This is a genomic window from Bacillus mycoides, from assembly GCF_018742245.1.
GTDB classification, from domain to species: Bacteria; Bacillota; Bacilli; order Bacillales; family Bacillaceae_G; genus Bacillus_A; species Bacillus_A cereus_U.
The window spans coordinates 708,700-939,385 of record NZ_CP036132.1; the positions used below are offsets into that span (position 1 = coordinate 708,700).

Sequence of the window (230,686 nt, forward strand, 5' to 3'; positions counted from 1 at the left end):
TCCAGGTGTGATGCATGCGTGTGGTCACGATGGTCACATGGCAATATTGCTTGGTGTAGTACATAAGTTGGTAGAGGAAAGAGAGAAAGTTAAAGGAGAGATTCGCTTTTTATTTCAACATGCAGAAGAAAATTTTCCGGGTGGTGCAGAGGAAATGGTCGCAGCGGGAGTGATGGCAGGTGTGGATTGCATTATTGGTGCTCATCTTTGGGCGTCATTAGAGGTTGGAAAAGTAGGTGTAATTTATGGCCCTGCGATGGCGGCACCGGACGTTTTTAGAATTAAGATAGAGGGAAAAGGTGGGCATGCTGGAATTCCGCACGAAACAGTTGATAGTATCGCCATTGGTGCGCAAGTAGTTTCACAAATCCAGCAAATTGTATCTCGCCTCACGAATCCGTTAGATTCTCTCGTAGTATCTGTTACGCAATTTCATTCTGGGACAACTCATAATGTTATCCCGGAACAAGCGGAGATTGAAGGGACAGTGAGAAGTTTAAGGCATGAATTAAGAGAAGAAACAAAGAAGAAGCTTGAAAGGATTGTAAAACATATTACAGAATCCTACGGTGCTAAGTATACATTTTCTTATGAGTATGGATATCGACCAGTTGTGAACGATTATGAAGTTACAGAGCTTATTGAACATACGGCATTACAGCTGTATGGAAGAGAGAGAGTTGTTCGTTTACAACCAACGATGGCAGGAGAAGATTTTTCGGCATTTTTACAAAAGGCACCAGGGACGTTCTTTTTTATAGGGGCAGGAAATGAAGAGAAGGGAATTATATATCCGCATCATCACCCTCGTTTTACAATTGACGAAGACGCATTACCAATTGGAGTGGAAGTCTTTGTATCATCCATTATGAATTTTATAAGTAAAGGAGAATGAGATGAAGAAAATACACGTGCTAGCACTTATTCCAGTTCTTTGTTTAGTAGTTGGACCAGTATTTGCAAATTCGGTCACTCCTTACGTATTGGGGATGCCATTTCTATTATTTTGGATACTATTATCAGTGCTTATTACGTCTCTTTGTATGGGGCTTGTGTACGTATTCGATCCTGCTAATAAGGGGGATGTAAAATGACAGCACTACTTATTATTATTTTATTCTTATTTCTAGCACTATTTTTAGGAATTCGAGCACAACATGGAAAAGATATGAATTTAGAGCAATGGTCAGTTGGAGGAAGAGGGTTTGGAACTATTTTCGTTTTTCTCCTTATGGCAGGCGAAATTTATACGACATTCACATTTTTAGGTGGAAGTGGTTGGGCGTATAGTAAAGGAGCTCCTACTTTTTATATTTTAGGATATGGTGCATTAGCCTATATTTTATCGTATTTCTTATTGCCTCCAATTTGGAAATATGCAAAAGAACATAACCTTGTTTCACAGCCGGATTTTTTTGCAAAGAAATATAGAAGTAAAGCGCTTGGATTGATTGTTTCGATTGTTGGTGTTGTTTCCATCATCCCATATCTCATTTTACAGCTAAAGGGGTTAGGGATCATCGTTTCCGAAGCTTCTTATGGAAGAGTGTCACCTGTTATTGCGGTGTGGATTGGTGCTATTGTTATAACTATATATGTAATGGTTTCAGGTATACATGGATCGGCTTGGACAGCTGCTTTGAAGGATATTATGATACTATTTATCGTTATGTTTTTAGGTATATATTTACCGTACCATTATTACGGAGGGTTTCAGCCGATGTTTGAAGCTGTAGAAGCAGCGAAACCAGGTTTTTTATCTTTACCTGAAGAAGGAATGAGTATTTCTTGGTTTGTTTCTACTATTATATTAACGGCCCTTGGTTTCTATATGTGGCCCCATACATTTGCTTCGGCTTTCTCTGCAAAAAATGAAAAAGTATTTAGGAAAAACGCGGCGATCATGCCACTGTATTCTTTAGTGTTGCTTTTCGTATTCTTTGCAGGTTTTGCTGCTATCCTGCAAGTTCCCGGATTAAAGGGAGCGGATGTAGATCTTTCGTTATTCCGTCTTGCTCTTCAAACTTTTGATCCTTGGTTTATTGGAATTATTGGTAGTGCGGGGGTATTAACGGCATTAGTTCCAGCATCCATGCTTGTTATGGCTGCTTCGACATTGCTAGCGAAAAATATTTACCGAACGATGGCTCCGTCTGCTTCAGATAGACAAGTTGCTAAAGCGGCAAAATTATTTGTGCCTGTAGTAACGCTTGTAGCCGTTTTGTTTACCTTTAAAGGAGGAGAAACGATAGGGGCGCTTCTTTTAATGGGGTACAGTATCGTTACGCAGCTTTTCCCTGCGCTTGTATGTAGTTTGTTTCCTCGTCAAATTATTACGAAGCAAGGAGCGATTGCAGGAATGGGGATTGGGTTGTTAGTTGTCGCATATATCACTTTAACAGGTTCTACTTTAGCTACAATGTTTCCGAGTTTCCCGCAGTATATAAAAGATTTGAATGTAGGTATAGTCGCATTGTTAATTAATATGATTGTGATGTTTGTAGTTAGTGGATTCACGAAAAATGTATCTATAAAGGCAGACAATATAATAGTAGAAAAGTAATCAGTATGTTAGAGCTATCTTTGAAAAGAGATAGCTCTTTTTTTGTATATATTTCCTTCTATTAGCGGAATCTAACTAAAAACTTGTTGAAAAGGAAGCTAGGTGGGGAATTTGTTAGAGTTAAAAGGTAACTTGTTTGAGGTTATGAAGGAAATTAGGGATGAGTTAGGTTCACCTAATGATTTAACAATTAGAGAAGTTGCTCTTGCTGGTAGTTCTACACGCTGCGCTGTCATTTTTTTATGTGGGTTAACAGATAAGGATAATGTTTATAAATATGTAGTTCGTACGCTTCAATATGAAGAAATAGAAAAAGAAGCAGCTGTTGTTCAAACGTTATTGGATCGTTTTATTTCTATCGCAGAAGTCGGTATGAAGACAACGTTTCCGGATATTATAAATGCAATTCTAGCGGGAGACACAGTTATATTAATTGATAATATTCAAACGGCTATTGTTGTTAACAGTAGGGCTTGGGAGAAAAGAAGTCTAGAACCTCCAGTGACAGAAGATTTAATCCGTGGACCGAGAGTTGGATTAAATGAAGATATTAATGTGAATAAAATGCTAATTCGCCGTGGTTTACGTGATCCGAAGTTGCGGTTTCAATCTTATATTATGGGGAAGCGATCACAGAAAGAAGTAACCCTAGTATATATAGAAGATATTATTAACCCTTATATTGTAAAAGAACTAGATCGGCGCCTTCAATCAATAGTGACAGATGTTATTTTTGAGACGGGTACGATTGAACAATTAATTCAAGACAATAATTTATCGCCGTTTCCACAGTTTTTGAACACAGAAAGGCCTGACAATATTGTGGCCTCATTAACGAAAGGAAAGGCGGCTATTTTAGTAGACGGATCACCGTTCGCTCTTATTGCACCACTCGTATTTGTTGATATTTTTCAATCTGTAGAAGACCATTACGAGCGTTGGCTGATTGGGACGTTATTAAGAATTTTACGAATGGTTTCTGGTATTATGGCGGTTTTGTTACCGGCGATGTATGTAGCGCTTGTTTCATACCACCAAGGGCTTATTCCGTCTAAATTGGCCTATTCAATTGCTGGAGCGCGAGAAGGGGTTCCGTTTCCAGCGTATATTGAAACATTAATGATGGCATTAACGATGGAGTTAATACGAGAGGCTGGAATTAGATTGCCAAAGCCAATGGGGCAAACGATTGGTATTGTAGGTGGTCTTGTAATTGGAGAAGCGGCGGTGAATGCCGGGATTGTAAATCCATTTTTAGTAATTATTATTGCAGTTACTGCAATTGCTACCTTTTCGCTCCCTGTATATAGCATTACGATTACGTTTCGGATTTTACTTTTCGTCTTTGTATTAGCGGCGACTGCTTTTGGTTTGTATGGAATCATTTTAGCTCTTATTGCACTTGCTGTTCATATTACGAATTTGAAGAGTGTTGGTGTTCCGTATACAACGCCTATTGCTCCTGCATTTTATAAAGATTGGAAAGAAGAACTTATTCGTATACCAAAATCGATGTTGAAAGAGAGACCGGAATATTTACAAACGAAAGACTCTACATTACGTCCAAAGGAGCGAGAATAATTGAAACCATTTGAGTATGGCGATGAAGAGATTGGATCTCGGGAACTTGGGTTTGCGGTATCGTCGACCATTATTGGTATAGGTGCATTGTCTATGCCAAGGGATATTGCCAACCAAACTTTATTTTCGGACGGTTGGATTATTTTGCTTTTGGGTGGATTGATATGTGCAGTTTTAGGTTGGTTTGTAACGAGGGTGGCTATTTTATTCCCAAAACAAAACTTTGTTCAATATACAAGTACACATTTGACGAAGCCTGTTGCATACACAATTAGTAGCATTTTAGTATTAACGTTTGCTGCTTTGACAGCATATGAATCGCGAATGATTGCAATTATTTCACAAACGTATTTATTTAGTGATACACCAGTACAACTATTGTCGTTCTTTTTCCTATTAGTTGTTATTTATGGAATAGCAGGGTCGAGAGCGGCTCTATTAAGGTTAAACGTTTTATTCTTACCTATCGTTTTAATTGCAATCGTACTGCTTTCTTTATTGAATGTGAACTTAATGGAAATAGATAATTTACTACCGGCTTTTCAAACGGACGTCAGTCAATATGCTGTAGGAGTTAAAAATTCTATTTTCACATTTATCGGATTTGAGGTAGCTCTGTTTTATGCTGTGATGTTGAACGATAAGACAGTGAAAAAAGCGCCAATGGCAGTTGCAAAAGCGGTGATAGTAAACGTTTTGTCATACATTTTAATTTATGTAACTTGTATTAGTGTTTTTTCGTATATGACAACACGTGGATTGACATTTCCAACAATTGAACTAGGGAAAGAAATTGAAATTGGTGGAGGATTTTTAGAGAGATTTGATGCGATTTTTTTTACTACTTGGATTATTACTATTTATAACACTACAGCAATGTATTATGACGTCGCATCTTTATTGTTTTGTGCTATGTTTCCAAAAGTGAAGAAACATGTATTTATTTTTGTGAGTGCTCCTATTATTTTTATGGTGAATATGATACCTGGCAATTCGAATGATTTATCAAATTATGGGACTTATTTAGCTTGGATAGATATGGGGTTTGTTGTGTTAGCACCTTTGCTAGTTTTTATTGTATATAAAATAAAAAGAAGGAATGGTGGAAATGAAACACCTTCTTAAAATTATAATAATTATGTTTTTAGCTGGATCTATTAGTGGGTGCTCTGAGCTGGAGGAGATAGAAGAAAGGGGATTTGTAGTAGGCGCAGCTTACGATATTGTAAAGGCAAAGAAATCAAATCCAATTATGAAAGGGACGTATCAGATGGTACTCCCAAGTAAATTGTCGCAACAAGGTGGACAAGGGGATGGAGATAGCCAAAATTATATTAATGTTAGTGCGAAAGCAGATAGTGTCTTTGAGCAAATACGAATTATTGCTAAAAAAATTAGTCGCGCATTATTCTTTCCGCATATACAAGTGATAATTTTTTCTAAAGATTTACTAGCGAATCCATATGTTTTACAAAATACGTTAGATGTATATATTCGCGATCATGAAATGAGAAGAAATATTCGTTTGTTCGTTTCTAAGAAAAATGCAGAAGCTATTTTAAAGCAGAGTGCCAAGCCTGAAAATTTGCCAGCGCAGTATATAGATATGTTAGCTGAACACCCACCGAAAAATGCCCAAATGATTGAGGCTGCAAGAATTGGTGAAGTACAGGAAAAGATGATTTCTAACCAGAGTTTCGTATTACCTATTCTCGAACTAACAAAACAAGGGGTACAAATGAACGGAGCGGCGTTGTTTCGCGGGAAGGATAATAAGTGTGTAGGCATTTTGAATGGGGAAGAAACGTTAGGAATGAATTATATAATAGGTAAAAAAATTGGAGGTTTTTTTACTATCCGTAAAAAGAATCAACTTATTACATATGAAATTCATAAGATGCACCGAAAGATTAAAGTATCTACGGAAAATGCTACAAAACCGAAGTTTGATATTCATTTATCTTTGGAAGGGACATTAGCCGAGTTGCATTTTAGTGATCATAAACAAATTATGAGTGAAAATCGATTAAAGAAAAACATCGCGGAGGAAATGGAGAAACGCATCCAAAAATCGATTAAGCTTGTTCAAAAAAAATATAAGGTAGATGTATTAGCATTAGGGGAAGTATATAAGCGACATAATTATAAAGAGTGGAAAAAGATAAGTAAGAATTGGGATCAAGGTGAAAATTACTTTAGTAATGCTGAAATTACTGTTCATGTTCATCCAACGATTGCACATTCAGGTTCAGCTTTACCGAAGAGAGTGAAATAAGGTGATGGAAGTTGTTTACTGGATTGGGAATTAGTTGCACGATATTAATGGCGGTTCTTCCAGGGACTATATATTTGATTCATAAAAAAATTACAACGTATGGTGCCCAGCCGTGGAAAGAAGAGGCGCAAAAAAAGAAACCTGAATAAATTTTAGGTTTCTTTTGTGCACAAAGTATATGTTGAAGGGGGATTCCTTCTATGTATACTTTGCTTTTATACAAGACCTAACCAATGTACCAATTGTGTAGAGAGGAATGTAACAACAATGGCAATAACAGTAGGGATTGCAAACGATAAGAATGTCCATTTGGCACTTTTTGTTTCTTTATATATGTTAACTAGTGTTGTTCCGCATGGGAAATGAAGGAGTGAGAACAACATTGTGTTTAGCGCAGTTAACCAAGTCCAACCGTGTTCTAAGAATAGATTTTTAATTTGATTAAAATCATCTATTTCAGTTAAAGCACCAGTTGATAAGTAAGACATTAATAAAATTGGAATAACAATTTCATTAGCTGGTAGCCCAAGGATAAATGCCGCTAGAATAAAACCATCAAGTCCTAGTAATTTAGCGAATGGATCTAGGAAGTTTACGAAATGCATAAGTAAGCTTGTGTCACCGACGAAAATATTAGCAAGTATCCAAGTTAATACAGCGGCAGGTGCAGCTACAATTACAGCTCGTTTTAAAACATATATTGATTTATCGAGCGTTGAACGCACAATTGTATTCCAAATTTTAGGTTTACGGTATGGTGGTAACTCTAACGTATAGTGAGTTGGAACGCCTTTTAGAGCAGTTTTTGATAAAACCCAAGAAACAGTTAAAGTTACAATAACGCCAATTACAACCATTCCAACGACAACGCCGGCAGTAACAAGTGTTTGCATGCTGCCTGTATATCCAGCAGCCATAAATAATGAAGCCATTAAGATTAATGTAGGCCAGCGTCCATTACATGGGACGAAGTTGTTTGTTAAAATGGCAAGCATACGCTCACGTGGTGATTCGATAATACGTGTTGACATAATAGCGGCAGCGTTACATCCAAACCCCATTGCCATAGTTAAAGATTGTTTCCCATGCGCGCCAGAGCGTTTAAATAAACGATCCATGTTAAACGCAACGCGTGGTAGATATCCATAGTTTTCTAAGAGGGCAAACATAGGGAAGAAGATTGCCATAGGTGGTAACATAACGCTAATAACGGCTCCGGTACCACGGAATAAACCAAGTATTAAAACGCCATGTAGCCATTCTGGTGCATGCATTGCTTGGAACCAAGATGTTAAATATCCTTCGGCCCAGCCGAAAAATTCAGCAATCATCTCGGATGGCACGTTAGCACCGGCGATTGTAAGATAAAAAATAATAGATAAAATACCGAGCATAATTGGAAATCCCCAAATAGGAGAAGTGAAAATCTTATCTAATCTTTCTGAACGATATAATTTATCAGTATTCGTATATTGGACAGCTTCTTTACATATACTTGCGGAGGTTCGATAAATATCTCCGACAATATCATCTCGTATGTCCTCTTTTGAAAGTGTTTGTGCATGTTGAACAATATAGTCCAGAGGAAGATCCTTACTGGCTGAGTGAGATTCCATTTATTACGACCTCCCTTACAAGTGGTTCGTTATGATGTTTTTGAAGTGCAGTTAAGAAATTTTTATCTCCATCTAAAATACGTAACGCAATCCAACGTGCTGGATACGTATTGCCGAACACTTTATAAATTTGTGGTTCTAATTCTTGAATCATATTTTCAATTTTTTCATTATAAGTAATTTTAATTGGTGTTGGAATGAGTTTTTTAGTTGCTACTTTAGCGATGACGCTTAGTAAATGTCCGATACCAACTCGGTTTCGGGCTGAAATTTTAACTACCGGTACACCAAGTGATTTTGCTAATTTCTTTTCGTCAATAATGATTCCTTTTTTCTCTGCTTCATCAATTAAGTTAATACAAATGACCACATCGTTTGTCATTTCCATCACTTGGAGTGCTAAATTTAAATTTCTTTCCATTGCAGTTGCGTCTATAACAACTACAGTTACTTCTGGTTTTTCAAATATAATATAATCTCGTGCGACTTCTTCATCTGCCGAATTTGAATACAGTGAGTAAGTTCCAGGTAAATCTATTATTGTATATATATGTCCGCCATGCTTATATTCCCCTTCAGCCTTTAAAACAGTTTTCCCCGTCCAGTTACCAGTATGTTGTTTTAAGCCTGTTAAAGTATTAAATAATGTACTTTTCCCGGTATTCGGGTTACCAGCTAACGCAATGCGATGGTTACTCATCTGAAATCATCTCCTATTAATACCCCGAAAATAAGGGAGCTTTCTTCACTACGCAGTGCAATAGTTGTGTTGCTTACTTGATAAGCGACTGGGTCTCCAAGTGGGCTGCGTTGTAATACTTTAATTGTCGCTCCAGGAAAAAATCCTAAATCTAATAAACGTCGTTTCATAGTTCCTTCTAATTGTATCTTCTCAATTTGTACAAATTCCCCTGTTATGAATTCGGAAAGGGGTTTAGTATTAGCCGATACCATAAAAGTTACCTCATCTCTATATTTTTAGTTTTAGTTTAAAAAGTTTCCTTAGGTAAACTTTTTGATACTAATATAGTAGACTACATTGAATGATGCTGTCAATTAGTACTTTAAAAATATTCAATTATTTTTAGAATTGTTCCAATTTATTGAGTTGTACCGAAAAATATTACTGAAATTCTTCTTAATGTAAATAAAGTAAGAGTGTAAAATTTTAAAAATATAGTGGATTTGTAAATATAGTTTTAACTTAAAGGGCAAAATAAAGAAAAATATTTACATTGGATTTACATTGTTAAGAATAAATTTACAATACTGCGTGTTTAGTGTGGGTTTTGTTGGCTTTTTTAACTATAAATGTTGGAATGTCTAGCTTTTATGGGGTGTTATCGCTATTTACTTAAACTTAAAAATTGCTTAACACTCACATAATATTGTTGTCCTACAATGAATTTGTGTTCGAAAGAAGATGAATTCGAAAAGTGATAATCCAAATGGGGGTACAAGACATGATCATGAAAAAGGGTATTAAATTTTCTTTAGCGGCTTTAGTTGTTGCAGGTGCATTAGTTGGATGTGGAAAAGCAGAAAGTACGGATAATAAGGAAGCTGCTAAAGGTAGCGATGCAAAACAAGAATTATCAGGTACGATTGCAGCGGCTGGCTCTACAGCTCTTCAACCTCTTGCGGAGGAAGCTGGAAAGAAATTCATGGAGAAAAATTCAAAAGTTTCTATTCAAGTTCAAGGTGGCGGTAGTGGAACTGGGATTAACCAAGTAGCATCTGGTGCAGTACAAATTGGTAATTCGGATGTTCCGGCTTCAGATAAAATAAAAGATGCTGAAAAAGCAAAAGAATTAGTAGATAACAAGGTAGCGGGTATCGCATTCGCGCTTGTCGTAAATAAAGATGTAAAAGTTGATAACTTAACAGCAAAACAAGTACAAGATATCTTCACTGGAAAAGTGACGAACTGGAAAGAGTTAGGCGGAAAAGATGAGAAAATCAATGTAATTAATCGTCCAGCTTCATCTGGTACACGTGCTACATTTGAAAAAACAGTTATGAAAGAAGCTAAAATTAATGATGGAACTGGTACAACACAAGATTCTAACGGTGCAGTAGAGCAAGCGATTAACTCTACTCCAGGTTCAATCAGCTATTTAGCAATGTCTTACATGGTTGGCGATAAAAAAGGTGCATTACAAACTGTGAAAATTGATGGTGCTGAACCGAAAGTTGAAAACATCTCTGCTGGTAAATATCCATTCTGGTCTTACGAGTACATGGTAACTAAAGGTGAGGCAAAAGAAGCGACAAAAGCTTACATTGACTATGTAAAAGGTAAAGATTTCGAAAAACAAGTAGAAGATATGGGTTACATCCCAATGTCGAAATTAAATAAGTAATAAAATTTTATGGGGCTGGCTACAAGGCCAGTCCTGTTCATTTCAATCTATGAAGTGGGGTCTGTCCTGTGATGAAGGGGAAAAAACAAATTAATTACGTAAAGAGTGAATATATAGGTAGATCACTTGTTACGTTTTGCGGTATCTTTATTGTTTTTATTACATTAGCTATTATTGCGTTTATTTGCGGCAAAGGAATTCAATCTTTCACGCAAAGTGGTATCTCATTTTCTGAGGTGTTAACTTCGACAAAATGGAATCCAAATGCTGATCAAGGTACGTATGGTGCTGTAATCTTTATTGTCGGTTCGACGCTTGTGTCGCTAGGTGCTGTTGTCATTAGTGCACCAATTGCTATAGCTCTTGCTATATTCATGAATTTAATTTCGCCGAAGTTTGGGAATAAAGTATTAAAGCCTGTTTTAGAATTATTAGTTGGTATTCCATCAGTTGTATACGGATTATTAGGGGTTACGATCTTGGTTCCTCTATTACGTGATTCGTTTGGTGGAGTGGGCTTTAGTTTAATTGCGGGTATTATTGTCCTGAGTATTATGATTTTACCTACTATTGCTAGTATTGCCTCTGATGCAATACGCTCTGTTCCGTTTGATTACTTGGAAGCTTCTTACGGTCTAGGATCGACGAAATGGCAAGCGATTAGCCGAGTTATTGTTCCTGCTGCAAAACAAGGGATTTTAACAGGTATAGTTTTAGGATTAGCGCGTGCTTTTGGTGAAGCGTTAGCGGTTCAAATGGTAATCGGGAACACGATTAAATTACCGGAAGGAATATATAGTCCAACAGCAACGTTAACTGGTATTCTGACAATGGATATGACGAATACATTGAATGGAACAGCTTGGAACAATGCGCTATGGACGTTAGCAATGATTTTACTTGTTATTTCATTCCTGTTTATTTTAGTAATTCGAGCGATTGGTCAAAGAGGTGAGCGATAATAATGAATGCAAGAACGGTAAATAAAGTTTGGACAGGTATCTTTTATGCGGTTGCAGCTTTAGTTGTAGCTTTGCTTGCTTTTTTAATGTACGAAATTCTACAAAAGGGATGGGGATTTTGGGATCCTAGTTTCTTATTCGGAGAACCAAGTAATACAAGAGCTGGTGGGGGAATTGGTCCACAGTTATTCAATTCTTTCTACATGCTTGTTATAACGCTTATTATATCTATTCCTCTTGGATTAGGGGCTGGAATATATTTAGCGGAGTATGCAAAACAAGGTCGTTTTTTAAGTTTTGTTCGTTTATGTATCGAAACAATGGCGTCTTTACCTTCTATCGTTGTTGGACTATTTGGCTTATTAGTATTTGTTACAATGACAGGCTGGGGATATACAGTAATGGGTGGAGCGCTTGCTTTAACTATTTTGAATTTGCCTGGTTTAACACGTGTTTGTGAAAATGCGATTTCTGAAGTTCCTCATAATGTAAAAGAGGCGAGTCTTGGACTAGGTGCAACGAAATGGCAAACAATTACCCGTATCATTATTCCGTCGTCGTTACCACAAATCATTACAGGTATTATTTTAGCAGCAGGCCGTATATTCGGTGAAGCTGCGGCGTTAATTTATACAGCGGGTTTAACATCACCTATTTTAAATTCAGCAGCGGACTTCTCGAGCCCCTCGCATCCTTTAAATCCATTTAGACCAGCTGAAACGTTAGCTGTTCACATTTGGAAATTAAACTCTGAAGGGATTATCCCGGATGCGAAGTTAATTGCAACGAAATCTGCAGCTGTATTAATTATTATGGTATTACTCTTTAATATCATTTCACGCTTTGTGGCATCTGTATTACACAAACGTTTTACAGGAGCGAAAAAAAGTCGTAAAACGACGAAGAAGGTAAAAGCGGCATAAATTGAAGGCAAGAACTCTCTGTTTATAAACAGGGAGTTTTTTTACGGTCATTTTGTTGTTGGCAGGAAAAGAAGAAGAGTGACCGAATAGGTAACTTGATATATAGAAATTCGGATGAAAATAGGGAGGGGTTTGAAAGTGTTCTTTCTGCAAATGTCAGGATTTCCTGGATCAGGTAAATCGACACTTTCTAAGTATATCGCTAAGTTAACAGGTGCTGTTATTGTGGATCATGACGTCGTGAAATCAGCTTTATTAAAATCATTAAAGGCAAAAGGTGTTGAACCAACAGTGGTTGGGGGGATCTCCTATGATATTGAGTGGGAACTGATCGATTTTTTGTTGGAGCAAGAACATAGTGTTATATTAGATAGTCCATGTCTCTATGAAGGGATGGTTAAAAAAGGAATAGATTTATGTCAGAAACATGTTGCTACATATAAATATATTGAATGTTATCTTAATAATATAGAAGAAATTAATCGTAGGTTACAAACGCGTGAACGTAAGATAAGTCAAATTACACAAGTAGAATCAGAGGTAGCATTTAAAAAATGTCTGGATGGCAGTAAAAGGCCTTTACATGGTGAATATCTTATTGTGGATTCTGGAGAGCCGCTAGAGAAGTATGGTAAAAAAGTGATGGATTATATTATGGATAGGTAGAGGGATAAAAAGGCGTTATCTTCATAATTGAAGATAACGCCTTTTGGTTTAAATATCAGGTGTTTCTGTAGAAGTACTTATTTTTCTGCGGGAGCGTCTTTTTCTCCCGATTTTATCTAATAGTTCATACATAACAGGAACAACTACTAATGTAAGAACGGTTGAAACGGCTAAGCCACCAATTACAACGACAGCTAGACTTTTTGATACCATGCTGCCCGCTTGAGATTGACCGAATAGGAGTGGTAGCATAGCGACGATTGTTGTTATAGCTGTCATAATAATTGGACGTAATCTAGTAGATCCGGCTTCTAGTAAGGCTTCTCTTGTTTCCATACCGTTTTCCCGATTTTGTTGCACTCTTTCTATTAATACAATAGCATTTGTAACGACAATCCCGATTAACATTAATGCGCCGATTAATGAATTTACGTCAACAGGTGTTCTTGAAATGATTAATCCTAAAATACCGCCGATAGCAGCTAATGGTAAAGAGAATAAAATCGCGAAAGGAGCACGTGCTTGCCCGAAGGTGATAACCATAATTAAATATACAATCCCAATTGCAATCCCCATAATTTTGAATAAATCTGTGAAGTTCTCTTGCATAGACTCGGTAGCGCCTGCGATATTTACTTTTGCTCCGTTAGGTAAATCTAAGTCGGTTATAGCCTTGTTTACTTCTGCGCTTACTTTACTTAAATCTTCACTTGAAGCTTCTGCAGTAATTTGTATCGTTTCTTTCCCATCTTTATGGAAGATTTCTGTTTGAAGTTGCTTTTCTGAAATAGTTGCAATGTCTTTTAAAGGAATAGGTCCGTTAATAGGTGAGAGTATGTTTGTGTTTAAAATATCTTCTTGTTTGTTAATGGATGCCTTTTTATGTTCTATCATAATAGTTGTTTTTTCATTATTGATTGAAATTTCCCCGATAGGAGATTTCTTCATAAGGAATGATACTTGTTGTGCTACTAATTCTGGTGTTAAACCGAGTTGTTCCGCCTTTGTTTGATCGATATGAATTTGCCATTCTTTTTTAGAGTCTTCTATATTTGTTTTTACTTTAGAGAGAGCGTCCATACTTTTTAGTTTTGTTTCGACGATGTTAGCGGCCTTTTTTAAATTTGTCTCGTTAGTAGCGGTTACGTTAAATTGTAAGTTGTTTCCGCCTCCGGAGTCAGAGTAACTAGTTTTTATATAATCAAGTTCAGCTGGTTCAAAAGCATTATGCTCTTTTTTTAATTCTTTAATATATTGGTCGATATCAGATCCCTTTTTAAAGACTACAAATATAGTTGCAAGATTGTTTTTAGTTGTCTGTCCCCATTGTGCATCTTCTGCACTAGATCCCATTCGCAAAATAACATCTGTTACATCAGAATTAGAGAGTAGTTTCTTTTCGAAATCAAAGGCTTTTTGTTTTTTAGCTTCAGAATCATAATCGGTTGGAAATGTCATGTTAACGGATAGCATTGTATCGTCCTCAGACTTTATGTTCGCTTTCGGTAGTAATATGTAGGCTGCAATGGATCCTGCAAACAATAAAAAAGAAGTGAGTAGAATGATAAACTTATGAGAAAGAGCCCACTTTAATGTAGCGACATATCGCGGTGAAGAATGAGAATTGCGACGTTTTGTTTTTTTGAGTAGTAAAAAAGCCATAAGTGGAACAACTGTTAACGCAACGATTAAAGAAGAAAGGATAGAATATACAACTGCTAATACCATAGGTAACATTAGTTTTCCAATTACTCCCGATACGAGACCGATAGGTAAAAAAACGGCGACTGTTGTTAAAGTAGAAGAGGTAATTGCGACTGCGACCTCTTTCGTTGCTTCAAGAATAATATTTTTAGAGAAGGTTTCTTTTTGTAAACGACGGAAAATGTTCTCGATGACAACGATACTATCATCGACGAGACGTCCCACAGCAACGGCTAAGCCACCAAGAGTTAGAATGTTAAGCGTGATGTTGGATTGATGGAGTAAAAATAGTGTTAATAAAATAGAGAGCGGAATACTAACGACAGCGATGAGTGTTGTTCGGAAGCTGCGTAAAAAGATTAAGATAATGAGAGTTGCAGCAATTGCCCCAAGGATTACTTCTTTGCCCATACTAGTAACAGCATTTTCAACTTGCTCATGAGTTGAAGCTAGAAGTTTAATAGAAAACTGATCTTTATATTGCTTGCTTATATCTTTAATCTTTTTATCAATCTCTTTTCCAATTGCAACCGCGTTTTTACTTGGCTCTTTCATGATGATTAATCCTGTTCCTTCTTCTCCGTTAATGTGCGAGATTGTATCATGATGTTGTTTTAGTTCAATTTGAGCGACATCTTGTAACTTTACTTGAGGTGTAACGGTAATATTTTTAATGTCATTTGCATTTTTTATATCTCCGATGACACGAAGGTTGTATTCTTCCTTATTAACGGTAATTGCTCCGGCTGGAGTGGAAGTTTCTTTTCCTTGTAAAACTGCTAATACTTGCTCTGATGTTACGTTTTTATCTTTTAGTTGGTTAGGGTCAAGTACGATGGATAATTCGGAAGTTGATTTTCCGAAAAACATAACATTGGCAACACCGTCAATGCTTTCGAGTTGTGGTACGATTTCTTTCTCGATTTGTTTTTCGTCAGCTTTTGAAAATCCGTTCTGCTTCTGGATGGTAATTTGAGCGAGTGGAATCATAGAAGTATTTAATTGGCTAACTACAGGCTTAGTTACATCTTTAGGTAATTTAATTGTATTAATTGTTTTTTCGACTTCGCGTGCCGCGTCTTTCATATTTGCCTTGGATGTATATGCAATGTCGATGCGTGATAATCCCTCGTTTGTGGAAGAAGTGATGCCATCGATATGTTCTAAATTACGAAATTGTTTTTCAAGGGGATCAGTTACGTCCTTGGCCATCGTTTCAGCATCGAGTCCTTGAGATAATGTCGTGACAGTTATTGCAGGGTTATCGATACTTGGTAAAAATTCCATAGGTAATTTAGAGCCAGAATAAACACCGAGTATGGAAATGAGAAAAACCATGATAATAATAGCGGCTCGGTTTTTTAATGAAAATTTTGTTAACCTATCCATAAGATAATTCCTCCATTAGTTTATTTATAGTTTTGTGGGCACTTTCTTACTATATAACAAAAAATGGATATCTTTCATTAATTAAATGTAAAAAAATTCTAACAATAATCTTAAGTTAATATTTCGAGGGGAAGTTCGTTATTTGTGGAAGTAAAGTTCCTGATTGGAGAGAAAAATCAGGAATTAAAGTTTTGCTCTAGTATAGTGGCCTCGTTTTTTGTTACTCTACATTTAAATAGTTATTTGTCTTTGTTAAGTAGAACTGTGGTAAATGTAAAATTAAAAAAGGAGAGGACTAAAGGTTAGGAAGTTGCCTGGTTGATGATAGTGTATAGTAACTTGTATACAATCAAAATGAATGTTTTCAGTAGAAAGGATAAGGGTTCTTTCTATAGAAGAAAGTAGGGTAGATAACTTTTTGTGTTTTTTTTATAAAAAATACTTGTTATTTAAAAACCATGATGGTATATTAATAAACGTCGCTGATGCGGAAACGCAGAAAACGACAAAAAAGAAATTAAAAAACATAGTTGACATCGAAAAATGAAGATGTTAATATGATGAAGTCGCTTCTGAAGCGGCGGACAAGTTCTTTGAAAACTGAACGAAACAAACAACGTGAACGTCAATTTTTATTTTTAGATGCTAGACAAACTAACTTTATTGGAGAGTTTGATCCTGGCTCAGGATGAACGCTGGCGGCGTGCCTAATACATGCAAGTCGAGCGAATGGATTAAGAGCTTGCTCTTATGAAGTTAGCGGCGGACGGGTGAGTAACACGTGGGTAACCTGCCCATAAGACTGGGATAACTCCGGGAAACCGGGGCTAATACCGGATAATATTTTGAACTGCATAGTTCGAAATTGAAAGGCGGCTTCGGCTGTCACTTATGGATGGACCCGCGTCGCATTAGCTAGTTGGTGAGGTAACGGCTCACCAAGGCAACGATGCGTAGCCGACCTGAGAGGGTGATCGGCCACACTGGGACTGAGACACGGCCCAGACTCCTACGGGAGGCAGCAGTAGGGAATCTTCCGCAATGGACGAAAGTCTGACGGAGCAACGCCGCGTGAGTGATGAAGGCTTTCGGGTCGTAAAACTCTGTTGTTAGGGAAGAACAAGTGCTAGTTGAATAAGCTGGCACCTTGACGGTACCTAACCAGAAAGCCACGGCTAACTACGTGCCAGCAGCCGCGGTAATACGTAGGTGGCAAGCGTTATCCGGAATTATTGGGCGTAAAGCGCGCGCAGGTGGTTTCTTAAGTCTGATGTGAAAGCCCACGGCTCAACCGTGGAGGGTCATTGGAAACTGGGAGACTTGAGTGCAGAAGAGGAAAGTGGAATTCCATGTGTAGCGGTGAAATGCGTAGAGATATGGAGGAACACCAGTGGCGAAGGCGACTTTCTGGTCTGTAACTGACACTGAGGCGCGAAAGCGTGGGGAGCAAACAGGATTAGATACCCTGGTAGTCCACGCCGTAAACGATGAGTGCTAAGTGTTAGAGGGTTTCCGCCCTTTAGTGCTGAAGTTAACGCATTAAGCACTCCGCCTGGGGAGTACGGCCGCAAGGCTGAAACTCAAAGGAATTGACGGGGGCCCGCACAAGCGGTGGAGCATGTGGTTTAATTCGAAGCAACGCGAAGAACCTTACCAGGTCTTGACATCCTCTGAAAACTCTAGAGATAGAGCTTCTCCTTCGGGAGCAGAGTGACAGGTGGTGCATGGTTGTCGTCAGCTCGTGTCGTGAGATGTTGGGTTAAGTCCCGCAACGAGCGCAACCCTTGATCTTAGTTGCCATCATTAAGTTGGGCACTCTAAGGTGACTGCCGGTGACAAACCGGAGGAAGGTGGGGATGACGTCAAATCATCATGCCCCTTATGACCTGGGCTACACACGTGCTACAATGGACGGTACAAAGAGCTGCAAGACCGCGAGGTGGAGCTAATCTCATAAAACCGTTCTCAGTTCGGATTGTAGGCTGCAACTCGCCTACATGAAGCTGGAATCGCTAGTAATCGCGGATCAGCATGCCGCGGTGAATACGTTCCCGGGCCTTGTACACACCGCCCGTCACACCACGAGAGTTTGTAACACCCGAAGTCGGTGGGGTAACCTTTATGGAGCCAGCCGCCTAAGGTGGGACAGATGATTGGGGTGAAGTCGTAACAAGGTAGCCGTATCGGAAGGTGCGGCTGGATCACCTCCTTTCTATGGAGAATTGATGAACGCAGTTCATCAATAAACGTTGACTTGTTTTGTTTCGTTCAGTTTTGAGAGAACTATCTCTCAAGTTTAAATGTATGTTCTTTGAAAACTAGATAACAGTGTAGCTCATATTTTTTTAATTTTAGTTTGGTTAAGTTAGAAAGGGCGCACGGTGGATGCCTTGACACTAGGAGTCGATGAAGGACGGGACTAACGCCGATATGCTTCGGGGAGCTGTAAGTAAGCTTTGATCCGAAGATTTCCGAATGGGGAAACCCACTATACGTAATGGTATGGTATCCTTACCTGAATACATAGGGTATGGAAGACAGACCCAGGGAACTGAAACATCTAAGTACCTGGAGGAAGAGAAAGCAAATGCGATTTCCTGAGTAGCGGCGAGCGAAACGGAATCTAGCCCAAACCAAGAGGCTTGCCTCTTGGGGTTGTAGGACATTCTATACGGAGTTACAAAGGAACGAGGTAGACGAAGCGACCTGGAAAGGTCCGTCACAGAGGGTAACAACCCCGTAGTCGAAACTTCGTTCTCTCTTGAATGTATCCTGAGTACGGCGGAACACGTGAAATTCCGTCGGAATCTGGGAGGACCATCTCCCAAGGCTAAATACTCCCTAGTGATCGATAGTGAACCAGTACCGTGAGGGAAAGGTGAAAAGCACCCCGGAAGGGGAGTGAAAGAGATCCTGAAACCGTGTGCCTACAAATAGTCAGAGCCCGTTAATGGGTGATGGCGTGCCTTTTGTAGAATGAACCGGCGAGTTACGATCCCGTGCGAGGTTAAGCTGAAGAGGCGGAGCCGCAGCGAAAGCGAGTCTGAATAGGGCGTTTAGTACGTGGTCGTAGACCCGAAACCAGGTGATCTACCCATGTCCAGGGTGAAGTTCAGGTAACACTGAATGGAGGCCCGAACCCACGCACGTTGAAAAGTGCGGGGATGAGGTGTGGGTAGCGGAGAAATTCCAATCGAACCTGGAGATAGCTGGTTCTCCCCGAAATAGCTTTAGGGCTAGCCTTAAGTGTAAGAGTCTTGGAGGTAGAGCACTGATTGAACTAGGGGTCCTCATCGGATTACCGAATTCAGTCAAACTCCGAATGCCAATGACTTATCCTTAGGAGTCAGACTGCGAGTGATAAGATCCGTAGTCAAGAGGGAAACAGCCCAGATCGCCAGCTAAGGTCCCAAAGTGTGTATTAAGTGGAAAAGGATGTGGAGTTGCTTAGACAACTAGGATGTTGGCTCAGAAGCAGCCACCATTTAAAGAGTGCGTAATAGCTCACTAGTCGAGTGACTCTGCGCCGAAAATGTACCGGGGCTAAATACACCACCGAAGCTGCGAATTGATACCAATGGTATCAGTGGTAGGGGAGCGTTCTAAGTGCAGTGAAGTCAGACCGGAAGGACTGGTGGAGCGCTTAGAAGTGAGAATGCCGGTATGAGTAGCGAAAGACGGGTGAGAATCCCGTCCACCGAATGCCTAAGGTTTCCTGAGGAAGGCTCGTCCGCTCAGGGTTAGTCAGGACCTAAGCCGAGGCCGACAGGCGTAGGCGATGGACAACAGGTTGATATTCCTGTACCACCTCTTTATCGTTTGAGCAATGGAGGGACGCAGAAGGATAGAAGAAGCGTGCGATTGGTTGTGCACGTCCAAGCAGTTAGGCTGATAAGTAGGCAAATCCGCTTATCGTGAAGGCTGAGCTGTGATGGGGAAGCTCCTTATGGAGCGAAGTCTTTGATTCCCCGCTGCCAAGAAAAGCTTCTAGCGAGATAAAAGGTGCCTGTACCGCAAACCGACACAGGTAGGCGAGGAGAGAATCCTAAGGTGTGCGAGAGAACTCTGGTTAAGGAACTCGGCAAAATGACCCCGTAACTTCGGGAGAAGGGGTGCTTTCTTAACGGAAAGCCGCAGTGAATAGGCCCAAGCGACTGTTTAGCAAAAACACAGGTCTCTGCGAAGCCGTAAGGCGAAGTATAGGGGCTGACACCTGCCCGGTGCTGGAAGGTTAAGGAGAGGGGTTAGCGTAAGCGAAGCTCTGAACTGAAGCCCCAGTAAACGGCGGCCGTAACTATAACGGTCCTAAGGTAGCGAAATTCCTTGTCGGGTAAGTTCCGACCCGCACGAAAGGTGTAACGATTTGGGCACTGTCTCAACCAGAGACTCGGTGAAATTATAGTACCTGTGAAGATGCAGGTTACCCGCGACAGGACGGAAAGACCCCGTGGAGCTTTACTGTAGCCTGATATTGAATTTTGGTACAGTTTGTACAGGATAGGCGGGAGCCATTGAAACCGGAGCGCTAGCTTCGGTGGAGGCGCTGGTGGGATACCGCCCTGACTGTATTGAAATTCTAACCTACGGGTCTTATCGACCCGGGAGACAGTGTCAGGTGGGCAGTTTGACTGGGGCGGTCGCCTCCTAAAGTGTAACGGAGGCGCCCAAAGGTTCCCTCAGAATGGTTGGAAATCATTCGTAGAGTGCAAAGGCATAAGGGAGCTTGACTGCGAGACCTACAAGTCGAGCAGGGACGAAAGTCGGGCTTAGTGATCCGGTGGTTCCGCATGGAAGGGCCATCGCTCAACGGATAAAAGCTACCCCGGGGATAACAGGCTTATCTCCCCCAAGAGTCCACATCGACGGGGAGGTTTGGCACCTCGATGTCGGCTCATCGCATCCTGGGGCTGTAGTCGGTCCCAAGGGTTGGGCTGTTCGCCCATTAAAGCGGTACGCGAGCTGGGTTCAGAACGTCGTGAGACAGTTCGGTCCCTATCCGTCGTGGGCGCAGGAAATTTGAGAGGAGCTGTCCTTAGTACGAGAGGACCGGGATGGACGCACCGCTGGTGTACCAGTTGTTCTGCCAAGGGCATAGCTGGGTAGCTATGTGCGGAAGGGATAAGTGCTGAAAGCATCTAAGCATGAAGCCCCCCTCAAGATGAGATTTCCCATAGCGTAAGCTAGTAAGATCCCTGAAAGATGATCAGGTTGATAGGTTCGAGGTGGAAGCATGGTGACATGTGGAGCTGACGAATACTAATAGATCGAGGACTTAACCATATAATATGAAGCAAATGTTATCTAGTTTTGAAGGAATATGCCTTCATAGTTTGGTGATGATGGCAGAGAGGTCACACCCGTTCCCATACCGAACACGGAAGTTAAGCTCTCTAGCGCCGATGGTAGTTGGGACCTTGTCCCTGTGAGAGTAGGACGTCGCCAAGCAAAAACGAGAGAATATAAAAAACTTATTGACTTTCTGAGTGAATCAAGTATAATAATGTTTGTCTCAAATAAATATAGTCTGGTAATGATGGCAGAGAGGTCACACCCGTTCCCATACCGAACACGGAAGTTAAGCTCTCTAGCGCCGATGGTAGTTGGGACCTTGTCCCTGTGAGAGTAGGACGTTGCCAGGCAAAATGGAGGATTAGCTCAGCTGGGAGAGCACCTGCCTTACAAGCAGGGGGTCGGCGGTTCGATCCCGTCATCCTCCACCATATATGTCGGAGGGGTAGCGAAGTGGCTAAACGCGGCGGACTGTAAATCCGCTCCTTTGGGTTCGGCAGTTCGAATCTGCCCCCCTCCACCATTTCTTAATTATTGGGCTATAGCCAAGCGGTAAGGCAACGGACTTTGACTCCGTCATGCGCTGGTTCGAATCCAGCTAGCCCAGCCATTAAGAGCCATTAGCTCAGTTGGTAGAGCATCTGACTTTTAATCAGAGGGTCGAAGGTTCGAATCCTTCATGGCTCACCATTTTCTTAAAAAAATATGCGGGTGTGGCGGAATTGGCAGACGCACCAGACTTAGGATCTGGCGCCTTTGGCGTGGGGGTTCGACTCCCTTCACCCGCACTTTTAATGAAATATCTCATACATGTCTTGCGGAAGTAGTTCAGTGGTAGAATACAACCTTGCCAAGGTTGGGGTCGCGGGTTCGAATCCCGTCTTCCGCTCCAATTTTCAATATGACATGCCGGGGTGGCGGAACAGGCAGACGCACAGGACTTAAAATCCTGCGGTGGGTGACCACCGTGCGGGTTCGACCCCCGCCCTCGGCACCATATGCGCCCGTAGCTCAATTGGATAGAGCGTTTGACTACGGATCAAGAGGTTAGGGGTTCGACTCCTCTCGGGCGCGCTTTTATTAACGGGAAGTGGCTCAGCTTGGTAGAGCACCTGGTTTGGGACCAGGGGGTCGCAGGTTCAAATCCTGTCTTCCCGATTTTCCCAAAAACATGGGGCCTTAGCTCAGCTGGGAGAGCGCCTGCCTTGCACGCAGGAGGTCAGCGGTTCGATCCCGCTAGGCTCCACTTTATTTTTTATATGTCGGAGGTATACCCAAGTTCGGCTGAAGGGATCGGTCTTGAAAACCGACAGGCGGCGAGAGTCGCGCGGGGGTTCGAATCCCTCTACCTCCTCCATTTTTTTAAAAGTGGTTTAGTTACATATAAAAATGAATAAGATGTTAATTTTTTCCTTCATGGAGGTATACCCAAGTTCGGCTGAAGGGATCGGTCTTGAAAACCGACAGGCGGCGAGAGTCGCGCGGGGGTTCGAATCCCTCTACCTCCTCCATTTATTTTTAAAACATAATATCGTCGCGGGGTGGAGCAGTACGGTAGCTCGTCGGGCTCATAACCCGAAGGTCGCAGGTTCAAATCCTGTCCCCGCAACCAATGGTCCCGTGGTGTAGTGGTTAACATGCCTGCCTGTCACGCAGGAGATCGCCGGTTCGACCCCGGTCGGGACCGCCATTTTATGTTGGCTCGGTAGCTCAGTCGGTAGAGCAGAGGACTGAAAATCCTCGTGTCGGCGGTTCGATTCCGTCCCGAGCCACCATTTTTTTGTTTTTTTTTATGCCGGCTTAGCTCAATTGGTAGAGCAACTGACTTGTAATCAGTAGGTTGGGGGTTCAAGTCCTCTAGCCGGCATCATTTAGGGGCATAGTTTAAAGGTAGAACTGAGGTCTCCAAAACCTCCAGTGTGGGTTCAATTCCTACTGCCCCTGTAAAGTATATGGGCCTATAGCTCAGCTGGTTAGAGCGCACGCCTGATAAGCGTGAGGTCGATGGTTCGAGTCCATTTAGGCCCACCATATATTCCGCAGTAGCTCAGTGGTAGAGCTATCGGCTGTTAACCGATCGGTCGTAGGTTCGAGTCCTACCTGCGGAGCCATGGCCCGTTGGTCAAGTGGTTAAGACACCGCCCTTTCACGGCGGTAACACGGGTTCGAATCCCGTACGGGTCATAAAAAAAGAGTCAGCATATTGCTGACTCTTTTTTATTATGTATAAGCCTCTTTTTATCACCTTATTTTCCTCAAATAAATAAAGGGATTTAGGAAAAGCTATGGTATGTATTAAAAGGAGGAGATGAAAAATGACACAAGTTAGAGAACTTATGAGTACTCATATCGTACATTGTACTCCATTAGACAATGTATATGAGGCGGCTGTAAAAATGAAGGAAGAATCGGTTGGATTGATTCCTGTTATTGAAAATCAACAAGTTGTTGGGCTTGTTACTGATCGAGACTTAGTTGTTCGTGGGATTGCTGAAAAACATCCTGGATCTAATCAAATTACAAATGTGATGACAACAAACATTGTTTCAGTTTCTCCAGATGATTCTATTGAAAAAGCTACAGAATTAATGGCACAATATCAAATTAGACGGTTACCAGTAGTTGAGAGCGGTCAACTTGTTGGGATGCTAGCACTAGGTGATTTAGCTATAAGAAAATCAGCAGATGATCAAGCAGGGTTTGCTTTAAGTGAAATCTCGGAGCATACGGAATAAATTATGTATAAAGATCAGATACATTATTCTAGTATATATGGATTAAACTAATATGTTAGCGTGATGTATCTGAGACATTATATAATAAGTATAGAGTCAATATTTTTGACAGTTTTTTTAAATTTGTCATTCCTAATTTTTAATAAGAGAAAAAGTGATATACTGAGAGATATAAGTATTATGATAGATTTTGAATATAACAATATTTATTGTTAATGATGTAATAATGAATTAATATTTCCTACATAGATAAAGTGAAACTTTTATTATTGGGGGGCCATCCCCCAATAATTATTAGTTGAACCAATCGGGCTTTTACGGGCAGTTTTATCTCCCACCTAACTTCCTCGCATTCGCCGAATTTTGAGGTGGGAGTCTTACTGCACGCAAATAGCGGGATAAAAAGGGAAGGGGAATTATATGAGGGCTGTACAGGGCGATCCAAATTGGAATTTGGTTACAGATACATATATAGAACCAAATAATTTCGCTGAGTTATTTTCTTTGCTTGTACCTTGTCATCCAAAAGGTGAAGGGAAAGAGCGAACTATATTAGTATGGAAAGAAAAAGAATTTTATAAAGAAGAAAATTTAGCTGCATTTATCGTATATGGCATGAATAAAGTAAAAAATTTACCGCAGTTTCATAAAGATGAAATTCCAACTCTAGTACGTATTCTTCGTTTATGTCAAGAGATTGGTTGGTATGAAGAGGCAAATGCTTTTATGATGACCCAAGGGCTAGATGAATTTGTCCAAACTTCATTGGAGTATGAAACATGGGATCTTTTGACGAAAGCAGTTGCTTTAAACTATTTAATTATTAAATATCGTATTGGTGAATTAACAGCTGAGGATGTAGAAATTTGGGATCGAGTTAAATTTAATGAGAAATGTATAACAGATTGCAAACATCTATTATCTCATAAAGAAGTATTGGAATTTACATTTTTTTATATGTGTAAGCGAGCGAAAACACTATCAAAAGAGCAATTAAATAGTGATATGATGAGTCTAGCAATGTATTGTAATACTTTTGTGTATGATTTATATAAACATGACTTATTACGAAAGTATCGTAAGTGTACAGACTTCCTATCATATTATGGACCTAGTCAAGCAGTTTTAGCTTGTCAAAGGGCTGTACTTTCTCAAATTTCCGATCGATTAGACCCTTTAAAGACAACCCATGTAGATGATTATTTATATGTGATGAAAGAAATGATGGAGCATATGACGATAGGGGTAATGGATCGGTATGGTCATTTTATTGGAAAGTTACTATCATATGTACCATTTTTCGAAATGATCCAAGTGCCACAGCATGCATATTATTGTGAAGAATTACTGTATATTTGTAAGGGGATTGAATACAAAGAAGAAATACTACGCAATTATATATTTATACAATTACATGATTGTTTACCATCATTCTTTAAACTATTTCTTAAAAATAAGCGTTATGCAACGATTCATGATATTCTTTTCTATTGGTGCGACGATGAACAAAGAATGAGCTTAGAGAAAAAATATAATCTTAGTTTTATTTATGAAAAATATGCTTGTGGATAAACCGTACTTTACATATTAAAAATTAATATAAATTAAAAAGGATCTCAAGTTTATGTGAGATCCTTTTCTGTTAGTAAAGCAAGGAGAAAGTAACTAAGATAAGAAATAACATTCCATAAAGGAGAAGTTGTGCAGTATAACTTCCTTGTATACCAAAAAAAGTATTCATTTTTTTATATAAATTCAATATATATTTCATTGGATTATCTTTGAAAGATGGGTACACAGTGTCTCCTCTTTCTAAGCTTCTTGTTCGTGTTTTTGGTTATTAGGAATATGAACGTATCTAGCTATGAATAATAAAACACCTATAAAGAATACAGGAAGTACGGTAGATAAATAAAAACCATTACTAATTATATTTGTTATAAGAGCACTCAAAAGAAAAATTGCATTATAAACATGGGCAATTTTTTGTTTTAGCCGCATTTGTAATGCTTCCATAATGATTTCTAAGGCAACAAAAGCAATAATAATAGATAAGAATGCAGTGTTCGTATTATAAATGATTAAACAACAGATTAAACCTAAAAAGGCCAGGTATTCAATAAAGAGAGGTATATTGCGTGGCATATAATTTACCTAACTAAATATGGCAGTGGGTTCACTGCATTTGTTTTTTCAAAATTCCATTCCCCATTATGTAATTCAAAATGGAGATGTTGCCCGTATGAATGACCTGTGTTTCCCATATGACCTACTAATTGTCCAGTTTGTACTTGATCACCAGCTTGTACAGTGCGATCCTTCATATGAGCATAAACTGTTGTATATAATTTCCCATTTATTTGATGGGCGATGAACACGACATTGCCGTAGCTAGCCGAATAATAAGATTTCACAACTTTACCTGCAGCAGCAGCTTGAATAGAGACATTTCCTTGTGCAGCTATATCTATACCATAATGCATTTGCTCCCAGCGCATATCAAAAGTGGAGCTGATTTTCCCTTGAGTAGGGAATTTGAAAACTGCTGGAATTGATGCAGGTTGAGCTGTTTTAGCTTGTGCTTGATTTTGCACTACATAGTGTTTTGCTACATATCCGTATCCTGTGCCAAAACGAATTTTATACCAAGTACCTATCGTTTCTACTACTTGTACTTGTGTACCATTTTGTAATGAGCCAAGTAGAGTGCTACTTGTACTAGCGTTGCTACGTACATTTAATTTTGGTGTTGCAACAGTATAAGAAGGAGAACCTTGTACTGTTACACCTTTTACTAGAGGTGTGGATCCATTAGATACAAATGTTTTTTGTACGTATCCAATTTGACCGTTATGTAATATTTTGTACCAATCCCCTTGTTCACCTTCAATGGTAATGAATTGACCATTTGGTAATATATCTAGAATAGAAGACTCTGTATTAGGTTCAGAACGAACGTTTAATGCATTTGCATTTACGATATATTGATTCTTTGGTTGAACATTTTTTTTGAATAGAATTGCATCTTTTTTCATATAGCCTGTTTTGTTGTTAACAGATACTTTATACCAATCTTGAGTTGTCTCAAGAATAGTAACCGGGCTATTAAATCGAATGTTATCAATTATTGCACTGTCTGCATGGTTATTTTGATGTAGTGCAACGTTGTCAATTTTTACATATCCAGTTTTTACTGTAGATGGTTGCTTAGCAGCCGCTGTTTGTATATCGGATTCTCCCATAGAAGGAAGTAAAGAAGTAATTGCGATAGTAGTTGCTGTTAAAGCTGTAGCTTTCATATTCATGTAATAAAGACCCCCTCTAGTTGTATAGTTGTAATTTTATTATAGTATAAAGATATAATATATTGGTCGTATTCACATAAATGTAATATGAAATCAATAAAAATAATGCTAGAAGAGAGATTCGTATATAAATATTGTATATATCATTTGTGGGGTCGCATTTATATTTGTTTAACATGTTGAGATTTAATTCGCAATTAAGAAAATTAAAACAGTTGATGATGTCTTATGGCGGTGTTATACTGACAGTGATAATTTTATAGTTTGCTAGGAGGGCTGGTGTTGCCAGCTGAGAGTAGGGCCGTAAGCCTTTGATCCTTTTTATTACCTGATCTAGATTATGCTAGCGTAGGGAAGCAATTCGGACATTAACAATGAGTCCCCGTTTCTTTGCGTATAGAAACGGGGCTTTTTTATTTGAAAATTTCATATTAACACCACTAGGGGTGCTTTTCGTGCTGAGAGAGGAATAATCCTTAACCCTTACAACACCTGATCTAGATAATACTAGCGAAGGGAAGTGGAACAACGAATAAATTATAATTTTATTTGCTGTAACCACTTCTTATATACAGAAGTGGTTTTTTTATTGAGATAAATAGTTATATAGGAAGGGGAATTATTAATGAAATTTTGTGAAAGATTATTTGATACGGTGCAGCCTGTTTGGGAGAAAAGTCATAATCATCCGTTTGTAGTAGGTATGGGGGATGGTACGTTGGAAAAAGACAAATTCCAGTACTATATTATTCAAGATTATTTATATTTGTTAGATTATGCAAAGCTATATGCAATTGGGGTTGTAAAGGCAACGAATCCACAAGTTATGGCAAAATTTGCAGAGCAAATTGATGGGATTTTAAATGGTGAAATGACGATTCATAAACAATATGCAAAAAGACTGGGCATTTCTGCACAAGAGATGGAATCTGCGAAACCATCTGCTAAAAATTTAGCCTATACAAATTACATGATGTCTGTATCTCAAAATGGCACACTTGCAGAATTAATATCAGCTTTACTTCCATGTATGTGGAGCTATTGGGAGATTGGAAAGCGTTTAAATGATATTCCTGGAGCAAGAGATCATGAGTTCTTTGGAGAGTGGATTCAAGGATATAGTTCTGAAGAATACGGTAACCTTTGTATTTGGTTAATAGATTTATTAAATGAAATGGCAGTTGGAAAGTCAGAGAAAGAGCTAGACCGATTAGAGGAGATTTTCTTATATTCCAGCCGATTTGAATATTTATTCTGGGATATGGCTTATCGTAAGGAGATGTGGGGTTTTGAGGAGCAAGAACATACTACAGTTTCATAATGTTTCCTTTCATTATGATGAGAAACCAATCATCGATGAATTAAATGCTTCTATACAAGATAAAGAGTTTGTAAGTATTATTGGACCGAGTGGGTGCGGGAAAAGTACTTTGTTTCGCCTTATTACAGGCTTAGAAGAGGCAAGTACTGGACAGATAGAGCTGACAGAAACAAAGAGTCATCCTGTAGGGTATATGCCCCAAAAAGATATGCTCTTGCCGTGGAGGACGATTATTGAGAATGCGGCCCTGCCGCTAGAGTGCCAAGGTGTGGAGAAGAAAGAAGCACAAGTAAAAGCGAAAGAACTGTTACATAAATTTGGTTTACAAGGGTACGAGAAAAAATATCCGAAAGATTTATCTGGTGGTATGAGGCAACGCGTATCTTTTATCCGAACTTTATTAACAGGCGGGGAGATATTATTGTTAGATGAACCTTTTAGTGCATTGGACGCTTTAACGAAGGCATCTTTGCAAGAATGGTTGTTTGAACAATGGAAAGAGTGGGAAAAAACAATTTTATTCATCACTCATGATGTTGAAGAAGCATTGTTTCTTTCTAATCGAATTTTGGGTGTAGAAAATCAACCGATAGCAACTTTAACTGAGCGAATCGTGCCGCTTGATCGTAACCGAACAAGAAAAGATTTATATAAGCCTGAAGTGTTAGCGCTTAAAGAAGAGATCCTTAGTATGTTACAAAGGCAGGTACTCGTATGATGAATCGCTTGAAGGAGTTATTACCTGCCCTCATATTAAGTGGAATTTTACTTGCTCTATGGGAAGTAGGCGCAAGAATTGTAGATGAGATGTACATTTTGCCATCACCTTCTGCAATTGTAATGAAGATATGGGCGCTGAAAGATATATTATTTACCGTTCATTTACCTGCAACGTTGTACGTCGTTTTAATAGGCATTGTTATTTCTATCGTACTGGGCGTAGGGCTAGCAATGTTAATGAATGCGAGTACGTGGATGGAAAGAGCATTTTATCCATTATTAGTAGCCTCTCAAACAATCCCGATTACCGCACTTGCGCCACTATTTGTTTTATGGTTTGGATATACCATTTGGAGCAAGGTTGTTGTCACTGTCTTAATTACGTTTTTCCCAATTGCGGTAAATACGTATGATGGACTGCGTAGTACGAAGAAAGAATGGGAGGAGCTCTTAGTTACGTATGGTGCAACAAAAAAAGATATTTTTCTAAAGCTAAAGTTGCCATCTGCTCTTCCTTACTTTTTCTCAGCGTTAAAAATTGCAGTTCCGCTTAGTGTTATCGGGGCAGCAATTGGAGAATGGCTCGGTGCACAAGCTGGGCTTGGATATTTCAGTAAAAGAATGATGACGCAGTTAGACGGAGCTGGTGTATTTGCACCAATTGTATTGCTATCATTGTTAGCTATTTTTTTCGTCATACTTATTTCTATGTTAGAAAAGAAATTCATTAGTTGGAGGAAGCATTCATGAAATTTTTAAAACGCATCTTTGTGTTTACATTATTAGTTGCAATGATTGCAGGGTGCTCGAGTAATTCAGCATCAGATAAGAGTAAGAAAGAGAAAGAAATAACGGTCATGCTTGATTGGTATCCCAATGCGGTGCATAGCTTTATTTATGCAGCAATTGAAAAAGGCTACTTTAAAGAAGAAGGAGTAAAGGTAAATATTAAATTCCCTTCTAATCCGACTGATCCATTAACGTTAGCTGCAGCAGGGAAAGTGACAGTTGGCTTGTATTATCAGCCAGATGTTGTCATGGCCAGAGCAAATGAACAAATTCCAGTAAAATCAATTGGAGCTGTCGTACGTTCACCATTAAATCATGTCGTATCGCTGAAATCAGCAGGTATTCAATCACCGAAAGATTTAGAAGGCAAAACAGTAGGTTACTCTGGAACGCCTTTAAGTGAAGCGTATTTAAAAACGATGATAAAAGAAGATGGTGGTAATCCAGATACAGTGAAAGTAGTCGATGTTGGGTTCGATTTAGTACCAGCATTAATTACGAAAAAAGTGGATGCTGTAACAGGGGCATACATTAACCATGAAGTGCCTGTTATGCGTCATGAAGGCCATGAACCAGCGTACTTTAATCCAGCTGATTACGGCGTACCGAACTATCATGAACTTGTGTTTGTAACAGGTGATAAAACATTGAAAAAAGATAAAGAGGCGCTGCAAGCTTTCTTACGTGGTGCGAAAAAAGGGTATGACTTTATGAAGAAAAACCCTGATGAAGCATTAAATATTTTATTAGATCATCAAGAAAAAGAAAACTTCCCGCTTGTGCCAGAAGTTGAGAAGGAAAGTATGAAAATTTTATTAGAGAAGATGGAAACGAAAGATGAGCCATTCTTATCAGATTCAAAAGAGTCTTGGGAGAAACAAAATAAATGGTTGAAAGACAAAGGAATGACGAAAGAAATCGTTCCAGCTGATGAATTATTCGAAAACATTTTAAAGTAGGCGAATGAATATGAAAAATGAGCTCCATGTAATCTCAAATGGTCACATGCCATTCGAAGAGTTAGTGAATGTAGCGATGCAAATTGAGAGTGAGATTGATTATCTGCATATTCGTGAGCGTGAGAAAAGTACGAAGGAATTGTATGAAGGTGTGGAAAGTCTTTTGGGGAAAGGCTTTCCGGTATCGAAGATAGTGATAAATGATCGAATTGATATTGCTATTCTATTAAATATTCCGCGTGTGCAGCTAGGATATCGAAGCGCAGATGTAAGGTCGGTGAAAGAAAAGTTTTCTTATTTGCATGTTGGCTATTCAGTACATTCTTTAGATGAAGCGATAGTGGCATTTAAAGATGGAGCGGATTCACTCGTTTACGGTCATGTATTTCCAACGGCTTGTAAAAATGATGTGCCAGCAAGAGGATTAGAAGAAATTGCTCATATGGCAAGATGTTTATCCATACCAATAACTGCAATTGGTGGAATCACTCCTGAAAATACAGGTGATGTTCTTGCAAATAGTGTAAGTGGCATTGCTGTTATGTCCGGGATTATAAGCAATAGTAATCCGTATAGCAGAGCGAAATCTTATAAGGAATCAATAAGAAAGTGGGCGGAAAAACATGTGTAAGAAGTATGATGTAGCGATTATTGGCGGAGGTGTAATTGGTAGCTCAGTTGCACACTTTCTAGCAGAAAGAGGACATAAAGTAGCGATTATAGAGAAACAAAGAATCGCATCTGAAGCTTCGAAAGCAGCTGCTGGTTTGCTCGGTGTGCAGGCAGAATGGGATGAATATGATCCGCTGTTTGAGCTTGCTAGAGAAAGCCGTGCTATATTTCCACAACTTGCAGAAGTTTTACGTGAAAAGACAGGCATCGATATTGGGTATGAGGAAAAAGGCATTTATCGCATTGCCCAAAATGAAGATGAGAAGGAAAGAATTCTTCATATTATGGATTGGCAACAGAAAACAGGTGAAGATTCCTATTTTCTAACGGGGGACCATTTACGGGAAAAAGAGCCATTTCTATCCGAGTCAATTATAGGAGCGGTATATTATCCGAAAGATGGTCACGTTATTGCGCCAGAGCTTACGAAAGCATTCGCACATTCCGCGGCATTTTCTGGAGCTGACATATATGAACAAACAGAAGTGTTTGATATTCGTATTGAGAATAATAAAGTGACTGGGATTGTTACGAGTGAAGGTGTAATCACATGCGAAAAAGTCGTTATCGCTGGAGGGTCATGGAGTACGAAATTACTACATTATTTCCATAGTGATTGGGGTACATATCCTGTTAAGGGAGAGGTTGTTGCAGTAAGAAGCAGGAAACCTCTCTTGAAAGCTCCTATTTTCCAAGAGCGATTTTATATTACGCCGAAGCGCGGTGGCCGTTATGTGATTGGGGCAACGATGAAGCCTCATACGTTCAATAAATCTGTACAACCAGAAAGTATTACTTCCATATTAGAGCGTGCTTATACGATATTGCCTGCTTTAAAAGAAGCAGAGTGGGAAAGTACATGGGCAGGATTAAGGCCACAATCGAATCATGAAGCTCCTTATATGGGAGAGCATGAAGAAATAAAAGGTTTATATGCTTGTACTGGACATTATCGAAACGGTATTTTATTAAGTCCTGTTTCGGGTCAGTATATGGCTGATTTAATAGAAGGAAAGCAGGAGAATCATCTGCTAGATTCATTGCTTTCTAAATCGGTTTAGAAAGGGGATGGAAGTTTGAATTTAAAAATTAATGGTAATCAAATTGAAGTACCAGTGAGTGTGGAAACAGTAGCTGAGCTACTTACACATTTAGAATTAGATAACAGAATTGTTGTAGTAGAGCGTAATAAAGATATTTTACAAAAAGATGATCATAAAGATACATCAGTTTTTGATGGAGACCAAATTGAGATTGTAACTTTCGTAGGAGGCGGTTGATTATGTTAAACATTGGACCATTTTCATTTCATTCTAGACTTTTATTAGGAACAGGGAAATTCTCTGATTTTGATGTACAGCAAAAAGCAATTGACGTTTCTGAGGCTGAAATTTTAACATTCGCAGTACGTCGCATGGATATATTTGATGCGAAGCAACCTAATTTATTAGAGAAACTTGATGTGAAAAAATATACGTTATTACCAAATACAGCAGGAGCAAAAAATGCTGAAGAAGCTGTTCGAATTGCGAAATTAGCAAAAGCTTCTGGACTTTGTGACATGATAAAAGTAGAAGTTATTGGTGATGATAGAACGTTATTACCTGATCCGGTAGAAACGTTAAAAGCATCTGAAATGTTACTTGAAGAAGGATTTATCGTTCTACCGTACACATCTGATGATGTTGTATTAGCGCGTAAATTACAAGAACTTGGCGTGCATGCCATTATGCCAGGTGCATCACCGATTGGTTCAGGACTTGGTATTGTAAATCCATTAAATTTAAGTTTCATTATTGAACAAGCGACAGTACCAGTTATCGTGGATGCTGGTATTGGTAGCCCAGCTGATGCGGCATTTGCGATGGAATTAGGAGCAGATGGTGTGTTATTAAATACGGCTGTGTCGGGGGCAAAAGATCCTATTAAAATGGCATACGCAATGAAATTAGGTATTGAGGCAGGGCGGATAGGCTTTGAAGCAGGCCGTATTGCACGTAAACGTTGTGCAACGGCAAGTAGTCCTTTAGAAGGAATGAGCGTAGTTGAATAATCGATATTCTCGCCAAGAACTATTTTCTCCAATTGGGGGAGAAGGACAACAAAAGATAAGAGAAAAGCATGTACTTATTATCGGTGCAGGTGCATTAGGTAGTGCAAATGCAGAGATGTTTGTAAGAGCTGGCGTTGGTAAGGTGACAATTGTTGACCGCGATTATGTGGATTGGAGTAATTTACAAAGACAGCAATTGTATGCAGAGAGTGATGTAGAGAATAACCTTCCGAAGGCTGTGGCGGCAAAAAAACGTCTAGAAGAGATTAATAGTGAAGTAAGAGTAGAAGCTCTCGTTCAAGATGTAACGGCTGAAGAGTTAGAAGAACTCGTTACAAATGTTGATGTAATTATCGATGCGACTGATAATTTCGAAACGCGTTTCATTGTGAATGATATATCGCAAAAATATTCTATTCCATGGGTTTACGGGGCATGTGTAGGAAGTTACGGTCTTTCTTATACTATTATTCCAGGCAAAACGCCATGTTTATCTTGTTTATTACAATCGATTCCGCTTGGCGGAGCGACATGTGATACAGCGGGGATTATATCACCTGCTGTATCTCTTGTCGTTTCTCATCAAGTAACGGAAACACTTAAACTGTTAGTAGAAGATTATGACTCGCTTCGAGAGGGGCTTGTATCATTTGATGTATGGAAAAATGAGTATTCATGTATGAATGTGCAAAAGCTTCGTAAACATAATTGTCTATCATGTGGTGAGCAAGCATTATATCCGTATTTAAATAAAGAAAACACTTCAAAAACAGCAGTGTTATGCGGGAGAAATACAGTTCAAATTAGACCACCTCATAAAGAAGAAATGAATTTTGAGCAATATAAAGAATTGCTAAATAATCGCGTGAATGATTTGAATGTAAATCCATATTTATTATCATTTTCTGTTGAAGAAAAGAGATTAGTTGCTTTCAAAGATGGTCGTGTACTTGTGCATGGAACGAAAGATATAAGTGAAGCGAAAACAATTTATCATCGCTATTTTGGATAGAAGAGGATGAGTGGGATGAAAGTGAATAAAGCTTTAACGATTGCAGGATCTGATAGCGGAGGCGGCGCTGGAATTCAAGCAGATTTAAAAACATTCCAAGAGCTTGGTGTGTATGGAATGACGGCTATTACAGCAATTACTGCTCAAAATACGCTTGGCGTTCAAGGGGTATATCCTGTTTCTTTAGAAGGAATTACGGAACAGCTGAATTCAATTGGTACGGATTTAACACCAGATGCGGTGAAACTAGGGATGCTATTTAGTAGTGAAATTATTCAAATCGTTGCAGAACATATTAAGAAATTCGGCTGGAATAATATTGTACTAGATCCTGTTATGATTGCAAAAGGCGGAGCATCATTATTACAACAAGAAGCAGTACAAGCATTAAAGGAATATTTATTACCAGTAGCAACTGTTGTAACACCGAATGTTCCGGAAGCAGAAGTGTTAACTGGGATGGAGATTCAAAATATAGAAGATAGTAAAGAAGCTGCGAAAGTATTGCACGAATTAGGTGCTAAATATGTGCTTATGAAGGGCGGACATGCAGAATATCAAGGTAATGAAGTAATTGATTTACTCTTTGATGGAGAAGAGTTTATTGAATTTAGAAGTGAACGAATTCCTTCGAAGCAAACGCACGGAAGCGGATGTACATTCGCATCGGCAGTTACAGCAGGACTTGCAAAAGGATACTCAATTGAAGAGGCAGTTCAAGAGGCAAAACGATTTATTAGTATAGCAATTGAAGAGCCATTGAATATTGGTAGTGGTCATGGACCGACGAATCATTTTGCATATAAGATGAATAAAGCATAAGCACAAAGAATGGAAAAGCCAGTTTTACAACTGGCTTTTTTCTGTTTACTTTTTCCAAACACAGGAGTAATATATCAGCCAGAATACATTTTTGTAATACGCTGAGTCCAAATTTATGGAGCGGAGGAACCAATTTGTGCGTCGTCACTAGGGGTGAATCTTTCAATGTTGAAAGTAGGGATACTCTCAAAGTCCGAATCCGACAGCTAACTTCGTAAGCGTCTTGAGAGAGGGCGGTGCCATGATGGATATATCACTTCATCGATCTGATTAGTATAGAAGAATATCAATCTATGTTTGGATTCTTTTATGCTAAGGAGGATGAGGTATATGGAATTAACGCTTATTTGCGTTGGAGAAGAAAATAAGATAAAGAGTTTAAGAGAGCTAGTAGCATTTCAGCATGAGTTAATTATTTTTACAGCAAATGAAGAGATAGCAGCTGAAGTTAGGAATTGTGGATTTGATTCGACTTATAGCTGTAATAAGGAGCAGGATTTTACTAGTATTTTCGAGCGGATTAAGAAAGTAATTTTATTAGGAGATGAGCTTCCGATAGTTAGCTTTTTCACAGAACGCATTCGTTTCTCTTTTCAAGCGCCTATTACTGTTGTTACAAAGAATAAACGCTATCCAGCCAGGCTCTATGAAACAATTGGAGCTAAATTTGTAGTGTTTACGAACTGTGATAATATTTCTTTTTTATTTTTTGAATAGGGTGGGGGAAATGAAGATGAAGGTGTTGTTACTAGGAGATATAGCGAATCGTTGGGCGGCATCGGTAGAGAGAGTTCAAGAATTGGTAGTGCTCGATCCTATTTTTCCAAGGCCATATATAATATTGCCATCGAAAGATGCTTTATATTTAAAAACGGATATTATCGAATATGAGCAGCTAAATGCAGAACTGTCGCAAGTTTATATTCGGGGAAGAAATTTACGTGCATTTTTACGAGGAGAATAAAGGTTGAATGAAAAAAGAGCGAATACTGAGTGCAACAAGCTATGCACTTCATGTAATTCGCTCTTTTTATTTCATATTTAAAGGATCATTTTTATGAAAAAGAAAGAAAAGACAAGAAAACAGATGAAAGAATATTAATAACACTTAATGTAAACGCTTAAACGACGGAATATTTTCTTTTTTTTAGTAATTTGCCTCTTTACAAGTTAAATATAGAGGAGTATATTTACTCTCATAAATCATTTATGAAATTTCCAAAAAAACCTAAAATCGCTGAGTTCCAGAAATGGAGCGGGGGAACCAATTTTGTGCATCGTCACTTGGGGTGAATCTTTCAATTTTGAAAGTAGGGCTACTCTTTAGGCCCGAATCCGACAGCTAACCTCGTAAGCGTTTAGAGAGGAGGTTTACTTTGTGTTGTTCGTTTCGAACACTAAGTAGAGCTTAGTGTTCTTTTTTTGATAATTAGATGGTAAATTTTAACAAAAGTGAGGGGTAGTTATGTTAGATGTTGTAATGATCGGGATTTTTGTTGTGTTAGTCGCATCGATGGCAAGTCTTGCAAGTTGGTCAGATAAAGTTGTGAAAGAAGGGAAGCAATCATGATGATTGCCTTATCGGTTATTGTTGCAGCGATTACGGTGTACTTAGTGTACGCATTATTAAATCCAGAAAAGTTTTAATTAGGGGGAATCATTCATTATGATTTGGGTTGCAGTCGTTATTACAATGCTCTTGTTTATTTTAGTAGCAAAGCCAACGGGGATTTATTTAGAGAAAGCCTTTCAAGGTAGCAAAACGCTAGATAAAGTATTCGGGCCTTTTGAAAAACTTATTTTTAAAATTACGGGTGTAAAAGCATACAATCAAACGTGGAAACAGTACGCATTATCATTAGTTTTACTCAATGGATTCATGATTGTTGTCGTATATTTCATTTTCAGATTACAAGGTGTGCTGCCGCTAAATCCAGCACATATTGAAGGAATGGAGCCTACGCTCGCTTTTAATACAGCGATTAGTTTTATGGCTGATACAAACTTACAGCATTATAGCGGTGAAAATGGTTTATCTTATTTATCACAATTAATCGGGATTACATTTTTAATGTTTGCGGCACCAGCAACGACGTTAGCGCTCGTTATGGCTTTTATTAGAGGACTCGCTGGAAAAGAACTCGGTAACTTTTTCATTGATTTTACGAGAGCATTAACGAGAGTTTTTCTTCCTATCGCATTTATTGCGGCGCTAGTTTTTGTCGCACTTGGTGTACCACAAACGTTAGATGGGGCGGTTACAGCACAAACAATCGATGGTGCGAAGCAAAGTATTTTGCGTGGTCCAGTTGCATCATTCGTTTCCATTAAGGAACTTGGAAATAACGGCGGTGGATTTTTCGGGGCAAACTCTACACATCCTTTCGAAAATCCAGGACAAATGAGTAATATTTTGCAAATGATGCTTATGATGTTATTGCCAACAGCACTACCATTTACGTACGGACGAATGGTAGGAAATAAAAAACAAGGACGTATCCTTTTCGTTTCACTATTTATGGTGTTTTTACTAGGGTTTATAACGATTACTACAGCGGAATTAAATGGGAATCCAGCGTTAAATGGAATGGGTATCGAACATGTACAAGGAAGTACAGAAGGAAAAGAAGTACGATTTGGAACAGTATTTTCTTCGCTATACGCAACAGTAACGACAGCTGCTGAAACAGGGGCCGTTAATACGATGCATGATACATTAACACCGATTGGCGGTTTAGTACCACTCGTAAATATGATGTTAAATACAGTATACGGCGGTGTTGGAGCAGGCTTTGTCAACATTATCATGTATGCAATTATTGCAGTCTTTATATCTGGGTTAATGGTTGGACGGACACCAGAGTTTTTAGGTAAGAAAATTGAGGGTAAGGAAATGAAATTAATTGCGGTAACGATATTATTTCATCCATTACTTATTTTAGGGTTTTCAGCATTAGCTCTTTCAACAAATTTAGGGACGGATGCAATTTCTCATTCAGGTTTCCACGGTTTAACGCAAGTTGTATATGAGTATACATCGTCAGCTGCGAATAATGGATCAGGATTTGAAGGATTAGCAGATAATACACCGTTTTGGAATATTACAACTGGTTTAGTTATGTTTTTAGGGCGCTATTTCAGCTTAATTACAATGTTAGCTGTGGCAGCTTCATTGAAAGAGAAGACGGTAGTGCCAGAAACAGTCGGAACGTTCCGTACAGATAATGGTTTATTTGGAGGGATCTTTATCGGAACGATTGTAATTGTTGGTGCGTTAACATTCTTCCCGATGTTAGTACTCGGCCCAATTGCAGAATTTCTTACATTGAAGTAATGGAGGGTAAATGATGAGACCGGTAGTGGTAAAAGAAAAACAAATAAATCAGTCACAAATACATGCTGTAGAAGATGAGGTTAGACAAGCGAAAACGTTGGATCGTGATATCGTGACGCATGCGATGAAACAATCCTTTGCGAAATTGAATCCGAAAGTAATGATAAAGAATCCGATTATGTTCATTGTGGAAATTGGCTTTATAATTACGTTCATTTTATCCTTTCTTCCAAGTAGTTCTAATAGTGTACCAGGATGGTTTAATATAACAGTTTCTCTCATTCTATTATTTACAGTTTTATTTGCCAACTTTGCAGAAGCGTTAGCTGAAGGTCGTGGTAAAGCACAAGCAGATTCTTTAAAACAATCGAAGAAAGATGTGTTTGCAAATGTTGTAAAAGAAAATGGAGATATTGTTCAAGTTTCAGCAACTGATCTGAGAAAAGGTGACGTTGTTATTGTAAAACAAGGAGAAATGATTCCGAATGATGGTGAAGTAATTAAAGGATTAGCGTCTGTAGATGAATCTGCAATTACAGGAGAATCAGCTCCTGTAATAAAAGAGGCGGGCGGTGATTTTTGTTCAGTAACAGGCGGGACGATGGTCGTAAGTGATGAGATTACAATTGTAATTACGAGCAATCCTGGTGAATCATTTATTGATAAAATGATTTCTTTAGTAGAAGGAGCTGCTCGCCAAAAAACGCCGAATGAGATTGCTTTAAATACAGTATTAACGAGTTTAACTCTTATTTTCTTAATCGTTGTTGTGACGTTGCCGATTTTCACAAATTATTTAGGGTTTCAAATTGATACAGCTGTACTTGTAGCGTTGTTAGTTTGTTTAATTCCAACGACAATTGGTGGGTTATTATCAGCGATTGGTATTGCTGGGATGGACCGTGTGACGAAATTTAATGTGCTAGCAATGTCAGGGAAAGCAGTAGAAGCTGCGGGTGATATTAATACAATTATTTTAGATAAAACAGGTACGATTACTTTCGGGAACCGGATGGCACATACACTGCTACCTGTAGGAAATGAAACGATTGAGCAAGTAGGAAAATGGGCTGCAATTAGCTCAGTTTTAGACGAAACGCCAGAAGGTCGATCAGTTATAGAATATGTACAAACGAAATCTATATCATATAATAGAGAACTTGCAGAACAAGGTGAATTTGTTCCATTTAAAGCAGAAACGAGAATGAGTGGTGTTGATTTACAGGACGGAACGAAAGTGAGAAAAGGAGCTGTCGGTGCCGTTATTGAATGGGTTCAATCGCAAGGTGGAACAATTCCGAAAGATGTGAATCAAAAAGCAGATTTAATTTCAAAAGAGGGCGGGACACCGCTTGTAGTTGCAGTAGATGATCGTATTTACGGTTTGATTTATTTAAAGGATACAGTAAAACCTGGTATGCGTGAACGTTTTGAACAATTGCGCCAAATGGGAATTAAAACGGTTATGTGTACAGGTGATAATCCATTAACAGCAGCAACAATTGCGAAAGAAGCAGGGGTAGATGAATTCGTTGCTGAGTGTAAACCAGAAGATAAAATTGCGGTTATTAAAGCAGAGCAAGATAAAGGGAAACTTGTAGCAATGACAGGTGATGGTACAAATGATGCCCCGGCGTTAGCGCAAGCTGATGTTGGATTGGCGATGAATAGTGGTACCACAGCTGCGAAAGAAGCGGCCAATATGATCGATTTAGATTCGAACCCAACGAAAATTATTGAGGTTGTAGGAATCGGTAAGCAATTGTTAATGACACGTGGTGCGTTAACGACGTTTAGTATTGCGAATGATATTGCAAAATATTTTGCAATCATTCCAGCAATGTTTACACTTGCGATTCCGCAAATGGAAGCATTAAACATTATGAAATTAACATCACCACTTTCAGCAATCTTATCAGCATTAATATTTAATGCGGTTATTATTCCATTACTAATTCCGCTAGCGATGAAAGGTATTGCATATAAACCGATGAGTTCGAATGCATTGCTTAGCCGAAACTTACTCATTTACGGGCTTGGCGGAGTTATCGTTCCGTTCATTGGAATTAAAGTAATTGATATGATTGTCGGCGTGTTCATATAAGGAAGAGGGGAAAAAAGATGGCGAAAAAACAAAGTATACTTTCACCAATTATTCGTATTACTTTTACGTTCTTAGTCTTGTGTGGACTTGTATACCCGCTAATTGTAACTGGTATTGCGCAAGCGGTAATGAAGGATAATGCGGATGGAAGTCTTATATATAATGATAAAGATGAAGTAATTGGTTCGAAATTAATCGGTCAAAATTTCACAGACCCACGTTATTTTCATGGACGTGTCTCTAGTATAGAATATAAAGCAGAAGCATCTGGTTCAAATAACTATGCACCGTCTAATCCAGATTTAGAGAAACGAGTAGAGAAAAGTATTACAGATTGGAAGGAAAAAAATCCAACTGTTCCAGTTACAGAAGTACCGATAGATTTAGTGACGAATTCAGGTTCAGGGCTTGATCCTGACATTAGTCCGAAGGCGGCTTCCGTACAGGTAGATCGCATCTCGAAATTAACGAATATTCCGAAAGGAAAGCTTGATCAATTGATTAAGGATCAAACGGAAGGCGCTGCACTCGGTTTATTTGGAGAAGATCGAGTGAACGTCTTAAAGTTAAATTTAGAATTACAGAAACTAATGAAATAGAAATAGTGCTACCTCAATCTAAAGGATTGAGGTAGTGTTGTTTCGAAAGAAAGGTTGTGAGTGTTTTGTATGCGGATGACTATAAACCGACGTTTCAAAGGCGAACGCCAGAGGAATATTTAGAATATATTCGTCAGCAAAATCGCGGGAAGTTAAAGCTATACGTAGGGGCTGCACCAGGAGTAGGGAAAAGTTATAAAATGCTATTTGATGCTAGAGAAATGAAAAAAGATGGTATTGATATTGTAATTGGTTTAATTGAAACACATGGGAGAATCGAGACAGAAGAAGCAATTGCTGATTTAGAGAAGATCCCTTTAAAAGAAATAGATTATAAAGGAAAGGGATTTTATGAGCTTGATGTGGAAGGAATTATAAAGCGTGCACCGCAAGTAGTTGTAGTGGATGAACTTGCGCATAGTAACATTCCTGGATCCAAAAATAAGAAACGTTATATGGATGTTCAAGAATTGCTAGAGGCTGGCATATCGGTATTATCAGCGTTTAATATTCAACATTTAGAGAGTGTTCATGATATTGTAGCTCAAATTACGAATGTCAAAGTACGAGAGCGTATCCCGGATTTTATTTTGCAAAAAGCAAATGAAATTCAACTCGTTGATGCAACGCCGGAAGTGCTAAGGAAGAGATTAATAGATGGAAAGATATATAAGGAAGAAAAAATAGAGCAAAGCTTACAAAACTTCTTTACGCTTAATAATTTAGGGGCACTAAGGGAATTATCGCTTCGCGAAGTTGCAGATGATATGGATGAGAAAATCAGCCAAACAGTTATAGAACCGATTGGTGTAAAGGAAAAAATTCTCGTTTGTGTGCAATATAGTTCGACAGCGGAAAAATTGATAAGACGGGGATGGCGCATGGCTGATCGGTTAAACGCTGAATTGTATGTGTTAAACGTAGAAAGGGAAAATATAGATTCCCTTTCAGTGGGGAAAAAGCAAACGATTGAAGAGTGGAAATCGCTAACGAATCAATTTGATGCGAGCTTTGTATTAGAAGAAGCGAAAGGAAGAAAGCCAGCTGATGTTATTATTGAAGTTGCGAAAAGACTACAGGTGACACAAGTTTTACTCGGACAATCGGCGAGAACACGGTGGGAAGAAATACGAAAAGGCTCTATTGTAAATGAAATTATGAGACAAACGAAGTATATTGATATTCATATTGTTGCTGATCAACGAGCTTAAAATAGAGCTGACCTTTTGGGGGCTCTATTTTGCTTTTTACATATTTTCCTTTTTGTAGTCTATGGGGATTGTATTCCTGTGAGAGAAAGACATTCGCTTAGAAGTGGACCTAGGTTAAGAGAATGAAAATAGTCTAACTTTTTATTGACAATGATAATTATTATCTTTAATATTGATTTGATTTTTCATTAAATTGAGGGGGATATGTATGAAAGCTCGTAAGGTTATTGGAAAGATTCATTTATACCTGAGTATGATAGCTGGGATGTTTATTGTGCTGATTGGGTTGACAGGGAGCTTGCTGGTTTTTAAACACGAATTAAATCGTGTGTTACATCCTGATTTATACAAAGTAACAGAAGGCGAAAAGGTTACTTATCAGAAAGCACTTCAAACTGTATTGGCAGTACATCCAAAGGGTGAGATTCAGCGAGTATATACCCCAGATGAACCAAGTGCTCAAGGTGTTTATTTATTTAATTTAAAAGAAGGAAAGGCAAAACAAGAAGTTTACATCGATCCAGGAAATGGTAGGATCAATGGAGAGTTAGGTGAAAAATCATTTTTTAATCAGGTTGAGGAACTTCATTATCATTTACTTCTTAATGATTTTAAGGGGAAAGAGATTGTTGGCATCATTGGATTTATTTTCTTTTTCATTATTTTATCAGGTTTATATTTATGGTGGCCGGGGATTAAAAAATGGATGCGCGGATTTGTTATACGCCGAAGTAAGAATTCGTATGTAAAACAATATGATCTACATAGAGTCATTGGAGGTGTTTCAGTTCCGTTTTTGCTAATCGTTTCATTAACAGGTGGTCTGCTTGTGTATGATAAAACAATTTTCGGATGGTTTGGAGCGAAAGCTAGTGTGGCACCATCAAAAGAGATACTTATTTCGAAAGCGCTTTCGGGAGGGAAGCTTCCTCTTGATTACTTGTTGAGTGAAGCGGAAAAAGCAGTACCAAAAGGAATAATTATGCAAGTAAGAATGCCAGAGAAAGTGAAAAAAGGCAAGGCAGAAGGTGCTGTGGAAATCCGGATGAGCCGTTCATATGATCCGGGGAATGGGAATATAAAGGTATGGATGGACCAGTATAGTGGAAAAGTATTAGCAAAGCTAGACCCAAAAGTAGATAGCGGACTAACATATCAAATATGGCGTCTTCCTTTACATACAGGAACATTTGGAGGAGTATTTACAAAAATCTTGTATGTGATTGGTGGGCTTACCCCATCTATTTTAATGTTTACTGGTGTGTATATGTGGTGGTATAAGAAAAAGAATAAGAGAAAGGGGAAAAAGGCCTCGGTATCTGCAGCGTAATTATATAATTCATATACGAGTAAAAATATGATTTGATGAAGAGAGAAAGAGAAGCATTAAAATGGTCAGTGCATACTGATAAGCGTAAGTGTCATATGGAGCATGAAAGGTCTTAAAAATGAAAAATATATAATGTAGAACTATGTGGTGGTATCCCACATCCACCAATTTAAGGATTAAGACTATTCTTGAAGTTAAAAGCACGTTACTATTCTCTTATGTTAATGAGAAAGGGTGATGTGCTTTTTATGAATATGCATCAAAAACAAGAGTTGTCTTTATTTGCCGAAGAGTTATATCGATATATGTCCCCCGCTATACTTAGTCAATTAATTATAGAAGTAGGCGGAATGAAACGAAAACGTAAGTGCCATGGCACCATTTTTTATCTTAATGTGTATGGTTAAATCAACAAATCGCTACTACCTCTCTTACTCAATTTTGTAGTCAATTAGAAACTCGTCAGGGTTTATTTGATGTGATGATATCCCTAGGAAAAGAAAAAAAACCTCTATTCCAAGCCTTTTGAATATAATTTCTGAAAGAACTCATATATAATAGAAAAAGATACTTAACATAGTGAATAATTAAAGAGTCAATATATATAGAGGAGAGAGTAACATGCTTGAAAATACGGGATTAGTATTAGAAGGCGGCGGTATGCGTGGTGTATATACGGGCGGGATACTAGAATATTTTATGGAACAAGATTTATATTTTCCATATGTAATCGGTGTATCAGCTGGTGCTTGTCATGCAGCGTCGTATCTTTCCAGACAAAGGAATAGAAATAAAACAGTAAATATTGATTATGCATCACATCCACAATATTTATCGTATAAAAACTTGTGGAAAAAACGTCAACTATTTGATATGGATTTCATTTTTCATGAAATTCCAGAAAAGCATGTGCCATTTGACTTTGAAACATACTTTAATAGTCCTGAGCGTTTCCTTGTAGGAACAACGGATTGTGAAACAGGACAGTCTGTTTATTTTGAAAAAGAGGGAACGAATGATGATGCGCTAAATTTATTACAAGCATCTAGTTCATTACCTTTCATTGCACCAGTAGTAAATTACCGTGGTAAGCAGTTGTTAGATGGCGGGATTTCTGATCCGATTCCAGTTCGTAAAGCACAGGAAGATGGATTTGAAAAATCAGTCGTTATTTTGACGAGAAATCATGGTTACGCAAAGAAAAAATCAAAATTTGGCTGGGTTGCAGCGAAGGCTTATAAAAAGTATCCAAACCTTGTTAATACGATGCTAACTCGTTATGAAGTGTATAATGAAACACTTCACTACATTGAAAAAGAAGAGCAAGCGGGTAATTTATTTGTTATTCGCCCGGAAGTGCCGCTTCAAGTAGATCGTATGGAAAAAGATTCGGCAAAACTACAAAGTTTATATGAGCAAGGCTATGAAGATGCAAAGAGACAGTTTGCAGATTTACAGTCGTTTTTGCAAAAATAATAATTAGGCTGTGGAGAATGAGTTCTCTGCAGCCTTTTTTGTATTGCTACTTATACGTTACTTTTTAAAAATGTATTAATGTTTAAGTGTTTAAAGAGTTTGTAAAACATATGGGTTTATTATTGAGAAAAATTGGCTTGAAGGGTATTATGACGATGTAGCGCTACTAAACTATTTAATTTATGAGGTGATTGTTAATGAAAGGAAAGGTTTTTTCAATTACGACTTTAGTATTATTAGCAACATCAATCTCAACAAGTGCATTCTATCCAACTTTAAGTGGTCACAAAAGCGGTAATCTACTATCTTACAGAGCTCAAACGACTACGAATCAAAATGCATCTCGCTGTTCAGTAGCAATTTCTTTTATTAATTCAAATGGAAATAATTCATATATTGAAAGCGCTTCGGATAAATTAGGATCCCATGAATCTGGAAGAGCATTAAATGCTACTGTGAGTAATGGTGCATATAACGCCTTTGGTGCAAAAGGACTATACTCTGAGCATTATGCTAATGAGGATAATGACTATCAAGAAGAGATTCGTAAAGGTAATTTTGATAGTAATGGAAACTTACGATTACAAAGGTACCTTTAATAGTAATAGGAACTTACGATTACAGTAATAAAAAATATTAAATAGTTGTCTTTATAAATATTTGGATAAGGAGAAGGGGATGTTCATCGTCTCCTTCTTATCTAAAAGGAGCAGAGACATGTATTTAGCTTTTAAAAATATAAAAAGCAACAAACTATTTTCAGTAATTCTTCTTATGGCATTTTTTATTTCTTTTCTTTCTATATCAGTTGCCGCGCTTTTAACAGAGTCTAAACGAAATTTTATATCTGCTTTTCAAATCGGTTTCCCAGAAAAAAATCAAATTTTAACTGTTCCGATAGCGAATGCAACTGAATTGGAAGCGATAATTCCTTTCATACAAGATACTTTTGTGAAAAGTGATATTTACGTAGAGCATTTAAAAGCATTAAATAGTTCAGGGCAACAAAGATCATAGCTGTGAACTTAAAAGATGAGTATTATTGGACGCCATATATTTCTGAAGGGCAATATTTTCATCGTGAAAATGTAAATGATATGGTTGTTGGTGATCAAACGAATGTAGAGGAATTATATGAATTTGATGATACATATAAAAAAATAGGAACTATATCGAGAAAAGACAGTGACGTCGGCGTAGCAGGCATATACGTTCCACTTCAAAACTTACCTACTATATCTAAAAAAGGTATTATCGCGAGTAAACAATTACAATTAACAGTTGTTAACCCTACATCATCTATCCATAACGAAATAAAAACTTTTATGAATAAGAGCAAAGAAGTAATTTCGGGTGAGGTTCAAATACTGAATGAAATAGATCTTCAGGAACTAAATGTAACATATATAGATCCAGCAAATAAGTATTATTATAAATTCATTCTTGTTGCAATTGCTTCTGGCATTTCTGCGGTTTTATTTTGGATTTATAAAAAAGAAAGAGAGATTGCATTAAAAAAAGCAGTAGGTGCTTCTAATATGTCTATTTACTGCGAACTATATATTCAAATTTTGTTTATTTCTCTAGCAGCGATGTTGTTGGTTTTTCTTACGTTAGAAATATTTTCTGGAATAATTCATACGTATTTTCAGACATACTTATTAAAACCATTAACACTATATGTATTGATATGTAATGTTGTTTTTATAATCTTTCTTACAATGTTTGTTACTATAATTCCAATCAAGCACATTATAAATATATATCCCGGAAAACATTTAAGAACGTAGGAGGTCGTCATGTTTTTTATATTTGATTCTATACGGTCTGTGAAAAAACGGTTGTTACCAAGTTTGATTATAGTAATTTCTTTAATTATTGCATTTTCTTCAGCAATAGAATTTATTAGTAATCTTTCGGGATATCGAAAAATGATGACAGTAGCAAATAATTTATCGACTCATAAAAATTTCTATGAACTTTATGCGACGCAAGATATAACGTTGTTTAGCGAAGAAAAAGCGAAAAGTGATTATCAACATTTCATTCAAGCGTTATCTAATACGATATCAATAACAAATACAACAAATTATTTGTTCCGTAACTATTCACTTAGCTTAAAAAAAGAAAATGGAACGATAAAGACTCTTATTATTGATAAAGATATTAATAAATACTTTCATATACGACTTTCACAAGGAAGGTATTTTGAGGAATCGGAATTTCATAAATCAGTATTTGATATTAGACCTGTGATATTAGGTGCTAATTATAAAGAAAAGGTATCTATTGGTGATGTCATACCATCTGGAAAAATGAAGCTAAAAGTAATCGGTTTTTTAGAAAAAAATTCACCATTTACATATCCTCGAAGCGGTGAAATATCGGATAATCGTATTACATTATTAGATGACATGGCTATTTTACCAATTGGAACAGAAGAAATAGAATTTTATAGTGTAGAACTTTTATACAATGGGCTGATTATAGAAACAAATGGAAAAGTGGATATAAATGAATTTCAAAAGAAAGTATTAAAGGTAACAGAAGGCAAGGGGTATTCGTATTATATTACAAATCCGAATAAATTGTTAGAAAATGAAAAGCAAGGCATTGATAATATGTCATACCCCTTATTATTAAGCGGTACAGTTTTATTTTTTTCATTTATATCTATTTTATTAACATCAATGGCAGCGCTTTATATGGAGCGTAAAAATATTTCTATTAAATCAGCATTAGGAGCAAGTACTTTTCAACTATGTCTTACGTTTGTTATTGAGTATATGTTGTTATTCATTTTATCTATATGTATAGGAATTATGTATTTTCAATGGGAGAATAGCGGAGTAATTGAAATTCAGAAAGGGCTAGAAAATAGTACAGTATCTTTCTTTGGAACGTTACAAGTCTCTATAGAATCATTGATTGTTATAGGTGCTCTATCAATTGTAATGATCCTCATTATATATGCAATCATTTACTTCAATGTACTAAAAATAAAAAATACACATATGAAAGAGGTGTTATAGATGATTCAGCTCGCAAATGTGGCTAAGGGATACGGAAAGAGTAATTTTAGTGCTTTAAAAGATATTAATCTTACAATAGAAAAAGGCGAAATGATAGCCATTATGGGACCATCTGGTTCAGGGAAATCAACCTTACTTAACATTATTGGCTTAATTGATAGCCCCTCTACTGGAAAGTATTTTTTAGATGGCATGGATACGAGTACATTAAAGTCAAACTATCATAAGTATAGAAATAAGGAAGTTGGATTTGTGTTTCAGAACTTTTCGCTACTAGATGATTATACAGTTATTGAAAATGTAATGCTTCCACTTATATATAGAAGAATTTCTCATAAGAAACGTATACAAATATCAAAAGAAATGCTGGAAATGGTAGGGCTTGAGAGGCATATTAACAAATATCCTTACGAGTTATCAGGTGGAGAACAGCAAAGAACAGCAATAGCAAGGGCTTTAGCACAAGATACAAAAATTATACTTGCTGATGAACCGACTGGTGCTCTCGATCAAGAAAACGGGGACAAAATTATGAGCATTTTAAAAGAAATTAATAAACAAGGAAAAACGGTACTAGTTGTAACACACGACCAAAAGGTAGCTGAATATTGTGAGAGGACAATAAGTTTGCTTGATGGAAATATACAATAAGTAACATGGTATAATATGGATAAAAGTATGTGGAGAGGTGATACATATGGAAAATGTATATAAAGGGCTTAGACATACTGGATTTACTGCAATGCTTATTTTTGGCGGTGCATTTCTGCTGCGCTGGTTGATTTATGATGAAATGCTACTAGATCAGCTTATTGGGTTTAGTGTAGGAATGATGATGGTTATTTCATCGGTTTTCATTCAAAAGTGTAGTAAAGAATTACAGGTAGATGAGAGGTATTAGAAATTGTGAGCTCCCTTTATATTTGGAGGGGGCTTTTTTATTTATGAAAAAATCCCTCTTTATGAGGGATTTTAATGTGGTAAGAAAACTAATTGATAAGCGAACAAGATTCCGAATAAATACACAAGCGGGTGAACAGCACGGAATTGTCCTTTTGCCACTTTCATAAGTGGGTATGAAATAAATCCAAGTGCGATACCTGTTGAGATACTTGATGTAAGTGGCATGCTTAAGATTACTAAAAATGCTGGGAATGCTTCATCGAACGTATCCCAATCGATATATCGAACTGAACCCATCATAAGACTACCAACGATAATTAATGATGGTGCTGTAATAGCTGAAACGCCAGAAACAGCGCTCACTAACGGTCCAAAGAATGCTGCTAATGCAAATAGAACAGCTACTGTAACAGTTGTTAAACCAGTACGACCACCAGCTGCGACACCAGCAGATGATTCAATGTAAGCTGTTGATGGTGTTGTTCCGAACATAGCTCCAATTGTTGCTGAGAATGAGTCAGATAGAAGAGCTCGTCCTGCTTTTGGAAGCTTTCCGTCTTTCATAAATCCACCTTGTTGTGCTACACCAAGTAATGTTCCGGTTGTATCAAATAGTGTAACAAGGAAGAATGAGAACACAACGCCGTATAATCCGTAGTTAATTACATCAGATACAGCAGTAATTGGATTTGAAACGATAATTCCTTCTGGTAATCCAGGGATTGATGTAACGCCGTTTGAGAATGTTAATTGACCGGTGAAGTAAGCGATAATACCAGTTAATAACATTCCGATAAATAGTGCCCCGTTTATATTTAAAGACATAAGGATAATTGTAATTCCAAGGCCAGCTAATGCTAGTAGAACTGGAGGAGAGTGAAGATCGCCAAGCCCAACTAAGTTTGCATCATTTTTTGTAACAATTCCTGTTAAGCGCAAACCGATAAAAGCAATAAAAAGACCGATACCAGCAGTCAGTGCATGTTTTAAGTTTTCAGGAATTACTTCCATTAATTTCGTACGGAAAGATGTGAATGATAACAAAATCAAAATCATACCTGCTACGAATACAGCAGAGAATGCAATCGCGAAAGTCATGCCTTCATGAGCTTTTACAACAGAATAAGAGAAGTAAGCATTTAATCCCATACCCGGTGCAATTGCGATTGGTAAGTTTGTAAAGATTGCCATAAATAATGTTCCGACAACAGCTGCAATGATTGTCGCTGTAAATGCTTGTTCAAATGGAACGCCTGCATCCCCAAGGATAACAGGGTTTACGACAATGATATATGCCATTGTTAAAAAGGTAATAATACCTGCCATAATTTCAGTTTTAATAGAAGTTTTATGTTTTGAAAGGTTAAACATATAAACATCCTTTCTTTTTACGAATAATTTTCACAACAGTTATATATAATATTCGCTTTTTAACTATTTTGCAATAGTTTTGCATAAAAACTTTAGAACAATTCATATTTTATGTCGTAAATTCGAATATTAACCGTGAAAATGAGCGTGAATTGCGGTTTTTTAATGTGTAAGTAGTTTTTAATATTGTGTACATTATAAGGGGAAAGGAGTTGAAGGAAGTTATGCCACAGCAAAAAAACTTTTTAACGATGCCAGCGCAACATCAAAATAAACAGCCTGGTATTGAATCGTTAATGAATCCTCGTCCAAAGTTTGAAGATCCTAATTATAAAGGAAGCGAAAAGTTAAAAGGAAAGAATGTATTAATTACAGGGGGAGATAGCGGGATTGGACGAGCTGTGTCCATCGCTTTTGCAAAAGAGGGAGCAAATATTGCGATTGCTTATTTAGATGAGGACGAAGATGCAAATGAGACGAAACAACTTGTTGAAAAAGAAGGCGTGAATTGTGTATTACTGCCGGGGGATTTAAGTAATGAACAACATTGTAAAGATATTGTGGAAGAGACCGCCCGGCAGCTGGGGAGTTTAAATGTTCTTGTGAATAACGTCGCACAGCAATATCCGCAGCAAGGGCTAGAGTATATTACAGCGGAACAGCTAGAAAAAACGTTCCGTATTAATATTTTTTCTTATTTTCATGTTACAAAAGCAGCACTTTCTCATTTAAAGCAAGGGGATGTAATTATAAACACAGCATCTATCGTTGCGTATGAAGGAAATGAAACGTTAATCGATTATTCTGCAACGAAAGGAGCAATTGTCGCTTTTACAAGATCGCTATCTCAGTCGCTAGTACAAAAAGGAATTCGTGTAAATGGTGTTGCACCAGGTCCAATTTGGACACCGCTTATTCCATCCAGTTTTGATGAGAAAAAAGTATCACAGTTTGGGAGCAATGTTCCTATGCAAAGGCCTGGTCAGCCGTATGAATTAGCGCCTGCATATGTATATTTGGCGTCTAGTGATTCGGCATATGTGACAGGGCAAATGATGCATGTAAATGGTGGAGTAATTGTGAATGGATAGTTTTCATTTATAAGAGCAAAGTAAAGCTAATTGCATTTATCCCGCTATTTGCGGGCAGTAAGACTCCTACCTCAAAATTCGGCGAATGCAAGGAAATTAGGTGGGAGATAACTGCCCGTAAATGCCTGATTGGTGAAGGCTAATACTCAGTGGGGATGGACAACCCTCCCACCGAGTAGAGTTTCACTTTATTATGATGTTATTTGCTAGGGAGGATTTAGATGAAGAAAGTATGGTTTATCGTAATCCTATTTTTCTGCCTGCCAGCTAGCGCTTTTGCTAATACAGATCATTTAATATTAGTTAACCTTACGACGAATCAGCTGTCTTTTTTTGAAGAGGGAAACTATACGAGAACATTTCCGATAACGACAGGAAGAGACAGGACCCCCACGCCTGAGGGTGATTTTTGTATTATAACTAAATATAAAAATAAAGAATACCATCGTAAAAAAATAGCTGGGGGTGCTCCGAATAACCCTCTCGGTACGAGGTGGTTAGGTCTAGATAAAAAGGAATATGCCATTCACGGGACAAACCGTGAAGGAACGATTGGAAGTCGGGAATCAAATGGTTGTATTCGAATGCATGATCGCGATATACAGTGGTTATACGACCGGGTACAATTACAGACAAAAGTAATTATTTCTCGTTTTCATACGAGTCCCGAATATGAAGCTTATAAGCTTGGTTATCGTGTTGTGAGCTGGAATGGTCGTAAAGTAGAAGAAGAACAAATTGGAATGCTTACGTTAGTAGATCGTGTAAATATATATTGGCAAGAACCAAATGGACAATTGACGAAAGTAAAAACGGTATTGCCAAATGAAAAATACAAAGTGTATTCCAAACGAAAAGATGGAACCTATTATATAGGAAACAATTTGTATATTGTAGAGGAAATGGGAGAAAAAATTCGTTATGAGCAATTACCTTATTCGATTTTAAGTAACATATATAAAAGGAAATATAATGTTCCATAATAGCTACCGTGTATAGGCGGTAGCTTATTTGTGATGAATTTTAGTTGTTTTTATTGATTTCATACCAATCGTGTGCCTGCAAATAGTGAGATGAAAAAATTGAAACAGCAACTATTATGTTTTGCTGAATATAATACAGTACAGATTGGGGAGGCGGTTACATTATGAAAAGTGAATTTGCATTTAAAATTTTCTTAGTAACGACCTGTTTATTTATCGTGTATTTGTATGCGTTTCTCGTCTTTTCTTTTTATGTTCCATATGTTGATTTAATATTGTTCGTCGGATTTATTTGGGCATTTGTTAAAGCGAGGGAAGGGGAGAAGAGTATATACCGACGCATTACTTTATGCGGGACGGTCCTTCTCGTTATTTTGTACTTTTTTATGATGCATGATTTTTGGAGGGGAATGTAAAAAAGCATACGACTAATCGTATGCTTTTACGTTTAATATTTCGGTTTAAATGTATGACAACAAGTCTCTACACTCGTTGTTACAGAGCTTTCTAGCGTCTCGTTTGTTAAAGCGGCGCTTGTATACGAACTGTTTTCAATTTGACTTGCTTCTTGTGCATCAGGTTGAACAACGATTGCACTTGCTTGACAAAGGTTACCTTGTCCCCAAAATGAACAATTGGAAACAGAGCATTTCACTTCTGGCATAAAACCCCCTCCTTATACATTAGTGTGGGATTTTACACGCATTTCATGTATAGAAGGAGTTTCCTTTTCTCGTTATTTCTTCGTTTGCTCAAGCCATTCTTTTAATTTGTCTTCCGGTTGTTCGCCGCTAATACGGCTCACTTCTTTACCATCTTTAAAATGAATGATTGTTGGAGTACCTTTAATTTTATATTCATCCCAAGGAGCATCTAATTTTTCAATATCCATAACTTTCATATCAACATTCAAGTCTTTAGCCATTGGTACTACGATAGGAGATAATTTTTGGCAATGAACGCAAGATGTTTGATAAAAGTATACTGTTTCTTCTTTTTTCTCTTTTAAATTCTTTTTGAGATCTGAAAGAGAAATTTTGTTTGTGTAGTAGTCAGGACCATCTGATTGACTAGTAGCGTTATCAATTTTTTGGCTTGTTGAAGCATTTTTTTCTTCCATTTGTGTTACAGCGAAAATTGCTGCAAACAAGGCGATAATAATACCACCAAATATAAGCATTTTTTTCATTCTTTCATCTCCTTATTTGTTTTTAATTACAATAAAGCTGCAAATAGCGATTGTGATAAAGCCAATAAGAGCTAAAAACGGGATTGTCACAAAGCCGAACCAGTTTATGTATTCTCCCGTACAAGGTACGCGTCCGCAAGCTGCTCCTGCAGCTGATAGTGCTGAAAGTTTTTGAATTGCATAATGATATAAAGAAATACAAGCACCAATACTTGCAATTGGTAAGGAATAACTTGCAATACGATAATCTTTTTTTACTACAGCAATGCCGAGCCATAAAACGAATGGATACATAAAGATACGTTGATACCAGCAAAGGACACAAGGTTCAAATTTCATGATTTCGGAAAAGTATAGGCTACCTAGCGTAGCAATAAAAGAAGCTCCCCATGCAGTAAATAAAGCATACTCTTGCTTTTTTTCTCGTCCCATATTTTATACCTCACTTATAATAGTTACATACTAAATTATAGTATGAAGTAGTACAGAAAAGAAAGAGAAAATATGTTTATCAATAAAAGTTTTGTAAAAGGAAACTTTTATTGATATAAAAATGTTCAAAAAAGCGCCATTCTCTAAGAGAGAATAGCGCTATATTTTACATTTGAATTTGCTCTACTACTTCTTCTACATGTGACTTCTGGGATGCATGGTCAATATATTGAAATAGGAGCTGCAATTGTTTGTCAACTTCTGGTAATTCTTTACTGTATTGATAAGCGTGTAAAAAGTGTTCAATACGCTTAGAAAATAGTTGATCATTCGTTTGAACCATTAAAACGAGTAGTTTATCCCAATTACAGCAATACGTGTAATAGAGAGCTTTGTCATAGTCGTTATATGTTTGCACTGTGTACCCTCCTTACTGAGGAGTTATATATAGTGTGTGACAAGCGAGGAGAAATACACTTGAAAGAATTTGTTAAGAAAAAAAGTGAATGAAAAGAAAAAAACGAGGAGTCTCCTCGTTTTTTAAGCTTTTGGCATTGGCGTAGGTGTTGGTTTCCCATATCCTTCTTTGTATTTATTATCAATATAATTACGAATTTCAAGCGTTGATTTTCCTTTTTGTTTCATCGAAGCAGATTCAACTGCGATTTCTAAGCAATTTACACAAGTTGTTGCATGGGAATCCCAAACAACTTCACCATTCTTTTTGATTTCACGAATAAAGCAATTTTTATTATTTTTATGTCCTACACTTTCACCACAACCGCAGTAACAAGGAATCCAATCTAATAGTTCAGCATTTTGTCCAGCGACAGTATAGATTTCTTTCATTTGTGGATCAAGTTTGTCTAGGAAGGCCGGAAGTGTGTCGACTCCTTTTGTCTTTTCTTGAATGTCAGCTTGCTGAGTATGTGCTGCATGGTCATGCTCTTCTTTTGATTCAGAAGATTTTTTTTCATTTGTACCAGTACTCCCGCATCCAGTAAGAATTAAGCTCAGTACTACAAGTAAAGAAAATACATATTTCTTCATAGGCTTGTCCCCTTTGCAAATGTATTAATCAAATTGTATCAAATATCATGGTGTGTCGGTTGAAGATTCTTTCGACTTATTTTTGAAGCGCCATCGTAGTGAATGGAATAGAAATAAGATTGGGATATAAGCGTATACAATATATAAACCTGCTTGAGATAGTACTGTATTTAATGTATTGATACTCTCACGGTTTGTAAAAAATAGGGATGAAATAAATACAATTGTGATAAAAAGTGGCAATGTAATTTTAAATGGTATGCGAAAAGAACATTTAATAGTACGACAAGAAGACCAAATCGTTACACAAAGGTTAGGTAAAATAATAAGGAACCATACGAAAATAATTATGTATTCAAATCGCTGAATAAAGGGAATTTTAATAATTTTTAACATCGTTAATGTAGGCCAAATGGTATGATGCAATTGCCCTTGGCTATAGTACATAAAAGAAATGATTGCCAAGAGTACATATAGAATGGTTGAGAAGGCTATGCCGCCATGCGCCCATTTCTTTAGAGATTTTCCTTTTTCAATAAAAGGATAAAAGATAAGGATTGCTTCGAACCCAAGAAATTCTAATACAGAAGATTTGGCCGAAGTTAGAATGTCTATGGGTGAATGAGTGAGAATAGGTAAAATGTTGCGGAAATGTGCGTATTTCATCGGGAAGGCTAAAAATAGTACTACAAAAAACGGTAATACAGTGCCCCAAAAACATATTCCTGTTACAGAGCGGAATCCGCCTTTTATAACATAGTAAGTCACGAGTAAAAATAATAAAGTTAATTTCCATGGTTTAATTGTAGGAAAGACCCACACTTGAATGATCTCAATATATGTACGAAGAACTGTAAGACAAAATAATAGAAGGTATAAGGTGAAACAAACGGAAAGAAAGGTACCAAGCCACTTTCCGAAACATGTCATATGAATATTAATTAAATCATTATCTTTTTCTAACATTTTAAGCATACAAAATAATACGATATGAGTTGCAATACCTGCAATAATAAGGGAAATCCAGGCATCATAGCCAGCATATTGCGCAATAATTCGTTGATATCCTAATACACCTACTCCGATTTGAAGGGAGTGTAATAAAAGAAATACGAAATAAGGAGAAACAGTATTCTTTTTATTTTGCTCAGCCATTTTAGCACCTCATTATTCTCCGATACCAGATTGTACGATATTAACTTGCACATTAACAGCAACGTCTACGCTAGGGTACATTTCTTGAATTTGTTTCATACTCCATTTTCTTGAGTGACTACGAATTTCTTCACGTATACCTACTGGATCAATATCTTTTTCTTGGAATTGTTTTATTAATTCCTTTAAATGTCTTTCAAGTGTTTTTTCTACATGTTTTTTTACGTAAGTTATATTCTCCTTTTTAGATAAATCAAGCCAATCAGGAGTATTTTTTATGAGTCCATTTAGTTTTAAGTGGATGTGAACTTTCGGCATACTACCATTTTGAGAAACGTCACAAACACTTTTTCCAGATAAGTTTTGAGTGGCGATTAATCCTTTATGTTTACCTTGACGTATCGGAACTTCGTAACGTCCATTTTTAGTTGGATTAATGAGTAATTTTAATAAAAAAGAGCCCTTTTTATCTGTATACATAGCCACTTTATCTTTTTTTAAAAAAGCGATTCCTTTAATAGAAGCTGATTTGTCTTCGTCAATTTCAATATAGGGAAGAAATGGATCGCCCCCTGATGAATAAAAGTTATACAAAAAAATATTTAAAGCGGTCCGAGGAATCGTTTCAGTTTCTATATTTTGCTCAAGTAAATCAGCAAGATAGAGCGATCCATTTGTTTTAACATGCTTGAGAAGTTCTTCTGTTGATCCATCTACAAGTGCTAGCTGTACATCTCGGCCGATGTTAGGGTCACGTTGTAAGTTGTTAATAACATTACCAAGCCCGCGTTCACCAAATGATTTTCCGAATAGGGCAACACGCATTTGACCTATGGCGATAGTATGTGGTGATTTGGCGTTTAGCTGTGAAGAGATTGTTTCAATTGTATTTGCAGTAGTTGATTGAGTTTCTGGTTTTGATTGTACGTCCTTTGTATAATCTGGATAGAGAATTGTCCCGCGAAATTTATTGTCTTTCGTTATATCAAATCCACTTACATGAATAATTCGCTGTGTATCCACTATGTTCGATTGCGTACAACCTGATTGGAAAGTAAAAAGGATCATAGTAAAGCATAGTAAAATCTTTTTCATTTCTTTTCACCATCACGTTTCGTTTTCGCTTTTTCCGGATTATAGCGCCATTTTGTTTTCGGTCTAAGAAAAGAAGCACGTGCAGCGGTTTGACTAAACGGTAAACGAAGGAGACCTTCCGCAGTTTTTACACCTCGAAATGGGTATAAAGGTAATAAATATGGCGATCCAAGTGACTTCAAACGAATTAAATGAGCTAAAATGAAGACGAATCCGACAATGAGACCTAATCCGCCAAATGCTCCTGCTAAAACGATGAGCGGAAATCGAAGTAACCGGATAGTAGAAGACATCTTTACCGTCGGTGTTGTAAAAGACGCGAGTGCAGATAATGCAACCGCAATTAATAAAATAGTGCTCGTTAAAGCAGCCTCAACAGATGCTTGTCCAATTACAATTCCCCCAACAATACCGATTGTTTGTCCAACTTTTGTCGGTAATCGTGCCCCTGCTTCGCGAAGTAACTCAATTGTAATTTCTAAAAATAGGGCTTCTAAAACAGGGGGGAACGGTACATTCGCTCTTGAATAAATGATTGGTCCAAGTAAATCAGCAGGAATCATTTGATAGTGATACGTTAATATAGCTGTATAAATAGCTGAAGAAAATAAAGAGAATGCCGCTCCGAAAAAACGCACCATTCGAAGAAATGAGCCTGCTACCCATGGTAAATAATAATCTTCTGGAGAGACAAAAAAATCGAGTAACGTCGCCGGTCCGGCTAATGCATAAGGTGAACCGTCTGTTAAAATGACGACTCCTCCATTAATTAATGCAAAAACAGAACGATCTAACCGCTCTGTAGGTAGTAAAACAGGGAAGGGAGAGTTACTATTATCGCTAATAAACTGTTCAATCATAGTTGCATCGAAAGGAACATCAAAGTCAATGTCTTGTAGGCGCTGCATCGCAGTATTAACGTGCTGCTCATTCGTAATGCCTTCGATGTAAGCAACTACGACTTTTGTTTTTGATATAGAACCAACTATAACTTCTTTGAAAACTAATTGTTCTGTTACGATATTTCGCCGAAGTAAGTGTATATTTGTATCGATATTCTCAACGAACCCGACTTTTGGACCGATGACACTATATTCATTCTCTGTATCGTTATATAACCGTGTACCTAAAACTGAACTTTCAGCACGAATAAGTGCATATTCTGCGATTTGAGAATCATTTTTTAACTGTACAAGTACATACCCACTTAATAATTTTTCACGAATATCATCAATAGAAGGGCCGGTGATAATCTCCTCGAGTGTGACGATATTTGCTATATCGCTTATATTTTCAATGTGATCTAATTCTCTTTTTATAGGTGTTAAAATGAATCGATTAATGAGGAGTGATTCGGCTGTAGATTTATAATAAAACAAACATAACGTCCCATCTTCTACGATGTTATAAGAAACGAAATCACTAGACCCTTTCATAGTTTGAATAAATTCTGGAATGGAACAGATTGTTTTTTTATTCTTTTTAGACGAAAAACGAAACATTTTCTCCCCCCTTACCTACATTATTTACTTATGTTAGTTTTTGGGAAAGACGGGAATTTATACTTAAAAATTGAAAGTTCATAAAGAAAAGGAAGAGTATTGAATATCTCTTCCTTTTTGGCAGGCTAATTTGTTTTCTTTTCTTTAATAGACTTCACTAATTTAATCATTTCTGCCCGTATATCTTCTTTTTTAACATTTAATTTTTCCGCAATTTGTTTAATATCCATCCCATCTTTTTTCATTTTCAGTACATCATCGAGAGACGTATTACTTTTTTGAGCGATGATTGTTAATACCGTGAGCTGACGTAAGCTGATATTATACTCTTTCATTTTTTGTTTTAGTCCATCTGGTGTGGACTTTTGCATATTTGCTAATTCTTGCAGTAGTGCTTTTTTCGTTTCTTTATTCATATGATGCTTTTTCAATTTACTTGGATCTACACCGAAATGCTCGGCTGTTTTCTCCCAAGATTTATTTTGCTTATAGTAAGCTAAAACGTCTTTAATTTCCTTTTTACTGATTCTTGCAATGTGGGCAGCTTTCCAAATTTCATGTTTGTTATAGCCGAGTTTTTCGAGAGACTGCATTTCTTCCTCTGAGATTGGCTTATGATGGTGCATTGTTACTTCTTTTGGCGAGGCAGCGGAAGCAGGGAAAACAGACACCCCGCATAATAATGCTGCCATAGTCATACTTACTGCGATTTTCTTATACATGTAAACTCCTCCTAGATGGGTAATGTGGAAAACTCACACATATCATTTCCATAAAATGTGAAAAACTTGTGAACAAGTTAAGTTTTTTTATTCACAGTATGAAAAGAAGTTTTTATAAGTTTTCCAACATAAAACATTGATTAATAGTGAAAAACTAGGTTATAATCGAAATTGAAAATCAATATCAATAACAAACTTATACATATAGAAGATAAAAATAAGGGAGAGAAAAATATGACTACATATACTTCCATCGCAAATGTGATTAAAGAAAGACGTTCTGTTCGTACATTTACAGATAAAGCAGTAGACAAAGAGCTATTAATTGAACTATTAAACGACGCAACATGGGCACCGAATCATAAAAACCGTGAACCATGGAATTGTAAATTATACATTGGAGAAGGCCGTCAGAAATTAGTAGACGCAGTATTAAACTCTTTCACAGAAGAAGAAAGAGTGAAACGCGGCAAAATTTTATCTGACCGTTTCTTAAGCACACCTGCACAAATCGTTGTATATATGAATGAAGATCCGCGTCAAATTCCACGTGACGAAGATTACGCTGCAACATGTGCATTTATGCAAAACTTCCAATTACTTGCTTGGGAACGCGGCTTAGGATGTGTTTGGAAATCAGGTGGATTAAACTACAATCCACTATTTATAGAAGGAATCGGTTTAACAGGAGGCCAACGCATCGTTGGAATTCTTCATATCGGCTATTTCGATAAAGCACCAGAAGGAAAAGCTCGTACGCCGATTACGGAGAAGATGGAGATTATTGAGGGTTAATAGATGAGGCATTCTCGTTTTTTCGGGGGTGTCTTTTTATTATGCAATCAATCCTCATGAAAGCTTGTTCCTCATCATACACTTTCTTAAGGGAAAGTGTAAGGAGGGAAAATAATGAGAGCAAGTGAAGATAAAGCATTGCAATATGCGATTGCGGAAATTACGGAAATTGCGACTGGATTTGGGCTTGATTTTTATCCGATGCGTTATGAAGTATGTCCAGCGGAAATTATTTATACATTTGGTGCATATGGGATGCCGACGAGGTTTTCACATTGGAGTTTTGGAAAGCAATTTTTCAGAATGAAATTACAATACGATTTAGGACTTAGTAAAATTTATGAACTCGTTATTAACTCTGATCCATGTTACGCCTTTTTATTAGATACGAATTCTTTAATTCAAAATAAACTAATCGTGGCGCACGTTTTAGCGCACTGTGATTTCTTTAAAAATAATATTCGTTTTTCGAATACGAAGCGAGACATGGTAGAAAGTATGGCTGCAACAGCGGATCGTGTGAAAGCATATGAGCATAAGTACGGAAAGGCAGAGGTAGAAACATTTTTAGATGCCGTACTTGCCATTCAAGAACATATAGATCCATCACTTATGCGCCCGAAACTTGCATGGAGTATTGAAGATTTAGAAGAGGATGTTGAAAAGAAAAAGATATCACAGTACGATGATTTATGGAATTTAGATGATCGAAACAAAAAGAGGGAAAGACCTAATATGCATAAAAAGAAGAAAATCCCTCCGCAACCAGAAAAAGATTTACTCCTCTTTATTGAAGAATACAGCCGTGAGCTAGAAGAGTGGCAGCGTGACATATTAACGATGATGCGCGAGGAAATGTTATATTTCTGGCCGCAGCTTGAAACGAAGATCATGAATGAAGGCTGGGCTTCGTATTGGCATCAACGCATACTTCGTGAAATGGACTTAACATCTGGTGAAGCAATTGAATTTGCGAAATTAAATGCAGGTGTCGTACAGCCATCAAAAACAAGTATTAATCCATACTACCTCGGTATTAAAATGTTTGAAGATATTGAAGAACGCTACAACAATCCGACAGAAGAAATGAAAAGGCGTGGTGTGAAGCCTGGTTCTGGTCGCGAGAAAATGTTTGAAGTACGGGAAATTGAATGGGACGTATCGTTCCTAAGAAACTACTTAAATAAAGAACTCGTAATGAGAGAAGATATGTACTTATTCCAGCGCCAAGGAAAAGAATATAAAGTAATTGATAAAGAGTGGGAACATGTACGCGATCAACTCGTAAATATGCGTACAAATGGAGGTTTCCCGTACTTAGTAGTAGAAGATGGCGACTACTTAAAGAATGGGGAATTGTACATTAAACATAGCTATGAAGGAATTGAGCTAGATTTAAAATACTTAGAAAAAGTATTACCGTATCTTCATCAGCTATGGGGAAGAACGGTGCATATGGAGTCGATTGTGGAAAGTAAGGGCGTTGTGTTTTCTTATGATGGGAAGATGGTGCATCGGAAGTATGTGTGAAGAAAAGAACGGACATAGAATTCTATGCCCGTTCTTTTTAATTTGGAACAGAATTAAATATGCTATTCTTGAAGAAAGGGAGTTATATATAGAAATGGAGCAATTCAAATGAGCAAAATAGGGGTATGCAAGGTGGATATTACGCCTCCTGTAGGTATTGATTTTGTCGGATATTATAGAGAGACAGGAATAAATAATATTGAAGAGCGTATTTATGGGACAATCTTTGTATTTGAAAAAGATGAAATGAAGACTGTGTTTATAAGTATTGATAATATTGGGATGATAGTAGACGATACGAATATTATTCGTGAACGAGTAGCTAGTGAGCTTCATGTGCCAGTTGAGCGAATAACAGTTGTTTATACTCATACACACTCTGGTCCAGAAACGGTCGGAGATGACCCTCTAGTACAGTCGTATAAAATGATTTTAGTAAATAATGTAGTGCAAGGTGCCGTTACTGCGAATAACAACTTGAAGCTATGTGAAGTTGGATGGGGTGTTACGACAGGTGATATTGGAGTAAACCGAAGAGAGAGAACATCTGATGGAAAAGCGAAGATGGGAACAAATATAGAGGGCATTGTAGATAAACGTATTGGTGTTTTAACAATGAGAAATGCTGAAACGGAGGAGTTAGTTGGGATCGTTGTATTTTGTACTGCTCATCCGAATGTTTTAAAAGGGGATAGCGATGTATTATCAGCGGATTATCCTGGAATGACGAGAGAGATTCTGGAGAAAATAGTAAATTGTCCAGTTGTTATTGTTCAAGGTGCTGCTGGAAATGTGAATGCGAAATATCGCGGTTCAAGGGAAGCATTAAAACAAATGGCTTACACACTTAGTGGACATGTATTAACGATGTTGCCAATAGTTACATACAGCCCAATTGTAAATTTAAGAACGATTTCGAGTACGATGCAAATGAGATTGAAGGATCTGCCCGAAATTGATGAGATACGAAGAATGGCTCGCTCAGCTGAGAGGCAGTGGGGTGTGAATACGGATGAATGGCTTACTATCGTTTTAGAGAAATATAAGCAAGGTATTCGGCAGTTAAGTATCGATTTAGAAATTCAATTGTTTCAAATTAATGATGGTATATTCTCTGGAATACCGATGGAACCTTTTTCAGAAACTGCTTTAGAAATGAAAGAGAGTCTTCAAAATGAACTAGCTTTCTTTGGTGGCTATACGAATGGATATATTGGTTACTTACCGACAAAAGAGGAGTATGCATATGGTGGATATGAAGTGGAATTAAATCCTGTTGTGTATGGGCCAGTTACAAACTTGTTGATGCCGCCAGAGGAGAATACGGCAGAGCTGATCGTGCAGAGAGTTACGGAATTATATAATGTATAATATATGGATATCCCATATATTTAAAACAAAATTTAAAGGAATCAATGATTTTAATAAAGCTGTAAAAAACGAATCCATTTTGAAAAAGAATAATCAAAGTGGATTCGTTTTTTATATGGAGTTTTTGTTCACCAAACAGGTCGTATGCTTGATGATAATTTTCCTGTATTTTCTTTAGTAACGAATGTTGTTAAATCCTCTTTAAGCATTTGCATTCGTTCTGCACCTATATTTGCAATCCATCGTTGTTCTATTTCAGCTATTATTTCTTCTTTTGCTTGCATTACTGCTAAACCACGTTCGGTTAAAACAATGATTTTACCTCTTTTATCAGTAGGATGCGTTTGGCGCGTGACATAACCACTGTTTTCAAGAGAATCTACCATTTTACTTATAGCTTGTTTTGAAACCCCTAAATATTCAGCTAGTTCTATACCAGTTGCCCCATTAGGAAGGATGCGTTTGAACATAAAACCATGCGCTGGCCTAATATCTTCAAATCCCAATTCACTTAATTTGTCATGTAGTTCAGTAATTAATGTGCTGAACGATAATGATAAAAGTGAAGTGAGATCTAATTCGTTAAATGTTTGATGATCCATGTATATAACCTCCGCACTTGTAGTCAATTAAGTTGACTACTGGTAAGGTCTATTGTACTATACATACTATAGTCAATCAAATTGACTATAGTATGTTGGTAGAACAAATAATGATTTATATAAATAGAATCAATGGAGGTTTCACATGGTTAATATCGTTAAAATTAGAGGAAGTGTATTTGCACCATATGCATCGCTGGAACCTATTAAGGATCCTGCAACAGGAAGAGTGTTTGAATATGCTGGGGATGCACGGGAGTTTACACCATGCGCTGTGAACACAAAGCGTTCAAGATTAGAACAAGAAGTGAATATTGATTTTTATAAAAGAGAGATTTTCACATATGCAGATGCTTGTATCGTCACTGTGAAGATTACAAATCCAGATGGCTCAATTGAGTATCAAAAAGGAGAAACAAGTACAGAAAACATTGCATGTACAAATATTGTATGGAGTGAAGATGAAGTTTCATTTGAAATGAGAGCAAGTGCAAGTAATCCGTTAAACGCGGCAGCACCTGCAGCAGATTATTTTTTGACTATACGGGTTAATGAAAGTGGCGCTGTGCACGTTGAAGGTGTACATGATGGTTTCCCTTGCTATGAATTTTATAAACAAATAGACTTTGGTTCATTTGAATTAATATATACACATGATTTCAGAGAAACGGATGATACCCCAGCAGCACTAGCTGGAGAAATGGAATATAGCTTTAAAACGAAAATCTAGATATAAATATAGCGCTATTTTTTAGAAGGAAGTAGCAAACGTAAAAGAGAAAGCTATTGGTTCTAGGATTGAAATTGTGGTCTATTTTATTCAATAGTATGCAGTATATAAAATTAGAATTATAGGGGTGTTTCTTATGACGAATATCGTTAAAATTAGAGCCAGTGTATTTATTCCAATGTCTTGGACGGAACCGAGGAAGGATGTAAAAACAGGAAAAGTAATTCAATTTGAAGGTGATTCACGTGAATTTACACCACATGCGGTAAATACTATGCGCTCTAGAGTTGAGCAAGAGGTAGTAGTGGATTTTTATAAAGAAGAAGTGTTTTCATATGCGAACACGGGGATTACGACAGAGAAGGTTACAAATCCAGATGGTTCGGTGAATAAAAGAACAGGAAAAGCGAGTACTGAAAATATTGTGTGTACTGATATTGTATGGAATTCTGACGGTGTCCAATTCAAAATGAGTGCAAGTGCTAGTAATCCGTTAAATGTGTATGCCCCTCCTGTGGACTATTTATTAACTGTATGTGTGAAAAAGGATGGCAGTATCGATATTCAAGGAGAACATGATGGATTCCCTTGTTTCGAATTTTATAAGCAAGTAGATTTCGGTTTATTTGAACAAATTTATACACATGATTTTAGAAAAACTGGTGATACAGCTGAAGCGTTAGGTGGAGAGATGGATTATAGTTTTACAAAGAGATTATAGGAAGTATGATAATAAAACGGTTGATTCTTTCGTTCGTAAATGAAATGAATTAGTTGGACTATCCAGCAGTGTAGTTGAGCAATGCAAAAGCCAATAAAGTTAGTGGCTTTTGCATTTTTACTATACCCTAGAAGGTTTGACAAAAAAACAAACCGCTTTACAATATACCCTCAAGGGTATATGATATTATACAAAGTTAAAAAGTAATGTATAATATAGTTATAATTACGGAGGTGGTTTATAGTGGAATATAATCAAGATATGAAAAATAGGTTGAAACGTATTGAAGGTCAAGTTCGTGGTGTGCTTCGCATGATGGAAGAGGGAAAAGATTGCCGAGATGTTATTACACAGTTAACTGCATCCCGTTCTGCGCTAGATCGTACAATTGGACTCGTTGTGGGAACAAATTTAGAGCAATGTTTGCGCGAGCAGTTTGAAACAGGTAATGGCTCAAATGAAGAGTTAATTAAAGAAGCTGTTCAATTACTTGTAAAAAGCCGATAATCTGTCAAACGTATGTGTTGACAGATTTTTAAAAACATTTTAATATACCCCTATAGGTATAAGTGTGTAAGTTATGGAGGAATCGACAATGAGTATAAAAGTTGATACGAGTTTAGACTGTAAAGAATTGGCTTGTCCGATGCCAATTGTGAAGACGAAAAGGGCGATGGAAGGGTTGGCAGCAGGGAAAGTTATTGAAATAGAGGCGACGGATAAAGGTTCTACGCTAGATATTCAAAGTTGGTCAAGTAAAGTAGGGCATCAATATATTGGAACGAAACAAGAGGGAGATATATTGAAGCATTATGTACGAAAAGCCCACGAACATGAAGTAAATGAAGTTGTGAAGTATCCTCATACAATTACGAATGGGGAATTGCAAAATATATTATTAAGTGGTGAAGATTGCACTGTATTAGATGTTCGTGAAGCGGCGGAATTCGCCTTTGGTCATATTCCATCCGCAATTTCGGTGCCGTTAGGCGAATTAGAGAGTGCAGCGTTAGATCAGACGAAGCAAATTTATGTTGTTTGCCGAACTGGTAATCGTAGTGATATAGCTTGTCAAACGTTGAAAGAAAAAGGTTTTTCAAATGTGAAAAATGTCATTCCAGGTATGTTAGAGTGGCAAGGGAATATGGAAAAATAAAATTTTTTAAATGAAAATATACCTATGGGGGTAATTGTATGGTCGCTAAGATGTTACAAGCAAAAGATGTTGCAGAGAAAGTTTTATTCGGAGAGTTATTTATTTTAGATGTTCGGAATGAAGCGGATTATGAAGAATGGAAAATTGAAGGGAAACAAATTTCTTCATTGAATAAACCGTATTTTGATTTATTAGATGGTGTAGAACATATTGTAGATGAATTACCGAGGGAGAAAGAGATTTTAGTCGTATGTGCGAAAGAAGGTTCTTCGCAGTTTGTCGCAGAGCAATTGTTAGATGCTGGTTTCAATAATATTTATTATTTAGCTGGGGGTATGAAAGCTTGGAGTGAGTATGTGAAGCCGGTAAAGGTAGGGGATGTACAGGGCGGAGGAAGTATATATCAATTTAATCGTCTTGGAAAAGGATGTTTATCTTATATGGTAGTTTCAAACGGTGAAGCAGCAGTCATTGATGCGGTGAGAACGATTGAAGCATACGAAGATTTTGCAAAAGAGAACGGAGCTACTATTACGAATGTAATGGATACACATTTACATGCAGATCATATTTCTGGAGGGCGTAAGTTAGCTGAAAAAGTAGGCGGTACGTATTGGTTACCTCCAAAAGATGCGGAGGAAGTTGTTTTCTCTTACGAACCGCTAGTAGAAGGTACTGTTATTACGGTGGGGGGTACCCTAATTAACATTGATGCACTATACTCACCAGGGCATACGATTGGGAGTACATCATTTATTATCGATGAGACGTATTTATTATCAGGAGATATTTTATTTGTAGATTCAATTGGCCGTCCCGATCTTGCTGGGAAGGCGGAAGATTGGGTGAGTGATTTACGAAATACATTATATAAGCGCTATAAGGAATTATCTCAAGAGTTAATTGTTTTACCAGCTCATTACTCAAAAATAAGTGAAATGGATGAAAATGGGATTGTGAGTGCTAATTTAAAACAATTGTTTGAAGTGAATGCAGGATTAAATATTAAAGATGAGAATGAATTCCGCAAAATTGTAACGGAGAATCTACCACCTCAGCCGAATGCTTATCAAGAAATTCGTCAAACGAATATGGGGAGAATTCATCCGAGTGTGGAAGAAGAGCGTGAAATGGAGATTGGTCCAAATCGTTGTGCAGTTCATAATTAATAACAAATTGGAGGAATAGATGATGAATATAAAACAAGTATTAGATGCGAAAGGTTTAGCATGTCCGATGCCGATTGTAAGAACGAAGAGAGCGATGGATACTTTACAATCTGGAGAAGTGTTAGAAGTACATGTAACGGATAAAGGGTCAGTTAAGGATATTCCAGCATGGTCAAAAACAGGTGGTCATGAAATAGTAAAGCATAATATAGAAGACGATGTGCTGAAGTTTTGGATTAAGAAGGCGTAGTGAAGAACTAGTTTTGTAAATGCGGAGAGGGTGGTTATATGAATACAATATTAAGTACGCTTTTCATTGTACTTGCTGCATGGTTTGTTATTTCACGTTTTTTACCGGTGAAAGGTGTTCAAAATATAAATGGAAAAGAATTAAAGGGTATAGTGGGAAAAAAGGAGAAACAATTTATCGATGTTCGTACAGTAGGTGAATATAGAGGAAATCATATGAAGGGATTTCAGAATATCCCGCTAAATGAGTTAGCTAGTAAAGTAAATCAGTTAGATAAAAATAAGGAAGTAATTGTTATTTGTCAGAGCGGGATGAGAAGTAAGCAAGCAGCAAAAGTATTAAAGAAATTAGGATTTCAGCGCGTTATAAATGTTTCAGGCGGTATGAACGCTTTGTAAGGGGAAAATAGTATCGGGTGTAGCTAGATAATTGGAGCCTTTTTACAATTTTTAAAATACCCCTATAGGTAATTAAGAGGAGGACAATATGGAACAACAGAAGAAAACGACGATTGTTTTATTTAGTGGAGATTATGATAAAGCGATGGCAGCTTACATTATTGCGAATGGTGCAGCGGCGTACGATCAAGAGGTGACTATTTTTCATACTTTCTGGGGTTTAAATGCCCTTAGGAAAGATGAGCATGTGAAAGTAAAGAAAACGTTTATAGAGAAAGTGTTTGGAAAAATGATGCCGCGCGGCGCTGATAAGATGGGATTATCAAAAATGAATTTTGCTGGTATGGGGCCAAAGATGATTAAAGGTATTATGAAGAAGCATAATGCGATGCCTTTGCCTGATTTAATTGATATGGCGAAAGAACAGGGAGTTAAGCTTGTAGCTTGTCAAATGACAGTAGATTTATTAGGGTTAAAAGAGGAAGAGATTATGGAAGGGGTAGAGTTTGCAGGAGTAGGTGTATATTTAGCAGATGCTTCGGATGGGAATGTGAATTTATTTATTTAAATCACCTTCTTTTTAGAAGGCGGGGGATACAATATGAGTTTAACAGTGCTACTTTTTATTATTGGGTTTATAGGGTCGTTTATTTCAGGAATGGTTGGGATTGGCGGTGCAATTATTAATTATCCGATGATCTTATACATTCCAGTATTGCTAGGATTTGCTGGATATACATCACATGAAGTGAGTGGTATTACAGCGATTCAAGTATTCTTTGCAACTTTTGCAGGCGCGTGGGCGTACCGGAAAAGTAACGATATGGATAAAACTTTAGTTGTGTATATGGGAGCTAGTATATTAATAGGAAGCTTTGTAGGTAGCTTTAGTGCGAATCTATTAAATGAGCATACTGTAAATGTTGTTTATACATTACTCGCTACTATTGCGGCTATTATGATGTTTATACCGAAGCGAAGCAATCGTAAGGGGACAGAAGGAATTATGTACAATAAATGGCTAGCTAGTTTGTTAGCGTTTATTGTAGGAAGTGTTTCCGGCATTATTGGGGCTGGTGGTGCATTTCTTTTAGTACCGATTATGTTAGTTGTTTTAAAACTACCGATACGTACGACAATAGCAACATCTATCGCTATTACTTTTATTTCCTCGATAGGAATTACTACTGGGAAAGTGATTACTGGACAAATAGTTGTTATTCCGGCTCTTATCGTTGCGATAGCAAGTTTATTTGCCGCTCCTCTTGGGGTGAGAGTAGGGAAGAGAGTGAATCAAAAAGTTTTGCAATATGTATTGTCTATTTTAATTGTAGGAACTGCGGTAAAGATGTGGATCGATATGATATGAATAAAAAAGGATGCTGCATACGCAGCATCCTTTTTTTAGTTTGGTACGTGCCCTAAAATTACTTCAATTAACTGTTTATGATTCTCATTAGCTAATGAGAATAATCCTCTCGTATGTTCGAAGACAATAGCAGGGTTAAAGTATGGTTCTGAAAATGTAAGAGAAGTTGAAATATCAATACCGTTGTTTTTGTTAAGTGTAAATTTTGCAAAGCGATATTTTGTGTTGAGTTCATTGATTACTTGTAAAACATCGGCTGTCAATGCTGGATTGGGTACGTGAACAATATTGAAACAGTATATATCGACAGTAGGATCATCATTTTGGAATGCAACCATAAGGTAAACTTGAAGCCCGTTTTCTAAATTAGGGATTGCTGAGAAATGTACAGAACCATCATTTTCATCTATATTTTCTTCCATGTATATATCGTTTGATTTTAAGTACTCTTTAAAATCTGAAATGTTATGTTTTACTGCAGCTTTCATATGTATGAGCCCCCTGATAATTGGAATAGATTACTATTATTTATTATAATTTAAAAATATTAAAAAAGATAGTTGGAAAGTTCTGATTTTTCATTTTAAAAGAATTTAAAAGAAGCAGTGCTCTACCTCCATAGAGCACTGCTTCTTTTTATTCATTGTCATTAGACGATGTTTCTGTATCTTTACTGTTATTTTTATTCTTATCTTTAGTTTCATTGTTACTTGATTCGCGTTCACTCGTATTTTCAGACTTAGATTCTTTTGTTTTCTCTGAGCTTGTTTTTTTCGAATCAGAATCAGAATCAGAATCAGAATCAGATTTTGTATAGGCAGGTAGTCCAAGGTGACTACGAAGTTCATTTGTAACATTAGCTAATTCTTTTTTATCTGGATTGTAGTAGTAAGTTCGGCCACCACCAGCTGACTTACTACATGTATCATCACCTTTTGCCATGTAACAGTCTTCACCTTGAATTTGTAATTTCTCAATTGAAGAATCTGCTCCGTATTTATAGAATGAAAGCATATCATCGAATGTTAAGTTCGTAACGAATTGGCCATTAATGTCATCAATGATGTTACCAACTTTTGTTACTGATCCAACGCTCGTTAGTTTCTTTAAAATGGCTTCAATAACGAGTTGCTGACGTTGACCACGCATCGCATCACTATCGATGTGCCTTGTTCTAGCAAGAGCAAGAGCTTCTTCGCCATTTAACTTTTGAACACCTTTTTGCAGATGAATTGCCTCAGCAGTATCATTGCTATCTTGCTCAGTAAATTCAACTGGTACATCAACTTCAATTCCGCCCAAATCATCGACGATTTTTATAAATGATTTAAAGTTAAATTTTACAAAGTAATCGACAGGAACATTCGTTAATTTTTCAACTGCATCAATACTTGCTTGTGGTCCACCATCTTTTCCATTTTTGGTAGAACCGAATGCATGAGCGTGTGTAATTTTATCTTTTTTCTTTTCTACTGGAATATAAGTATATGTGTCTCGTGGAATACTTAATAGTTTTACCGTTTTGCTATCTTTATTAAACGTTGCAAGTAATAATGCATCCGTTCTTATAGCTTCACCATATTCTTTCCCGCGGACATCGCTTTCATCAACACCCATGATTAAGACAGAGACGTTGTTTGTAATAGGTTTTACAGCCTTATCACGTAAATCAGATTTATCACCGCGCGCTAAATCGTGTGCGGCATTTCGAATAGCAGAAGATGCTTTATTTACTAAAAACCAAGTATAACCGCCACCTATTATTAAAAAGAATAAAATAACGCTTATAATAATTTTTGTTTTTTTCTTACTATTTTTCGGTTTACTTCGTGTATTTTCTTGCAAAGATGGGTTTTGCTCCATTTCTTGTACTCCTTCATTTGGATTGAAATACGACACTCATATCCACTTATTATAATGAAATTTAGCGAAAAAAAACATTACAAATCATTTACATTTCGTAAAAATTCAATTTATTTATAAAAAGTCAGATTTTCTATATTTTATTTTTAAGATGTAGAACAAGTATAATGTGTTTTAGTAGAAATGAAAATATGTATTGTGAGAAAGTGATAGAGAAGTAAGATTTGTTGAAATATAGCCAAGAAGAAGCGATTAGCTTTACATTCATTTTTTATATAATAAAGAAGTATTCTACGGATGAAGGAGAGAGCGTAATGAATCATACATCATTCCGAGCAATTGTCGTGAGAGAAAAGGAAAATAATCTATTTGAAAGAACGCTTGTTGAGAGAGAAGTAAATAGTTTACCTGAAGGAGACGTATTAATACGTGTTCATTATTCTTCATTAAATTATAAAGATGCCCTTTCAGCTACTGGTAATAAAGGTGTGACGAGAACATACCCTCATACACCAGGCATCGATGCAGCGGGAGAGGTAGTTAGTAGTGGAAATAACGCCTTTCAGGAAGGCGATCAAGTTATTGTAACTGGATATGATTTAGGTATGAATACTTCTGGTGGTTTCGGAGAATATATTCGCGTGCCATCCTCTTGGGTTGTTCCTTTACCAAAAGAAATGTCTTTGAAGGAAAGTATGATGTACGGGACAGCAGGTTTTACAGCTGCCTTATCGGTATATAAGCTCATTAGAGCGGGAATTACGCCTAGCACGGGAGATGTTTTAGTAACGGGTGCTACGGGCGGAGTAGGCAGTGTAGCAGTTAGTATCTTAGGAAAGCTAGGATATAGCGTAGTAGGGGCAACAGGGAAAATGGAAGAGAAAGAGATGTTGCTACGTTTAGGTGCAAAAAAGATGATTCGCCGCGCGGAATTGAGTGATGAATCAGGAAGACCGATGCTTAAAGGAATATACGCTGGGGTTGTCGATACTGTAGGCGGAAACATGTTAGAAAGTTCTTTAAAGGTAGTTAAGTATGGAGGCTGTATAACAACGTGTGGTAACGTAGCAGGGCATGAATTAAATACAACTGTATACCCATTCATATTACGAGGGATTAGCCTTTTAGGAATAGATTCAGTTCAATGTCCAGTAGATGTGAGAAGAGAAGTGTGGGCATTGCTAGCCGGTGAGTGGAAAAATTCAGAGCTATTATCTTATACAGAAGAATGTACATTAAAAGAATTAGATGAGAAGTTTGCACTTATACTGCAAGGAAAGTTAAAAGGAAGAACGGTTGTAAATATGAAATGAAAAAAGAGACGCTAATTTGAGCGTCTCTTTTCTATTATAATGATTGTTTTAAATTTACTTTTCCTTGTTCACCTAAAACGCCATCAGCAATATTTACAGCGTGATCACCGATACGCTCTAAGTTACTTACCATATCAACGAAAATGATGCTTGCATCACCTGAACAGCTACGTTCGTTCAGACGTAATACATGACGTTTACGAAGAACACGTTCCATTTGGTCAATTTTACGTTCTTTTGCAATAACCGTTTGAGCTAGTTCAGTGTCGAAGTTTGTTAAAGCATTGATTGCATCTTGTAATGTTGAAATTGTTAATTCAAGCATTTCATTTAATTCAGCTAGTGCTTCATCTGATAGTGAAACGCGGTTTGAAATTTGGAAATCTACAAGTTCTACTAAGTTTTCTACATGATCACCAACACGTTCAATATCTCCAACAACACCTGCTAGAACTGAATGCTTTTCAGAGTCTGTATGTGAAAGTGGTTTTTCTGATAGTAAAACTAAATACTCGGTAATTTTTTTATCTAAATTGTTAATAGCTGCTTCTAATTGCGTAGCCATATCAGCGTGTTTCTTTTCTTGTGTATTTAAAAATTGGTTTGCTTCTTTTAATCCTTGTAAAGAAAACTCAGCCATGCGAACAATTTCTTTTTGCGCTTCTGTTAGTGCGATAGCAGGAGATTGTTCAATAAAGATTGGATTTAAATGTTGCGGTTTGAAATCAATAGCAGAATCTTCGCCGCGAATAAGTTTTGTTACAATCCATGCTAACACTGCAATGAATGGGAACTGAATAACCGCATTTGTTACGTTAAATGTTCCGTGTGCAAAAGCAATTGTCATTTCTGGATTTAAGTTTAAAGATGTTTGGAAATATTGAATTAAACTTGTAAATGGTACTAATAAAATCGTAAAGATAATTGTACCGACGATATTAAAGATAACGTGAACTAATGCTGCGCGTCTTGCTGCAATAGAAGTACCGATTGCTGCTAATACAGCTGTAATTGTTGTACCAATGTTATCACCGAATAATACAGGAAGAGCAGCTTGTAAATCAATTGCACCCTGGCCAAATAGTTCTTGTAAAATACCGATTGTCGCACTTGAACTTTGTACAATTAAAGTGAAGACTGTACCAACAACGATTCCTAAGATTGGGTTATCACTCATACTAACCATTAATTCTTGGAATGATTCTAAAGAGCGAAGAGGTTTCATACCTGAGCTCATTAATTCTAAACCAAAGAATAACATACCAAATCCGAATACGACTTGACCTAAAGACTGTACTTTTTTATTTTTAAAGAAGAATAATAAGATTGCTCCGACTGCCATAATTGGAAGAGCGTATTCTCCGATTTTAATTCCGATAATAAATGCAGTAACTGTCGTTCCGATGTTCGCACCCATAATAACACCGATTGCTTGTCTTAATGTCATAAATCCGGCACTTACAAGTCCGACTGTTAAAGCGGTTGTTCCTGAACTTGATTGAATTAATACTGTAACTAACATACCTGCTAGTACACCCATAAGAGGATTTGTTGTAAAACGATCTAGAATATCGCGAAGACGATCTCCGGCTGCTTGTTGCAGTCCATCGCCCATGTATTTAATCCCGAATAAGAAAATACCTAATCCACCAATGAACTGGAAGATCATATCTTGAATATTGTATTCCACGCATTCCACTCCTTAAATTTCATGTACGATGTAATTATTAACTAAACCTTGAGGCACTGTAAACGGTTTGTCTATAATTTTTACACTAAATTTACAAAGTACTAAAAAGTTTACAATTCTTTAAAGAAACTCCTGGATTTAATTGGTTTTCATGCATGGTATCTGACTATTTCGTAAAGAAGTCACATTTATCACACTATTTATTGATAGTAAAAATAGGAGAGATAAACTATCCAAATTGGGTGTGCTAAGTAAAGTTTCACTTTATTTATAATGGTTCTTTGCATATTTTTTAATCAAAGTTAGAAAAATATGTAGGGGAAATGGGGAGGTTTGAAATGAGTGTACTGATGAAAGTGAAAAAATGATTGAAGTATATTAATCCACTTCTTTGGAGTGCTTGCAACATTAAAAAAGAGCAATTCGCATATGAATTTGCCCTGGTTTTTTATGTTAAAAAAGTTTGAGTACTTCGTATTGTAAAAACTGTGTGCAGTGTGCTTGTTTAGCCTGCTATTTGTGGGAGATAAAGCTACCCACTGATTAAAGTTTCACTTTATTAGGAGTTGTCGTTATGTTTCAAGTTTATGACGACATTTCCCTTTTTGTGTCCTTTTTCAACATATATGTGAGCTTCAACAATTTCCTCAAAAGTGTATTGCCTATCAATGACCACTTTTATTTTACCATTCTCAACAAGTTCTTTAAGGAAATTTAATGCTTCGGAAGTTTCAGGTGCGTTTTGACTTAATATGAGTTTCATGCGACTTGTCAATTTAGTCCAGAGCATTTGAGCACTTGGTAACGGTTCAACGATATTTATATAGGTACCATCTTCCTTTAACATTTTAATACAATCTGAAAAGGTACTCTTATTTACGGCTTCAAAGATAACATCATAAGCTCCGTCTATAGTAGAAAAATCGCTTGCGGTGTAATCAATTACTTCGTCAGCTCCTAGGGACTTTACTAATTCTAAATTTGAGCTACTGCACACCCCTGTAACTTTTGCGCCGAAATACTTGGAAATTTGCACTGCATAACTTCCGACACTTCCAGAAGCTCCGTAAATAAGAATGTTTTGACCGCTTCGAACGTTAGCTTTCCTAAGGAAAAACAAGGCTGTACGTGCTCCAATTGGGATGGCTGCGGCTTCTTCATAGGATATATTGGAGGGCTTCATGCACACTGCTCCATCTTCAGGTATACAAATGTACTCAGCATAAGAACCGAAATTTGCTTGGGTAGCAGCAAAAACTGGATCTCCTACTTTAAAACGCGTAACGTCTTTTCCTACTGATTCAACCTCACCAGCCAATTCCATTCCAAGTATTTGTTTTTTCGGTTGTTTAAAGCCAAGTGCAATTCGAGCGGGTAGCCAAACCGAAGAGGGAACTGTAAAACTTCTTGAACGAATATCTCCTGCTGTTACGGTTGTCGCATTAATTTTTATTAGTATTTCATTGTCTTTAGGTGTAGGTTTTTCAACTTCTTTCAATTGAAGTACGTCGGGGGGACCATATTTTGTATACAATATTGCTTTCATTAATGTTTCCTCCAATTCGTTCTATATATTAATATCATACGAACAACATGAATAAATAGAACAGCGGTTCAACTTTCAATACAATGCAAAAAGAAGTGCGATTTTTTTGGAATCCACTGCTTTTTTGCATTTGTGTATATATAATTTTTTTAGTGTAAGTACTTTGAAATGGAGCGAGTTAACATTACCCAACGGCTTTTTCGTTTATTTTATCTTTCTGTTTTTGTTTCCGTAAGCTTGTAATGTAAATGAACAGGAAAGCAATAAGTAATAGAGAGGAATAACGATATACAGTTGCATAGTTGGTAAAGTGTGCAATGAATCCAAAAATAATCGCTCCAGCACCAATTCCAAGATCAAATGCTGAGAAGAATGTTGCTGTTGCCACTCCTCTCCGGTGCGGTGCTACTCGGTCAATCATCCATGCTTGTAGTGCTGGTTGAATTGCTCCGAAACCACTTCCGTAGCACGCTGCGGCAATAATTAAGCTCGGAATTGTAGTTGTATACGACAGTAAAATAATACCTGTAAACGTTATAATAACTCCTGGAATGATGACGAATGTATGGCCCTTCGTATCATATAATTTTCCAGAAAACGGACGAGTTACAGCGATTGCAAGTGCGTTAAATAAAAAGAAGAGACTAATATCGGCAATGCCGACTTCCGTAGCAAATAATGTGATAAAGCTCCCAATTCCCCCGTACATTAATGTAATACATAATATTAATAATGAAGGAAGTAAAGCTTTACGCTCAATAAATCCATCGAGAAAGGTACCAGATGTTTGCTGTGGTGGTTGCGGCGATTTTTTGATTTGAAGTAGTTTCGTTAATATTAATGAAACTATTGTGCATGAAAGTGCACATAAAAAAAGAATCGTGAAGTTATATGTTTGCATAAGCCAAAGTCCGATAAGCGGACCGAGCGCCATGGCGATAGTTCCAGAAAGACCGAAATACCCCATGCCTTCACCGCGGCGAGCTTGCGGAATTAAATCTGAAACGACAGTTCCGTATGTAGTCGTTGTAATACCAAAACCAGCTCCGTGTAAAATTCGAACGGCAAGCAATAGGAAAACGGTTGAAGCGAAAAGATAACTGCCCATAGCGAGTAAACAAATAGCGGTACCGATCATTAAAATGATTTTTTTGTTGAATTTTTGCAAGGCATTTCCAGTTAGCGGCCTAATAAAAAGTGCTGCAACGGTAAACATGCCGACAACGAATCCGATATTTGAACTTGTGCCCCCAATTTCTTTCACATAAACAGGTAAAGTTGGAATTAACATTTGAAATCCTAAAAACATACATAAGTTTGCTAGAATTAGCGCAATAAACTCTTTTGTCCATAACGGTTCTCGTTTTACGAGTACTGCCTCTCCCATATATTCATCCCCTATATAAAAGTTTTCCCGCGTTAACGGGCAGTAAGCCTCTCCCCTCAAAATTTGGCTGGAGCAAAGAAGTTAGGTGGGAGCCCTGCTGTCCGTAAACGCCCGATTGGTGAAGGCTAATAATCAGTGGGGGATGAACAAAACCCCCACTGATTAAAGTTTCACTTTATCTCTGTTCTTTCGAGTATATGTAGTGGTCAACGTAACAGTCAAGGAAGGTGCCTTGAAAACGTATAACAATTTTTGAGGCAAAAAAACTGACAAATTTGTGGAAAGACTACACAATTTTGAAAAAAAGATGTAAAGTATAGATGTATAGACTAGTAGTTGTTATGAATGATAGAAATTGTTTTTTCTTTAAAGAAAGCGGATTCAAATGGTAGTGGATGAGAAGGGGATACATACTTTTTCACTACATATATTTGAAAAGGTTTACAATATGATGAAGAAAGAGGCGTGTACATATGAGACGATTAGGTATTTCTATTTATCCAGAACATTCGACAGTAGAGGAAGATAAAGAGTATTTAACATTAGCAAGTAAATACGGATTTACACGTGTATTCACATGTTTATTATCTGTAGATGGCGAAAAAGAGACGATTATAGAAGAGTTTAAGGAAACGATCTCTCATGCGAATGCAATAGGGTTTCAAGTATTAGTTGATATTAGTCCATCTGTTTTTGAACAACTAGGTATTTCGTATAATGATTTATCGTTCTTCCATGAACTAGGTGCTTATGGTATTCGTTTAGATGTCGGTTTCTCAGGTTTAGAAGAATCAATTATGACGTACAATCCATACGGCTTAAAAATTGAAATTAATATGAGTAACGGTACGAAGTATGTAGATAACATTATGAGTCATAGACCAAATCGTGAAAATTTAATTGGCTGTCATAATTTCTATCCACACCGTTATTCAGGATTATCATACGATCATTTCATTAAATGCTCGAAACAATTTAAAGATTACGGTATGAGAACCGCTGCTTTTATTTCATCATTCGATGCAACATATGGACCTTGGCCAGTAACAGAAGGGTTATGTACGTTAGAGCAGCATCGTGAATTACCGATGACAACACAAGCGAAGCATTTGTTTGCGACAGAATTAATTGATGATGTTATTATTGCGAACGCGTATGCTTCAGAAGAAGAATTACAAGCACTAGGTGCATTAAATAAAGAGAAACAAACATTTGATATAGGACTATATGATACAACAACAGAAATAGAAAGAATTATTGTGTTAGACGAACCGCATTTTTATCGCGGAGATGTATCTGAATATATGATTCGTTCTACACAGAGTCGTGTGAAATATAAAAAAGAAGAGTTCAAACCGCATAATACGCGCGAAATTAAGCGCGGGGATCTTTTAATTGATAATGAACAGTATGGTCAATATAAAGGTGAATTGCAAATTGCTTTAAAAGATATGGTGAATACAGGAAAAACAAATGTAGTTGGCCGAGTGGTAGAGGAAGAAACCTTCTTATTAGATTATTTACAAGCTTGGGATAAGTTTGGATTTACATTAAAGAAATAGAGAAAATGAAAAAGGAAAAAACTACTGACTTCAGCAGCTTTTTCCTTTTTATATATATAGCGAGAGGAAGAGCTATGACAAAAGTGCATCAGCGATTAATTTCCATTTTAGAGGAGTTTTTAGAAGAGAAATCGATGTTAAATCGAGCTTTTTTAGCGAGCCGTTTACATGTATCAACGAAGACGATTCAAAAGGATATAAAATTATTAAATGATATATTGGAAGAACATGGAGCGAAAATTGAATCACAAAGGGGGAATGGGTACGAACTAGAAATTATACAAACTAAGAAGTTTGAAGATTTTTGCGTAAATGTATTTCAAAAACAGACGGAAAAGATTCCAACTTCTTATGAAGAAAGAGTAGCTTATATTTTACAACGTATTTTAACGACAGATGGGTATATGAAGCTTTCACAGCTAGCGGAAGAGATTTATGTGAGCAAATCTACTGTAAACTTAATTATGAAAGATGTTACGGATATTTGTAGTCGCTATGAGTTACAAATTGAAAAAAGACCATATTATGGTATACGTATTGTGGGAGAAGAATTTAATATTCGTTCTTGTTTATCACAATATGGTTTACCGCGGTATGACCATACTCCGTTTCATGAGAACTATGAGCAGACGGACACGTATTTATCGTTACCCCATATTTCTCTCATCCGCTCAGTTATACTAAAGTATATCGAGGGAGGAACGATATATTTATCAGATATAGAAATTGATAATTTATCAATTCATATTGCGATTGCTTTAAAGAGATGCAGGGATGATCATTACATTCAAACACTGCATGTAGAGGAATCTGAACTTATAATAAAGAAAGAATATAAAATTGCGAAACAGATTTTAGGGAATTTAGGGGAAGAGCTAAAACTTCAATTTCCAGAAGAAGAAATTTTATATGTGACGATGCATTTATTAAGTACTGCTGTTACAGCAAGAGATCGCTATGAAAATGTGGAAGAGCTATTAGGGAAAGATGTATATGCATTCATGCAGCATATTCTTTTCAAAGTAGCGGAAGAACGGAATCTTACTTTTTATTATGATGAAGAATTATTATTTGGTTTTGGTGTTCATTTAAAAACGTTATTAAATCGTTTGAAATATAAGTTAAATACGAGAAATCCTCTTTTAGCAGAAGTGAAAAAAAATTATCCATATGCTTTTGAAATTGCAGTTCTCGTTGGAGATATAATTGGTGAATATACCGGTGAATCCATTCCAGAGAGTGAAATTGGTTATATTGCCATTCACTTTGGAGGGGCGATGAGCCGTTTACAAGAAAATAATCAAAAGAAAAGATGTTTATTAGTTTGTGCGACTGGTCAAGGGAGTGCACAGCTACTGAAATATAAAATTCTATCACAGTTTCGAGATAAATTAGAGATTGTAGGTATTACAGGCTATTATCAATTGAAAGTAGAAGACCTTTATAAAGATAAAGTAGATTGTATTATTAGTACGATTCATATACCGAGTGGTTTGCCTGTGCCAGTTATAAAAGTGAATTCAATATTTGATGATAAAGAGATTAAATCGATTGGTCAGCAGTTATTTACGCATGTGAATAATAGTGTGCAGCAATATATTAAGGAAGATTTGATTTTCTTAAATCGTAGTGCTTCTACGAAAGAAGAGGTTATCCAGTTTTTATGTGAGAAAGCTGCTGCGAAAAGTTATGTACCCGTAAACTTTTATGCTTCTGTTATGGAGAGAGAGAACACATCTCCTACAGCGGTTGGGAATTTAGTTGCGATTCCACACCCGATGCAGTTATTAAGTGAGCAAACATTTTTGATGTTTTGTACACTTGAAAAGGCTGTTGACTGGGGAGATAAGAAAGTACAAGTTATTATTTTATTTAGTGTGAAGCGTAATAATAATGAAGATTTACAAAAGCTTTATGATTTTTTATATGATATTATGTCTAGCCAGAATACGATAGAGAAATTAACTCAGGCTGAAGTAATTGAAGATTTCCAAGAGATATTATTATCTTTATAAGAAAAGTATATAAAAACTTCCGTTACATAACGGAAGTTTTTTATGTTTAATTGTATGCGTTTTCATAATAAGATAAGAATATAGAAAAAAATAGCTTGGGGGAATTTAAAATGACTGATATGCAAACTCCATTTGCGTTAATTTTACATGGTGGCAACGCTAGAAGCGCGGCACTTGAAGCAATTTCTTTTGCAAGACAAGGAGATTTTCAGAATGCGAGTGAAAAGATGGAACTTGCTAGTGAGGAAATATCATCCGCTCATCGTATTCAAACGGATTTAATTCAAGAGGAAGCAAGAGGAAACCATGCAGAAATAAGTTTATTATTAGTGCATGCACAAGATCATTTAATGAATGCCATTACAGTGAAAGAACTTGCTGAGGAATTTATTACTCTTCATAAACGAGTGGAAGAGAAAGTGACAGTATAATATGTACATTTTATTATGTTGTGCAGCAGGCATGTCAACGAGTATGGTTGTAAGAAAAATGCAAGAAGAGGCAAAGAAACAAGGGAAGGATTATAAAATTAAAGCAGTCGATTCGGAACTTGTGAAACTGGAAATAAAAAATTCTGATGTTGTTTTAATTGGACCACAGGTGAAGTATTTGTTTCCAGCGGTAGAGTTTCTTGCGAAGTCATATGATATACCAGTTGCAATTATAGAACAACGAAATTATGGCATGTGTGATGGTTTGAAAGTACTTAAGCAAGCTGAACAGTTAGTTTTAGCGTAATGATATTTTTTTAAATATAAACATTATAATGTTATAACTTTTGTTTTCGACAGATTGAACATAGGGAGGGTTATCGATGAATGGTTTTATGAGTTTTATGGAACAGAAGATTATGCCGACAACGCAAAAGATTGCGGGGCAACGACATTTATTAGCAATTCGGAATGGAGTTATTTCTACATTACCGTTAACGATTGTCGGGTCATTTTTCGTTATCTTTTTAAATTTACCAATTGATGCATATATGGAGTGGATTGCACCGTTTCGCCATATTTTAGATATTCCATTCCGATTTACAGTAGGTTTAATGGCTTTATACGCAGCATTTGGGGTAGGGGCCTCACTCGCGAACTTTTATCAGCTCAATCAGTTAAGTGCAGGATTATTATCTGTACTCGCCTTTTTACTAGCATCAGTTGAACCAATTCAAATAACAAAAGCTGTACCAGGTGTTATTGATGCAGGAAGATATATTTCAGTAGGGACATTAAGTGCTACGTCTTTATTTGGAGCTATTGTGACAGCATTAATTGCAGTTGAAATTTATCATTTCATGATTAAGCATAATATCTCGATTAAATTACCAGATAGTGTACCACCAGCAGTTGCAAATTCATTTGCAGCATTAATTCCAACTTTAGTAGTTATTCTTTTATTCTGGGGCATTCGTTACGGTTTGAAATTTGATGTAAATACAACGATCACATATTTAATTGCGCCATTAAAGTCAGTATTAGTAGGGAATAATTTATTCGGTGGTTTATTAACAGTATTCCTAATCGTATTCTTCTGGTCGTTCGGTATACATGGTCCAGCGATTTTAGGACCAATTATTCGTCCAATGTGGGATTCAGCAATTCTTGAAAATATGGAAGTTTTCACCGCTACAGGAAACGCACATCAGTTACCGAACTTATTTACAGAACAATTTATTCAATGGTTCGTATGGATTGGTGGATCAGGCTCAACGTTAGCCTTAGTTATTATGTTTATGTTCTCTAAATCTAAGTTCCTAAAAGAATTAGGTAGATTATCATTCGTACCAGGTTTATTCAATATTAACGAACCAATTATTTTCGGGGCACCAATTGTAATGAACCCGATCTTAATTATTCCATTCGTTATTACACCGTTAGTTACAACGACAGTATCATATTTCGCAGTTGTTTCAGGTATGATTCCGCTCATGATGGCGAAGCTGCCATTTACGATGTTAGCGCCAATTGCAGCTATTATTAGTACGGACTGGACAATTATGGCTGGTGTACTTGTACTTGTTAACTTTGTTATCTCATTCGTTATTTACTACCCATTCTTCAAAATGTATGAGAAACAACAATTAGCAGGAGAGGAGAAATCAGAATGCTCGGAGCAATTATCATCTTAATTACATTCGTAGCGGGGCAGTGCATTGCGCATTATTCAAAGTGGGTACAAAATAAATCGTTATTAGTTTTACTACTTGTGTCGATATTGTTTATCGGATGTTCAATGGGAGCTTATGTAGCATTTAGCTTACAATCACCATTCTTTATCATCGTACCAACGATTTTATGTGCAACATGTTTATCTGCAAAATATAGATTTACGAGTATGGCATTAATACAACGTGTGAAGGAGATGCAAAAGCATGGAGCGTAAATTAGGAATTTCACTTTATCCAGAGCATTCAACGAAAGAAAAAGATATGGCATACATTTCAGCAGTGGCACGTCACGGTTTTTCAAGAATATTCACTTGTTTACTATCTGTTAATCGTCCGAAAGAGGAAATTGTAGCTGAATTTAAAGAAATTATTGCGCATGCAAAAGAGTACAATATGGAAGTTATTTTAGATGTAGCTCCGGCTGTATTCGATCAACTTGGTATTAGTTATAGTGATCTATCATTCTTCGCAGAGTTAGGTGCAGATGGAATTCGTTTAGATGTAGGGTTTGACGGGTTAACAGAAGCGAAAATGACGAATAATCCATATGGCTTAAAAATTGAGCTGAATGTAAGTAATGATATTGCCTATTTAGAAAATATCCTTTCGCATCAAGCGAATAAATCAGCTTTAATTGGTTGTCACAATTTTTATCCGCAAAAATTCACTGGTCTTCCGTATGATTATTTCATTCGCTGTAGTGAACGCTTCAAAAAGCATGGTATTCGCAGTGCAGCCTTTATTACATCGCATGCAGCTGACATCGGTCCATGGGATATTAACGACGGATTATGTACATTAGAAGGGCATCGTAATGTACCAATTGAAGTACAAGCGAAACATTTATGGGCAACAGGGCTTATTGATGATGTTATTATCGGAAATGCCTATGCGAGCGAAGAAGAATTAGAGAAACTAGGCAACTTAAATCGTTACATGTTACAGCTAAAAGTACAATTTGTAGACGAAGCGACTGAAGTAGAGAAGAGAGCGACACTGCAAGAATTACACGTAAGACGCGGCGACATAACAGAATATATGGTACGTTCTACAGAAGTACGTAAAAAGTATAAAGACGACGATTTCCCAATGCGAGAAAGTGTACCGCAGGAAAGAGGCCAAGTTGTAATTGGTAACAACTCATTCGGAAAGTATAAAGGTGAACTACAAATCATCTTGAAAGAAATGCCGATAGATGAACGGAAAAATATTGTCGGTACAATTGCTGAAGAAGAGGTGTTCTTACTAGATTATGTAGGAGCTTGGACACAGTTTACTTGTGTGGAATAGGAAAGGGGAGAGGATGCTATGGCATCCTCTTTTTTTTTGTTGAAATAGTAGTCTATCGTATATAGAATGCAAAGAGATGGATTTAATTTGGACGGGAGAGAAGGAGATGGAAGAATATATAGATGATTTATTAAGGCGGATGGGTGATGAGGAACCAGGTATTCGACAATGTGCATATGAAGAGGCGAGATGGTTAAATGATTTATCGTTTTTTTCTTGTTTACAAGAGAAAGTAACAAAAGCAAGAAAAGCACATATAAAAACAAATCTATATTTTTTAATTACACAACTTGCAATAAATACTAAAGAGATGTATATTGCAGATTATTTGATAGATCGGTTAGAAAGTGAAGAAAGCAGGGTGGTGTTAGATAGTCTGCTCATAGATTTAAGTAAATTATCTGAAGCAAGCAATGCACATAAAATTATTCCTTACATATATCATAAAAATAGTGGAGTTCGTTATTCTGCTGTCATCGCTTTAAAGTTGTGTAAATCGTTGGAAGCAGAAGATGCTTTATTGAAGTTACTTACAGTGGAAGAGAATCGAGATGATATTGTAAATATATGTGCCACTTTATATGAGATTGGAACAAAGCGATCAATTCTACTTTTAACGAAACTTTTACACTGCGATAGTGCTTATATTCGTTCAGCGGCTATTGAGACTTTAGCGGAAATCGGAAGAACAGACTTACAAATAGTTTATATTGATGCTTTAGCTGATAGCAATGTCATAGTGAAATATGAGGCCATTCGAGCTATTTATACATATGGAGATGAAATGGCGATTAAGCCAATTTGTGAACGTGTGAATAAGGTTGTTTCTAGAAGACGTAAAAATGAAGTAGAGCCTACTGATGAATCAGAGATCGTCATCGCTCTTCGTTTCTTACATAAGTTTGCTAATCATGAAGAAGTTTTAAAGACGTTTGATAAAGTGTACAAAAAACGTGGAAACTTGTTTATGTCGGAGAGGAAGTGGCTTAGAGACAATATTACTTACTTTCAAGAGAAAGAAAGAATATAAGAATCATAAAAAAGAGCCCGCCTCAACGATGAGACTGACTCTTTTTTTTCTAACTAGTTTAATACTTTAACTGTAACTGTTTTACGTCCCCAGCTACTTGATGAACCTTTGTCTGGCATTAAAACGTCGATTTTATTTCCTTTAATAGCTCCACCAGTATCACCAGCGATTGCTACTCCGTAACCTTCAACCCATACTTTTGAACCTAATGGAATTACACTTGGATCAACTGCAATTAGTTTCATGTTTGGATTAGCTGTTAAGTTATGACCCATAGCTGATTTTACTTGGTCTCCGGCTTTGTAACCATTTTCAAGTGGATCTGCTGTGTAAGCTGTTGCTTCAACTCTTAATTCACGAGAAGAAGATGGTGCACTTGTTTCAGTTTCTTTCGCAACAGGTTGTTGTGTAGCTGGTTTTTGAGGTTTAGCCGCTTCACGAGCTTTAGCTGCCTCTTGAGCTTTAGTTGCTTCTTGAGCTTTAGCTGCTTCACGAGCTTCAGCCGCTGCCTGAGCTTTAGCCGCTTCACGAGCTTCAGCCGCTACCTGAGCTTTAGCCGCTTCACGAGCTTCAGCTGCTTCTTGAGCTTTAGCTTCTGCTTGAGCTTCAGCATCTGCCTGAGCTTTAGCTGCTTCACGAGCTTTAGCTGCTTCTTGAGCTTTAGCTTCTGCTTGAGCTTCAGCATCTGCCTGAGCTTTAGTTTCTGCTTGAGCCTTAGCTGCTTCACGAGCTTTAGCTGCTTCCTGAGCTTTAACTTCTGCTTGAGCTTCGGCTGCTTCACGAGCTTTAGTTGCTTCCCCGGCTTTAGCCTTTGCTTGAGCTTCAGCTGCCTCCCCGGCTTTAACTGCTTTACGAACTTTAGTTGTGTCTTGAACGTTAGTTACTTTTTCAGCTTTAACTACTGGCTGAACTTTAACTGGTGCTTTCCCTGTTAAGTAAGGAACGTGTACATAAGCTGTTTTGCCGTTATATTCAAATTGGATCCAATCATTTTGTACTTGGTTTGTTGTTTCGATTACATCATCTTTTTTCAATTTACCAAGAATCTCTGAATCTGTATTTGCTCCAGCACGTACGTTTAATACGTTTGCTGTTACGTAGTAAGTATCTTTTGTGTAGTCAGCGCTTATGAAAGCCTCTTTACCACTATTTAATTTAACTTTTGACCATCCGTTTTCTGTATGTAAAACGTTAACTTTATATCCATCTAATAACTTTCCGACAACTTGTGATTCAGTAGTTGGGTTTTCTCGTACATTTAGTACATCAGTCGTTACGATTGTTTCTGCTTTAGCAGATGTTGTGAAAATCCCAAGACCAAAAACCGCTGCTGTTGCTATACCCATAAATTTTTTCATAATAGCCTCCATTGCATTTGTTTTCGTTGACCTCATTATAGCAACCATTATTTTCTTATTTGCGGAAAACACAAAACTACAAAGCATTCGTAACGAGGCGTTAATATTCTGTAATAATTCCATTAATATCCTGATAGCGTTTTCTTCGCGTTTTTTAGGGGGTTAGAACATAGTATTCATAAAATCAATACTTTTTTAATTACTAATAGGTTAATAATGTATCAGTAGTGTTACGTATATGTTTCTAAAACGTTACGAAAAAGGGGTATTTAACGGTTTGAATCGGAATATAGTTATAAAAATATAATCTTTTTGTGTGTAAAGTCATATATATAGGGGTAATTTTAATGAAATAGAGATATAATTGTTACAAAATAAGTTGTAGTATGGAAAAAATTACGCCTTGAATTTGTTCTTTTACATATTATTTTTGCAATAATAGGATTGCTTGATAGCTTTCGTGAGAAATGAAAGTTTAAATGCTAAAAAGATATTCGTAACATGAAACATATATAATAGAAGAAACATGATTTAAAGGGACGATATCGTTATGAATTGGTTCACGAATTGCAGTAGAATTATCCCGCTATTTGTGGGCAGTAAAACTCTCACCTCAAAATCCGGCTGGAGCAAAGAAGTTAGGTGGGAGATTAACTGCCCGTAAACGCCCGATTGGTGAAGGCTAATAATCAGTGGGGGATGAACAAAACCCCCACTGATTATAGTTTCACTTTATATAATAGAAGTTAGAGGTTTTTATTTTTGTCAAAACGTTGATGGAATTACATTTGCCTTCAACAAAAAAACGTAGGAGTGCAAACTCCTACGTTTTTTATTTACTCATATCGTAAACATTCAATTGGATCAAGTTTTGCAGCTTTGTTAGCTGGTAGTAGACCGAATGCAATACCGATTAGCATTGAAATACCTACTGAAAGAAGTCCAAGTTCTTTTGAGATAACGAGTGGCCATCCGGCAAAGATTGAGACGATCCAAGCGAAGAAAATACCGAGCATGAATCCGATGAAACCACCGAGTCCTGTTAAAATACAAGATTCAATTAAGAATTGCGTTAATACTTTACCACGCGTTGCACCAAGTGCTTTACGAATACCAATCTCACGTGTACGTTCTGTTACAGATACAAGCATGATGTTCATTACACCGATACCACCAACAAGTAAAGAGATAGCAGCGATACCACCGAATACCATTTTCATCATACCGATTGATTCATCTAGTTGCTTCGTAAATTCACCCATATCTTGAGCTTCGAATTTATGCTCAAATTTAGGAGCTTTCATTTCGTTTAGAACAGAAGCGGCTTGTTTTTCTACACTTTTACGTTCTGCTGGCGAAGTTAATATTAATCTTACAGAGTCATACTCAGTTACTCCTGAGATTACAGGAGCGTTTTCAAGTGATGTATAACCTTCTGACATCGCCATTCCGAAATCATTTTTCGTTTCATACACACCGACTACTTTATATGGCTTTCCTTTTATGTCAGTGTATAAATTTGATTCCCAGCCGTTAAATAATTTATTGAAAGCTTCTTCATTTAAAATAACAGCAGGGATTGCTTGCTTTAATTCACTATCATTTAATTCACGACCGTGAACTAATTTTATTTTCGCATCTGTCATGAAGGCGCCTGTTCCACCTTTTAAATCAAGAGAGACATCCTTTGAACCAGAAGATGCTTTTACTTTCATACTTACATCTGGATAAACATCTTTAACGCCTGGCACAGTTTGAAGACGTTTTAACATATCAGCTGTAATTTTGGCACTATCAGTTCCGTAATCAGGGTTGTTGTAGTAAATCGTTACTTCCGTATCTTTTCCTTGGCCTAACTCTTTTTTAAACTTTGCGTTTGTACCATCACCCATTGAAATGATAGTAATAATGGCACTAATACCAATAATAATACCTAACATCGTTAATATAGAACGCATTTTATGAGCAAAGATAGAGGAAAGGGCCATGCGTATATTTTCACTCGTATTCAAAATTAACCTCTCCAATCTTGGACGATATTTCCGTCACGAATTACAATTTGACGTGCTGCCGCTTCCCCGATTTCACGGTCATGGGTAATCATAATGATTGTTGAGCCTTGTTTGTTTAATTCGTAAAAGAGGTCCATAATTTGTGTACTTGTTTTCGTATCAAGTGCACCTGTTGGTTCATCGGCTAAGATGAATTTCGGGTTATTTACGATTGCACGGGCAACGGCGACACGTTGCTTTTGACCACCTGACAATTCGTTCGGTAAGTGAGTAGCACGATCAGCTAAACCTACTTTTGTTAAAGCAGCTAATGAGCGTTCGCGTCTTTCTTTTTTATCGACTCCAGCGTAAATAAGAGGTAGTTCTACATTTTGAAGTGCTGTAAGTCTCGGTAATAACATGAAGTTTTGGAATATGAACCCGATCTCTTTATTACGAACGTGTGCAAGTTCTGTCTCAGACATGTTTGAAATGTTTTGACCAGCTAGTTCGTACGTACCTGTCGTTGGTTTATCTAAGCAACCGATAATGTTCATTAATGTTGATTTACCAGAACCAGATGGTCCCATAATAGAAGTGAATTCTCCTTGGTTCAGTGTTACGTCAATTCCGTGTAATATTTGAACGGACTCTGCACCATTTTGGAAGGATTTCGTGATGCCTTTTAAGTTAATCATTCAACGACAACCTCCATACCATCTTTTAAGTCTTTTTCAGGTTTAGAGATAATTTGCTCTCCTTTTTTCACTCCAGAAACTTTTGCTTCGCTATCTGTCTCGAATTCAACAGTAACCGCTTGTTCTTTCGCTTTACCATCTTTTACAACGAAGACAACATTTTTGTCACCTTTTTTCACAATGCTGCTTTTCGGAACAATCGTACCAGTTGCTTCGCCAGATTTACTCGTTACGTATACATGGAAGCCGTTTTGTAATTCTTCACTATTGTCTAATGTGACAGTGAATTGATAATTAGAAACAGTTTTATTTTCGTCCATGCTCTTTAATGGTGTAGAACCGATTTCTGTTACTTTCCCTGTCCAAGTCTTACCAGCGACCGTTTTTGATGAAACAGTTACTTCTTGCCCAACCTTCATACTAGCAAGTTCATATTCAGAAAGTTGGCCTTTTACTTTAAATTGACCAGCGTGACGAAGTGTAATGCCACTCATACCTGTTTTTTCATCAGCAGTTTTCACGATATCGTCAATTACACCATCAGCAGGGCTCGTTACAGAAAGTGTGTTTACTTTCTCTTTTGCTACTTTAATCATTTCATCAGCTTTTTCTACTTCAAACTTCTTCATTTCAAGTTGTGATTCTAATTGTTGCACTTCGATTTCCGATGCTTTTAATGCTTCCTGAGGAAGGCCGGCATTTTTATCTTTTTGTAATTTTTGTTTTGCTGCATTTAGTTGTTTGTTTAGTAAGTCAACTTCTTTGTTAGCAAGTTTCTTTTGCATTTCTGCTTCCGTTACACCTTGTTTAGCGGTAGGGTCATTATATTTAAACAGAAGCTGACCTTTTTTCACTTCATCACCTTTTTTAACAGCTAATTCATACGTACCTTTTGTTGGATCGAATGAAATTGTTTCAATTCCATTTGGAATAACTTCGCCGCCAAATTTTTGTGCATTTTCAATTTGTTTTTCCGTAACTTTATAACCGCCATATGCCATTGCTACTTCTGAACTACCGCCAGCTAAAGCGAAATATGATCCAGCTGCAATTCCGATTGCTACTACACTAGTAATTAACACTTTATTTTTCTTCTTCATCTATTTATCACCTTTTCGTTCGTTTTAGTATCTACATTAAGTATAGAAGAGGTGAGGAATATGACAAATCGTTTTAGCTTACAATAACCTTACAGTTTTGTAAGGTATAAATATGCAGATGTAAGGTAGGGATTGTCCTAGTTTAAGCAGATGAATTGACTCGTTGTTTCTTTCTTACAATAATATTGTATGAAGGAGAGGAGGAAGGAAGATGGAAGCTTATTTTAGTGCGTATCCATTAAAACCATTTATTCCATACTCAAGACAACATGCCATTATATTATTTATTGTGTTGGTGGGGATAATTTTTTTGTATCAATACCAAGATGTATTACGTCAAAGTGAGTGGAATATAACGGTTCGATATGCGATTGCATTTCTATTTGTAGGAAGTGAAATTGGGCTTCATATGTGGGAATGGGAAGCAGGTATTTTTGAGCTAGGCACTTCATTACCATTTGAGTTATGTACGATAAGTTTATTGTTAGCATCGATTATGATTGTAACGAAAAGTTATAGAATATATGAGATTGTGTTTTTTACAGGAATTATCGGTGCATCACAAGCTATTTTAACGCCAAACTTGCAATACGCTTTTCCACATTTTCGCTTTATAGAATTCTTCATTGCACATGTATTACTCATTTGGGCACCGCTCTTTATGACGTGGGTAGAAGGATATAGACCGACCTTGCAATCGATTAAGCGTACGATGATATTTTTAAACATAGTAATTCCAATCGTTTCATTCGTGAATTATAAAACGGGCGGTAATTATATGTTTTTAGCTCATAAGCCAGAAACTGCTTCATTACTCGATATGCTAGGGCCGTATCCTTATTATATTATTTCATTAGAAATTGCAGCGCTTATTGGATGTTTCATTTTGTATATGCCGTTTGCGAAAAGAGAAGAGCATGTGCATAAAAAATCGCTAGGATCATAACCTAGCGATTTTTTATGTTTAAAATATTTACAATTCAGAAAAATAAGAATAAAATTAGAGGGTAAATTATATATAGAGAGAAGGGAAAACGTGGTCAAAAAAGTTTTTCTGAATGGGATGGAAATGACAATTCAATTTATCATTTCAATTTTGGGTATTATTTTTTTAGGGGCACTGCCGAAATTATTTTATGGATTTGAGCTGAATGTATCAGCGTACATACAGAGTCTAAAAGAAGTATTTGCGAACTTAATGGATATCTCCAATTTGCAATATGTGAGAGATAAATTTTTATTTCCACAGTTGTTTGTCCATTATAAAGAAACGATTGTTATTTTTTTAGCTGCATTTTGCATTTCGTTATTTGTAGCATTTTGTATCGTTTATATGATTATGAGTAGTTCACCGCGTATACAGCACCGAATTAAATCATTTCTCATCTTTCTAGAATCCATTCCAGACATTCTTCTTATTTTAGGATCACAAATTTTAGTTATATGGTTTTTTAAACAAACAGGTTTTTTACCTTTTCAAATTGCGTCAATCGGAGGCGAGTCGATTAGAGGATTGCCAATATTTTGTTTGAGTATACCGACTACGATTATGTTTGTAAAAATGTTAGTGCTTCGTTTTGAAAATGAGCTGGAAAAAGATTATGTATTATTTGCTAAGGCGAAAGGGCTGGATCGTTTTCATATTTTAAATCGTCATATTTTACGAAATGTGTTGCTTAGTACACTTTTCTTTGCGAAAACGAATGTTTTTTTTATGTTATCTAATTTATATATTATAGAATGGATTTTTAATACGGGTGGTATTTTTATGTTTTTGAAATCGTATGAGGGTATTAGGGTTGAGGTTTTCATCGTTAGTGTGCTGCTTATTTATATTCCGATTTTTATTTTATTCAAATTGTTTCATTATCTCATTCCAGCTGCGATGAAGGAGAGATTATAATATGTGGACGTATATAAAACGCGATAAAAGGTTTTGGATAAGCATTGGGTTTCTTCTCATATTAGTTCTTTTGAGCATCGGAAATATGATATGGAATGATGGACAGATTAAAAAAGTTACACTGCAATATGATGCGTCAGGAAACCCAGAAGTGCCACCATTTTCACCTTCATTACAATTTTTACTCGGGACAGACTGGAAAGGATATGACCTTTTACATTTAGTCATTGAAGGCGCGAAGTGGACGATTGGTATATCTATTTTAATTGCGGCACTTAGAATGGTAATAGGTGTGTTTTTTGGTGTTGTACTCGGAACGTACATAAAAAGAGGGTTTTCAAAAATCGAGGCTTTTTTTGATAGTTTTACAGTTATTCCAACAGTTATGATTGCGTATTTCTTTCTCCAATCTGTGAATACCTTTGGAAGTGGAGAGGAAACAACAACTTTCTTTGAAAGGGCTTCGTTTCAAGTTGTATTACTTGTAATGCTTGTGATGCCAGTTATTGCACTGTATGTTGCGAAAGAAGTTCGTAAATTACAAACGGAAGAATTTATTGATGCCGCGCGCATATTAGGTGGATCAAGAAGACACATTGTTATAAAGCATCTTTTTCCGCACCTATATATGACGTTTATACTTGTATTTCTTCAGCAGTTTACGCAGACTCTTACTATTTTACTGCACTTAGGGTTACTGGAAGTATTCTTTGGCGGAACTGTTAAGTTTTTAGGACCGGTAGAAGAAATAGACTCTTACACACATGAATGGTCAGGTTTAATTGGAGTTTATTTTAGATCATTAACAGTGCATCCGTGGATTCCTCTCGTTCCAATTACATTTTTTGGACTTACTATCTTTTCAGGAAATATGATTGTGAAAAGCATAGAAGAAGCGATGATGAAAGTAAGGTTAGGCGGTGAGATAAAGAAGACAGATGTAGAAAAGGAACAACCTGCTGTGCAGTCAAAAGAAGAGCTATTTACGTTTAAACATACGATGTGAAAATAAAAAAGAAGCAAGCATAATCAATGCTTGCTTCTTTCTATTTTGCAGAAACTTCACCTTCAGCTTCTGTTTGCGGAATACAGTATCCGATTATACCACCGATTATTGCCGGAACGATCCAGCCTATTCCTAAGTTATAAAAAGGAATAGTGTGTACGATATTAGCGATAAAGTTTGGAATCATTCCCACATTATCAAGTGCATGAATACAGCTAATAATGAATGCCGCGATCATCGCTCCGATATAGACAGAAGGTTTACGTTTCGTATATTTATCAATAAATGATACGAAAATTAAAATGATGGTAATTGGATATAAAATAATTAATACAGGTAATGTAATTTTAATTAATAAGCTTAAGCCTAAGTTTGAAATGATGAAGCTAAAGATACAAACGTATAGTACCAGTTTCTTGTATGAAACATTCGTTAACACTGTTGCGAAATAGTTTGCGAATGCACTTACAACACCGATTGCAGTCGTTAAACAAGCAAAGATAATTGCGATACTTAATAAAACATTCCCGCTTGTCCCAAAGAATTGATACATAACAGTAGCTAATAGCTGACCGCCGTTTTCAAATTGTCCTAAGTTTCCGTTTGAAGCGCCAATATAACCGAGTAAGAAATAAACAATTGTTAAGAAAAGGGCAGCAATGCTTCCGCAAATAATTGTATATTTCGCAATCGATTTCTTATCTTGTATACCGTTTTGACGAATTGCATTTACAACAATCGTTGATAATACGAGTGCTCCAATTGCATCTAAAGTTAAAAATCCTTCAAGAAATCCTTTGAAAAACGGGATGTCTTTGTAGTCACCGATAGGCTCAGTGAATGATCCTGGTGAAAGAATTGCCTTTGTTGCCATAATTGCAATAATTACAAGTAAAATTGGCGTTAATATTTTACCGATATGATCTACTAATTTGGATGGATTTAATGATAGGAAGTAAACGACTGTAAAGAAAATAGCGCTAAAAACTAACATAGAATACCATTGATCTGGGAAAAGTGGTGCGATTCCAATTTCGTAAGATACAGTTCCAGTTCGTGGAATAACAAATAGTGGGCCGATTGAAAGATAAATAATGATAGCGAATACTGCTGCGAATTTTGGATGAACACGGCTTGCTAAAGTATTAAAACTACCACCGGCAAGGGCAACAGCCACGATAGCTAGTAAAGATAAACCGACATCTGTAATAATAAATCCTGTAATGGAAATCCACATGTTTTCTCCGGAAGAAAGGCCGAGAAGGGGCGGGAAAATCATATTACCAGCACCGAAGAAAACTGCGAATAGCAATAAACTAATCGAAAGTATTTGCGCTGGTTTTAAAGTTGTACGCATATAAAGAAAATCCTCCTAATGAGTGTTTTTGTCGAAAATTCAAATAATTTGTCGAGTAACTGTTATTATTTTAAAGGTCTGATGACTAGAAAGCAAGAGGGAATTTTAAAAATATTTTAAAATAATGCGTAAAATTGAATAAATATACTATTTATATGTTAATGAGGAAGGATTTTACTTTTAACGTAAAAAAACACATATCGCTAGGATATGTGTATTAAAAATAAATTTGTCTATCACGTTCTTCTTTTAAAATTTCTACAGCCTCTCGGAAACGTTGTGAATGGACAATTTCTCGTTCGCGTAAAAAGCGTAAGCTATCATTTATATCGGGATCGTCTGATAAATCAATTAGCCATTGATAAGTCGCTCGTGCTTTTTCTTCAGCTGCAATATCCTCGTATAAATCTGCGATAGGGTCTCCTTTTGCTTGAATGTAAGTAGCAGTAAAAGGAACACCACCTGCATTATGATAAAACAAAGCGCTGTCATGATTCGCATAATGCGCGTCTAATCCGGCAGCTTTCATTTGTTCAGGTGTTGCATCTTTTGTTAATTTATAAATCATTGTAGCAATCATTTCTAAATGGGCGAACTCTTCTGTACCAATATCAGTTAGTAAGCCAACGACTTTGTCAGGAATAGTATAACGCTGATTTAAGTAGCGAAGAGCAGCAGCTAGTTCGCCGTCCGCACCACCGTACTGTTCAACTAGTAATCTTGCGAGTGCTGGATTACAAGTACTCACTTTAACAGGATATTGTAATTTTTTTTCATAAATCCACATAAATCTATACCTCCTTAGCAATGCATTATTATTATTATTAAGCCTATTGAGTAGGGCTCGTTTATTATGACTAATTAGTAGTATGGTTATTAATAATGAGTACTGCTTAAAGAAAAATTAACTTTTCTAATATGTTCTTAAGATTAAAATCCTGAATTTTTAATGTTTTTTAAAGAGGAAATTAATTAAACTTATTTAATTTGAAAATACAATAAAAGAAAACAGGCAAAAAATAAAGATAAGGGCGACAGCTAGTTTATGATGTAATTATTATATTGAAACTGATATTATAAAAAATAGGAAATATGTTTATAGGAGGTGCGAAATGAGTGAAATTGAAAATGGAGGAGCTATTGCTATAAAAGGCTTCAACTATCAAAAAGCTTCTATTATTCTAGTAATGATTCATAATTATAAAAAAGATAACTTTAAAGTTATACCTGAATCAAGTGAAGATTTTGAAATTCAGCTTGGAGACACTACTTTTTTTATCCAGGTAAAGGGGACAAAAAAACTATCAGTAAAAAATTTGATAAAAAGAACGAAAAAGCGATCTGGCGCTATGAGTCCATCAATTATTGAAAAAAATTTAGCGCCTGGGAATGATACGGACAAAAGAAAAATATTTCTTTGGGATTTGAGTGAAAATACAAAAGATAAGCTAGTTAGCCAGATCGGGAATTTGGTTTCTCCTATATACTGTTTATCTAATGAACAAAAAGAGACTGTTAAAGAATCATTAGAACTAGATAATTCTCAAAAAAATAGACTAGATAATCAAAAAATTTATATAACGCCATTTTCAAATGATTTAGATGTAGCTTTAACTATGTTAAAAGGTGTTATGGTCAGTAGAAATTTGTTAGTTACTAACGATAGAGCTAAAATTGTCTTAGGTGAATTATCATTAGAAATAGATCAAAAAAGTGAAATATTAGTTACTAATGATAGTGATATTGAAAGAAAAGAAATTAATGGGGAATACTTGAAAAAAGTATTTATTAATATACAACAAAAAGAATTATTTGATGAAGTTCTAAATAATCTTTCAATTAATAGTGTAATGAAATATAGAATAAAAATGGAAAAGTCGCGTATTCCACTTATTTATCAGACAGTTAAAGACAACGTCAAAAAACAAGCAGATACTAGTTTAATTAAAACAAAAAGTGATGACGAAGCTATCAATTATTTCCTAGATATATTGAAAGCGGTAGCACCAGAAATAGAAAATACAGAGTTGTCTACTGCTTTGGCAATAGATTGTTTCTGTGAGTTAGGAGGGGTAAATTTATGATACTAAATTCTTTTTCCATTGTTGATTTTAAAAATAAAGAAGCAAGAAATTTTGTTTTTAAACAGGGAAATAATCTAATTGTTAGTAGTGGAAATACACAAGGTAAATCAAGTCTCTTGAAATCATTGTATTTTACATTAGGATTTGATGTAAGACAATTTCCTAGTGGATGGACTACTGATAATATGTATTTTCAATTAGAATTAGAAATAGATAATTCAAGTTATACAATCACTAGACAGAAAGATATCTTTAGAGTCAGTGATGAAGATAAGCTTATGAATGTGAAAGAATACTCAGAATGGTTACAAAAAAAAATTAACATTAATATGCAGCTAGCTAATGTTTATACAAAAAATTTACATAATGCTTATTCATCGGCAATAATTTTACCTTTTTATATTGACCAAGATGATTCGTGGGATGGTGTGATGTATCGAAGAGTATCGGATACATTAGGTCAATATACGCGCATCCCAAAAGATATATTTGAAAGTATTTTTTCTCTTTCTAATTTAGAAATAACAGAATTACAAAATAAGCTTACTAATTCTACTAAAGAAAAAAATATAGTAGAGTCTACAATAACTAATTTTTATAAAATTGTTGAAGAATATAAAGAAGAGAATATAAATGCAGCTGGTGTAGTAAAAATTGATAAAGTAGTGCTGAACAACGATATTAATCATTATTTAAGCATGGTGAATAAATTTAATGAGGAAGCAACAAAATACAAATTAAAGCTATTAAATAAGCAAGAATTGCTGGATTTACAAAAACAAGAATTATCTGAACTAGAACAACTCTTAATAATGAATAGAAAAAGATATAAGTCTATAAAAGCGGAATGTAAGTATTGTCATTCTCAACTAACTGTAGAACAATCTTTAACACGTCTTAATTTGTCAAATAATGAATTTGAGATCTCTCTTCTAAAAGATGAGGTAAAACAAGAAATTGAAAAATTCACTAAAGAAATTAAAGAATTGAGAATACAACAAGTTTCACTTGGACAAAAAATCGATGAAATTAATACAAGAATTCAAAAATCGAAAAAACTGCTGACAATAGATGATTACGTAAAAGAGTCTGCTAAAAATGAGGCTGTGAATGAAATGGAAAATCTGATTGATAAGCAAATTATAATAAAACATAACTTAGAAGAAAAAATTAAAAAACTAAGAAAACAGATTAAAGAATTAAATGAAGAAAAACAAGAGTTAAGGACATCTATTGAGAAAGACTTTGATGTATTAATTTCAAAACTAAAAGGTTCCTTGACTGGTATTAATATAAATGAATTGAAATTTCTAGACTTTAAGAAAATAGCTGGTAGTGGTATGGATAAAAATAAAAAATATCTAGCGTATTATTTAGTATATTTTAATTTATTAGAAAAATACAGTTCTTATAGAATTCCATTTTGTATGGATTCATTTATTAAAAATGAAATATCTGGAGACAATGCGAATGAAATGTTTAGTGCTATTGAAGAATATTTTTTTAGTAATGATAATCAAACGTTTTTTTCAATTGTCTCGGAAAATCTTAGACATTTAAAACATGAAAAGAAATACAATAAAATTGAAGTTGATGGAAAGCTCTTATCAAAGGATATGTATACTGAAATTAGTTCAAAGCTTACCTTTAAAGACTAAGAACAATATTGTGAGTTTGCGCAAAGCATAAAATTGTGTACATACATAAATTTTTTAAGTGATTTATATGGAGTGTTTAAATAAATCATACTCAATGAAATTGGAATGTTACATTAATGCTCAGACGACTTTAATTAAAATCAACAACCATTTTGATAAAATATCAAAGGGGCATTTGGTTTTATATCGATTTTAGCTAAGTACTGAAAAAGAAAATTATGATGTAACGAAAAGATATATTTTATAGAATTTAATCTTGATAAATAAACAAAAAACCTTCAAGTTAAGAAGGTTTTTTGTTTTAAATATTAGTGACATTTTATTCACTGTGTATTTAGAAATCATTGTCGCAATCATTTCTAAATGTGCGAATTCTTCTGTACCAATGTCGGTTAGTAATCCAACAACTTTGTCAGGAATTGTATAACTCTGATTTAAGTAGCGAAGAGCAGCAGCCAGTTCGCCATCCGCACCGCCATACTGTTCAACTAATAATTTGGCGAGTGCTGGATTACAAGTACTCACTTTAACTGGGTATTGTAATTTCTTTTCATAAATCCACATAGTTTCTCTCCTTTATATTTGCCAGGGCCAAGGGCCTTTGCTCCATTCCCATGGAGCGTTAGAATAACTGTTTCCAAACTGCTGAAGTGGTCCGTATCTTTCTTCAATTTTTTGTTTTAATACTCTTCGTTTATAAGAAAAATCGTTGAATTGATTTATAGCTGCAGTATCGTCGGGATGCGTATCTAAATAGAGAGTAAGTTCAACTAATACAAAGTCTAATTCTTGCAGCTCTTCAATCCATTTGTAATATTCATCAGGCAATGTTTGTGTCACGTTTTTATTCACCGTCCTTTTTTGTAAGGATTTTCATAATAATCATAAAAAGCAGGCCATAAAGTCCCTTTTCTTAAAGCTTCTTTTGGTGTGAATTGGGGTAAATTAGTTGGTTGGAAACCCATATATAAGTGCGGGGGAGTTGAGTAATATTTCTTTCCAATTGGAGGACAAGGGTCTTTGGGACTGTGGTAAGGTATGTAAGATTTCATGAATTTATCCATGTTACACTCCTCCTTTATAAATGAAATATTCATCACTACGTATTGTATTCGTACATAATTGTAAATTATGACTCATATAGAAAACTAATAGAGACAGGGGGAGTGCGGATGGGAAGTATTACAACATGTATTGTATTAGAATCTAAAAACTTAAAGGAAACATTATATTTTTATGAAGGAATTCTAGGATTTAAACCGAGCAAGGAGAGACCACAATTACGTGTAACAGGTGTTTGGTATGATGTTGGTTCAACGAGAATTTGTTTTGTGGTAAATCGGAATTTACGAGGGCGAGAGAAGGTTGCTAATTCTTCGTGTGAATTAATAACCTTTTCAATTCTTGATATGGAAAAAGTAAAGAGAAAATTACAGTTTTATAAAATATCTTTTGCGGAAGAACAGCATGCGGATGGGGTGGTAATTACTCTTTATGATCCAGATTGCTATAAGCTTCAAATTTCATCAGAGGCATGAGTAATCATAGGGGGGATAGCGTGGATAGAATGTATGAAGAAAGCGCACTGTTTGAACATAAATTTTGGCTCAAAGTTCTCGGGGATCATGCTCAGTTTTTACTAGATGCTTTAGCTCCACAGGAGAAAGAAGATATAGAGAAAGCCACCTATTTTGTAGGGGAATTCACGAAATTTTTAAATGAAATTCATACTGTAAATTTTATTGCATTTTCAAAAGATGCAGAACAAGCTGCAGAGGAGATTCGAGCATTTAAATTAAATATTATACAAAAGCAATTGGAAGGTAAAATTGTAATTCATTTTACTCCGACTTTTATTAATCATATGGTAAATGAAGTGGAGGAATATATAACAGTATTAGAATACTTAGGGAGGGGAGAAGTCCCGCCCATTTTTCATGAACTACACTATCATCTCGCGTGGTTAACGGATGCAGCAGGGCATGCTGGTTCTATTTCAGGCGGATTAGATGTTGTGGAAAAAAGATTGAAGGAGAAAAGTGATTTGTTCGCTAAACATTTTGAACAATTTTATTTAAAAGCAGTTGAAATGACAGGTTATTTACGGGCAGAACTGAAACATTTTCCAGCTTTGAAGAAGTTTACAAAAGACGTTTCACTAGAGCTAAAGTTATTCTCGCATTTCCTTCGAGAAGTAGAAGAATTAGAGTTGTCTGAGCAAATATTAAGTTCATTATCAGCCAGGATGGCGGATCATATGGCGAGGGAGGAGTGTTACTATTTATTGAAGTTAGCACAATCCTCAGGGTTAGAGATACCGAAATGTAATCCGCTTTAAAAATAGATTGTAGGGAAGAATAAGCAGACAAATTGTAACAGTGATAGAAGTATGTGAACAGGTTTCATTATGAAAAAAATATTGACAAGCCCCTCCAAATATCTTAATGTGATTGTATAAAATTGTGTATCTAAAGGGGAGTAACTTATTACAGTAAAGTCGTCATTACAGGGAGAAACCCTCGGCTTTATTGGCAACGTTTTGTTGTTAGTGAGACCTTTACCAGCAATGGTAAAGGCCCCTTATTGTCTTTTTTAGGACCCTTACCATATTTGGTAGGGTCCTTTTTGTATACAAAGAGAGGAGCTAGAAAATGAAAAAACTTATTAGTAGATTAAGAGTTGTATTTCATGTCCGCCGTTTTGTTTCATTCCTATTTGACTTTTTCACTTCAAAAGAGGTTTCCATAAAGAAGAAAATTTTATCTATTGCTTTTTTAGTTGGGTATGTTGCGATGCCACTCGACTTCATTCCAGACTTCTTGCCGTTTATTGGTATTTTAGATGACATTGGAATTGTGTTATTCATTTTGAATCGAATCGTAAAGATGGCACCAGTTCAATTGCAAGAAAAGCATAATGTGAATATAGGATAGGGGGTTAAAAGTATGGAGCAAATTATTTTAGATATAATTGAGTATTTAAAGCAGTTTTCTTATTTTGGAGTTGTGTTAGCTTTAACTTTTGAGTTTATTCCAGCAGAGGTAGTTTTGCCGCTTGTTGGGTATTGGGTGTACGAGGGAGATATGAATTTTTGGCTTGCGGTGTTAGCCGGAACACTTGGTGGAACGACAGGACCATTAACGTTATATGCGCTCGGTTATTACGGCGGGCGCCCTGTATTGGTGAAATACGGTAAATATTTCTTCATTAAAGAAGAACAAATTCAAAAAGCAGATGATTTCTTTGAGAAATATGGACCGGTTGTAGCATTTGTTGGACGCTTCGTCCCGGGAGTTCGAACGCTTATTTCCATTCCGTGTGGTATGGCGAAAATGAACATATGGAAATTTAGCATATATACATTTGTAGCAATGTTCCCGTTAACGACTTTGTATATTTATTTTGGAATGAAATTAGGTCCGCATTGGGAAAAAGCAGCGGGTGTTGTTGGACAATATATGTTACCTATATTAGTCGTCGTTCTTATTGTTGTAGGTAGTATCTTTATCTATAAATTTATGAAAAAACGAAATAAAACTGAATCTATTTAGTTTATTTTGCTATTTGCGGGCAGTAAGATTCCCACCTCAAAACTTAGCTGTAAGGCAAAGTTTTGAGGTGGGAGTTTTACTTTACATTATGATGTGATTATTTTTGGAAATAGATGAATAGTACAGGCAAAAGACTCTGCAGGACATACACATATAAGGAATAAAAAAGAAAGAAGGGAAAGACTATGTCTTGTGAATGCTCAGGAACAGTTTTAACGTGTTGTCCAGATGATAGTAGCAATTTTGTACAAGATAAAGTTTGTAATCCATGGTCTAGTGCTGCAGCTAGTACATTTACTGTGTATACGAATAATGTAAACCAAAATATTGTTGGAACGGGTTATTTAACTTACGATGTTGGACCAGGAGTTAGTCCTGCAAACCAAATTACAGTGACAGTACTGGGCTCAGGCGGAGGAACAATTCAAACGTTTACCGTTTCTGAAGGAACAAGTATTTCGTTCACGTTTCGTCGTTTTGATATTATTCAAATTACGACGCCAGCTACTCCATTAGGAACTTATCAAGGAGAGTTTTGTATTACTACACGTTATTTAATTTCATAGAGAGGGGAAAAATAAGATGGGGAATTGTAGTACTAATCTTTCATGCTGTGCAAATTCGCAAAAAACGATTGTTCAAGATAAAGTTTGTATTGATTGGACTGCAGCAGCTGCTGCTGAAGTGATTTATGCAGATAATATTGCTCAAGATATTTATGCATCGGGGTATTTGAAAGTAGCTACTGGTACTGGTCCTGTTACAATTGTGTTTTATAGTGGTGGGATAGCAGGGACTGCGGTAGAAACAATTGTTGTTGCAAGTGGAAGTAGCGCATCTTTTACAGTTCGTCGTTTTGATACTGTTACAATTCTTGGGACAGCAGCTGCAGAAACGGGAGAATTTTGCATGACGATTCGTTATGCTTTATCATAGGATATTATAATATTAAAATAAAAAAACGTGCAAACTATTTCGTAGTTTGCACGTTTTTTAGTGAACTTTTGGATATTTTACAAAAGTAATAGTTGTTTGTAGATAAAAATAATGCAATCATACGCAATCTCGCTTTGATCTGCAATAAGTGAGTTGAAAACAATAGCGTCCCTCTATATAAATAGAAGGATCTGTTGGAATATCTATTATCGAAACAGATTGTAAATTAGATCCTGTGTATGAAAATGTATTACCTGGTAAAACGGTGAAAGTACTTATATTATTGCCTACTATTTGCACGAATAAAGCATTTGCACTATTCCTATTGTTATATACAGATATAGTGCCGGAAACTGAAATAACTCCATCGGATTCCCAAATTTTTAATGTTGGATAGGTTTGTTTTAGTTGTCTTTGAGAAACTGGGATAAAATCATTTGAGATAAAGATATTACCGGCGAATTCATTTGTAACAAGTTCAGCATTGCAGGTAGGGGGTGGTGGAATTGGAGGGCAAGGACATGTTGGCTGACAGATGATAGATAAAGGAGCAAAGCAACCAATATTTTTATGGGGTTTCAATAGGATTCCCTCCTTTTGAAATGTTATTTACTATTATTAAATGTAACAGCATGGCCGATGTGTTAAGAATGGACAAAAAAAATAAAATCGTGATAGTTTCATAGGCTCATACCTCGTAATAGTTTTTATAGGGAAAAGTTAGTTGTCTATTAGACAAAAAGTGCTTGTTTCATGTAAATGTGGCAGTTCACATAAAGATAACTGTATATTTACAAAAATTAAACAAATTTTATTTTTAATTTAAACGAAGTTAATATACGTTCGATACAATAATCATTGTAATTAATTTATTATATGAGGAGGATTTACGTGGAAAGAACTGCTTTAAGAAAAGTAAAAGGACTTATTGGATTATTAATGGTTTTTGTATTAGCATTCGTGTCATTTCCGTGGAGTACGTCGGTTAAAGCGGAAGGGAAAAAGCAAGAAAAGGCACCAAGTGAGAAGAAAATCGTTTTCCCAGTTGTAAGTGATGTGCATATTAAAGATAGTGGAACAGATGATACGTTCCGCTGGAAAAGAGCGATTGAGCAATTTAATACGCTTGCACCAAAGCAAGATGCGTTTGTCATTGTAGGTGATTTTACTGATTCGGGTTCAGTAAAGCAATACGATCGTTTCATGCAAGTGTATAGCGAAAATGCAAATAAAGATGCGGTACGAATGAATTCTCTAGGTAATCATGATTATTGGAACGGCTTATCTGTAGAGGGAGCACAGAAGCGTTTCTTAGAAAAGACAGGAATGGAATCGATTTATTATCATAAAGTGGTAAAAGGGTATCATTTCCTTGTTATGTCTCCAGAGGATGGGACAACACATGGCTATTATTCGGACAAGCAAATTAATTGGTTAAAAGAAGAAATGGCAAAGGCACAAAAAGATGATCCAGAAAAACCGATTTTTGTGTTTTTACATCAACATATTAAAGATACAGTGTACGGTAGCCAAGAATGGGGAACGAAAGATAGTGCAAAAATTAATGCGGTGTTAAAAGAGTACCCACAAGTCATTACGTTTTCAGGTCATTCACATTATCCATTAGATGATCCAAGATCGATTCATCAAAAAGACTTTACGTCTGTTGGCACATCTTCTGTAAGTTATATGGAAGTTGAAGGTGGTAAAGTACAAGGAAATATCCCGCCAGGAGCTAGCACATTAAGTCAAGGTTTATTAGTAGAAGTAGATGATAAAGAAGTAACAATTAATCGCCGTGATTTCCATACAAATTCTTGGACAGGCGAGCCATGGAAAATTCAGTTGCCATCAAAGAAAGAAACATTTACGCATGTAGAAGATCGTGATAAAGAAAAGCCATCTTTTGCGAAAGATGCGAAATTGTCAGTATCAAATGTAACGGAAAACGCAGCAACAGTAACATTCCCACAAGCGGTGGACAACCTTCTTGTTCATTCTTATCGTGTACAAGCGAAGGATAAACAAACGGGTGAGATTAAAAATAAGTTATTAGCATTCTCAGAGTTTTATCGTGATCCAGTTCCAAAAGAGCTTACATTTACACTTGCAGGATTAGATGGCGGGAAAGCATACACACTTGAAGTAGTTGCAATTGATTCGTTTGGCAATGAAAGCGTGCAACCGTTAACGGCAGAAATCACAACGAAAAAAGATGATATTGATCCGAATGTAAAAGTGCCAAAGGCAGACATTTTTGATGTGAATTTCTTAGATGGTACATTTAAAGACAACTCACCGTTTGGAATAAAAGGTGATGTGAAAGGGAATGTATCTATTGCATATGATAAAGCTTTAAAAACAAATGTAATGAAATTAAATGGAAAAGCAAATACATTTGGGTATCTTCCATTTTCAGCAGCACAAAAAGAAAAAGTAGCAAATTCATTTACGTTAGAAACTGTATTTTCAATGAATGAAATTCGCGGACAAGGTATTTTGCAAAATACAGAGAGTGGTGGAATTGGTTTTGAGTCTACAGGAAGTGGCTATGTAGAATTATGGGCTCATATTGGCGGAAGCTATAAACGTGTTGGCGTTCAATTAGAAGCAAACAAAACGTATCATTTAACAGGAACGTATAACGGAAGTGAAGTAGCAATTTATGTAGATGGTAAAAAAGTAAATAGTCAGCCAGCTAGTGGGAAAGTGTATCATCCGAACGTGCCATTTGCACTTGGTGCAGATCCAGATAGCAACGGAAATGGCGGTATTCCGTTAAATGGACAAATTGCGCTCGCAAAATTATATAGTAAAGCATTAAGTTCTTCAGAAGTAGTAGCAGCATATAACGAGTTTTCTAATCGTACAAAATTAGAGCAAGTAAATGCGTTATATGAAGAGATTGCGAAAGTGAAAGAAGTATTGGCAGGTACTTATGAATTTGGTGAAAAGCCAGGTCAATATTCACAAGAAGCTTTCAAAGAATTACAAAAAAACTATGACAATGCTAAGAAAGTGTTTGGGAATATGACAAGTACAGGAGAACAATTTGTTCAAATGTATAATGAATTAAAAACAGCAAACCAAACATTCGTACAATCAAAAGTGGCAGAAGAACAGCCAAAAACACCGAAAGAAAAATTACAAGTGAATGTTGAATTTGCAAAAGCTTTAGTAAAGAAAGCACAAGATGGAAATATAAAAGACGGTTCAGTTAAATCATTAAGTCAAAAAATCACTGTTGCAGAAGTTGTGTTAAAAGATAAAAATGTAAAAGATGAGTATGTTGAATCAATGAATCGTACGTTAGAGAATGCTATTTCACTGGTTGAAAAAAGTATCAACAAGTAAGGTATAACAAAAAGAAGCTTATCATGATAGGCTTCTTTTTTGTTATACTAAAAGTAGTATAGAAAAAGGGAGCGAATAATTTGGAAGAGAAAAAGCTAAAAAGAATTCTTGAATATGTATGGATCGCCGTTGTGCTCCTTGTAGGATATTATTTATTAAAAGATAAAAGTATATGGGTTCTATTTTTAATGACATTTTTATTAGCGGGACTAGGAACGCTATTTATTAACTTTTTCTTTGATAGTGTAAACGCATGGAGAAAGAAAAAGAAAGAGGCGAAGTAAGGGGGAAGAAGTATACAAAAGTTGCAGGTTATGTACTAACTTGCATCGGTATATTTTTCCCGCTATTAACGGGCAGTAAGACTCCCACCTCAAAATTTGGTGAATACGAGGAAGGTAGTGGGGAGACAACTGCCCGTAAGAGCCCGATTGATGAGGGCTAATAATTAGTGGGGGATGGACAAAACCCCCCACTAATTAAAGTTTCACTTTATCGTTTTACAAGCGTTAACGAAAAAACATAATAGAACGTGAAAATAGCTCGCCTTTATTATAGGCGAGCTATTTTTTATGCTTCTTTTTTCTCATCATTTGTTTTTTCAGTAGCTAAATGACTATGTTTTCTAGAGTAGAAGAAGTAGACGCATAAACCGACTATAAGCCAGACTGCAAAGCTGATCCATGTCGTTTTAGACAAATTAAGCATTAAATATAAACAACAAATAATAGCGACAACTGGTAGTGCAGGTACGAGTGGTGTACGAAAGCCTCGTTTTAAATCAGGATGAGTTTTCCGTAAAATAAGTACAGCAAAGCAAACGAATGTGAAGGCTGTTAACGTACCGATGTTTACTAAATTTGCTAGTAAATGTAGGTCTAAAAGTCCTGCTAATAAAGCGGAAACAACGCCAGTAATCCATGTGTTTAGTAAAGGGATTTTTACTTTTTTATTTACGCGTGATAACGCTTTTGGAAGTAAGCCGTCTCGGCTCATTGCATAAGAAACACGAACTTGTCCATACATAACGACCAAAAGAACGGTTGTCATTCCTGTCATCGCACCAACTGCAAGTAGCCCCGCAATAGTATCTTCACCAACGAAATGCAGTGCAAATGCAACTGGATCAGAAACATCTAATTGCGTATAAGGAACCATACCTGTTAAAACGAAAGATACGATCATGTATAAAACTGTACAAATAAGAAGAGAACCGATAATGCCAATTGGTAAATCACGCTGCGGTTTTTTCGTTTCTTCTGCCGCAGTTGCGATTGCATCAAAACCTAAAAAGGCGAAGAAGACAGTGGCAGCTCCCGTAATAATACCGTCGTACCCGAATGGAATGAACGGTGTCCAATTTTCAGGCTTTACATATTTTGCGCCTGCTACGATAAAGGCGATAATAACTGCTAATTTGATAAGGACCATAATATTATTAATGCGTGCGCTTTCGCGTATACCAAAACTTAAAAGACCAGTAATGAGAAGTAAAATACAAACAGCCGGTAAATCAATGAGACCACCTTTTCCTGTTCCGGGGGCCGAGGAAATAATGGCGGGAAGGTGTATATTGAACCCTTGAAGCAATGATTGTAAATATCCAGACCAGCCAACAGCTACCGCTGCAACTGCGAGTAAATATTCGAGCATTAAACACCAACCAACGATGAAGGCGACAACTTCTCCTACGGTCATGTATGCATAAGTATAAACACTTCCTGAGACTGGTATAGAAGAAGCGAATTCGGCATAACAAAAAGCTACACAAGCACAAGTAAATGCAGCAATAAGGAATGATAGCATAATACCAGGACCAGAATGTTTTGCTGCTACAATACCTGTTAATACAAAAATCCCTGTCCCAATTACGGCGCCGATTCCTAAAAACGTTAAATCGAGTGCCGTTAATGTTCTATCTAGCTGCCGTGGTGATTCAGTACTAAGCGCTTTTTTTCGTAATAATGACTTCACTTTGGACTCTCCCCCCGTTTTTACATTTCCATAACTGCGAATAGTGTGAAGCCATTGGAAAAGAGTACGTAAGTGAATGTAGGTACAGTTATGGTATGTAGTTTTTTGAAATTTCTGGATTAATTTTATTATAATTCAGAATATTTTGTCAAATAAAACTTTAACAAATAAAATGCCAGTTGTAAGGAGAAACTATGTGCAGAAATAGATGCAGGTTAACAAAAAGATTTACTTTATATAGTAGGAGAAGATGCTATGTTATTTTATTTTGAACTTGTCGTCATTTTACTTTGTACGAAATTAGCTGGTGATATTAGCGTTAGGCTCGGTCAGCCTTCTGTACTGGGTAAATTAATTGTTGGTATTATTATCGGTCCTGCGGTGCTAGGTATTATTAATAGTTCAGAACTTATTGATGAGCTTAGTGAAATTGGTGTTTTGCTACTTATGTTTATGGCGGGACTCGAAACAGATTTAGAAGAGTTAAATCGGAATTTAAAATCATCATTTGCAGTAGCGGCTGGTGGAATTATTTTTCCTTTCATTGGTGGTTATGTGGCAGGGTTGTTGTTTGGATTAATGCAATCTCATGCAATTTTTATAGGGTTATTACTTTGCGCAACATCGGTTAGTATTACAGTGCAAACGTTACGTGATTTAGGGAAGATGAATACGAGAGAAAGTACTACGATTTTAGGTGCTGCCGTATTTGATGATGTAATTGTCGTTATTTTATTAGCGTTTGTTATGAGCTTTTTAGGAACGCAAGATGTGAATATAACACTGGTTATCGCAAAGAAACTTATTTTCTTTGTAAGTATTGTTTTTATCGCATGGAAAGTTGTTCCGTGGATTATGAAAATGCTCGTCCCGCTTCGCGTGTCGGAAGCGTTAATTAGTGCGGCTCTTATTATTTGTTTTTCATTTGCTTATTACAGTGAGCAAATGGGGATCGCCGGTATTATTGGGGCATTTGCAGCAGGAATTGCAATTTCTCAAACAGAGTATAAGCATGAAGTAGAACATAAAATTGAACCGATTGCTTATGCGATATTTGTACCAGTGTTCTTCGTAAGTATCGGAATGGAAATTACATTTCAAGGTATCGGAAGTCAACTTTGGTTCATTATCATTATGACGCTCATTGCAATATTCACAAAGTTAATTGGATCAGGTTTAGGAGCAAGATTAACAGGGTTTAATTTACAATCTTCTATTAGTATTGGTGCAGGGATGGTGTCGCGCGGAGAAGTAGCACTTATTATCGCAGCAAATGGATTAACTGCGAATTTATTAGCGAAAGAAAATTTCACAGCTATTGTCATTGTTGTTATATTGACAACGATTATTACGCCGCCACTTTTGAAGAAGTACTTTGTATAGAAAGGGCTTATCTGATGTAGGTAAGCTCTTTTTTTTATCGCAAAAAAGCAATGGTTATGTAGCATGAACAGGTTGTAATTATGGTAAAATCTACGTATATGCTAGGGTAAGGAGAGAAATAGATGAAGATTACGAGGGGAAAAGTTATAGGTGTAGTTATACTTCTTTTACTTTGCATACCATTTATTGTAGGAAAAGAATCAAAAGTGAAAGGTTTTCCGGTTTCTATTTTTTCTTCCTATGTGGAAGGGGATAATCCGAAAGAACATAAGTACACCGCATTTTTACCTGACTTCGCAATTTGGATAGACGGATGGGAAAAACAGAGATCTGAAGGTGAAATAACTGCATATAAAAAAGGGAATCGAACTGTAATTGTTCATCATCCTCCTGGTGATGATGGCTATTATCTCCATGAAGAAGAATATGCGAAATAAAAAGTAGCTGTAAGAAGTGGAGGTTAAATGGTGAAAGCTTCAACATTACTATTTAAAATTGAAAATAATATGGATCAATTTTCACCAGCTGAAAAGAAGGTTGCCATGTACATAATGGAGAACGCAGAGATTGTTCCAAATTTAACGACAAAAGAAGTGTCTACAAATGCGGGATCGAGTGAGGCGAGTGTTGTACGTTTTTGTAAAACAATCGGTATTGGAAGCTTTAAAGCATTTAAGATAGCGCTCGTTCGTGAATTAACAATTGTTGATTATAATATTAACGATTTTTCAGTGATGAATACAGAAGATGGACCGTACGATTTGTTTAATAAAGTTACATATGTGAATAAAGCTGCAATTGAGGCGAGTGTTACTGCGATAGATAAGAAGGAACTTGAGAAAGCTGCAGATAGTATTGTAAATGCTAATAAGATCATATTTTATGGTGTAGGTGGATCAGCTACACCGGCGATGGACGGAGCTTATAAATTTACTAGGCTTGGATTTACTGCAATGATGCTATCCGATTTTCATATGATGTTGCCACTCGTAACAAATTTAAAAGAGGGAGATATATTTGTGGCGATTTCAACTTCTGGGCGGACGAAAGATGTGCTTGAAATGGCGCAATATGCGAAAAGACAAGGTGCTACAGTTATTGCGATTACGAAGCTAGATCAATCATCTCCTCTATATAAAGCGGCAGACATTCGCCTTTGTATGCCGGATGTAGAGCAAGATCATCGCATTGCAAGTATTGCTTCACGAATGACGCAACTGAATATGATTGATGCTTTATACGTTATTACTTTTAACCGTATTGGCAATAATGTGATAGATCAATTTATGGAGACGAGAGAAGAAGCTCTGCGGTTACGGAAGTTAAAGTAAAAAGATGGGGCAACCCATCTTTTTTGTGTGGCTGGACATAAATTTGTCATGAAAAGAAATGAAATTTCATAAAATAAGAAAGTAATATTGATTTTAAATTTCTGGAATTTATAACAAAAGTATGAAATTAAATTTCAAAGAAGGTGACAACATGTTAGAAAATTTATCTACAGAACATCGTAATGAGAAGACGATGAATTTAGATGAGATGAGCATAAAAGAAGTTTTACAAAGTATGAATCAAGAAGATCGAACTGTTGCGTTAGCAGTTGAAAATGAAATAGAAGAAATTGAAAAGGTTGTACAGATTGTTATTAAGTCTTTTGAAGAAGATGGACGATTAATTTATATTGGTGCTGGTACGAGTGGTCGTTTAGGCATTTTAGACGCAGTGGAGTGCCCACCGACATTCGGTACAGATGACAAAATGGTGCAGGGATTTATAGCAGGTGGATTGAAAGCGTTTACCAAAGCGGTAGAAGGTGCTGAAGATCGTGAAGAGTTAGCAGAAGAAGATTTAAAAAGTATTGGATTAAACGAGAAAGATACGGTGATTGGAATTGCAGCAAGTGGTAGAACGCCTTATGTAATTGGGGGATTGAAATACGCAAATAGTGTGGGAGCGAGTACAGCTAGTATTTCCTGTAATAAAAATGCTGTGATAAGTAAATATGCAAAACTAAATGTGGAAGTGGAGACAGGCGCAGAAATATTAACAGGCTCAACACGATTGAAGGCTGGCACAGCGCAAAAGTTAGTACTGAATATGATTTCTACAGCGTCTATGATTGGTGTAGGGAAAGTATATAAAAACTTAATGGTAGATGTTCAATCTACAAATGAAAAATTGGTAGAACGCTCAAAACGAATTATTGTGGAAGCGACCGGCGCTAGTTATGAAGTAGCTACAGAGTATTATGAAAGAGCAGATCGAAATGTGAAAGCTGCAATCGTTATGATATTACTACAGTGTGAATATGGGGAAGCACTAGAAAAATTAAAAGGTGCGAAAGGATTTGTGAAGAAGGCACTTTAAACTCTGGGGAGGGGGATTCTGTTATGAAGAAAGAAGATATAATGGCGAGTAGGATTACGGAGCAACTTGGGGGAGTAAAAAATGTTCGTGGCATTGCTCATTGTATGACGAGGTTACGATTAACGCTTCATGATGAAAGTAAAGTGAACATGGACCTTTTGAAAAAGGTTGAAGGCGTTATGGGTGTGATTGAAGATGAAACACTTCAAGTTGTCGTTGGTCCAGGAACGGTAAATAAAGTAGCGGCTGAAATGGAAGTTTTAACAGGACTCAGAATTGGTGAAGTGGCAGATCATCACCTTGAAGATCTCGGCCGGGAGATAAAGTCAGATATGAAGAAGAAAAATAATACACCAGTGAAAAACTTTTTAAGAAAAATAGGAAGTATTTTCATTCCGTTAATACCTGGTCTTGTCGCATCAGGAATTATAAACGGGGTTGCTAACTTTGCGAAAAATGCAGGTGCTGACCCGAATGCAACATGGCTACAAATGTTACTTTTAATTGGCGGCGGTATCTTTACATTCTTAGGCATTTTAGTCGGCTGGAATACAGCGAAAGAATTTGGCGGGACACCAGTTCTTGGGGCAATTGCAGGTATTTTAATTTTCAACCCAGCGATGGCGAATGTAAAACTATTCGGTGAAGCGCTCGTACCCGGACGGGGCGGATTATTTGCAGTTATTTTTGCAGCATGGCTTATGGTTGTAGTTGAAAGACAAGTTCGAAAAGCAGTGCCAAATGCAGTTGATATTATCGTGACACCACTCATTACTGTATTAGTGGTAAGTATAGTAACGATGTTAGCAATTCAACCAGTTGCAGGTTTCTTATCTGAAGGAATTACAAGCGGAATTAATGCTATCTTAAATATTGGCGGAGCATTTGCCGGAGCTGTACTTGCCGGAACATTTTTACCTCTCGTTATGGTCGGATTGCATCACGGTTTAACACCGATTCATATGGAATTTATTAATCAAACGCACGTAACGCCTTTATTACCAGTATTGGCAATGGCAGGTGCTGGGCAAGTAGGAGCAGCGATTGCGATTTATGTAAAAACAAAAAATAAACGACTTCGTAATGTGATTAAAGGTGGATTGCCAGTTGGATTTTTAGGAATTGGCGAACCGTTATTATATGGGGTTACATTACCACTTGGGAAACCATTTATTACTGCTTGTTTAGGAGCGGCTGTCGGTGGTGCATTCCAGGCAGTAATGAAAACGGCTTCACTCGGAATCGGTGTATCAGGATTATCTTTAATTCCGTTAATTGCTGATAATAAATATTTATTATATTTCTTAGGGTTAGTGATTGCATATACTTTCGGATTTATCTTTACGTACTTCTTCGGCTTTAAAGAAGAAATGGCAGAAAACATATAGAGAAAGGGATTCCTTTCTCTTTTTTTATATTAGTAGAAGGAGAGATTTATATGTTAGGAGTTTCAATTTATCTTTCAAAAGAGCGAGTAGAGAAACAAGAAGCATGGGTAAAACTAGCGAAAGAAAACGGATTTTCATCTATTTTTACATCTCTTCACATTCCAGAAGATGATCCGAATACGTATCAGGAGTTAATTCAAATACTTGGGAAACGAGCTCTCGAAAATGAAATGGAATTAATGGTTGATGTCTCTCCAAAATCGTTAAACCATTTAGGAATAACATATGAAAATGTGGAAGAATTATTGGAGTGGGGCATTACTGGTTTAAGAATGGACTACGGCATTGCGCCAAAAGAAATCGCACGCGTATCTCATAAGATGAAAGTGGCTTTAAATGCGAGTACGATTACAGAATCATTTTGGAAAGAGTTACTTGCAGAAAATATACAAGTAGAGAATGTAGAAGCATGGCATAATTTTTATCCGCGTCCAGAAACAGGACTAGCAAAGTCATTTTTACAAAAACAAAATAAGTATTTACATGATTGCGGAATAAAAACGATGGCATTTATTCCGGGAGATGGTGAAAAACGAGGTCCTTTATATGGAGGTTTACCAACGTTAGAAAAGCACCGCAATACGCGGCCACTTGAAGCGTATTTAGAACTTGTTCAAGAGTGTGACGTCGATAAAGTGCTGATTGGAGACATAAGCACGAGTCTAGAAAGTGTACAAGAAATCGCGATGGCGAGTAATGGGATTATTCCGCTGCGATATGAGCCATTTACAAATGAAATGGAAGTATTGAAAGTGGTAGAGAAAGTGCATACGAATCGGCTTGATCCAGCTCGTGATGCCATTCGTTCTGTAGAATCGCGCGAAGAAAATAAAGCTGTATTACAGCCGATGAATACAATTTCAAGAAAACGAGGCAGTATTACAATTGATAATGAATTGTACGGTAGATATGCTGGCGAAATGCAAATTGTTATAAATGATTTGCCTGAAGATAGGAAAGTAAATGTTGTTGGAATGGTGATGGAAGAAGATAGTTCTTTATTGTCTTGTGTTCGTGCTGGGGAAAAATTTAAACTTTTTTCTAAGGAATAGAGTGAGAGCTTGAATTAACGCTATTTTGTAAAAAAACATTATCCGCAAAAGGGATAATGTTTTTTGTATTCTTTTAAAAAAGTATTTGACGAATGAAAAAAAATACCGTATTGTTTTGTCTTGTGAATAAATGTTCACCATAACAAAACAAATAAGGAGAGTTCAGAATGAATCAATATATTGGTAATTTAATTATTCGTATCGTGTTAGGAGTTACGTTTTTTGCACACGGTTTAGCAAAGTTTCAATCAGGTATCGATAACGTAGCAGGATGGTTTACAAGCATCGGCTTACCAGGTGGTCTTGCATACGGCGTAGCAACAGTTGAATTAGTAGGTGGTATATTATTAATCATCGGTTTAGGTGTACGATATGTAGGATTGTTATTCGCTCTTATTTTAGCTGGAGCTATCGTAAAGGTAAATGGAGCAGCAGGCTTATTAGGAGATGGAAAGAATCCGGGATATGAATTAGATCTTGCATTATTGTCAATGGGTGCGTATTTATTCGTTGTAAAAGCAGAAGGATATGTAGATCGTTTCTTAAAAGAGAAAGTAATGAAAACGAAGTAAATCTCATTTTTTAAGTGTTGACTTGGCGACTTAGTGTAACTATAATAATTACACTAAGTCAATTAGTAATAAAATGATTCGTATATTTTTTTATTATAGTTGTAACTAAAATAGTTACAACTATAATAAAGCTTAAAGAATAAAGGAATATAAAAGAGTAAATAAAAAGTGGAGGAAATAACATGTCAAAATTACATTTAGAGGTTTTTACAGGATCTGAGCAAGCATTTCAAGTTACATCCACAATTGTATACGGAGAAAAAGATGCAATTCTTATCGATGCACAATTTTTATTAAGTGATGCACATCGTTTAGCAGCTCAAATTATTGAAACAGGAAAGAATTTAGCTCATATTTATGTAACTCATTTCCATCCAGATCATTATTTTGGATTAAATGTATTACATGAAGCATTTCCAAAAGCGAAAATTGTAGCGTTGCGAAATACAGTAGAAGATATTCGCAATACGTTTGAAAAGAAAGTGGAACAATGGAAACCATCTATTGGGCATAATGTTCCTCATCAACCAATTGTTCCAGAAGTGTTAGAGGGAGATAAGCTTACGTTAGAGGGAAATGACTTAATCATTAAAGGTGGTCTACAAGGTGATACACCTAATAATAGTTACGTATGGATTCCGTCATTAAAAGCAGTAGTTACAGGAGATATCGTGTATAACAATACTTTCGCATGGACGTTAGAAACAGATGCTGAAGCTCGTCATAAATGGTTAGAAACATTAAGTGAAATTGAAAATCTTCATCCTGAAATTGTTGTAGCTGGACATCGTGATTATGACGTACCAAATACAGCAGATGCGATTAAGCATACTCGTAAATATTTAGTAGCATTTGATGAAGTTCTTGCAGGAAATCCTTCAAGTGAAGAAATTCAAACGGCAATAAAGGAACGATTCCCGCACGTTAAAGCGTTAGAAATTGGACTTGTTTTAGCGGCAAACGCATTTGGGGTGAAAAAATAATGGTACAAAAAACAAATTTAGAAATTGTTCGAAGCACATATGAAGGACCATCTTCTTCAAATGCAAAACATTTAGCGGAAGCCCTCTCTGAAAAAGTAGAATGGACAGAGGCAGAAGGTTTCCCATACGGCGGAACGTATATAGGTACAGAAGCTATAATGGAAAATGTATTTAGTCGTTTAGGATCAGAATGGGATAATTATAAAGCGAGTGTAAATACGTACCATGAAGTAAACGGAAAAGATGTAATCATTGCTGAAGGTATGTATTCTGGAGTTTATAAAGAAACGGGAAAATCATTTGAAGCAGAATTCGTTCATATATGGCAGCTTGAAAATGGAAAAATCGTAAAATTCAAGCAATATGTGGATAGTTATATTGTGCGAGCAGCGATGAAGGTTTAAAATGAAATAAGGAAACAAATGGAATCGGCTGTGCGCAGGCGATTCTATTTGTTTATGTGATTATTAGGGGAATGGGGAATACATAATATGAAAAAATGGATTATAGGGACAATTACAATGATTGTAATTGCGATAGGAGCTGTATTCGGTGTTACTAAACTGCTTAATTATATAGAAGAAGAGGAGAAGAGTCTTAAAGCACAAAATGTAATGGGGCAACAAGGGAAGAAAGCAAAGGAAGAGAAGCAACAAGCTAGTGAAGATGAAATTATTTCTACAATGCATAGGATGGTACATCAAAAAGTGAAATCCTCTGAAAAATGGGGATTTATTGAAATGACAAATAAGGAAATTCGTAGTGCGAAGAACGCAGTAGAAAGCAGTACGAATTTTAAACATAAATCAAAGCTACTTTCTACTTTGGAGCGTTGGGAGAAAGGAGACTTTTCACAAACGGTTGAGGAGCATAACTTTTTGTGGGAAATTCAAGGTGGTGATACCGGAAAGGCAACAGAACGCTTATCGCCAGAAGAAGAAAAACAGTATGTGAAAGAAATGAAAGGTAAATAAAAACATCGCCACTCTGGTGGCGATGTTTTTTCATTAAGAATGCTTTCGCACTAAAGTTCTAGTTGGCTGAGAAGCAGCGGTTTTAAAATGAGAAAATAAATAACATCCTGTCACGACGATAATTGTCCCGGAAATTTGAATCCATGTTAGTTCTTCTCCAAGGAAAATAAATGCTAAAATAGCTGTGAAAATTGGATTGAAATTTAGAAAAATACCCGATGTAGTAGCTCCTAATTTCTGTACACCAATGTTCCAAAATACCATACAAAGGACCGTTGAAACGAGTCCTGTATATAAAAGTGATGTTATGAAGGAAGAATTAATATTGGAAACAGTGAAGTTGCCTATGTTAAATGGAAGCAATAAAATGACGCCGAAAATACCAGAATATAACGTCGCCATTAGCGGTGTAACTGTTTTTGTCGCCCATTTACTGCAAACAGAGTAAATACCCCAGATACATACTGCCGCCATCATCCATAAATCTCCGCTATTAAAATGTAGTGAAAATAAAAGTGCGAAATTTCCTTTTAAAAGGACGAGCATAACCCCGAAAAATGAAAGAATCATAGAAAGCATTTGAAGTGTATTTACTTTTTCTTTTAGAAATAGCACAGAAAATAATGCAATCGAAATAGCGTTCAATGTAGAAATAAGACCTACATTCGTTGCGGATGTTTTTTCTAGTGCTAAAAATTGAAAAATGTTAAAAAGAACGACTCCTGAAATTCCCATAAGTATTAACGGAAGTATTGCAGAGCGTGGTGGAATGATTTTCTTCTCTTTAAACCATACCATTGGTAATAAACAAATGATCGCAATTATCCATCTTAAACTTGTCAGTGTCGTCGGAGATGCATGATCGACGAGTGATTTCCCAACGACGAAATTTCCTCCCCATAATAAGCTTGTTAATAATAGTAAAAAGACATAAAAATAAGGCATGCTAAAAACCCCTTTGTTGAAATAAGAATGAACTGTAAATAATTTTAGCATTTTTCTTTATTGTCTAATATATTCTTTTGTATAATGGTAAAAATCCGATAAAATATTTCGTTAAAAATCTCATTTACAGAAAAATATTCAGTTTTATATAAGTTGTGAGATGTTTCTTCGAATAATCGTCGGTAAGAAAAAAGGAGGAATTTTGATGGAGTCATCTGTTATTAAAGTGCTTGATGATTTGGATGTGCAAATTTTAGATATATTGCAGAAAGAGTCACAAGTAAGTAATGCAGAATTAGCACGCCGCGTTAATTTATCACCAGCTGCTATGCATGCAAGAATAAAAAGATTAGACGGGGAAGGATTCATTGATAAGCAAGTAGCAATTTTAAATCAAGAAAAGCTTGGATTTGATTTATTATGTTTCATTTTTATGAGCACGAATATTCATCAATCAGATAAGCTGGAAGTGTTGGAAAAAGAATTAGAAGCGATGCCGGAAGTGTTAGAATGTCACTGTTTAACAGGAGAGTATGATTATTTATTAAAGGTTGCAAATCGTGATCGTAAAGAACTGGAGCAGTTTATCAGAAAGTTGAACAAGCTTGGTATTACAAGGATACAGACGAGTTTAGCACTTCGTGAAATTAAATATTCGACGGTATTGCCGATACGAAATGAGGAACCGAGCATCGATTAAGTTGCTTGGTTTTTTGTTTATATAAAATTCAGAAAAGTGATTGACGGAGAGAAAAGAGAGATGTATTATTATATGGAATTATGAATTAAAATTCAACTAATGTTATAAATATTAACACTGGGGGCAAGGGGATATAATATGAAAATCTTTAATGCGGTTACAAGTGATGTGAAAGAAATTTATAATCTCATTGAAATGTATGCAAAAGAAGGAGTTGTTTTGCCGTGTGCTCTTTTGTCTCTCTATCAATATTTACAATGTTTATATGTTATGAAAGAAGGAGAGGAAGTCGTTGGAGTTGCTGGCTTACATGTGTTAGGAGAGGATCTTGCAGAAGTACGATCGTTAGTAGTTTCGCATACATATGCAGGAAAAGGGATAGGGCGTAAGTTAGTGAATCATGTAATGAATGAGGCGGCAAAGATAAAAGTGAACAGGGTAATTTCTTTAACATATGAAACGGAATTTTTTCAAAAGTGCGGGTTTGATTTTGTGAATAGAGAAGCATTACCAGAAAAAGTGTGGATTGATTGTAGACATTGTCCAAAAGTTGATTATTGTGATGAGGTGGCGATGATACGGTATGTTGGGTGAAATTTTTAGAGAGAAAAAAGGCCCACTATTATTTAAGAAATAGTGGGTATCTATATTTTAGTCAGAAATGAGATGTTGTTAAGAATTTGAATTCGTTTGTCTTACTGTAAAATTATAAAGCGGATCTCTAAGCTCAAAGTTATACGTAGAACCATCGACAAGTCCTACAACTTTATCGTTATCATAAAGGTCAAGCATAAATTGTGCCATTTGTTTTGCAGTATGAAATTTCGGTACAACACCATCATATTGGAACTCATCAATATTAAATGAACGTTTCGCAAATTCTGTTTCAGTTGCAGCAGGAGCTAAAACTTTTGCTTGTAGTTTTGCACCTTGTTCTTTCAGTTCGTGAGATAGTCCTTCTGTAAATGCACTTACATAAAATTTCGTAGCACAGTACGTAACAGCATTAGCCACAATCGTGTATCCACCGCCCGATGAAACGTTAATAAGCTGTGTTCCATCAACCATTGAATAATCTCGAACGAAAAGGGAAGATAGTATTGTTAGTGCTTCTATATTTACATGCAACATCGTTTCTATCTTGTTTAAATTTTGTTCAGCAATTGAGGCGAAATTACCAAAACCGGCGTTGTTAATCCACGTTTCAATTTGAAAACTTTGTAGACTTTCATAAAATTTATAAACTTCTTCAGTGACGGATAAATCGGTTTTTCGAATGATAACATCTAAGTCCGGATTCATTTCGTTAATTTTCAATTTTAATTCTTCTAATTTTGCTTGTCTTCGAGCTACAAGTATTAAGTTTTTTCCGCGAGATGCAAAGGCTAAAGCGGATTCATAGCCAATTCCTGAACTAGCACCAGTAATAACAGTATATTTCATATAAGAGCCTCCTAAATTCAAATTAATTTATCCCGCATTAACGGGCAGTAAAACTTCCACCTCAAAATTTGGCTGGAGCAAAGACGGTAGGTGGGAGATTAACTGCCCGTAAACCCCCACTGATTATAGTTTCACTTTATTATGGTTAGATTGTATTTGTTAGAGTATACTCTAAGTCAAATGTTTTTTTATTATTTGGAGGCAGTAAAATGTATGAGAGTAAATGGCGTGCGGAGGGAGTATGATTATGTACACAATTAGCGAGGTAGCTAAATTATTAGGAGTGAGCACACATACATTACGTTATTATGAAAAGGAGAATATATTAATTGCAAATCGCGATGCAAATGGGAATAGATTGTATGCAGAGTCACATATAAAGTGGTTGCAGTTTGTAATGAAGTTAAAACAAACACAAATGCCGATAGCGAAAATAAGAGAATACGCTAGATTATATACAGAAGGAGAGCACACAACCGAAGCTCGTTTACAACTTTTAGAAGATCATAAAAAATCTATTCAAACTCAAAGAGAAAACTTAGTAATTACAGAGAAGATGCTTGAAAATAAAATTATTGCATACAAAGACTCGTTGGAAAGTAAATAGCGTACAAAATATTTCGTTCTTTGTTGCATGTTGAAAAGGGAGTACAGGTCTTTGTTTTGGAATTTATCTATGAGTATTTTATTATAATGTGCCGATAAATTAAAAAAGAGCAGTTAGCTAAAAGCAACTGCTCGATTCAAAGGGATCTCCAAGGGGGGAATGGAGAAAATATTTTGTTACTACCATTATTGACAGATTATTAAGAAATATACACGTGGATTTAAGAAATCTAAAATATTTTTTTGTTAAGAGAATCCGGGTGTTGACACTTTATCAATTGGTCATGTAGAATATTTATGAATGACATTCAGTCATTTTTTTTATGTGAAAGGGTGTAGATAAGCAACTTTTATATGTAGTTAGCTTAATGACGGAACAAATATAAGGATAAATGAGGATGATATTGGCTTTTTAAATCGTAGTTAGCGTGAGATTATATTTTTTTAATCAAAAATGACTGATGGTCAGTCATTTTATAATAGAAGGTGAGAGATATGAAAAATAAAGCTTGGTTATATGTCATATTAACATGTATTTTTGAAGTCTTTTGGGTGTTTGGTTTTAATACAGCTCATACTTGGTGGCATTGGGTCATTATTGTAGGAGTTATCGCTGTTGATTTTTACTTCCTTTCTAAAGCGTGTGAACATCTTGCGACAGGGACAGTATATGCGGTGTTTGCTGGGGCTGGTACTGTAGGAACTTTCTTAATGGATGTTTTTCTTTTTGGCGGCAGTTTCAGTGTAGGAAAACTATTCTTTATCGTGATGGTCGTAGCGGGCGTTATCGGTTTAAAATTGGCTGATAATAAAGAAGAAACTGTGGAAAAAACTATGGAAGGAGCTGCTTAAAAATGGGTTGGATTTTCGTATTTTGTGCTGCAATTAGTGAAATAGTCGGTGTGATAGGCCTTAAGATGTATAGTAAAGATAAGACGTTAGCAAATGGAGCGATTTATATAGGTGGATTTGCAACTTCCTTCGCATTTTTATACACATCTTTCTTGTTCTTACAAGTAAGTGTGGCTTATGCGGTTTGGATTGGCATTGGAACAGCAGGCGCAGTTTTATTAAATATGTTTCTGTTTGGTGAATCGAAAAGTAAGGCACGTTTGATTAGTGTAGCTCTTATCGTATGTGGAGTTACGGGATTAAAGGCTCTTTCATAAGAAAATGATATGAAAGTTGAATCTCCTAACGATTTGTTGGGAGATTTTTATTATGAAAAGTGCACTATAATTGACAGTACAGCTAGTTATTTTATAAAATGAGTGACAGTCATTCAATACGCGTGTGAAAGGGTTTAGATGATGAATAAAAAAGAAAAAATTGTCTATGCAGCTATTGAAGTATTTCAGGAAAAGGGCGTTGAAAAAACGAAGATTTCTGATATCGTGAAATTGGCTGGCATTGCGCAAGGAACGTTCTATTTATATTTTCCTTCTAAGTTATCTGTTATGCCTGCAATAGCAGAAGTGATGGTTGAGAAGATGATACTTGCAGTGAAAGAAAAAGTACAGAACGATGCACCTTTTTCAAGTAAAGTTGAGCAAGTAATAGATGCAGTGTTTAACTTTATAGCTGAATATCGTGAAATACAAGCATTAATGTATGCGGGCCTAGCATCTACTGAACATATAAAAGAATGGGAAGCTGTATATGAGCCTCTTTATATATGGCTAAGTGAATTTTTAAGTGAGGCAAAAGAATCAGGTGAAATTCGCGATTCGGTTCACTCAGAAAGAACAGCAAAGTTATTTATCGCTCTTGTTGAATCAGCAGCGGAACAAGTTTATTTATATGATCATAAAGATGATGAGCAAGTCGAGCTACAAAAGGCAGAAGTACTAGATTTTTTAACACATGCACTACATATAAAGTGAAACTTTAATCAGTAGGAGGGTTCATCCCCACTGATTATTAGTTGAACCAATCGGGCATTTAAGGGCAGTTATCTCCCACCTAACTTCCTCGCATTCGCTGAATTTTGAGGTGGGAGTCTTACTGCCCGTTAATGCGGGATAAAGAAATAGTAAGGTGAACCTGTCTGAAAAGGTAGGTTCATTTCTGCGGGAAACTGAATGATAGTCATTCACCCTGTATTTATGTATGTGTGGAAGGGTAGAGTGAAATTCTAATGAGTAGGGGCATCTTCACTCATTATTAGCCCACAAATAGCAGGATAAAGAAAAAGTTTCTTGGGTATTATTTTTGAGAGGAACTTACGGGAAGAGGTGTTAAAAATTGAAGAAACCGATAAAAGAACAAAAGATGGTATTGATCATTCTTTTGAGTAATATATTTATCGCTTTTTTAGGGATTGGATTAATCATTCCGGTTATGCCATCCTTTATGAATGATATGAATTTAACAGGAAAAACGATGGGCTATCTCGTTGCAGTATTTGCAATGGCTCAGCTTATTACTTCACCTATTACGGGTCGTTGGGTCGATCTTTACGGTAGGAAGAAAATGATAATCATTGGATTATTTATTTTTGGTGTTTCAGAGCTTCTTTTTGGATTAGGAAAAGATGTGTGGATGCTTTATGCAGCGAGGGTGTTAGGCGGGATTAGTGCTGCGTTTATTATGCCGGGTGTTACGGCATATGTTGCTGATATTACCTCTATTCAGGAACGTCCAAAAGCGATGGGATATCTTTCAGCCGCTATTAGTACTGGATTTATTATAGGACCTGGAATTGGTGGGTTTATTGCAGAATATGGTATACGTGTACCATTCTTTGTCGCAGCCATTATTGCCTTTATAGCATGCGTTATGTCTATATTTATTTTGAAAGAGCCGTTAACGAAAGAGGAGCTTGCAGAGATTTCTGTTAATACGAAAGACTCAAGTTTTATCGGGGATTTAAAGAAATCTTTAAATCCAATGTATGCAATTGCATTTATTATTGTATTTGTACTCGCTTTCGGTTTATCGGCATATGAAACTGTGTTTAGCCTGTTCTCTGATCATAAATTTGGCTTCACACCGAAAGATATTGCTGCAATTATTACGATTAGCTCAATCTTTGGGGTAGTTGTGCAAGTATTTATGTTTGGTAAATTGGTCGACATATTCGGCGAAAAAGTGTTAATTCAAATATGTTTAATTGTAGGCGCAGTGTTAGCATTTGTTTCAACTATAGTCTTTAATTATTGGATTGTACTTCTTGTTACTTGTTTTATTTTCCTAGCATTCGATTTACTCCGTCCAGCTTTAACGACGTTTTTATCAAAAGCGGCTGGGAAAGAGCAAGGATTTGTTGCTGGAATGAACTCAACTTATACGAGCTTAGGGAATATTGTAGGGCCAGCGATGGGCGGAATATTATTTGATGTAAATATTAATTATCCATATGCTTTCTCAGGAGTTGTTTTAATAGTTGGTCTCGGCATTACATTTATGTGGAGAGAGAAGCAGCTGGCTGAAAGTTTTGCGAAGTAATTTAGTGAGTAATGAAAAACCCCTTACCATTGTAAGGGGTTTTTGTTTTATCAAGCTATTTGCGGGCTAATAATCATTGGGGGATGGACAAAACCCCCAATGATTAAAGTTTCACTTTACAAACTTAATCCAAATCGCTTTAATTCAATAAATATCCCCTCTAATTGCTTTCCTTTATCCGTTAAGGTGTACTCTACACGAGGCGGAACTTCTGGATACACTTTTCTCGTTATTATGCCTTGTGTTTCTAATTCTTTTAGTCGAAGTGATAATGTTTTCGGACTAATCCCGTCCATTGATTTTTGTAAATCACTAAAACGTAATGTGCCTTCGATAAGAAGGTCGCGAATGATTAAAAATGTCCATTTTGTACTAATTACGTCAAGAGTTTTAGCGATAGGACATGGGATGCCAGGTAAACCTTTCGTTAATATAACTGGATCTATATTGGTCATGGAAATAGCCTCCATAAAAATTTTTTGAATGAATTTGCTTTATCGTATCACAAAACTATCTTTTCGGTAACTATATGAAAAAAATATCACTACTTCCATAAAGGAAGTTAATGCATATACAATAGCAATACGAAATACAAAGGGTTTGCAGCAGGAGGAGGTGATTTCCATAGGTATGAAAAGGTTATTTGCGTTACTTAGTTTTTTTGTCATTTGTATTGTGCTTGTAGCGTGTAGTGGGGAGGAAAAAACTGAAATCCAATTATTGAAGGAAATGCCGAAGCCAAAAACAATGACAATCGATCCTTCACTAAGCAAAAAAGAAGCGACAGAAATGGTTCATGCAGCCCAGCGCTTTTATGCATTTTGGGATACAGGTAGGGAGGAACTTATTCCGCAAACGGTTACTGAAAATTTTTTCGATAATACACTGCCGAAAGGTCGACCACAAGGCACTGAAGGATTAAAGCTTGCAGCACAAAACTTTCGTAAAGTAGTTCCAGACATACATTGTGAAGTTGAAGATTTATTAGTGGTTAGTGATAAAGTAACAGCTCGTCTTTCTTTTACAGGAACTCATAATGGTAAAAACATTCGTTTTTTTGCAATTGATATTTTGCATGTGAAAGACGGAAAGATAACGGAAGATTGGCATTTAGAAGATAATATTACGCTGAAACAGCAACTTGGATTAATAGCTGAAGAGTAAAATAAGGGAGAGAAAAGTTATGAAAAATATATTCATTATAAATGGGCATGAAAAATACGGTTCAAAGGAAGGACGATTAAATAAAACGTTAGTTGATTATATGGTAACTGTATTAAGCGAAAATAATCATGTGAAAACAACAACGATTCAAGATGGATATAGTATTAAAGAAGAACAAGAGAAGTTTTTATGGGCCGATGTTGTGGTTTATCAAACACCAATTTATTGGTTTAGTGTCCCGGGATTATTTAAAACGTATATGGATGAAATATATGAATACGGCTTGTTCTTTAAAGGTGCAGATGAATACGGAACAGGTGGTTTATTAAAAGAGAAGCATTATATGTTCTCTACAACTTGGAATGCACCTGAAAAAGCATTTGGAGATAAGACGAAGTTCTTTGAAGGAGAAAGTTTAGAGTCAACGCTTAGTCATTTACATCGTGTGCAGAAGTTTCTCGGTATGAGTCCGTTAAAGAGCTTTGCGTGTTATGATGTGGTGAAAAATCCGGATATAGAGCAATACTTATTAAACTTGAAAAATCATTTGGATGAAGTAATTAAATAATAGTTTGCATCTTTGTGTGCAAGAAGGTTCCTCTTTAAAAATGTAAAAGAAGGTATTACTAAGGATGTAATACCTTCTTTTACATTCGTGAAAATTGCTTAATTCTTATTGGTTTAAAGTCTTCATAAGCGGAATTTAACCTTTTATGAAATACGTTGAAAATCTTTACTCATACAGGACTGTTTTAGTTTTTTTGATTTAATCAAATATTTAATATCAGAGATGTTATCATATGAAAGCTGAATATGATAATAGTTTATATACTCAAATAATGCAAAAACATAAACAAATAGTGCGAATGATAGCCCGATTAAAGGTAATTGAGGATACCAAATTACAAAATCAATAGTAAACATAATAAGTCCTGTGATAATCAATCCGATATTTATCTTTTTTAGCATTTTTAAATATTGAATAATCACAATAGGTGTAACAGATGTTTTCTCTTTTTTTAGTCGTTTCCACTTTACGTACCAGTAAACAGTTCCTTGTAGTAAGAGAAACTCTAAAAGAAGAAATGAGATCCAAAAAGAGTATAGGGAATATAAATATAATGTAGGATAAGCATAATTAATTAAGTAACTTGTAAAAATAAAAGTAATAACTGAAAATAATTCACCTGTATATAGATAGGAAAGCCTTTTTTCTAGGTTGCTTTTCATGGTTCTTCTCCTTTTATAAAAAACTTTGCATTTTAACGCAGGGATGGCTGTATCCATAACTTCGCAAAATTCGCCCAACCGAATGAATCAATTGTTACGTTTTTTAAAGAAGAGGGATAGGTTTTTCTTTTTAAAACGTGATAGTTAAATAAAATAATGTACTCAGTTTGTAAAAACTCTTCAATTTCATATATGAGCTCATAGCGCTTTTCTTTATGTTCTTCTAATAAAAATGTATCTAGCAAGCAATTAATTTGCTTCGCATAGTGCGGGTCCAAGAATCGATTGATAAAACAACTTTTATTTTTAAATACGTTTAAAAATGCCATTTCATGCTCGGCGGCAAAAACTTCTCCCATTAAAATAATATCGGCATGTTTATCAATAGAACGATCCGTATAATCTGAAACAAGGAATGGGTGAAGTTCTGCGTGCACTCCTAATTGTTCACAACATTCTTTTAGGAAGTCAGCGTCGTTTGCACTATCTTTAAATGCGAAGAAGTAAATATGTATCGTTTCGCCATTATAGGTGCTCTTTTTCAAATACTCTTTCGCTTTTTCTAAAGAGTAGGACCTATTAGGAGCTTGGCGGCTTCTTTCAGGAAAGAAGCTTGATGCTGTGATTGTTCGATTTCCTTCTAAATCACGGAGGATCGTTTCAACATCATATATTTCTCTCCAAGCTTTACGAAAGTAAATATCGTGATGTGGACCAGGTTTTGTAAAGTTGAAGCTAGCGTAAATACAACCTATTTCTTCTATTTGTATATTGTGTCTTTCGTTTTCCTTTTCATTTGGTAGTTCATAATCAGCATCAATTTGCACATGATCTGGAATACGCCAAAACTCAATGCGGTCTAGTAACGCACGTTCTTTAAAATAATGGGTAAAAGCTTCAAGCACGATATTATCTTCAGAGTAATGAGTAAGTTTGAAAGGCCCAGTGCCTATGTAATGATAATTTTGGATACTCGCATCATGCGGTAAAATTGCGAGTTGCATGGAACTTACATAATGTAAGAAAAATAAATTCGGTTTTGCTAAATGGAATCGTATTTGTAGTGGTGATGGTGTTTCAATTTGAACAATTTCTTCTGTTAACCATTCGAAAGGAGATTGAATTTGCTTTAATCTTTCAAATGAAAATTGCACATCTGTAGAAGTTAAAACCGTTTCATTATGAAAATGTATATCTTTTCGTAAATAGAACGTCCATGTAAGCTGGTCTTCACTTAATTCCCACGTATGAGCAATGTGCGGTTCCATTTTTTCGGTAACATCGTTATAAACGACTAATGTATCAAAAATTTGACTAGTAAGATGGCTCTCTGTTGTGACAGCCGCAAAAGCCGGATCTAGCGGCATTACTTTTCGTGATATGGGGATTTTTAATATATCGTACATATCATTTGAAGGTTCATAGCCAAAATGATGATGGAGTTTATTTTCTATCTTTTTTTGAAGTGCAAGAGGAAGGGGCTCTTTTAAAAGAAGAAAGACATCCTTTAACTTTTCTTGCACTAACAGTTCATCTGTATAGGATTCAATTGCTTCTAGGAAACTATGTGCAAATAAAATTTCCGTTTTATTCCCGCGGCCTCGCCCTGGAGTCCAGTGAATTAATTGCTCTTCGTTCATTTTCTTTAATAAAATCTTTACGTTTTTCGTACTGCAATATAAAACATCAGCTAATTCTTGTAAGCTATTTCGTATATGTTGTTGATCTTGTGCGTGTAGTCTTAGTCTAATGTAATAGTCCATAATTTTCATATATACACTTCCTTCTTTAATAAAAGGGGAAACTCTTTAGAATATTCTAACCTTTTTCTTCCTTTTTTTCAAAGTAAAATAAGTAAGCATAAGGAGGGGGAAACAATGGGGTTTTGGAGTATGCATCGAAATATAAAAATTAGAATTATAACTTCGTTTTTAACACGTACTGTGTCCACGATGATCTTTCCATTTATGGTGATTTATTTTTCAATAAAGTTAGGTAGTGCGATTGCTGGAGCTTTATTACTCATCAATGTGCTAGCTTCATTAATTATCGGTTTATATGGTGGGTATGTTGGAGATCGGCTCGGTCGTAAAAAAGTAATGATTATTGGCCAAAGTATACAAGTCGTTTCCATTGCTTGTATGGGAATTGCAAACTCAGATTATGTAGATTCACCGTGGCTAACATTTGTGTTTATGTTAGTGAATAGTTTAGGATCTGGACTTATGAATCCAGCGACGGAAGCGATGTTAATAGATGTGAGTACACCTGAAAATCGAAAAGTGATGTACAGCATTAACTACTGGGCTATTAACTTATCAATTGCGATTGGAGCAATATTTGGTGGATTACTATTTGAAAACTATAGATTGCAGCTGTTTATCGTATTAACGCTTGTTGCAGTCATTACTTTATATGTGATGGCTGTATATATGGAAGAGGTGTATGTAGCACGAAAAACGGTGGAGAAGAAAAATGTATTAAAGGATATGGCGGATAGTTATAAAGTCGTGATGAAAGATAGAGCGTTTTTAATTTTTTGCGCAGCAAGTATATGTACATTATCTTTAGAGTTTCAAATTAATAATTATTTAGGGGTACGTTTGCAGAAGGAATTTGAAACGGTGCACTTTTTATTCGGGAATGGTTTTACGTTTGATTTAACAGGTATTCGAATGCTGAGCTGGATATCAGCAGAGAATACAATTTTAGTTGTGTTATGTTCAGCGCTTCTTATTAAAATGCTGAAAAGCTTCAACGATTTGAAAATCTTATATGTAGGCTTATTTATTTACACGATTGGCTTTACGATACTCGGAACGAGCAATAGCTTATGGATTTTATTAATTGCAGGGCTTTTCCAAACGGTAGGTGAGATGATGTATGTGCCAGTACGTCAATCTATTATGGCAGATATGGTGCCAAATGAGGCAAGAGGTTCTTATATGGCGATTAATGGGATGGTCTTTCAAGTGGCAAAAATGAACGGGGCATTAGGTGTTATGCTAGGTTCATTTATTGCATCTTGGGGCATGAGCGTTCTATATTTCATCGTAGGTATGAGCAGTATTTTATTATTTATGAAGGCGATTGGGAAAGAGCAGTATGAGGGAGAGAAGGAGGTTTCTCAGATTGGATAAAACTATATAAAAAGCGAGCCAGTTATACTGGGACTCGCTTTTTATATGATTTTTAAAATGGATCAACTTCAGCTAAATTTGGATTGGCGTTAGGGTTTGTTAATAAGGTTTTCAGCTCACCTACTTCTGAGAGAGCGACGAGGATATAACCACTAATAAGGACGATGAGTCCGATGACACGTAATGTTTGCAGTGTAATGTCACGGCTATTATTTTCGGAGTTATCTTGGGGCGGAGAAGGTGGATTATTGTTCATAGTTAGGCTCCCATCTGTTTTATTTATATGTGTAAAATCATTATTTAACTTATGGATAGGAATTGTATAGTCATTTTCACTATATGAGAAATGCCTATGAAAAGTGATTAGAAATTTTAGGACGAGAAAAGAGGCTGCTATGTGCAGCCTCTTTTTTAGTTATAAAGAAGAAATACGTTTCTTCGTTTTTTGTACAATAATAAACTTTATCCAAAGTACGCCGATCACCATAATAATCAAAGCATGTAGTAACTGCCCTGTAGCAACGAGTATAACACTTGAAAATACAATGAGTTGAATACTTAGTAATGTGAGAATTAAGCTGAGAAATTGATTCATTCTTTCTTCAGTAGCAATTGGATATAATGCCACGATAATATTTCCTGAAAAATATTTCCACAGCGAACGAAGCTGCATAGAGATCATGTATAGGACGATGTAAGCGATAGCGCCTTTTACGTATAGATTCGGTACGAAATATACGATAAAGGAACCGATTAACCCCAAGCGAATATATATACCAAAATAATCATTCCCACGTAAAAACGATAGTGTATGTAAATAGAAGAAAGTAGCTTGTTTTTTATGTAGTAAAGGTTCGATCCAATTTGTAAGCCATTTTCTGCCGTTTACTTGTTTTTTTAGCTGCGGAACATCAGTGAAGATGCTAGCGAATTGATAAAAGCGTATGTCCATTTTTTCTTCTTGTTCGATTATGTATTCCCACGGTATTCGCTTTGTGGGCTGTTTTTTTGTATATAGGAGTAGGAAGGCAAGAAGTAATAGTAATAAGCCACCTAGCACAATGATATTTGCAACATAAAACAGCATGTAAATGATAAGTGCATTACAAGCAACACGAATGATAAGCCATATGCTTTTTTCATAACTATCACGCCACATCCAATGTATGTATATGTTCCAGCCCTTTAGAATCATTAAAATTATAAAGATTGTACATAAAAAAGGTACGGTTAATTGTAATGATTGCATGGCAAGCGGTACGATAATAAGGAACATAAATACAAGCGGGAAAAGTTGAATGATGTAATTATATAGAAGAGATTTTTTAAAATAAGATGTTAATTTCTCTTCTAGCGCTAGTAAATAGACAGCGTCAGGTTTTTGAATAAATGTGCGAATTGGGCATCTCGTTATAATGAGTGTAAGTACGATTGTGATGAGTAATAAAGATATTCCTTTAGAAGGATCTGTTTTAAGAAACTTGGCGTAATAATATGCACCTACACATGAGACGAAGATGAAGCTATATAGCAAACCGTTAATCATACGTGCAAAGTATGTGATGGCATTTTGAATATGTTGTTGAAAGCGAGAGCGCCATAGTGATTCGATTGACATGTTTTTCACCTCTTTTTTCTATTATATATGTTTTATTAAGCAAAAAACGAGCAAATTGCGTTATGCAACTTGCTCGTTTTTCTTTTCGTTATTTTTTTTCTGATCACGATTCATTAATGGATAGAAGGCAAAGCCAATTACGAATAAACCAATCCCGAGAAGGAATGTTTTTATATCGGATGCGCCTGTTTTAATAACCCATAGTGCATAGCAAAGTGCGATCGCTGCGACTATGCCATCTGTAATTCTTGCCCGCATTTCATTTTTGTATGTTTCACCAGTTGCGACTAGCTTTAACTGGAAGATTGGTGAAACGAGATATGGAATGAGGTAGGCTAAAGTTGATACGGTAATAACGAATGTATAAGCTTCCGCAATTGTTCCTGATAATGTTGAGAATAAGAACACTTGCGACATAATGTTTGTTAATCGTAGTGAATGAATTGGACTTCCTTTTTTATTTGTTTTTGCGAAGAAGGAAGGGAAGAAACCTTCTTTTGCTGCTTGATAAGGTACTTCTGAGCTTAATAAAATCCAGCCTAATATTGAACCGAATAGGGAAGTAAGAGCAAGTAATGCCATAAGTTTCCCGCCGCCGTGACCCATTGCAGCGTTTAATGCATCTGCTAATGGACGTTCAGAAGCTTGTAATTTATCAACGTGAAGTACACCCATTGTTAAAATTGTAATTCCTAAGTAAATTGCAACTGTTATTAGTAAACCGGCAACTGTTGCACGTTTTACCGTTTTGGGAGAAGTAGCTCGGTTTGATAAAAGAACGGCTGATTCAATCCCGATAAATGCCCAAAGTGTTGTAAGAGCAGCTAAATTTACTTGTGAAAGGAGACCGTGTGATACGCCTTCTTTATCGATCATTGGTGTGTACCATTGTCCAAATTTTGAAGCTTCGAACGCAAATAACGTAACAATGATGAATAGAAGGAATCCAGTCACTTTCGTTGTTGTTGCTAAGAAGTTAAGTTTCCCAGCTCCGCTTACACCGTTTGTTAAAATTAAATGAGTGCCCCATAGTAAAACAGAACAAATAGTAAATGTAAGTAGTTTTCCAACTTCTATATTGAAAGAGCCGATTGAAAACAATAGTCGTGTATCTTTCATAATCGGGAAGAAGAGCGATAAATATCCCGCGAAAGATGTAATGATGGCAACGTTACTTGCCCAGTTTGCAACCCAATATCCCCATACTATGCTGAAACCAGCCATTTTTTTCTTTTTTGGTGATGAGAATAAGGCATATGCATGACTTTGTGGTCCTGTCGTTAAATCAGGACGACGAATTGCTAAATTACCGAAAACAAGAGCTAGCATTAAAACACCAAACCCTGTTGTTAACCAAGCTAAAGTGACACCGAGAGGGCTAGCTGTTTGTGCCAACGTACTTGGCACCATGAAAATACCAGCACCAACCATGTTACCGACAACGAAAGCTGTTAGTACCCAAAAGCCCCATTTTTTTTGTTGCATAGAAAATACCTCCAAAGTTAGTATAACCAAGTCAAGCGAGGAGATATGTATGTCTTCCTAAGTAAGGAAGAGAAGTCCCAAACAAAACAAAAAAAGCACGTAATTTGCCGCTACATGCTTTCTATCTTATAAGAAACCCACGACATACCTCTCGATAGCTCTCCACAAACGAAACGTTTGTGACAGTTCTGCACTTATTAAATGCAGACCCAGCAAGCGCGCATGGTGGGCACGTCTTACTTCGGCAACCATTCCTTTCTCATTCCTTCATCAATGCCACTACATCTCCTGAAATGATACTTTTAATGATTGCAACCTCTACCTCACCGAGATACGAATGAGGATTTAAATATTAAATTAACGTATTTAAGAGTAACAAATGTATTTTTATACGTCAATGGATATGGTAATAATCAGATTATAGAGAAGAGTTCGTGATTAAAAGTGAGAGGGATTGTTATACAATATTTGAATTTTCGTAATATAATACATGTTATTAGTGCTAGAAGATTGAGAAGGGGATGAAGTATATGTCTGTATGTAATAAAAATTCCGTAATAGGTGTACTAGATTCAGGGGTCGGGGGATTAACAGTTGCTAGTGAGATTATGCGTCAATTGCCTAAAGAGAGCATTTACTATATTGGTGATAATGAGCGTTGTCCGTATGGGCCAAGAAGTGTAGAGGAGGTACAATCTTTCATATTTGAAATGGTTGAGTTCCTCAAACAGTTTCCATTAAAAGCTCTAGTGGTAGCATGTAATACTGGTGCAGCTGCTGCATTGACTGATTTGCAAGAAGCACTTTCCATTCCAGTTATTGGCGTTATACATCCGGGAGCAAGAGCTGCAATTAAAGTGACAAAGAAAGGGAAAATAGGGGTAATTGGAACTGTAGGTACGATAAAATCTAACATGTACGAAAAAGCATTACACGAGCTTGATACATATTTGGAAGTGCATAGTCATGCGTGTCCGACTTTAGCTACAGTTGTAGAAAATCACTTAGAAGATACAGCATATGTAACGCAGCAAGTGAAACAAGCTTTACTGCCATTAACGAAAGAAGATATAGATACGTTAATTCTTGGGTGTACGCATTATCCACTTTTAGAGTCCTATATAAAAAAGGAGTTAGGAGAGGCTGTGACAATTATTAGCTCTGCAGAAGAAACAGCGATAGAGTTAAGTACCATTTTACAGCACAAAGGAATTTTGTCTGACAATCTTAATCCGAAGCATCGATTTTTTACAACAGGCTCTGTTTTATCGTTTGAACATATTGCTGAGCGTTGGCTAGGGTATCAAATTTCTGTAGAATGTGTGAATTTACCTATGGAAAAACAACTCGTGAACTAAATTGTATAAAAAGAAGCTGATCTAAAACTAGATCAGCTTCCACATATAAGATTAAACTAAGTTTAATACAGTTACTTTTTCACGTGTCATAGACTCGAGGCTCTTATGAATACCTTGTGCGCCCATACCTGAACCTTTTATACCGATGAATGGGAAGTGGTCAGGGCCGCGCTCTGTGCGTCCGTTAATTTGAACAGAACCAGTGTCGATTTTGTTAGCAATTGCAAACGCTTTGTTAATGTCTTTCGTGAAGACACTTGCTTGCAGACCGAAGTCTGATTTGTTAGCAATTTCAATCGCTTGTTCGTCAGAAGAAACACGGATGATTGGAAGGATTGGGCCGAATGGCTCTTCCCAAGCAACTTTCATTTCTTCTGTTACGTGGTCGATTAATGTTGGGTAAATTAAGTTGCGCTCACGTTTGTTACCGATAACGATTGTTGCACCTTTTTCTACAGCATCATCAACTAAGCCTTGAACGAAGTCAGCAGATTTGTCGTCGATTAATGGGACGATTGTGCTGTCTTGTTCTGGAGATCCAACTGATAATTTAGCTACTTGCTCTTTTAATAAGTCAACAAGCTCGTCTGCTACATTTTCGTGTACAAGTACACGTTTAATAGCTGTACAACGTTGACCAGAGTAAGAGAATGCACCGCTTACGATATGGTTTGCAGCATCTTGTAAGTCAGCATCTTCACGAACGATACCAGGGTCTTTACCACCAAGTTCTAATACAAGTGGAATCATTGCAGCTTTTTTCGCTAAATGTTTACCTGTATTTGTACCACCTGTGAACGATACCATATTGATGCCAGGATGTTCTACTAAGTAGTCACCAATTACAGAACCGCGTCCTGTAGCTACGTTTACAAGACCTTTTGGAAGGCCAGCTTTATGAAGTGCTTCAACCATTTTAACACCGCTAATTGCACCTTGAGTTGCTGGTTTGAAGATAACAGCGTTACCCATAATAAGTGCTGGTGCAAGTTTTGCAGCAGATAAGTTTACTGGGTAGTTAAATGGTGCGATTGCTAATACAACACCAAGTGGTGCGCGTTGGATAATCGCAAGTTTAGATTTCGTTCCGCCAGGGAAGCTATCACCCATCATGCTTTCTCCGTGCATATGAAGAGCTTCTTCAATAGTGTAACGAATGAAGTCAGCTGTACGAACAACTTCTTTTTTCGCATCTTTATATCCTTTACCGACTTCTTTCATAATGATATCGGCAATTTCATCTTGCATATTTACGAGCTCATCAGCCCATTTATATAAATATTTTGCGCGATCTTGTAGAGAAGCTTCAGCCCATGATTTTTGAGCTTCTTTTGCAGATGCAATTGCTTCATCCACTTCTCCTTGAGTAATTGCTTGTACTTGCCCAATTACTTCGTGTAAGTATGGAGATGGAATGTCGATTGTTTGACCAGAAGAGCTTTCTCTCCATTCTCCGTTTAAATAAAATTTGTACGTATTGCTAGTTGTCATGATTAGTCCTCCTAAAATAGCAACTTGTAAGAGTGAGTATAAGGTGATTGTAGGTGGTTTGATAATATTTTTCAAATGAAATGTTTGTGAAAACGATTTCTTATTATTTTTTTATTTTGTATGCCCTTTCTTACAGAAGATTCTCTTATTTCAAACTGAATTATAAGTAGAATGCATCACTTTCATTTTTTGTGATAAAAGATTATTTTATTCTAAAGCGAAAAAAATAATTGACAGAATACTCAATAAAGTTGTAAGATTATAAATGGAAAATAAATGAAGGGGGTGTGCGTAATGATTGTAATCGTAAATGTAATGGGCTTAGCTCTGTTAAATGGCGGAAAACATTCATATCATTACGCAACCCGTGCGGATATATAGGACCTTTTTGTCTTATGAGAAGCGTACGTTGCGTATATCGTAACGTACGCTTTTATGCATTCTATTGCATATCGTCAAGCGGCGGTATGCTTTTTTTTGTTTATTTTCCTCGTTACTATAAAAAATAAGAATTTGGAAGGTGGAAAAATGTGATGAAATACTGTGGTTTTCAAAATGTAAATGTGATGGATTTGGATAGCGGATAAAGAAATGTGAATCAAATGAGAACGAGAAAGGAGAGGTTATATTGTTTTCAGTATTACTAAAGTTAAGCTGGTTTTTTAGGGAGCATTGGAAAAGGTATAGTATCGCAATTGGGGTACTTTTAATTGTAAACGTGATAGAGGTAATTCCTCCGAAAGTGTTAGGAATTACAATTGATAATATTAAAACAGGAGCCTTAACGAACGAGGCGATTATGCAATATATTTTTATTTTACTTGGGGTAACGATTGGTGGGTATGTGCTTACTTTCATTTGGCAGCACCAACTATTTGGCGGTGCGTTCGTACTGGAGAAAACGATGCGTTCAAAATTTATGGGGCATTTACTCAAGATGACACCGACGTTTTATCAAAAAAACCGTACTGGCGATTTAATGGCGAGAGCGACAAATGATTTAAAAGCAATCTCCATGACAGCTGGTTTTGGTATATTAACGCTCGTTGATTCTAGTCTATATATGCTTACAATCGTTTGTATGATGGGCTTTTCAATTAGTTGGCAGTTAACATTTGCTGCGCTTATACCGCTTCCGATTATGGCGTATGCGATGAATAGATACGGAAAGAAATTGCATGAAAGATTTACTGTCGCACAAGATGCGTTCGGAGATATGAACGATAAAGTGCTGGAATCAATTGCGGGTGTACGCGTGATTCGTGCGTACGTACAGGAGAATGCTGATCAAGAAAGGTTCCATCATTTAGGAGATGACGTATACGAGAAAAATATGAGAGTAGCAAGAATCGATGCATTATTCCAGCCGACTGTGAAAATGCTCGTCGGTCTTAGTTATTTAATTGGTTTAGTGTACGGTGCATATCTCGTATTCCAATCAAAGGTGACACTTGGTGAGCTCGTTTCTTTTAACGTCTATTTAGGGATGATGATTTGGCCGATGTTTGCAATTGGTGAATTGATTAATGTTATGCAAAGAGGAAATGCTTCGCTCGATCGTGTAAATGAAACGTTAGCTTATGAACCGGATGTAAAGAATCCGAAAGATCCAAAGGTTGTACAAGAGCCAGATTACATTCAATTTGATAACGTTACTTTTTCATATCCTTCATCAATTGAAACAAATTTAAAAAATGTTTCGTTCTCATTAAAACAAGGAGAGACACTTGGAGTTGTTGGGAAAACAGGAAGCGGGAAAACGACGCTTGTACGTCAGCTTCTTCGTCAATATCCACTTGGAGAAGGGGATATTGCAGTTTCTGATGTGAAGCTAGATAAAATTCCGAATGATAACGTACTTGGCTGGATTGGGTATGTACCTCAGGAACACATTTTATTTTCAAAAACAGCGAAGGAAAATATTTTATTTGGAAATAGAGAAGCGACTGAAGAAGAACTTGAAAAAGCGATTGAAATAGCTGCGTTTAAAAAGGATTTAGAGTTTTTACCAGAAGGTTTAGAAACGCTCGTTGGGGAAAAAGGTGTTTCTTTATCAGGTGGGCAAAAGCAAAGGATTTCGATTGCGAGGGCTGTTATTCAAAATCCGGAAATTTTAATTTTGGACGATTCTTTATCAGCTGTTGATGCTCGTACGGAAGCGGCAATTATTGAAAACATACGAACAGAAAGAAGCGGGAAGACGACGATTATAACGACGCATCGCTTGTCAGCTGTGCAGCACGCGGATTGGATTCTCGTTATGGATAACGGTGAAGTTATTGAAGAAGGTTCGCATGAAGCGCTCATTCGAAATGGGGGCTGGTATGCAGAGCAGTTCGACAGACAACAAGGTGAAAGTGAAAGTGCGGATAGCGGGGTGAAAATATGAGTGTTTCAAAACGATTGTTTCAATATGCGATGAAAGTGAAGGGGCCGATTTTTGCAGCGATGGCGATGCTATTTGTTTTTGTTATTGCAGAACTCGCGGGTCCTTTCGTCGCAAAAACGATGATTGATGAGCATATCGTTGGAATAGAGAGGCCTTGGTATGAAACAGAAAAGAGTGAGGATGCAGTTTCATATAATGGCGCCTTTTATAAGCGAAGTGATCGCCTTGAAGAAGGTGAGAAAAAAGGGAAAGAAGTCCGAGTGATTCAAGTTGGTTTTCAGTACTATTTTGTGCCGAATAAAATAACGCTTGAAGGAAGTCGTTCTGTTAAGGGTGATGTGCTTACAGTACAAAGTGGTAAGGCTGTGCAAGTGTATAAAACGAAAGCCTTAACGAAAGAAGAAGTATTTGCGTTTTATAAACCGGAAATAAATCGTTTACTATTACTTGGCGGTGGTTATTTCGCTTTATTAGTAGTCGTATCATTATTTGCATACGGAAAGCAGTTCTTCTTACAGAAGGCGGCAAACAAAATTATTCAAATTATGAGGGAAGACGTCTTTTCCCATATTCAAACGTTGCCAATTCGTTATTTCGATCATTTACCAGCAGGGAAAATTGTATCGCGTGTAACGAATGATACAGAAGCGATTCGTGATTTATATGTAACAGTGCTTGCGACATTCGTCTCTAGTATCATCTATATTATCGGGATTTTCGCTGCACTATTTTTACTTGATGTAAAACTGGCGGCACTATGCTTACTTATCATCCCAATTTTAATTGTTTGGGCGATTATGTATAGAAAGTATGCGTCTGTATACAATCATAAAATGCGTTCGCGTTTATCGGATATTAACGGAACAGTGAATGAATCGATTCAAGGGATGCCAATTATTCAAGCATTTCGTCAAGAGCGTGAAACGAAGAAGGAATTTGAAGAACTCAATGGCGATTATTTTAAATATCAAAATAAAATTTTAAATTTAAATGCAGCAACTTCGCATAATTTAGTGTCTGTATTAAGAAACATCGCTTTTACAGGTGTAATCTGGTATTTCGGTGGTGCTTCATTAAGCGCTTCGGGCATCGTTTCACTCGGGATACTATATGCTTTCGTCGATTATTTAACGAGATTATTCTCGCCAATTACGAATATGGTGAACCAACTTGCTAACTTAGAGCAATCGCGTGTTGCATCAGAGCGTGTCTTTGAATTGCTAGAGGAAAAAGGAGAAGCAGTAGAAGAAGAACGTATGCCTCGCTTAACCGGAAATGTGAAATTCGATAATGTTTCGTTTTCTTACAATGGAAAAGATGAAGTGTTAAAAAATATTTCTTTTGAAGCGAAACAAGGGGAGACAGTGGCACTTGTCGGCCATACTGGATCAGGAAAAAGTTCCATTATGAATGTGCTCTTTCAGTTTTATGAATTTCAAAAAGGGAAGCTTACGATTGATGGTCACGATGTAACAGAGATGCCGAAACAAGCAACACGTGAACATATGGGAATTGTATTGCAAGATCCGTTTTTATTTAGCGGGACAGTGGCATCCAATGTAAGCTTAGAAAATGAAAAAATTTCAAAAGATCGCATCGTAAAGGCATTACGTGATGTTGGTGCTGAAAGGTTTGCAAACAATATAGATGAAAAAATTACGGAGAAAGGAAGTACACTTTCAACCGGAGAACGTCAGCTTATATCGTTTGCTAGGGCACTTGCTTTTGATCCGGCGATTTTAATTTTAGATGAAGCGACTTCCAGCATTGATACAGAAACAGAAGCGATGATTCAACAAGCGCTAGAAGTTGTGAAAAAAGGACGAACGACGTTTATTATCGCTCATCGTCTTTCAACAATTAAAAGTGCTGATCAAATTATTGTGCTTGATAGAGGAACGATTTTGGAAAAAGGTTCCCATGATGAATTAATGAAAAAGCGTGGGCGCTATTACGATATGTACAAAACGCAAATGGAAGGAAACCAGAGCGCTTAATTTTTAGAAGAACTTGCGATTTTCGCAAGTTCTTTTTTAATCGTATTGTCCGCTCTGAAGTTAATATATTTCACCGGTAGAAAAACTTATAAATAAGTAAGTATTGTTTTACCTTTTTCTTTATAAATGCTATATTAAAAAATGTTACTTATTTTTTGTATGTAGCGGTATTTTTCCATTTTGTTTGATTATGAAGAAAAAGGATAAACTAAATAAGAACATTTTCATTGAAAAATTGTTCGAAATTGCATACAATCAATATAGTTTTTAAATTCCTATCAGAATACTTGGAGGACTACTATCATGAAAAAATTATTTTCAGTGCTTGCAGTAACTACATTAGCGATTGGGATTGTAGCGGGCTGCGGCAAAGAAGAGAAAAAAGATACAGCTAGTCAAGATGCGTTACAGAAGATAAAACAAAGCGGTGAGCTTGTAATTGGTACAGAAGGTACATATCCACCATTTACGTTCCACGATTCAAAGGATAAATTAACTGGATTTGACGTTGAATTAGCAGAAGAAGTTGCAAAACGTTTAGGTGTAAAACCTGTATTTAAAGAAACACAATGGGATAGTTTACTTGCAGGAGTAGATGCAAAACGTTTCGATATGGTTGCGAACGAAGTTGGTATTCGTGAAGATCGCCAAAAGAAATATGACTTCTCTAGTCCATATATTTCTTCTTCAGCAGCATTAGTTATCGCAAAAGATAAAGATAAGCCTGCTACATTTGCTGATGTAAAAGGATTAAAAGGAGCACAATCTTTAACGAGTAACTACGCAGATATCGCTAAGAAAAACGGTGCGAATATCGAGGGTGTAGAAGGATTTAGTCAAGCAGCAGAATTATTAAGTTCTGGCCGCGTTGATTTCACAATCAATGATAAATTATCAGTGTTAAACTATTTAGAAATGAAAAAAGATGCAAAAATTAAAATTGTAGATACAGAAAAAGAAGCATCACAAAGTGGATTCTTATTCCGTAAAGGTAGCGACAAACTTGTACAAGAAGTAAATAAAGCGTTAGAAGATATGAAAAAAGATGGTACGTACGACAAAATAACGAAAAAATGGTTCGGTGAAAATGTTTCTAAGTAGTGCAGTGATCTCAGATCGATTGTCTACATGGATAGATATTATGCAGACTTCCTTCTCGCCTATGCTGAAGGAAGCTGTCTTTACGACAATTCCGTTAACGCTTATTACATTTATTATCGGTATTATACTTGCGACGTTAACAGCGCTCGCGCGTATTTCAGGTAGTCGTATTTTACAATGGATTGCTCGTATCTATGTATCTATCATTCGCGGAACGCCACTTCTTGTACAGTTATTTATTATTTTCTATGGTCTTCCAACTCTTAATATTGAGGTTGAGCCATATACAGCAGCAATTGTTGGTTTTTCATTAAATGTCGGTGCATATGCATCTGAAATTATTCGTGCTTCTATTCTTTCTATTCCGAAAGGACAGTGGGAAGCAGCTTATACAATTGGGATGACATATCCGCAAGCATTAAAACGTGTTATTTTACCGCAAGCAACGCGTGTATCTATTCCGCCGCTTTCGAATACATTTATTAGTTTATTGAAGGATACGTCATTAGCGTCGTTAATTTTAGTAACAGAAATGTTCCGAAAAGCGCAGGAAATTGCGGCAATGAACTATGAGTTTTTAATTGTTTATTTTGAAGCAGGTCTAATTTATTGGGTAATTTGCTTCTTATTATCTATCGTGCAACAAATATTAGAAAAACGTTCAGAACGTTATACTCTAAAATAACCCTTTCATAAAAGGAGTTTTTGTTTTTATGATTTCAATTCAACATTTACAAAAAAGTTTCGGAGATAATACCGTACTAAAGCATATAGACTTATCAGTTGAGAAGGGTGAAGTAGTTGTTATTATCGGGCCATCTGGATCTGGTAAAACGACATTCTTACGTTGCCTCAACGTGTTAGAAACACCGAACGCTGGTAGCATTCGCATCGGTAATAAAGAGCTCGATTTCTCTCAAAAAGTATCGAAGAAAGATATTGTAAATCTTCGTACGCAAACAGGTATGGTATTCCAGCACCATAATCTATTCCCACATTTAACAGCAATTCACAATGTAATGGAAGGGCTCGTTACAGTGAAAAAGATGGGGAAAGAAGAAGCGAAGAAAAAAGCGAACTACTTCCTTGAAAAAGTTGGTCTTGCGGATAAAGTAGACTTATATCCGTTCCAATTATCAGGTGGACAACAACAGCGCGTTGGAATCGCTCGTGCGCTTGCGATGGAGCCGGAAGTATTACTATTTGATGAGCCAACGTCAGCACTTGATCCGGAGCTAGTTCAAGAAGTTTTAAAGGTTATGAAAGAACTTGCTAAAGAAGGAATGACGATGGTCATTGTAACGCATGAAATGCGCTTTGCTCATCAAATTGCGAACCGTGTTATTTTCATGGATGGCGGTGTCGTTGTCGAACAAGGTACACCGGAAGATGTATTTACAAATCCAAAAGAAGAACGAACGAAGAAGTTTTTACAAATGTTGCAGTAAATTAAGGAAGGTCTCAGGGCATATGCCCTGAGACCTTTTTGCCATATATATTTATTTTTGGAATCCGCCAAGGCTTTGCTCAGCCATTGCAACTAGACGTTTTGTAATTTCTCCACCAACAGAACCGTTAGCGCGAGCCGTAGAATCTGCTCCTAATTGTACACCAAATTCTTGAGCGATTTCGTACTTCATTTGATCGATTGCTGCTGTTGCACCTGGTACTACTAATTGATTGTAAGAACTTTGGTTTGCCATAGGAATATATCCTCCTTAGAGTTATAAAAGTTTTTTGGTTGGACTAGCTGGATTTGAACCAGATTATCGCCCCGTTTGGCGCTAATCCATCGGTAATTAAGTTTGTACTCATAGTATGGATGTTACCTAGAAAGATATACAAAATAATAATTTGTAAATTTTGTAAAAAATATTTCATCATTTCGTAAATTATGAAATAAGAGTAATCGTTGTATTTTTAAGAAAGAAGGCTAAACTAAGAGCAAAATCATATGCGTTTTTTCATTGTATAACCAGCCTGGCTTACTTAACTTATGATTTGTTAAAGTGAGAAAAATTCCAGCTTAGTAAAATGAAAACTAAATCGGTATCAACTGTATAGTTCTGTTTTAACCCGGGATGGGGCAAGAAAAAGGAACTAACCGCTCCTATGCAAGGCTAGATGCTCTCTCCAATCCAAAAAAGAGAGGCTTTTAAACGAAAATATAATTAAAGTAAGAAAAATTCCAGCTTAGTAAAATGAAAACTAAATCGGTATTAACTGTATAGTTCTGTTTTAACCCGGGATGGGGCAAAAAAAGGAACTAACCGCGTCTACGCAAGGCTAGATGCTCTCTTCAATCTAAAAAAGAGAGGCTTTTAAACGAAAATATAATTAAAGTGAGAAAAATTTCAGCTTAGTAATATAAAACCTAAAAAGGCATCAGCTGTATAGTTCTGTTTTAGCCCGGGATGGGACAGAAAAAGGAACTAACCGCTCCTATGCAAGGCTAGATGCTCTCTTCAACCTAAAAAAAGAGGCTTTTTAATTGTTTTTAAACGCCAACGTATGGAGGAATAACGATGGGAATTTGCCCGCTTTGCAACGCGCTAGAATCACAAACATATTCTTGTCAAAATTGCCAAGGAATACTCCAAGATTATGGGAAAGCTGTAGATTACATAGATGATTACAGTGCATATATGGATCAGGAATTATTAAGTGCGGTAGATGGTTTAACACATAATAATTCAAATGAGTACTGCAATCATATTTTTTATTGCGGAGTATGTAATGTGGAAACGGAAGTTGTAGTGAAGTTTGTATAAAGTGAAACTTTAATCAGTGGGGGTTTTGTTCATCCCCCACTGATTATTAGTTGAACCAATCGGGCGTTTACGGGCAGTTGATCTCCCACCTAACTTCTTTGCTCCAGCCGAATTTTGAGGTGGGAGTTTTACTGCCCGTTAATGCGGGATAAATAGAAAACTTCCACCTTATGAGTGAGGTGGAAGTTTTTGTATTTGTATTTGTGAGTTAATCATAGGGGACGGAATATTTCCGGTGTTAGGTGCAGTATTCGATTGGATTTGAGATGTTTTTTCTTTCGGACCGCACAAAGAATGTTCAGTTAAATAGATGGCATATTCATAAAATAATTGGCGCGTAAGTTCACTTTGTTCTTTTAACTTTTCATCTTGGAATACAGTTCGCCCCGGTTTAGAATTTGCTTCAAATAGCCACGGATTTTCCGCGGTGTCTAAACCAATGTCAAAACCAATTTCTCCAATGTTTCCGGTTACTTGTTGGTCGAGTGCATAACTGATTTGTAAGGCTGTTTGTTTTAGTTTATTTTCAATTTGAACTTGCTTTGTTGAATCAGGAAACAGTTCCTGAAGTAATTTCGTATCACCACCGCTATTTACATGAGTTGTTAAGCTACCTTTGCCGGCGATTTTTGCGACGATTGCACTGACGACCCAATTACCAAAATGATTTTTATTGGTATGAATGCGAAAATCGACGTGTTGCCCTTCGAAGCGGAGCAGTGAGATACCTTGTTGTACGATAAACTTTTTTAAATCATGTCCTTTTAACACATGGTTAAGAAGTGCTTCTAATGATTGATACTTTCTTAGTTTATTTTGTTCATTTTCACGATAACGACAATAGTAGCAATTATCAGTTTGAGAATAGAGTATTTGATGAATATTTCTTCCGAAGCTACCGTGTATTGGTTTCATATAAATGTACTTATACGTACCGAGAAGTCGTTCTACTTGTTCAAAATGTTGAAATACTTCTGTATTTGGTAAGAATGGTTTAATTGAATCATCTTTCATTAAAAGTTGATGCACTTCCCATTTATTGAAAAATCCCGGATTAAACCACGGAATCGCATAGTCGCTTTCTAAACGTTTTTTTGCTCTTACGATAGGTTTGTAATTTTCTGCTTGCCGATTTGGTAAACGGTCGTAAATGACATTTGGTAAAGGGACTTTGTTTTTTACCCATTTGCTTTCTTGAAAGAAGTACCCTTCAATTGTTTCCTCTTCCCAGTTTATATGTTGAATGCCAAAGACAAATACAAAGGGCTGCAATGTGAATGGTGGTGTTAGTAACTCGCCGAGAGAGATGGAACGATTCCCTAAAGGAGAATTAGAATCATCGTTAAAGCCAGTTGTGAAAATCCCGATTAATGGACCGAAAACAATGGTTTGATTTTGTATGAAGGCATGGATTGTTGATGAATGCGGTAGTAAAAGTTTAGCTGCAATTTGTTCTCCAATAATGATTTCTCGAGTGAATGAATAATGAATTTTAATACTCTCACATGTAATATAACGTAAGCCAAAGGAAAGGGATGTAATTGGTGGTGTAATAGAAAAAACGTAAGGTAAAGTAATACTATTTGGATTCTCATCTGAAATACTTAATGTATATATGTGCTCTTTCAACGGGGATTTCCTCCTTTCGTTATGGTGTAAATCGGCTAAACTTTAATGGACCATGAAAAATTTGTTCAGCGAGTTCGTCGTTGTACCTAGTATAAACTTCGTAAGACGGCATCGTATTGACGTACATAAGCCAAATGGCACCTTTTTGATCCATAATGGTAGAAAGCTCTAATTCAAATAATGACGAATAGGACTGATCGAGTGTTTTAAACACTTCATTTACAACATCATGTAAAGCATCTTTCAATAATTGAACACCAGTTGAAGAAAGCAAATATTTAATTTTGGAAAATGGATGTAACATGGACCGCTCTGTTACTGAAAGTAAAAATTGCGCTGGGAATGAAGACTTTTGTATGAATTGACCGAGTACTTCCCAATTCTGTTCTTTGTTTTTTTGCATAATGGTTCGAATATGAATTGGATATGATAGTTGATTTGGAGGTTGTAACATTGGATGGATCATATAATGGGATGAGTGTACGTTCGATTTGCACCATGATATAAAGTCATCTGTCCGTTTGAACTTAGTAGAAGTACAATGCTGTTCATTTATTGTATCGATATGAAATGTTTTATGTTTGTAAGTGACTCGATATAAACTTTCATTAGAGTGTATATTGATAGGACGTATAACAATATCTCTTGTTTCTAGTAGTAATTTGAAAATTCCTTGGACCGTTCCTTTTTTTATTTTTGGAATGTAAGGAGAAAGACGTTTATTAGTAAGAAAAAGATTGTGTAAATCACTTGGATTAATAAGAGTGTTATTTAAAAAAGTAGTCGAGGAACGTTTGCGTAATGAATGAATAATCGATTTTGCTTGTTGGAATGCTTTATCCTCCTTGAAATGACAGCGATCATATATATATGAAGGAATGGGAAAGGTTTGATCTATCCAATTTCCTGTATCTGTATCGTAAATAAGACCAGAAACAAGATCTGTCTTTGAATCAATGCTAAACGGTGTGAATTGGGCAACGACGTTATGATAAAGACGAGCTCGCTTAGCGATTTCGGTGTAATACATTTGCTCGTGATGAAATTTAGAAGTTAAAAGACCAAGAACCAACGAAATCACTCCTTTATTAACAGGATGTTTGCATAATAGGCGAAGCTATATATTGCAAATACATTTTTATACCATTATACTTTTGTCCGTATGATGATATGCTATAGTTTTGGAGAAGTGAAAGGTTGATTATGATGAATATATGGTTGAATATGTTAACAACGACAGGACTCGGGGCGATTATTGGAGGGTACACGAATCATTTAGCAATAAAAATGTTATTCCGTCCTCATCGTCCGATTTATATTGGGAAGTTTCAAGTTCCATTTACGCCAGGGTTAATTCCGAAGCGCCGCGATGAGCTTGCTGTTCAATTAGGGAAAATGGTTGTAGAACATTTGTTAACACCAGAAGGAATCGGAAAGAAATTAACAAATGAAGAGTTTCAAGCTAGTTTAATTCGCTGGGCACAAGTGGAAGTTGATAAAGTAATTACGAATGAACAGTCGTTACGGGATATGTTAGAAAAATGGAATTTAGAACATGTAGAAGAAGAGGCGATCGGGAAAATCGAACATGTTATTACAGAAAAAATTCATGCATTTTTAGCAGAGTACTATACATATACATGGGAACAGGCTTTACCTCATTCTGTTCATGAAAAAATAGAGAATACGATTCCGAATGTAGCATCTTTTATTTTGAAAAGAGGAATTAGCTTTTTTGAAAGTGAAGAAGGAAAGGCACGCCTTTCAAAAATGATTGACGACTTTTTCGCTTCTCGCGGGACACTACTTAATTTAGTCGGTATGTTTTTAGGGAATGTAAGTTTAGTGGATCGTGTGCAGCCGGAAGTAATTAAGTTTTTAGGACAAGATGGAACAGAGCGGCTTTTAACTGATGTACTGCAAAAAGAGTGGGAAAAGTTAAAAGGAAGAGACGTACAAGAATTAGAAACGTTTGTAGAGAAAGAAATGATTGTGAGCTCCATATTGTCAGCTGTTAAAGTAGAGGAAACGGTGAGTAAATTTTTAAACCAATCTGTGCAGAAAGTATGTGAACCAGTTCGAGAAACGGTTATTGAAAAAGTAGTTCCAAGCGCAGTAACGAAAGGCTTGAAGTGGGGAACAGAAAATGTAGAGAGCATACTAAACAATCTACATCTTGCAGAAATTGTCCAGCAAGAAGTATCTACATTTTCAACAGAGAGACTAGAAGATCTCGTATTGTCCATTACAAAAAATGAGTTGAAAATGATTACGTATTTAGGTGCATTATTAGGCGGAATGATTGGACTTATGCAAGGGTTGTTACTTCTGTTCCTTAGGTAATAAAGATGAGTACATAGAAATAAAAGTGAAATTTCTTCACATCTCTTGCATAGTTTGATATGGTAAGAAGAGGTGCCTATGTAAATGCACTTAAAAGGCAGTGCGAGCGAAAAGCGCTAGCCTTCTAAAGGAGGAAAAATAAAATGACAAAAAACATTCATGATGTTGCATATGAATTACAAAAAGCAATTGCTGAAAACGAAGATTTCCAAACATTAAAAGCAAGCTACGCAGCAGTACAAGGAGATGCAGAGTCAAAGAACTTATTCGAAGAGTTCCGCACGATGCAACTTGGCCTACAACAAAAAATGATGCAAGGTCAAGAAATCACTGAAGAAGACAACCAAAAAGCACAAGAAGTTGTAGCTCGCATTCAACAAGATGCTAAAATCACAAAGTTAATGGAAACTGAGCAACGTTTAAACATCGTTATCACTGACGTTAACAAAATTATCATGAAGCCACTTGAAGATTTATATAACGCGCAACAACAAGCTTAATGATAGAAGACGCTCCTACTATAGGGGCGTTTTTTTTATTTTCTACCATTAAGTTTATCCCGCTATTTGCGGGCAGTAAAACTCTCACCTTAAAATTCGGCTGAAGCAAAGGAGTTAGGTGGGAGATCAACTGCCCGTAAACGCCCGATTGGTGAGGGCTAATAATCAGTGGGGGATGAACAACACCCCCACTGATTATAGTTTCACTTTATTAAAGCGCTTTGGGAAAGAAAAACCTGTCTTGAACAAGTTATCAACTTGTGTGAGTTTGTTACCTGATCTAGTTCTACTGAAAGTACCGTAGACGCCGCTTGTTGAAATGGCGAAATCACAACCGATTTTTTTCGTTTAAAGATACGGAACGATGGCTGAATTATCAGGAGAAAACTTAGAGAATGATATCGTGGCCGCGGAAGGTACGGAGTAAAAAGGAATCGAAATTATGTATTCTCTATATAAAGAACCGAAGTCTTGTTCAGGCTTCGGTTTTTATCATTGGTTCGTAATCCTCTCGTGAAATTCCCCTATCCAATTTCACCGCAGGCCTCATTATGTGTAATTTGTAAAATGAAAACTCAATTTTGAAGCAAAAGAAATATAAATTTCTCTCCAAACATATACATCAAAAGGATAGGGGGGATATGATGGAAAACTCCATTACTATTAGTTTATGCATGATTGTAAAAGATGAAGAACAGACTATATCAAAATGCTTAGAGTCGGTCAAAAGTGTTGTGGATGAAATTATTATTGTAGATACAGGTTCAACAGATGCTACAAAAGAGATTGTGAAGAAGTACGATGCGAAAGTTTATGATTTTCAATGGATTGAAGATTTTTCAGCGGCACGAAATTTTGCATTTTCTAAAGCTACAAAAGAATATATTCTTTGGTTAGACGCAGATGACATAATAGATACGGATGATGGAAAGAAATTGCTACAGTTAAAACGTACGTTAGATCGTAGTACGGATGCAGTATCTATGAAATATTATTTAACTTTTGATATAGAAGGAAATCCAACGCATTCTTTAAGGAGATATCGATTAGTCAACAGAAGTAAAAATTTTCAGTGGCATGGATTTGTTCATGAATATTTAGAGGTGTATGGAAATCTTATAAATAGTGATGTAGGGGTAAGTCATAAAAAAGAAAAAGCATATACTAATCGTAATTTGAAAATATATGAAAAACATCTTGAGAGTGGAAAAGAATTTAGTCCCCGTGATGTGTACTATTATGCAAATGAATGTAAGGATCACAGATTATATGATAAGGCTGTTAATTGGTATTCAAGGTTTTTAGATGAAGAAAAGGGTTGGGTTGAAGATAATATTCAAGCTTGTTTAAAAAGAGCCGAATGTTATTTTGAGTTGGGGGACTTGAAAAAATCTATCCATTCTTGTTTACAATCATTTATGTATGACACACCTAGAGGAGAACTTTGTTGCCACCTAGGACGTGTATTTTTGCAACAAAGTGAATATGCCAAAGCAATATATTGGTACCATGCAGCAATTGACGGACCGCGATCAAAAGATTCTCCATTTGTCCGGGAAGAGTGTCATACATGGTTGCCGCATATTCAACTATGTATTTGTTATGATCGAATAAAAGAATATGAAAAGGCAATTTATCACAACGAACAAGCTGCACAGTTCATACCTAATAATCCAAGTATTGAATATAATAGAAAATATTTTGATGGTTTATTTAAAAAATAGTATTTAATAATACTAGATAATTATTTCGGTTGCTGAGAGGAGTCTGATTCATGCTCACAAGTATAATTATATTAACTCATAATCAATTACAATACACAAAAGAATGCATCCAAAGTATTAGAACTTATACAGTGGAACAAGAGTATGAGTTAATAGTTGTGGACAATGCATCAACAGATGGTACTGTAGAATGGTTACAAAAACAATCGGATATTATACTAGTGGAAAATGCAGAAAATATGGGTTTTCCAAAGGGATGCAACCAGGGAATTAAAAAGGCAAAAGGTGATAATATTCTATTATTAAATAATGATGTGGTCGTAACTAAAAATTGGTTAAGAAACTTAATTCGGTGTTTGTATGAAAACGAAGATACTGGAGCTGTAGGACCCGTCACTAATAATGCTGCTTACTATACTGCTATACAAACCTTTTATAAGGATATTCAAGGGATGCAGAATTTTGCAACTTTATATAATCAAAGTGATAAAAATAAATGGGAAGAACGTATGAAATTAATAGGATTTTGTATGCTTATAAAAAAATCAGTGTTAGATGAAGTTGGAGTATTAGATGAACGATTTACACCAGGGAATTATGAAGATGATGATTTGTCGTTAAGAATTTTTGAAAAGGGATATAAATTGTATTTATGTAAAGATACATTTATTCATCACTATGGAAGTGTATCGTGGAGAGAAGACAGTGTTAACTTTTCCATAGTTTTACATGCGAATAATATAAAATTTTATGAAAAATGGGGATTTTATGGTGAAAGTTTATACATTCATTATGATTTACTAGCAATTGTAGATCGATTTGCGCCTGATCAAGTAAATATTCTTCATATAGGAGCTGGATGTGGTGCAACTTTATTAGAAATGAAAAGGCGTTACCCGGCAGTTTCCATATTCGGAGCAGAAATTAATGAAAAAGCGGCAGCTCTTGCAAATAGGGTAGGCCCTACAACTTCTGGTGAGTATGACAAGTTACATGAGGTGTTTACAGATGAAAAATTCCAGTACATTCTACTATCACATCCTATTGAGCCGTCGCAATTACCTCATGTCATACAATCTATTTCTCAGCTTTTAACTCCAACAGGAACTTTCATTATGACGAAATTCAATTTAGATAATTATAATGCATTAAAAAATTCATAAGAAAATTAATGTTTTTTTAGGTTCCTCTTCGGAGGTGAACTGTATTTGGGGATTTTGGAGAGGAAATGGTTCCTTCTATATATACAAAACCGAAATCCGAGCCCGGATTTCGGCTTTTCGATGTGTGATGAAATACGAAATTACCTTCGTATTTTTGTTAGTTTGGTCACTTGCAAATATACAGGATGGGGCAGTTCAAAGTCAGTGAAACATTATAGGATAGCTCCTTTACTTTGAAACACACGGATGCTTTTCATAATAAAACCGCCATGGATAGTGAACGGCTTCTTTTGCATAATCAATATTAATACGAGGACCAGCTAGTATGTTATGTGTGGATGATAAATGGCCTTCTTCAGGAACTAATTCAATATGTAACGTATCACTTTGAAGTGATACGCCGCGCTCTTCTAAAGTGATTCCGAGTGCGCGGCATAGTTTTCCGGGTCCATTTGTTAAGTTTTTATACTGAGCTTTCGTAATGTCAGTTTTGTTGTAGCGCGCTAGTGTCATGTCTTCGATTCCGTCTACAGGTTCAAGAGCACGAATAAGAACTCCTTGCGGGGTGCCGATTGGTGCTGTAATTACGTTAAAGCAATGATACATACCGTAAATTAAATATACGTAAGCATGTCCTGGTGCGCCGAACATTACTTCTGTTCGGTTAGTCCGTCTTCCTCCGTAACTATGAGCGGCCTTATCATCTGGACCTTTGTATGCTTCTACTTCTACAATAATTCCGCTTCGCTTTATGTCGTCTACAATATGAACGAGTTTATGCCCGAGTAACTTCTTTGCGACCTCTAACGTATCGCCTTCATAAAAAGAAGGTGGTGCCTGCATTGTACTATCTCCTTTGCTAGTCGTATATGTATATAGTAAACCAAATTTTGAGTAGTAATTCTAACTCGTTCTATTTACTACATTTATTTCATAAATTATGGATAGAGTACAACAGCGAAGAGGGGGAGTGCGACATGATTTATCGCTTACTAGCTCTTAATATAGATGGGACACTACTATACAACAACGGAAAAATCGCAAAAGGGTTACGGGAGACAATTGACTTTGTGAAAAGAAAAGATGTATACGTTACATTATTTACGAATCGTAATTTTCAATCTGCTCATAAAATAGCGAAGGCGTTAAAATTAGATTCTATATTAGTTACACACGGTGGAGCTTTCATTTCAGCAACGTTAGATAAGCCGTTCGCTCAAAGGAGATTATCTGAAGAGAAAACCTTTAATATTGTGCAAGTGTTAGAGCATTTTGATTGTAATGTTCGCATTTCTCATGAAAGATATTCAATTGGGAATCGTGAGAGAAATACACCAAACTTAATTGCGCGTACTGTATTATCAAGCGCAGATCCGTTATTTTATCCGGTTCAATTTGTAGATTCGCTAGGGGATGCCCTGCGTGATCACCCAGTAGCTGCACCAAAAATTGATATTGTTTTCCATACGAAAGGTGAAAAAGAAAGAGGGATGAATACGTTAAGAAAGGCATTTCAAGATGTAGAGTACGTCGATTGTGATGAGAGACGTATAGAAATTCTCCCTCAAAATGTATCAAAACTACGTGGTTTACAATTACTTGGGGAGCATTTAAATATTAACCTTAGTGAAATGGTTGCGATTGGAGATAGCATAGAAGACTTAGAGGTAATTGAAAATGTTGGGCTCGGGGTAGCAATGGGGAACGCTCCTGTAGAATTAAAGCAAGCCGCAGACTGGATTACACGTTCTAATACTGAGAACGGCGTAGAGTATATGATTAAAGAGCATTTTCGTAAGCAATTCCCGCTTCCTTTTTTAAAGAATCATAAACATACACCAAAACGATGAAAGAAAAAGGCTTTAAAATGAGAACTGTATCTGAGATCTATACAATTCCTTTGAATACTTTAGGCAACTATTGATGTTGTCAAAACTTTATGACGTGAATGCGTCAAGTTATATAATCTTAGTGGCTGCAACTGGAGAACTAAGCAAAGGTTTAGAAAAACCACCAACAATAGAAAGCTTCCAGTTACAAGGTGTAGTACACATTCTCTGCCACTTATAGGTGTGATTTTTCTGTTACTAGGAATATGTTTAAGATTTATGACTAAAAATAGTTAATAGATGTATAAAAGGCAAAAGAGATAATATTATCTCTTTTGCCTTTTAAGTTAATACAGAAGGATTAAAGTAAAAACATTTAGTTATAAATGTTTTTAAGCTTCAATCACGTTAAGCATTCTGTTTATAAATGCAGCTGCGTGAGCGCGTTGTGATGGTCCTTTTGGTACGAATTGATTAAATTCATTACCTTTTACAATTCCATATCCATACACTCTTTGTACTTCTTCTTTAGCGTAAATTAAGTTTTGGTCTACGAATGGTAGTTCAACTGGTTTTGCGAAAATACCAGCGTGTTTTAGAGAACGATCGATCATAATAACAGCTTCTTCGCGTGTAATTGTAGTATTTGGATCAAAGGTATTATCACCACGTCCGCGGATTATGCCTGCGCTTGCTGCACGATTAATACCGTCTCTTAAAGATGGATGTACTTGTTCTAAGTCTGTGAAATTAGCATTTCCATTTGGTAATTGTAAAGCACGAGTAATTAATGTAGCAAATTCAGCACGCGTTACAAGACGTTCTGGGAAGTACTTGCCGTTCCCTTCTCCTTGCATAATGCCTCTAGCTGCTAATTGACGAATGTCTTGTTCATACCATCCACCTGTAATGTCATCAGTTACTGGATCTTTTCGGTTTTCCTTATAGTATGTTTCAGTTCCTTTTAAGAAAGCATCCCATTGTCCGCGTTGAATCATATATGCAGGGCAGTTTTTTCCTGACCAAAATTGGTGTTTTTGGACATTATCTAGAGAAATATTTAATTCGTTCATTAAATAAGCTGCCAATTTACGGGCATTCTCTACCGCTTTTTCATAGTTTCCATCTTGATTAACGGCAATTTCAATTCCGATAGATTCATAGTTTCCAGTTTTATTTCCAGCATGCCATCCAACTTCATTTACTGGAAGATGTTGATAAATTTCTTTATCATCTACTGTGAAATGCCAAGATGCGGCGCGATCAGCTGTTCCGCGTGCTTGTCTATCTAAGAATTTTGCATGACTTAGAGCATTGGCACCTTTTTCTGGATTAGCCGTTTCGTGAATCGTAATATATTTAGGTACCATCGCGTAGCCAGGGCGAATATCGTCATTTCCTTTTGGGACAATCATTTCTTTAAATGTAACGCCATAAATATTGTTTGTTTGTAGAGTAGCTGGAGCTCTCAATAAATTGCTTTTAGCAGAACGGCCGTTTTTTAATAATGAAGCTTTTGTGCCTTCAAACGTAGCAGAAGGTGCATAAATCCATTTTGATGTTTCATTTATTTGGACTTTAAACCAATTTCCTGCTTGTTCAGTAGGAATAATTACTTGTGGCTGCAGTTTATCCTCTTCTTTAAACGATTGGAATGGTAATGAATGTATGGAAGCTTCTTCTTTCACAATTAATTTTTGATTAGATAATTTATGAATCTCTTGAACTTCTAAGCTATTATCATTGTTATTTATCCACCCAGCGCCAGCTGGAGTTGTTATGTAGTATGCATTCCCTTTTTTCTTTGTCGCCATTACTACTTGTTCTGTAACCTCTACATTCGATTTGTTTTTTAAATCACTTGAGTCATATAATGAATGTTTTTTTGATGTGTATAGTAGGAATTCGCCAGTGACCTCGATATCCTCTTCATGTGTGCTATGCTCTTTAACATGTTCTTCAATACTTTTGAAAACTTGCTCATCCGTATATACTTCCGCGGATTTTTCAGCACTCTCTGCAAATGAATAAGTAGGTGCCATAACAGTTTGTAATGCAAGAGAGAGGGTTAAAACGCTATAAAGTTTCTTTTTCATATTTGTTTTTAACACATTAGATTGTTGAATCTTGTGTTAATATTCCTCCTTTATATATTTTATTTTTTGCTAAGCCTTAATTTAGCACTACTAAATTTTAACAAGAGTCAATCAGTGTGTCTATATATCTAAATAACATTCGAGAAAAAATATATGTAAGAGAAACAGGTAAAACCTTCTGTATTGACCTGTAAACGCCCTTCAAGTAAACTAAAGAGAGTTTGCAAATGAAAAGGTGATAATGTTGTTAATTTCAATTAAAACGTTACAAGATGATCGTTTTTTACGTCCGCTACAAAATATTGGCGGTTTATTTTTTGAAGAGAGCAAGATAGGGTTTGAGCAAGAAGAAGCAAATCTTATCGTTGATATACAGATAGAAGGTAATGTGACAGCATCGGCTCGTTTAACAGATGTTGCAACCGGAAATGTGTATGAAGAAACATTCGCAAAAGATTTATCTGCTTTCACAGAAGAAAAAGAACGTATGAAGCAAGTGAAACATGTTGTTTCTTACGTATATCTTTCTGTACTTCAACAGCTAACTGGACTTGAACAGAGCTGGGGAATATTAACTGGGGTACGCCCAACGAAACTTCTTCACAAACTGCTTCAAAATGGTATGTCAAAAGAAGAAGCGCATAAAGAACTTCGTGAAAGTTATTTAATTCATGAAGAAAAAATTGAGCTTCTTCAGCGTATCGTTGATTGCCAATTAGCGGTTGTTCCGGATTTATACCGTTTGAAAGAAGAAGTAAGTATTTACATCGGTATTCCGTTTTGCCCTACAAAATGTGCGTACTGTACGTTCCCGGCTTATGCAATTAACGGACGCCAAGGATCAGTTGATTCGTTCTTAGGCGGGTTACATTATGAAGTTCGTGAAATTGGTAAGTTTTTAAAAGAAAAAGGTGTTACAGTTACGACGATTTATTACGGCGGTGGTACGCCGACGAGTATTACAGCAGAAGAGATGGATATGCTGTATGAAGAAATGTACCAAGCGTTCCCTGATGTGAAAGATGTACGTGAAGTAACAGTTGAGGCAGGTCGCCCAGATACGATCACACCAGCAAAGCTAGAAGTGTTAAATAAATGGAACATTGACCGTATTAGTATTAATCCGCAGTCATACCATCAAGAGACACTAAAGGCAATTGGACGTCATCACACTGTAGAAGAAACGATTGAGAAGTATCATTTAGCACGTGAAATGGGAATGAACAATATTAATATGGATTTAATTATTGGTCTTCCTGGTGAAGGATTAGACATCTTTAAGCATACGTTAGATGAAACAGAAAAGTTAATGCCAGAATCGTTAACAGTTCATACGTTATCATTTAAACGTGCTTCTGAAATGACGCAAAACAAACGTAAATATAAAGTAGCAGGTCGCGAAGAAATTACTGCGATGATGCATGAGGCGGAAGAGTGGACGAAGAACCATAACTACGTGCCATACTATTTATATCGTCAAAAAAATATTTTAGGTAACTTAGAAAACGTTGGGTATGCAATACCGACGCAAGAAAGTATCTACAATATTGTTATTATGGAAGAAGTACAATCGATTATCGGACTTGGTTGCGGGGCATCAAGTAAATTTGTTCACCCACAAACAGGAGCAATTACACACTTTGCGAATCCGAAAGATCCAAAATCATATAACGATGGCTTCGTGAAATATACAGAAGATAAACTGAAAATTTTAGAAGAGCTATTCGTTTAAGGAGAAGGGGGTTGTTCCAATGTGGAACAACCTCTTTTTATATTGTCAGTTTTTGTCGGTAAGTCGATATATTCGAAAAATCGCTGATATAAATTGAGTTGCGTGCGATATATTTTAAAAATCGCCGATATATTTCAAGTTGCGTTCGATATATTCAAAAAATCGCCGATATAATTTCATTTACCATCAAACGGTCCATTTGTAAAACTATGTCGATAATAATCAGAAAAATTAGTCAAATTATTAGAGGACAATGTCTACTTATAGACGAAATGATAGATTTATGAAAGAGAAAAGGGGGAAATTGTTGGCATGTACATGACGATAGGGAGAATTTTTGATTTGGCAGTTGGCAAATATCCGAATAAAGAGGCGTTAGTAGAACCAGAAAAAAAAATTCGCTGGACATATAAACAGTGGGATGAGCAAATAAATAAAACGGCGCAAGCTCTATTGAAAGAAGGAGTAAGAAAGGGAGATTGTGTATCTGTTTACTTATATAACTGTCGTGAATTTGTAAACGTTTACTTAGCCTGTGCCAAAATTGGGGCGATATTTAACCCGATTAATTTCCGCTTAAAAGCAAAAGAATTATCGTATATCCTCCAAGATGCAGCCTCGAAAGTAGTTGTCTTTGAAAAAGCAGTTGAATCAACTGTTGCGATGATTGAACGAGATTTTCCAAATTCGTCTTTTTGGTATGTAGAAGACGATGCACCTTCTTATGCTAGTTCCTACCATGAAAAAGTAAATGAAGCATCAGCTGAAAAAGTAGATATTGTAGTCGATGAAATGGATTATTGCTCTATGCTTTATACGAGTGGTACGACGGGTCATCCGAAAGGCGTATTACATCGCCATCGTGATATGGCTGAGCATAGTATGATTTGTACGTATTTCATAAAATATAACAGGGATAGCGCCGGGCTTGTGGTTGCGCCTTTATATCATTGCGGCGAGTTAAATGCTGGAATCATACCGCGCATTCAAGTTGGCGGAAAGAATGTTATTTTACATCATTTTGATACGGATAGAGTATTACATACCATTCAAGAAGAGAAGATTACGACGTTTTTTGCAGCACCAACGATGTGGAATATGTTACTGCAAAAAGATCTAGCCGAGTATGATTTAACTTCGATGAAGATCGGTGTATATGGCGGGGCTGCGATGGCTCCAGCGCTAGTGAAGGAGTGTAAAGAGCGTCTTTATATTGATCTTGTCCAAATTTACGGAATGACAGAAATGGGACCGGTTGTTGCGTTTCTCGTAGAAGAGGATCAAATTACGAAAGCTGGTTCGGCAGGAACACCGTGCTTTAGCCATGAAATTCGAATTGTCAAACCGAACGAAGATGCACCAGCAGAGCCAGATGATATGTTGCCCCCTTATGAAGTAGGGGAAATTATTTTGCGCGGACCGACTATGATGGCTGGTTATCATAATCGAGAAGAAGCAAATAAAAAATCGATGTATAAAGGATGGTATCATTCTGGTGATTTAGGCTACTTCGATAAAGACGGTTATTTATTCGTTGCAGATCGCGTTGATGATATGGTAATTAGCGGTGGTGTAAATATTTACCCTCGTGAAGTGGAAGATTTCCTTCATAGTCACCCAGGTGTATTAGATGTTGCAGTACTTGGTGAGCCAGATGAACTATGGGGAGAGCGTGTCGTTGCGGTTGTTGTAAAGAAAGATGAAAATATTTCAGAAGCTGATTTAGAAATGTATTGCAAAGAAAGTGATGAATTAGCAGATTATAAACGTCCGCGTCATTACTTATTTGTAGATGAACTTCCGCGTAATGCGAGTGGGAAATTACAAAAGTTTGTGCTGAGAGAGTCGTTGAAAGGCGCGAAGAAATAAGGAGTAGAGCAGTTGTCTATACGAATAAGGCTATCTTTCTTAATAAGGAAAGGTAGCCTTATTATTGTGAAATTATTAAAAATGAGGAGATAGCAGGTTGAAAAATTTGTATGTACCTTCTATTTATAATTACTTCCTATTATTATTATTATAGTAGAATATATTTTTTCTTAATGATTTGATTTTAAAATCATATTACCTGTTTTAAATAGGTAGGGTTTTGAAGTGGATGAGAAATATTAAAATAGTAAATGATGATGTGTAATTTCGGAATATGTTCGTGCTTCAGTACTAGTGGAATAAAGTTATTAGGGGAGAATGGTAATGGATAACATTCGAAAGAGAAAAATAGTCAGTCATCAGACGACCATATGAATGAAGTGGTCATTCAGTACATTTTGGTTACTACTAATATAGTAACAAATTAATATGTAAATGAACAGTCTTGTAATGTATTTTCATAAGTACTAATATTTATTGTTGGCTGCCAAAACAAGCGAACAATATGGTTAATGAATCGTGTTGTTTACTGCTTTGTTTTGTATGATTAAAGATAGTTTGATGCTGCAAATATTCTTTAGTTGTAACCTTTTTTCAAAGTGGTTTAGGGTAAAAGGGTTTCACCGCAGGAAAATTTGATGATTAAAAACGGAGGCGTTATGAGTACATATTTAAAAAGAATATCTGTAATTTGTTTTATTTTTACTGTTATTATTGGACAAGTTTTTATGCCTATTATAAGTCATGCTCAAGAATTAAACACAACAGGATTAGTTGATAGTTTTACATTCGACAAAACGGAATTAAATTATGGAGAACGATCGGGAATAAGAGTAGATTTTAGTGATAAATCTGGAAATCAAATGAAGGCCGGAGACACGCTAACATTAACACTACCTGCAGAACTAACAGGGTATAGTAAACGAATTGACTTGAAGAATGATGCGGGTGTTAGTTTTGGTACTTGCGAAGTAACAAAAACTAATGTGGTATGTACATTTAATGATACGGTTGAGAAACTTCAAAACATTAGAGGCTATTTGTATTTGGAATTCAAAGCAACTAGTAATGTAGGAGTGAATCAAACGATACCAGTTGATACAAATTTAGGTACAGGTTTAGCAACTCAAAGGGTAACAATTAAAGGGCCCACAGAATCGACGGGCTCATCATCATTTATCTATAAAACAGGTGAAATTTACCCAGACGCTCCCAATGAGGTGAAATGGGAGTTGAATGTAAACGCTAGTAGTAACAAGGAACAGTTAGATGCTGATATTGTTTTGACTGATACTTTACAATCAGGTCAAACGCTGAAGCAGGAAGGGTTTATTATAATAGTCGGAAATACGGGGGTAACTCCGCAACAATTTATCGATCAAGGTTATGGTACGATTACGTTGAACGGTAACTCTTTTTCCCTTAGAGGTTATAAGGATCAGGTAAGTGGTAAGGGTATCAGCATTCGATATAGCTCGATTATAACTGATAGCGGAATGAATCAAGATGAGTTTTATAATGATTATACAATTGATTACCAGATTTTAAATCAGCCACCAGTAACTGTTTCAAAGAATGCATGGGTTAAAAATATAAACGCAGGTGGTGGTGCGCAAGGTGATTTACCTTCTAAAGGAACGTTAAGAATTGTTAAGCATATTGAAGGAAACGAAGGGAAAGTTATCCCAGGTGTTTCTTTTAAATTGTACACAGAGTCAGGTCAGCAAATTGGTGATTCCTATACAACAAATCAAGACGGAGTAGTTGAGGCACCAAACCTTGCTCCAGGTAATTACTATGTACAAGAAATTTCAGCACCGAACTATGTAGAGTTCGATCCGCAAACGAAAATTCCTTTTACAATTAAGAAGGATGATGTAAATGGAATAAAACTTATGGTTCCAAATAAGTTGAAAACTACATCTGTTGCAGGAACGAAAACGTGGGAAGGCGATAATATAAATAATCGCCCGGAAACAATTAAAGTAGATTTACTGCAAGATGGTAAAGTCATTGCAACGAAAGAAGTTACTGCAGCAAATGGTTGGAAGTATGAGTTTGAAAATTTACCAGCTGTTGATACGGCAGGAAAAGCTTATAAGTATGAAGTGAAAGAGCAACCAGTATCGGGATATCAATCGCACGTTAAAGGATATGATATTATAAATATAAAGATACAGGAAGCGCCAGAAGTAGAAGATCCAGGTAAAGAAGAAACAATAGAAGAACTGGAAGATTCTAATAAACCGGAAGAACCAAAGGTAACAGAAGAGCCGAATGAGCTAGAGAAGCCAGAAGTTACAGATAAGCCGGAGATTCATGTAAAACCAGAAGAAGAACAAGTAGAAGAAGAAACAACAGAAGAGTTAAAAGAAGAAAAACCGGAAGAACCAAAGGTAACAGAAGAGCCGAACGAGTTAGAGAAGCCAGAAGTTACAGATAAGCCGGAAATCTGGGTGAAACCAGAAGAAGAGCAAGTAGAAGAAGAAACAACAGAAGAAATAAAAGAAGAAAAACCGGAAGAACCAAAGGTAACAGAAGAGCCGAATGAGCTAGAGAAGCCAGAAGTTACAGATAAACCGGAGATTCATGTAACACCAGAAGAAGAACAAGTAGAAGAAGAAACAACAGAAGAAATAAAAGAAGAAAAACCGGAAGAACCAAAGGTAACAGAAGAGCCGAATGAGCTAGAGAAGCCAGAAGTTACAGATAAACCGGAGATTCATGTAAAACCAGAAGAAGAACAAGTAGAAGAAGAAACAACAGAAGAAATAAAAGAAGAAAAACCGGAAGAACCAAAGGTAACAGAAGAGCCGAACGAGTTAGAGAAGCCAGAAGTTACAGATAAGCCGGAAATTCATGTAAAACCAGAAGAAGAACAAGTAGAAGAAGAAACAACAGAAGAAATAAAAGAAGAAAAACCGGAAGAACCAAAGGTAACAGAAGAGCCGAATGTGTTAGAGAAACCAGAGGTAACAGAGAAACCGGAGATTCATGTAAAACCAGAAGAAGAACAAGTAGAAGAAGAAACAACAGAAGAAATAAAAGAAGAAAAACCGGAAGAACCAAAGGTAACAGAAGAGCCGAATGTGTTAGAGAAACCAGAGGTAACAGAGAAACCGGAAATCTTGGTAACACCAGGAGAAGAGTCAAATAAAGAAGAAACAACAGAAGAATTGGAAGAACCATTAAAACCGGAAGAACCAAAGGTGACAGAAGAACCGAATGTTCTAGAGAAACCAGAGGTAAAAGAGAAGCCGGAGATTTTGGTAAAACCGAAAGAAGAAGAAAATAAAGAAGAAACAACAGAAGAAATCGAAGAGTCATTAAAACCGGAAGAGCCAAAGGTAACAGAAGAACCGAATGTTTTAGAGAAACCAGAGGTAAAAGAGAAGCCGGAGATTTTGGTAAAACCGATCGAAGAAGAAAATAAAGAAGAAACAACAAAAGAGTTAACAGAAGAAAAGCCGGAAGAGCCGAAGGTAACAGAAGAACCGAATGTGTTAGAAAAACCAGAGGTAAAAGAGAAACCGGAAGTATCAAACAAACAAGAGGTACAAGATAAAGTAGAAGTACAGAACAAACAAGAAGTACAAAGCAAACAAGATGTACAAAATAAATCTGAAGTACCATCTAGTAAAGAAAATAATAAGCAATCAAAATTACTTCCTCAAACAGGGGGAACATCAACTGAATCTACTTCTCTTATTGCAGGTATGTTCGCATTAATTTTTGGAGCGATGTTGTTTAGACGTAAAAAAAATTAATGGTGAGAGTTAGTTCGGAAACAAAATGTATGTGAAAAAGCGGAGACTATGGGTCTCCGCTTTTTTTTATCCCGCTATTTGCGGGCAGTAAAACTCCCACCTCGAAATTCGGTGAATGCGAGGAAGTTAGGTGGGAGATAACTTCCCGTAAAAGCCCGATTGGTGAGGGCTGATTAAAGTTTCACTTTATTATTTGTGTAATCAGCTAAGCTGGATAATACTTATGGATGAACGATTTTAATAACATGCTGCTCGTTTTAATTTAGATTTTTTATAAACACATGCTTTATTTTTTTGCGAAATCGGGTGATTAGCGCAATGATAATAATACCGAAGATAATTTTCCAAATGTGTTGTTCAAGTACTAGGAATATAACTTCTAGGTTTTCCCCTAACCAGTAACCACTGATTAAGAAGAATGATACCCAAAATAGGGCGCCTGAATAAATTGTCATCGCAAAGCGGCGAAACGGTAAGTTGATAATTCCTGCAAAGTATCCTGTGAAGTGGCGAACGCCTGGAATGAAAAAGGCGATAAAGATTAGAAAATAGCCGTATTTATCAAACCACATTTTCGTTAAATTAATTTTCCGTTCTGTTAAAAATACATATTTCCCGTATTTTTGAATGAAAGGCATGCCAAGTTTATTTCCTAAAAAGTATTGGAACGTCATACCTACGCTTGTCCCAATAAAGGATAAAATAATTAAAATTGGTAAACTCAAATCACCTTGATGTGATAAAAATCCTGCATAGGCTAATGTTGGCTCTCCTGGAAACGGAAGAGCAATATATTCTAAAAGCAATCCAACAAGTACTACATAATACCCATATTGCTGAAATAATTCGTGAATCCATTCCATATTGTGCGCTCCTTTTTACATTGAAGTTGTTACACATCTTCCTCTTTTTCGCACTAATCGAACTGAAACAATAGTAGTAGAAGAGTTTGGCTGGAGGATTTAAGCTAGTATGATTTTTTGACAACCATTCGCGAGTGATATCATACTTAATATAGCTCTTTGCTAATTAGCAAAGAGCATCGAAGTGTAAATGTTACTATTAGTTAAAGTTATAGCGGTACAAAAATATGTTGAAATCTTCTTCTTTTGGTCCAAAATTAATTGCTTTTTCTTGTATACGTTGGAAGTTTTGTCTGTCATAAAATTCATAGTTGCATTCATTGTCTGTATATAAATATAAAGATGTAACATCTTCTTTTGTCATGTATTGGAATAAGTGATTTAATAAAGATTTCCCAACTCCAAGACCTCTAGATTCTTCGGATACGATGAATAATTGTATGCATCCTTGAAAATGATCTTCTTTTCCTTGAATTAGTTCTTTATATGTTTTTTGAACTTTTATAAATGCTTTTAAAAATCCTCTATTCTCTTTATTCGTCATGAATAGTTTCAGCGTGTTAAAGGAAAAGCTAACAGTATTATGGAATCTCTTTAAACGGTTTTTATCTTTTTCAGAATCGCCTAAAATGACACCGATAACTTTATTATCTTTTTCAGCTACCTTACTAAAGGAACTTCCTAAAATGCAACTGTGTAGGTAGAAGTTTAATAGTGAATTTAAAAATTTTTTATCTGTAATGAATTTATTAAACCCAAATGCCTCACCAATTAAATGTTTTATAGGCTCATAGTCTTCCTTAACAAGACTTCTATATTTTACTGTGTTCATATTGTATACTCCCTTTATTAATGTAAATGACTTATTATAAATAGTAAGGTCTCCTCTAAGGGGAGAGTCAATGGTTGCATGCGAAAAAATAAAAAGGAAGAGATTCAGGTGAAAACATTATTTTCTATTGGAGAAGTTGCAAAAATAAAGGATATAACGATAAAGGCATTAAGGTACTATCATAAGATGGGAATTCTTACTCCAAAACATATTGATGAATCAACAGGATATAGATATTATTCTATAGATCAATTCATTCACATTGATATTATAAAAAGTTGTAGAGAGTTGAATACGAGTATAGTAGAACTTCAAGAGATTTTTAAGGAATGCAATACGGACAAGTTGCTGCAATTTTTACAAGTAAAGAGGGCGGAAGCGGAAGAACATATAAAGAAAATGAAAGAGGTAATTGAAACGATTGATGACTTAAATGAAAAAGTAGGGAGTTCACAGGAAATATTAAAAAGTGATGAAGTGTGTATTCAGTTCTTTGAACAGCGTTATGTCATTGTAGCGCCTTGTAAAGAAGTGGGGAGTTTACAAGAGTTACTGTATTATTCTAATTTAGAGAAAATCATTCAAGAGTATGAAGATAAGATGTCAATGGAAATGGGTATTCTATACAATGTCAATGAAAAGTGGGATGTAGAGCCAAAGTATGTTTTTAATAAAGTACAAGATCATGTCCATATGGAAGAGATGCCAAATATAAAAGTATTACCGGGCGGGAAATATGTAACATTAGCGTATAGTAAAGAAAATGAAGAAGAACGTAGAAATACTATGATTAAATATACAAAAGAAAACAATATAGAAGTGGAGAGTTTTATTGAAGTAGAGTTAGTTAATGATTTTTTTAATACGGAGTCGTATAGTTGTCAAATTCAAATTTTTATAGGGGATAGTGAGAATAAGAAGTTTTGATTCCATAATTTTATGGAGGGGAGTTATGTTCTTATTGGGTAAAATTGCAACAGTGCATGAAATTAAGTCGACTTAACTATAAAATACGACAATGATAGTCTACCTATTAATAAAGGCCGTCCCAAAAAACTTTTGGGACGGCCTTTATTAGTAGTAAGAAACGTATTATTTACGTGAGAAACCTTCTTCATCAAGGTATTCCGCAGCTTCTGGATAAGAGTTGAATGTACCGTCTAAGTTTACGCCAGCGTAAACGTTCCACATATCATCCTCTTGAATAAGAGTTAGGATATGACCGTCTTCGTTCTTCCATTCTTCTTCTGCAGCAGGTTCCATTGGTGCTACAATTTCCTCTTGCTCCTGTGATAGACGTTCAATTACTTTTTCAATTAATGAACGTAGTTCTTCTTCTGAAAACTCACGGATGTTAATCATACCTTTATCATCTGTTTTATAACCTTTAATGAAGTTTGCATATACAAATCCGTTTCCATTTGGGTGTAAATGATATACAACGTTCTTTTTATCTAAACGACTTTCTTCAAAGTGAAAGTTTACGCGTTTTAATGATACGTTCTTTCTTTCTAATTCCGGAAAAGATTCAATAATTGATAATTTTTCTTCAAAAGTTAGCATAGTGCCTCCAAGTATATAGTAAAAGATTTAATTTGTTCATTATAGCATAGTCAAGTTTGTTTCCAAAGGTAGATTCATCATATTGCTGTTTTTTAGTTTGACTTGGGAAGGCTATTTATCAATGTAGACGTTTACTTCACGAGACTGTAAAGAGTTTTTTATAAATACGCTAACGAATGATTTGTTTTAGATGTACAATGGAACGTGGACTTTATACAAAGGTGGTTATTTATATGTTTCAAAAAATAGCAAAGGAATGTTTAGCTGGGTTTACTGTTGCGATTGTTGCTTTGCCGTTAGCAATTGCATTTGGTATTGCCGCAACGGGAACGTCTGAGGGAGCATTGGTCGGATTGTATGGCGCGATTTTTGCAGGTTTGTTTGCGGCGTTATTTGGCGGTACACCGGGGCAAGTAACGGGTCCTACTGGGCCGATTACAGTTATTGCAACAGGCGTTATTGCAACTCACGGATTAGAAGCAAGTTTTATTGCATTTATGATGGCAGGGTTATTTCAAATCTTATTTGGTGTATGTAAGCTCGGCTCTTACGTTCGTTACATTCCATATCCTGTTGTTTCAGGATTTATGAACGGGATTGCACTGATCATTATTTTAGGTGAAATGAAGCACGTACAAAATAGTTTTCTACTTGTGTTATTAACGATCATTGTAATGATTGTTTCTGGAAAATGGATTAAGGCCATTCCATCAAGTTTAGTAGCATTAGTAGGTGTTACAGTAACGTTGCCGTTATTTTCTTCTATGCTACAAGGAATTACGGTAAACTTACCAGTTGTAGGAACTCTTTCTTTAAATAAGATGATTGAAAAGATTGGTGCAATTCCAGAGGCGATGCCATCGCTTCACGTACCGAATTTAGACGCAAATGGCATGTTAGCACTTGTATTACCAGCGCTTAGTATTGCTTTACTAGGATCAATTGACTCATTATTAACGTCTGTCGTAATGGATAATGTGACAGGGACACGTCATAAAAGTAATAAAGAGTTAATCGGACAAGGTATTGGTAATGTTGCGAGTGGTTTGTTCGGAGGATTAGCAGGAGCAGGTGCAACTGTTAGATCCATCGTCAATATAAGAAGCGGGGGGAAGACGGCACTTTCAGCTTGTATGCATAGCGTCATCTTATTCATTTTCATTATGGGACTCGGTTCAGTGGTACAATATATTCCGCTTGCTGTATTATCAGGCATTTTAATTTTAACTGGCATCGGGATGTTTGATTGGGAAAGCATGAGAAAAGCACATGTAGCACCGAGAGGCGATGTGATTGTTATGTTCGTGACGATGTTTGTGACAGTGAAATTCGATTTAATGGTTGCTGTTGCGTTTGGCATTATTCTTTCCTTCATTATATACATGGTGAAATGTAAAGAACGTAAAGCTTCTATTATAAAAGAAAAAGAAGCGACGTATACGATTCAGGGACCACTTTCATTTCTATCAGTAGATCGTATTTTTGCTTCTTTACAAAATGTGAAGTCACCAGTTATTTTGCGTATGAAAGATGTACGTTATATGGATGTATCAGGAGCTATGGCATTATTAAACTTTGTTGAGCAATCGGATAAAGTAGGAGCGAGTGTGACACTTGAACATGTACATCCGCATGTTGAAAAGACGATAGTAATGATGGCGAATGATGAGCAAAAAGAGAAATTACACTTTTTGAAAGCTGAAGCAATATAATAATAATAACCTTCACATGAATTGTATTATAGAGTGTGAAGGTTATTATTATTTGTATATGTTTGTAACATCCTTCTTTTCTCTAAAAAAAGAAAGTATTCAACATATAAGAAATTTGTTATGATAATTTAATGAGAGAAAAGGCAGTCTCTATAGTTCATAACAATTTGTTTGAGAATATATGCTTGAACGCCCCGCTAGTTATTTTAGTAGGCTTTATCCGTATTTCCTACAGTGCAAAAAATTGTATACTGATTGGATCCATACGTCCCTGAATGGCTTGGTTTTCGCTAGGTCCAGAATTTTACGTTGAAGATTTTACATTGTATACCCGCTACAACCTCATATCTTCAGTTTTCAATGAGAAATTTGTACAAAAAAACATATGTTTTTCTATACAAAAAGCCGATTCATCTTCCTCAATTTGTGTTTTACACTTACACACAAATTGAGGAAGGAGTCTTCTTGGTTAAGAATGATAAAAGAAAAGAAAAGAGAAGGAACATGAATAAGAAGTTTGTAAAAGGTGCAGCAATTTTAACAATTACAACTTTTTTGTCGAAATTGCTTGGGAGTTTCTTTCAAATTCCATTGCAAAATATTGCAGGAGATGAAGTGCTTGGTATTTTTCGTCTTGTTTTTCCTGTATATATGATTGCTCTTACATTATCAGTAGCTGGTGTTCCGCTAGCAATTTCGAAATTGATTGCGGAGTTGCATGAAAAAAATAATCAAAAAGGAATTGCGAAATTATTTAAATCGGCATCGATTATAGGAGTGGCATTTGGAGCTTTCGGATGTTTCATGATTATATTATTTTCTACTGAAATTGCAAATATGCTTGGTGGACAAGAAACAAGGTTGCCGTTACTTGTTACTTCATTGGCGCTACTTGTTGCACCATATATGGCGGTTTATCGTGGTTATTTTCAAGGGTTCGGTGATATGAAACCGACGGGGATATCACAAGTAATTGAGCAATTTGTGCGAGTATTATTTATGTTAATAATCGCTTATATACTAGTATATTGGAATAAGAGTAGTGCGGTTATTACTAGTGGTGCAATGGTTGGATCTTTTCTCGGAGTAATTGGTTCACTTATATATTTGCGTATGAAGTATAATAAAAGTCCATACTATTATAAGGACACCTCGTATTCGCTTCGAGATTTAAGAGAAGATGGGAAAAGGATACTACAGGTATCGATTCCAATTGCTATAGGGGCTTTATCAATGCCACTTTTAAACTTAGTAGACTCTCTTACAGTGCCACATGTGTTACAAGGATCATCGACAGAGATTCAAGCGCAATTTGGAATATATAGCCGTGGCTTTGCATTCACGCAATTAATTGTTGTTTTCGCAAGTGCAATTGTATTTCCGTTAATACCGCTATTAACGTCTGCATTAGCAAAAAGAGATATAAATTTAGCGAAAATAACAGTTCAAAATACAAACAGACTAGTGCATGTTTTGACAGCGCCATTAACAATATGGTTAATGGCATTAACAGTACCATTAAATGAGGGATTGTTCACAGATGCAAAAGGAAGCGGTATGTTAGCGGTTATAATTGGTAGTTCGTATTTTACATCGGTTATGGTATTATCAATAGGGATTTTACAAGGGATTAACCGCTCTGCACAAGCTGCATGGATTGTTATTGGAGCAAGCTCTGTGAAAGTATTGTTAAACATCGTATTAGTGAGAAAGTTTGGCATCGATGGGGCGGCTTATAGCACATTGATTATATATATGTTAATCTGTATCGTAAATCATCTGTGTATTCGAAAATCTCTTTCCTATCCTATTCATATAGGAAGATTTTTTGCTGTAATAGGAATAGCTTGTATTTTTGGATTAGGATTGTATGAACTATCTACTATTATAGAGGTTACATCGTCAAGAATAATTACGCTATTTTATAGTGGTGTAGCACTTACTATTACGACAATTTTGTATGGGGTATGTGCTTTGAAATTAAACTGGATATCAAAAAAACAAATACCATTTTTGAAAAAATAAATATATAACTACGAAATTATAGTATTGGCATTCGGGCGGGCTTATTAAGAGGATACATTTTAAAGTATTTCGTTTTTTAGGTAAGGAGTTGGCGCCAACTTATGATGGGTGAAAAATTGGTTGCCAAATGTTGGAGGAGATTAAGAGTGCAGTTAGTTTTATCAGGATATTATGGTTTTCATAACATTGGAGACGAAGCTATTCTACAATCGATTATCAAATCGTTAAAAAAAGAAATTCCGAATATTCAACTCGTTGTGATGTCAAATGATCCTGACTATACAAGGGAAATGTACGATGTAGAAGCTGTAGATCGCTGGGACATAAAGGCGGTTTATGACGTGATAAAAAAAAGTGACGGACTTATTAGCGGTGGAGGAAGCCTCCTTCAAGATCAAACGAGTATGAAGAGCATTTTATATTATACAGGTATTCTGGGATTTGCGCGGTTATTAAAAAAGCCCTATTATATTTATTCACAAGGAATAGGACCGATTAGGAAAAGACATAATCGTTTATTAGTAAAATGGCAGTTGTCGAAAGCAGCTTACATATCTGTGCGAGATGAGGATTCTTTTTTCTATTTAAAAGAACTTGGAGTGAAAAAGGATATTGAACTCGTTCCAGATCCAGTTTTAACATGGAAACGAGAGAAACAATCAGATTGGTTACAAAAGCATTCGCTACACGGGAAAATAATTGCGGTTAGTGTACGTTATTGGGATGCAAATGAAGATTATATAAAAAAGTTAGCTATTGCACTGAAAAAATTGAAGCAAGAAGGGTACCAAATTTTATTTGTCCCGATGCACAGTCCATTTGATCAAGATGCTTCGCGTGAAGTAGCAGATTTAATGGATGAAGAGATTTATATGCTTCCAGATAAAATGGATATTGATGAGAAAATATCTATTTTATCAGAGTGTTCACTTTTAATAGGCATGCGTCTTCACGCTCTTATTTTTTCTGTCGTAGCGAAAACGCCAATGGTCGGAATTTCATACGATCCAAAAATTGATTCGTTCTCACGACAAGTGAAGCAACCAGTTATAGGAAGTGTAGATGGAGACTGGAGTGCCGAAGATTTATATAAGATTGCGAAAAAGCAAATGACGCAGCAAGACAATATACAGCAAGCTTTACACCGGACAATAGATGAGCTTCAGTTGCAAGGCGAACAGGCAACAAAGAAACTCGTTCATCATATAGAAAAAAACACTCTATTAAAAAAATAGAGTGTTTTTTGTATTGTTTTTCTTTACGTAGCAATTTCTAAAAAATAATAGTGTTAATATTTGCAGTGATTTAAGTACAACAGAGCTATCCTACGTAGTTATTTCTATAGGAATAGAATTGAATATGAAATCATAAAGGATTCAATATGGGTTTGCAATATCTTAATATAATAAAAAACAAATAATATTTTATATTAATTTTTGTTTATTATTCCGATATAATTAGTATATAATCAGTTTTGGAATAATAAATTCGTAGATTACGAGGAGGACAACCGTGAAGACTTTTTCAAAAGGTATAACAGCAGTGGCGTTAACGGGATCATTACTTTTAACTCCTATTTCAAGTTATGCGGCAAATGATGATATTACAGGACATATGTTTGAGACTCATATGCGTTCACTTATTACTAAAGGAGTTTTAATGGGGTATGGTGAGAATGTATATGCACCTGATAAATTAGTAACAAGAGCAGAGTTTGCTACATTCATAGCAAGGGCTTTAGATTTACCGAAAGCTGATTCGAACTTCGAGGATGTGCCGAAGACTTACGGTTTATATGATGGTGTAAGTAGAGCATATGGAGCGAAAATTATTAATGGTCGTACTAACGAGACGTTCTCACCAAATGATGTGATTACACGTGAAGAAATGTCTATAATGGTAAAGCGAGCATTAGACTATAAAAATATTAAAATAGCTGTAAGTCCGCTTACCTTTACTGATAAAGATAGTATTAACTATAAAGAGCATGTACAAGTTATGGTGGCTACTCAAATTATTAAAGGGTATCCAGAAGATAATACATTTAGACCACATTTATCAGCTACAAGAGGTATGGCTTCAGCTATGTTGGATCGCATGCTTCAGACGATTGAAAAAAATGGGAATAGTAATCTTGTAGAAACAAAGAAATATGTCGTGACAAATGTAAGAGAAGATGGGACAGAGCAAGAACTAGAGCGCTATAGTACATATAAAGAAGCAGTTACAGCTGCGCAAAATAAAGGTATTAATGCAGTGAAGTATGAAAATGAATTCTTATGGATTAAAGATGGATTTGCAAGTGCGAAGCGAGTAGAAGGACAAAATATAATTAATGTTTATGGTAACGATTTACAAACAGTTTATACGTATGTTCAGTATGGAACGGAATTTAAAGTGCTAGAAGTTGGCGAAGATCGTGTGAAAGTTCAACTTTCTGATTTAACGGGTTATGTGAAGAAGAATGAAATCAATTTAATTCCTACAAATGAAATGAAACAGTCGTCTTATTATGTAAAAACAGATGGATATTTATACCATAGATATTATACATATAATACAAGTTCACCTGGATATACAGAATTTAGATATGGTACGGCACCTTCTTTCATGAAGCAAGGACAGCAAATGTATAGTGTAGATGGAAAGACATTTGGAGACGAAACTTTCTATCAATATTTCAATTATTTATCATTACGTTCGAAAACAGATTATACAGCTGAACAACTAGATAGTTATGTGAAATCGATTAAGCCAGACTCTCCATTAATTGGTTTAGGAAAGAAATTTAAAGAAGTAGAAAGTAAGTATAATGTAAATGCATTATTCTTATATTCATTAGCAATTCATGAGAGTTACTATGGAACAAGCGCTCTTGCAAAAGACAAAAATAATTTATTTGGTTTAAAAGCAACAGACGATAGTCCATATGGTAATGGAGAAGCATTTAATTCAAAAGAAGATTGTATTGAACATGCAGCAAAAGTATACATGAATGAAGGATATTTAAATCCAGGACATTGGCGTTATACAGCAACATATACAGGTGATAAAGCTGCTGGTTTAAATGCGAAATATGCATCTGATGCGAACTGGGGTAAAAAAGTAGCTGGGCATATGAATCGTTTTGATTCTTATTTAGGTAAAAAAGAATACAACAAGTATAAACTTGCACGTGTGATGAATAATGTGGAAGTGAAAAAGAATCCTAGTATATCAAATGAGCGACTGTATCGTTTAAATACAAATGCAGTTGTCACAGTTACTGGTGAAGAAATAATAAATGGAAAGGCATGGGTTAAAGTTATTTCAGATAATCCTACTGTAACTGAAGCGTATATCGCAAAAGAAAGTTTAGAATACGTAAAACATTAATTAAATATAAAAGAGAAAAACTGATTATCTAGATGCATTTTAAAAAAAGGTGCTCAAAAAGCCAGCATAACTGACTTTTTTGAGCACCTTCTTTTTTATTATTCAATTTCAAAATCAACAATTAAGTAAGCGAGTATAACGACGAAGAAAATACTAACGGACGGCGCTGTTAATACGTGGCCGGACATAAAGCCGATTCCGAGTGATAGTACAACGGTGCTAGCTAATAGCATATATTTCACAGTTAATATTTTCTTGAAGTTTGTGATGATGCGAATGAATAATTTAATACCGAAGTATAGAAGTGGTATTAAGTAAATAAGGAAACCGACGATTCCGAATGCAAAGAATAGGTCGTGGAAGTCCATTTCGATTAATTTAATTTTAACCGTATAGTTACCAGCATAGCCCATTCCGAATAATTTTTGTGATAGTGGTGCGTCTTTATAGTATTGTTTGTATACTTTTAAAAACTTATCGCGATCACTGTAAATTAAACTTTTGACCTCAGAGTCTGTTAGCTCACCTTTTGCATGTTTTTTTGCTTCGCCCGGGTCTTCTTTAATTACTTTTCCTTCTTTTCTATCCTTTTCTTCTTGTACTGATTTTTTGTATTCGTACATTTGCATGTGGATGCCCATATTTTTTGCGATAGGAGTATGTGGTGTAAGTACAATTAAACCTCCTAGTACAATAGCGGCAACAACTGTATTTACGAGATATGTGAATCCTTTTCCTTCTTTTTTGCGATGAATCATATATTCAATGAATGAGAATAACAGTGCCACGCCAAGCGTTAGAACAATTGCACCATATCCTACTTTCGTTCCGACCATAATACTTGCATACATCGCAAGTATTGTTGGAATCCAGTAATAGATTTTCGAGAAAGAAGTTGTTTTATGAATCGAATAGAGCACTACGATTGGGAACATAATTGCAAAAATAGAACTTAAATCATTTCCAGCAAAGAACCAACCTCTTGAGCCAATCTTTGAGTGAGGGTAGCTTGGGAAATCTGTACCAGTTTGCATTGCAACAATCAGTGTGATGCTTAAAATTAAAGTTGTATATAAGAAATATGTAATGATTTTATGCAACGTATATTCTTTATTTTTCAACTCTTTAAAGACGATAATATATCCAAACAGTAGCACAATTGGATATATGCTCTTTAAAATAAATTTCACTTCTTCGCCAAATGAAACTGGAGATTTAATCATCATATTATTTGCAAGACCAATTGCTAGTACGATCCCGAGTAGGCATAAATAGAGAATGTACTTTTTCGCTCCAGGTTGTTCTCTATGAAGAAGTAGATAACCTAATGCAAGAAGCATAAAGGCGAAACGGACTACGATTCCAACTGTTGCGCTCATGTGTAATACATAGATTGAAAAAGACGTTAATAAATCTAAAATTGGTTGAAACACAATGAATAGCAATAGGAAATGCGGGAAGTAGTTATCCGTTTGTTTCAACTTATTAACCATATATTCCTCCATGTCTTCATTCCTTTAGTTCAATACCCAAGAGATGGGGATAAAAGCCTTATTTACATAATAAGGCGAATGAATTTCAATATTTGTTTTTTTGCATCAAACTTAAGAATACACCATTTCATTGTAATGGTAAATAGATGAAAAGCATTGATAAACCGACTTTAATTTCTATATTTTTTAACGAAATTGTATGTTTTATACGGAGATATATACAAATTACGAGAAAATTAGACAGAAAATTAAGAAAAAAGAAGGATTTTTAATATGCTTTCTATAATTATATAAGTATAATCTTTATGTGGAAAAGAGGGGTATATATAATGGAAGTAACAAGTAAAACAGAATCTGTTGTTGTGAAATATGAAGGGCGCGTAGCAACGGTTATGGTCAATCGTCCAGAGGTTTTAAATGCATTAGATGAACCAACGTTAAAAGAGTTATTACAAAAGTTGAAAGAAGTGGCGGAAAGTTCTGTTCACGTTGTTGTTTTATGCGGAAGTGGCCGTGGTTTTTCTGCGGGTGGAGATATTAAATCCATGCTTTCAAGTAATGATGAAAGTAAGTTTGAAGGCATCATGAATACAATTTCTGAAATCGTTGTGACGTTATATACGATGCCGAAGCTTGTTATTAGTGCAATTCACGGGCCGACTGCTGGACTTGGATTAAGTATTGCATTAACAGCTGATTATGTCATGGCAGATATATCATCAGTTATTGCGATGAACTTTATTGGAATCGCTTTAATTCCAGATGGTGGCGGCCATTTCTTCCTTCAAAAGCGCGTCGGTGAAAATATGACGAAGAAAATCATTTGGGAAGGGAAAAAATTATCAGCGACAGAAGCGTTAGATATCGGTTTAATTGATGAAGTAATCGGTGAGGATTTCCAAACGGCTGTGAAGCAAAAAATTAATGAATGGTTACAAAAACCAATCAAGGCGATGATTCAAACGAAACAAATTTTATGTGAAGTAAATCGTTCTAATTTAGAACAAACGCTTCAGCTCGAAAAGCGTGGTCAATATGCGATGAGACAAACAGCGGATCATAAAGAAGGTATTGCTGCTTTTCTAGAAAAACGTTTACCAGCATTTAAAGGGGAATAAAGTGAAACTTTAATCCGTGGGTGTTTGTTTATCCCCCGCGGATTATTAGTCTTACTGCTTGTTAATTCGAGATAAAGGGAAGAAAGTGCTAACACATTTTAGTATAATTGTGTTAGCACTTTTTTTAGGAGTAATAAATGAAGAAAATTATCGGTGTTATCGTTATGATTTTACTTACATATTATGCTTTGCATAGTACACCATCTCTTGCGGTACGGACTGCATTATTCTTTGAGGGACATCCAACTGTTGCTTTCTCTGGTGAAGTGAAGAAAGAACGGGATGTGAAAAAAGAGGCGATTCCTGATGAGTATCAAACCTTATACGGCGATAAGAAAGAAGAACCAGAGCATTACTTCTTTCCGGTAGTAAGGGCGCACGGATCAGGAATTGATATGTTAAGTGCTTGTGTGAAAAAAGAGTGGTTTTTCTATAAAGTGAAACTTTAATCAGTGGGGGTTTTGTTCATCCCCCACTGATTATTAGTTGAACCAATCGGGCGTCTACGGGCAGTTGATCTCCCACCTAACTTCTTTGCTCCATTCGAATTTTGAGGTGGGAGTTTTACTGCCCGTTAACGCGGGATAAAGCAGAGCTCGGGTGTTTTTAAAAATAGGAGGTAAGTGATGTCAACTTATAACAGGTTAGTAAGAGATCGTGTCCCGGAGAAAATTTTAATGTCTGGAAAAACATATACAGCACAAAAATTAACAGGACAAGCTTACATACAAGCGTTAGCGAAAATTGGTACAGAAGAAATTCGTGAATTTGCTTCGATGAAAGATCGTGAACATGCGCTAGATTCACTTGCAGATGCACTTGAAGTTATTGTTTCATTAGCTCGCGCAGAAGGTGCAACAATTGAAGATGTTGAGCGTATTCGTAAGCAGAAAGAAGAAGAGCGCGGCGGGTTTACAAGAGGGATTTATTTGATGGACGTTTCGGAAGAGTAGTTTTATAGAAAAAGCACAGCTTACTGAGTAGCGCTGTGCTTTTTTGTCATTAAAATTAGGGTAAAGTGAATTTTATTACAATTTAGAAAATTAAACTATATTAGTAGAGGTTTTATAGTAATTTCTGTATACTAAATAGTAGAAAAAGCGAGGGGGAAACGACAGTGGCACATCATGCGAAAGAAACGATGGAATTAATTAAAGAGCTTGTCTCTATTCCGAGTCCATCTGGGAATACGACGAAAATTATTAATTTTATTGAAAACTATGTAAGTGAGTGGAATGTAGAGACGAAGCGTAATAATAAAGGTGCTCTTATTTTAACGGTTAAAGGGAAGAATGATGAGCAGCATCGTTTATTAACTGCACACGTTGATACGTTAGGTGCCATGGTGAAAGAAATTAAGCCTGATGGCCGTCTTAGTCTATCTATGATTGGTGGATTTCGCTGGAACTCTGTAGAAGGGGAATATTGCGAAATTGAAACGTCAAGCGGTAAGACGTATACAGGTACAATTTTAATGCATCAAACTTCTGTCCATGTGTACAAAGATGCAGGGGAAGCGAAGCGCGATGAGAAAAATATAGAAGTGCGTATTGATGAGCGTGTCTTTTCAGCAGATGAAGTACGTGGGTTAGGAATAGAAGTAGGAGACTTCGTTTCATTTGATCCACGCGTTCAAATTACAAAGAGTGGATACATAAAATCACGTCATTTAGACGATAAGGTAAGTGTAGCAATTCTATTAAAATTAATTAAAAGATTGCAAGATGAAAAGGTAACATTGCCATATACAACACATTTCTTAATTTCTAATAATGAAGAAATTGGGTACGGTGGAAACTCAAACATTCCAGAAGAAACGGTAGAATATTTAGCAGTTGATATGGGAGCGTTAGGTGATGGACAAGCATCTGATGAATATACAGTATCCATTTGTGCGAAAGACTCTAGCGGTCCATACCATTATGCTTTACGTAAACATTTAGTTGAACTGGCGAAAGCGAATGCTATTGAATCTAAAGTGGATATTTATCCATACTACGGATCAGATGCATCAGCTGCGATTCGCGCCGGATTTGATGTGAAACATGCGTTAATTGGAGCCGGTATTGATTCTTCTCACGCATTTGAGCGTACGCATGAAAGCTCGATTGCACATACAGAAGCGCTTGTTTATGCATATGTAATGTCTAATTTAATTGAAGAATAATTTCATAGCAAATAGAGAGGGCTGATTGAAAATATTATTTTTAATCAGCTTTTCATTTTGGGGACAAGATGAAAAAACTATTGATAGGCAGTATCGTTGTAAGTTTAGCGTTAAGTGGATGTTCTCAAGAAAGTTCGGGGGGATTTTTTATATTCATAAAGGGAAAGTACTCGAAATGAAAATTGGCGAAGGTGATCTAGGTATTGCAGGAACTTGTTTTAAAGCTTTAGATAAAGGGAAGTTTCTTATTGGAAATTAGGATAACAGAGAAGGAATATGGTACTTCTCGACTTTCCAAACAAATCTTGAGACGGGAAAAGCAGAAAGGATCGATCAGATAAAGCTTCCTTTGTAGGAAGGGAATATATATGTTAAAGAAAATTTTAAATAATACATTAGGAAAAGCGATTAGAGTAATATGTACTAATCGCTTTTTTATATACATTCATTATCAGTTATATATATACGGTTTTTGTTATGTGAAGGGAAAACGTATTTACTATACATATATAATGTTATAAACTATGAAAGGATTAATTATTAGTTAATATTTTATAGTTAGTTTCGTGGGAATAATTGTATAAATATGAAGTTTCGAGAGGAGATTTATTTTTCATGAAGTACAAAGCAATAGCCGCAGGTATATTAGCAGCAAATTTACTAGCACATCCAATTAGTAGTTTAGCAGAAACGAAGAAATTTCCCGATGTTTCAGACAATGCGTGGTCAAAAGACGCAATTTATTATTTAGTAGAGAGAAATGTAATTAATGGTATGCCAGATGGTAACTTTATGCCACAAGGAAATTTAACACGTGCTCAGGCGGCAAAGATTATCGCAACAGCAATTGGCGTTAAAGTAGATCCAAACGCGAAGCCATCTTTTAATGATTCAAAAAATCATTGGGCAGCTCAATATATTGCAGCGATTGAAAAGAAGGATATTATTAAAGGACGAGGACCAGGAGTATTTGATCCTGAAGGGCAAGTAACTCGCGCTGAAATGGCGGCTATGCTTGTAAGGGCATATGAATTGAAAAGCCAAGTAACAGGACCAGTTCCCACAAAATTCGCTGATTTAGAAAATCATTGGGGTAAAGAAGAAGTAAATATTTTAGTAGAATTAAAACTTTCTTTAGGTACAGGTGACGGCTGGAAACCAGATAATTCTATTACGCGTGAACAGGCAGCTCAGCTTACTGCTCAAACAGATAAATTTGGAAAGAATAGTAATCGTCCAGTAGAAACAAAGAAAATATATATGGATAGAAAATTCATTACATATCACGGACCATCATTAACATCTGGGATTAGTGCAAATCAGCATGATCCACAAATGGTTGAAGTAAAAGAAGAGCGAGATGGATGGATCAAAATTGCAACAAGTAACGGTGATAAATGGACACCTTTAGTAGAGAAAACAGAAGCTATTAATGAAGGATTCACTACATATGCAGGGGATTCCCATACTTCTAAAGTACTAGGTACATATGGAGCACAACAAGTAACTGTTATTGAAGAAAGCGGTAGCTGGATTCGCATTCGTACAAATAGTGGTTTCCAATGGTTTGATAAAAATCAATTGAACCCAGTGAAACAAGGGAACTTCTTAGAAGGAAAAGCGATTATTATTGATCCGGGGCATGGCGGGGTTGATCCAGGGCATTCTGGTGTGAAAATGGATGAAAGTGCTATCGTATTAGATACATCTTTACGCGTACAAAAACTATTTGAACAAAAGACACCATTTACTGTTTTATTAACACGTGATGATGATACACGTCCAGGAAATACCCCTGGTGAATCTTTGAAAAAACGTATAGAATTTGCGCAAGAAAATAAAGGTGATATTTTTGTAAGTATTCATGCGAACGGATTTAATGAACAAGTAGAAGGAACGGAAACATTCTACTACAGATCAGCAACAAATCCAAACTCAGAAGAGAGCCGTGTACTAGCAGAAAAAGTACAAAAACGTTTAGTACAAGCACTTCAATCAAATGATAGAGGTGTAAAAACAGAAGACTTCTATGTAGTGAAATACAATACAATGCCTGCTATTTTAGCTGAACTAGGTTTCATCGATGCTAAAGGCGAAGGTGAAAAACTAGCTACTGAAAAATGGAGACAACGTGCAGCAGAAGCTATTTATCAAGGTATTCTAGATTACTATGAAGCAATGGGTAATAACGTATCTTCTTACCGTTAATAAATATAGAGAATGATAGAAGAGATTGCTGAGAGGCAGTCTCTTTTATTTATTAAATGAATTATAAAGGTTTCTCTTTATTTCGGGCATGTGATATCATTTAATTTTATATAAATAGTATTCGAGTAATTGTAATCATAACAATTTAAAATGATAAAGGATGATCATAGATTGAATAATCATAGTAAAACACCTGCATGTATATATACGTATGCGTTTCGCGAAGAGGAGCGTGCTTTATGTTACTTGGAAATGCGCTCGTTCTTTGGGATGGAGTCTCACGTTAATATTTTGAAAAGTGAAGTCAAGATTGCTCCGAGTAGAAGTCCGTTTATTAAAGAGCGCGTTGAGGTTATGTATGAAGGAGACGACTTAGAAAGCATCTTGAAACAAGTGGAACAAATTGACTTGGCGGGAGCGACGTTCAAAGTCATCTTCGTTAAAATTAATGACCTTGTTGGAGAAAATAAAATTGAATATGGGGAAAGACGCCTTATTGAACGAGACCTTGGCATGCATATTGAAGGAGAAGCGGATGTTCGTAATCCAGAGCGTGTATTCGGGATTGTTCCTCTTGGAGGACGCTGGTACTTCGGACACTATGTAGAAAGTGATCCGGTTTGGTATCATCATATAAAAAAACCGCATAGCTATTCGACATCACTGAGCACACGTGTTGCTAGAGCTGTCGCAAATATCGCTGTACCAAACCCAGAGGGAGTACGAGCTATTGACCCGTGCTGCGGCATTGGAACAGTAGTAGTAGAAGCACTTTCTATGGGGATTAACATCGTTGGTAGAGATATCAATCCACTTGTAGTTCTTGGAACGAGAAAAAACATCGCACATTTCGGGTTTGAAGGAACAGTAACAAAAGGCCCAATTGAAGAAATTACTGAGAACTACGACGTCGCAATTATCGATATGCCGTACGACCTATTTACGCACGCAACACCAGAAGATCAACTCTCGATTCTTTCAAGTGCGCGCCGCATTGCAAAAAAAGTAGTCGTTGTCACGATGGAAACAATGGACGACATGATTCATGAAGCGGGATTTGAAATTACAGACCGCTGTATCACAAGAAAAGGATCATTTTCTAGACAAATTCTTGTTTGTGAATAGGAAAGGTCACCCGTTTGGGTGACCTTTTTTGGTTTGTATTATTGTAGCATGATGTGTGATTGGTTGGTGGAATGGAGGGATGATTTGGCGGGATTTGTCGAAACATCGATATATTAGAATAATCGCCGATATATTCAGAGAATCAACCGATATCAAATTATTCTTCTTGCGTCTTCTCTTGTTGTGCGATTAATAAATTGCGTAATACGTGTCCGCGGTAACTTTCTAGTTTTCGTCCTTCATGATAGCGAACACCTAATTTTTTAAGCTCAGCTACGTACCAGCCTTTTGTTCCGTAATACATGAGACCACTTCCTTTTTTTCTTTTGAACAGTATATGTGCCGGGGCGAGAGAATTTTCTTTTTTTATTCATAAAATTTACAAAAGTGAATATTGAATATTCTGTTTATTTGTATTATGATTAGCTTATTATCGGATGACAGTGATTAGCCTCCCTGCAAGCCCGAGTTTACTTTTGTTCAATTGAATAGCGGAGCTTCTTTCCACTTGAACTTCCTTAGCAGGAGGACGAGCCATACGGATAGAGACAGTAAAATCCAATGTAAATGTGTACATTGTTTTTCTGGCTCTTTTTATTTTTTAGTCAAAGTAGGAGGGGATTTTTAGAAAGCGTTGTCAATGGAGTATGGTGCACGTTCACGCTAATGGAGGGGCTGGTGAATTGTTTGGCTAAAGAGAAAAAGGAGTTACAGAAGGATTTAAAAACTCGGCATATAACAATGATTTCGATCGGCGGGGTTATCGGTGGTGGTTTGTTTGTAGGAAGTGGAACGATTATTCAATCGACGGGTCCAGCAGCGATTTTGTCCTATATTATCGGCGCTTTAATGGTTGTGCTCGTGATGCGGATGTTAGGAGAGATGGCAGCGGAAAATCCTGATAGCGGTTCTTTTGCAACGTATGCGAATAAAGCAATTGGGCCGTGGGCAGGGTATACGATTGGGTGGTTATATTGGTTTAACTGGGTCATTATTATCGCAATTGAAGCGGTGCTTTTAGGCGTGATGATTAACAATTGGTTCCCGTCGGTTCCGGCATGGCTGGCGAGTTTATGTATGGTCCTTTTAATGACGATGACGAATGTATATTCAGTAAAACTCTACGGTGAGTTTGAATATTGGTTAGCGTTTATTAAAGTTATTGCGATTGTTGCGTTTTTAATTTTAGGAGTTTCGATGTTTTTTGGTCTTGTTCCGGGAGTGGAGAGACCGAGTCTCGCTATGGTTACGGAAAATGGAGGCTTCTTCCCGAATGGAATTGTTCCTGTCTTACTGAGCGTTGTATTTATTTCTTTCTCTTTATCGGGAAGCGAAGTCGCCGCGATTGCAGCCGGGGAATCGGAAAATCCAGAGAAGAATGTTATACGAGCTATTAATAGTGTAGTGTGGCGCCTTATGCTTTTCTTCGTAGGATCAGTAACAATTTTAGTTATGTTTATTCCGTGGACGGATAAGGAGTTATTAAAACTTCCGTATGCAAGTTTATTTAATATGGCAGGGGTACCTGCAGCCGCAGAAATTATGAATGGTGTTGTATTTTTATCACTACTTTCCGTTATGAACTCAGGTATATATACGAGCTCGCGTATGTTATTTTCACTTGCTAAAAAAGGCGATGCTCCGGCTAGTTTCTCACGGTTAAATAGTAGAGGGACACCGGTTGTAGCGATCTATGCAAGTATCGTATTTGCATTTATTTGCGCGATGTTGAAATTTATATCTCCTGATAAACTGTTTGCGTTTTTAGCGAATAGTTCAGGCGGGGTAACGATGCTGATGTATATGTTCGTTGCCGTTTCACATGTCAGGTTAAGACGAGAGAGGGAGAGAGAAGGGGCTGGAAAGCTGAAAGTGAAAATGTGGTTATTCCCTTATCTCACATATGCAACGCTTTTAATGATTATTACGATATTTGTTTCACAAGCATTTATAGAAGATATGCGGATGCAGTTTTACATGACGTTACTAGCAACGATCCTAGTAATAATAAGTTATTTTCTAAGAGTTAGAAAGTTCGATAAGCAAAAGTTGAATGATTTTACGATTATAAAAGATTCGGAAGTTAGCATAGAGAAAGAATAAGAAAAGGGGTTGTGTTCCATGTTGAAAGAGAAGAAAGATATTACAACTACAAAATCTAGCATATTACATGAAAGAAGAAAAAATGCGGTGCCAGAAGGGCCTTACAATATTACAGAGTTGTATGTGCAATCAGCAAAAGGAGCGATTATTACTGATGTAGATGGTAATGAGTTAATCGATTTTGCGGGCGGAATTGGTATGCAAAATGTTGGGCATTGTCATCCGAAAGTAGTAAAGGCGATTCAAGATCAAGTGGAATCTTCTATTCATAGTTGTTTTCACGTAGCGCCTTATGAAAGTTATATTACACTCGCGGAAAGACTAAATGAGTTAACGCCAGGTGATTTCAAGAAAAAAACGATGTTTGCGAATAGTGGTGCAGAAGCAGTAGAAAATGCGGTGAAGATTGCGAGAAAAGCTACGGGAAGAAGCGCGATTGTTTCGTTTGAGCGTGCATATCACGGACGTACACTTTTGACGATGTCACTGACAAGTAAAGTGAAACCGTACAAGCATGGATTTGGGCCGTTTGTATCAGAAGTATACAAATTACCATATCCGTACTATTACCGCGCTGAAGAAGGACTAACACCAGAAGAAGTAGACGCGCAAATTTTAGCGTATTTCGAACGCTTTATGTTAGAGGAAGTAGCAAGTGATAATATCGCTGCAATTATTTTGGAACCGCTTCAAGGAGAAGGTGGATTTATCGTTCCGACGACTACGTTCATGCAAGGTGTTCGAAATATTTGTGATAAATATGGAATTATTATGATTGCGGATGAAATTCAAACTGGTTTCGCTCGTACGGGAAGCTTATTTGCAATGGATCATTTCGGCGTAGCTCCTGATTTAATGACATTTTCAAAATCAATCGCTGCTGGAATGCCGCTGAGCGCGATAACAGGAAGAGCGGATTTGATGGATGCACCTGGGCCAGGTCAATTAGGTGGTACTTTCTCAGGAAGTCCGGCTGCTTGCGCGGCTGCATTAGCTGTTTTAGATGTAATCGAAGAAGAGAATTTAGTAAATCGTGCTGTAGAAATTGGCGAGCGCATGATGGAAGTGTTTAATAGCTGGAAAGAGAAATACGAACTAATTGGTGATGCCAGAGGCCTTGGTGCTATGACTGCAATTGAGCTTGTAAAAGATAAAGAGACGAAAGAGCCAGCAGCAGAAGAGGTTAAAGCGATTATGAAGGAAACGCATAGTAAAGGGGTCATTACGATAAGCGCTGGTATTTATAGTAATGTACTTCGCTTCTTACCGCCTCTCGTTATAACAGATGAACAGCTTGAAGAAGGGCTTACTATTTTAGAAGCTGCTATTGCGAAACTATCAAAATAAAAACGGTGGGGGCAGGGGAATGAGGTTTTTCAATTATATAAACGGTGAGTGGAGAGAACCTTCTACGAATGCATACGTGAAAAATTATAATCCGCATAACGGGGAAGTACTAGGTGAATTCCCGTTTAGTTCAGTAGAAGATACACGAGTAGCAATCGCATCAGCGAAAGAAGCGTTTCATAAATGGCAAAAGTTATCGTTTCAAGAAAGAGCAAGTTATTTATGGAAAGCGGCAGCTATTTTAAAAGAAAAGGTAAATGAAATTGGCCTAGATGTAACAAGCGAAGAAGGAAAGACGATTGCGGAAGGAATAGGAGAGACGAAGCGGGCGATTAGCATTCTTGAATATTATGCCGGGGAAGCGAATCAACCGATTGGAGAGCTGATCCCGTCTGCTAATGAAAGTACAATGCTTTACAGTAAACGTGTAGCAGTAGGGCCAGTTGGATTAATTACACCGTGGAACTTTCCAATTGCGATTCCAGCGTGGAAAATGGCGCCGGCACTTATTTACGGAAATACGATTGTCATTAAGCCGGCCGAAGTTACGCCAAAATCGGTGTACCATCTTGTAAATGCCTTTCATGAGGCAGGCATTCCAGCAGGCGTTATAAATTGTGTATTCGGAAAAGGCTCTGAAGTTGGAGCAGAATTAACGGGAAATCCGGATATAAAAGCGGTATCCTTTACTGGTTCTAATCACGTTGGAAACATCATTCAAAAAGCAGCGGTTGAAACTCAGAAAAAAGTACAATTAGAAATGGGCGGAAAAAATCCGTTAGTTGTATTAAACGATGCCGATATTGAAAAGGCGGTAAGTATTGCGATAAAAGGTGCGTTTATGTCAACGGGGCAAAAATGTACCGCAACAAGTAGAGTAATCGTGGAAGAGGATATTTATGAAGCGTTCAAGGGTCGACTGTTGCAGCGCACTGAAGCTCTTACAGTTGGGAACCCGCTAGAACAGGATACATTTATGGGCCCATGTGTTTCCAAGGGTCAGCAGCAATCTATTTTATCAATGATTGAAGTAGGAAAAGGAGAAGCTAGCTTACTGTATGGAGGTAGCGTGCCAGGCGAAGCTAAACTGGAGCGAGGGTGCTATGTTTTACCGACTATTTTTGAAAATGTCGATAAAGATGCACGCATTGCGAGAGAAGAGATTTTCGGCCCAGTTATATGTTTATTTAAAGTGAATAGTTATGAAGAAGCAGTTTCTTTAGCGAACGATACAGAATACGGACTCAGTGCATCGATTTGTACGAATAATTTAAGTTTATCGCAAAGGTTTATTGATGATATGGAAGTCGGAATGGTACACGTGAATTCAGAAACTGCAGGAGCAGAACCACAAGTTCCGTTTGGCGGAATGAAAAACTCTAGTGCTGGACCGCGTGAACAAGGAAAAGCGGCGAAAGAATTTTATACGAGAATAAAGACAGTATACGTAGATCAAGTATAAGCGATAAAAAACATAGTAACGGAGGATGAAATATGCGTAAAGGGACATTTTTTATGGCAGGACATTCGAGACTTCCGAAAGGGATGGCTGTTCGCAGTATGTACGAGACACTAACAATTACAATTGAGGCAGATCATAAATATCATGTCATTATTGAAGCGTCATGTACGCTTGCGACAGAGCATGGTAGAGACTTCGTCGCTCAAATGTTGAGAGGGCATAGTTTGCAAGATGGTATTGAAGAAATCGTTCAAGATATTATGGACCATTATCAAGGAAAAGCGCAAAATGCTATCGTTAGTGCGGTAAAGGATTTACATCGCCAATATGTAAGTTATTTAAATGATGAACAGCCTGGGCGTGAGTACGAGGAAACAACACCATAAAAACTGTCTAGTTTGTATAGCTATAAACGAGAGCCAGTTGTATTTCTTTTAAAGGGATACGACTGGTTTTTTATATTGAGGAGGCAAGGAATATGAAAAAGTTAAATGAAGTTCAAACTGTGAAACAAGAGGAGAAAAAAAGAGGATGTGCTGAAAGTAAGGGTATTTGTAAAATGTGTAAAGTATGTCGAGAAAATAATAAAAAACGAATTGACAGTTAGAATGTTATGAATTATTATTTAATTAATAAGATCCATACGAGAAATTAGCCTTCTCTATATTCGATCTTGCTTTCCTGTTTTACAAATATTTTCATACAAACTGTCTATTATTATTGTACTTTAAGAGATTAAAGAACATTCGTAATTATGAGCCAGTTATACGTTTCTACGATTTTATGTCGTGGATGCGTATGACTGGCTTTTTCGATGTTAGGGCAGTAAGACCGAATCTCAGCATAAGAAGATAAGGATAACTGTCTGTAAAAAACGTCAATAAGTTCTTCATATTTAAATTAGGGAGGAATTGAAATGTCGATTATTACAGAACAAAGTACGAAGATGAAATTTGCAAAGAAATATGAGGGATATGAGATTGTTCCTCATCCGGAGCATAAGCGTTTATATCATATCGTGTTAAATCAGCAATTGCTTAAGCAGTTTTTTGAAGAGGTAAAAGAGCATTCAGAGCAGTCATTACAATACATTCCTTATTCTCGGTTTAATCTTGCGGATGGAATGAGAAAGATTTTTGGGCAATCATTTATGGATAACATTCGCGGCATTGTTCATGACCGTGAAACGGGCGGATTTACAATTGGGGTACAAGGTGAAACGGCAGATCCAGCAGACTACGTGAAATTTGCAACAGCGTTAACACATTTAATCGGGGAGCCAAACTTTGATGCAATGACAGGAACGTATTATGCTAGATTTAATGTGAAAGATACAGATAGCAGTGATTCTTACCTTCGTCAAGCGTACCGATTGTTTACACTTCATACAGACGGTACATTCGTTGATGAACCGACAGATTGGCTTCTTATGATGAAAATTGAAGAACAAAATGCAGTAGGAGGGGAATCCCGTTTACTACATTTAGATGATTGGGAAGATCTTCAGAAATTTAGAGATCATTCGCTCGCATCTGTTAAAGTTACGTATAAAGCACCACCAAGTAAAAATGCGCAAGAAATCGTCTATCGTGAAACGTTTTTTGATGTGAATAACGCACCATGTATTTGTTTTATTGATCAGTTCGCTTATCCAGATAATATTGAACAAGCAAACTATCTGAAAGATTTATCATATTCTGTTGAAAACTCACCAGCAACACATGCATTAAAATTACCAATTGGTGATTTAGTTCTTTTAAACAATTTATTTTGGATGCACGGAAGAGCTGCGTTTGAGAAAAATAAAGATTTATATAGAGAACTAATGCGTCAACGTGGTTGTTTTTCTAAATAATATGTACGGCGGGTCTTTTAAAGAGACCTGCCTTTTATACTATTAAGGGGGAAGTAGGATGTATGACTTTATAATTATTGGCGGAGGAATTGTTGGGCTTTCAACTGGAATGGCTTTAACGAAAAAATTCCCTCGTGCGAAAATCGCGATCATTGAAAAAGAAAAGGAACTTGCACATCATCAAACTGGACATAATAGCGGAGTAATTCACTCTGGAATTTACTATAAACCAGGGAGTTATAAAGCGAAGTTTGCTAAAGAAGGAAATGCAGCTATGGTTCAATTTTGTAAAGAAAATGACATCGCTTATGACATGTGCGGAAAAGTAATTGTCGCTACAGAAAAGGACGAACTTCCTCTTTTACATAACTTATATGAAAGAGGCTTACAAAACGATTTACATATTGAAAAAATAGGTAAGGAAGAATTAGCTGAAATTGAACCTCATGTAAAAGGACTTGGGGCAATCCGTGTTCCTTCTTGTGGGATTGCTGATTATAGAGGAGTAAGTTATGCGTTTGCTCGCTTAATTCAGGAAAGCGGTGGGGAAGTACATTTTGGAACAACCGCAGAGCGTATTACTGAGAAGAAAGACGCTGTAACAATTGAGACAAATCAAGGTGTATTTAAAACGAAATTTCTCATTAACTGCGCCGGCTTACATAGCGATCGCATTGCGAAAAAGACAGGGATATTAACGGATATGAAAATTGTTCCGTTTCGTGGTGAATATTACGAACTTGTCCCAGAAAAACGCCATCTTGTAAAACATTTAATCTATCCAGTTCCAAATCCAGAATTCCCGTTTTTGGGTGTTCATTTCACAAGAATGATAAACGGAGACGTACATGCAGGACCAAATGCAGTATTAAGCTTCAAACGCGAAGGCTATACGAAAACGGACTTTGATATTAAAGACTTCATGGAAACAATGACATACGCAGGCTTTTGGAAAATGGCGATGCCCAATATGAAAGAAGGCATAAAAGAAATGGTGCGCTCATTTAGTAAACAATCATTCCTAAAAAGCTTACAGCACCTAATACCAGAACTTACAGAGAAAGATATCGTGCCAACCCATGCAGGTGTAAGGGCACAGGCTATTTTATCGAACGGAAATATGGTTGATGACTTCTGCATTATCCCTGGCATCAATTCTCTACATATTTGTAATGCGCCATCCCCAGCCGCAACGGCTAGTATAAAGATTGGTGAGGAAATTGCTAAGCAAGTGCCGGATGTGGTGGCGGTTAGGGTATGATGGGGTCCCCCGAGGTTTCGGGGGATTTTTTTGTTGGGGTTAGGTGTGTGGGTTTGAAATAAAGTTACGATGTTGCTAAAAAAGATGCAAAAAACAAATAGCGCTACATCACTTTGTTAAGTTAAATTAAGTAGTGGCCCTTGCAATAGAGAAGTCCATGCTATTTTCGCAAGCGAATTAGTGCATTCTTATTTCCTACCACTCAAAATCATTGCATTTCCTAATACTTTTTTGTTCAATAAGAGTTTTGGTAACTCCATTTCTTCAGCAAGCTTGTAGCTATTCAATTCAGATACACCATGTTTCTTTAAGACATTTAAGAGCTCTATTTCATCCCCAAATATTTTTTCATCCATAAACAAATCTAAGAAAACAAATTCACCACTAGGTTTTAACACTCTTAATGCCTCTTTAATTACTTCAGTTTTATTTTCTCTATCTTTTACTTCATGAAATGTTAGACAGCTTACAATTATATCAAATTCATCATCAGTAAAAGGGAGTTCTGCAGCACTTGCTTTCAGAAAATCAATTCTATCAGAGACCCCTTCTATTTCAGCATTCTGTTGGCATTGGGATTTGGAATATTCCCAATTTCCGCCCCAATAATCAATTCCAGTTAGAAAGGACTTAGGAAAAGTCTTTGCCAGTTTAATAATCAGTGAGCCACTACCGGTTCCTATATCTAGTATTTTTTCTTTTCCACCCCAATTCACCTTGGCAACAATTAAATCATGTATTTTTGACTGATAATTCCCACCAAATGCTGCAAATTGGTAAACTGAATAAGAAAGTATAAATGCTATATAAATAAAAGGTAACGCAAAAATACCTGACAGGACTCGCAAATATAAATTAACAGGTAATAATGTTACCAAGAGAAGAATGAGTGAAATAACCAAAAAAATAATTAGTTTGTAAATTCGTATCCAAGTTTGATATTTAGTTTTTGTTTTCAACATATCAGCCATCCTTAAATAACCTATCTTTTGTTTACTATAATTATATAGGAAATAAATAATCCCGTCCTATAGTTTAAGTACATGACTTCATAATCCCCATCTATTTTAATATTAATATCCAATTATTTTAGAAGAGACCCTCAACAATCTGGCCCGTTTGTTGCAAAAGAAAAGGAGGTGCCACAGCACCTCCCAAGAACGAATATGTAGCTTGAATTCCACAATGAATAAATGACTTTTTAATGGCTTATGAACATACACACACACCGCTGATTATCGCTCTACTTCATAAGTAATCCCATACTTCTTCAGTTTCTTATATAAATTAGCCCGGGACATGCCTAACTTTTTCGCAGCGATGCTTTTATTTCCGTACGTGTCTTCGAGAGTTTGTACAATTCTAGTTTTCTCTAAGTTCTTTTTCTCATCAGTGAGTGAGCGCTCTGTATGATAGACAGATTTTTGCGAAGGTAATAGTTGTAAAATATTCGCTTCACGTATTTCTTTCCCGTCATGAAGGACAATTAATCTTTCTATTATATTGCGTAGTTCGCGAATATTACCCGGCCAAAAATATGTATGTAGCCTGTTCATTGCTTCTTGATGAACGAATGGAGCGGGCTTGTTATATTTAAAAGAAAATTCCTTTAAGAAATGATGAGTTAAAAAGGAAATATCGTCTGTTCGCTCTCGCAGCGGCGGGATGTGCGCCGTAAAAACATTTAATCTATAAAACAAATCAGATCGAAACGTCCCGCTGAGCACCATGTCTTCTAAAATACGATTCGTTGCGGCGACAATTCTTACGTTTATTTTTTTCGGCGTTTGTCCGCCAATCCGGTAAATTTCTTTTTCTTGTAAAGCGCGAAGTAGTTTTACTTGCATATCAAGCGGGAGCTCGCCTACTTCATCTAAAAATAAAGTACCGCCATTTGCTAATTCTAACTTTCCTGCCTTTCCGCCCTTAGCGGCTCCAGTATATGCTCCGGATTCATAACCAAATAACTCACTTTCAAATAGGGCGGCAGGAATGGCGCCGCAATTAATCGGGATAAAAGATTGCTTACTTCTCAGGCTTGCTTCATGAATGGCCTGGGCAAAGAGTTCCTTCCCAACGCCGCTTTCGCCTGTAATTAAAATCGTCGCATCTGTTTTTGCTACCTTTTTCATGTTGTGGATTATGTGCTGAAGTGTTGCGTTACTTCCTTTAATCGTGCTGAAGGGGTCATCTTGTTGATGCTGAATCATTTGCTTTAATTGCTGTAATTCTTCAGAAGTAGAGGATAATTTTTCATTTAACTTAATCGTTACGGTAATATCTCTTTCTACAGACATAGATCCAATTAATTCATTGCTTTCGTCATAAATAGGAGTCGTACTAATTAATACATGCTTATCTGGCCGAGGAAGATGATAAATATCTCGAACCGGTTGCCCGCTCTCAAGAACTTTCAAATTCATAATATCTTCCTTTGAAAAAAACTCTTGCACATTTTTGCCGATAATATCTTCTTTTCTTATGTCATACATTTTTTCTGCTGCCTCATTCCAGTACAACATAACGCCCTTCGTATTTACGATAGAAATCGCTTCTTCCACGTAAGAGAGGAGTGTATGCAACGTTGGAACTGCAAAGTTATCGAATTGTTTCATAGTGTATCCCCCAAAGTTTTTATAAAAAAGTAGACAGTGGTATACAGATTTGTTGCCAAAAGGATACACCTTTTTCTGAAGAATGTAAACAAATTAACGCTCTACACTTTGGCATGATATTTGCAATGGAAATGGTATAAAGATATGAAGGAGAGATAGAAATGAAGATTAGTAAAATATACACAACAATTGATGCTCACGTAGCTGGGGAACCACTTCGAATTATTACGGGCGGAGTGCCAGTGATAAAGGGAGAAACACAACTAGAAAGACGCGCGTACTGCATGGAACATTTGGATCATCTTCGTGAGATTCTTATGTATGAACCGAGAGGACATCACGGGATGTACGGTTGTATCATTACTCCGCCTGCAAGTCCTCATGCTGATTTTGGCGTATTATTTATGCATAATGAAGGCTGGAGTACGATGTGTGGTCATGGCATTATCGCTGTTATTACAGTTGGAATTGAAACAGGTATGTTTGAAGTAACAGGTGAAAAACAAAAATTCATTATTGATAGCCCTGCTGGGGAAGTTATTGCGTACGCAAAATATAACGGAAGCGAAGTTGAGTCAGTATCATTCGAAAACGTTCCTTCGTTCGTATATAAAAAAGACGTTCCTATCAAAATAGATGACTATGAATTCCAAGTAGATATCGCGTTTGGCGGAGCATTCTACGCTGTTGTAGACTGTAAAGAATTTGGTTTGAAAGTAGATTTCAAAGACTTATCTGCTATTCAAACGTGGGGCGGTAAAATTAAACATTATATTGAAAGTCAAATGGAAGTAAAGCACCCACTTGAAGAAGATTTAAAAGGAATATACGGCGTTATTTTCTCAGATGAACCGAAAGAAAAAGACGCTACTTTACGAAATGTCACGATCTTTGCTGATGGGCAAGTAGACCGTTCCCCTTGTGGCACAGGAACTTCCGCAAGAATCGCAACCCTTTTTGAAAAAGATGCCTTACAAAAAGGAGAGATTTTCATCCACGAATGCATTACTGACGGCAAATTTGAGGGAGAAGTATTGTCGGTAACAGAAGTAGATAAATATGAAGCTGTCGTTCCGAAAGTAACGGGGAATGCATTTATTACAGGATTCCACCAGTTTGTTGTAGATCCGAGGGATGATTTGAATCGGGGGTTTTTGTTAGGATAGAAGGAGGAGGTGAACAAATATGCTAGTCATAAGCGCAAATGAACAAAGAAACTTAGTAAATATGAACGAAGTCATTGAATACGCGTCGCTTGCTTTAAAAGAGTTTTCCGCAGAAAGAACGATCACACCAATACGCGGCTCATTACCATTTGCGAACGAGCAAAATACCGCATTAATTATGCCTTCAGTAGCGGAAGGACTTGGGGCTCTTGGTTTAAAAGTAGTAACAGTAGCTCCTCATAATAAAAAGATTGGAAAGAAAACGATAAACGGGATCGTTATGCTATCAGATTTTCAAACGGGAGAACCGCTCGCACTTTTAGAAGGTTCGTACTTAACGATGATCCGAACAGGCGCTTTATCAGGTGTAGCGACAAAACATTTAGCTCGTCATAACGCGAAAAACTTATGCATTATCGGTACAGGGGAACAAGCGAAAGGAATTGCAGAAGCTGTACTCGCCGTTAGGGATATCGAAAAAATCATTCTATATAACCGAACGGAAGAAAAAGCCTATGCATTTGCACAATATATACAAGAGAAATTCAATAAACCTGCATACGTCTATTCCAATGCAAATGAAGCAATAAGCGAAGCAGACATCATCGTCACAACAACGAATGCATCCACACCAGTCTTCACAGAAACATTGCAAAAAGGCGTCCACATAAACGCCGTCGGCTCATTCAGACCGAGCATGCAAGAACTACCATCCCATGCTATCGCTAATGCAAACAAAGTAGTAGTCGAATCAAAAGAAGCGGCACTAGAAGAAACGGGTGACCTTCAAGTTCCGATCAAAGAAGGCTTATTCGAAGCGAGCAACCTCCACGCCGAACTCGGTCAAATTATAAGCGGAGAAAAAGCCGGCCGCGAAAACGATGAAGAGATTACTATTTTCAAATCAGTTGGTTTGGCAGTAGTAGATATTATCGTTGCGAAGTATTTGTATGAGAAAGCGGTGGAGCGTGGGGTTGGGAGTAGTATTGAGTTTTGAGAGACTGCCTTTTGGTAGTCTTTTTAATTTGGATTAAAAGTTACTTTATTTGGTGATTCATATATTTTTGTGCATGAAAGTGTATTGAGATTGTGGTGTTCTTTTTGTTTATAATGCGTGTATGGATCTCAAATGTGATGTGTAGTGATTGCAAAGAAATGGAGATTTAATAAGAGAGGAATTTAGGGTTATTAAGGGGAAATCCTTAGGAATAATTATGGCTATTCCTAAGGATTGCAACAACGGATAAATAAGAGTATGCAATTTTATAAAGAAGCTGATGGTAATCTAGAGGAAGAAATATGCTCTCTCGTAATTACACGCCATAGATGTGATGCAAATAAATCAGGTAGTGCAATCATAGTTTGATTGAATTTGATTGAAAATTTCGGATCAATTTGTTGTAAATTTCGTGTAATAACAGCAGCTTCCATAGGGGTATCTAATTGTACAAATGAACTTAATTCCATGTAGTGTTCTTCTTCAATATTATTTTCATAATCTGCTGTTTCTACTATGCCTGTAGCAATTCCCCTTGCGATAATTCCTTTTCCGTTGCTATATAAAAAAACTAAGTCATTTGGGCGAATAAGGCTGATGTAGTGTTTCCAAGGGGAATAGTATGCTGCGCATTTTTCTAGTTGAAGCATTTGTTGTTCACAATCCTGATTATGGGTAAGATTGGTATTAATAATATAGGCATTTCGCATTTTATTTTCTCCTCTCCTCTCAAATGAATACAATTTATTATACCATGTATATCCAGTTGGGGGTGATTAAGTAAAATATGGAGTATATGAAGGTTGTTGCTAATTAGGTGTGTGCAATTTGGAAGTTATGGAGAACCTATTAAATCTAATGTTAAAATAAGAGTATGTTATTATGCGCGGTAACAAAGGAGTTTTACATAATTACAACATCAATGTGGTGTGAGGTATAAAAAATACATGTACTGGAAATTCAGAAGGTTGTATCATGTATAATATATTGAATTATTAACATGAAATGAGTGATATAATATGAGTTTTCGATATTTATATTATCCAACGATGACATTTCCAAATAATGATTGGCTAAAGAGAGTTCTGCTTTATTCAGATGGAGTAGCGTCAATTGTCCCTTACGAGTTACAAAATATGATAGGGTACGATTTTGAACTACTACAGGATCTTGGAGAATTTAGTATGTTAAGTCCTGAGCCATATCTTTGGAATAAAGAATTTGAAAATGAAGTTATAGAACACTTTAATTCTAAAGAGTATCAAGATATTGTTGCAAAGTTAAAAGGAAATCAGTATTTTGATATCCATCAGTCTAAATTATCATATGCAATGACAGACTTATTACAAAGGCATCAAATGTTTGTTGAAGATGGTGATTGGTACAAGGTTCCAAAAAAAGTAGCTGATAGTTATATGGGAATACTAGCTAAGCATATGGGGAGATACCATGACTATATACCTACAACAGATAAAATGGTACATGAAAATTTAATTTATGCTACAAGAGATAGACATGCAGGAAGAATTGCTGGGAAAATCAGTCTATTAAATTGTCTTCCTGTCCCTTCAAGGCAAACACCTTTTGAAGACATTATTGCTTTTAAAAGAGAGCGAAGAGAAGAGTTATTGACTTTTAGGCAGATGTTATTAAAAAATGTACAGGATTTAAGTAAATGTGATGATGAAGATGAATTCAGATTGCTTGTAACAGTTTTTCAAGAAGAAATGGAACAGGAAACACTTAAAATACAAAGGCTTTTAAAGGAAAAACGGATTAATTTTATGTTGGAGGGATTTAAATCGTTATTAGAAGTAAGAAATCCGCTTATGTGGGCAGCAGCATATACTTTGTTAACAAACAATAATATGTCTCAATCAAGTAGTATATTAGCGGCTGGGGGATTGATGGTAGGATATCAATATATAAAAGCGCGATCGGAAGTAAGAAGTGATTTAATTAATTCTCCTTATGCATATATTTTTCATGCTCAAACTCGATTTGGCGCACCAAGTTATAATTCCCGTTCAATCTCACTTAATCAAAAATAGGTGGCTCATGGTTAGTATATATAGGAAATGGGAAAGGGGTAAAATTAAAAGAGCAAGTAAAATCATTTTGTAAAGACATCTAATTCAGTTTGGGTGTCTTTTATTTTCCTTTGTTTTAAAGTGAAAACTTCTCTAGTATAAACTAAAACAGGGGTGAACAGGGTTAACTGTACTTTGGTGCAATTAATAGAGAAATGAATTTATTGACAAATGCTGGAGGGAAAGAAACATGCTGACATCATAAGAATATATTGTAAAAAGAAAGCGAGAAGATCAAATAAACGAACTGGATAAAGATGAATGAATAGAAAATTCGCAAAGGCGTGTGAGTTATGTCTTTGAGTATTTTAATAATTATTTGGACATTACCAAGATGGAAGAACGGACAAGTCTTAACAATGAAAGACTTGAAAAGTACAGCATATTTATTATGCCTATCATAACCCAATACCGCAGAGGTAAAGAAAAAGAAGGCTTATCCTATGGCATTGCTGGATTTTTGTCCATTACCTGAAAACAAAAGAAGCTTGTGTAAGTAAGTTTTCGGTTTTGGGTATATATATTAGGATATAGTTTCAAAGTTTGATAGGGATTTTTGTAATGAAAGGGATAGAAGAGCTTGGAATATGGAACGGGAAAATGTATACGACAGCTGTATGTTTTAAGATGAAAGTTATATTATTGCTGTTAAGAGAAGTTTTGTATATGAATAAGTAAATAATATATGTGTTTTAGAACATATGTAATATAAAGGTATTTACATAATAATTTGTATTAAAAAAAGTACTCATTTACATATTACCTAATTCTCATTGAAATGTGGAAAGGGATTCGGAAAAATATTATTACTCTAACTAAGGGGATATAGAATATATCCTATAAAATGGAATGATTTTGTTATAGGATAGTAATTAGATATTGTTATATAAAGGGAGGGGTATATAAATGAGTAATCATGAAAATGTGAAATTTGACCAAATTGATGATTTGTTAAAATCTATTTACGAGATGCTGTCCAATTCGAAGTTACCCGAAATGATAAAAGGAAAAATAAAAGAAGAACTTAAACAATTGAAGGAATTTGCATTGGATGCGAGACCTGCAAGAATTGCTATAGTAGGGAGAAGAGGAGCGGGAAAATCAAGTTTTATCAACGCCGTTTTTAGTGAATTGAGAGCTGAAATTGGTGATGTAAAGGCGAGAACAGGTATCGGGAAGTGGCATACATATAAATCTAATTCAGGTAACCTGGAAATACTTGATACAAGAGGATTAGGTGAAGCTGATCGACCAGAAGAAGAAATTTCAAAGGTATCTGCAATAGAAGAGGTACAAACTTCAATAAAAGAAAAGTGTCCAGATGTAATATTGTTTTTAAGTAAGGCTAAAGAAGTGAGTTCAAGAATCGATGAAGATATGATGCAACTTCTAGAATTGAAGAGAGCGATTCAGCAAGAACATGAATATGATGTACCAATCATAGGAGTTGTAACTCAAGTGGATGAATTAAGTCCAAAGTCTGTGAGTACTCCCCCATTTAATCATGAAGTAAAACAAAAAAATATTGATGAAGCGATAGGGGTTTTATCAACAAAATTATGTGACACCGTTTCAAATCCAGTTAAAGTGATACCTATTTGTTGTTATGTGGAATTTGAAAATAATGAAATAGTGTATGATATAAGATGGAATGTAGATACTTTATTAGATTATCTTATTGAACAGTTACCCAATGAGGCGCAAATGATTCTGGCAAGGTTGTCAAAAGTTAAAGCTGTTCAGAGAAAAGTAGCAAAGCGAATAGGGAAGGCGATTGCGGGGATAACAGGAGGTATTGGAGCAAGTCCAATACCATTGGCTGATTTACCCATAATAACAAGTTTGCAGATGGGAATGGTTACTTCTATTGCATTAATTAGTGGGAGAAAAGTTGATAAAAAGGGAGTAATTGAATTCTTTGCCGCTTTAGGATTAAATATGGCTACAGGGTTTGTTTTAAGACAAGCAGCCCGTCAATTACTAAAACTTATTCCTGGTGCGGGTAACGTTATTTCGGGGGCAATTGCTTCAGCAGGTACATACGCTTTATGTGAAGCGGCCATCGAGTATTTTATAGATGAAAAGCCGATGAACAGTGTAAAAGAAGCATATAAAGATGTATATAATACGAAGAAAAATGAAGTTGAAAAGAAAGTAGTGTTAAATTAATAGTAACAAAAAAGACCTTCAATTAGTTTGGAGGTCTTTCCTATTTTAACGCTTAATTCAAACCATATTTCATGCATAACTAATTTCCAACCGAATGAAGAGATAAGGGGCTTATCCTTTTTGTTTTAAAGAAAGAATATTTACTTTTTAACGTTTCGGTATATCATTCCTACTCCTTTACCGAGTATTTTTTTGGGAAAGTGGGACGAGACCCTTTGGTACATAAGGTTTGTCCTTTTGTCGGTGAATAAAAAACATTCTGATTCTTAACCTCTCGGTAAAAGGTTGAATGATTTACTTATTATTCGGCAAAAGGATTAATAATTGACTATTTTTCAAAGATTAATAGCTATCCTTAGGGTAAACAATGCATACAGATCAGATAGCAAGTGAGGTTATATTTTTAGGGTTATTCTCTGATTGTTAGGTAAGTTATTATATTACATTTGTTAAGTAACATCTGTTTGTTGATATCTTTTAGGAAGCGTTTGGAATTTAACTAATATCATATTTCAACAGTGAAACTCTATGTATCACAACATAGAGTTTAGTTTGTTAAAAAACAGAGAAATCTATATATAGTTATAATTGATTGTGTGTAATCTATATACGGTTTATAATATTTGTAGAGAAATTAGTGTAAAGGGGAAAGAAGTTTGGGGAATATTGAGTGGTTAGTAAAATATGAGCGAGAAGGTACAAGTTTAGATTTTAAAAGAGAACAATATCAAAAAGAAAACAATAAAGATTTAATAAAAGATATTATGTCAATGGCTAATGCACCGACTAAAGGTGAAAAATATATAATTGTCGGTGTCAAAGATAAAACAGACGGAACAAAAGAATTTCATTCTATTTCTAGAGAAAGTTTTGTAGATCAAGCAACTTATGAACAAATAATTAGAGAAAATATTGAACCAACTATTGAATTTTCATATTTTCCATTTGAATTGGATGGATGCTTACTTGGTGTATTTGAGGTTGGTCCGTGTAATAATCCGCCTTATATGATGAAAAAAGATTTTCAAGGGTTAAAAAAAGGAGATTGTTACATTAGGAGAGGGAGCCAACAAGATCGGTTAACGAGGCGAGATTTAGATGAATTGCTGTTATTTCGATTACATCAGTATTTAAATGGGAAAATTTCAGTTGGTTTTAATAAAAGATTAGAGACAAAAATAGTTATAGAAGGAAATCAAGAGGTAAAGTTTCCTTCTGATTTAGCCAAAGAAAAAATTGAGGCAGAATTGAATAGGAGAGAAAGAGAGGGGGAGGATGCAATGTTCGTTCTCCAGCATATGTGGGTTCCTCCTTTTGGATCATTACCTTATGAGAAAAGAAGTACAGAAGAACTGAGAGGAAATTTAAAAAATGTCAAAGAAAATTATAATGATGATGACTGTTATTATGTGGGTGAAGAGATTTCAAATAAATTTAATATAATCCTTCGAAATGACGGCGATAAATATTTAGAGGATGTATCTATTCGGATGAAAATTCCAAGAGAAGATGGGATTATTGTGATGGATCGCATTCATACGAAGCCACTATCAGGTATTCAAGCATTGCGTACATCTCTTTCAGGGGGAGAAATGGCAAATACGATGTATTATCCAAGTGTGGAAAAAGAAGAACATTATTATATTGTTGAAGCAGAAATCGGTGCACTCAAACACCAACAGAAAACGGAAGCTTTTGGTGAAGAATTAAGGGTGGCGTTTGGTCCGAAAGCTTGTGGGAAAGTGCTTAATTGGGAATACACAATATATGCTAAAAACCTTCCAAAGCCCATTGTTGGGGAACTCACAATAGAAGTTGGAAAAAAGGAATTATGATAATTTCTTTTATATGGATTACAATTTTGAGAGAAAAAATAACATAAATGGTATAATTATATAATAGTAAATTTTGAAACAGTGAAAGGGTTTTATGATGAGAATAAAATGGATTGAGATTAAAAATTTTAGATCAATTAAAGATTCAGGTAAATTTTTTTTGAATTCAAATATAAGTATACTCGCTGGAAAAAATGAATCAGGAAAATCAAACGTTTTGAAAGCATTGAAAGCATTTGGAGAAAACAAGTTTCGAGAAGAAGATATAAGTCAACATTTAGATAATACTGAGAAATCTGCAATTAAAATAGCTTTTTTAGTTACAAAAGAGGAATTGAGTAATATAGAAGAGATACAAAGATTGGAAAAAGAAAGTTATATTCTTGAAGTAACTAGAGATGGAAAAACTACGGGTTTCAGTGGGGAACTTTGTGAAAAGCTCATAGTGAATGGAACAGCGAGTAAATTAGAAATGTATAGAGGAGAGATAGATGATCTGTTAGAAGAATTGAAAGAAGAATATGAAGTAATAAACTTAACGGAGTCTACGGACGATGAATATATTGAATATATAAGAGCCCTATTATGGGATGAAGTTGGAGAAGAATATATCCTTGAGAATCCAGATAATGAAGAAAAAGTTTCCTTACTCAAAAAATATTATAATGCATTTAAAGAAACCTTGGAGTATGAAATTGAAATTCTAGATTATTTGGAAGATATTTTACCTACGTTTGTTTTGTTTAACTCTTTTGAGGATATGTTACCAGAACATGTAACAGAAGATGAAATAGAGGAAAGCAAGATTGTGAATCGCTTTTTTAAACTAACAGCACACGATCCGAAAAACTTATTTGAAGAAGAGCATGGTTTGAAGAGACGTAAAATAACAGATAAGATTTCAACCTTGGTTTCAGGAGATTTTCAAGAATTTTATACCCAAGATAAGGTGAAAATTGAAGTGCATTTAGATGGTGAGAAGATCCATTTTATTGTTTATGATGAGAATGAGCTAACACCATTTTCTCCAAAACAGCGTAGTCAAGGATTTCAATGGTTCTTATCATTTTTCTTAACATTAAATGCGGAGAGTAGGAAAAATTCTATCATACTAATTGATGAACCTGGCTTGTATTTGCATGCTAAGGCACAAGAAGATGTATTGAGAGTTTTGGAAAAGTTATCTAACCATCATCAAATTGTTATGACAACACATAGTCCATATTTTATAGATCCTAATCGTTTGGAACGAGTAAGTTTGGTTCTTAAAAACAAAGACAGTTGTACTTTTGTTGAAAATAAGATTCATAAAGGGAAAGATCAAGAATCCTTAACTCCTATTATTACTTCAATTGGATTAGATTTAACTAAAAGCCTAACATTTTCTAAAAATTTTAATTTGCTAGTAGAAGGAATATCCGATTATTATTATTTGCAAGCTGTTAATAAATATTTAAAAAAGTTTACAGATATAGCGGAGTTTAATATAATTCCATGTCGTGGAGCCAGTACTATTCCTAATGTAGCGAGTCTTTTGATTGGATGGGGTCTTAATTTTACAGCAGTAGTGGATTATGACAATGAAGGAAAGAAGACAATAAAACAGTTGGAAAAATTGGGGCTAAATGAAGGAAGTTTTATTTTTGTTTCAAAAAATCGTGATGAAGCTATTGAAGATTTGTTTTCAAAAGATGATTTTAAATCGTATGTATGCACTGATGCAGATCAAAGATATAGTAATTCAAGAAATGCAAGTAAATTTAACAAGGTACTATTGGCAAGAGATTTTAATCAAAGAGTAATGAATAATGAAAATATAATGTTATCTGAGGAAACGCTTTCTAGATTTCAGGAACTCTATAAAGCATTAAATCTAATTAAAGAAGAAGTGTTTATAGTATCATAATTATGGTTTGTTAATTCATTTTTATAAATTATTTGTATATTAATGAATAAAAGGTTTAACATAGTTGGAAAAAACGGGCCATTAAAAAGGCTCGTTTTTTTATACTTACAGTTAGCGTATACATTTGAAATCGAGCATAAGTATAAATGAATACCGAAAAATTGGGATTTGTAAGTGGATTTTGTGAACCAAATTCGAAGTAGGTGAAATTCTTGCAGTCTTATGCAGTTTATGTTCGTGTATCAACGGATCGAGATAAACAACGTGTTTTTAAAGATGAAGGAATTAGTGGTACCTTATTTGTAGATCGTCCTGCTATTCAATTGTTACTGTAAGAAGCGAAAGTAAAAGAAATTGATATGGTTGTTTTTAAATCGATTTCTCGTTTAGCAAGGGATTGCTATTCATCAGGATGGATCAGTAAATATTAGATATACATTTGTAGTTTCATGATATATGAAAAAGATTGGGGGAAACGAAACCCCAATCTTTTATTTTATATAATGTATGAGATGGTTTTCCCAAATTTGTTTAATAATATTATCGGGTTGCATCGGTTGATTTTGATTATGAAGACCTATTAATCCTTTAAGAGCCATCTCATTGTTATTGTTAACTTCACAAGAAAGCATTCCATTCATGGTATTATCGTTGAATGGTTCAAGGTGATGTCCAAAAGAAAAATTAATGTTTGAGCTACCTCCAAAGGAGGAACCTAACCATATTTTTACTCCTGTTTTAAGCATTCCATTAACATATATTTTATATATATGTTTTTTGTCGTTTATAACATCTTGTGTATATTTAATGCTTGGATCTTGTGTGTTAATATGTTGAAAAAGTTGTTCTAATTGATCGTTGATTTCTTTATAATTCTGGAATAAAAACATTTCTTTATCTAAATCTGTAACAGTATTCAAGCTTGCAAGAGATACATAAGAGAAATCAATTGATGGCTGAGATTCTTTTAGAATTGTTTTTCTTGGTTGTAAATTTGGGATATCTCCAATGGGAGCCTCCTCATAAAGAGGTACTTGATAAAGTCGATGTAATAACTCTTCAAATTTATCTTCAAATTGTGTATCGTCTGAAAAATCAATTGCATAGTAACCTTTCAAATGGAATGGAAATGCATTTGAAAATGATTCTTTATGACGTAATATAAAGATTAATTTTTTTGGATTCTCTTGTAGAATTGGCAGAGATAGTGTTGTTTCAAAACCGACGCCACCCTGTAAAGAATCTGCTTTTTGAGCATAATTCTCTGTTAAAACTATAATAATATAGTCATTATTTTTCATGTTTTGAATCATCATTGTATTTAGATTGGTTGTTGCTTGTTGGGTTATCATTTTATCGATAGTACAAACGACTCCTTTGTTTCTTAATGAGTTGTTTAATTCAAAAACCCATTGTTCGTGTTGTGGATTATCCCAACTGTAACTAATAAAAGCTTTTTTTCTTTCTACAGACATGAACTCAGCTCCTAATATGATTGTTAAATATAACTTAATTATATTTAACAATCATGTAGAAAGTAAAATGAAATACTTCCTTTTTTTGCAAACACTACGCATCTCAAATGTAATGCAAAAGCTAGTGTTAAAGGGCATTCACAAGTAGTTGTTGAACTCCTTCGCAAGGGAGAGCTTGAATGATAAGAAAGCAGCCGACTTTTATACAAAGAGTCGGCTGTTTTTCTGTTTATTTAATACTCTAAAGATACACATCTTAAAGAATATAAGATATTTATGTTCAGAACGCCTTGGTAATTGAATAGAGAAATGAGTTTGGAAAATAGATTAATTTTAGTTAGAGAAGAAGAACTTAGAAAAACATCTAATCATATTATTAATTTGAATGAAAATTTTAATATATCTCAGTATTTGATTCTATTGGAGTTGTCTTTGTTTGTCCCTTCTTTTCCAATTGGAGAAGAAGGGACAAAGTTTTATGAAGGAGTAAATTTAGACACCAAGTATGCAGCTTGTTTACCATTCTCGCCATTCTTCTGTGATGTCTTCTTCGGATTCTAAGCCAGCTATCCGTGCTGCTGTATCGATAAATTCATAGAGATCTTCTCTTTCCATTGTTTCGATAAAATAGTCATGTTCTTCATTTAATTCATTTATATTAACAACTACTTCTTTAACGACTTGCATTATTTCGACTTCGGTTGGATTCTCTCCCAATAGCTCTAAATTGTTAATGTAAGTGTCGAGAACTTTATTTGTTGCACTTATATTTTCTTCAGTGAAAAACTCCCCATCTTCATCATTCTCAATCCATGGGGTTGTGGGTTTGTTTTTTTTCAATTCATCAAATGTCATGATAACCTCCTAAAAATGTTTTTTTATCTTTAATCTCATTCTACATTTTCAATTATATATAACAACCATTTCAGAGAAAATTTCTGTAGGCTATTAGTTTTTTAACGCATTTTGCGAGTCTATCTTTTCGTGGTCTTTTTATTTTACCCCCCGCATAAATATATTTTATCGCAAGAATTCATTGATAGATTTCAAACTTTCCACATATACAAAAAAGTTTGACTTTACATACGGGTAGTGGTAATTTAAAACCTATAAGAAAACTCGGTATTAATTCCGAGTTTTCTTATAGGTGTAAATAGTCGAGAGGGGTCGAAATATGAAGAAGAAGTTGTTTGCATTACCATTTGTCCTACTATTACTTATTGCATTAGCGGCTTGCTCAGGGGAGAAAGATTCTTCGAAGCAAGCAAACACTAGTAAATCAGGGACTCCGAAAGATGGAGGAACGTTAACAGTTGGTGTTAGTGATAATCCAGATACGATGAACCCGCTTTATGCGAATGATCGAGTGTCGTTAACTGTGCAGCAAGCTTTATATGCACCGCTGTATCATATGGAAGACGGTAAGAAAAAGTTTGTTCTTGCTGAGAGCTTTACGCCTTCAGAGGATCAATTAACATGGACTTTAAAACTAAAAGATAATTTGAAATGGCATGATGGTAAGAAAATTACATCAGACGATATTGTATTTACATTCCAATCTATTTTAGATGAGAAACAAAATAGTTCAAGCCGTGAAAACTTTATTTTTAAAGGAAAGCCGCTTGAGGTGAAAAAGGTGGATGAGCTAACGGCTCAATTCGTTTTACCACAAGTAAGTGCATCTTTCGAAGGGGTTATGAATGACTTTTTCCCAATTCCGAAACATGTATTTGAAGGTGAAGCGGATTTAGTGAAGAGTAAGAAAAACCTACAACCTGTTGGATCAGGTCCATTTAAATTAAAAGAGTTTAAATCAGATGAATATGTTGCGCTAGAGCGATTCGATGATTATTTTGCTGGTAAAGCGAAATTAGATTCTATCGTGTACCGCGTTGTAAAAGACCGTAATACAGCAAACGTTTCACTACAAAATGGCCAAATCAATATGAAGATGATCGAACCGCAAGACTTTAAGAAATTAGATAGCACTGGGAACTTCTCAATGGTGACATTCCCTGAAGGTAGATTATTCTACTTAGCTTATAACTTTAATACAGATCTTATGAAGAAAAAAGAAGTGCGCCAAGCAATTGCGCATGCATTAGATAAGAAAGAAATGATTAACTCAGCATTCGTTTCTAGTCAATTTGCAGAACCAGCAAATTCAATCTTAACGCCAGACGCTATGTATTATGCGAAAGATATTAAAGAGTATAAGTATGATCAAAAAGAAGCGAAAGATTTATTAGCAAAAGCTGGTGTGAAAGATAAAGAAAAAGTACGAGTTATGTATGTAACGAACAATAAAATTATGGAAAGTTTAGCGCTTTATACACAGCAAAAATTACAAGAAGTTGGCTTACAAGTTGAACTAAATGCATTAGATGCTAGTGCGGCAAGTGAAAAAGGCTTAGATAAAGAGAATAAAGAATATGACATTACATTCGGTGGTTACATAATGGGACCAGAGCCAGATTCATATAAGAGTCTGTACTTAAGTAATGCGGAATACAATTATGCACGTTATAAAAATGCTGACTTTGATAAGTTATGGGAAGAGGCTGCAGTTGAAACAGATAAAACGAAACGCGCAGAGCTATACCATAAAATCCAAGATACAGCGAGAGAAGACTTACCTTATCTTCCAATCGCATATCCGAAAGCAGTTATTGCAGTAGATAAAAAGTTTGATGGATTAAAAGAAGCAAAGGCAATTCCTGTCACAATGTTTGAAGATCTATCGAAAATTTATGAAGTGAAATAAGAAACTGTAAAGAAGCTGGTGAAAATCAGCTTCTTTATCCCGCTTTAATGGGCAGTAAGACTCCCACCTCAAAACTTGGCGAATGCGAGGAAGTTAGGTGGAAGTCCTGCTGATTAAAGTTTCACTTTATCTTGAGGGGGGAAGTTTGTGTATAAAGTAATTGCAAAGAGGCTTTTAAATGCGATTCCGCTTTTATTTGTTATTTCTATTATTTCTTTTCTATTAATAAAACTAGCGCCGGGCGATCCCGTTCGAAACTTTGTAACGCCGAATATGAGTCCGATTGACGTTGAACGTATTCGCAAAAGTTTAGGACTAGATCAGCCGATTTACGTGCAATATTTTTTATGGTTAAAAAATATTTTAACAGGGAATTTTGGATACTCACTTCAAAACCATCGTCCTGTTTTAGAACTTATTACAGAAAGATTACCCGCAACAATCGGGTTAATGGGATCATCTTTACTCGTCTCATTTGTAATCGCAATACCGCTTGGGTTATTTACAGGTGTGAAAAAGAACTCGTTCTTTGACCGCATTGTGAACTTCATCTCCTATGTGGGAATCTCAATGCCAGTCTTTTGGTTCGCGTTACTATTAATCTATTTATTCTCTTTAAAATTGAACATGCTTCCGAGTATGGGTATGCGCACAGTCGGTCAAGATTCCTTCTGGGATATTGTCCAGCACGGCATTTTACCTTGCATGGTGCTAGCGTTCCAAAACATCTCTGTCTATATGAGATATATTCGCTCAAGTACCATCCAGCAATTAGAGGAAGATTACGTACAAATTCAATATGCGTACGGTGCTTCACAGAAAACAGTTTTATTTAATCACGTACTTCGAAACGTATTAATACCGATCATTACAATTTTCGGATTATCCATTCCAAGTTTAGTAGGCGGAGCGTTCATTACGGAAACAGTATTCTCATGGCCGGGACTTGGTTCACTCGGGGTGAATGCTATTTTTAGATTTGATTATCCAATTATTATGGCAATCACATTATTATCATCGTTCATGTTAATTCTCGGTAATTTAATTGCTGATATTTTATATGGCGTAGTAGATCCACGCATTCGAATGAGGGGGTGATTTGGAATGAACAATAGGAGATTTCAAACGATAAAAAATAGTTTTACAAAAAATAAGTTTGTAGTAATGGGAGTTATTATACTGGGTGTTTTAACAATCGCGTCTCTTTTCGCATTTGTATCGCCGTACGATCCTAGTAAAATGTCGATTCCAGATCGTTTACAAGAACCGAGTTTAAGTCATCCTTTCGGCACAGATGATTATGGAAGGGATTACTTAACGAGAGCGTTATATGGCGGACGAGTTTCCCTTGCGGTTGGTTTTCTAGCGATGGTTGTTTCCATTACAATCGGCACCGCAGTAGGAACAATAAGTGGATATTTTGGCGGAAAGTTAGATGACTTCTTAATGCGAATTGTTGAAGTTTTAATGTCAATTCCTTCGTTCTTTTTAATGCTGTTATTAAATGCGTATTTAAAACCAGGAATTACAACGCTTGTTCTTATTATCGGATTATTAACGTGGATGGATACCGCGCGTATCGTAAGGGCAGAAACGTTATCTGTAAAAGAGCGTGAGTACGTGTTATACGCAAAAGTATCTGGACAAAAATCACTCATGATTATTGTAAGACACATCATTCCTAACATTTTATCAACCATTATAATCGCAGCGACATTAACAATTGCGACATCTATTTTAATGGAATCATCACTTAGCTTCTTAGGTCTAGGTATTAGAGAACCAGATTCTTCTTGGGGCAGCATGCTAAATAATGCGCAAGGATACATAGGTGAAGCTTGGTATTTAACACTTTTCCCGGGGTTCCTTATTTTATTAACAGTACTAAGTTTTAACGTAATCGGTGAAGCGTTGAAAAAAGCTTTCGCACCAAAAGGGGCTCATCATGAGAACTAATGCTTTAAGTGAGGGGGAGTGAAAAGCGTGTCTGAAAAACTATTGGAAGTAAAAAACTTAAAGACTTCTTTTTTCATAGAAGACGGCGAAGTAGAAGCTGTTCGCGGCGTTTCATTTAGTTTGAAAAAGGGTGAAGTCGTTGGGATTGTTGGCGAATCGGGAAGCGGAAAGAGTGTTATGGCGAAATCCGTTATGGCTCTCGTTACGTCGCCAGGGAAAGTGAAAGAAGGAGAGATTCTTTTTCAAAATGAAAACGTGCTTTCTAAATCGGAAAAAGAATTACGTTCTATTAGAGGAAATCAAATTTCACTCATATCCCAAGATCCAATGTCAGCATTAAACCCAGTTGTGAAAATTGGTAAGCAAATGACGGAAGTAATTATTCGGCATCAAAAAGTGAAAAAGAAAGAAGCACAAAATATCGCGGTCAACTTACTAAAACAAGTCGGTCTTTCTTCACCAGAAGAAAGGGTAAAACAATATCCGCATGAACTAAGCGGCGGTATGAAGCAGCGGGTTATGATCGCAATGGCAATGTCTTGTAACCCAGACCTTCTCATTGCGGACGAACCGACGACAGCGCTTGATGTAACGATACAAGCGCAAATACTAGATTTAATGAAAAACTTAAAGAATGAAACGAATATGTCGTTGCTTCTTATTACGCATGATCTTGGAATTGTTGCGCAAAACTGTACACGCGTTATTGTGATGTACGGCGGGCTTATTATGGAAGAAGGACCTGTACTTAATATATTCCAATCGCCGAACCATCCATATACGAAAGGGCTATTAAACTCTCTGCCGAAAATATCGAACGGCGTAAAAGAAAGACTAGCGCCAATTCAAGGTGTAACGCCAAACTTATTACATCCGCCGAAAGGATGCCCATTCGCAGAGCGTTGCCCGCATAAAATGGACATTTGTGAAACAGAACGTCCACCATATTTTGAAATCGGAAACGGAAGACGCTCTATGTGCTGGCTAAACGATAGGGCGGTAGGTGATTCCCATGCATGAAGAAAACTTAATTGAAGTTCGGAACTTAAAAAAGTATTTTCCTATTAAAAAAGGACTATTCGGCAGAAAAACAGAGCAATTAAAAGCAGTCGATGACCTTAGCTTCACAATAAAAAAGGGTGAAACATTCGGATTAGTAGGAGAATCAGGCTGCGGAAAATCAACGACAGGAAGAAGTATCATTCGCTTACACGACGTCACTTCAGGTAACATTCTATTCGACGGAAAAGATATCGCAGATCTAAAAGAAAGCGAACTAAAAGATTATCGAAAAAGAATGCAAATCATTTTCCAAGACCCGTACGCATCATTAAACCCGACAATGAATGTATTCCAAATTATTAGCGAACCGATGAACATTCATGGCTCTTACGAAAAAGAAGAACAAAAAGAAATCATTTTAGACCTGCTGAAAAAGGTAGGCCTAAAAGAAGAACACTTATATCGCTACCCGCACGAATTTAGCGGAGGCCAGCGCCAGCGCATTAGCATAGCGCGCGCACTATCTGTAAAACCAGACTTCATCCTATGTGACGAACCAATCTCAGCACTCGATGTCTCAGTCCAAGCACAGGTCGTAAACATGCTGCAAGACATTCAAGAAGAAACAGGCGTCACATACTTATTCATCGCACATGACCTATCCATGGTAAGACACATATCAGACCGAATCGGAGTCATGTACTTAGGAAACATAGTAGAAATTGCCGACAGCGAAGACTTATACACAAAACCGGCACATCCATACACACAAGCACTACTCTCATCTATGCCAGAACCAGACCCAACAAACGCAGGCAAAGAACGAATCATCCTAGAGGGTGAAGTTCCAAGCCCGCTAAACTCACCATCCGGTTGCAAATTCAGAACGAGATGTAAATTCGCAACCGAAAAATGCGCACAGGAAGTACCGAAAATGGTGGAGATTGCGAAGGGGCATGAGGTGGCTTGTCATTTGTTTTAGGGGGGAAAGCATCGGGGGGGGACCTGGTGCTTTTTTCTTTTGTGTGGGGGTGTGGGATTACTTGTAGACTAATGGTCAGTGAATGTCTATATTTGCATCTCCTATCATATAATTCCCCTTATTTTTTAACTATGATTTTAATGACGAACTTCTTTTTGTTGGGAAAGCACGTAAAGTAAGACAACGTATTAAAAAGCATTTTGAAGATAATGTATCACCAATTAAAAGTCATCGTGATGAAGTGTATTGTATTGATGTATGTATTGTAGAAGATCCGATGGAAAGAGAAATTTACGAAACATATATGATTAACGAATTTCAAGCGAAGTATAATGTGGATAAAGTATTTTATAAATAACATCAACGTAAAACATGATCTTGGTACTACATCAAGATCATGTTTTTTATATGCAATAAAAACGATTGATTATTCTTAATCATTCGACAAAATACAACAATTTAAGATCATATTTTTTGCTATGATAAGTAAGGAATTTATATATCGTGTTATTGGGGGATAAAAAGAGATGTTGAAAAAATTTACTACATGTATTTTAGGTGGCGCTTTAGTATTCAATTTATCTGGTTGCGGCAATACATCCGACAAAACTTCTTCAGAATCTAAAGAAACCAATTCTAAACAAGAAGAAAAGAAAGTGCAAACAACTGATGAGGCGAAAACGAAAGAGAATACAAAGCAGAAAAATACAGAACAAACAAAAGAGAAATCAAAAATAAAAGAAAAAGAGTATGCTGTAAACAAGGATTTTCATACACCTAAATTTGATGTAACTGTAAAAAGAGTTGTAGAAAGAGATAAGGTTGGTAAAGAAAGTATAGGATTCCAAAAACCTGAAGATGGACATGTCTTTATTGTTGTAGAAGCAGAAGGGAAAAACATCACAAACGAACCGATGAAATTAGCCGTTTTACCATCAGTGGATTTAGTGGATGAAAATGATAATGCTTACCAAAGTGATGTGTGGGCAGCTAGTAGTTATGGGGTTGAAAAAGGCGAGACCTCTACTATTACTAAGGAATTAAAACCAGGGGAGGTAAGGAGAGAAAGTAAAGTTTACGTGATTAATAAAGAAAAATTTGATACAGGAAAATGGTATGTACTTGTTAACCATGAGTATAAGGAACAAATTAAGTAGTGTTTATTTATTAAGAGGAGATGGCTCCTCTTTTTTTGTTACAAGTTAACACAGAATTTCGTTATGAGGGACTGCCTTTTGGTGGTCTTTTTTGCATAAAATCTTGTAAAACAAGAAAAAGTAGAATATTAATATTCTAATATTCAATAGAAAGATAAAACGTTTAAAAGTTCAGAATAATACATTATAATGTGTTTAGTAAAATTAACCAATATATATTTTGCTCATTATGTATTAAAGGGGAAATGAAAATGGCTGGACAAATTCGTATGTCACCAGAGGAGCTTAAATCAAAAGCGGCTCGATATGGACAAGGTGCAAATCAAATTGAGGACATTTTAAGTCAACTACAAAACTTACAAAATGAATTAAGAGGAGAATGGGAAGGACGTGCTTTTGAAGGTTTTGACCAACAGTTCAATCAATTAAAGCCAAAGGTACAAAACTTTGCACAGCTATTACAAGAAATTAATATGCAGCTTAATAAAACTGCAGAGGCTGTTGCTTCTCATGATGAAGAATTATCACGTAATTTCGGTTTGAAATAAAAATTATCATACTCTATATAACAAGCATTTCAAATGAGCCATACAGCTTATATTGTATGGCTCATTTGATTGCATGCCTAGCGAGCGATATTGATAGGGATATATATTTAATGAGATTTCTTTGATGCGTTTGGAAAATTTATAGAAAGGGTTTGAAAGAATGGGACAATTTCAAAGTAATTTACAAACAGCAACGCAAATTGCTACGAAAATGGAATCAGCCTCTGATAGGATTCAAAGTGCAACAACTCGTTCTATAACAAAGGCGACGCGTACAACATTATCTGTTAATTTGAAAGCACAAGAAGCGAATCAGCAAGTTTTAGACTTGACGAAACAATTTTCCACTGCCTTTCAACAAGCAGTTGATAATATTCATTCGGTATCTAATGAATTTGAGAGAATGGATAACGAACTTCACAATACTTTTCGCTAATGTGACAACCTACGTAAAGTAAAATAGTAGGAGGAATATGATGAGTCAAGATATTGAAAAACAAATTAATCAAGTAAATCAAAAGTTACGAAGTGTATTTGAAGAACAGGACCGAAATCAATCTGCGATTCAAGCTCAAGAACAAGCGGAAGCAGATTTTTATGAATGTAGAAGTCGAAATCGTCGTTTGTTTGATCGAATTTTAGGAACTTGGCATGGTGATAGAGAAATGTCCCAGTTTTTTATGAATACGTATCAAGATGCACAACATATTGAACGAAAAGTCACATTTGAATTGGAAAACAAAAAAGAAACATTGTTTAAAGAGAAACGAGATCTTAGTGATTTAGAAAACGACCTTTCATATCAGCAACAACAATTAGTAAAGGAGGCTAATTCATGAGTTTAAATATGTATTTGGGAGAAGTACAGAACCAAACTCAAAGTATGAATGCTGTATGTACGGCGACCATTCAAGGTATGGAACAAGCGATTCAGTCGATTGATGCTTTTGCAATTGATACTGTGTTACAAGGGCAAACGTATAGCAGTGCAAAATCATTTTTTGTACAAACTTTTCGTCCTCTAGCGCAAGGAATTATTTACTTATGTGAAGAACTAATCCGTCAGAATAATGCCTTTCCAAGTCAATTTCAATCACAGGTAGCTTCAACTGATGTTATTGAACAAGAAGTGTTAGAACAAATTCGAGAAATTGACCGAATGAAAACAAGTATGGAAGCTGTCAATCAAGCTATGCCAATTCCGGGTATGGATGCCATGGTAAATCTTTTTATTGTTATGAGGCAAAAACTGCAAGAAAAGCTGGATCATTTGTATCAATTCAATCAGACCTCTAGTAATAATTATAGTACAGCAATTCAATTAGCAGCGAGTATTGCTGCAGGTCTTGCGGAAGTCCAAAATGGAAAAGGTTTTAATGCTTTAACAGGGATATTTAGTGTGAAAGAATTAAATATGGAATGGACAGTAGCTATTCAAAAAAAATCAGAAGATAAAGTTCATTCTGTTCAAATTGAAAAAGAAGCTGTTAAAAATGATTGGTTTTTGATGGATTCAAAAGTAATAAAGGAAACAGCTGAGGAAACAGCTAATGGAGTAGCAACAGTTACTGGAGTAGTTGTAAAAGGAATTGGTAGTATAATAAATGGTAAAAAGTATGAAAAATCATTTACTGAGGAAAAGGGATATGGTGGTATATTTATTAAAGGTCTTACACTTGAAGCAGAGCCATTTGTAAGTTCTCGTACTTATGATAGATTTGATGTAAAAGATAAAGAAAAGAGAGAACAAACCTATGGACCTATGGTTGGTTTTACAGTAGCCCAAGCCGGAATAGAACAAGAGAATATTAAAGGATTTGGAATAGGAGCTGAGGCTAAAGTAGCTCTTGCTACTGCAGAGTTAGGCGCTCATGTGGAAAAGGGAAATTTACATATAGGAGCTGAAGCTACTCTAGTAAAATATGAGAGTGCTATAAAAATTCCTATTCCATTTATGGATAAAAAGTTACAAATTGGGGGATCAGCATCGCTTGGAACACTCGGGGGATCTTTTGAAGCTGGAAAAAGTGGATTCAAATTCCATGTACCATTTGGTCCTGGTGTAGGTTTATGGGGATTTGGTTTAGAAGTTAGTGTTAAGGAATAAAGGAGATAATTAGTATGAATAAAAAAGTGAAAAATTTTAAATATCTTATGATTATATTAGCTTGTATTGCAATTTTCGGTACAATTTTACCTAATGCATTGGATCCAAATGAAACATTAGCAGGTAACATTTCGGTTGCAGTTTTTGGTACAATTGGTACTTGTTTGTTGTTTTCTATCACTTATTTCATTATAAAAAAGGCTATTTTAAGAAGGGGAAACTAAGATGGGACAAAATTTAGAGTTAGAATTACTTCCAATAGGTTCTGTTGTAATGTTTAAAGATTGGGAACATCCATTAATGGTTTATGGAAGAAAACAGATGGATTCCGAAACAAAAAGAACATGGGATTATGTATGTTGTTATTTTCCTCATGGTAATATTTCTTCGGAGTATAATTTCTTTTTGAATCATGAAGATATTTCTAGTGTTTTACATCTTGGTTTTATTAATGAAACAGAATTAGAGTTTCAAAAATTATTTAAAAAAGAAGTTGAAGAAAAACGGTGATTCTTTTAAGCTGTTAGTGTTTTTGAAATAGTTAATGGATGAATGTTAATACATATATATTTAAAGGAAGGGGACTCTCTATGAAATTGCTTCGTTCATTTCTCATTTTCACTCTTGTTGTATTGTTAAGCGCATGTAATACAGCAACAAAAGTCACAAAGGTTCAAAAAAATGGCGAAACGACTTTAACAATTGGTTCTTTGCAGGGGTATTACGATGTACAAACGCTTAAAGCTGAAAAAGGAAATGTGGAAATTCCTTATGAGGCAGCAGTTGAAGAAGGTACGATTTTATTGCAAGTCACAAAAGACGATAAGGTCATTTATGAAGAAGAAGTCACTTCTCAAAAAGAAGGTTTGCTTTCTTTTGAAGCGCCAAAACCCGGATCATATGATTTAATTGTACGTGTGAAGGGTGAAGAAGAGAAAGCAAAAGGAATTCAAATACATACAAAGCTATAAAAAATGGAAATTGGGTTTTACCCGTTTGCCAATTCTATTTCTAGTTGGTTTTGGTAATACATGCTTATTAATTTTAAGAAGTAAACGTAAAGTAGCTCCAAAATATACAATAAAAATTGATTTTGGAGCTACTTTCACTTTTGGTGATTCGATTCTTAATAAAACATTTAATAAATTTTATAATAATTTAATTCTAATCATTAAAAATCCTACTTTTTCTTACTTTAATAGTTTCTAAAATATAAATAAGAATACCTAAACCAAATATCTTTTCAGCATTAGAAATATTATTACCTAATTTAATAATAGGTACATTTAATCCGAATTTTTCACTCCATTCTAAAGGCATATATCCTTTTTTACAGTTTATTAATATACGATCATCTATTGTACGAAAAGATGTTTCAAAAAAATCAAATTCAACTTCTATCTCAGAAAGTTTTATCTCTTTTTCATTTATTAAAGAACCACGTACCATTCCAAATCCCTGTATAATATTTTCTTTAAACATGCCTACACAATTATAATTTGAATCATAAATAGCCCAATCATAATTTTCAATTTCACTATGAAAGTATGCAAGAATTTCTCCATCACTTGCTTCTAATCCAAAAACTTCTTTATTTTTTAAAATAGGTAATGTTGAAGAAATCATCTTTGTTCCTGCTACATATCTTCCATCAGGAGTATATAAACCTAAATGTTTATTATTGCCGGGTAATTCTAACAAAACATAAGTATCAATATCCCAAAATGTTAAATCATTTTTAACTATATTTTTTTCTAGTAAATTTCCTTTTTTTAATTGCCAAAATCCAATACTAAAAAATACAAGAGAAGCTATAATAATTAAGATTACTGGTCCCCAATTAATATTACCCCAAGTATTATACATACCAATTAATCCATAAAGAAAAAGCCCAGTTCCAATTAAACACTTAAACTTCCCCTTTTTTTTATAATACTCAAATAATTCCACACAAACACCTCTATCAGTTGATTTTAATACTCCAATTATTCTTTAAATATAACAAAGAAAAAATGTATAATCTAACGTTTTTTCGAAAATATAATTTGAAAATAGTAATTCTAAATAAATTAAATTTGAAATGTATCAAGAATATTATCTTTTTCTTCTTTATTGATTCCAATATATTTGAGTGTAATTTGTGGTGTGCTGTGGTTTAATATTTCCTGCAACATAGCCACGTCTTTTGTTTGTTTATAGAACCAATAGCCGAAGCTTTTGCGCATGGTGTGAGTCCTAATAGATTCGATACCGGCAAAATCTCCGGCTTTTTGAAATTTTTGATAAGCCTAGATCTTATTAATGGGGTGATCTTCTTTTCGAGAAGGGAATAATATTTCACAGAAGGTGTAAAATGGGATGTTGATTTAGATGGTGATGGTGAAGATGATAGTATTAAGGATATGGTGAAAACGGGTGCGAAAAAAACTTGGTCAACAGTAGCGGGGTGGTTTAATTAATATGAAAAAAAGTATAGATTTTAATAAAAAAGCTTTTGCACATTATATGGCTCTTTATCCTGTAAATGAAATAAGAGTCCATGTAATTGGTCTTGTCCTTTTGGGGGCAGACGTGTTTGTTCTTTTGCCTGCTTTTGCGAATCCTTTTCGATTACTCTATGTATATATAGTAACTCCTCCAGTTATTTTTTTAAATTTGTGGGCGATATGGATTGCTATCAATCCTCGGAAACGACAATTACAATACACTCTATTTCGAGGAGTATATGGCACCATATGTTCAGTCGGATTATTGGTTATAACTCAAAAATATGCTTATGAAGTGTTACAATTACAAACTCCCATCTATTTTATTCTTTCAGTTGGTTTGTATGGTTTTGCTTTGTATTATTTTTATAAAAATCATATTGAAAAACTTCAGGAACCAAGAAAAAAATCAAAGTCGTCGAAAGGAACTGGTGGTGTAAAAGTAGCAGCTATTGCAGCGGGATTGGGGCAGTTAATTGCTAATATAATTCTTAGCATTGCAACACAACAGATGGGGGCAATTGTATTTATGTCTGCATGCACAGTGATTTCGTTTGTTTTGTTTTATATGATTATAGAACTCTATAAGTATTATTATTTACGGAAGCATATAGAAGATGGAGGGAAAATACGTATAGGCTTTTAAAGAAAATTTGTTGAATTTTAAGTATATAATCGCATTCTTCTTATGGAAGCCATTCACGAGGCTTATAGCAATAAAAGATGTATAAGTGGAAGATTATATTCTGGTAAAACATCTGAAGGAATGGAAATTAGGTTTGTTCTTATTAATGATAAGATTATAACTGTTTATCCAATGTATTAAAGAATGTGAGGTACTCAAAAATGAAAGTAACTACTCAGCCCATAGTTAAAAATGCAAGACAATATAGAGGTAATTGCTAAGAAGCACTCCCCCTAAGTTTCAGATGAAATTAAATGATTGAATATTTATATTTAAATAACCGACTATTTATGCTTTAATATTTCTATGTACATAACTGGGATGATTAGGAAATTATATTTAATATGTTTTAAGAAAGGGGAATGTTTTTTATATGGAAACTCCAGAAAATCAATTTAAACGTGCACTTAATCCTTGGTTCTCCATTTGGACAAAACCACGTGATACAATGAAAGAAATTTTTATATCCAAACCTAAGAATGTGTTTTTACTCATTTTATTAGGCTCATTCGTACAGACTTTAGATCGAGCATCTTCTAAAAATATGGCGGATTCAATAAGTAGTCCATTTTCAATAATCTCAATAGTTATATTCGGTACCTTCGTTGTTTTCTTAACTTATTATTTTTTGCTACCAGCGTTATTTAATTGGGTGGCAAAAAAACTTGGTGGACAAGGTACCTTTGAAAAAACACGTTACTCAGTTGCCTATTCTTATATCCCTTACGTTTATTCTCTTATATTAGTTTGGATGCCTTCATTTTTCTTGTTTGGGATAGAAAACTTTACGAGTGAGACACCGAAAATGGATAGTAGCATAACTTTAACGATTTTGTTTCTTATTTTTGCCATAATTGATGTAGTTATTGGAATTTGGACAATCATTATTTCCTTAAAATGTTTAGGAGAAGCACACCAATTTTCAGCATGGAAAGCATTATTAACAATAATAGTGTCCTTTATGATTATCATTCTTCCTTTGGTAATAATAGTATTTCTTATAGTAGGGGTTATAACCCTTTAATAATTTATTTGCTTCTTATTTATCCAAACGTTTTCTACGCGCTGTTAGTAATATTGACTTGCTGCGGTGTACTAGTGGTTAACACGTGAAAATAGAGATATAAAAGAATTATCGTAACTACTCAGCCAGTAGTTACAAATGAAATATATATAAAGTGACAAAAAATGAAGACCTAGATTCTTTAAAAATAGAATTACCAAAAGAACTAGAAATTGTAGCAACATTTTTAGAAAACGATATCCAAGGGATTCCAGTTAAATGGTGGTTACAAAAAATCGATGAAGTATTAAATAATTTAAAAGAATATAATGAATTTCAAGGTACATTATGTGCAATTCAAGTAAAAAAGGATGAAACTATACTTGTAGATTTATATTCTATCCATGATCCTAATATATGTAAGATTGAAACAACTGAACTTAGAAATTTAATTAAGGTTTGGGGACAAGCACAAAAAATGTATAAAATATAATAACTAAAAAATTAACTTTTATAAAAACATTGAAATTAAAATTCTTCTTAAGCGTGGGCCCAATAGCTCACGCCTTTTATTTTGAGTGACTACAACATTTATTTTTTAAATTTATAATCATACTATTTGTTACGAACAAACTTTCAAAGAATCTATTGGTGCTTCATTTGCTGTTACATAGTATGTTTTTCTGTTGCTATTGTATACTTAAATATAATCCCAGTGCCAACCTTTACCATCTAACCAGCCAGTAAAGTCATCTGAAAAAGAAAGAAAAGATTGTCCATCTTTTTAATTAGGGGTACAGCCAATGTACTAACATAAAATCCATGCTAAGGATTATTTGCAAAGTAACAATACTGTACATTTTTGTTACTTTGTAATCTGATAATGGAAAAAAATACAGACTTTAATCTAAAATTACATGTATCTCAGCTGAATCCTAATGAGATGTTTTTTTTTGATTATTTACCTTCTATCTCTTTGTTTACAACGCTTTGAATGTATGCTTTTCTTGCTAACTTTGAGGATATCAGGGGAATTGGGATGAAGTCAATATTTTTACGGATTCGAATGTAAACTAATAATAAAAAGTTTGCTTTCAAATTAGAAAAGGTTAGTCCCTCACTCCACTCCAGCTAAAAACCTCACACCCAAAAACAAAGGGGAACTCAATTGTTCAAACTCATATAAAGTTTCAATCTTGTCTAAGCATCCATTAGGATATACAATTGATCATCTATTTTTCTTTACATAATCTCCAGATACAGTCCATATCAACTATAGATTCTTGTCTTATGCTAAATGTAATCAAAAAGCAAGTAGATAAAGATAATGACTAAAACATTAACTCTAGATACTTTTTTGATGAATATTACAAATAAACAGGAGGTAATGAAAAATGATTAAAACGTTATTAGCAGGAGCACTTTTAAGTACAGGATTGGTAGCGGGAGGTGCAGTAGGTGCAGATGATGCGAAAATGGACAATTTAAAATCAAATGAAGATAGTTCAAATCAAGTAATTACACAAAGTGCAGATGGAACAACGTCTTTCTCACAAAACTTTGATTTACCTAAAGATGCATTGCCAGCAACTCCTAAAGGAGACGCAAAAACTGTTGAAAGAACAGAAGGTACAGGTTCTCAAGAAGGAAAAATGGTACCAACAAAAGAAGGTACAGATTCTCAACCTGGATTTGAAATGGGAGCCCCTGAAAAACCAGAGCATGCAAAAACTGTTGAAAGAACAGAGGGCACAGACTCTCAAGAAGGAAAAATGGTACCAACAAAAGAAGGAAATTAAATAATATATAGTTATAACGAAGAGCATCCAAAAAGTGGTGCTCTTTTTATATTATAGGAATCAACTGGTTTTACTCAATATAGAACTGTAGCGGGAATTCAAGCTAGAATATGGGTTACTGTCTCTTCAAATCATGGTCTTTGAAGCACTAGTTTTGGTGGTAACGTTACAACATAAACATTTTATTAAAGATTTTTTAAATTTACATACACTCTAGATAGACTACATATCAACTTCAGATACTTGTTTTATGATACAAGTAATCAAACAAAAGGAGGGCAATACAAAATGATTACAACAGTATTAACAGGGCACTCTTTTAAGTACAGGAGATTATTAACAAGTGGAGAAAATGTTGAAGATGTACAGACAGATAAACATATTCCATATGAACAAAATGAATTGCAGCAAGCTCTAGAAAAGTGCGATTCGAAGAAATTTGAGTTATAAAAAGAAAAAAAATAAATATAGTGAAAATAGATAAATTGACAAGAGAAAAGCACTTTGTGTATATCACAGGTGCTTTTTATTTTCATTTTAATATAGGGCTTGAATTAAATTTTTACACTAAAATATATACGGCAAAAAGGGGGGAGTTCATTGCACAAAGTTATTTATGGAATATTAATTTTAATTTATACTTTGTATTCATTTTTTGTAAGTGATGGAAGTGAAGTAAGGTTTATTATGGTGTTAACTATAGTACTTATCTTTTCTGTGGTTTTAGAAAAAGGAAATGCAAACAAAACGACTGATTAAAGGTCTTTTTGTTTGCATTTTTTAGTTGGCTATTACAGTCCAGATGTTTTAGGGATAGCACCAAATCGCCATCAAGCTTAAAGAACGATTTATCCCCAAACAATAAAAATGAGCTTTTTATTATAAGTTAGCACCAAATTTCGTTTTTGGGACACTATTAAATTTTTAGTTGATGAAAACACCCGCCTAAAATAGAAAACTTTTAACCTATTATCATTTATTCCGTAGCTTTTAAGGTATTTAACACGACTTTGGTTGCATCTGCAATAAGTTTATCATCGTATTTAGCATCTTCTTTATCATGATTAGAAAGTATAGCAAGAACAATCGGCTTTTTATTTGGTGGCCAAATAATTGCGATGTCATTTCTTGTTCCGTAAGATCCCGCGCCTGTTTTATCAGCTACTTCCCATCCTTTTGGTACGCCAGCGCGAATCAAATTATCTCCAGTTGTATTTCTCTTCATCCAATCTACTAATAGCTCACGTTTTTCTATTGGAAGTGCAGTTCCTAATGTAAATGATTGAAGTGTCTTAGCTATCGCTTCTGGTGTACTGGTATCATGTGTTTCTCCTGGATGCACTTCATTTAATTCAGGTTCAACTTGTTCTGAAGTAGTAACAGTATCTCCCATTTCTCTCAAGATTTTTTCAAATTCAGAGGGACCCCCTAACTGTTTAAGAATCAAATTATGTGCTGTGCTATCACTATATCGAACAGAAGCATCTGCAAGTTCTTTTAACGTCATTCCTGTATCAACATGCTTTTCAGTAATTGGATTATAATTAGAAAGATCTTCATGAGTATACGTAATCCTTTGATCAAGAGCTTCTAATGAGTTCTTGCGTAAAAGAGCGCCCACAGCTAATGATTTAGATGTAGATGCAAATGCAAAACGATCGTCTGAATGATAAGCAACAGTTTGATTCGTACCTGTGTCCAGTGCATAAATACCAAGCTTAGCATCATATTCTTTTTCAAGTTTAGCAAAAGATTGATTACCTGTATTTTTCTGTTTAATTTGATTCGTTTGATTCGCTTGTTTAGGTGGTTCAGATTGAGTGTTACTATTGGAACAGCCTATAAGTGATACACATGAAAGTAATACTACAGGTACAATCTTTTTGTAATGTAAAATGTTAAAGAACTTGTTTAAAACGAACATAAATTTTCAACCTCTTTCAAGAATATATGGATTTTGTCTAGGTATTCTAAATACCAATGCAATTAAAGATGGCATAGGGTAACAATACTACTGCAGCTGAAATTTCACAGGTTAAATGACATCCAAAACGTTTATCCCGCTATTCGCCGGGCAGTAAGACCCCCACCTCAAAATTCAGCGGAAGCAAAGAAGTTAAGTGGGGGTCGGGCTGCCCGTAAAAGCCCGATTGGTGAGGGCTGATAATCAGTGGGGGATGAACAAAACCCCCACTGATTAAAGTTTCACTTTATATGATTGATAAGTCACGGGTTGGGTTGTTTCTTTTTTGTTTCCACTTGTAATGGTTCACCTGTGAAAGTATTAAACTTGTAATACTTAACCGTAGTATTACGATGCATATTTTTCACTTTTTGGGATAATAAGTCCTTTCATTTTTTTGTAATACATAAGAATAGATGTCAAACGGGATATGTTGTATCCAATCTGGACAACTCATATTAGAAATACACTTATTAGACACTCTAAGTAATAAATTTGTTCCACTTTAAGATGAGGAAGAATTTGGGGTTTGTAAAATAACAATGGAACTACGTGTTTTTTCGTCATACAAAAACCTCTACATATAAATAGAAGAAATGGGAGAACAAATGGGGGCCTCCAGAACAACCGCAAGAAGATATTTAGAATACTTAGTAGCGACAAACGAATGCACAGTAGAGTACACATACGGCATTATCGGGCGACCAGAAAGAAAATATCGAATAGGACGAGGGTTATGAAAAAATGATTATTACTATGTATATTGCTCATGACAGGAGTAATAGCTGGTTGTTCGTCGGAAAAACCTCAAACGAATACAGTAAACATAGACAAAGTAGAAATCGTTGCGCCGAACGTTCAAGGGGCAGGATGGGACTTAACAGCACGAGCGATGCAAAAAACGCTAACAGAAGAAAAAATCTTCACAAAACCAATCACAGTCACAAACAAAGTAGGCGGCAGCGGTGATGTCGGATGGAAATATACGAAACAAAAAGGCGGTCACGTACTTGCGATTAACTCAAGCTTACTCATAACGAACAACCTACTAGGCCACAGTAAACTAACATATAAAGACTTCACACCGCTCGCGCTACTTGCATCAGACTGGGAAGTCGTTGTCGTATCAAAAGACTCAAACATAGAAAACGCAAACCAACTAATAGAACAACTAAAACAAGACAAGAAAAACTTCAAAATCGGCGTTGCCCCTGGCCTAGGAAACGACGATCACCTATCCTTCGTACAAGTAAGCAAAGCATTCGGCATAAACCCTGCTGAACTAGAATTCTTCGTCTACGAAAACAAAGAAAAAATCATAAACGCCCTAACGAACAAACAAATTAACGCCGCAACAATGACGCTATCAGAAGCCGAAAAACAATACAAAGCCGGCAACATAAAAATACTAGCCGTATCCTCAGAAAAACGACTAGACCGACTACCGGACATTCCGACTTGGAAAGAACAAGGAATTGATGTTGTATTTCAGTACTGAAAAGGGATTATGGGCCCGAAGGATATGACGGAGGAAGAGGTTGCTTATTGGGATGATGTGATTAGGAGGATGGCCCAGAGTGATACTTGGAAGGGGATTTTGAGGGAGAGGGGTTGGGAGAGTTTTTATAAGGATAGTGGGGAGACTAGGTTTTTTTTTGAGGAGCGTGTTAAGGACTATGGGAAGGTGATAGTGATTTAATGTTTAATAGGACATGTGGTTTTAAGTATGTATAAAGTGTAAATGCGATGCTATGGATATAGGATCTGTGAGTTTATCTAGATGGACGTAAAATAATCTGATTCTAGCTGAAGGTTATTTATCTATTGCTTGAATGTAAATAACATTTCAGGGAGTTACATGCTTACTAAAAAGCCAGTAGGGAGAGCATATGAGTGAGGTAGTAGGAATTTATTTATGTAGTTAATTTGAGAAATTATGTTTGTTCTTGGGATTTTCTATTGAGACTATTAGTCAAAGGCCATGAAATAATTCTTCTAAAGTAATACCTAATCCACGTGTTATTTTTGCTAAACTTTCTATTGTAACGTTTTTTTCACCACGTTCAATGGCACCTATATGATTTGTATGTATATCGGATAATTCTCCTAAACGTTCTTGACTTAAGTTTTGTTCTTTCCTTAGGAATCGAATACGTTCGCCTAATACTTTGATGAGTTCCATCTTTTCAACATCCTATCTATGTACCAATAAATTTTTATCTTATTATAACATTTATAATTCGCATTGTGGTAAGCATTACATATAGGGTGCCAATAAACGAGTTAGAAATTAAATTTTGGGATTTATTTTGTATATAGGTAAAGTTTCGCAGATACTTAAATGTTGATATATCAGTAAAATTAAATTAGTATTAACAAGGATATATATTAGATAGTATGCCATAAATTATGTCGAAAAGACTTTGAGATAAAGAATGTTGTCCTTTTATGGAGCTGAAAAGTCTTTTTTGTTGATTACTAAAAGAAAATGGAATAGGATACAATAAAAATAATAGAAGATAAGTATCAAATTCTGTATGGGAGGGAAGAAAAGTGCCTGTTTATTGTAAGGGTGAATTTTTTAATGGTCCCGGCGGCTTTGCAGTGGGTGCTCGTATGGCAAGAGTTGTAGATAGAAATGGTGAAGAGTATAAGGTAGAACATACTTGGTCGAATGAAATTTGTCCAGACGCAGCTAAAACCTATGCGAATAATATTTGTCCAATGGCTCCTGATACAGTGATTGTTCAAGATGTTCGTACGTTAGAAATTGAGAGTGACCCACGATTAACCCCGATTGATGCATTTGTTTTTGGCTTTCCTTGCAATGACTTTAGTATTGTAGGTGAGCAGAGGGGGATAGATGGTGATTTTGGTCCACTATATAGCTATGGGATTCGTGTATTAACACAGCATCAACCCCAATGGTTTATCGCTGAAAATGTAAGTGGATTACAAAGTGCTAATGATGGCGGTGCGTTTGTTCAGATCTTACGTGAAATGCAAGCAGCAGGATACGCAATTACGCCTCATTTATATAAATTTGAAGAGTATGGGGTTCCGCAAGCGAGACATCGAATTATTATTGTAGGGATTAGAAATGACATAGAAGCTGAATATAAAGTGCCTGCACCAACTCATGGACCAGGTAGAGAATATCCATATGTTACTGCCGCACAAGCTTTGGAAAATATTCCAGAAGAAGCTGCAAATCATGAATTTACAAGACATAAGCAGAAAGTGATTGATATGTTAAATCATATTCCACCTGGTGAAAATGCGTGGTATGAAGGGATTCCGGAACATCTTCGTTTAAATGTAAAGGGTGCAAAATTAAGCCAAATTTATAAAAGATTAAATCCTAATACACCTTCTTATACAATTACAGGAAGTGGCGGAGGTGGGACCCATGGCTATCATTGGGACGAGCCACGTGCATTAACTAATCGTGAACGAGCTAGGATACAAACGTTCCCAGACGATTTCATCTTCTCAGGTGGAAAAGAAAAGGTTCGTCAGCAGATTGGAATGGCAGTGCCACCGCTTGCGGCAAAAATCATTGTAGAGTCCGTATTGAAAACGTTAGCGGGTGTAGAATATGAATATACACAGCCGAAATGGAATATTAATAAACTATTAGGAGAACAAGAGCTACCTGCGCTTGTATAAAATAAGAGGCTGTTCCTAGGGGAACAACCTCTTATTTTTAGTTTTGGTTTATTTCCTTATATAGAGAAGGAAATGTGACGAATCCTTTATTGTTAATTGCACGTAAGAATAGCAATACTCTTTCTTCTTTTGATAAATTATTTTCTATACAATAGTCTAAGAAGCTTAATAAAGTTTTTGCGTTCATTATAAAACCTTTTACTTCACGACCAGCAATATGATTTTTAGCTTTTTCAGTAATTTTACCTAAATTTCTTTCTCCACCGATTTGATCAGCTGCAATATAACCAAAGAAGCTTACATTTCTCCCTTGATATCCCTCGTAATTTGGAATATATTCACTTGCCATATGGGAAGCAAGGTTTGCTGGAAGAGAGAACTTACTACTACGGTAATTTTTAGCATCAATTAGCCCTAATCCATTATTTCCATATAATAAAACAATTTCGATTTCCGTATGATCACCGGTTGTGGATTTTGGTCGCATAACAACGGTGAACCCGATTTGAGTTAAAATCTCACCAGTTTTGTCCTCGAACGCTAGATTATCTTTTTCTGATAAATAAGCTTCATAAAAGTCTTCATTTGAGAATGCATAACCTTGCTCTTCTAATTTTTCTTCAATAATTGATAAAGATTCAATTGGATTGAATCCAGCTATTTCTAGTAATTCTATTGCTCTGTCTTTGTTATCTTCGGATAGAACGGATACTCCTGATAGAGCTTCTTGAATAAGTAATGTCCGTTTACCTTTATTTGTAGCCGGTTTTTTATCATGAAAATGAGTTGCTTTATAGCTAGCTATATCTAGTCCATTATTTTCGGCCATCCGTTCTAAAGAAAACTGATAACGATTATTAAAAGGATATCGTTTGTCATACTCCTCTATTTTTTGTGTTATTTCTTCAATGTGTATAGGGTTAACACGTAAGCATTCTCCACGAATATATTCTACAAATCCTGTGTAATCACAAAGTAACATGAATGTATGTGCTACATCTGAATGAGCTGTTTCGAATCCACGTGCAGCACTGTCAGAGCGGCTACGATGTTCATATTGCTCGGCGATACCCATTTTTATTTGTTTTTTTTCTTCTTCATTTGCCTTACGGAATTTTAGAATGTTTTGCGTTACTTGATGTAATTGATTATCCTTTGACGCCGTTAACACAAAGTAAGTTATTTCTTCTTTTGTTACATAATATCCTAGTGATTTTTGATTGGCTAATTTAATTAGGAAACGCGCTGGGCGAATTTTGAAATAAGATACAAATTTCGGTCTGAACCCTGTTTCCATAAAATAGGCATTTGGTATTTGTAAAGTAAGAATTTGTTTCGAAATATTTTCGAACACATTCTCTCTATTCAGTAAAGCCTTACCTACCTTAGTAGGAACTAAATATCCACTTTCATTTATGTATATATAAGCGAATGTTTTTAACATGGCGACCCATGTACGACCGCCAGAACCATCAGTACTAATAGTAGGTGTTTTTAATTCTCTATTTCCTAGGACTTCTTCATACCTTCTATGTAATTCTCTATTTCCTTTCCAAGGATGTTGAAAATTATTTGTGGCCTCTTGTAGTGCGCTGAGGGCAAGAGCGTGAAATTTTGGGTCTCTTTCTGGACGGGTAATAAACCATATCTTTCTTTCTGTCATTCATGTTCCTCCTAATTACCTATGTAATTCACTGCTTTATATCTATGTATTGTTGATTTCTTTTTTATTATGTTAATACTTTTTATGGTAGCATAATTGGCATAAAAATGGTTTTAATTTTTATAAGTTATTTATATATGAAAATGATTTATAGGATGATTGACAGAAACCTAAGTTACCTAAAAATAAAACTCTATTTGGATGTATTTCAATTAGGTTGAATGCTAAGAAAGAGATGGGGAGGATTGAAGTTCTCTTCGAAATGCTATTTTATTGAATATATGGTGGTTTATGAAATATAATTACTCTATGCACTTAATAATTTTAATATTATATTTAAGGAATGGAGGGGTTTTTCATGGCAAATGCTGGCGATTTTTTTATAACTACTTTGAGAAAAGCTCATTTAGAATGGGGATCTTATAGGCACACTAGTACAAGAGGTGTTGTTTACGGTGAAGGATACTTGCAAGTACCTAGGTATGAAGCGAAAAGAATAGGAATTTATAATAGTAATCATCCTGGACAGATGAATATCCTTACATGTAGTTCAGCGGATGGTTTTTTAGAGAATGTTACAGTAAAAGCAGCTGGTTCTATGAAAGCTAGGGATGAGTATGCTAAACAATTACAGGGGAATGGGGATTTACAATTATTTGGAGATTGGTTTAATCATATTAATGCACAAGTGGGAGATAGAGTAAAAATTACTTGGGTTACTTCGAATGCTATTGTAATAGAGAAGATTTAATTTGAAAAACTATTGAATATATTTCTTAAATAAAGTTGGTTTTTTTCTGTAATAATGCTACGTTTTAATAATTATTATAGAAAAGGTATTCGGAATTTTAATATAAAAGAGCTTCTCTAGAGAGAAGTTCTTTTGTATGTACAAAATAGTTTAGAAGTCCTGAGATGTAATTAAGCATTTGTTTTAAATATTAAAAAGGTGGGTATTTATGAGGCCAATTGATATAAAGAAAGTAGAAGAGTTTAAAAAAAGTTTTCAGGCAAAGAAGAAAAAGGGAGGGCTCCTTGAATATATTAAATTGGAATATGAAACGAAGGGAATGGAATTTCATAGACTGTTTTTACATAGTGGATGTGCTTTGGGAATGAGTCTAGGTGATTTAAATCTTTTATTAGAGAAGTTAAATTCGTTAAATTTAGAAATTTATTCCTTAATTGCCAAAGATATTGAATTTGCAATTTATTTAAATGAAAGAATTAAGGGTTGTAATAATATAATTAAGGTGGCTTATTTAAATTCTAATAAAAAAATATATATCGAGGATTTATTTTCTTATTTAGAGTATGTAAATTTCAATATGCGTAATAGTGGGATAGGTATAGATGATAAAACATATGAAAGTGAAATTCTTAATTCGCAATATAACCATCTTTTAGATAGCTTTCCAGGCATAATTGAATTTATCAAAGAGTATGGCATTAAAGCAAGGCTTAAAGAGCCAAAGAGAATTAATAAGGAATGTAAGACAATATTTCAAGTAATTGCTACTAAGTATTCTTTGAGGAATTTTTTTCTTTCATTATCAACAGAGTTAATAAAACCAGAAAAATTAGAAAATTATAAAGTGAAGAATATAGATGTAGGGAAAGTGTTTTTTTTAAGACATAACGTACCATATTGGTCTAGTTTAGAAAGGTATAGGGATCTGAATTTTACTTATCAACAGGATCATATTATAGATAGTCAAGAAATGTTTGACATAATGAAGAAAACAAAGAGTATAAAATCATATTCTGGAGGAGAGATTCTTCATATGGATCTTTCAAAGGAAAATATTTGGAAAGCTGATACGGATATCTGGTCTGCATTCAAATTATTAGTTCCTATATATGGGGATGAGTGGGTTAAGTTTAGTGTGAAAAACTATGAAGTTGAGTATGTCATTAATGATCTATTAACTGTATACAAAGCTATATATAAATTGGCGTTAGATATTGAAGACAATATGGGGATGGATACTGGCAATTTTATAAAAATATATGGTGAAAAACAATTAATAAGATATTTAGGATTAGAGCAATCTCACAAGATTTTGTTACAGTTTTTATCTTATGATTTAAATGCTAAACAAGAAAATACATCATTTCTTGTAAGGTATAAGCCATTAATGAGACGAGGAGATATATATTATATAATACCAGCTTGGATCCAATGTGTTGCACCTCAAAAAGCTATTGATAAGATCCTTTCAAGTGATGAGATTCAATTGCAGCTGAATGATAAAACGAATAAAGGGTATGTGTTTGAAAAATCAATAGAGTTGTTTTTTAACAAAATTAATATATGTTTTAATAAATTAGATAGGGATGAAGCTAATGGCCTGCCGGAGATAGATGGTATGTTTGTATTAGGTGAATATATATTTATCTTTGATGCAAAAGCTACTATAAAGCCTGAAAATCTTATAGAAGTGTATAATAATTTACAAGGTCATCTTTATAAGGCGTATAATCAATTAGTTGAAAGGCTTAATGTACTAATATCCAGTAAAAAAAATCAAGATCTTATAAAGGAGAAAACAGGAATTGATGTCTCGGGAAAGAGAATTGTTCCTTTTATATTATTAAATCACCA

Annotated in this window: 215 protein-coding genes, 20 tRNA genes, 4 rRNA genes, 11 pseudogenes and 5 riboswitches (2 of these 255 running past the window's edge); of the genes and pseudogenes, 188 read left to right on the forward strand and 62 right to left on the reverse strand. The window is 35.9% G+C overall.

Features of this window, described 5'->3' with window-relative positions; all coding sequences use genetic code 11:
* From EXW56_RS03540 to EXW56_RS03570, 7 genes are all read left to right on the forward strand, one after another.
* Positions 1-895 carry the 3' portion of an amidohydrolase gene (locus EXW56_RS03540; protein ID WP_002201744.1) on the forward strand. 281 nt of this gene lie to the left of the window's left edge, so 895 of the gene's 1,176 nt are visible here — the last part of the coding sequence; its start codon lies off the left edge, out of view; it ends in the stop codon at positions 893-895.
* Position 896: 1 nt separating this feature from the next.
* Positions 897-1,094: a DUF3311 domain-containing protein gene (locus tag EXW56_RS03545; RefSeq protein ID WP_002116275.1), complete on the forward strand. Its 198-nt coding sequence runs from the start codon at positions 897-899 to the stop codon at positions 1,092-1,094.
* Positions 1,091-2,563, forward strand: coding sequence for a sodium:solute symporter family protein (locus EXW56_RS03550; RefSeq protein WP_215597181.1), 1,473 nt, complete (start codon positions 1,091-1,093; stop codon positions 2,561-2,563). The genes EXW56_RS03545 and EXW56_RS03550 overlap by 4 nt, the downstream gene beginning before the upstream one ends.
* Positions 2,564-2,665: 102 nt before the next feature.
* The gene (gerLA, locus tag EXW56_RS03555) at positions 2,666-4,144 is read left to right on the forward strand and encodes a spore germination protein GerLA (RefSeq protein WP_087952781.1); all 1,479 of its coding nucleotides are present in this window, start codon (positions 2,666-2,668) and stop codon (positions 4,142-4,144) included.
* The gene (locus EXW56_RS03560) at positions 4,145-5,269 is read left to right on the forward strand and encodes an endospore germination permease (RefSeq protein ID WP_002201740.1); all 1,125 of its coding nucleotides are present in this window, start codon (positions 4,145-4,147) and stop codon (positions 5,267-5,269) included.
* A complete protein-coding gene (locus EXW56_RS03565; RefSeq protein WP_215597182.1) occupies positions 5,253-6,419 on the forward strand; it encodes a Ger(x)C family spore germination protein in 1,167 nt (388 codons plus the stop codon). Before EXW56_RS03560 ends, EXW56_RS03565 begins: the two co-directional genes overlap by 17 nt.
* 11 nt (positions 6,420-6,430) lie before the next feature.
* Positions 6,431-6,568, forward strand: coding sequence for a hypothetical protein (locus EXW56_RS03570; RefSeq protein ID WP_087952777.1), 138 nt, complete (start codon positions 6,431-6,433; stop codon positions 6,566-6,568).
* A 66-nt stretch (positions 6,569-6,634) separates the two neighbouring features.
* Here the strand turns inward: EXW56_RS03570 and EXW56_RS03575 are convergent, their stop codons facing one another.
* Genes EXW56_RS03575 through EXW56_RS03585 form a run of 3 tightly spaced genes read right to left on the reverse strand, consistent with a single transcriptional unit; the run spans position 6,635 to position 8,989 of the window.
* Complete coding sequence (locus EXW56_RS03575; RefSeq protein WP_002201738.1) at positions 6,635-8,035, reverse strand: nucleoside recognition domain-containing protein; 1,401 nt, start codon at positions 8,033-8,035, stop codon at positions 6,635-6,637.
* Positions 8,013-8,735 carry a FeoB small GTPase domain-containing protein gene (locus EXW56_RS03580; protein ID WP_002201737.1) on the reverse strand — a complete coding sequence of 241 codons (723 nt, stop codon included), beginning with the start codon at positions 8,733-8,735 and terminating at the stop codon, positions 8,013-8,015. Before EXW56_RS03580 ends, EXW56_RS03575 begins: the two co-directional genes overlap by 23 nt.
* Positions 8,732-8,989: a FeoA family protein gene (locus EXW56_RS03585; RefSeq protein ID WP_002201736.1), complete on the reverse strand. Its 258-nt coding sequence runs from the start codon at positions 8,987-8,989 to the stop codon at positions 8,732-8,734. The genes EXW56_RS03580 and EXW56_RS03585 overlap by 4 nt, the downstream gene beginning before the upstream one ends.
* Before the next feature lie 509 nt (positions 8,990-9,498).
* Here EXW56_RS03585 and EXW56_RS03590 point away from each other — a divergent pair.
* From EXW56_RS03590 to EXW56_RS03605, 4 genes are all read left to right on the forward strand, one after another.
* The gene (locus tag EXW56_RS03590) at positions 9,499-10,398 is read left to right on the forward strand and encodes a phosphate ABC transporter substrate-binding protein PstS family protein (RefSeq protein WP_002114243.1); all 900 of its coding nucleotides are present in this window, start codon (positions 9,499-9,501) and stop codon (positions 10,396-10,398) included.
* A 71-nt stretch (positions 10,399-10,469) separates the two neighbouring features.
* Positions 10,470-11,360: a phosphate ABC transporter permease subunit PstC gene (gene pstC, locus EXW56_RS03595; RefSeq protein WP_002090872.1), complete on the forward strand. Its 891-nt coding sequence runs from the start codon at positions 10,470-10,472 to the stop codon at positions 11,358-11,360.
* Positions 11,361-11,362: 2 nt separating this feature from the next.
* Positions 11,363-12,283, forward strand: coding sequence for a phosphate ABC transporter permease PstA (gene pstA, locus EXW56_RS03600; protein WP_002114246.1), 921 nt, complete (start codon positions 11,363-11,365; stop codon positions 12,281-12,283).
* 138 nt (positions 12,284-12,421) lie between these two features.
* On the forward strand, positions 12,422-12,949 hold the full coding sequence (locus tag EXW56_RS03605) for a P-loop nucleotide/nucleoside kinase family protein (protein ID WP_002201735.1): 528 nt from the start codon (positions 12,422-12,424) through the stop codon (positions 12,947-12,949).
* A 48-nt stretch (positions 12,950-12,997) separates the two neighbouring features.
* Here the strand turns inward: EXW56_RS03605 and EXW56_RS03610 are convergent, their stop codons facing one another.
* Complete coding sequence (locus EXW56_RS03610; protein WP_215597183.1) at positions 12,998-16,042, reverse strand: efflux RND transporter permease subunit; 3,045 nt, start codon at positions 16,040-16,042, stop codon at positions 12,998-13,000.
* Positions 16,043-16,702: 660 nt separating this feature from the next.
* On the opposite strand from EXW56_RS03610, the gene EXW56_RS03615 reads away from it, so the two are divergent.
* The 26 genes from EXW56_RS03615 (at position 16,703) to EXW56_RS03740 (ending at position 25,638) form a co-directional block, all read left to right on the forward strand.
* Positions 16,703-18,254 (forward strand): 16S ribosomal RNA (locus EXW56_RS03615).
* 146 nt (positions 18,255-18,400) lie between these two features.
* Positions 18,401-21,322: ribosomal RNA gene (locus tag EXW56_RS03620) — 23S ribosomal RNA — on the forward strand.
* 49 nt (positions 21,323-21,371) lie between these two features.
* Positions 21,372-21,487, forward strand: a 5S ribosomal RNA gene (rrf, locus tag EXW56_RS03625).
* A 78-nt stretch (positions 21,488-21,565) separates the two neighbouring features.
* Positions 21,566-21,681, forward strand: a 5S ribosomal RNA gene (rrf, locus tag EXW56_RS03630).
* The 16S, 23S and 5S rRNA genes sit together here with 20 tRNA genes alongside, the layout of an rRNA operon.
* 5 nt (positions 21,682-21,686) lie before the next feature.
* Positions 21,687-21,762, forward strand: a tRNA-Val gene (locus tag EXW56_RS03635).
* 8 nt (positions 21,763-21,770) lie between these two features.
* Positions 21,771-21,854: transfer RNA gene (locus tag EXW56_RS03640), tRNA-Tyr, on the forward strand.
* A 12-nt stretch (positions 21,855-21,866) separates the two neighbouring features.
* Positions 21,867-21,941: transfer RNA gene (locus EXW56_RS03645), tRNA-Gln, on the forward strand.
* Between the two features lie 4 nt (positions 21,942-21,945).
* Positions 21,946-22,021, forward strand: a tRNA-Lys gene (locus EXW56_RS03650).
* A 17-nt stretch (positions 22,022-22,038) separates the two neighbouring features.
* Positions 22,039-22,119: transfer RNA gene (locus EXW56_RS03655), tRNA-Leu, on the forward strand.
* Positions 22,120-22,148: 29 nt separating this feature from the next.
* Positions 22,149-22,223 (forward strand) — tRNA-Gly (locus EXW56_RS03660).
* A 16-nt stretch (positions 22,224-22,239) separates the two neighbouring features.
* A tRNA-Leu gene (locus EXW56_RS03665) sits at positions 22,240-22,328 on the forward strand.
* A 3-nt stretch (positions 22,329-22,331) separates the two neighbouring features.
* Positions 22,332-22,405 (forward strand) — tRNA-Arg (locus EXW56_RS03670).
* Between the two features lie 10 nt (positions 22,406-22,415).
* A tRNA-Pro gene (locus tag EXW56_RS03675) sits at positions 22,416-22,489 on the forward strand.
* 15 nt (positions 22,490-22,504) lie between these two features.
* A tRNA-Ala gene (locus EXW56_RS03680) sits at positions 22,505-22,577 on the forward strand.
* 18 nt (positions 22,578-22,595) lie between these two features.
* A tRNA-Ser gene (locus EXW56_RS03685) sits at positions 22,596-22,688 on the forward strand.
* Positions 22,689-22,749: 61 nt separating this feature from the next.
* Positions 22,750-22,842: transfer RNA gene (locus EXW56_RS03690), tRNA-Ser, on the forward strand.
* A 24-nt stretch (positions 22,843-22,866) separates the two neighbouring features.
* Positions 22,867-22,943, forward strand: a tRNA-Met gene (locus EXW56_RS03695).
* A gap of 2 nt (positions 22,944-22,945) precedes the next feature.
* Positions 22,946-23,021: transfer RNA gene (locus EXW56_RS03700), tRNA-Asp, on the forward strand.
* Positions 23,022-23,030: 9 nt separating this feature from the next.
* Positions 23,031-23,106 (forward strand) — tRNA-Phe (locus tag EXW56_RS03705).
* Between the two features lie 19 nt (positions 23,107-23,125).
* Positions 23,126-23,198 (forward strand) — tRNA-Thr (locus EXW56_RS03710).
* A 6-nt stretch (positions 23,199-23,204) separates the two neighbouring features.
* Positions 23,205-23,275 (forward strand) — tRNA-Trp (locus EXW56_RS03715).
* A 10-nt stretch (positions 23,276-23,285) separates the two neighbouring features.
* Positions 23,286-23,362 (forward strand) — tRNA-Ile (locus EXW56_RS03720).
* 5 nt (positions 23,363-23,367) lie between these two features.
* Positions 23,368-23,442, forward strand: a tRNA-Asn gene (locus EXW56_RS03725).
* A gap of 1 nt (position 23,443) precedes the next feature.
* A tRNA-Glu gene (locus tag EXW56_RS03730) sits at positions 23,444-23,515 on the forward strand.
* 131 nt (positions 23,516-23,646) lie between these two features.
* Positions 23,647-24,066 carry a CBS domain-containing protein gene (locus EXW56_RS03735; protein ID WP_002201733.1) on the forward strand — a complete coding sequence of 140 codons (420 nt, stop codon included), beginning with the start codon at positions 23,647-23,649 and terminating at the stop codon, positions 24,064-24,066.
* A 420-nt stretch (positions 24,067-24,486) separates the two neighbouring features.
* Entirely contained in the window at positions 24,487-25,638 is a 1,152-nt protein-coding gene (locus tag EXW56_RS03740; protein ID WP_002201732.1) for a DUF3965 domain-containing protein, read from the forward strand.
* A 240-nt stretch (positions 25,639-25,878) separates the two neighbouring features.
* On the opposite strand, the gene EXW56_RS03745 is transcribed toward EXW56_RS03740, so the two are convergent.
* Both EXW56_RS03745 and EXW56_RS03750 read right to left on the reverse strand, forming a co-directional pair.
* Positions 25,879-26,211 (reverse strand): hypothetical protein, encoded by a 333-nt coding sequence (locus EXW56_RS03745; protein ID WP_002201731.1) that lies wholly within the window; start codon positions 26,209-26,211, stop codon positions 25,879-25,881.
* 5 nt (positions 26,212-26,216) lie between these two features.
* On the reverse strand, positions 26,217-27,371 hold the full coding sequence (locus tag EXW56_RS03750) for an SH3 domain-containing protein (protein ID WP_002201730.1): 1,155 nt from the start codon (positions 27,369-27,371) through the stop codon (positions 26,217-26,219).
* A gap of 259 nt (positions 27,372-27,630) precedes the next feature.
* Positions 27,631-27,743, forward strand: a riboswitch (TPP riboswitch).
* A gap of 60 nt (positions 27,744-27,803) precedes the next feature.
* Positions 27,804-27,907, forward strand: a riboswitch (TPP riboswitch).
* Between the two features lie 89 nt (positions 27,908-27,996).
* Between EXW56_RS03750 and tenA the strand changes: the two genes are divergently transcribed.
* The 26 genes and pseudogenes from tenA (at position 27,997) to EXW56_RS03880 (ending at position 49,706) form a co-directional block, all read left to right on the forward strand.
* A complete protein-coding gene (tenA, locus tag EXW56_RS03755; RefSeq protein ID WP_002159241.1) occupies positions 27,997-28,692 on the forward strand; it encodes a thiaminase II in 696 nt (231 codons plus the stop codon).
* Positions 28,661-29,410, forward strand: a complete 750-nt coding sequence (locus EXW56_RS03760; protein ID WP_215597184.1) for an ABC transporter ATP-binding protein — start codon at positions 28,661-28,663, stop codon at positions 29,408-29,410. The genes tenA and EXW56_RS03760 overlap by 32 nt, the downstream gene beginning before the upstream one ends.
* A complete protein-coding gene (locus EXW56_RS03765; RefSeq protein WP_033716927.1) occupies positions 29,410-30,162 on the forward strand; it encodes an ABC transporter permease in 753 nt (250 codons plus the stop codon). The genes EXW56_RS03760 and EXW56_RS03765 overlap by 1 nt, the downstream gene beginning before the upstream one ends.
* Positions 30,159-31,160 carry an ABC transporter substrate-binding protein gene (locus EXW56_RS03770; RefSeq protein ID WP_002201728.1) on the forward strand — a complete coding sequence of 334 codons (1,002 nt, stop codon included), beginning with the start codon at positions 30,159-30,161 and terminating at the stop codon, positions 31,158-31,160. Before EXW56_RS03765 ends, EXW56_RS03770 begins: the two co-directional genes overlap by 4 nt.
* Before the next feature lie 10 nt (positions 31,161-31,170).
* Positions 31,171-31,791, forward strand: coding sequence for a thiazole tautomerase TenI (gene tenI, locus EXW56_RS03775; RefSeq protein WP_002201727.1), 621 nt, complete (start codon positions 31,171-31,173; stop codon positions 31,789-31,791).
* Positions 31,784-32,893 carry a glycine oxidase ThiO gene (thiO, locus tag EXW56_RS03780; protein WP_002201726.1) on the forward strand — a complete coding sequence of 370 codons (1,110 nt, stop codon included), beginning with the start codon at positions 31,784-31,786 and terminating at the stop codon, positions 32,891-32,893. The genes tenI and thiO overlap by 8 nt, the downstream gene beginning before the upstream one ends.
* A gap of 15 nt (positions 32,894-32,908) precedes the next feature.
* Positions 32,909-33,112 (forward strand): sulfur carrier protein ThiS, encoded by a 204-nt coding sequence (thiS, locus tag EXW56_RS03785; protein WP_002201725.1) that lies wholly within the window; start codon positions 32,909-32,911, stop codon positions 33,110-33,112.
* Between the two features lie 2 nt (positions 33,113-33,114).
* Entirely contained in the window at positions 33,115-33,885 is a 771-nt protein-coding gene (gene thiG / locus EXW56_RS03790) for a thiazole synthase (RefSeq protein ID WP_002201724.1), read from the forward strand.
* Entirely contained in the window at positions 33,878-34,897 is a 1,020-nt protein-coding gene (locus EXW56_RS03795) for a thiazole biosynthesis adenylyltransferase ThiF (protein WP_002201723.1), read from the forward strand. Before thiG ends, EXW56_RS03795 begins: the two co-directional genes overlap by 8 nt.
* A 6-nt stretch (positions 34,898-34,903) precedes the next feature.
* The gene (thiD, locus tag EXW56_RS03800) at positions 34,904-35,719 is read left to right on the forward strand and encodes a bifunctional hydroxymethylpyrimidine kinase/phosphomethylpyrimidine kinase (RefSeq protein WP_080013748.1); all 816 of its coding nucleotides are present in this window, start codon (positions 34,904-34,906) and stop codon (positions 35,717-35,719) included.
* 89 nt (positions 35,720-35,808) lie between these two features.
* Positions 35,809-35,956: riboswitch (cyclic di-AMP (ydaO/yuaA leader) on the forward strand.
* 93 nt (positions 35,957-36,049) lie between these two features.
* Positions 36,050-36,436: a hypothetical protein gene (locus EXW56_RS03805; protein WP_002201721.1), complete on the forward strand. Its 387-nt coding sequence runs from the start codon at positions 36,050-36,052 to the stop codon at positions 36,434-36,436.
* Positions 36,437-36,452: 16 nt separating this feature from the next.
* Positions 36,453-36,683, forward strand: coding sequence for a hypothetical protein (locus EXW56_RS03810; protein ID WP_002201720.1), 231 nt, complete (start codon positions 36,453-36,455; stop codon positions 36,681-36,683).
* Between the two features lie 261 nt (positions 36,684-36,944).
* Positions 36,945-37,090: riboswitch (cyclic di-AMP (ydaO/yuaA leader) on the forward strand.
* Between the two features lie 94 nt (positions 37,091-37,184).
* Positions 37,185-37,289, forward strand: coding sequence for a SipW-dependent-type signal peptide-containing protein (locus EXW56_RS03815; protein ID WP_000887889.1), 105 nt, complete (start codon positions 37,185-37,187; stop codon positions 37,287-37,289).
* Positions 37,286-37,366 (forward strand): K(+)-transporting ATPase subunit F, encoded by an 81-nt coding sequence (gene kdpF / locus EXW56_RS03820; protein WP_000972378.1) that lies wholly within the window; start codon positions 37,286-37,288, stop codon positions 37,364-37,366. The genes EXW56_RS03815 and kdpF overlap by 4 nt, the downstream gene beginning before the upstream one ends.
* 19 nt (positions 37,367-37,385) lie before the next feature.
* Positions 37,386-39,053 (forward strand): potassium-transporting ATPase subunit KdpA, encoded by a 1,668-nt coding sequence (gene kdpA, locus EXW56_RS03825; RefSeq protein ID WP_002201719.1) that lies wholly within the window; start codon positions 37,386-37,388, stop codon positions 39,051-39,053.
* 13 nt (positions 39,054-39,066) lie between these two features.
* Positions 39,067-41,157 carry a potassium-transporting ATPase subunit KdpB gene (gene kdpB, locus EXW56_RS03830; protein WP_002201718.1) on the forward strand — a complete coding sequence of 697 codons (2,091 nt, stop codon included), beginning with the start codon at positions 39,067-39,069 and terminating at the stop codon, positions 41,155-41,157.
* 17 nt (positions 41,158-41,174) lie between these two features.
* On the forward strand, positions 41,175-41,756 hold the full coding sequence (kdpC, locus tag EXW56_RS03835) for a K(+)-transporting ATPase subunit C (protein WP_215557970.1): 582 nt from the start codon (positions 41,175-41,177) through the stop codon (positions 41,754-41,756).
* Between the two features lie 56 nt (positions 41,757-41,812).
* The gene (gene kdpDN, locus EXW56_RS03840; RefSeq protein ID WP_215557971.1) at positions 41,813-42,967 is read left to right on the forward strand and encodes a KdpD-like non-kinase potassium sensor; all 1,155 of its coding nucleotides are present in this window, start codon (positions 41,813-41,815) and stop codon (positions 42,965-42,967) included.
* A gap of 208 nt (positions 42,968-43,175) precedes the next feature.
* Positions 43,176-44,297 carry a PepSY-associated TM helix domain-containing protein gene (locus tag EXW56_RS03845; protein ID WP_215557972.1) on the forward strand — a complete coding sequence of 374 codons (1,122 nt, stop codon included), beginning with the start codon at positions 43,176-43,178 and terminating at the stop codon, positions 44,295-44,297.
* Between the two features lie 248 nt (positions 44,298-44,545).
* Positions 44,546-44,769 (forward strand): annotated as a pseudogene (locus EXW56_RS03850) (IS4 family transposase); the annotation flags it as partial.
* Positions 44,770-44,918: 149 nt separating this feature from the next.
* Complete coding sequence (locus EXW56_RS03855; RefSeq protein WP_002201715.1) at positions 44,919-45,773, forward strand: patatin-like phospholipase family protein; 855 nt, start codon at positions 44,919-44,921, stop codon at positions 45,771-45,773.
* Positions 45,774-45,970: 197 nt separating this feature from the next.
* A complete protein-coding gene (locus EXW56_RS03860) occupies positions 45,971-46,372 on the forward strand; it encodes a hypothetical protein (protein ID WP_002159224.1) in 402 nt (133 codons plus the stop codon).
* 118 nt (positions 46,373-46,490) lie between these two features.
* A pseudogene (locus tag EXW56_RS03865) lies at positions 46,491-47,563 on the forward strand (ABC transporter permease).
* A 9-nt stretch (positions 47,564-47,572) separates the two neighbouring features.
* A complete protein-coding gene (locus EXW56_RS03870) occupies positions 47,573-48,805 on the forward strand; it encodes an ABC transporter permease (protein WP_002201712.1) in 1,233 nt (410 codons plus the stop codon).
* A complete protein-coding gene (locus EXW56_RS03875) occupies positions 48,806-49,456 on the forward strand; it encodes an ABC transporter ATP-binding protein (RefSeq protein ID WP_002201711.1) in 651 nt (216 codons plus the stop codon).
* 37 nt (positions 49,457-49,493) lie between these two features.
* Positions 49,494-49,706, forward strand: a complete 213-nt coding sequence (locus tag EXW56_RS03880; protein ID WP_140392351.1) for a hypothetical protein — start codon at positions 49,494-49,496, stop codon at positions 49,704-49,706.
* 71 nt (positions 49,707-49,777) lie between these two features.
* On the opposite strand, the gene EXW56_RS03885 is transcribed toward EXW56_RS03880, so the two are convergent.
* The gene (locus EXW56_RS03885) at positions 49,778-51,079 is read right to left on the reverse strand and encodes an NCS2 family permease (RefSeq protein WP_002201709.1); all 1,302 of its coding nucleotides are present in this window, start codon (positions 51,077-51,079) and stop codon (positions 49,778-49,780) included.
* A 224-nt stretch (positions 51,080-51,303) separates the two neighbouring features.
* On the opposite strand from EXW56_RS03885, the gene EXW56_RS03890 reads away from it, so the two are divergent.
* The 3 genes from EXW56_RS03890 (at position 51,304) to EXW56_RS03900 (ending at position 53,569) form a co-directional block, all read left to right on the forward strand.
* Positions 51,304-52,170 carry an SDR family oxidoreductase gene (locus EXW56_RS03890; RefSeq protein WP_215557974.1) on the forward strand — a complete coding sequence of 289 codons (867 nt, stop codon included), beginning with the start codon at positions 51,304-51,306 and terminating at the stop codon, positions 52,168-52,170.
* 221 nt (positions 52,171-52,391) lie between these two features.
* Positions 52,392-53,153, forward strand: coding sequence for a L,D-transpeptidase (locus EXW56_RS03895; protein ID WP_215597185.1), 762 nt, complete (start codon positions 52,392-52,394; stop codon positions 53,151-53,153).
* Positions 53,154-53,317: 164 nt separating this feature from the next.
* Positions 53,318-53,569 (forward strand): hypothetical protein, encoded by a 252-nt coding sequence (locus EXW56_RS03900; RefSeq protein WP_002201706.1) that lies wholly within the window; start codon positions 53,318-53,320, stop codon positions 53,567-53,569.
* A gap of 32 nt (positions 53,570-53,601) precedes the next feature.
* Here the strand turns inward: EXW56_RS03900 and EXW56_RS03905 are convergent, their stop codons facing one another.
* The 9 genes from EXW56_RS03905 to EXW56_RS03945 form a co-directional block, all read right to left on the reverse strand.
* Positions 53,602-53,817 carry a DUF1540 domain-containing protein gene (locus EXW56_RS03905; RefSeq protein ID WP_002201705.1) on the reverse strand — a complete coding sequence of 72 codons (216 nt, stop codon included), beginning with the start codon at positions 53,815-53,817 and terminating at the stop codon, positions 53,602-53,604.
* Between the two features lie 72 nt (positions 53,818-53,889).
* Positions 53,890-54,342, reverse strand: a complete 453-nt coding sequence (locus EXW56_RS03910; protein WP_215597186.1) for a thioredoxin family protein — start codon at positions 54,340-54,342, stop codon at positions 53,890-53,892.
* Between the two features lie 12 nt (positions 54,343-54,354).
* Complete coding sequence (locus EXW56_RS03915) at positions 54,355-54,774, reverse strand: disulfide formation protein C (protein ID WP_002159213.1); 420 nt, start codon at positions 54,772-54,774, stop codon at positions 54,355-54,357.
* 166 nt (positions 54,775-54,940) lie between these two features.
* Positions 54,941-55,192 carry a YhdB family protein gene (locus EXW56_RS03920; protein WP_002150460.1) on the reverse strand — a complete coding sequence of 84 codons (252 nt, stop codon included), beginning with the start codon at positions 55,190-55,192 and terminating at the stop codon, positions 54,941-54,943.
* Positions 55,193-55,314: 122 nt separating this feature from the next.
* Complete coding sequence (locus EXW56_RS03925; RefSeq protein WP_215597187.1) at positions 55,315-55,824, reverse strand: PCYCGC motif-containing (lipo)protein; 510 nt, start codon at positions 55,822-55,824, stop codon at positions 55,315-55,317.
* A gap of 45 nt (positions 55,825-55,869) precedes the next feature.
* On the reverse strand, positions 55,870-56,979 hold the full coding sequence (locus EXW56_RS03930) for a GerAB/ArcD/ProY family transporter (protein ID WP_215597188.1): 1,110 nt from the start codon (positions 56,977-56,979) through the stop codon (positions 55,870-55,872).
* Between the two features lie 12 nt (positions 56,980-56,991).
* Entirely contained in the window at positions 56,992-58,074 is a 1,083-nt protein-coding gene (locus EXW56_RS03935; RefSeq protein WP_215597189.1) for a spore germination protein GerYC, read from the reverse strand.
* Positions 58,071-59,576, reverse strand: coding sequence for a spore germination protein (locus EXW56_RS03940; RefSeq protein WP_215597190.1), 1,506 nt, complete (start codon positions 59,574-59,576; stop codon positions 58,071-58,073). Before EXW56_RS03940 ends, EXW56_RS03935 begins: the two co-directional genes overlap by 4 nt.
* Before the next feature lie 125 nt (positions 59,577-59,701).
* On the reverse strand, positions 59,702-60,298 hold the full coding sequence (locus tag EXW56_RS03945; protein ID WP_002201700.1) for a hypothetical protein: 597 nt from the start codon (positions 60,296-60,298) through the stop codon (positions 59,702-59,704).
* A 234-nt stretch (positions 60,299-60,532) separates the two neighbouring features.
* Here EXW56_RS03945 and EXW56_RS03950 point away from each other — a divergent pair, with 234 nt between their 5' ends.
* The 3 genes from EXW56_RS03950 (at position 60,533) to EXW56_RS03960 (ending at position 63,994) form a co-directional block, all read left to right on the forward strand.
* The gene (locus tag EXW56_RS03950) at positions 60,533-61,093 is read left to right on the forward strand and encodes a nitroreductase family protein (RefSeq protein WP_215597191.1); all 561 of its coding nucleotides are present in this window, start codon (positions 60,533-60,535) and stop codon (positions 61,091-61,093) included.
* A 114-nt stretch (positions 61,094-61,207) separates the two neighbouring features.
* Positions 61,208-62,623, forward strand: coding sequence for a stage V sporulation protein SpoVR (gene spoVR, locus EXW56_RS03955; RefSeq protein WP_002201699.1), 1,416 nt, complete (start codon positions 61,208-61,210; stop codon positions 62,621-62,623).
* Positions 62,624-62,731: 108 nt separating this feature from the next.
* Positions 62,732-63,994, forward strand: coding sequence for a neutral/alkaline non-lysosomal ceramidase N-terminal domain-containing protein (locus EXW56_RS03960; protein WP_215597192.1), 1,263 nt, complete (start codon positions 62,732-62,734; stop codon positions 63,992-63,994).
* Between the two features lie 128 nt (positions 63,995-64,122).
* On the opposite strand, the gene EXW56_RS03965 is transcribed toward EXW56_RS03960, so the two are convergent.
* Positions 64,123-64,596, reverse strand: coding sequence for a MarR family winged helix-turn-helix transcriptional regulator (locus EXW56_RS03965; protein ID WP_002201697.1), 474 nt, complete (start codon positions 64,594-64,596; stop codon positions 64,123-64,125).
* 145 nt (positions 64,597-64,741) lie between these two features.
* Between EXW56_RS03965 and EXW56_RS03970 the strand changes: the two genes are divergently transcribed.
* The 9 genes from EXW56_RS03970 (at position 64,742) to EXW56_RS04010 (ending at position 70,389) form a co-directional block, all read left to right on the forward strand.
* A complete protein-coding gene (locus tag EXW56_RS03970) occupies positions 64,742-65,326 on the forward strand; it encodes a DUF3238 domain-containing protein (protein WP_002201696.1) in 585 nt (194 codons plus the stop codon).
* Positions 65,327-65,462: 136 nt separating this feature from the next.
* Positions 65,463-66,047, forward strand: coding sequence for a DUF3238 domain-containing protein (locus EXW56_RS03975; protein WP_002201695.1), 585 nt, complete (start codon positions 65,463-65,465; stop codon positions 66,045-66,047).
* A 243-nt stretch (positions 66,048-66,290) separates the two neighbouring features.
* A complete protein-coding gene (locus tag EXW56_RS03980; protein WP_000456201.1) occupies positions 66,291-66,554 on the forward strand; it encodes a metal-sensitive transcriptional regulator in 264 nt (87 codons plus the stop codon).
* An 88-nt stretch (positions 66,555-66,642) separates the two neighbouring features.
* Complete coding sequence (locus tag EXW56_RS03985; protein WP_002201690.1) at positions 66,643-67,203, forward strand: sulfurtransferase TusA family protein; 561 nt, start codon at positions 66,643-66,645, stop codon at positions 67,201-67,203.
* Between the two features lie 38 nt (positions 67,204-67,241).
* On the forward strand, positions 67,242-68,372 hold the full coding sequence (locus EXW56_RS03990) for an MBL fold metallo-hydrolase (RefSeq protein ID WP_002201689.1): 1,131 nt from the start codon (positions 67,242-67,244) through the stop codon (positions 68,370-68,372).
* 19 nt (positions 68,373-68,391) lie between these two features.
* Complete coding sequence (locus tag EXW56_RS03995) at positions 68,392-68,622, forward strand: sulfurtransferase TusA family protein (protein ID WP_002150428.1); 231 nt, start codon at positions 68,392-68,394, stop codon at positions 68,620-68,622.
* Positions 68,623-68,660: 38 nt separating this feature from the next.
* On the forward strand, positions 68,661-69,020 hold the full coding sequence (locus EXW56_RS04000) for a rhodanese-like domain-containing protein (RefSeq protein ID WP_002159192.1): 360 nt from the start codon (positions 68,661-68,663) through the stop codon (positions 69,018-69,020).
* A gap of 88 nt (positions 69,021-69,108) precedes the next feature.
* Complete coding sequence (locus EXW56_RS04005) at positions 69,109-69,588, forward strand: DsrE/DsrF/DrsH-like family protein (protein WP_002159190.1); 480 nt, start codon at positions 69,109-69,111, stop codon at positions 69,586-69,588.
* A 33-nt stretch (positions 69,589-69,621) separates the two neighbouring features.
* The gene (locus EXW56_RS04010; RefSeq protein WP_002201688.1) at positions 69,622-70,389 is read left to right on the forward strand and encodes a sulfite exporter TauE/SafE family protein; all 768 of its coding nucleotides are present in this window, start codon (positions 69,622-69,624) and stop codon (positions 70,387-70,389) included.
* A gap of 35 nt (positions 70,390-70,424) precedes the next feature.
* Here the strand turns inward: EXW56_RS04010 and EXW56_RS04015 are convergent, their stop codons facing one another.
* Positions 70,425-70,877 (reverse strand): hypothetical protein, encoded by a 453-nt coding sequence (locus tag EXW56_RS04015; RefSeq protein WP_002201687.1) that lies wholly within the window; start codon positions 70,875-70,877, stop codon positions 70,425-70,427.
* Between the two features lie 148 nt (positions 70,878-71,025).
* Complete coding sequence (locus tag EXW56_RS04020) at positions 71,026-72,252, reverse strand: LCP family protein (protein ID WP_141558694.1); 1,227 nt, start codon at positions 72,250-72,252, stop codon at positions 71,026-71,028.
* 314 nt (positions 72,253-72,566) lie between these two features.
* On the opposite strand from EXW56_RS04020, the gene EXW56_RS04025 reads away from it, so the two are divergent.
* Entirely contained in the window at positions 72,567-73,565 is a 999-nt protein-coding gene (locus tag EXW56_RS04025) for a YhdH/YhfP family quinone oxidoreductase (protein ID WP_002201685.1), read from the forward strand.
* Between the two features lie 34 nt (positions 73,566-73,599).
* Here EXW56_RS04025 and EXW56_RS04030 read toward each other — a convergent pair whose 3' ends face one another.
* From EXW56_RS04030 to EXW56_RS04040, 3 genes are all read right to left on the reverse strand, one after another.
* Positions 73,600-75,255, reverse strand: coding sequence for a Na/Pi cotransporter family protein (locus EXW56_RS04030; RefSeq protein WP_002201684.1), 1,656 nt, complete (start codon positions 75,253-75,255; stop codon positions 73,600-73,602).
* A 559-nt stretch (positions 75,256-75,814) separates the two neighbouring features.
* Complete coding sequence (locus tag EXW56_RS04035; RefSeq protein WP_002201683.1) at positions 75,815-76,801, reverse strand: NAD(P)-dependent alcohol dehydrogenase; 987 nt, start codon at positions 76,799-76,801, stop codon at positions 75,815-75,817.
* Positions 76,802-76,985: 184 nt separating this feature from the next.
* Positions 76,986-78,188 (reverse strand): MFS transporter, encoded by a 1,203-nt coding sequence (locus EXW56_RS04040; protein WP_002201682.1) that lies wholly within the window; start codon positions 78,186-78,188, stop codon positions 76,986-76,988.
* 473 nt (positions 78,189-78,661) lie between these two features.
* Here EXW56_RS04040 and EXW56_RS04045 point away from each other — a divergent pair, with 473 nt between their 5' ends.
* From EXW56_RS04045 to EXW56_RS04080, 8 genes are all read left to right on the forward strand, one after another.
* On the forward strand, positions 78,662-79,750 hold the full coding sequence (locus tag EXW56_RS04045) for a DUF871 domain-containing protein (protein ID WP_098988344.1): 1,089 nt from the start codon (positions 78,662-78,664) through the stop codon (positions 79,748-79,750).
* Positions 79,751-79,824: 74 nt separating this feature from the next.
* A complete protein-coding gene (locus EXW56_RS04050; RefSeq protein ID WP_215597193.1) occupies positions 79,825-81,765 on the forward strand; it encodes a BglG family transcription antiterminator in 1,941 nt (646 codons plus the stop codon).
* Between the two features lie 110 nt (positions 81,766-81,875).
* On the forward strand, positions 81,876-82,196 hold the full coding sequence (locus tag EXW56_RS04055) for a PTS lactose/cellobiose transporter subunit IIA (RefSeq protein WP_002201679.1): 321 nt from the start codon (positions 81,876-81,878) through the stop codon (positions 82,194-82,196).
* Between the two features lies 1 nt (position 82,197).
* Positions 82,198-82,503 (forward strand): PTS sugar transporter subunit IIB, encoded by a 306-nt coding sequence (locus EXW56_RS04060; RefSeq protein ID WP_215597194.1) that lies wholly within the window; start codon positions 82,198-82,200, stop codon positions 82,501-82,503.
* A 76-nt stretch (positions 82,504-82,579) separates the two neighbouring features.
* Positions 82,580-83,890, forward strand: coding sequence for a PTS sugar transporter subunit IIC (locus EXW56_RS04065; protein WP_002201677.1), 1,311 nt, complete (start codon positions 82,580-82,582; stop codon positions 83,888-83,890).
* Positions 83,866-84,144, forward strand: a complete 279-nt coding sequence (locus EXW56_RS04070; protein ID WP_070127951.1) for a hypothetical protein — start codon at positions 83,866-83,868, stop codon at positions 84,142-84,144. The genes EXW56_RS04065 and EXW56_RS04070 overlap by 25 nt, the downstream gene beginning before the upstream one ends.
* Positions 84,134-85,219, forward strand: coding sequence for a DUF871 domain-containing protein (locus EXW56_RS04075; protein WP_215597195.1), 1,086 nt, complete (start codon positions 84,134-84,136; stop codon positions 85,217-85,219). Before EXW56_RS04070 ends, EXW56_RS04075 begins: the two co-directional genes overlap by 11 nt.
* A gap of 106 nt (positions 85,220-85,325) precedes the next feature.
* Positions 85,326-86,249 (forward strand): HEAT repeat domain-containing protein, encoded by a 924-nt coding sequence (locus EXW56_RS04080; protein ID WP_215557993.1) that lies wholly within the window; start codon positions 85,326-85,328, stop codon positions 86,247-86,249.
* 53 nt (positions 86,250-86,302) lie between these two features.
* Here EXW56_RS04080 and entC read toward each other — a convergent pair whose 3' ends face one another.
* From entC to EXW56_RS04100, 4 genes are all read right to left on the reverse strand, one after another.
* On the reverse strand, positions 86,303-87,730 hold the full coding sequence (gene entC / locus EXW56_RS04085; protein ID WP_215597196.1) for a cell wall-binding protein EntC: 1,428 nt from the start codon (positions 87,728-87,730) through the stop codon (positions 86,303-86,305).
* Positions 87,731-88,443: 713 nt separating this feature from the next.
* On the reverse strand, positions 88,444-89,595 hold the full coding sequence (locus EXW56_RS04090; RefSeq protein WP_420042240.1) for an ABC transporter permease: 1,152 nt from the start codon (positions 89,593-89,595) through the stop codon (positions 88,444-88,446).
* 26 nt (positions 89,596-89,621) lie between these two features.
* Complete coding sequence (locus EXW56_RS04095; protein WP_016094728.1) at positions 89,622-90,296, reverse strand: ABC transporter ATP-binding protein; 675 nt, start codon at positions 90,294-90,296, stop codon at positions 89,622-89,624.
* Positions 90,293-91,396, reverse strand: coding sequence for an efflux RND transporter periplasmic adaptor subunit (locus EXW56_RS04100; protein ID WP_002201670.1), 1,104 nt, complete (start codon positions 91,394-91,396; stop codon positions 90,293-90,295). Before EXW56_RS04100 ends, EXW56_RS04095 begins: the two co-directional genes overlap by 4 nt.
* 211 nt (positions 91,397-91,607) lie before the next feature.
* Here EXW56_RS04100 and EXW56_RS04105 point away from each other — a divergent pair, with 211 nt between their 5' ends.
* From EXW56_RS04105 to EXW56_RS04115, 3 genes are all read left to right on the forward strand, one after another.
* The gene (locus EXW56_RS04105) at positions 91,608-92,342 is read left to right on the forward strand and encodes a YwaF family protein (RefSeq protein ID WP_002201669.1); all 735 of its coding nucleotides are present in this window, start codon (positions 91,608-91,610) and stop codon (positions 92,340-92,342) included.
* 90 nt (positions 92,343-92,432) lie between these two features.
* A complete protein-coding gene (locus EXW56_RS04110) occupies positions 92,433-93,299 on the forward strand; it encodes an ABC transporter permease subunit (protein ID WP_215597197.1) in 867 nt (288 codons plus the stop codon).
* Position 93,300: 1 nt separating this feature from the next.
* Complete coding sequence (locus tag EXW56_RS04115; protein ID WP_215597198.1) at positions 93,301-94,305, forward strand: ABC transporter permease; 1,005 nt, start codon at positions 93,301-93,303, stop codon at positions 94,303-94,305.
* A 40-nt stretch (positions 94,306-94,345) separates the two neighbouring features.
* Here the strand turns inward: EXW56_RS04115 and brnQ2 are convergent, their stop codons facing one another.
* Positions 94,346-95,662, reverse strand: coding sequence for a branched-chain amino acid transport system II carrier protein BrnQ2 (brnQ2, locus tag EXW56_RS04120; protein ID WP_215597199.1), 1,317 nt, complete (start codon positions 95,660-95,662; stop codon positions 94,346-94,348).
* Positions 95,663-95,879: 217 nt separating this feature from the next.
* Positions 95,880-96,449, reverse strand: coding sequence for a spore coat protein CotJC (gene cotJC, locus EXW56_RS04125; RefSeq protein WP_002140479.1), 570 nt, complete (start codon positions 96,447-96,449; stop codon positions 95,880-95,882).
* 325 nt (positions 96,450-96,774) lie between these two features.
* Here cotJC (EXW56_RS04125) and EXW56_RS04130 point away from each other — a divergent pair, with 325 nt between their 5' ends.
* Both EXW56_RS04130 and EXW56_RS04135 read left to right on the forward strand, forming a co-directional pair.
* Positions 96,775-97,746 carry a dsDNA nuclease domain-containing protein gene (locus tag EXW56_RS04130; RefSeq protein WP_215597200.1) on the forward strand — a complete coding sequence of 324 codons (972 nt, stop codon included), beginning with the start codon at positions 96,775-96,777 and terminating at the stop codon, positions 97,744-97,746.
* Positions 97,743-99,404 carry a coiled-coil domain-containing protein gene (locus EXW56_RS04135; protein WP_215597201.1) on the forward strand — a complete coding sequence of 554 codons (1,662 nt, stop codon included), beginning with the start codon at positions 97,743-97,745 and terminating at the stop codon, positions 99,402-99,404. Before EXW56_RS04130 ends, EXW56_RS04135 begins: the two co-directional genes overlap by 4 nt.
* A 327-nt stretch (positions 99,405-99,731) precedes the next feature.
* On the opposite strand, the pseudogene cotJC (EXW56_RS04140) reads toward EXW56_RS04135, so the two are convergent.
* The 3 genes and pseudogenes from cotJC (EXW56_RS04140) to EXW56_RS04150 all read right to left on the reverse strand — a co-directional run.
* Positions 99,732-99,968 (reverse strand): annotated as a pseudogene (cotJC, locus tag EXW56_RS04140) (spore coat protein CotJC); the annotation flags it as partial.
* A 12-nt stretch (positions 99,969-99,980) separates the two neighbouring features.
* Positions 99,981-100,244, reverse strand: coding sequence for a spore coat protein CotJB (locus tag EXW56_RS04145; protein WP_000194952.1), 264 nt, complete (start codon positions 100,242-100,244; stop codon positions 99,981-99,983).
* An 8-nt stretch (positions 100,245-100,252) separates the two neighbouring features.
* A complete protein-coding gene (locus tag EXW56_RS04150) occupies positions 100,253-100,468 on the reverse strand; it encodes a spore coat associated protein CotJA (protein WP_002201665.1) in 216 nt (71 codons plus the stop codon).
* 108 nt (positions 100,469-100,576) lie between these two features.
* Between EXW56_RS04150 and EXW56_RS04155 the strand changes: the two genes are divergently transcribed.
* The 6 genes from EXW56_RS04155 to EXW56_RS04180 all read left to right on the forward strand — a co-directional run bounded on the left by EXW56_RS04155 (position 100,577) and on the right by EXW56_RS04180 (position 103,891).
* A complete protein-coding gene (locus EXW56_RS04155; RefSeq protein WP_002201664.1) occupies positions 100,577-100,942 on the forward strand; it encodes a VOC family protein in 366 nt (121 codons plus the stop codon).
* The gene (locus EXW56_RS04160) at positions 100,939-101,742 is read left to right on the forward strand and encodes a DUF2935 domain-containing protein (RefSeq protein WP_002201663.1); all 804 of its coding nucleotides are present in this window, start codon (positions 100,939-100,941) and stop codon (positions 101,740-101,742) included. The genes EXW56_RS04155 and EXW56_RS04160 overlap by 4 nt, the downstream gene beginning before the upstream one ends.
* 313 nt (positions 101,743-102,055) lie before the next feature.
* Complete coding sequence (locus EXW56_RS04165; RefSeq protein WP_215597202.1) at positions 102,056-102,337, forward strand: YkvA family protein; 282 nt, start codon at positions 102,056-102,058, stop codon at positions 102,335-102,337.
* Positions 102,338-102,349: 12 nt separating this feature from the next.
* Complete coding sequence (locus EXW56_RS04170; protein WP_002203339.1) at positions 102,350-102,955, forward strand: DedA family protein; 606 nt, start codon at positions 102,350-102,352, stop codon at positions 102,953-102,955.
* Positions 102,956-103,140: 185 nt separating this feature from the next.
* Positions 103,141-103,521, forward strand: coding sequence for a DUF3992 domain-containing protein (locus tag EXW56_RS04175; RefSeq protein ID WP_002201661.1), 381 nt, complete (start codon positions 103,141-103,143; stop codon positions 103,519-103,521).
* Between the two features lie 16 nt (positions 103,522-103,537).
* Positions 103,538-103,891: a DUF3992 domain-containing protein gene (locus EXW56_RS04180; protein ID WP_002201660.1), complete on the forward strand. Its 354-nt coding sequence runs from the start codon at positions 103,538-103,540 to the stop codon at positions 103,889-103,891.
* Positions 103,892-104,008: 117 nt separating this feature from the next.
* On the opposite strand, the gene EXW56_RS04185 is transcribed toward EXW56_RS04180, so the two are convergent.
* Positions 104,009-104,473, reverse strand: coding sequence for an S-Ena type endospore appendage (locus EXW56_RS04185; protein ID WP_002201659.1), 465 nt, complete (start codon positions 104,471-104,473; stop codon positions 104,009-104,011).
* Positions 104,474-104,782: 309 nt separating this feature from the next.
* Between EXW56_RS04185 and EXW56_RS04190 the strand changes: the two genes are divergently transcribed.
* Both EXW56_RS04190 and EXW56_RS04195 read left to right on the forward strand, forming a co-directional pair.
* Complete coding sequence (locus EXW56_RS04190; RefSeq protein WP_215597203.1) at positions 104,783-107,245, forward strand: LamG-like jellyroll fold domain-containing protein; 2,463 nt, start codon at positions 104,783-104,785, stop codon at positions 107,243-107,245.
* A gap of 80 nt (positions 107,246-107,325) precedes the next feature.
* On the forward strand, positions 107,326-107,529 hold the full coding sequence (locus EXW56_RS04195) for a hypothetical protein (protein ID WP_002201657.1): 204 nt from the start codon (positions 107,326-107,328) through the stop codon (positions 107,527-107,529).
* 286 nt (positions 107,530-107,815) lie between these two features.
* Here the strand turns inward: EXW56_RS04195 and EXW56_RS04200 are convergent, their stop codons facing one another.
* Positions 107,816-109,261: a branched-chain amino acid transporter BcaP gene (locus tag EXW56_RS04200; RefSeq protein ID WP_215597564.1), complete on the reverse strand. Its 1,446-nt coding sequence runs from the start codon at positions 109,259-109,261 to the stop codon at positions 107,816-107,818.
* 213 nt (positions 109,262-109,474) lie between these two features.
* On the opposite strand from EXW56_RS04200, the gene EXW56_RS04205 reads away from it, so the two are divergent.
* From EXW56_RS04205 to EXW56_RS04250, 10 genes are all read left to right on the forward strand, one after another.
* Positions 109,475-110,602, forward strand: coding sequence for a cation:proton antiporter (locus EXW56_RS04205; RefSeq protein ID WP_078179857.1), 1,128 nt, complete (start codon positions 109,475-109,477; stop codon positions 110,600-110,602).
* A gap of 122 nt (positions 110,603-110,724) precedes the next feature.
* Positions 110,725-111,039 (forward strand): hypothetical protein, encoded by a 315-nt coding sequence (locus EXW56_RS04210; RefSeq protein ID WP_002201654.1) that lies wholly within the window; start codon positions 110,725-110,727, stop codon positions 111,037-111,039.
* 30 nt (positions 111,040-111,069) lie between these two features.
* Entirely contained in the window at positions 111,070-111,933 is an 864-nt protein-coding gene (locus EXW56_RS04215; RefSeq protein WP_033710460.1) for a MurR/RpiR family transcriptional regulator, read from the forward strand.
* Positions 111,934-112,084: 151 nt separating this feature from the next.
* Complete coding sequence (gene murQ, locus EXW56_RS04220; RefSeq protein WP_002201653.1) at positions 112,085-112,969, forward strand: N-acetylmuramic acid 6-phosphate etherase; 885 nt, start codon at positions 112,085-112,087, stop codon at positions 112,967-112,969.
* Between the two features lie 23 nt (positions 112,970-112,992).
* The gene (locus EXW56_RS04225) at positions 112,993-114,357 is read left to right on the forward strand and encodes a PTS transporter subunit EIIC (RefSeq protein WP_215597204.1); all 1,365 of its coding nucleotides are present in this window, start codon (positions 112,993-112,995) and stop codon (positions 114,355-114,357) included.
* A gap of 50 nt (positions 114,358-114,407) precedes the next feature.
* Complete coding sequence (locus EXW56_RS04230) at positions 114,408-115,469, forward strand: DUF871 domain-containing protein (protein WP_002201651.1); 1,062 nt, start codon at positions 114,408-114,410, stop codon at positions 115,467-115,469.
* 167 nt (positions 115,470-115,636) lie between these two features.
* Complete coding sequence (locus EXW56_RS04235) at positions 115,637-116,041, forward strand: DoxX family protein (protein WP_001077751.1); 405 nt, start codon at positions 115,637-115,639, stop codon at positions 116,039-116,041.
* A 182-nt stretch (positions 116,042-116,223) separates the two neighbouring features.
* Positions 116,224-117,024 (forward strand): MBL fold metallo-hydrolase, encoded by an 801-nt coding sequence (locus EXW56_RS04240; protein WP_215558005.1) that lies wholly within the window; start codon positions 116,224-116,226, stop codon positions 117,022-117,024.
* Positions 117,024-117,428 carry a nuclear transport factor 2 family protein gene (locus EXW56_RS04245; protein ID WP_070127964.1) on the forward strand — a complete coding sequence of 135 codons (405 nt, stop codon included), beginning with the start codon at positions 117,024-117,026 and terminating at the stop codon, positions 117,426-117,428. The genes EXW56_RS04240 and EXW56_RS04245 overlap by 1 nt, the downstream gene beginning before the upstream one ends.
* 87 nt (positions 117,429-117,515) lie before the next feature.
* Positions 117,516-117,998, forward strand: a complete 483-nt coding sequence (locus EXW56_RS04250; protein ID WP_002159153.1) for a PRK06770 family protein — start codon at positions 117,516-117,518, stop codon at positions 117,996-117,998.
* A 33-nt stretch (positions 117,999-118,031) separates the two neighbouring features.
* Here the strand turns inward: EXW56_RS04250 and EXW56_RS04255 are convergent, their stop codons facing one another.
* On the reverse strand, positions 118,032-118,943 hold the full coding sequence (locus EXW56_RS04255; protein WP_002201648.1) for a DMT family transporter: 912 nt from the start codon (positions 118,941-118,943) through the stop codon (positions 118,032-118,034).
* Between the two features lie 205 nt (positions 118,944-119,148).
* On the opposite strand from EXW56_RS04255, the gene EXW56_RS04260 reads away from it, so the two are divergent.
* Both EXW56_RS04260 and EXW56_RS04265 read left to right on the forward strand, forming a co-directional pair.
* Positions 119,149-119,643, forward strand: coding sequence for an Lrp/AsnC family transcriptional regulator (locus EXW56_RS04260; protein WP_000446106.1), 495 nt, complete (start codon positions 119,149-119,151; stop codon positions 119,641-119,643).
* A 138-nt stretch (positions 119,644-119,781) separates the two neighbouring features.
* Entirely contained in the window at positions 119,782-120,237 is a 456-nt protein-coding gene (locus EXW56_RS04265; RefSeq protein ID WP_215597205.1) for an N-acetyltransferase, read from the forward strand.
* Positions 120,238-120,315: 78 nt separating this feature from the next.
* Here the strand turns inward: EXW56_RS04265 and EXW56_RS04270 are convergent, their stop codons facing one another.
* Positions 120,316-121,086 (reverse strand): SDR family NAD(P)-dependent oxidoreductase, encoded by a 771-nt coding sequence (locus EXW56_RS04270; protein WP_070138796.1) that lies wholly within the window; start codon positions 121,084-121,086, stop codon positions 120,316-120,318.
* Between the two features lie 247 nt (positions 121,087-121,333).
* On the opposite strand from EXW56_RS04270, the gene EXW56_RS04275 reads away from it, so the two are divergent.
* The 5 genes from EXW56_RS04275 to EXW56_RS04295 all read left to right on the forward strand — a co-directional run bounded on the left by EXW56_RS04275 (position 121,334) and on the right by EXW56_RS04295 (position 125,139).
* A complete protein-coding gene (locus tag EXW56_RS04275; protein WP_002201646.1) occupies positions 121,334-121,693 on the forward strand; it encodes a MerR family transcriptional regulator in 360 nt (119 codons plus the stop codon).
* 494 nt (positions 121,694-122,187) lie between these two features.
* A complete protein-coding gene (locus tag EXW56_RS04280; RefSeq protein WP_002201645.1) occupies positions 122,188-122,544 on the forward strand; it encodes a DMT family transporter in 357 nt (118 codons plus the stop codon).
* Positions 122,545-122,546: 2 nt separating this feature from the next.
* Positions 122,547-122,861 carry a DMT family transporter gene (locus tag EXW56_RS04285; RefSeq protein WP_000539702.1) on the forward strand — a complete coding sequence of 105 codons (315 nt, stop codon included), beginning with the start codon at positions 122,547-122,549 and terminating at the stop codon, positions 122,859-122,861.
* Positions 122,862-122,999: 138 nt separating this feature from the next.
* The gene (locus tag EXW56_RS04290) at positions 123,000-123,575 is read left to right on the forward strand and encodes a TetR/AcrR family transcriptional regulator (protein ID WP_002201644.1); all 576 of its coding nucleotides are present in this window, start codon (positions 123,000-123,002) and stop codon (positions 123,573-123,575) included.
* A gap of 361 nt (positions 123,576-123,936) precedes the next feature.
* Positions 123,937-125,139: an MFS transporter gene (locus EXW56_RS04295; protein ID WP_002201643.1), complete on the forward strand. Its 1,203-nt coding sequence runs from the start codon at positions 123,937-123,939 to the stop codon at positions 125,137-125,139.
* A gap of 116 nt (positions 125,140-125,255) precedes the next feature.
* Here the strand turns inward: EXW56_RS04295 and EXW56_RS04300 are convergent, their stop codons facing one another.
* Entirely contained in the window at positions 125,256-125,594 is a 339-nt protein-coding gene (locus tag EXW56_RS04300; RefSeq protein WP_002201642.1) for a winged helix-turn-helix transcriptional regulator, read from the reverse strand.
* A gap of 169 nt (positions 125,595-125,763) precedes the next feature.
* Here EXW56_RS04300 and EXW56_RS04305 point away from each other — a divergent pair, with 169 nt between their 5' ends.
* Entirely contained in the window at positions 125,764-126,303 is a 540-nt protein-coding gene (locus tag EXW56_RS04305; RefSeq protein ID WP_199661386.1) for an ester cyclase, read from the forward strand.
* A 19-nt stretch (positions 126,304-126,322) separates the two neighbouring features.
* Positions 126,323-126,871 carry an NAD(P)H-dependent oxidoreductase gene (locus EXW56_RS04310; protein ID WP_215597206.1) on the forward strand — a complete coding sequence of 183 codons (549 nt, stop codon included), beginning with the start codon at positions 126,323-126,325 and terminating at the stop codon, positions 126,869-126,871.
* Positions 126,872-127,014: 143 nt separating this feature from the next.
* Here the strand turns inward: EXW56_RS04310 and EXW56_RS04315 are convergent, their stop codons facing one another.
* Together EXW56_RS04315 and EXW56_RS04320 are read right to left on the reverse strand one after the other, a co-directional pair.
* The gene (locus EXW56_RS04315) at positions 127,015-127,533 is read right to left on the reverse strand and encodes a hypothetical protein (RefSeq protein WP_002114891.1); all 519 of its coding nucleotides are present in this window, start codon (positions 127,531-127,533) and stop codon (positions 127,015-127,017) included.
* Positions 127,534-127,565: 32 nt separating this feature from the next.
* A complete protein-coding gene (locus EXW56_RS04320; RefSeq protein ID WP_002201638.1) occupies positions 127,566-129,305 on the reverse strand; it encodes an SgrR family transcriptional regulator in 1,740 nt (579 codons plus the stop codon).
* A gap of 105 nt (positions 129,306-129,410) precedes the next feature.
* Between EXW56_RS04320 and EXW56_RS04325 the strand changes: the two genes are divergently transcribed.
* Positions 129,411-130,673: an MDR family MFS transporter gene (locus EXW56_RS04325; RefSeq protein WP_215597207.1), complete on the forward strand. Its 1,263-nt coding sequence runs from the start codon at positions 129,411-129,413 to the stop codon at positions 130,671-130,673.
* 52 nt (positions 130,674-130,725) lie between these two features.
* Here EXW56_RS04325 and EXW56_RS04330 read toward each other — a convergent pair whose 3' ends face one another.
* From EXW56_RS04330 to EXW56_RS04340, 3 genes are all read right to left on the reverse strand, one after another.
* Positions 130,726-130,929: a hypothetical protein gene (locus EXW56_RS04330; RefSeq protein ID WP_098499480.1), complete on the reverse strand. Its 204-nt coding sequence runs from the start codon at positions 130,927-130,929 to the stop codon at positions 130,726-130,728.
* Between the two features lie 159 nt (positions 130,930-131,088).
* Positions 131,089-132,291: an ABC transporter permease gene (locus EXW56_RS04335; RefSeq protein WP_215597208.1), complete on the reverse strand. Its 1,203-nt coding sequence runs from the start codon at positions 132,289-132,291 to the stop codon at positions 131,089-131,091.
* A gap of 60 nt (positions 132,292-132,351) precedes the next feature.
* The gene (locus tag EXW56_RS04340; protein ID WP_002114879.1) at positions 132,352-133,776 is read right to left on the reverse strand and encodes an amino acid permease; all 1,425 of its coding nucleotides are present in this window, start codon (positions 133,774-133,776) and stop codon (positions 132,352-132,354) included.
* A 147-nt stretch (positions 133,777-133,923) separates the two neighbouring features.
* Positions 133,924-134,105: riboswitch (Lysine riboswitch) on the reverse strand.
* Between the two features lie 201 nt (positions 134,106-134,306).
* On the opposite strand from EXW56_RS04340, the gene racE reads away from it, so the two are divergent.
* Positions 134,307-135,134, forward strand: a complete 828-nt coding sequence (gene racE, locus EXW56_RS04345) for a glutamate racemase (RefSeq protein ID WP_070138802.1) — start codon at positions 134,307-134,309, stop codon at positions 135,132-135,134.
* Positions 135,135-135,185: 51 nt separating this feature from the next.
* Here the strand turns inward: racE and gapN are convergent, their stop codons facing one another.
* Positions 135,186-136,625 carry an NADP-dependent glyceraldehyde-3-phosphate dehydrogenase gene (gene gapN, locus EXW56_RS04350; RefSeq protein WP_002114874.1) on the reverse strand — a complete coding sequence of 480 codons (1,440 nt, stop codon included), beginning with the start codon at positions 136,623-136,625 and terminating at the stop codon, positions 135,186-135,188.
* A 628-nt stretch (positions 136,626-137,253) separates the two neighbouring features.
* Between gapN and EXW56_RS04355 the strand changes: the two genes are divergently transcribed.
* The 5 genes from EXW56_RS04355 (at position 137,254) to EXW56_RS04375 (ending at position 143,560) form a co-directional block, all read left to right on the forward strand.
* Positions 137,254-139,014, forward strand: a complete 1,761-nt coding sequence (locus EXW56_RS04355) for an ABC transporter ATP-binding protein (protein ID WP_002114872.1) — start codon at positions 137,254-137,256, stop codon at positions 139,012-139,014.
* A complete protein-coding gene (locus EXW56_RS04360; RefSeq protein ID WP_002114868.1) occupies positions 139,011-141,011 on the forward strand; it encodes an ABC transporter ATP-binding protein in 2,001 nt (666 codons plus the stop codon). Before EXW56_RS04355 ends, EXW56_RS04360 begins: the two co-directional genes overlap by 4 nt.
* A 303-nt stretch (positions 141,012-141,314) precedes the next feature.
* Positions 141,315-142,112 (forward strand): amino acid ABC transporter substrate-binding protein, encoded by a 798-nt coding sequence (locus tag EXW56_RS04365; protein WP_002114867.1) that lies wholly within the window; start codon positions 141,315-141,317, stop codon positions 142,110-142,112.
* A complete protein-coding gene (locus tag EXW56_RS04370; RefSeq protein ID WP_078179875.1) occupies positions 142,099-142,797 on the forward strand; it encodes an amino acid ABC transporter permease in 699 nt (232 codons plus the stop codon). The genes EXW56_RS04365 and EXW56_RS04370 overlap by 14 nt, the downstream gene beginning before the upstream one ends.
* Positions 142,798-142,825: 28 nt before the next feature.
* Positions 142,826-143,560 (forward strand): amino acid ABC transporter ATP-binding protein, encoded by a 735-nt coding sequence (locus EXW56_RS04375; RefSeq protein WP_002201630.1) that lies wholly within the window; start codon positions 142,826-142,828, stop codon positions 143,558-143,560.
* Positions 143,561-143,611: 51 nt separating this feature from the next.
* On the opposite strand, the gene sasP is transcribed toward EXW56_RS04375, so the two are convergent.
* A complete protein-coding gene (gene sasP, locus EXW56_RS04380) occupies positions 143,612-143,815 on the reverse strand; it encodes a small acid-soluble spore protein, SasP family (protein WP_000013349.1) in 204 nt (67 codons plus the stop codon).
* 822 nt (positions 143,816-144,637) lie between these two features.
* On the opposite strand from sasP, the gene EXW56_RS04385 reads away from it, so the two are divergent.
* Positions 144,638-144,883, forward strand: coding sequence for a hypothetical protein (locus EXW56_RS04385; protein ID WP_002159132.1), 246 nt, complete (start codon positions 144,638-144,640; stop codon positions 144,881-144,883).
* A 168-nt stretch (positions 144,884-145,051) separates the two neighbouring features.
* Here EXW56_RS04385 and EXW56_RS04390 read toward each other — a convergent pair whose 3' ends face one another.
* Positions 145,052-146,512: a YheC/YheD family endospore coat-associated protein gene (locus tag EXW56_RS04390; protein WP_098988801.1), complete on the reverse strand. Its 1,461-nt coding sequence runs from the start codon at positions 146,510-146,512 to the stop codon at positions 145,052-145,054.
* Between the two features lie 19 nt (positions 146,513-146,531).
* On the reverse strand, positions 146,532-147,584 hold the full coding sequence (locus EXW56_RS04395; RefSeq protein WP_141558732.1) for a YheC/YheD family protein: 1,053 nt from the start codon (positions 147,582-147,584) through the stop codon (positions 146,532-146,534).
* Between the two features lie 125 nt (positions 147,585-147,709).
* Between EXW56_RS04395 and EXW56_RS04400 the strand changes: the two genes are divergently transcribed.
* The 4 genes from EXW56_RS04400 (at position 147,710) to EXW56_RS04415 (ending at position 152,242) form a co-directional block, all read left to right on the forward strand.
* A complete protein-coding gene (locus tag EXW56_RS04400; protein ID WP_215597209.1) occupies positions 147,710-148,855 on the forward strand; it encodes a DUF445 domain-containing protein in 1,146 nt (381 codons plus the stop codon).
* 143 nt (positions 148,856-148,998) lie between these two features.
* Positions 148,999-149,355, forward strand: coding sequence for a YlbF/YmcA family competence regulator (locus EXW56_RS04405; RefSeq protein ID WP_002114853.1), 357 nt, complete (start codon positions 148,999-149,001; stop codon positions 149,353-149,355).
* Between the two features lie 644 nt (positions 149,356-149,999).
* Positions 150,000-151,079 (forward strand): tetratricopeptide repeat-containing glycosyltransferase family 2 protein, encoded by a 1,080-nt coding sequence (locus tag EXW56_RS04410; protein WP_002114849.1) that lies wholly within the window; start codon positions 150,000-150,002, stop codon positions 151,077-151,079.
* 50 nt (positions 151,080-151,129) lie between these two features.
* Positions 151,130-152,242 carry a glycosyltransferase gene (locus tag EXW56_RS04415; RefSeq protein WP_215597210.1) on the forward strand — a complete coding sequence of 371 codons (1,113 nt, stop codon included), beginning with the start codon at positions 151,130-151,132 and terminating at the stop codon, positions 152,240-152,242.
* Between the two features lie 228 nt (positions 152,243-152,470).
* Here EXW56_RS04415 and EXW56_RS04420 read toward each other — a convergent pair whose 3' ends face one another.
* Positions 152,471-153,085, reverse strand: a complete 615-nt coding sequence (locus EXW56_RS04420; protein ID WP_098988797.1) for a DNA-3-methyladenine glycosylase — start codon at positions 153,083-153,085, stop codon at positions 152,471-152,473.
* A gap of 134 nt (positions 153,086-153,219) precedes the next feature.
* On the opposite strand from EXW56_RS04420, the gene EXW56_RS04425 reads away from it, so the two are divergent.
* A complete protein-coding gene (locus tag EXW56_RS04425; RefSeq protein WP_098988796.1) occupies positions 153,220-154,092 on the forward strand; it encodes a Cof-type HAD-IIB family hydrolase in 873 nt (290 codons plus the stop codon).
* 371 nt (positions 154,093-154,463) lie between these two features.
* Here EXW56_RS04425 and EXW56_RS04430 read toward each other — a convergent pair whose 3' ends face one another.
* Positions 154,464-156,167, reverse strand: coding sequence for an S-layer homology domain-containing protein (locus EXW56_RS04430; protein WP_215597211.1), 1,704 nt, complete (start codon positions 156,165-156,167; stop codon positions 154,464-154,466).
* 241 nt (positions 156,168-156,408) lie between these two features.
* Between EXW56_RS04430 and EXW56_RS04435 the strand changes: the two genes are divergently transcribed.
* The 3 genes from EXW56_RS04435 (at position 156,409) to EXW56_RS04445 (ending at position 163,535) form a co-directional block, all read left to right on the forward strand.
* On the forward strand, positions 156,409-157,899 hold the full coding sequence (locus EXW56_RS04435; RefSeq protein ID WP_002201625.1) for a coproporphyrinogen III oxidase: 1,491 nt from the start codon (positions 156,409-156,411) through the stop codon (positions 157,897-157,899).
* Positions 157,900-158,211: 312 nt separating this feature from the next.
* Positions 158,212-159,768 (forward strand): fatty acid--CoA ligase, encoded by a 1,557-nt coding sequence (locus EXW56_RS04440; RefSeq protein WP_215597212.1) that lies wholly within the window; start codon positions 158,212-158,214, stop codon positions 159,766-159,768.
* 659 nt (positions 159,769-160,427) lie between these two features.
* The gene (locus EXW56_RS04445) at positions 160,428-163,535 is read left to right on the forward strand and encodes a Cna B-type domain-containing protein (RefSeq protein WP_215597213.1); all 3,108 of its coding nucleotides are present in this window, start codon (positions 160,428-160,430) and stop codon (positions 163,533-163,535) included.
* A 257-nt stretch (positions 163,536-163,792) separates the two neighbouring features.
* Here EXW56_RS04445 and EXW56_RS04450 read toward each other — a convergent pair whose 3' ends face one another.
* Positions 163,793-164,398: a DedA family protein gene (locus EXW56_RS04450; protein ID WP_215558032.1), complete on the reverse strand. Its 606-nt coding sequence runs from the start codon at positions 164,396-164,398 to the stop codon at positions 163,793-163,795.
* Between the two features lie 199 nt (positions 164,399-164,597).
* Positions 164,598-165,230, reverse strand: a complete 633-nt coding sequence (locus tag EXW56_RS04455) for a GNAT family N-acetyltransferase (RefSeq protein WP_215597214.1) — start codon at positions 165,228-165,230, stop codon at positions 164,598-164,600.
* 78 nt (positions 165,231-165,308) lie between these two features.
* On the opposite strand from EXW56_RS04455, the gene EXW56_RS04460 reads away from it, so the two are divergent.
* Positions 165,309-166,157, forward strand: a complete 849-nt coding sequence (locus EXW56_RS04460) for a MerR family transcriptional regulator (RefSeq protein ID WP_215597215.1) — start codon at positions 165,309-165,311, stop codon at positions 166,155-166,157.
* A gap of 165 nt (positions 166,158-166,322) precedes the next feature.
* Here the strand turns inward: EXW56_RS04460 and EXW56_RS04465 are convergent, their stop codons facing one another.
* Complete coding sequence (locus EXW56_RS04465) at positions 166,323-166,793, reverse strand: hypothetical protein (protein ID WP_002159114.1); 471 nt, start codon at positions 166,791-166,793, stop codon at positions 166,323-166,325.
* A gap of 233 nt (positions 166,794-167,026) precedes the next feature.
* Between EXW56_RS04465 and EXW56_RS04470 the strand changes: the two genes are divergently transcribed.
* The 4 genes from EXW56_RS04470 (at position 167,027) to EXW56_RS04485 (ending at position 173,905) form a co-directional block, all read left to right on the forward strand.
* On the forward strand, positions 167,027-168,505 hold the full coding sequence (locus tag EXW56_RS04470; protein ID WP_002114817.1) for a SulP family inorganic anion transporter: 1,479 nt from the start codon (positions 167,027-167,029) through the stop codon (positions 168,503-168,505).
* 504 nt (positions 168,506-169,009) lie between these two features.
* A complete protein-coding gene (locus tag EXW56_RS04475) occupies positions 169,010-170,530 on the forward strand; it encodes a putative polysaccharide biosynthesis protein (protein WP_215558036.1) in 1,521 nt (506 codons plus the stop codon).
* 146 nt (positions 170,531-170,676) lie between these two features.
* A complete protein-coding gene (csaB, locus tag EXW56_RS04480; RefSeq protein ID WP_002201616.1) occupies positions 170,677-171,765 on the forward strand; it encodes a polysaccharide pyruvyl transferase CsaB in 1,089 nt (362 codons plus the stop codon).
* 277 nt (positions 171,766-172,042) lie between these two features.
* On the forward strand, positions 172,043-173,905 hold the full coding sequence (locus EXW56_RS04485; RefSeq protein WP_215597216.1) for an S-layer homology domain-containing protein: 1,863 nt from the start codon (positions 172,043-172,045) through the stop codon (positions 173,903-173,905).
* A 98-nt stretch (positions 173,906-174,003) separates the two neighbouring features.
* Here the strand turns inward: EXW56_RS04485 and EXW56_RS04490 are convergent, their stop codons facing one another.
* Positions 174,004-175,398, reverse strand: a complete 1,395-nt coding sequence (locus EXW56_RS04490) for an O-antigen ligase family protein (protein WP_002159108.1) — start codon at positions 175,396-175,398, stop codon at positions 174,004-174,006.
* Between the two features lie 329 nt (positions 175,399-175,727).
* Between EXW56_RS04490 and EXW56_RS04495 the strand changes: the two genes are divergently transcribed.
* From EXW56_RS04495 to EXW56_RS04525, 7 genes and pseudogenes are all read left to right on the forward strand, one after another.
* On the forward strand, positions 175,728-176,516 hold the full coding sequence (locus EXW56_RS04495) for an enoyl-CoA hydratase (protein ID WP_002010905.1): 789 nt from the start codon (positions 175,728-175,730) through the stop codon (positions 176,514-176,516).
* Between the two features lie 137 nt (positions 176,517-176,653).
* The gene (locus EXW56_RS04500) at positions 176,654-176,965 is read left to right on the forward strand and encodes a hypothetical protein (RefSeq protein WP_215597217.1); all 312 of its coding nucleotides are present in this window, start codon (positions 176,654-176,656) and stop codon (positions 176,963-176,965) included.
* Between the two features lie 177 nt (positions 176,966-177,142).
* Complete coding sequence (locus tag EXW56_RS04505) at positions 177,143-177,469, forward strand: nucleoside triphosphate pyrophosphohydrolase (RefSeq protein ID WP_002201613.1); 327 nt, start codon at positions 177,143-177,145, stop codon at positions 177,467-177,469.
* A gap of 164 nt (positions 177,470-177,633) precedes the next feature.
* On the forward strand, positions 177,634-178,683 hold the full coding sequence (locus tag EXW56_RS04510; protein WP_215597218.1) for a M42 family metallopeptidase: 1,050 nt from the start codon (positions 177,634-177,636) through the stop codon (positions 178,681-178,683).
* Positions 178,684-178,828: 145 nt separating this feature from the next.
* Positions 178,829-179,038 (forward strand): annotated as a pseudogene (locus EXW56_RS27905) (hypothetical protein); the annotation flags it as partial.
* Positions 179,039-179,298: 260 nt separating this feature from the next.
* Positions 179,299-180,891 carry an N-acetylmuramoyl-L-alanine amidase gene (locus EXW56_RS04520; RefSeq protein WP_215597219.1) on the forward strand — a complete coding sequence of 531 codons (1,593 nt, stop codon included), beginning with the start codon at positions 179,299-179,301 and terminating at the stop codon, positions 180,889-180,891.
* A 171-nt stretch (positions 180,892-181,062) separates the two neighbouring features.
* On the forward strand, positions 181,063-182,016 hold the full coding sequence (locus EXW56_RS04525) for a TRM11 family SAM-dependent methyltransferase (RefSeq protein WP_199661097.1): 954 nt from the start codon (positions 181,063-181,065) through the stop codon (positions 182,014-182,016).
* A 157-nt stretch (positions 182,017-182,173) separates the two neighbouring features.
* Here the strand turns inward: EXW56_RS04525 and EXW56_RS04530 are convergent.
* A pseudogene (locus tag EXW56_RS04530) lies at positions 182,174-182,390 on the reverse strand (YflJ family protein).
* A 304-nt stretch (positions 182,391-182,694) separates the two neighbouring features.
* Between EXW56_RS04530 and EXW56_RS04535 the strand changes: the two are divergent.
* From EXW56_RS04535 to lhgO, 7 genes are all read left to right on the forward strand, one after another.
* Positions 182,695-184,119, forward strand: coding sequence for an amino acid permease (locus EXW56_RS04535; protein WP_002114778.1), 1,425 nt, complete (start codon positions 182,695-182,697; stop codon positions 184,117-184,119).
* An 18-nt stretch (positions 184,120-184,137) separates the two neighbouring features.
* A complete protein-coding gene (gabT, locus tag EXW56_RS04540; RefSeq protein ID WP_215597220.1) occupies positions 184,138-185,466 on the forward strand; it encodes a 4-aminobutyrate--2-oxoglutarate transaminase in 1,329 nt (442 codons plus the stop codon).
* Between the two features lie 19 nt (positions 185,467-185,485).
* On the forward strand, positions 185,486-186,928 hold the full coding sequence (locus EXW56_RS04545; protein ID WP_215597221.1) for an aldehyde dehydrogenase family protein: 1,443 nt from the start codon (positions 185,486-185,488) through the stop codon (positions 186,926-186,928).
* A gap of 32 nt (positions 186,929-186,960) precedes the next feature.
* Positions 186,961-187,314 carry a DUF3870 domain-containing protein gene (locus EXW56_RS04550; protein WP_002114774.1) on the forward strand — a complete coding sequence of 118 codons (354 nt, stop codon included), beginning with the start codon at positions 186,961-186,963 and terminating at the stop codon, positions 187,312-187,314.
* Positions 187,315-187,406: 92 nt separating this feature from the next.
* Entirely contained in the window at positions 187,407-187,535 is a 129-nt protein-coding gene (locus EXW56_RS27830) for a hypothetical protein (protein ID WP_002201607.1), read from the forward strand.
* A 309-nt stretch (positions 187,536-187,844) separates the two neighbouring features.
* Positions 187,845-188,783: a glutarate dioxygenase GlaH gene (glaH, locus tag EXW56_RS04555; RefSeq protein ID WP_002201606.1), complete on the forward strand. Its 939-nt coding sequence runs from the start codon at positions 187,845-187,847 to the stop codon at positions 188,781-188,783.
* A gap of 58 nt (positions 188,784-188,841) precedes the next feature.
* The gene (gene lhgO, locus EXW56_RS04560; protein WP_002201605.1) at positions 188,842-190,044 is read left to right on the forward strand and encodes an L-2-hydroxyglutarate oxidase; all 1,203 of its coding nucleotides are present in this window, start codon (positions 188,842-188,844) and stop codon (positions 190,042-190,044) included.
* 188 nt (positions 190,045-190,232) lie between these two features.
* Here the strand turns inward: lhgO and EXW56_RS04565 are convergent, their stop codons facing one another.
* Positions 190,233-191,006 carry a class I SAM-dependent methyltransferase gene (locus tag EXW56_RS04565; protein ID WP_215597222.1) on the reverse strand — a complete coding sequence of 258 codons (774 nt, stop codon included), beginning with the start codon at positions 191,004-191,006 and terminating at the stop codon, positions 190,233-190,235.
* A 273-nt stretch (positions 191,007-191,279) separates the two neighbouring features.
* A complete protein-coding gene (locus EXW56_RS04570) occupies positions 191,280-192,659 on the reverse strand; it encodes a sigma-54 interaction domain-containing protein (protein ID WP_215597223.1) in 1,380 nt (459 codons plus the stop codon).
* 161 nt (positions 192,660-192,820) lie between these two features.
* On the opposite strand from EXW56_RS04570, the gene EXW56_RS04575 reads away from it, so the two are divergent.
* On the forward strand, positions 192,821-193,825 hold the full coding sequence (locus EXW56_RS04575; protein ID WP_215597224.1) for a proline racemase family protein: 1,005 nt from the start codon (positions 192,821-192,823) through the stop codon (positions 193,823-193,825).
* A gap of 19 nt (positions 193,826-193,844) precedes the next feature.
* Positions 193,845-194,822, forward strand: a complete 978-nt coding sequence (locus EXW56_RS04580; protein ID WP_215597225.1) for an ornithine cyclodeaminase family protein — start codon at positions 193,845-193,847, stop codon at positions 194,820-194,822.
* Positions 194,823-195,088: 266 nt separating this feature from the next.
* On the opposite strand, the gene EXW56_RS04585 is transcribed toward EXW56_RS04580, so the two are convergent.
* Positions 195,089-195,532, reverse strand: coding sequence for a hypothetical protein (locus tag EXW56_RS04585; RefSeq protein ID WP_215597226.1), 444 nt, complete (start codon positions 195,530-195,532; stop codon positions 195,089-195,091).
* A gap of 309 nt (positions 195,533-195,841) precedes the next feature.
* On the opposite strand from EXW56_RS04585, the gene EXW56_RS04590 reads away from it, so the two are divergent.
* The 5 genes and pseudogenes from EXW56_RS04590 to EXW56_RS04610 form a co-directional block, all read left to right on the forward strand.
* The gene (locus EXW56_RS04590) at positions 195,842-196,873 is read left to right on the forward strand and encodes a DUF6236 family protein (RefSeq protein ID WP_215597227.1); all 1,032 of its coding nucleotides are present in this window, start codon (positions 195,842-195,844) and stop codon (positions 196,871-196,873) included.
* Between the two features lie 945 nt (positions 196,874-197,818).
* Positions 197,819-199,081, forward strand: a complete 1,263-nt coding sequence (locus EXW56_RS04595; RefSeq protein WP_215597228.1) for a GTPase family protein — start codon at positions 197,819-197,821, stop codon at positions 199,079-199,081.
* Between the two features lie 656 nt (positions 199,082-199,737).
* Positions 199,738-200,916, forward strand: a complete 1,179-nt coding sequence (locus EXW56_RS04600) for an ATP-binding protein (protein ID WP_215597229.1) — start codon at positions 199,738-199,740, stop codon at positions 200,914-200,916.
* A 97-nt stretch (positions 200,917-201,013) separates the two neighbouring features.
* Positions 201,014-202,822, forward strand: a complete 1,809-nt coding sequence (locus EXW56_RS04605; protein ID WP_215597230.1) for an ATP-dependent nuclease — start codon at positions 201,014-201,016, stop codon at positions 202,820-202,822.
* A 203-nt stretch (positions 202,823-203,025) separates the two neighbouring features.
* Positions 203,026-203,232, forward strand: a pseudogene (locus EXW56_RS04610) (recombinase family protein); the annotation flags it as partial.
* 81 nt (positions 203,233-203,313) lie between these two features.
* Here EXW56_RS04610 and EXW56_RS04615 read toward each other — a convergent pair.
* Complete coding sequence (locus tag EXW56_RS04615; protein ID WP_215597231.1) at positions 203,314-204,297, reverse strand: toll/interleukin-1 receptor domain-containing protein; 984 nt, start codon at positions 204,295-204,297, stop codon at positions 203,314-203,316.
* Positions 204,298-204,394: 97 nt separating this feature from the next.
* Here EXW56_RS04615 and EXW56_RS28050 point away from each other — a divergent pair.
* A pseudogene (locus EXW56_RS28050) lies at positions 204,395-204,480 on the forward strand (hypothetical protein); the annotation flags it as partial.
* A gap of 333 nt (positions 204,481-204,813) precedes the next feature.
* Here the strand turns inward: EXW56_RS28050 and EXW56_RS04620 are convergent.
* Positions 204,814-205,152 carry a hypothetical protein gene (locus tag EXW56_RS04620; protein ID WP_215597232.1) on the reverse strand — a complete coding sequence of 113 codons (339 nt, stop codon included), beginning with the start codon at positions 205,150-205,152 and terminating at the stop codon, positions 204,814-204,816.
* Between the two features lie 319 nt (positions 205,153-205,471).
* On the opposite strand from EXW56_RS04620, the gene EXW56_RS04625 reads away from it, so the two are divergent.
* From EXW56_RS04625 to EXW56_RS04690, 14 genes and pseudogenes are all read left to right on the forward strand, one after another.
* Positions 205,472-207,061, forward strand: coding sequence for an ABC transporter substrate-binding protein (locus tag EXW56_RS04625; RefSeq protein WP_215597233.1), 1,590 nt, complete (start codon positions 205,472-205,474; stop codon positions 207,059-207,061).
* Between the two features lie 147 nt (positions 207,062-207,208).
* Positions 207,209-208,159 carry an ABC transporter permease gene (locus EXW56_RS04630; RefSeq protein ID WP_002035186.1) on the forward strand — a complete coding sequence of 317 codons (951 nt, stop codon included), beginning with the start codon at positions 207,209-207,211 and terminating at the stop codon, positions 208,157-208,159.
* A gap of 6 nt (positions 208,160-208,165) precedes the next feature.
* The gene (locus EXW56_RS04635) at positions 208,166-209,017 is read left to right on the forward strand and encodes an ABC transporter permease (protein ID WP_215597234.1); all 852 of its coding nucleotides are present in this window, start codon (positions 208,166-208,168) and stop codon (positions 209,015-209,017) included.
* A gap of 27 nt (positions 209,018-209,044) precedes the next feature.
* Positions 209,045-210,037, forward strand: a complete 993-nt coding sequence (locus tag EXW56_RS04640; RefSeq protein WP_215597235.1) for an ABC transporter ATP-binding protein — start codon at positions 209,045-209,047, stop codon at positions 210,035-210,037.
* The gene (locus tag EXW56_RS04645) at positions 210,030-211,001 is read left to right on the forward strand and encodes an ABC transporter ATP-binding protein (RefSeq protein WP_215558047.1); all 972 of its coding nucleotides are present in this window, start codon (positions 210,030-210,032) and stop codon (positions 210,999-211,001) included. Before EXW56_RS04640 ends, EXW56_RS04645 begins: the two co-directional genes overlap by 8 nt.
* Positions 211,002-211,137: 136 nt before the next feature.
* Positions 211,138-211,359 (forward strand): annotated as a pseudogene (locus EXW56_RS04650) (nucleotide excision repair endonuclease); the annotation flags it as partial.
* 169 nt (positions 211,360-211,528) lie between these two features.
* Positions 211,529-212,158, forward strand: coding sequence for a hypothetical protein (locus EXW56_RS04655; protein WP_002069205.1), 630 nt, complete (start codon positions 211,529-211,531; stop codon positions 212,156-212,158).
* A 251-nt stretch (positions 212,159-212,409) separates the two neighbouring features.
* On the forward strand, positions 212,410-212,706 hold the full coding sequence (locus EXW56_RS04660; RefSeq protein ID WP_000918591.1) for a WXG100 family type VII secretion target: 297 nt from the start codon (positions 212,410-212,412) through the stop codon (positions 212,704-212,706).
* A 160-nt stretch (positions 212,707-212,866) separates the two neighbouring features.
* Entirely contained in the window at positions 212,867-213,142 is a 276-nt protein-coding gene (locus EXW56_RS04665; RefSeq protein WP_002201592.1) for a TIGR04197 family type VII secretion effector, read from the forward strand.
* 40 nt (positions 213,143-213,182) lie between these two features.
* Positions 213,183-213,545: a DUF3958 family protein gene (locus tag EXW56_RS04670; protein WP_002201591.1), complete on the forward strand. Its 363-nt coding sequence runs from the start codon at positions 213,183-213,185 to the stop codon at positions 213,543-213,545.
* Positions 213,542-214,813 (forward strand): T7SS effector LXG polymorphic toxin, encoded by a 1,272-nt coding sequence (locus tag EXW56_RS04675; RefSeq protein ID WP_002201590.1) that lies wholly within the window; start codon positions 213,542-213,544, stop codon positions 214,811-214,813. The genes EXW56_RS04670 and EXW56_RS04675 overlap by 4 nt, the downstream gene beginning before the upstream one ends.
* Before the next feature lie 14 nt (positions 214,814-214,827).
* Positions 214,828-215,037 (forward strand): hypothetical protein, encoded by a 210-nt coding sequence (locus tag EXW56_RS04680; RefSeq protein WP_001036917.1) that lies wholly within the window; start codon positions 214,828-214,830, stop codon positions 215,035-215,037.
* Between the two features lies 1 nt (position 215,038).
* Positions 215,039-215,323 (forward strand): DUF4176 domain-containing protein, encoded by a 285-nt coding sequence (locus EXW56_RS04685; protein ID WP_002201589.1) that lies wholly within the window; start codon positions 215,039-215,041, stop codon positions 215,321-215,323.
* A gap of 80 nt (positions 215,324-215,403) precedes the next feature.
* The gene (locus EXW56_RS04690; protein ID WP_000771852.1) at positions 215,404-215,784 is read left to right on the forward strand and encodes a BA_1872 family lipoprotein; all 381 of its coding nucleotides are present in this window, start codon (positions 215,404-215,406) and stop codon (positions 215,782-215,784) included.
* A 193-nt stretch (positions 215,785-215,977) separates the two neighbouring features.
* Here the strand turns inward: EXW56_RS04690 and EXW56_RS04695 are convergent, their stop codons facing one another.
* Complete coding sequence (locus EXW56_RS04695) at positions 215,978-216,763, reverse strand: hypothetical protein (protein ID WP_002201588.1); 786 nt, start codon at positions 216,761-216,763, stop codon at positions 215,978-215,980.
* 119 nt (positions 216,764-216,882) lie between these two features.
* Positions 216,883-217,146 (reverse strand): annotated as a pseudogene (locus EXW56_RS04700) (tyrosine-type recombinase/integrase); the annotation flags it as partial.
* A 127-nt stretch (positions 217,147-217,273) separates the two neighbouring features.
* On the opposite strand from EXW56_RS04700, the gene EXW56_RS04705 reads away from it, so the two are divergent.
* The 7 genes from EXW56_RS04705 to EXW56_RS04735 all read left to right on the forward strand — a co-directional run bounded on the left by EXW56_RS04705 (position 217,274) and on the right by EXW56_RS04735 (position 221,545).
* Positions 217,274-217,945: a hypothetical protein gene (locus tag EXW56_RS04705; RefSeq protein WP_002201586.1), complete on the forward strand. Its 672-nt coding sequence runs from the start codon at positions 217,274-217,276 to the stop codon at positions 217,943-217,945.
* A gap of 42 nt (positions 217,946-217,987) precedes the next feature.
* Positions 217,988-218,125 (forward strand): EndoU domain-containing protein, encoded by a 138-nt coding sequence (locus EXW56_RS27910; RefSeq protein WP_078178966.1) that lies wholly within the window; start codon positions 217,988-217,990, stop codon positions 218,123-218,125.
* A gap of 232 nt (positions 218,126-218,357) precedes the next feature.
* The gene (locus EXW56_RS04715; RefSeq protein ID WP_002201585.1) at positions 218,358-219,008 is read left to right on the forward strand and encodes a Yip1 family protein; all 651 of its coding nucleotides are present in this window, start codon (positions 218,358-218,360) and stop codon (positions 219,006-219,008) included.
* A gap of 154 nt (positions 219,009-219,162) precedes the next feature.
* Positions 219,163-219,480: a hypothetical protein gene (locus EXW56_RS04720; protein WP_002201584.1), complete on the forward strand. Its 318-nt coding sequence runs from the start codon at positions 219,163-219,165 to the stop codon at positions 219,478-219,480.
* 901 nt (positions 219,481-220,381) lie between these two features.
* Positions 220,382-220,786, forward strand: a complete 405-nt coding sequence (locus EXW56_RS04725) for a hypothetical protein (protein WP_002201583.1) — start codon at positions 220,382-220,384, stop codon at positions 220,784-220,786.
* 288 nt (positions 220,787-221,074) lie between these two features.
* Entirely contained in the window at positions 221,075-221,236 is a 162-nt protein-coding gene (locus tag EXW56_RS04730; RefSeq protein WP_215597236.1) for a hypothetical protein, read from the forward strand.
* A 150-nt stretch (positions 221,237-221,386) separates the two neighbouring features.
* The gene (locus tag EXW56_RS04735; protein WP_002087303.1) at positions 221,387-221,545 is read left to right on the forward strand and encodes a hypothetical protein; all 159 of its coding nucleotides are present in this window, start codon (positions 221,387-221,389) and stop codon (positions 221,543-221,545) included.
* A gap of 217 nt (positions 221,546-221,762) precedes the next feature.
* On the opposite strand, the gene blaIII is transcribed toward EXW56_RS04735, so the two are convergent.
* The gene (gene blaIII, locus EXW56_RS04740) at positions 221,763-222,710 is read right to left on the reverse strand and encodes a class A beta-lactamase BlaIII (RefSeq protein WP_002201581.1); all 948 of its coding nucleotides are present in this window, start codon (positions 222,708-222,710) and stop codon (positions 221,763-221,765) included.
* Between the two features lie 626 nt (positions 222,711-223,336).
* Here blaIII and EXW56_RS04745 point away from each other — a divergent pair.
* A pseudogene (locus EXW56_RS04745) lies at positions 223,337-223,489 on the forward strand (DNA-binding response regulator); the annotation flags it as partial.
* Positions 223,490-223,518: 29 nt separating this feature from the next.
* A pseudogene (locus tag EXW56_RS04750) lies at positions 223,519-224,448 on the forward strand (tripartite tricarboxylate transporter substrate binding protein).
* Between the two features lie 273 nt (positions 224,449-224,721).
* On the opposite strand, the gene EXW56_RS04755 reads toward EXW56_RS04750, so the two are convergent.
* Positions 224,722-224,931 carry a helix-turn-helix domain-containing protein gene (locus EXW56_RS04755; protein ID WP_215597237.1) on the reverse strand — a complete coding sequence of 70 codons (210 nt, stop codon included), beginning with the start codon at positions 224,929-224,931 and terminating at the stop codon, positions 224,722-224,724.
* A gap of 371 nt (positions 224,932-225,302) precedes the next feature.
* On the opposite strand from EXW56_RS04755, the gene EXW56_RS04760 reads away from it, so the two are divergent.
* Complete coding sequence (locus EXW56_RS04760) at positions 225,303-226,418, forward strand: DNA cytosine methyltransferase (protein ID WP_215597238.1); 1,116 nt, start codon at positions 225,303-225,305, stop codon at positions 226,416-226,418.
* Between the two features lie 37 nt (positions 226,419-226,455).
* Here the strand turns inward: EXW56_RS04760 and EXW56_RS04765 are convergent, their stop codons facing one another.
* Positions 226,456-228,081 carry an AlwI family type II restriction endonuclease gene (locus EXW56_RS04765; protein WP_215597239.1) on the reverse strand — a complete coding sequence of 542 codons (1,626 nt, stop codon included), beginning with the start codon at positions 228,079-228,081 and terminating at the stop codon, positions 226,456-226,458.
* Positions 228,082-228,439: 358 nt separating this feature from the next.
* On the opposite strand from EXW56_RS04765, the gene EXW56_RS04770 reads away from it, so the two are divergent.
* Together EXW56_RS04770 and EXW56_RS04775 are read left to right on the forward strand one after the other, a co-directional pair.
* Positions 228,440-228,832 (forward strand): hypothetical protein, encoded by a 393-nt coding sequence (locus EXW56_RS04770; protein WP_215597240.1) that lies wholly within the window; start codon positions 228,440-228,442, stop codon positions 228,830-228,832.
* 208 nt (positions 228,833-229,040) lie between these two features.
* Positions 229,041-230,686: the 5' portion of a hypothetical protein gene (locus EXW56_RS04775; RefSeq protein WP_215597241.1), read on the forward strand. It continues 313 nt past the right edge of the window; the window shows 1,646 of its 1,959 coding nt (coding positions 1-1,646); its start codon is at positions 229,041-229,043; its stop codon lies beyond the right edge, outside the window.

Excerpts from the sequence above, each read along its gene's own strand:
- EXW56_RS03545 (WP_002116275.1), top strand. The coding sequence starts at position 897 with ATGAAGAAAATACACGTGCTAGCACTTATTCCAGTTCTTTGTTTAGTA.
- EXW56_RS04620 (WP_215597232.1), bottom strand. The coding sequence starts at position 205,152 with ATGACATTTGATGAATTGAAAAAAAACAAACCCACAACCCCATGGATT.
- EXW56_RS04055 (WP_002201679.1), top strand. The coding sequence starts at position 81,876 with ATGACTGATATGCAAACTCCATTTGCGTTAATTTTACATGGTGGCAAC.
- EXW56_RS04730 (WP_215597236.1), top strand. The coding sequence starts at position 221,075 with ATGATTACAACAGTATTAACAGGGCACTCTTTTAAGTACAGGAGATTA.
- EXW56_RS03890 (WP_215557974.1), top strand. The coding sequence starts at position 51,304 with ATGCCACAGCAAAAAAACTTTTTAACGATGCCAGCGCAACATCAAAAT.
- EXW56_RS04275 (WP_002201646.1), top strand. The coding sequence starts at position 121,334 with ATGTACACAATTAGCGAGGTAGCTAAATTATTAGGAGTGAGCACACAT.
- EXW56_RS04475 (WP_215558036.1), top strand. The coding sequence starts at position 169,010 with ATGAATAAGAAGTTTGTAAAAGGTGCAGCAATTTTAACAATTACAACT.
- EXW56_RS03610 (WP_215597183.1), bottom strand. The coding sequence starts at position 16,042 with ATGGATAGGTTAACAAAATTTTCATTAAAAAACCGAGCCGCTATTATT.
- EXW56_RS04165 (WP_215597202.1), top strand. The coding sequence starts at position 102,056 with ATGAAAAAACTTATTAGTAGATTAAGAGTTGTATTTCATGTCCGCCGT.
- EXW56_RS04020 (WP_141558694.1), bottom strand. The coding sequence starts at position 72,252 with ATGGAGCAAAACCCATCTTTGCAAGAAAATACACGAAGTAAACCGAAA.
- sasP (WP_000013349.1), bottom strand. The coding sequence starts at position 143,815 with ATGGCAAACCAAAGTTCTTACAATCAATTAGTAGTACCAGGTGCAACA.
- EXW56_RS04490 (WP_002159108.1), bottom strand. The coding sequence starts at position 175,398 with ATGGTTAATAAGTTGAAACAAACGGATAACTACTTCCCGCATTTCCTA.
- EXW56_RS03960 (WP_215597192.1), top strand. The coding sequence starts at position 62,732 with ATGAGCAAAATAGGGGTATGCAAGGTGGATATTACGCCTCCTGTAGGT.
- gapN (WP_002114874.1), bottom strand. The coding sequence starts at position 136,625 with ATGACAACTAGCAATACGTACAAATTTTATTTAAACGGAGAATGGAGA.
- brnQ2 (WP_215597199.1), bottom strand. The coding sequence starts at position 95,662 with ATGCGTACAACTTTAAAACCAGCGCAAATACTTTCGATTAGTTTATTG.
- EXW56_RS03935 (WP_215597189.1), bottom strand. The coding sequence starts at position 58,074 with ATGAAAAAGATTTTACTATGCTTTACTATGATCCTTTTTACTTTCCAA.
- murQ (WP_002201653.1), top strand. The coding sequence starts at position 112,085 with ATGTTAGAAAATTTATCTACAGAACATCGTAATGAGAAGACGATGAAT.
- EXW56_RS04450 (WP_215558032.1), bottom strand. The coding sequence starts at position 164,398 with ATGGAATGGATTCACGAATTATTTCAGCAATATGGGTATTATGTAGTA.
- EXW56_RS04300 (WP_002201642.1), bottom strand. The coding sequence starts at position 125,594 with ATGACCAATATAGATCCAGTTATATTAACGAAAGGTTTACCTGGCATC.
- EXW56_RS04210 (WP_002201654.1), top strand. The coding sequence starts at position 110,725 with ATGAAGATTACGAGGGGAAAAGTTATAGGTGTAGTTATACTTCTTTTA.
- EXW56_RS03735 (WP_002201733.1), top strand. The coding sequence starts at position 23,647 with ATGACACAAGTTAGAGAACTTATGAGTACTCATATCGTACATTGTACT.
- EXW56_RS03870 (WP_002201712.1), top strand. The coding sequence starts at position 47,573 with ATGTTTTTTATATTTGATTCTATACGGTCTGTGAAAAAACGGTTGTTA.
- EXW56_RS04755 (WP_215597237.1), bottom strand. The coding sequence starts at position 224,931 with ATGGAACTCATCAAAGTATTAGGCGAACGTATTCGATTCCTAAGGAAA.
- EXW56_RS04670 (WP_002201591.1), top strand. The coding sequence starts at position 213,183 with ATGAGTCAAGATATTGAAAAACAAATTAATCAAGTAAATCAAAAGTTA.
- EXW56_RS03950 (WP_215597191.1), top strand. The coding sequence starts at position 60,533 with ATGACTACATATACTTCCATCGCAAATGTGATTAAAGAAAGACGTTCT.
- EXW56_RS04590 (WP_215597227.1), top strand. The coding sequence starts at position 195,842 with ATGAGTTTTCGATATTTATATTATCCAACGATGACATTTCCAAATAAT.
- EXW56_RS04615 (WP_215597231.1), bottom strand. The coding sequence starts at position 204,297 with ATGTCTGTAGAAAGAAAAAAAGCTTTTATTAGTTACAGTTGGGATAAT.
- gabT (WP_215597220.1), top strand. The coding sequence starts at position 184,138 with ATGTTGAAAGAGAAGAAAGATATTACAACTACAAAATCTAGCATATTA.
- EXW56_RS04470 (WP_002114817.1), top strand. The coding sequence starts at position 167,027 with ATGTTTCAAAAAATAGCAAAGGAATGTTTAGCTGGGTTTACTGTTGCG.
- EXW56_RS03965 (WP_002201697.1), bottom strand. The coding sequence starts at position 64,596 with ATGGATCATCAAACATTTAACGAATTAGATCTCACTTCACTTTTATCA.
- EXW56_RS03975 (WP_002201695.1), top strand. The coding sequence starts at position 65,463 with ATGACGAATATCGTTAAAATTAGAGCCAGTGTATTTATTCCAATGTCT.
- EXW56_RS03745 (WP_002201731.1), bottom strand. The coding sequence starts at position 26,211 with ATGCCACGCAATATACCTCTCTTTATTGAATACCTGGCCTTTTTAGGT.
- EXW56_RS27910 (WP_078178966.1), top strand. The coding sequence starts at position 217,988 with ATGGAAGCCATTCACGAGGCTTATAGCAATAAAAGATGTATAAGTGGA.
- EXW56_RS03740 (WP_002201732.1), top strand. The coding sequence starts at position 24,487 with ATGAGGGCTGTACAGGGCGATCCAAATTGGAATTTGGTTACAGATACA.
- EXW56_RS27830 (WP_002201607.1), top strand. The coding sequence starts at position 187,407 with ATGAAAAAGTTAAATGAAGTTCAAACTGTGAAACAAGAGGAGAAAAAA.
- EXW56_RS04685 (WP_002201589.1), top strand. The coding sequence starts at position 215,039 with ATGGGACAAAATTTAGAGTTAGAATTACTTCCAATAGGTTCTGTTGTA.
- EXW56_RS03815 (WP_000887889.1), top strand. The coding sequence starts at position 37,185 with ATGTTAGATGTTGTAATGATCGGGATTTTTGTTGTGTTAGTCGCATCG.
- EXW56_RS04445 (WP_215597213.1), top strand. The coding sequence starts at position 160,428 with ATGAGTACATATTTAAAAAGAATATCTGTAATTTGTTTTATTTTTACT.
- EXW56_RS03900 (WP_002201706.1), top strand. The coding sequence starts at position 53,318 with ATGAAAAGTGAATTTGCATTTAAAATTTTCTTAGTAACGACCTGTTTA.
- EXW56_RS04080 (WP_215557993.1), top strand. The coding sequence starts at position 85,326 with ATGGAAGAATATATAGATGATTTATTAAGGCGGATGGGTGATGAGGAA.
- EXW56_RS04545 (WP_215597221.1), top strand. The coding sequence starts at position 185,486 with ATGAGGTTTTTCAATTATATAAACGGTGAGTGGAGAGAACCTTCTACG.
- kdpA (WP_002201719.1), top strand. The coding sequence starts at position 37,386 with ATGATTTGGGTTGCAGTCGTTATTACAATGCTCTTGTTTATTTTAGTA.
- EXW56_RS03765 (WP_033716927.1), top strand. The coding sequence starts at position 29,410 with ATGAATCGCTTGAAGGAGTTATTACCTGCCCTCATATTAAGTGGAATT.
- EXW56_RS04180 (WP_002201660.1), top strand. The coding sequence starts at position 103,538 with ATGGGGAATTGTAGTACTAATCTTTCATGCTGTGCAAATTCGCAAAAA.
- EXW56_RS04385 (WP_002159132.1), top strand. The coding sequence starts at position 144,638 with ATGGGAATTTGCCCGCTTTGCAACGCGCTAGAATCACAAACATATTCT.
- EXW56_RS04060 (WP_215597194.1), top strand. The coding sequence starts at position 82,198 with ATGTACATTTTATTATGTTGTGCAGCAGGCATGTCAACGAGTATGGTT.
- EXW56_RS04550 (WP_002114774.1), top strand. The coding sequence starts at position 186,961 with ATGCGTAAAGGGACATTTTTTATGGCAGGACATTCGAGACTTCCGAAA.
- EXW56_RS04675 (WP_002201590.1), top strand. The coding sequence starts at position 213,542 with ATGAGTTTAAATATGTATTTGGGAGAAGTACAGAACCAAACTCAAAGT.
- EXW56_RS04260 (WP_000446106.1), top strand. The coding sequence starts at position 119,149 with ATGGAGTCATCTGTTATTAAAGTGCTTGATGATTTGGATGTGCAAATT.
- EXW56_RS04500 (WP_215597217.1), top strand. The coding sequence starts at position 176,654 with ATGAAGAAAATTATCGGTGTTATCGTTATGATTTTACTTACATATTAT.
- EXW56_RS04130 (WP_215597200.1), top strand. The coding sequence starts at position 96,775 with ATGAGTGAAATTGAAAATGGAGGAGCTATTGCTATAAAAGGCTTCAAC.
- EXW56_RS04465 (WP_002159114.1), bottom strand. The coding sequence starts at position 166,793 with ATGCTAACTTTTGAAGAAAAATTATCAATTATTGAATCTTTTCCGGAA.
- EXW56_RS04425 (WP_098988796.1), top strand. The coding sequence starts at position 153,220 with ATGATTTATCGCTTACTAGCTCTTAATATAGATGGGACACTACTATAC.
- EXW56_RS03845 (WP_215557972.1), top strand. The coding sequence starts at position 43,176 with ATGAAAGCTCGTAAGGTTATTGGAAAGATTCATTTATACCTGAGTATG.
- EXW56_RS04505 (WP_002201613.1), top strand. The coding sequence starts at position 177,143 with ATGTCAACTTATAACAGGTTAGTAAGAGATCGTGTCCCGGAGAAAATT.
- pstC (WP_002090872.1), top strand. The coding sequence starts at position 10,470 with ATGAAGGGGAAAAAACAAATTAATTACGTAAAGAGTGAATATATAGGT.
- EXW56_RS04150 (WP_002201665.1), bottom strand. The coding sequence starts at position 100,468 with ATGGATAAATTCATGAAATCTTACATACCTTACCACAGTCCCAAAGAC.
- EXW56_RS04375 (WP_002201630.1), top strand. The coding sequence starts at position 142,826 with ATGATTTCAATTCAACATTTACAAAAAAGTTTCGGAGATAATACCGTA.
- EXW56_RS03590 (WP_002114243.1), top strand. The coding sequence starts at position 9,499 with ATGATCATGAAAAAGGGTATTAAATTTTCTTTAGCGGCTTTAGTTGTT.
- EXW56_RS04705 (WP_002201586.1), top strand. The coding sequence starts at position 217,274 with ATGAAAAAAAGTATAGATTTTAATAAAAAAGCTTTTGCACATTATATG.
- EXW56_RS03895 (WP_215597185.1), top strand. The coding sequence starts at position 52,392 with ATGAAGAAAGTATGGTTTATCGTAATCCTATTTTTCTGCCTGCCAGCT.
- tenA (WP_002159241.1), top strand. The coding sequence starts at position 27,997 with ATGAAATTTTGTGAAAGATTATTTGATACGGTGCAGCCTGTTTGGGAG.
- EXW56_RS04415 (WP_215597210.1), top strand. The coding sequence starts at position 151,130 with ATGCTCACAAGTATAATTATATTAACTCATAATCAATTACAATACACA.
- EXW56_RS04360 (WP_002114868.1), top strand. The coding sequence starts at position 139,011 with ATGAGTGTTTCAAAACGATTGTTTCAATATGCGATGAAAGTGAAGGGG.
- EXW56_RS04090 (WP_420042240.1), bottom strand. The coding sequence starts at position 89,595 with ATGGCCCTTTCCTCTATCTTTGCTCATAAAATGCGTTCTATATTAACG.
- EXW56_RS03770 (WP_002201728.1), top strand. The coding sequence starts at position 30,159 with ATGAAATTTTTAAAACGCATCTTTGTGTTTACATTATTAGTTGCAATG.
- EXW56_RS04725 (WP_002201583.1), top strand. The coding sequence starts at position 220,382 with ATGATTAAAACGTTATTAGCAGGAGCACTTTTAAGTACAGGATTGGTA.
- EXW56_RS04290 (WP_002201644.1), top strand. The coding sequence starts at position 123,000 with ATGATGAATAAAAAAGAAAAAATTGTCTATGCAGCTATTGAAGTATTT.
- EXW56_RS03990 (WP_002201689.1), top strand. The coding sequence starts at position 67,242 with ATGGTCGCTAAGATGTTACAAGCAAAAGATGTTGCAGAGAAAGTTTTA.
- kdpC (WP_215557970.1), top strand. The coding sequence starts at position 41,175 with ATGGCGAAAAAACAAAGTATACTTTCACCAATTATTCGTATTACTTTT.
- EXW56_RS04405 (WP_002114853.1), top strand. The coding sequence starts at position 148,999 with ATGACAAAAAACATTCATGATGTTGCATATGAATTACAAAAAGCAATT.
- blaIII (WP_002201581.1), bottom strand. The coding sequence starts at position 222,710 with ATGTTCGTTTTAAACAAGTTCTTTAACATTTTACATTACAAAAAGATT.
- thiO (WP_002201726.1), top strand. The coding sequence starts at position 31,784 with ATGTGTAAGAAGTATGATGTAGCGATTATTGGCGGAGGTGTAATTGGT.
- thiD (WP_080013748.1), top strand. The coding sequence starts at position 34,904 with ATGAGTGGGATGAAAGTGAATAAAGCTTTAACGATTGCAGGATCTGAT.
- EXW56_RS04265 (WP_215597205.1), top strand. The coding sequence starts at position 119,782 with ATGAAAATCTTTAATGCGGTTACAAGTGATGTGAAAGAAATTTATAAT.
- EXW56_RS04430 (WP_215597211.1), bottom strand. The coding sequence starts at position 156,167 with ATGAAAAAGAAACTTTATAGCGTTTTAACCCTCTCTCTTGCATTACAA.
- EXW56_RS04050 (WP_215597193.1), top strand. The coding sequence starts at position 79,825 with ATGACAAAAGTGCATCAGCGATTAATTTCCATTTTAGAGGAGTTTTTA.
- EXW56_RS04255 (WP_002201648.1), bottom strand. The coding sequence starts at position 118,943 with ATGCCTTATTTTTATGTCTTTTTACTATTATTAACAAGCTTATTATGG.
- EXW56_RS04010 (WP_002201688.1), top strand. The coding sequence starts at position 69,622 with ATGAGTTTAACAGTGCTACTTTTTATTATTGGGTTTATAGGGTCGTTT.
- EXW56_RS04280 (WP_002201645.1), top strand. The coding sequence starts at position 122,188 with ATGAAAAATAAAGCTTGGTTATATGTCATATTAACATGTATTTTTGAA.
- kdpB (WP_002201718.1), top strand. The coding sequence starts at position 39,067 with ATGAGACCGGTAGTGGTAAAAGAAAAACAAATAAATCAGTCACAAATA.
- thiG (WP_002201724.1), top strand. The coding sequence starts at position 33,115 with ATGTTAAACATTGGACCATTTTCATTTCATTCTAGACTTTTATTAGGA.
- EXW56_RS04245 (WP_070127964.1), top strand. The coding sequence starts at position 117,024 with ATGGTACAAAAAACAAATTTAGAAATTGTTCGAAGCACATATGAAGGA.
- EXW56_RS03565 (WP_215597182.1), top strand. The coding sequence starts at position 5,253 with ATGAAACACCTTCTTAAAATTATAATAATTATGTTTTTAGCTGGATCT.
- EXW56_RS04585 (WP_215597226.1), bottom strand. The coding sequence starts at position 195,532 with ATGCGAAATGCCTATATTATTAATACCAATCTTACCCATAATCAGGAT.
- EXW56_RS04455 (WP_215597214.1), bottom strand. The coding sequence starts at position 165,230 with ATGAACACAGTAAAATATAGAAGTCTTGTTAAGGAAGACTATGAGCCT.
- EXW56_RS04335 (WP_215597208.1), bottom strand. The coding sequence starts at position 132,291 with ATGTCAATCGAATCACTATGGCGCTCTCGCTTTCAACAACATATTCAA.
- EXW56_RS04575 (WP_215597224.1), top strand. The coding sequence starts at position 192,821 with ATGAAGATTAGTAAAATATACACAACAATTGATGCTCACGTAGCTGGG.
- EXW56_RS03970 (WP_002201696.1), top strand. The coding sequence starts at position 64,742 with ATGGTTAATATCGTTAAAATTAGAGGAAGTGTATTTGCACCATATGCA.
- EXW56_RS04000 (WP_002159192.1), top strand. The coding sequence starts at position 68,661 with ATGAATACAATATTAAGTACGCTTTTCATTGTACTTGCTGCATGGTTT.
- EXW56_RS03810 (WP_002201720.1), top strand. The coding sequence starts at position 36,453 with ATGAAGGTGTTGTTACTAGGAGATATAGCGAATCGTTGGGCGGCATCG.
- EXW56_RS03910 (WP_215597186.1), bottom strand. The coding sequence starts at position 54,342 with ATGAAAAAAATGCTTATATTTGGTGGTATTATTATCGCCTTGTTTGCA.
- EXW56_RS04520 (WP_215597219.1), top strand. The coding sequence starts at position 179,299 with ATGAAGTACAAAGCAATAGCCGCAGGTATATTAGCAGCAAATTTACTA.
- EXW56_RS04240 (WP_215558005.1), top strand. The coding sequence starts at position 116,224 with ATGTCAAAATTACATTTAGAGGTTTTTACAGGATCTGAGCAAGCATTT.
- EXW56_RS04315 (WP_002114891.1), bottom strand. The coding sequence starts at position 127,533 with ATGAAAAGCAACCTAGAAAAAAGGCTTTCCTATCTATATACAGGTGAA.
- EXW56_RS04635 (WP_215597234.1), top strand. The coding sequence starts at position 208,166 with ATGAACAATAGGAGATTTCAAACGATAAAAAATAGTTTTACAAAAAAT.
- EXW56_RS04170 (WP_002203339.1), top strand. The coding sequence starts at position 102,350 with ATGGAGCAAATTATTTTAGATATAATTGAGTATTTAAAGCAGTTTTCT.
- EXW56_RS04660 (WP_000918591.1), top strand. The coding sequence starts at position 212,410 with ATGGCTGGACAAATTCGTATGTCACCAGAGGAGCTTAAATCAAAAGCG.
- EXW56_RS04095 (WP_016094728.1), bottom strand. The coding sequence starts at position 90,296 with ATGATTAACTTAAAAGGCATCACGAAATCCTTCCAAAATGGTGCAGAG.
- EXW56_RS03580 (WP_002201737.1), bottom strand. The coding sequence starts at position 8,735 with ATGAGTAACCATCGCATTGCGTTAGCTGGTAACCCGAATACCGGGAAA.
- EXW56_RS04325 (WP_215597207.1), top strand. The coding sequence starts at position 129,411 with ATGGGGTTTTGGAGTATGCATCGAAATATAAAAATTAGAATTATAACT.
- EXW56_RS03875 (WP_002201711.1), top strand. The coding sequence starts at position 48,806 with ATGATTCAGCTCGCAAATGTGGCTAAGGGATACGGAAAGAGTAATTTT.
- EXW56_RS04340 (WP_002114879.1), bottom strand. The coding sequence starts at position 133,776 with ATGCAACAAAAAAAATGGGGCTTTTGGGTACTAACAGCTTTCGTTGTC.
- EXW56_RS04285 (WP_000539702.1), top strand. The coding sequence starts at position 122,547 with ATGGGTTGGATTTTCGTATTTTGTGCTGCAATTAGTGAAATAGTCGGT.
- glaH (WP_002201606.1), top strand. The coding sequence starts at position 187,845 with ATGTCGATTATTACAGAACAAAGTACGAAGATGAAATTTGCAAAGAAA.
- EXW56_RS04310 (WP_215597206.1), top strand. The coding sequence starts at position 126,323 with ATGAAAAATATATTCATTATAAATGGGCATGAAAAATACGGTTCAAAG.
- EXW56_RS04690 (WP_000771852.1), top strand. The coding sequence starts at position 215,404 with ATGAAATTGCTTCGTTCATTTCTCATTTTCACTCTTGTTGTATTGTTA.
- cotJC (WP_002140479.1), bottom strand. The coding sequence starts at position 96,449 with ATGTGGATTTATGAAAAAAAATTACAATATCCTGTTAAAGTGAGTACT.
- tenI (WP_002201727.1), top strand. The coding sequence starts at position 31,171 with ATGAAAAATGAGCTCCATGTAATCTCAAATGGTCACATGCCATTCGAA.
- EXW56_RS04410 (WP_002114849.1), top strand. The coding sequence starts at position 150,000 with ATGGAAAACTCCATTACTATTAGTTTATGCATGATTGTAAAAGATGAA.
- EXW56_RS04015 (WP_002201687.1), bottom strand. The coding sequence starts at position 70,877 with ATGAAAGCTGCAGTAAAACATAACATTTCAGATTTTAAAGAGTACTTA.
- EXW56_RS04625 (WP_215597233.1), top strand. The coding sequence starts at position 205,472 with ATGAAGAAGAAGTTGTTTGCATTACCATTTGTCCTACTATTACTTATT.
- EXW56_RS04320 (WP_002201638.1), bottom strand. The coding sequence starts at position 129,305 with ATGAAAATTATGGACTATTACATTAGACTAAGACTACACGCACAAGAT.
- EXW56_RS04370 (WP_078179875.1), top strand. The coding sequence starts at position 142,099 with ATGTTTCTAAGTAGTGCAGTGATCTCAGATCGATTGTCTACATGGATA.
- EXW56_RS04155 (WP_002201664.1), top strand. The coding sequence starts at position 100,577 with ATGGGAAGTATTACAACATGTATTGTATTAGAATCTAAAAACTTAAAG.
- spoVR (WP_002201699.1), top strand. The coding sequence starts at position 61,208 with ATGAGAGCAAGTGAAGATAAAGCATTGCAATATGCGATTGCGGAAATT.
- EXW56_RS04025 (WP_002201685.1), top strand. The coding sequence starts at position 72,567 with ATGAATCATACATCATTCCGAGCAATTGTCGTGAGAGAAAAGGAAAAT.
- EXW56_RS03930 (WP_215597188.1), bottom strand. The coding sequence starts at position 56,979 with ATGGCTGAGCAAAATAAAAAGAATACTGTTTCTCCTTATTTCGTATTT.
- EXW56_RS03995 (WP_002150428.1), top strand. The coding sequence starts at position 68,392 with ATGATGAATATAAAACAAGTATTAGATGCGAAAGGTTTAGCATGTCCG.
- EXW56_RS04765 (WP_215597239.1), bottom strand. The coding sequence starts at position 228,081 with ATGACAGAAAGAAAGATATGGTTTATTACCCGTCCAGAAAGAGACCCA.
- EXW56_RS04605 (WP_215597230.1), top strand. The coding sequence starts at position 201,014 with ATGAGAATAAAATGGATTGAGATTAAAAATTTTAGATCAATTAAAGAT.
- EXW56_RS04040 (WP_002201682.1), bottom strand. The coding sequence starts at position 78,188 with ATGGGAGAGGCAGTACTCGTAAAACGAGAACCGTTATGGACAAAAGAG.
- EXW56_RS04580 (WP_215597225.1), top strand. The coding sequence starts at position 193,845 with ATGCTAGTCATAAGCGCAAATGAACAAAGAAACTTAGTAAATATGAAC.
- EXW56_RS04135 (WP_215597201.1), top strand. The coding sequence starts at position 97,743 with ATGATACTAAATTCTTTTTCCATTGTTGATTTTAAAAATAAAGAAGCA.
- EXW56_RS04065 (WP_002201677.1), top strand. The coding sequence starts at position 82,580 with ATGAATGGTTTTATGAGTTTTATGGAACAGAAGATTATGCCGACAACG.
- EXW56_RS03855 (WP_002201715.1), top strand. The coding sequence starts at position 44,919 with ATGCTTGAAAATACGGGATTAGTATTAGAAGGCGGCGGTATGCGTGGT.
- EXW56_RS04495 (WP_002010905.1), top strand. The coding sequence starts at position 175,728 with ATGGAAGTAACAAGTAAAACAGAATCTGTTGTTGTGAAATATGAAGGG.
- kdpF (WP_000972378.1), top strand. The coding sequence starts at position 37,286 with ATGATGATTGCCTTATCGGTTATTGTTGCAGCGATTACGGTGTACTTA.
- entC (WP_215597196.1), bottom strand. The coding sequence starts at position 87,730 with ATGGAATTATTACAGAATATTAACGCCTCGTTACGAATGCTTTGTAGT.
- EXW56_RS03575 (WP_002201738.1), bottom strand. The coding sequence starts at position 8,035 with ATGGAATCTCACTCAGCCAGTAAGGATCTTCCTCTGGACTATATTGTT.
- EXW56_RS04105 (WP_002201669.1), top strand. The coding sequence starts at position 91,608 with ATGGAAGCTTATTTTAGTGCGTATCCATTAAAACCATTTATTCCATAC.
- EXW56_RS04570 (WP_215597223.1), bottom strand. The coding sequence starts at position 192,659 with ATGAAACAATTCGATAACTTTGCAGTTCCAACGTTGCATACACTCCTC.
- EXW56_RS04420 (WP_098988797.1), bottom strand. The coding sequence starts at position 153,085 with ATGCAGGCACCACCTTCTTTTTATGAAGGCGATACGTTAGAGGTCGCA.
- EXW56_RS04270 (WP_070138796.1), bottom strand. The coding sequence starts at position 121,086 with ATGAAATATACTGTTATTACTGGTGCTAGTTCAGGAATTGGCTATGAA.
- EXW56_RS03945 (WP_002201700.1), bottom strand. The coding sequence starts at position 60,298 with ATGTATAAGAAAATCGCAGTAAGTATGACTATGGCAGCATTATTATGC.
- EXW56_RS03940 (WP_215597190.1), bottom strand. The coding sequence starts at position 59,576 with ATGTTTCGTTTTTCGTCTAAAAAGAATAAAAAAACAATCTGTTCCATT.
- EXW56_RS04715 (WP_002201585.1), top strand. The coding sequence starts at position 218,358 with ATGGAAACTCCAGAAAATCAATTTAAACGTGCACTTAATCCTTGGTTC.
- EXW56_RS03905 (WP_002201705.1), bottom strand. The coding sequence starts at position 53,817 with ATGCCAGAAGTGAAATGCTCTGTTTCCAATTGTTCATTTTGGGGACAA.
- EXW56_RS04770 (WP_215597240.1), top strand. The coding sequence starts at position 228,440 with ATGGCAAATGCTGGCGATTTTTTTATAACTACTTTGAGAAAAGCTCAT.
- EXW56_RS04035 (WP_002201683.1), bottom strand. The coding sequence starts at position 76,801 with ATGAAAGCAATATTGTATACAAAATATGGTCCCCCCGACGTACTTCAA.
- EXW56_RS04100 (WP_002201670.1), bottom strand. The coding sequence starts at position 91,396 with ATGAAGAAGAAAAATAAAGTGTTAATTACTAGTGTAGTAGCAATCGGA.
- EXW56_RS04365 (WP_002114867.1), top strand. The coding sequence starts at position 141,315 with ATGAAAAAATTATTTTCAGTGCTTGCAGTAACTACATTAGCGATTGGG.
- EXW56_RS03925 (WP_215597187.1), bottom strand. The coding sequence starts at position 55,824 with ATGAAGAAATATGTATTTTCTTTACTTGTAGTACTGAGCTTAATTCTT.
- EXW56_RS03860 (WP_002159224.1), top strand. The coding sequence starts at position 45,971 with ATGAAAGGAAAGGTTTTTTCAATTACGACTTTAGTATTATTAGCAACA.
- EXW56_RS04205 (WP_078179857.1), top strand. The coding sequence starts at position 109,475 with ATGTTATTTTATTTTGAACTTGTCGTCATTTTACTTTGTACGAAATTA.
- EXW56_RS03550 (WP_215597181.1), top strand. The coding sequence starts at position 1,091 with ATGACAGCACTACTTATTATTATTTTATTCTTATTTCTAGCACTATTT.
- EXW56_RS04655 (WP_002069205.1), top strand. The coding sequence starts at position 211,529 with ATGTTGAAAAAATTTACTACATGTATTTTAGGTGGCGCTTTAGTATTC.
- EXW56_RS04160 (WP_002201663.1), top strand. The coding sequence starts at position 100,939 with ATGAGTAATCATAGGGGGGATAGCGTGGATAGAATGTATGAAGAAAGC.
- racE (WP_070138802.1), top strand. The coding sequence starts at position 134,307 with ATGTCTGTATGTAATAAAAATTCCGTAATAGGTGTACTAGATTCAGGG.
- EXW56_RS03885 (WP_002201709.1), bottom strand. The coding sequence starts at position 51,079 with ATGTTTAACCTTTCAAAACATAAAACTTCTATTAAAACTGAAATTATG.
- EXW56_RS03985 (WP_002201690.1), top strand. The coding sequence starts at position 66,643 with ATGAGTATAAAAGTTGATACGAGTTTAGACTGTAAAGAATTGGCTTGT.
- EXW56_RS04440 (WP_215597212.1), top strand. The coding sequence starts at position 158,212 with ATGTACATGACGATAGGGAGAATTTTTGATTTGGCAGTTGGCAAATAT.
- EXW56_RS04230 (WP_002201651.1), top strand. The coding sequence starts at position 114,408 with ATGTTAGGAGTTTCAATTTATCTTTCAAAAGAGCGAGTAGAGAAACAA.
- EXW56_RS03805 (WP_002201721.1), top strand. The coding sequence starts at position 36,050 with ATGGAATTAACGCTTATTTGCGTTGGAGAAGAAAATAAGATAAAGAGT.
- EXW56_RS04680 (WP_001036917.1), top strand. The coding sequence starts at position 214,828 with ATGAATAAAAAAGTGAAAAATTTTAAATATCTTATGATTATATTAGCT.
- EXW56_RS04595 (WP_215597228.1), top strand. The coding sequence starts at position 197,819 with ATGAGTAATCATGAAAATGTGAAATTTGACCAAATTGATGATTTGTTA.
- EXW56_RS04665 (WP_002201592.1), top strand. The coding sequence starts at position 212,867 with ATGGGACAATTTCAAAGTAATTTACAAACAGCAACGCAAATTGCTACG.
- EXW56_RS04225 (WP_215597204.1), top strand. The coding sequence starts at position 112,993 with ATGAAGAAAGAAGATATAATGGCGAGTAGGATTACGGAGCAACTTGGG.
- EXW56_RS04045 (WP_098988344.1), top strand. The coding sequence starts at position 78,662 with ATGAGACGATTAGGTATTTCTATTTATCCAGAACATTCGACAGTAGAG.
- EXW56_RS03915 (WP_002159213.1), bottom strand. The coding sequence starts at position 54,774 with ATGGGACGAGAAAAAAAGCAAGAGTATGCTTTATTTACTGCATGGGGA.
- EXW56_RS04070 (WP_070127951.1), top strand. The coding sequence starts at position 83,866 with ATGCTCGGAGCAATTATCATCTTAATTACATTCGTAGCGGGGCAGTGC.
- EXW56_RS03585 (WP_002201736.1), bottom strand. The coding sequence starts at position 8,989 with ATGGTATCGGCTAATACTAAACCCCTTTCCGAATTCATAACAGGGGAA.
- pstA (WP_002114246.1), top strand. The coding sequence starts at position 11,363 with ATGAATGCAAGAACGGTAAATAAAGTTTGGACAGGTATCTTTTATGCG.
- EXW56_RS04435 (WP_002201625.1), top strand. The coding sequence starts at position 156,409 with ATGTTGTTAATTTCAATTAAAACGTTACAAGATGATCGTTTTTTACGT.
- EXW56_RS04115 (WP_215597198.1), top strand. The coding sequence starts at position 93,301 with ATGTGGACGTATATAAAACGCGATAAAAGGTTTTGGATAAGCATTGGG.
- EXW56_RS04175 (WP_002201661.1), top strand. The coding sequence starts at position 103,141 with ATGTCTTGTGAATGCTCAGGAACAGTTTTAACGTGTTGTCCAGATGAT.
- EXW56_RS04330 (WP_098499480.1), bottom strand. The coding sequence starts at position 130,929 with ATGAACAATAATCCACCTTCTCCGCCCCAAGATAACTCCGAAAATAAT.
- EXW56_RS04565 (WP_215597222.1), bottom strand. The coding sequence starts at position 191,006 with ATGTTGAAAACAAAAACTAAATATCAAACTTGGATACGAATTTACAAA.
- EXW56_RS03750 (WP_002201730.1), bottom strand. The coding sequence starts at position 27,371 with ATGAATATGAAAGCTACAGCTTTAACAGCAACTACTATCGCAATTACT.
- EXW56_RS04250 (WP_002159153.1), top strand. The coding sequence starts at position 117,516 with ATGAAAAAATGGATTATAGGGACAATTACAATGATTGTAATTGCGATA.
- EXW56_RS04645 (WP_215558047.1), top strand. The coding sequence starts at position 210,030 with ATGCATGAAGAAAACTTAATTGAAGTTCGGAACTTAAAAAAGTATTTT.
- EXW56_RS04075 (WP_215597195.1), top strand. The coding sequence starts at position 84,134 with ATGGAGCGTAAATTAGGAATTTCACTTTATCCAGAGCATTCAACGAAA.
- EXW56_RS04235 (WP_001077751.1), top strand. The coding sequence starts at position 115,637 with ATGAATCAATATATTGGTAATTTAATTATTCGTATCGTGTTAGGAGTT.
- EXW56_RS04460 (WP_215597215.1), top strand. The coding sequence starts at position 165,309 with ATGCGAAAAAATAAAAAGGAAGAGATTCAGGTGAAAACATTATTTTCT.
- lhgO (WP_002201605.1), top strand. The coding sequence starts at position 188,842 with ATGTATGACTTTATAATTATTGGCGGAGGAATTGTTGGGCTTTCAACT.
- EXW56_RS04005 (WP_002159190.1), top strand. The coding sequence starts at position 69,109 with ATGGAACAACAGAAGAAAACGACGATTGTTTTATTTAGTGGAGATTAT.